203 protein-coding genes, 3 tRNA genes and 9 pseudogenes (2 of these 215 only partly in view) are annotated in these 230,686 nt (G+C 67.6%); 113 read left to right on the top strand and 102 right to left on the bottom strand.

The window, feature by feature from the left end; translation table 11 throughout:
- The 6 genes from C1737_RS19360 to C1737_RS19335 form a co-directional block, all read left to right on the top strand.
- A protein-coding gene (locus tag C1737_RS19360; protein ID WP_067928437.1) for an acyl-CoA dehydrogenase family protein crosses the window boundary here: on the top strand, positions 1 to 1,052 show its 3' portion. 85 nt of this gene lie to the left of the window's left edge; the window shows 1,052 of its 1,137 coding nt (coding positions 86-1,137); the start codon falls outside the window, past its left edge; it ends in the stop codon at positions 1,050 to 1,052.
- A 47-nt stretch (positions 1,053 to 1,099) separates the two neighbouring features.
- The gene (locus C1737_RS19355; RefSeq protein WP_067928434.1) at positions 1,100 to 2,086 is read left to right on the top strand and encodes an acyl-CoA dehydrogenase; all 987 of its coding nucleotides are present in this window, start codon (positions 1,100 to 1,102) and stop codon (positions 2,084 to 2,086) included.
- Positions 2,087 to 2,155: 69 nt separating this feature from the next.
- Positions 2,156 to 2,641 (top strand): nuclear transport factor 2 family protein, encoded by a 486-nt coding sequence (locus tag C1737_RS19350; protein ID WP_067928383.1) that lies wholly within the window; start codon positions 2,156 to 2,158, stop codon positions 2,639 to 2,641.
- Positions 2,638 to 3,510 carry an SDR family oxidoreductase gene (locus tag C1737_RS19345; RefSeq protein ID WP_067928381.1) on the top strand — a complete coding sequence of 291 codons (873 nt, stop codon included), beginning with the start codon at positions 2,638 to 2,640 and terminating at the stop codon, positions 3,508 to 3,510. Before C1737_RS19350 ends, C1737_RS19345 begins: the two co-directional genes overlap by 4 nt.
- A 1-nt stretch (position 3,511) precedes the next feature.
- Positions 3,512 to 4,456, top strand: coding sequence for an alpha/beta hydrolase (locus tag C1737_RS19340; protein WP_067928378.1), 945 nt, complete (start codon positions 3,512 to 3,514; stop codon positions 4,454 to 4,456).
- A gap of 87 nt (positions 4,457 to 4,543) precedes the next feature.
- Positions 4,544 to 5,620 carry a hypothetical protein gene (locus C1737_RS19335; protein ID WP_067928375.1) on the top strand — a complete coding sequence of 359 codons (1,077 nt, stop codon included), beginning with the start codon at positions 4,544 to 4,546 and terminating at the stop codon, positions 5,618 to 5,620.
- A 120-nt stretch (positions 5,621 to 5,740) separates the two neighbouring features.
- On the opposite strand, the gene C1737_RS19330 is transcribed toward C1737_RS19335, so the two are convergent.
- On the bottom strand, positions 5,741 to 6,340 hold the full coding sequence (locus C1737_RS19330; protein WP_231980292.1) for a TetR family transcriptional regulator: 600 nt from the start codon (positions 6,338 to 6,340) through the stop codon (positions 5,741 to 5,743).
- A 310-nt stretch (positions 6,341 to 6,650) separates the two neighbouring features.
- Here C1737_RS19330 and C1737_RS19325 point away from each other — a divergent pair, with 310 nt between their 5' ends.
- A complete protein-coding gene (locus C1737_RS19325; protein ID WP_067928372.1) occupies positions 6,651 to 7,559 on the top strand; it encodes a hypothetical protein in 909 nt (302 codons plus the stop codon).
- A gap of 368 nt (positions 7,560 to 7,927) precedes the next feature.
- Here the strand turns inward: C1737_RS19325 and C1737_RS19320 are convergent, their stop codons facing one another.
- The 6 genes from C1737_RS19320 to C1737_RS19295 form a co-directional block, all read right to left on the bottom strand.
- Positions 7,928 to 9,073, bottom strand: a complete 1,146-nt coding sequence (locus C1737_RS19320) for a sulfotransferase (protein WP_067928369.1) — start codon at positions 9,071 to 9,073, stop codon at positions 7,928 to 7,930.
- Positions 9,070 to 9,852: an SDR family oxidoreductase gene (locus C1737_RS19315; protein WP_067928366.1), complete on the bottom strand. Its 783-nt coding sequence runs from the start codon at positions 9,850 to 9,852 to the stop codon at positions 9,070 to 9,072. Before C1737_RS19315 ends, C1737_RS19320 begins: the two co-directional genes overlap by 4 nt.
- Positions 9,853 to 9,855: 3 nt before the next feature.
- A complete protein-coding gene (locus tag C1737_RS19310; RefSeq protein WP_067928364.1) occupies positions 9,856 to 10,983 on the bottom strand; it encodes a hypothetical protein in 1,128 nt (375 codons plus the stop codon).
- A 344-nt stretch (positions 10,984 to 11,327) separates the two neighbouring features.
- Positions 11,328 to 11,834, bottom strand: a complete 507-nt coding sequence (locus C1737_RS19305; RefSeq protein WP_067928361.1) for an SRPBCC domain-containing protein — start codon at positions 11,832 to 11,834, stop codon at positions 11,328 to 11,330.
- Between the two features lie 140 nt (positions 11,835 to 11,974).
- Entirely contained in the window at positions 11,975 to 12,262 is a 288-nt protein-coding gene (locus tag C1737_RS27250; protein ID WP_082972855.1) for a ferredoxin, read from the bottom strand.
- The gene (locus tag C1737_RS19295; RefSeq protein ID WP_067928358.1) at positions 12,262 to 13,404 is read right to left on the bottom strand and encodes a Rieske 2Fe-2S domain-containing protein; all 1,143 of its coding nucleotides are present in this window, start codon (positions 13,402 to 13,404) and stop codon (positions 12,262 to 12,264) included. Before C1737_RS19295 ends, C1737_RS27250 begins: the two co-directional genes overlap by 1 nt.
- 103 nt (positions 13,405 to 13,507) lie before the next feature.
- Between C1737_RS19295 and C1737_RS19290 the strand changes: the two genes are divergently transcribed.
- On the top strand, positions 13,508 to 15,211 hold the full coding sequence (locus C1737_RS19290; RefSeq protein ID WP_197509479.1) for a 3-ketosteroid-delta-1-dehydrogenase: 1,704 nt from the start codon (positions 13,508 to 13,510) through the stop codon (positions 15,209 to 15,211).
- Here C1737_RS19290 and C1737_RS19285 read toward each other — a convergent pair.
- Complete coding sequence (locus tag C1737_RS19285) at positions 15,208 to 15,882, bottom strand: PadR family transcriptional regulator (protein WP_067928353.1); 675 nt, start codon at positions 15,880 to 15,882, stop codon at positions 15,208 to 15,210. The two genes, C1737_RS19290 and C1737_RS19285, sit on opposite strands and share 4 nt — an antisense overlap.
- Positions 15,883 to 16,185: 303 nt before the next feature.
- Here C1737_RS19285 and C1737_RS19280 point away from each other — a divergent pair, with 303 nt between their 5' ends.
- A complete protein-coding gene (locus tag C1737_RS19280) occupies positions 16,186 to 16,761 on the top strand; it encodes a PaaI family thioesterase (RefSeq protein ID WP_082972851.1) in 576 nt (191 codons plus the stop codon).
- 76 nt (positions 16,762 to 16,837) lie between these two features.
- Here the strand turns inward: C1737_RS19280 and dnaB are convergent, their stop codons facing one another.
- The 9 genes from dnaB to C1737_RS19235 all read right to left on the bottom strand — a co-directional run bounded on the left by dnaB (position 16,838) and on the right by C1737_RS19235 (position 27,087).
- Positions 16,838 to 19,465, bottom strand: coding sequence for a replicative DNA helicase (gene dnaB, locus C1737_RS19275; protein ID WP_102419218.1), 2,628 nt, complete (start codon positions 19,463 to 19,465; stop codon positions 16,838 to 16,840).
- A 529-nt stretch (positions 19,466 to 19,994) separates the two neighbouring features.
- On the bottom strand, positions 19,995 to 20,453 hold the full coding sequence (gene rplI / locus C1737_RS19270; RefSeq protein ID WP_102419217.1) for a 50S ribosomal protein L9: 459 nt from the start codon (positions 20,451 to 20,453) through the stop codon (positions 19,995 to 19,997).
- Between the two features lie 30 nt (positions 20,454 to 20,483).
- Positions 20,484 to 20,738, bottom strand: coding sequence for a 30S ribosomal protein S18 (gene rpsR / locus C1737_RS19265; protein ID WP_046182476.1), 255 nt, complete (start codon positions 20,736 to 20,738; stop codon positions 20,484 to 20,486).
- A 38-nt stretch (positions 20,739 to 20,776) separates the two neighbouring features.
- Positions 20,777 to 21,292 (bottom strand): single-stranded DNA-binding protein, encoded by a 516-nt coding sequence (locus C1737_RS19260; protein WP_068094654.1) that lies wholly within the window; start codon positions 21,290 to 21,292, stop codon positions 20,777 to 20,779.
- A gap of 112 nt (positions 21,293 to 21,404) precedes the next feature.
- Positions 21,405 to 21,695: a 30S ribosomal protein S6 gene (gene rpsF / locus C1737_RS19255; RefSeq protein WP_036362157.1), complete on the bottom strand. Its 291-nt coding sequence runs from the start codon at positions 21,693 to 21,695 to the stop codon at positions 21,405 to 21,407.
- Positions 21,696 to 21,841: 146 nt separating this feature from the next.
- Complete coding sequence (locus C1737_RS19250) at positions 21,842 to 22,483, bottom strand: DJ-1/PfpI family protein (protein ID WP_102419216.1); 642 nt, start codon at positions 22,481 to 22,483, stop codon at positions 21,842 to 21,844.
- Positions 22,480 to 24,108, bottom strand: a complete 1,629-nt coding sequence (locus tag C1737_RS19245) for a glycosyltransferase family 87 protein (RefSeq protein ID WP_102419215.1) — start codon at positions 24,106 to 24,108, stop codon at positions 22,480 to 22,482. The genes C1737_RS19250 and C1737_RS19245 overlap by 4 nt, the downstream gene beginning before the upstream one ends.
- Positions 24,105 to 26,606 carry a transglycosylase domain-containing protein gene (locus C1737_RS19240; RefSeq protein ID WP_369807539.1) on the bottom strand — a complete coding sequence of 834 codons (2,502 nt, stop codon included), beginning with the start codon at positions 26,604 to 26,606 and terminating at the stop codon, positions 24,105 to 24,107. Before C1737_RS19240 ends, C1737_RS19245 begins: the two co-directional genes overlap by 4 nt.
- A gap of 55 nt (positions 26,607 to 26,661) precedes the next feature.
- Positions 26,662 to 27,087, bottom strand: coding sequence for a DUF5318 family protein (locus C1737_RS19235; protein ID WP_067928332.1), 426 nt, complete (start codon positions 27,085 to 27,087; stop codon positions 26,662 to 26,664).
- A gap of 124 nt (positions 27,088 to 27,211) precedes the next feature.
- On the opposite strand from C1737_RS19235, the pseudogene C1737_RS19230 reads away from it, so the two are divergent.
- The 10 genes and pseudogenes from C1737_RS19230 to C1737_RS19185 all read left to right on the top strand — a co-directional run bounded on the left by C1737_RS19230 (position 27,212) and on the right by C1737_RS19185 (position 36,568).
- Positions 27,212 to 28,106 (top strand): annotated as a pseudogene (locus C1737_RS19230) (DUF1707 domain-containing protein).
- Between the two features lie 158 nt (positions 28,107 to 28,264).
- Positions 28,265 to 28,807: a PadR family transcriptional regulator gene (locus tag C1737_RS19225; RefSeq protein ID WP_055399552.1), complete on the top strand. Its 543-nt coding sequence runs from the start codon at positions 28,265 to 28,267 to the stop codon at positions 28,805 to 28,807.
- Between the two features lie 62 nt (positions 28,808 to 28,869).
- The gene (locus tag C1737_RS19220; protein ID WP_068094640.1) at positions 28,870 to 29,976 is read left to right on the top strand and encodes an inositol-3-phosphate synthase; all 1,107 of its coding nucleotides are present in this window, start codon (positions 28,870 to 28,872) and stop codon (positions 29,974 to 29,976) included.
- A 117-nt stretch (positions 29,977 to 30,093) separates the two neighbouring features.
- The gene (locus tag C1737_RS19215) at positions 30,094 to 31,008 is read left to right on the top strand and encodes an alpha/beta fold hydrolase (protein ID WP_102419214.1); all 915 of its coding nucleotides are present in this window, start codon (positions 30,094 to 30,096) and stop codon (positions 31,006 to 31,008) included.
- Positions 31,009 to 31,023: 15 nt separating this feature from the next.
- Positions 31,024 to 31,809: an LLM class F420-dependent oxidoreductase gene (locus C1737_RS19210; protein WP_068094635.1), complete on the top strand. Its 786-nt coding sequence runs from the start codon at positions 31,024 to 31,026 to the stop codon at positions 31,807 to 31,809.
- 108 nt (positions 31,810 to 31,917) lie between these two features.
- A complete protein-coding gene (locus tag C1737_RS19205; protein ID WP_102419213.1) occupies positions 31,918 to 32,658 on the top strand; it encodes a GntR family transcriptional regulator in 741 nt (246 codons plus the stop codon).
- 50 nt (positions 32,659 to 32,708) lie between these two features.
- A complete protein-coding gene (locus tag C1737_RS19200) occupies positions 32,709 to 34,526 on the top strand; it encodes an ABC transporter substrate-binding protein/permease (protein ID WP_068094629.1) in 1,818 nt (605 codons plus the stop codon).
- 5 nt (positions 34,527 to 34,531) lie between these two features.
- A complete protein-coding gene (locus C1737_RS19195; RefSeq protein ID WP_199182990.1) occupies positions 34,532 to 35,272 on the top strand; it encodes an amino acid ABC transporter ATP-binding protein in 741 nt (246 codons plus the stop codon).
- Positions 35,273 to 35,344: 72 nt separating this feature from the next.
- On the top strand, positions 35,345 to 35,848 hold the full coding sequence (locus C1737_RS19190; protein ID WP_067923517.1) for a MarR family winged helix-turn-helix transcriptional regulator: 504 nt from the start codon (positions 35,345 to 35,347) through the stop codon (positions 35,846 to 35,848).
- A 48-nt stretch (positions 35,849 to 35,896) separates the two neighbouring features.
- Positions 35,897 to 36,568, top strand: a complete 672-nt coding sequence (locus C1737_RS19185; protein WP_102419211.1) for an SDR family oxidoreductase — start codon at positions 35,897 to 35,899, stop codon at positions 36,566 to 36,568.
- A gap of 11 nt (positions 36,569 to 36,579) precedes the next feature.
- On the opposite strand, the gene leuS is transcribed toward C1737_RS19185, so the two are convergent.
- On the bottom strand, positions 36,580 to 39,492 hold the full coding sequence (gene leuS / locus C1737_RS19180) for a leucine--tRNA ligase (protein WP_102419210.1): 2,913 nt from the start codon (positions 39,490 to 39,492) through the stop codon (positions 36,580 to 36,582).
- 179 nt (positions 39,493 to 39,671) lie between these two features.
- Here leuS and C1737_RS19175 point away from each other — a divergent pair.
- Together C1737_RS19175 and C1737_RS19170 are read left to right on the top strand one after the other, a co-directional pair.
- Positions 39,672 to 40,822 (top strand): annotated as a pseudogene (locus C1737_RS19175) (LpqN/LpqT family lipoprotein).
- 65 nt (positions 40,823 to 40,887) lie between these two features.
- Positions 40,888 to 41,229, top strand: a complete 342-nt coding sequence (locus tag C1737_RS19170) for a hypothetical protein (RefSeq protein WP_067916907.1) — start codon at positions 40,888 to 40,890, stop codon at positions 41,227 to 41,229.
- Between the two features lie 36 nt (positions 41,230 to 41,265).
- Here the strand turns inward: C1737_RS19170 and C1737_RS19165 are convergent, their stop codons facing one another.
- A complete protein-coding gene (locus tag C1737_RS19165; RefSeq protein ID WP_067916905.1) occupies positions 41,266 to 41,871 on the bottom strand; it encodes a YqgE/AlgH family protein in 606 nt (201 codons plus the stop codon).
- A gap of 142 nt (positions 41,872 to 42,013) precedes the next feature.
- On the opposite strand from C1737_RS19165, the gene C1737_RS19160 reads away from it, so the two are divergent.
- Both C1737_RS19160 and C1737_RS19155 read left to right on the top strand, forming a co-directional pair.
- Complete coding sequence (locus tag C1737_RS19160) at positions 42,014 to 43,333, top strand: MFS transporter (RefSeq protein ID WP_102420031.1); 1,320 nt, start codon at positions 42,014 to 42,016, stop codon at positions 43,331 to 43,333.
- A complete protein-coding gene (locus C1737_RS19155) occupies positions 43,333 to 44,106 on the top strand; it encodes a TIGR03084 family metal-binding protein (protein WP_102420030.1) in 774 nt (257 codons plus the stop codon). The genes C1737_RS19160 and C1737_RS19155 overlap by 1 nt, the downstream gene beginning before the upstream one ends.
- Positions 44,107 to 44,176: 70 nt before the next feature.
- Here C1737_RS19155 and C1737_RS19150 read toward each other — a convergent pair whose 3' ends face one another.
- Positions 44,177 to 44,500 carry a DUF2710 family protein gene (locus tag C1737_RS19150; RefSeq protein ID WP_197508970.1) on the bottom strand — a complete coding sequence of 108 codons (324 nt, stop codon included), beginning with the start codon at positions 44,498 to 44,500 and terminating at the stop codon, positions 44,177 to 44,179.
- 64 nt (positions 44,501 to 44,564) lie between these two features.
- Positions 44,565 to 46,460: a DUF5632 domain-containing protein gene (locus C1737_RS19145; RefSeq protein WP_102419209.1), complete on the bottom strand. Its 1,896-nt coding sequence runs from the start codon at positions 46,458 to 46,460 to the stop codon at positions 44,565 to 44,567.
- Between the two features lie 82 nt (positions 46,461 to 46,542).
- Here C1737_RS19145 and C1737_RS26900 point away from each other — a divergent pair, with 82 nt between their 5' ends.
- Positions 46,543 to 46,686 carry a hypothetical protein gene (locus C1737_RS26900; RefSeq protein ID WP_197508968.1) on the top strand — a complete coding sequence of 48 codons (144 nt, stop codon included), beginning with the start codon at positions 46,543 to 46,545 and terminating at the stop codon, positions 46,684 to 46,686.
- Between the two features lie 14 nt (positions 46,687 to 46,700).
- Here the strand turns inward: C1737_RS26900 and C1737_RS19140 are convergent, their stop codons facing one another.
- The 6 genes from C1737_RS19140 to C1737_RS19115 all read right to left on the bottom strand — a co-directional run bounded on the left by C1737_RS19140 (position 46,701) and on the right by C1737_RS19115 (position 50,864).
- Positions 46,701 to 47,012, bottom strand: a complete 312-nt coding sequence (locus C1737_RS19140; protein WP_068094609.1) for a DUF2694 family protein — start codon at positions 47,010 to 47,012, stop codon at positions 46,701 to 46,703.
- Positions 47,009 to 47,326: an ESX-1 secretion-associated protein gene (locus C1737_RS19135; protein ID WP_102420029.1), complete on the bottom strand. Its 318-nt coding sequence runs from the start codon at positions 47,324 to 47,326 to the stop codon at positions 47,009 to 47,011. Before C1737_RS19135 ends, C1737_RS19140 begins: the two co-directional genes overlap by 4 nt.
- Before the next feature lie 50 nt (positions 47,327 to 47,376).
- The gene (locus tag C1737_RS19130; RefSeq protein ID WP_102419208.1) at positions 47,377 to 48,756 is read right to left on the bottom strand and encodes a DUF4226 domain-containing protein; all 1,380 of its coding nucleotides are present in this window, start codon (positions 48,754 to 48,756) and stop codon (positions 47,377 to 47,379) included.
- A 146-nt stretch (positions 48,757 to 48,902) separates the two neighbouring features.
- Positions 48,903 to 49,265 carry a DUF4226 domain-containing protein gene (locus tag C1737_RS19125; protein WP_067916898.1) on the bottom strand — a complete coding sequence of 121 codons (363 nt, stop codon included), beginning with the start codon at positions 49,263 to 49,265 and terminating at the stop codon, positions 48,903 to 48,905.
- Positions 49,266 to 49,281: 16 nt separating this feature from the next.
- The gene (locus C1737_RS19120; protein WP_067916896.1) at positions 49,282 to 50,097 is read right to left on the bottom strand and encodes a C40 family peptidase; all 816 of its coding nucleotides are present in this window, start codon (positions 50,095 to 50,097) and stop codon (positions 49,282 to 49,284) included.
- A complete protein-coding gene (locus C1737_RS19115; protein WP_068094602.1) occupies positions 50,094 to 50,864 on the bottom strand; it encodes a helix-turn-helix domain-containing protein in 771 nt (256 codons plus the stop codon). The genes C1737_RS19120 and C1737_RS19115 overlap by 4 nt, the downstream gene beginning before the upstream one ends.
- A 143-nt stretch (positions 50,865 to 51,007) precedes the next feature.
- Between C1737_RS19115 and C1737_RS19110 the strand changes: the two genes are divergently transcribed.
- From C1737_RS19110 to C1737_RS19095, 4 genes are all read left to right on the top strand, one after another.
- Positions 51,008 to 51,424 (top strand): WhiB family transcriptional regulator, encoded by a 417-nt coding sequence (locus tag C1737_RS19110; protein ID WP_067916892.1) that lies wholly within the window; start codon positions 51,008 to 51,010, stop codon positions 51,422 to 51,424.
- Positions 51,425 to 51,509: 85 nt separating this feature from the next.
- A complete protein-coding gene (locus C1737_RS19105) occupies positions 51,510 to 52,892 on the top strand; it encodes an acyl-CoA dehydrogenase family protein (RefSeq protein ID WP_068094600.1) in 1,383 nt (460 codons plus the stop codon).
- A 25-nt stretch (positions 52,893 to 52,917) separates the two neighbouring features.
- Entirely contained in the window at positions 52,918 to 53,889 is a 972-nt protein-coding gene (locus tag C1737_RS19100; RefSeq protein WP_102419207.1) for a pirin family protein, read from the top strand.
- Complete coding sequence (locus tag C1737_RS19095) at positions 53,886 to 54,218, top strand: GNAT family N-acetyltransferase (protein ID WP_067916886.1); 333 nt, start codon at positions 53,886 to 53,888, stop codon at positions 54,216 to 54,218. The genes C1737_RS19100 and C1737_RS19095 overlap by 4 nt, the downstream gene beginning before the upstream one ends.
- 367 nt (positions 54,219 to 54,585) lie before the next feature.
- Here the strand turns inward: C1737_RS19095 and C1737_RS19090 are convergent, their stop codons facing one another.
- From C1737_RS19090 to C1737_RS19080, 3 genes are all read right to left on the bottom strand, one after another.
- A complete protein-coding gene (locus C1737_RS19090; protein WP_142393473.1) occupies positions 54,586 to 56,106 on the bottom strand; it encodes a hypothetical protein in 1,521 nt (506 codons plus the stop codon).
- Between the two features lie 100 nt (positions 56,107 to 56,206).
- A complete protein-coding gene (locus tag C1737_RS19085) occupies positions 56,207 to 56,596 on the bottom strand; it encodes a hypothetical protein (protein ID WP_233214791.1) in 390 nt (129 codons plus the stop codon).
- Positions 56,597 to 56,763: 167 nt separating this feature from the next.
- Positions 56,764 to 57,108: a YncE family protein gene (locus tag C1737_RS19080; protein ID WP_158243982.1), complete on the bottom strand. Its 345-nt coding sequence runs from the start codon at positions 57,106 to 57,108 to the stop codon at positions 56,764 to 56,766.
- Between the two features lie 252 nt (positions 57,109 to 57,360).
- Between C1737_RS19080 and C1737_RS19075 the strand changes: the two genes are divergently transcribed.
- Positions 57,361 to 59,976 (top strand): AAA family ATPase, encoded by a 2,616-nt coding sequence (locus tag C1737_RS19075; protein WP_102419204.1) that lies wholly within the window; start codon positions 57,361 to 57,363, stop codon positions 59,974 to 59,976.
- A gap of 155 nt (positions 59,977 to 60,131) precedes the next feature.
- On the opposite strand, the pseudogene C1737_RS27245 reads toward C1737_RS19075, so the two are convergent.
- The 3 genes and pseudogenes from C1737_RS27245 to C1737_RS19065 all read right to left on the bottom strand — a co-directional run.
- Positions 60,132 to 60,230 (bottom strand): annotated as a pseudogene (locus C1737_RS27245) (recombinase family protein); the annotation flags it as partial.
- 56 nt (positions 60,231 to 60,286) lie between these two features.
- A pseudogene (locus C1737_RS27240) lies at positions 60,287 to 60,706 on the bottom strand (hypothetical protein); the annotation flags it as partial.
- A gap of 223 nt (positions 60,707 to 60,929) precedes the next feature.
- Positions 60,930 to 61,012, bottom strand: a tRNA-Leu gene (locus C1737_RS19065).
- A gap of 242 nt (positions 61,013 to 61,254) precedes the next feature.
- Here C1737_RS19065 and C1737_RS19060 point away from each other — a divergent pair.
- The 7 genes and pseudogenes from C1737_RS19060 (at position 61,255) to pknB (ending at position 71,056) form a co-directional block, all read left to right on the top strand.
- On the top strand, positions 61,255 to 62,883 hold the full coding sequence (locus C1737_RS19060; RefSeq protein WP_102419203.1) for a DUF3662 and FHA domain-containing protein: 1,629 nt from the start codon (positions 61,255 to 61,257) through the stop codon (positions 62,881 to 62,883).
- A 128-nt stretch (positions 62,884 to 63,011) separates the two neighbouring features.
- Positions 63,012 to 63,479, top strand: a complete 468-nt coding sequence (locus tag C1737_RS19055) for an FHA domain-containing protein (RefSeq protein WP_067916879.1) — start codon at positions 63,012 to 63,014, stop codon at positions 63,477 to 63,479.
- A 52-nt stretch (positions 63,480 to 63,531) separates the two neighbouring features.
- A pseudogene (locus C1737_RS19050) lies at positions 63,532 to 64,979 on the top strand (PP2C family serine/threonine-protein phosphatase).
- Complete coding sequence (locus C1737_RS19045) at positions 64,976 to 66,385, top strand: FtsW/RodA/SpoVE family cell cycle protein (RefSeq protein WP_102419202.1); 1,410 nt, start codon at positions 64,976 to 64,978, stop codon at positions 66,383 to 66,385. The pseudogene C1737_RS19050 and the gene C1737_RS19045 overlap by 4 nt, the downstream one beginning before the upstream one ends.
- Entirely contained in the window at positions 66,382 to 67,860 is a 1,479-nt protein-coding gene (gene pbpA, locus C1737_RS19040) for a D,D-transpeptidase PbpA (protein ID WP_067919564.1), read from the top strand. Before C1737_RS19045 ends, pbpA begins: the two co-directional genes overlap by 4 nt.
- Positions 67,857 to 69,185, top strand: a complete 1,329-nt coding sequence (locus C1737_RS19035) for a serine/threonine-protein kinase (protein ID WP_082974891.1) — start codon at positions 67,857 to 67,859, stop codon at positions 69,183 to 69,185. Before pbpA ends, C1737_RS19035 begins: the two co-directional genes overlap by 4 nt.
- Positions 69,182 to 71,056 carry a Stk1 family PASTA domain-containing Ser/Thr kinase gene (gene pknB, locus C1737_RS19030; RefSeq protein ID WP_068091227.1) on the top strand — a complete coding sequence of 625 codons (1,875 nt, stop codon included), beginning with the start codon at positions 69,182 to 69,184 and terminating at the stop codon, positions 71,054 to 71,056. The genes C1737_RS19035 and pknB overlap by 4 nt, the downstream gene beginning before the upstream one ends.
- Here the strand turns inward: pknB and C1737_RS19025 are convergent.
- Both C1737_RS19025 and C1737_RS19020 read right to left on the bottom strand, forming a co-directional pair.
- The gene (locus tag C1737_RS19025; protein WP_067919566.1) at positions 71,034 to 71,720 is read right to left on the bottom strand and encodes an aminodeoxychorismate/anthranilate synthase component II; all 687 of its coding nucleotides are present in this window, start codon (positions 71,718 to 71,720) and stop codon (positions 71,034 to 71,036) included. The genes pknB and C1737_RS19025 overlap by 23 nt on opposite strands.
- 26 nt (positions 71,721 to 71,746) lie before the next feature.
- The gene (locus tag C1737_RS19020; protein WP_102419201.1) at positions 71,747 to 72,490 is read right to left on the bottom strand and encodes a DUF881 domain-containing protein; all 744 of its coding nucleotides are present in this window, start codon (positions 72,488 to 72,490) and stop codon (positions 71,747 to 71,749) included.
- Between the two features lie 119 nt (positions 72,491 to 72,609).
- Here C1737_RS19020 and crgA point away from each other — a divergent pair, with 119 nt between their 5' ends.
- Positions 72,610 to 72,891, top strand: coding sequence for a cell division protein CrgA (gene crgA, locus C1737_RS19015; protein ID WP_055404552.1), 282 nt, complete (start codon positions 72,610 to 72,612; stop codon positions 72,889 to 72,891).
- 155 nt (positions 72,892 to 73,046) lie between these two features.
- A complete protein-coding gene (locus C1737_RS19010) occupies positions 73,047 to 73,472 on the top strand; it encodes a PH domain-containing protein (protein ID WP_068091237.1) in 426 nt (141 codons plus the stop codon).
- A 22-nt stretch (positions 73,473 to 73,494) separates the two neighbouring features.
- Here the strand turns inward: C1737_RS19010 and C1737_RS19005 are convergent, their stop codons facing one another.
- Positions 73,495 to 74,043, bottom strand: a complete 549-nt coding sequence (locus tag C1737_RS19005) for a peptidylprolyl isomerase (RefSeq protein WP_067919596.1) — start codon at positions 74,041 to 74,043, stop codon at positions 73,495 to 73,497.
- Between the two features lie 128 nt (positions 74,044 to 74,171).
- Here C1737_RS19005 and cwsA point away from each other — a divergent pair, with 128 nt between their 5' ends.
- Complete coding sequence (gene cwsA / locus C1737_RS19000; protein WP_067919570.1) at positions 74,172 to 74,606, top strand: cell wall synthesis protein CwsA; 435 nt, start codon at positions 74,172 to 74,174, stop codon at positions 74,604 to 74,606.
- A gap of 4 nt (positions 74,607 to 74,610) precedes the next feature.
- Here the strand turns inward: cwsA and C1737_RS18995 are convergent.
- From C1737_RS18995 to dnaA, 9 genes are all read right to left on the bottom strand, one after another.
- Positions 74,611 to 74,683: transfer RNA gene (locus tag C1737_RS18995), tRNA-Ala, on the bottom strand.
- 151 nt (positions 74,684 to 74,834) lie between these two features.
- A tRNA-Ile gene (locus C1737_RS18990) sits at positions 74,835 to 74,908 on the bottom strand.
- Between the two features lie 59 nt (positions 74,909 to 74,967).
- Complete coding sequence (locus tag C1737_RS18985) at positions 74,968 to 75,867, bottom strand: DUF3566 domain-containing protein (RefSeq protein WP_102419200.1); 900 nt, start codon at positions 75,865 to 75,867, stop codon at positions 74,968 to 74,970.
- Between the two features lie 114 nt (positions 75,868 to 75,981).
- Positions 75,982 to 78,501, bottom strand: a complete 2,520-nt coding sequence (gene gyrA, locus C1737_RS18980; RefSeq protein ID WP_068091219.1) for a DNA gyrase subunit A — start codon at positions 78,499 to 78,501, stop codon at positions 75,982 to 75,984.
- Between the two features lie 38 nt (positions 78,502 to 78,539).
- Positions 78,540 to 80,573 carry a DNA topoisomerase (ATP-hydrolyzing) subunit B gene (gene gyrB, locus C1737_RS18975; RefSeq protein WP_067919574.1) on the bottom strand — a complete coding sequence of 678 codons (2,034 nt, stop codon included), beginning with the start codon at positions 80,571 to 80,573 and terminating at the stop codon, positions 78,540 to 78,542.
- Positions 80,574 to 80,828: 255 nt separating this feature from the next.
- Complete coding sequence (locus C1737_RS18970; RefSeq protein WP_369807566.1) at positions 80,829 to 81,455, bottom strand: DUF721 family protein; 627 nt, start codon at positions 81,453 to 81,455, stop codon at positions 80,829 to 80,831.
- On the bottom strand, positions 81,383 to 82,540 hold the full coding sequence (gene recF, locus C1737_RS18965) for a DNA replication/repair protein RecF (protein ID WP_102419198.1): 1,158 nt from the start codon (positions 82,538 to 82,540) through the stop codon (positions 81,383 to 81,385). Before recF ends, C1737_RS18970 begins: the two co-directional genes overlap by 73 nt.
- Positions 82,541 to 83,740 (bottom strand): DNA polymerase III subunit beta, encoded by a 1,200-nt coding sequence (dnaN, locus tag C1737_RS18960; protein ID WP_067919578.1) that lies wholly within the window; start codon positions 83,738 to 83,740, stop codon positions 82,541 to 82,543.
- A 526-nt stretch (positions 83,741 to 84,266) separates the two neighbouring features.
- Positions 84,267 to 85,796, bottom strand: coding sequence for a chromosomal replication initiator protein DnaA (gene dnaA, locus C1737_RS18955; protein WP_102420027.1), 1,530 nt, complete (start codon positions 85,794 to 85,796; stop codon positions 84,267 to 84,269).
- A gap of 601 nt (positions 85,797 to 86,397) precedes the next feature.
- Between dnaA and rpmH the strand changes: the two genes are divergently transcribed.
- The 9 genes from rpmH (at position 86,398) to C1737_RS18910 (ending at position 92,791) form a co-directional block, all read left to right on the top strand.
- Positions 86,398 to 86,541, top strand: a complete 144-nt coding sequence (gene rpmH / locus C1737_RS18950; protein ID WP_073880743.1) for a 50S ribosomal protein L34 — start codon at positions 86,398 to 86,400, stop codon at positions 86,539 to 86,541.
- Between the two features lie 23 nt (positions 86,542 to 86,564).
- On the top strand, positions 86,565 to 86,927 hold the full coding sequence (gene rnpA, locus C1737_RS18945; RefSeq protein WP_082972686.1) for a ribonuclease P protein component: 363 nt from the start codon (positions 86,565 to 86,567) through the stop codon (positions 86,925 to 86,927).
- Positions 86,928 to 86,956: 29 nt separating this feature from the next.
- Positions 86,957 to 87,256: a membrane protein insertion efficiency factor YidD gene (yidD, locus tag C1737_RS18940; protein ID WP_102420026.1), complete on the top strand. Its 300-nt coding sequence runs from the start codon at positions 86,957 to 86,959 to the stop codon at positions 87,254 to 87,256.
- Positions 87,240 to 88,349 carry a membrane protein insertase YidC gene (gene yidC, locus C1737_RS18935; protein WP_102419197.1) on the top strand — a complete coding sequence of 370 codons (1,110 nt, stop codon included), beginning with the start codon at positions 87,240 to 87,242 and terminating at the stop codon, positions 88,347 to 88,349. The genes yidD and yidC overlap by 17 nt, the downstream gene beginning before the upstream one ends.
- 70 nt (positions 88,350 to 88,419) lie before the next feature.
- Complete coding sequence (locus C1737_RS18930) at positions 88,420 to 88,989, top strand: R3H domain-containing nucleic acid-binding protein (protein WP_067919581.1); 570 nt, start codon at positions 88,420 to 88,422, stop codon at positions 88,987 to 88,989.
- A gap of 57 nt (positions 88,990 to 89,046) precedes the next feature.
- On the top strand, positions 89,047 to 89,781 hold the full coding sequence (rsmG, locus tag C1737_RS18925) for a 16S rRNA (guanine(527)-N(7))-methyltransferase RsmG (RefSeq protein WP_102419196.1): 735 nt from the start codon (positions 89,047 to 89,049) through the stop codon (positions 89,779 to 89,781).
- A 92-nt stretch (positions 89,782 to 89,873) separates the two neighbouring features.
- Positions 89,874 to 90,776 carry a ParA family protein gene (locus tag C1737_RS18920; protein WP_082972685.1) on the top strand — a complete coding sequence of 301 codons (903 nt, stop codon included), beginning with the start codon at positions 89,874 to 89,876 and terminating at the stop codon, positions 90,774 to 90,776.
- 23 nt (positions 90,777 to 90,799) lie between these two features.
- Positions 90,800 to 91,783, top strand: a complete 984-nt coding sequence (locus tag C1737_RS18915) for a ParB/RepB/Spo0J family partition protein (RefSeq protein ID WP_102419195.1) — start codon at positions 90,800 to 90,802, stop codon at positions 91,781 to 91,783.
- 255 nt (positions 91,784 to 92,038) lie between these two features.
- Positions 92,039 to 92,791 carry an acetyltransferase gene (locus C1737_RS18910; protein ID WP_068093523.1) on the top strand — a complete coding sequence of 251 codons (753 nt, stop codon included), beginning with the start codon at positions 92,039 to 92,041 and terminating at the stop codon, positions 92,789 to 92,791.
- Here C1737_RS18910 and C1737_RS18905 read toward each other — a convergent pair.
- The 8 genes and pseudogenes from C1737_RS18905 to C1737_RS18870 form a co-directional block, all read right to left on the bottom strand.
- On the bottom strand, positions 92,788 to 94,008 hold the full coding sequence (locus C1737_RS18905) for an N-acetylmuramoyl-L-alanine amidase (protein ID WP_102419194.1): 1,221 nt from the start codon (positions 94,006 to 94,008) through the stop codon (positions 92,788 to 92,790). The two genes, C1737_RS18910 and C1737_RS18905, sit on opposite strands and share 4 nt — an antisense overlap.
- 135 nt (positions 94,009 to 94,143) lie before the next feature.
- Positions 94,144 to 94,497 (bottom strand): thioredoxin, encoded by a 354-nt coding sequence (gene trxA / locus C1737_RS18900; RefSeq protein WP_068058520.1) that lies wholly within the window; start codon positions 94,495 to 94,497, stop codon positions 94,144 to 94,146.
- Positions 94,494 to 95,501 carry a thioredoxin-disulfide reductase gene (gene trxB, locus C1737_RS18895; protein ID WP_102419193.1) on the bottom strand — a complete coding sequence of 336 codons (1,008 nt, stop codon included), beginning with the start codon at positions 95,499 to 95,501 and terminating at the stop codon, positions 94,494 to 94,496. The genes trxA and trxB overlap by 4 nt, the downstream gene beginning before the upstream one ends.
- 90 nt (positions 95,502 to 95,591) lie before the next feature.
- Positions 95,592 to 96,270 (bottom strand): annotated as a pseudogene (locus C1737_RS18890) (hypothetical protein).
- The gene (gene sigM / locus C1737_RS18885; protein ID WP_102419192.1) at positions 96,263 to 96,874 is read right to left on the bottom strand and encodes an RNA polymerase sigma factor SigM; all 612 of its coding nucleotides are present in this window, start codon (positions 96,872 to 96,874) and stop codon (positions 96,263 to 96,265) included. Before sigM ends, C1737_RS18890 begins: the two are co-directional and overlap by 8 nt.
- Before the next feature lie 68 nt (positions 96,875 to 96,942).
- On the bottom strand, positions 96,943 to 100,566 hold the full coding sequence (locus C1737_RS18880) for a murein biosynthesis integral membrane protein MurJ (protein WP_233214789.1): 3,624 nt from the start codon (positions 100,564 to 100,566) through the stop codon (positions 96,943 to 96,945).
- On the bottom strand, positions 100,563 to 102,953 hold the full coding sequence (locus tag C1737_RS18875) for a hypothetical protein (protein ID WP_102419191.1): 2,391 nt from the start codon (positions 102,951 to 102,953) through the stop codon (positions 100,563 to 100,565). Before C1737_RS18875 ends, C1737_RS18880 begins: the two co-directional genes overlap by 4 nt.
- Positions 102,950 to 103,684, bottom strand: coding sequence for an NUDIX hydrolase (locus C1737_RS18870; protein ID WP_067925321.1), 735 nt, complete (start codon positions 103,682 to 103,684; stop codon positions 102,950 to 102,952). Before C1737_RS18870 ends, C1737_RS18875 begins: the two co-directional genes overlap by 4 nt.
- 113 nt (positions 103,685 to 103,797) lie before the next feature.
- Between C1737_RS18870 and C1737_RS18865 the strand changes: the two genes are divergently transcribed.
- Complete coding sequence (locus C1737_RS18865; RefSeq protein WP_102419190.1) at positions 103,798 to 105,234, top strand: CCA tRNA nucleotidyltransferase; 1,437 nt, start codon at positions 103,798 to 103,800, stop codon at positions 105,232 to 105,234.
- Between the two features lie 5 nt (positions 105,235 to 105,239).
- Here C1737_RS18865 and C1737_RS26750 read toward each other — a convergent pair whose 3' ends face one another.
- Positions 105,240 to 105,566, bottom strand: coding sequence for a hypothetical protein (locus tag C1737_RS26750; RefSeq protein ID WP_158243979.1), 327 nt, complete (start codon positions 105,564 to 105,566; stop codon positions 105,240 to 105,242).
- Between the two features lie 397 nt (positions 105,567 to 105,963).
- A complete protein-coding gene (locus C1737_RS18855; protein ID WP_102419188.1) occupies positions 105,964 to 107,493 on the bottom strand; it encodes a hypothetical protein in 1,530 nt (509 codons plus the stop codon).
- 127 nt (positions 107,494 to 107,620) lie between these two features.
- On the opposite strand from C1737_RS18855, the gene C1737_RS18850 reads away from it, so the two are divergent.
- From C1737_RS18850 to eccCa, 9 genes are all read left to right on the top strand, one after another.
- A complete protein-coding gene (locus tag C1737_RS18850; protein ID WP_102419187.1) occupies positions 107,621 to 108,130 on the top strand; it encodes a pullulanase in 510 nt (169 codons plus the stop codon).
- A gap of 99 nt (positions 108,131 to 108,229) precedes the next feature.
- Positions 108,230 to 108,559, top strand: a complete 330-nt coding sequence (locus C1737_RS18845) for a DUF2563 family protein (RefSeq protein ID WP_102419186.1) — start codon at positions 108,230 to 108,232, stop codon at positions 108,557 to 108,559.
- 358 nt (positions 108,560 to 108,917) lie between these two features.
- Positions 108,918 to 109,271, top strand: coding sequence for a hypothetical protein (locus C1737_RS27235; RefSeq protein WP_233214788.1), 354 nt, complete (start codon positions 108,918 to 108,920; stop codon positions 109,269 to 109,271).
- A gap of 372 nt (positions 109,272 to 109,643) precedes the next feature.
- Positions 109,644 to 110,192, top strand: coding sequence for a hypothetical protein (locus C1737_RS27230; RefSeq protein WP_102420023.1), 549 nt, complete (start codon positions 109,644 to 109,646; stop codon positions 110,190 to 110,192).
- Positions 110,182 to 112,359: a DUF5631 domain-containing protein gene (locus C1737_RS26745; protein ID WP_158243978.1), complete on the top strand. Its 2,178-nt coding sequence runs from the start codon at positions 110,182 to 110,184 to the stop codon at positions 112,357 to 112,359. The genes C1737_RS27230 and C1737_RS26745 overlap by 11 nt, the downstream gene beginning before the upstream one ends.
- 118 nt (positions 112,360 to 112,477) lie before the next feature.
- Entirely contained in the window at positions 112,478 to 113,422 is a 945-nt protein-coding gene (locus C1737_RS18820) for a hypothetical protein (protein WP_199182877.1), read from the top strand.
- A gap of 187 nt (positions 113,423 to 113,609) precedes the next feature.
- Entirely contained in the window at positions 113,610 to 114,440 is an 831-nt protein-coding gene (locus tag C1737_RS18815) for a transglycosylase (protein ID WP_102420021.1), read from the top strand.
- Between the two features lie 2 nt (positions 114,441 to 114,442).
- A complete protein-coding gene (gene eccB / locus C1737_RS18810) occupies positions 114,443 to 115,930 on the top strand; it encodes a type VII secretion protein EccB (RefSeq protein WP_102419183.1) in 1,488 nt (495 codons plus the stop codon).
- A 2-nt stretch (positions 115,931 to 115,932) separates the two neighbouring features.
- On the top strand, positions 115,933 to 120,138 hold the full coding sequence (gene eccCa / locus C1737_RS18805) for a type VII secretion protein EccCa (RefSeq protein WP_067924842.1): 4,206 nt from the start codon (positions 115,933 to 115,935) through the stop codon (positions 120,136 to 120,138).
- Here eccCa and C1737_RS18800 read toward each other — a convergent pair.
- On the bottom strand, positions 120,119 to 122,962 hold the full coding sequence (locus tag C1737_RS18800) for an RND family transporter (protein ID WP_369807538.1): 2,844 nt from the start codon (positions 122,960 to 122,962) through the stop codon (positions 120,119 to 120,121). The genes eccCa and C1737_RS18800 overlap by 20 nt on opposite strands.
- Before the next feature lie 10 nt (positions 122,963 to 122,972).
- Positions 122,973 to 123,353, bottom strand: a complete 381-nt coding sequence (locus C1737_RS18795; protein ID WP_102419181.1) for a hypothetical protein — start codon at positions 123,351 to 123,353, stop codon at positions 122,973 to 122,975.
- 134 nt (positions 123,354 to 123,487) lie between these two features.
- Here C1737_RS18795 and C1737_RS18790 point away from each other — a divergent pair, with 134 nt between their 5' ends.
- Both C1737_RS18790 and C1737_RS18785 read left to right on the top strand, forming a co-directional pair.
- On the top strand, positions 123,488 to 124,705 hold the full coding sequence (locus C1737_RS18790) for a sensor histidine kinase (RefSeq protein ID WP_102420020.1): 1,218 nt from the start codon (positions 123,488 to 123,490) through the stop codon (positions 124,703 to 124,705).
- Positions 124,687 to 125,367 carry a response regulator gene (locus C1737_RS18785; protein ID WP_369807537.1) on the top strand — a complete coding sequence of 227 codons (681 nt, stop codon included), beginning with the start codon at positions 124,687 to 124,689 and terminating at the stop codon, positions 125,365 to 125,367. The genes C1737_RS18790 and C1737_RS18785 overlap by 19 nt, the downstream gene beginning before the upstream one ends.
- Positions 125,368 to 125,382: 15 nt before the next feature.
- Here C1737_RS18785 and C1737_RS18780 read toward each other — a convergent pair whose 3' ends face one another.
- The 7 genes from C1737_RS18780 to C1737_RS18750 all read right to left on the bottom strand — a co-directional run bounded on the left by C1737_RS18780 (position 125,383) and on the right by C1737_RS18750 (position 131,882).
- Positions 125,383 to 125,571: a hypothetical protein gene (locus C1737_RS18780; protein WP_231980352.1), complete on the bottom strand. Its 189-nt coding sequence runs from the start codon at positions 125,569 to 125,571 to the stop codon at positions 125,383 to 125,385.
- Positions 125,572 to 125,792: 221 nt separating this feature from the next.
- Complete coding sequence (locus C1737_RS18775; RefSeq protein WP_102419179.1) at positions 125,793 to 127,172, bottom strand: SRPBCC family protein; 1,380 nt, start codon at positions 127,170 to 127,172, stop codon at positions 125,793 to 125,795.
- Positions 127,173 to 127,181: 9 nt separating this feature from the next.
- Entirely contained in the window at positions 127,182 to 128,954 is a 1,773-nt protein-coding gene (locus C1737_RS18770; protein WP_102419178.1) for an amidohydrolase family protein, read from the bottom strand.
- Positions 128,955 to 129,071: 117 nt separating this feature from the next.
- Positions 129,072 to 130,208, bottom strand: a complete 1,137-nt coding sequence (locus C1737_RS18765) for a phosphotransferase (RefSeq protein ID WP_102419177.1) — start codon at positions 130,206 to 130,208, stop codon at positions 129,072 to 129,074.
- Positions 130,209 to 130,304: 96 nt separating this feature from the next.
- On the bottom strand, positions 130,305 to 130,925 hold the full coding sequence (locus C1737_RS18760) for a TetR/AcrR family transcriptional regulator (RefSeq protein ID WP_102419176.1): 621 nt from the start codon (positions 130,923 to 130,925) through the stop codon (positions 130,305 to 130,307).
- 84 nt (positions 130,926 to 131,009) lie between these two features.
- The gene (locus C1737_RS18755; protein WP_102419175.1) at positions 131,010 to 131,444 is read right to left on the bottom strand and encodes an ATP-binding protein; all 435 of its coding nucleotides are present in this window, start codon (positions 131,442 to 131,444) and stop codon (positions 131,010 to 131,012) included.
- Positions 131,445 to 131,504: 60 nt separating this feature from the next.
- Entirely contained in the window at positions 131,505 to 131,882 is a 378-nt protein-coding gene (locus C1737_RS18750) for an STAS domain-containing protein (RefSeq protein ID WP_067920553.1), read from the bottom strand.
- A 357-nt stretch (positions 131,883 to 132,239) separates the two neighbouring features.
- Between C1737_RS18750 and C1737_RS18745 the strand changes: the two genes are divergently transcribed.
- The 3 genes from C1737_RS18745 to C1737_RS18735 all read left to right on the top strand — a co-directional run bounded on the left by C1737_RS18745 (position 132,240) and on the right by C1737_RS18735 (position 134,949).
- On the top strand, positions 132,240 to 133,364 hold the full coding sequence (locus C1737_RS18745; protein WP_304442226.1) for a catalase family peroxidase: 1,125 nt from the start codon (positions 132,240 to 132,242) through the stop codon (positions 133,362 to 133,364).
- Positions 133,361 to 133,939 (top strand): cytochrome b, encoded by a 579-nt coding sequence (locus C1737_RS18740; protein ID WP_082972900.1) that lies wholly within the window; start codon positions 133,361 to 133,363, stop codon positions 133,937 to 133,939. The genes C1737_RS18745 and C1737_RS18740 overlap by 4 nt, the downstream gene beginning before the upstream one ends.
- Before the next feature lie 116 nt (positions 133,940 to 134,055).
- Positions 134,056 to 134,949 (top strand): fructose bisphosphate aldolase, encoded by an 894-nt coding sequence (locus C1737_RS18735; RefSeq protein ID WP_102419174.1) that lies wholly within the window; start codon positions 134,056 to 134,058, stop codon positions 134,947 to 134,949.
- Position 134,950: 1 nt separating this feature from the next.
- Here the strand turns inward: C1737_RS18735 and C1737_RS18730 are convergent, their stop codons facing one another.
- On the bottom strand, positions 134,951 to 136,027 hold the full coding sequence (locus tag C1737_RS18730) for a DUF190 domain-containing protein (protein ID WP_102419173.1): 1,077 nt from the start codon (positions 136,025 to 136,027) through the stop codon (positions 134,951 to 134,953).
- 770 nt (positions 136,028 to 136,797) lie between these two features.
- On the opposite strand from C1737_RS18730, the pseudogene C1737_RS18725 reads away from it, so the two are divergent.
- Positions 136,798 to 137,569 (top strand): annotated as a pseudogene (locus C1737_RS18725) (DUF732 domain-containing protein).
- 36 nt (positions 137,570 to 137,605) lie between these two features.
- Here C1737_RS18725 and C1737_RS18720 read toward each other — a convergent pair.
- Positions 137,606 to 138,778: a sulfotransferase gene (locus C1737_RS18720; protein ID WP_102419172.1), complete on the bottom strand. Its 1,173-nt coding sequence runs from the start codon at positions 138,776 to 138,778 to the stop codon at positions 137,606 to 137,608.
- Entirely contained in the window at positions 138,775 to 139,872 is a 1,098-nt protein-coding gene (locus C1737_RS18715) for a DUF1214 domain-containing protein (RefSeq protein WP_199182876.1), read from the bottom strand. The genes C1737_RS18720 and C1737_RS18715 overlap by 4 nt, the downstream gene beginning before the upstream one ends.
- A 60-nt stretch (positions 139,873 to 139,932) precedes the next feature.
- Between C1737_RS18715 and C1737_RS18710 the strand changes: the two genes are divergently transcribed.
- A complete protein-coding gene (locus C1737_RS18710; RefSeq protein WP_102419170.1) occupies positions 139,933 to 140,517 on the top strand; it encodes a TetR family transcriptional regulator in 585 nt (194 codons plus the stop codon).
- A gap of 201 nt (positions 140,518 to 140,718) precedes the next feature.
- Positions 140,719 to 142,584: a pyruvate kinase gene (locus tag C1737_RS18705; RefSeq protein WP_102419169.1), complete on the top strand. Its 1,866-nt coding sequence runs from the start codon at positions 140,719 to 140,721 to the stop codon at positions 142,582 to 142,584.
- On the opposite strand, the gene C1737_RS18700 is transcribed toward C1737_RS18705, so the two are convergent.
- Positions 142,510 to 143,109: a TetR/AcrR family transcriptional regulator gene (locus tag C1737_RS18700; protein WP_068099223.1), complete on the bottom strand. Its 600-nt coding sequence runs from the start codon at positions 143,107 to 143,109 to the stop codon at positions 142,510 to 142,512. The genes C1737_RS18705 and C1737_RS18700 overlap by 75 nt on opposite strands.
- Positions 143,110 to 143,251: 142 nt before the next feature.
- On the opposite strand from C1737_RS18700, the gene C1737_RS18695 reads away from it, so the two are divergent.
- The 9 genes from C1737_RS18695 to C1737_RS18655 all read left to right on the top strand — a co-directional run bounded on the left by C1737_RS18695 (position 143,252) and on the right by C1737_RS18655 (position 153,553).
- Positions 143,252 to 145,477, top strand: coding sequence for an acyl-CoA dehydrogenase (locus C1737_RS18695; protein ID WP_102419168.1), 2,226 nt, complete (start codon positions 143,252 to 143,254; stop codon positions 145,475 to 145,477).
- Between the two features lie 8 nt (positions 145,478 to 145,485).
- Positions 145,486 to 146,694, top strand: a complete 1,209-nt coding sequence (locus tag C1737_RS18690; protein WP_102419167.1) for a thiolase family protein — start codon at positions 145,486 to 145,488, stop codon at positions 146,692 to 146,694.
- A gap of 7 nt (positions 146,695 to 146,701) precedes the next feature.
- Positions 146,702 to 147,115 carry a Zn-ribbon domain-containing OB-fold protein gene (locus C1737_RS18685; RefSeq protein WP_067918475.1) on the top strand — a complete coding sequence of 138 codons (414 nt, stop codon included), beginning with the start codon at positions 146,702 to 146,704 and terminating at the stop codon, positions 147,113 to 147,115.
- A 172-nt stretch (positions 147,116 to 147,287) separates the two neighbouring features.
- Positions 147,288 to 148,625, top strand: a complete 1,338-nt coding sequence (locus tag C1737_RS18680) for an amidohydrolase family protein (protein WP_102419166.1) — start codon at positions 147,288 to 147,290, stop codon at positions 148,623 to 148,625.
- 2 nt (positions 148,626 to 148,627) lie between these two features.
- A complete protein-coding gene (locus tag C1737_RS18675) occupies positions 148,628 to 150,955 on the top strand; it encodes a CoA transferase (protein ID WP_102419165.1) in 2,328 nt (775 codons plus the stop codon).
- Between the two features lies 1 nt (position 150,956).
- Positions 150,957 to 151,292, top strand: coding sequence for a hypothetical protein (locus C1737_RS18670; RefSeq protein ID WP_102419164.1), 336 nt, complete (start codon positions 150,957 to 150,959; stop codon positions 151,290 to 151,292).
- A 22-nt stretch (positions 151,293 to 151,314) separates the two neighbouring features.
- A complete protein-coding gene (locus tag C1737_RS18665; protein WP_102419163.1) occupies positions 151,315 to 152,475 on the top strand; it encodes a thiolase family protein in 1,161 nt (386 codons plus the stop codon).
- Positions 152,472 to 152,903 (top strand): Zn-ribbon domain-containing OB-fold protein, encoded by a 432-nt coding sequence (locus C1737_RS18660; protein WP_102419162.1) that lies wholly within the window; start codon positions 152,472 to 152,474, stop codon positions 152,901 to 152,903. Before C1737_RS18665 ends, C1737_RS18660 begins: the two co-directional genes overlap by 4 nt.
- A complete protein-coding gene (locus C1737_RS18655) occupies positions 152,900 to 153,553 on the top strand; it encodes a PadR family transcriptional regulator (protein WP_102419161.1) in 654 nt (217 codons plus the stop codon). The genes C1737_RS18660 and C1737_RS18655 overlap by 4 nt, the downstream gene beginning before the upstream one ends.
- On the opposite strand, the gene fadD1 is transcribed toward C1737_RS18655, so the two are convergent.
- The 3 genes from fadD1 to C1737_RS18640 all read right to left on the bottom strand — a co-directional run bounded on the left by fadD1 (position 153,492) and on the right by C1737_RS18640 (position 157,226).
- The gene (gene fadD1 / locus C1737_RS18650; RefSeq protein ID WP_102419160.1) at positions 153,492 to 155,135 is read right to left on the bottom strand and encodes a fatty-acid--CoA ligase FadD1; all 1,644 of its coding nucleotides are present in this window, start codon (positions 155,133 to 155,135) and stop codon (positions 153,492 to 153,494) included. The genes C1737_RS18655 and fadD1 overlap by 62 nt on opposite strands.
- Positions 155,136 to 155,558: 423 nt before the next feature.
- A complete protein-coding gene (locus C1737_RS18645; RefSeq protein ID WP_067919336.1) occupies positions 155,559 to 156,320 on the bottom strand; it encodes an SDR family NAD(P)-dependent oxidoreductase in 762 nt (253 codons plus the stop codon).
- A 75-nt stretch (positions 156,321 to 156,395) separates the two neighbouring features.
- Entirely contained in the window at positions 156,396 to 157,226 is an 831-nt protein-coding gene (locus tag C1737_RS18640) for an alpha/beta fold hydrolase (protein ID WP_102419159.1), read from the bottom strand.
- Positions 157,227 to 157,291: 65 nt separating this feature from the next.
- Between C1737_RS18640 and C1737_RS18635 the strand changes: the two genes are divergently transcribed.
- Positions 157,292 to 157,912, top strand: coding sequence for a TetR/AcrR family transcriptional regulator (locus C1737_RS18635; RefSeq protein WP_102419158.1), 621 nt, complete (start codon positions 157,292 to 157,294; stop codon positions 157,910 to 157,912).
- Between the two features lie 3 nt (positions 157,913 to 157,915).
- On the opposite strand, the gene C1737_RS18630 is transcribed toward C1737_RS18635, so the two are convergent.
- On the bottom strand, positions 157,916 to 158,413 hold the full coding sequence (locus C1737_RS18630; protein WP_199182875.1) for a nitroreductase family deazaflavin-dependent oxidoreductase: 498 nt from the start codon (positions 158,411 to 158,413) through the stop codon (positions 157,916 to 157,918).
- A gap of 132 nt (positions 158,414 to 158,545) precedes the next feature.
- The gene (locus C1737_RS18625) at positions 158,546 to 161,575 is read right to left on the bottom strand and encodes an RND family transporter (RefSeq protein ID WP_102419157.1); all 3,030 of its coding nucleotides are present in this window, start codon (positions 161,573 to 161,575) and stop codon (positions 158,546 to 158,548) included.
- A gap of 218 nt (positions 161,576 to 161,793) precedes the next feature.
- Between C1737_RS18625 and C1737_RS18620 the strand changes: the two genes are divergently transcribed.
- The 4 genes from C1737_RS18620 to C1737_RS18605 all read left to right on the top strand — a co-directional run bounded on the left by C1737_RS18620 (position 161,794) and on the right by C1737_RS18605 (position 164,477).
- Positions 161,794 to 162,456 (top strand): TetR/AcrR family transcriptional regulator, encoded by a 663-nt coding sequence (locus C1737_RS18620; protein ID WP_102419156.1) that lies wholly within the window; start codon positions 161,794 to 161,796, stop codon positions 162,454 to 162,456.
- A gap of 89 nt (positions 162,457 to 162,545) precedes the next feature.
- Positions 162,546 to 163,220 carry a hypothetical protein gene (locus C1737_RS18615; RefSeq protein WP_142393472.1) on the top strand — a complete coding sequence of 225 codons (675 nt, stop codon included), beginning with the start codon at positions 162,546 to 162,548 and terminating at the stop codon, positions 163,218 to 163,220.
- A 208-nt stretch (positions 163,221 to 163,428) separates the two neighbouring features.
- The gene (locus tag C1737_RS18610; RefSeq protein ID WP_102419155.1) at positions 163,429 to 163,971 is read left to right on the top strand and encodes a hypothetical protein; all 543 of its coding nucleotides are present in this window, start codon (positions 163,429 to 163,431) and stop codon (positions 163,969 to 163,971) included.
- Positions 163,968 to 164,477 (top strand): flavodoxin domain-containing protein, encoded by a 510-nt coding sequence (locus C1737_RS18605; protein WP_102419154.1) that lies wholly within the window; start codon positions 163,968 to 163,970, stop codon positions 164,475 to 164,477. The genes C1737_RS18610 and C1737_RS18605 overlap by 4 nt, the downstream gene beginning before the upstream one ends.
- Before the next feature lie 132 nt (positions 164,478 to 164,609).
- Here C1737_RS18605 and C1737_RS18600 read toward each other — a convergent pair whose 3' ends face one another.
- Positions 164,610 to 165,908: a lipase family protein gene (locus C1737_RS18600; RefSeq protein ID WP_199182874.1), complete on the bottom strand. Its 1,299-nt coding sequence runs from the start codon at positions 165,906 to 165,908 to the stop codon at positions 164,610 to 164,612.
- Positions 165,909 to 166,141: 233 nt separating this feature from the next.
- Here C1737_RS18600 and C1737_RS27385 point away from each other — a divergent pair, with 233 nt between their 5' ends.
- Complete coding sequence (locus C1737_RS27385) at positions 166,142 to 166,267, top strand: hypothetical protein (RefSeq protein ID WP_255413407.1); 126 nt, start codon at positions 166,142 to 166,144, stop codon at positions 166,265 to 166,267.
- Positions 166,268 to 166,342: 75 nt separating this feature from the next.
- Complete coding sequence (locus C1737_RS18590; protein WP_067919349.1) at positions 166,343 to 166,612, top strand: DUF4242 domain-containing protein; 270 nt, start codon at positions 166,343 to 166,345, stop codon at positions 166,610 to 166,612.
- Between the two features lie 7 nt (positions 166,613 to 166,619).
- Here the strand turns inward: C1737_RS18590 and C1737_RS27435 are convergent, their stop codons facing one another.
- Complete coding sequence (locus C1737_RS27435; protein ID WP_102419153.1) at positions 166,620 to 169,529, bottom strand: helix-turn-helix transcriptional regulator; 2,910 nt, start codon at positions 169,527 to 169,529, stop codon at positions 166,620 to 166,622.
- A gap of 137 nt (positions 169,530 to 169,666) precedes the next feature.
- Between C1737_RS27435 and C1737_RS18580 the strand changes: the two genes are divergently transcribed.
- Positions 169,667 to 170,536: a pyridoxamine 5'-phosphate oxidase family protein gene (locus C1737_RS18580; RefSeq protein WP_102419152.1), complete on the top strand. Its 870-nt coding sequence runs from the start codon at positions 169,667 to 169,669 to the stop codon at positions 170,534 to 170,536.
- A 30-nt stretch (positions 170,537 to 170,566) separates the two neighbouring features.
- Here the strand turns inward: C1737_RS18580 and C1737_RS18575 are convergent.
- Positions 170,567 to 170,803: pseudogene (locus C1737_RS18575) on the bottom strand (polysaccharide deacetylase family protein); the annotation flags it as partial.
- Positions 170,804 to 170,969: 166 nt separating this feature from the next.
- Between C1737_RS18575 and C1737_RS18570 the strand changes: the two are divergent.
- The 5 genes from C1737_RS18570 (at position 170,970) to C1737_RS18550 (ending at position 177,882) form a co-directional block, all read left to right on the top strand.
- A complete protein-coding gene (locus C1737_RS18570) occupies positions 170,970 to 173,150 on the top strand; it encodes a CHAT domain-containing protein (RefSeq protein WP_102419151.1) in 2,181 nt (726 codons plus the stop codon).
- Positions 173,147 to 174,643 (top strand): hypothetical protein, encoded by a 1,497-nt coding sequence (locus tag C1737_RS18565; RefSeq protein ID WP_102419150.1) that lies wholly within the window; start codon positions 173,147 to 173,149, stop codon positions 174,641 to 174,643. The genes C1737_RS18570 and C1737_RS18565 overlap by 4 nt, the downstream gene beginning before the upstream one ends.
- A 110-nt stretch (positions 174,644 to 174,753) precedes the next feature.
- The gene (locus tag C1737_RS18560; RefSeq protein ID WP_068055783.1) at positions 174,754 to 175,572 is read left to right on the top strand and encodes a caspase family protein; all 819 of its coding nucleotides are present in this window, start codon (positions 174,754 to 174,756) and stop codon (positions 175,570 to 175,572) included.
- Positions 175,573 to 176,197: 625 nt separating this feature from the next.
- Positions 176,198 to 176,491 carry a hypothetical protein gene (locus C1737_RS18555; RefSeq protein ID WP_068055699.1) on the top strand — a complete coding sequence of 98 codons (294 nt, stop codon included), beginning with the start codon at positions 176,198 to 176,200 and terminating at the stop codon, positions 176,489 to 176,491.
- Positions 176,492 to 176,679: 188 nt separating this feature from the next.
- Positions 176,680 to 177,882, top strand: a complete 1,203-nt coding sequence (locus tag C1737_RS18550) for a DUF4185 domain-containing protein (RefSeq protein WP_102419148.1) — start codon at positions 176,680 to 176,682, stop codon at positions 177,880 to 177,882.
- A gap of 279 nt (positions 177,883 to 178,161) precedes the next feature.
- Here the strand turns inward: C1737_RS18550 and C1737_RS26740 are convergent, their stop codons facing one another.
- From C1737_RS26740 to C1737_RS18520, 6 genes are all read right to left on the bottom strand, one after another.
- The gene (locus C1737_RS26740) at positions 178,162 to 178,359 is read right to left on the bottom strand and encodes a hypothetical protein (RefSeq protein ID WP_158243977.1); all 198 of its coding nucleotides are present in this window, start codon (positions 178,357 to 178,359) and stop codon (positions 178,162 to 178,164) included.
- 438 nt (positions 178,360 to 178,797) lie between these two features.
- Complete coding sequence (locus C1737_RS18540; protein WP_067919364.1) at positions 178,798 to 179,607, bottom strand: polysaccharide deacetylase family protein; 810 nt, start codon at positions 179,605 to 179,607, stop codon at positions 178,798 to 178,800.
- Positions 179,608 to 179,783: 176 nt separating this feature from the next.
- Positions 179,784 to 181,172: an alpha/beta hydrolase family protein gene (locus tag C1737_RS18535; RefSeq protein WP_102419147.1), complete on the bottom strand. Its 1,389-nt coding sequence runs from the start codon at positions 181,170 to 181,172 to the stop codon at positions 179,784 to 179,786.
- A 131-nt stretch (positions 181,173 to 181,303) separates the two neighbouring features.
- Positions 181,304 to 183,538, bottom strand: coding sequence for a cation-translocating P-type ATPase (locus C1737_RS18530; RefSeq protein ID WP_068098135.1), 2,235 nt, complete (start codon positions 183,536 to 183,538; stop codon positions 181,304 to 181,306).
- Positions 183,535 to 183,747 carry a heavy-metal-associated domain-containing protein gene (locus tag C1737_RS18525; RefSeq protein WP_067919370.1) on the bottom strand — a complete coding sequence of 71 codons (213 nt, stop codon included), beginning with the start codon at positions 183,745 to 183,747 and terminating at the stop codon, positions 183,535 to 183,537. The genes C1737_RS18530 and C1737_RS18525 overlap by 4 nt, the downstream gene beginning before the upstream one ends.
- A 193-nt stretch (positions 183,748 to 183,940) precedes the next feature.
- Positions 183,941 to 184,762, bottom strand: coding sequence for a mycofactocin-coupled SDR family oxidoreductase (locus C1737_RS18520; RefSeq protein ID WP_102419146.1), 822 nt, complete (start codon positions 184,760 to 184,762; stop codon positions 183,941 to 183,943).
- An 80-nt stretch (positions 184,763 to 184,842) separates the two neighbouring features.
- Between C1737_RS18520 and C1737_RS18515 the strand changes: the two genes are divergently transcribed.
- Positions 184,843 to 185,313: an SRPBCC family protein gene (locus C1737_RS18515; RefSeq protein WP_102419145.1), complete on the top strand. Its 471-nt coding sequence runs from the start codon at positions 184,843 to 184,845 to the stop codon at positions 185,311 to 185,313.
- A gap of 11 nt (positions 185,314 to 185,324) precedes the next feature.
- Here the strand turns inward: C1737_RS18515 and C1737_RS18510 are convergent, their stop codons facing one another.
- Positions 185,325 to 185,942, bottom strand: a complete 618-nt coding sequence (locus tag C1737_RS18510; protein WP_067919377.1) for a TetR/AcrR family transcriptional regulator — start codon at positions 185,940 to 185,942, stop codon at positions 185,325 to 185,327.
- A gap of 152 nt (positions 185,943 to 186,094) precedes the next feature.
- On the opposite strand from C1737_RS18510, the gene C1737_RS18505 reads away from it, so the two are divergent.
- Positions 186,095 to 186,772: a peroxiredoxin-like family protein gene (locus tag C1737_RS18505; protein WP_102419144.1), complete on the top strand. Its 678-nt coding sequence runs from the start codon at positions 186,095 to 186,097 to the stop codon at positions 186,770 to 186,772.
- A 31-nt stretch (positions 186,773 to 186,803) separates the two neighbouring features.
- Positions 186,804 to 187,349: a YkgB family protein gene (locus C1737_RS18500; protein ID WP_369807536.1), complete on the top strand. Its 546-nt coding sequence runs from the start codon at positions 186,804 to 186,806 to the stop codon at positions 187,347 to 187,349.
- Here C1737_RS18500 and C1737_RS18495 read toward each other — a convergent pair.
- Entirely contained in the window at positions 187,273 to 188,250 is a 978-nt protein-coding gene (locus C1737_RS18495; protein ID WP_102419142.1) for an LLM class flavin-dependent oxidoreductase, read from the bottom strand. The two genes, C1737_RS18500 and C1737_RS18495, sit on opposite strands and share 77 nt — an antisense overlap.
- On the bottom strand, positions 188,247 to 188,888 hold the full coding sequence (locus C1737_RS18490; protein ID WP_102419141.1) for a TetR/AcrR family transcriptional regulator: 642 nt from the start codon (positions 188,886 to 188,888) through the stop codon (positions 188,247 to 188,249). The genes C1737_RS18495 and C1737_RS18490 overlap by 4 nt, the downstream gene beginning before the upstream one ends.
- Before the next feature lie 143 nt (positions 188,889 to 189,031).
- On the opposite strand from C1737_RS18490, the gene C1737_RS18485 reads away from it, so the two are divergent.
- From C1737_RS18485 to C1737_RS18475, 3 genes are read left to right on the top strand one after another with little or no spacing between them, the layout of a single operon-like run.
- Complete coding sequence (locus C1737_RS18485; RefSeq protein ID WP_102420016.1) at positions 189,032 to 189,691, top strand: TetR/AcrR family transcriptional regulator; 660 nt, start codon at positions 189,032 to 189,034, stop codon at positions 189,689 to 189,691.
- Between the two features lie 50 nt (positions 189,692 to 189,741).
- Positions 189,742 to 191,541 carry an NAD(P)/FAD-dependent oxidoreductase gene (locus C1737_RS18480; protein ID WP_102420015.1) on the top strand — a complete coding sequence of 600 codons (1,800 nt, stop codon included), beginning with the start codon at positions 189,742 to 189,744 and terminating at the stop codon, positions 191,539 to 191,541.
- Positions 191,538 to 193,154, top strand: coding sequence for an NAD(P)/FAD-dependent oxidoreductase (locus C1737_RS18475; protein WP_102419140.1), 1,617 nt, complete (start codon positions 191,538 to 191,540; stop codon positions 193,152 to 193,154). The genes C1737_RS18480 and C1737_RS18475 overlap by 4 nt, the downstream gene beginning before the upstream one ends.
- Here the strand turns inward: C1737_RS18475 and C1737_RS18470 are convergent.
- Positions 193,035 to 194,195: an NDMA-dependent alcohol dehydrogenase gene (locus tag C1737_RS18470; RefSeq protein WP_102419139.1), complete on the bottom strand. Its 1,161-nt coding sequence runs from the start codon at positions 194,193 to 194,195 to the stop codon at positions 193,035 to 193,037. The two genes, C1737_RS18475 and C1737_RS18470, sit on opposite strands and share 120 nt — an antisense overlap.
- Positions 194,196 to 194,253: 58 nt before the next feature.
- Positions 194,254 to 195,651 (bottom strand): DUF2252 domain-containing protein, encoded by a 1,398-nt coding sequence (locus C1737_RS18465; RefSeq protein ID WP_102419138.1) that lies wholly within the window; start codon positions 195,649 to 195,651, stop codon positions 194,254 to 194,256.
- Between the two features lie 178 nt (positions 195,652 to 195,829).
- Between C1737_RS18465 and C1737_RS18460 the strand changes: the two genes are divergently transcribed.
- Entirely contained in the window at positions 195,830 to 196,897 is a 1,068-nt protein-coding gene (locus C1737_RS18460) for a sulfate ABC transporter substrate-binding protein (protein WP_102419137.1), read from the top strand.
- A 17-nt stretch (positions 196,898 to 196,914) separates the two neighbouring features.
- Positions 196,915 to 198,690, top strand: a complete 1,776-nt coding sequence (locus C1737_RS18455; RefSeq protein ID WP_102420014.1) for a SulP family inorganic anion transporter — start codon at positions 196,915 to 196,917, stop codon at positions 198,688 to 198,690.
- Between the two features lie 11 nt (positions 198,691 to 198,701).
- Here the strand turns inward: C1737_RS18455 and C1737_RS18450 are convergent, their stop codons facing one another.
- From C1737_RS18450 to C1737_RS18435, 4 genes are all read right to left on the bottom strand, one after another.
- Entirely contained in the window at positions 198,702 to 199,538 is an 837-nt protein-coding gene (locus tag C1737_RS18450) for an SDR family oxidoreductase (protein WP_102419136.1), read from the bottom strand.
- A 34-nt stretch (positions 199,539 to 199,572) separates the two neighbouring features.
- Positions 199,573 to 200,862, bottom strand: coding sequence for a sodium:proton exchanger (locus tag C1737_RS18445; protein ID WP_102419135.1), 1,290 nt, complete (start codon positions 200,860 to 200,862; stop codon positions 199,573 to 199,575).
- A 264-nt stretch (positions 200,863 to 201,126) separates the two neighbouring features.
- Positions 201,127 to 201,945, bottom strand: a complete 819-nt coding sequence (locus C1737_RS18440) for an SDR family NAD(P)-dependent oxidoreductase (protein WP_102419134.1) — start codon at positions 201,943 to 201,945, stop codon at positions 201,127 to 201,129.
- Positions 201,942 to 202,358 (bottom strand): nuclear transport factor 2 family protein, encoded by a 417-nt coding sequence (locus C1737_RS18435; protein WP_102419133.1) that lies wholly within the window; start codon positions 202,356 to 202,358, stop codon positions 201,942 to 201,944. The genes C1737_RS18440 and C1737_RS18435 overlap by 4 nt, the downstream gene beginning before the upstream one ends.
- Positions 202,359 to 202,496: 138 nt before the next feature.
- On the opposite strand from C1737_RS18435, the gene C1737_RS18430 reads away from it, so the two are divergent.
- The 6 genes from C1737_RS18430 to C1737_RS26895 all read left to right on the top strand — a co-directional run bounded on the left by C1737_RS18430 (position 202,497) and on the right by C1737_RS26895 (position 207,814).
- Complete coding sequence (locus tag C1737_RS18430; protein WP_068095459.1) at positions 202,497 to 203,360, top strand: helix-turn-helix domain-containing protein; 864 nt, start codon at positions 202,497 to 202,499, stop codon at positions 203,358 to 203,360.
- Positions 203,361 to 203,369: 9 nt separating this feature from the next.
- Positions 203,370 to 204,299 carry a LysR family transcriptional regulator gene (locus C1737_RS27430; protein WP_102419132.1) on the top strand — a complete coding sequence of 310 codons (930 nt, stop codon included), beginning with the start codon at positions 203,370 to 203,372 and terminating at the stop codon, positions 204,297 to 204,299.
- Positions 204,300 to 204,411: 112 nt separating this feature from the next.
- A complete protein-coding gene (locus tag C1737_RS18420; RefSeq protein ID WP_102420013.1) occupies positions 204,412 to 205,800 on the top strand; it encodes an MmgE/PrpD family protein in 1,389 nt (462 codons plus the stop codon).
- A gap of 54 nt (positions 205,801 to 205,854) precedes the next feature.
- Positions 205,855 to 206,619 carry a DUF2127 domain-containing protein gene (locus C1737_RS18415; RefSeq protein WP_067924238.1) on the top strand — a complete coding sequence of 255 codons (765 nt, stop codon included), beginning with the start codon at positions 205,855 to 205,857 and terminating at the stop codon, positions 206,617 to 206,619.
- A 35-nt stretch (positions 206,620 to 206,654) separates the two neighbouring features.
- Complete coding sequence (locus C1737_RS18410) at positions 206,655 to 207,506, top strand: SDR family oxidoreductase (RefSeq protein ID WP_067924237.1); 852 nt, start codon at positions 206,655 to 206,657, stop codon at positions 207,504 to 207,506.
- Positions 207,507 to 207,649: 143 nt separating this feature from the next.
- Positions 207,650 to 207,814 (top strand): hypothetical protein, encoded by a 165-nt coding sequence (locus C1737_RS26895; protein WP_197509250.1) that lies wholly within the window; start codon positions 207,650 to 207,652, stop codon positions 207,812 to 207,814.
- Between the two features lie 57 nt (positions 207,815 to 207,871).
- Here C1737_RS26895 and C1737_RS18405 read toward each other — a convergent pair whose 3' ends face one another.
- Positions 207,872 to 208,468, bottom strand: coding sequence for a CGNR zinc finger domain-containing protein (locus tag C1737_RS18405; protein ID WP_233214784.1), 597 nt, complete (start codon positions 208,466 to 208,468; stop codon positions 207,872 to 207,874).
- Between the two features lie 84 nt (positions 208,469 to 208,552).
- On the opposite strand from C1737_RS18405, the gene C1737_RS18400 reads away from it, so the two are divergent.
- Both C1737_RS18400 and C1737_RS18395 read left to right on the top strand, forming a co-directional pair.
- Positions 208,553 to 209,248 (top strand): SDR family oxidoreductase, encoded by a 696-nt coding sequence (locus tag C1737_RS18400; RefSeq protein WP_067924245.1) that lies wholly within the window; start codon positions 208,553 to 208,555, stop codon positions 209,246 to 209,248.
- A 251-nt stretch (positions 209,249 to 209,499) separates the two neighbouring features.
- Entirely contained in the window at positions 209,500 to 209,958 is a 459-nt protein-coding gene (locus C1737_RS18395; protein WP_067924236.1) for an SRPBCC family protein, read from the top strand.
- Between the two features lie 27 nt (positions 209,959 to 209,985).
- On the opposite strand, the gene C1737_RS18390 is transcribed toward C1737_RS18395, so the two are convergent.
- The 3 genes from C1737_RS18390 to C1737_RS18380 form a co-directional block, all read right to left on the bottom strand.
- Positions 209,986 to 210,732 carry a methyltransferase domain-containing protein gene (locus tag C1737_RS18390; RefSeq protein WP_102419131.1) on the bottom strand — a complete coding sequence of 249 codons (747 nt, stop codon included), beginning with the start codon at positions 210,730 to 210,732 and terminating at the stop codon, positions 209,986 to 209,988.
- A gap of 120 nt (positions 210,733 to 210,852) precedes the next feature.
- Positions 210,853 to 212,229: an adenylate/guanylate cyclase domain-containing protein gene (locus C1737_RS18385; RefSeq protein WP_102419130.1), complete on the bottom strand. Its 1,377-nt coding sequence runs from the start codon at positions 212,227 to 212,229 to the stop codon at positions 210,853 to 210,855.
- A 40-nt stretch (positions 212,230 to 212,269) separates the two neighbouring features.
- Positions 212,270 to 212,863 (bottom strand): TetR/AcrR family transcriptional regulator, encoded by a 594-nt coding sequence (locus tag C1737_RS18380; RefSeq protein WP_068099247.1) that lies wholly within the window; start codon positions 212,861 to 212,863, stop codon positions 212,270 to 212,272.
- Between the two features lie 117 nt (positions 212,864 to 212,980).
- On the opposite strand from C1737_RS18380, the gene C1737_RS18375 reads away from it, so the two are divergent.
- Complete coding sequence (locus C1737_RS18375) at positions 212,981 to 213,943, top strand: oxygenase MpaB family protein (protein WP_102419129.1); 963 nt, start codon at positions 212,981 to 212,983, stop codon at positions 213,941 to 213,943.
- On the opposite strand, the gene C1737_RS18370 is transcribed toward C1737_RS18375, so the two are convergent.
- A complete protein-coding gene (locus C1737_RS18370; protein ID WP_102419128.1) occupies positions 213,940 to 214,374 on the bottom strand; it encodes an SRPBCC family protein in 435 nt (144 codons plus the stop codon). The genes C1737_RS18375 and C1737_RS18370 overlap by 4 nt on opposite strands.
- A gap of 179 nt (positions 214,375 to 214,553) precedes the next feature.
- Here C1737_RS18370 and C1737_RS18365 point away from each other — a divergent pair, with 179 nt between their 5' ends.
- On the top strand, positions 214,554 to 215,648 hold the full coding sequence (locus C1737_RS18365; protein ID WP_102419127.1) for an AMP-binding protein: 1,095 nt from the start codon (positions 214,554 to 214,556) through the stop codon (positions 215,646 to 215,648).
- A gap of 35 nt (positions 215,649 to 215,683) precedes the next feature.
- Positions 215,684 to 217,054, top strand: a complete 1,371-nt coding sequence (locus tag C1737_RS18360; RefSeq protein ID WP_199182986.1) for an aldehyde dehydrogenase family protein — start codon at positions 215,684 to 215,686, stop codon at positions 217,052 to 217,054.
- Positions 217,055 to 217,099: 45 nt separating this feature from the next.
- On the opposite strand, the gene C1737_RS18355 is transcribed toward C1737_RS18360, so the two are convergent.
- Positions 217,100 to 217,861, bottom strand: a complete 762-nt coding sequence (locus C1737_RS18355; protein WP_102419125.1) for a cutinase family protein — start codon at positions 217,859 to 217,861, stop codon at positions 217,100 to 217,102.
- A 274-nt stretch (positions 217,862 to 218,135) separates the two neighbouring features.
- On the opposite strand from C1737_RS18355, the gene C1737_RS18350 reads away from it, so the two are divergent.
- Positions 218,136 to 219,026, top strand: coding sequence for an SDR family NAD(P)-dependent oxidoreductase (locus tag C1737_RS18350; protein ID WP_369807535.1), 891 nt, complete (start codon positions 218,136 to 218,138; stop codon positions 219,024 to 219,026).
- Positions 219,023 to 220,588, top strand: a complete 1,566-nt coding sequence (locus C1737_RS18345) for an AMP-binding protein (protein WP_102419124.1) — start codon at positions 219,023 to 219,025, stop codon at positions 220,586 to 220,588. The genes C1737_RS18350 and C1737_RS18345 overlap by 4 nt, the downstream gene beginning before the upstream one ends.
- An 18-nt stretch (positions 220,589 to 220,606) precedes the next feature.
- Here the strand turns inward: C1737_RS18345 and C1737_RS18340 are convergent, their stop codons facing one another.
- Positions 220,607 to 225,466 carry a cation-translocating P-type ATPase gene (locus C1737_RS18340; RefSeq protein WP_102419123.1) on the bottom strand — a complete coding sequence of 1,620 codons (4,860 nt, stop codon included), beginning with the start codon at positions 225,464 to 225,466 and terminating at the stop codon, positions 220,607 to 220,609.
- Between the two features lie 151 nt (positions 225,467 to 225,617).
- Positions 225,618 to 226,598: pseudogene (locus C1737_RS18335) on the bottom strand (sigma-70 family RNA polymerase sigma factor); the annotation flags it as partial.
- 122 nt (positions 226,599 to 226,720) lie between these two features.
- On the opposite strand from C1737_RS18335, the gene C1737_RS18330 reads away from it, so the two are divergent.
- Together C1737_RS18330 and C1737_RS18325 are read left to right on the top strand one after the other, a co-directional pair.
- Positions 226,721 to 227,485, top strand: coding sequence for an SDR family oxidoreductase (locus C1737_RS18330; RefSeq protein ID WP_067921729.1), 765 nt, complete (start codon positions 226,721 to 226,723; stop codon positions 227,483 to 227,485).
- A gap of 32 nt (positions 227,486 to 227,517) precedes the next feature.
- A complete protein-coding gene (locus C1737_RS18325) occupies positions 227,518 to 228,255 on the top strand; it encodes a DUF899 domain-containing protein (RefSeq protein ID WP_102419122.1) in 738 nt (245 codons plus the stop codon).
- A 99-nt stretch (positions 228,256 to 228,354) separates the two neighbouring features.
- Here the strand turns inward: C1737_RS18325 and C1737_RS18320 are convergent, their stop codons facing one another.
- Positions 228,355 to 228,579: a hypothetical protein gene (locus C1737_RS18320; protein ID WP_067919454.1), complete on the bottom strand. Its 225-nt coding sequence runs from the start codon at positions 228,577 to 228,579 to the stop codon at positions 228,355 to 228,357.
- Between the two features lie 58 nt (positions 228,580 to 228,637).
- Entirely contained in the window at positions 228,638 to 229,000 is a 363-nt protein-coding gene (locus C1737_RS18315) for a nuclear transport factor 2 family protein (RefSeq protein ID WP_102419121.1), read from the bottom strand.
- Between the two features lie 98 nt (positions 229,001 to 229,098).
- Between C1737_RS18315 and C1737_RS18310 the strand changes: the two genes are divergently transcribed.
- A complete protein-coding gene (locus C1737_RS18310; protein WP_102419120.1) occupies positions 229,099 to 229,965 on the top strand; it encodes a rhomboid family intramembrane serine protease in 867 nt (288 codons plus the stop codon).
- Positions 229,962 to 230,423 (top strand): SRPBCC family protein, encoded by a 462-nt coding sequence (locus tag C1737_RS18305; RefSeq protein WP_102419119.1) that lies wholly within the window; start codon positions 229,962 to 229,964, stop codon positions 230,421 to 230,423. The genes C1737_RS18310 and C1737_RS18305 overlap by 4 nt, the downstream gene beginning before the upstream one ends.
- On the opposite strand, the gene C1737_RS18300 is transcribed toward C1737_RS18305, so the two are convergent.
- Positions 230,424 to 230,686: the 3' end of an SDR family NAD(P)-dependent oxidoreductase gene (locus C1737_RS18300; protein ID WP_102419118.1), read on the bottom strand. The gene runs 511 nt beyond the window's last position; only the last 263 of its 774 coding nucleotides appear in the window; its start codon lies beyond the right edge, outside the window; it ends in the stop codon at positions 230,424 to 230,426. It lies immediately after the preceding gene.

The raw sequence follows: 230,686 nt of genomic DNA, 5'->3' as shown, positions 1-230,686 counted from the left end.
ACCAACGCGCCGCGGGCGCCTTCACCCCGTCGGTTGACGCCTGGCTCACGGGGTGGGACGAGACTTTCACTGCCGCCCTGGCGGCGCGTGGCTGGATCGGTATGACGGTGCCCGTCGCGTACGGCGGACATGGGCGCTCATTTCTGGAACGGTTCGCGGTTACCGAGGAGCTGCTGGCCGCCGGCGCACCGGTCGCCGCGCACTGGATCGCCGACCGTCAGATCGTGCCTTCGCTGCTGAAATACGGCACCGAACTGCAGAAGTCGCAATTCTTGCCGCGGATCGTGCGCGGCGACTGCTTCTTCGCCATCGGTATGAGCGAGCCCGATTCCGGTTCTGATCTGGCCAGTGTGCGTACCCGCGCCGTGCGTGTGCAGGGCGGTTGGTCGCTATCGGGCACGAAGGTTTGGACGTCGGGCGCACACCGCGCCCACGCGTTCATCGTGCTTGCCCGCACTGCGCCGGCGGATCCAGATCAGCGCCATGCTGGGCTCAGCCAGTTCATCGTCGACCTGCGCGGTTCGGGGGTGCAGGTCCGTCCGATCATTTCGATGAACGGAGCACACCACTTCAACGAGGTGATCCTCGACCAGGCGTTCGTGCCCGATGCCATGGTGTTCGGTGACATCGGCGCCGGCTGGGCGCAGGTGACGTCTGAGTTGAGTTTTGAGCGCAGCGGACCCGAACGCTTCCTTTCCACTTTCGTTCTGCTCACAGCGACCACCGCCAACATGGCGACCCGATGCATCTCGCGAGACGAGAGCCTCGGGCGTCTGGTGGCCCGCGTCGCCGGCCTGCACCAGATGTCGACCGCAGTCGCCGGCGCCCTGGAGCGCCGCGACTCCGCTGACGTGGCCGCGGCGGTGGTCAAGGTGCTGGGTACCACCGTCGAGGGTGACGTCGCCGACCTCGCTGAGCGGCATGGCGGCGTCGATGCGGCATCCTCGGAGCTGATAACCGCCGCGGTGGACCAGCGCCCCGGCTTTACCCTGCGTGGGGGAACCAACGAGGTGTTGCGGGGCGTGATTGCCCGCGGATTGGGGATCCGTTGACAACCTCACCGATCGACGCGACCCCGGTGGACCCGGCCCTGATCGACATGATGCGCGCGGTGTTCGGCGCGTACCGCACAGCGCAGTCATCCGCCGCCACTGGGGATCGTGACGCCCAGCTATGGCACCAGCTTGACGAGCTCGGGCTGGTGCGCCTGACTGGCCCCGAACACTCGGGTGGCAGCGGCGCCGGCTGGCATGAAGCGGCCGAGCTGCTCACCGTCGCTGTTCAGCACGGCGCGCGAATCCCATTGGCCGAGCACGATTTATTGGCGTGCTGGCTGCTGGAGGCTATCGGATCACCGTGCGACGATGCGGTGCGGACCGTGTGCCTGCTCGATGCCCAGGGCGCCGCGAGGGGGGTGCCCTGGGCGTCTCGCGCCCAACAGATCGTGGTCATCTGGCAGCGGGGCGGCGAGTATCAGGCCGCCGATGTCAATGTTGAGTCGCTGGATATCACGCCCGGCGCCAATATGATTGGCGAGCCGCGGGACATCGTCGTCGCCGACCCCGCCGGCTTGTGCGGTGTTCCCCTCGAGGCGAGTGTGGTCGACCAGCTGCGGCTGAAATCGGCCTTGGTGCGCGCGGTGCAAGTGTGTGCCGCGCTGGACCAGATTCTCGAGCTTTCGATCGAGCACGCGAGCTCACGCGTCCAGTTCGGTCGGCCCCTTTCGCGCTTTCAGGCCGTGCAGAGCATGATCGCCGACATCGCCGCGCAAGCCGCCCTGGCGCGGTCGGCCACCGAGGCGGCGCTGACGGCGGCGGTCATCAGCGCGTGGTCGGCGTCCAACCTCGCCTTCCTTGTCGCAGTGGCACGTTCGTGTGTGGGCCACGCCGCCTCCGTGGTGGTGCGTAACGCTCACCAGGTTCACGGCGCGATCGGCACCACGCGCGAGCACCGGCTACACGAGTTCACCCGGCCTGCCCTGGTGTGGCGCGGAGAGTTCGGCTCCGTGCAGTATTGGGACGAAGAGGTCACGTCGGCCGCGCTTGGGGCGGGAGCCGCCGGGTTATGGAGCCTGATCAGCGGCTGAGCAACGACGGTGTTCCACTCAACGGGCGTCGGGGTGTTAGCGGGGACACAGCCGGGATTGACTGTGGGCATGAGCAACGACATCACGCTGTCGGAACTGCAGGAGTTCATCGCCGCCTTCTGGTACCACTACGACGAAGCCAACTATGACGAGCTGGCCGCCAGCTACGCCCACGATGTGCACTACCTGACCCGAAGCGACAGTGGCGCCAGTCCTTTCGAGGAGCTGATGTCGCCCGAACTCGACGGTCGTGACGCGGTTATCGAGTGGCTATCCGAGCATCGCCAGCAAAGCCCCTACCCGCTGCGTCACCACGCGACCAACGTGCACCGCACCGGCACCGATAGCGGCGTAACCCGCGCCCGCTTTTACATCTTCGTCAACCAGATCGCCAACTTCGTGCCGTTCGCGGTGTCCAGCGGAGTGGTCAACGTCGGCGTGCGCCGCGGCCCCAATGGGCTGGAGTTCACCGATATGGACGTCGTGCTGGATGCCACCAACTCCGTGCTGCTATCCGAACTGCACAGCGGCACTGCCACCGCGTCGCAACCATGACCGTTGAAGAGCTCTTCTCTGGCGGGGTTGCCGTCATCACCGGCGCCGGCTCCGGGATCGGCGCCGGCATGGCCCGCTACGCCAGCACATTGGGCATGACCGTGGTGCTCGCCGATGTCGATGCGCACAGCATCGCCGCCCTGCGCGAGGAGCTCACCGCCACGGGGAGCACCGCGGTCGACATGGTGTGTGACGTACGCGATCCCGTCGCCGTGCAAGAGCTTGCCAACACGACCATCCGTGACGTCGGTCCGGTGCGATTGCTGGTGAACAACGCCGGAATTGAACAGTTCGGCTACCTGTGGGACACCCCGGTAGCCAATTGGCAGCGGATCGTCGATATCAACATCAGCGGGGTCTTCTACGGCATCCGCGCATTCCTGCCGCCAATGATGGCCACCCCAGAGCAGGCGTGGGTGTGGAATGTGTCGTCGGTCGGTGGGGTCGTCGCGATGCCCTTGCAAACGCCCTACATCGTGAGCAAGCACGCCGTACTGGCGATGACCGAGTGTCTCAACCTAGAACTACAGTCCAGCGGGCACGACCACCACATTCACGTCCAGGCCGTGCTGCCCGGCCCGGTCCTGTCCAACATTTTCGAATCAGCCGGCGGCGTCGACTCCACTGAGGCCACCGACGTTGCGGCCGCGGAGGCGCACCGTACGGCCATGCTCGACCTGAAGGCCGACGCGATGGACCCGCTGACAGCTGCCGCGGTGGTTTTCGAGCAAGCCGCTCAAGGCGGCTTCTATCTGCTCACCCACCCCGACTATGTTCGGTCGGCGATGCAAGAGCGCGCCAACATCCTTGCGTCCCAACATGCTCCGGTATTGCGGACCGAGCGCCGGTTCGACCCCGCGCGGCATTAGCGTGCCCACTCCTCCGCTGGATCCCGACGCCGCCGCCCGAGTAGCATCGTTCGGTACCATCCCGCCGATGCGCCAACGCGGCCTCTCCGCGGTGCGGGCCGCGATCGAATCCGCGCCGCTGCCCGAGGCAATGCCACAGATGGACAGCATCACCGAGACGACCCTCCCAGGGCCCGCCGGGCAGATACCCGCGCGAATCTATCGTCCCGCCACAGATTCCCGCCCACCCGTGCTGGTGTATTTCCACGGCGGCGGCCTGGTCATGGGATCCAACCACTCGTTCGAACCGCTGGCCCGCGCGCTCGCCTCGGCGTCCATGGCCACCGTCGTCGCCATCGACTACCGCCTGGCCCCCGAAGCGGCACCACCGGCGCAGTTCGACGACGCCTATGCCGCCACTGAATGGGTATCGCGCCGAGCCGTGGATCTGTGTGTCGACGCCAGCCGGCTCGCAGTGGTCGGCGACAGCGCCGGAGGTTCTTTGGCGGCCGCGGTTGCACTGGCCGCGCGTGACCGCGGCGGTCCGGCGATCTGCGCGCAGGTGCTGCTGTACCCGGGCCTGGATCGCGACATGACGGCCCCGTCGGTCGCCTCGCTGGCCGACGCGCCACTGCTCACCCGCGACGACATCGACTACATGCACGCACTTGCCGACGGAGACGCCGGGCCGCCCGAGGGGGCGTACCTGGTTCCCGCCTACGCCTCCGACCTTTCGGGGCTGCCGCCCGCGATCGTGGTCACCGCCGGCTGCGACCCGATCCGGGACTGGGGTGAGCGATACGCGGTCCGGCTCCGGGACGCCGAAGTTCAGACCACCCTCGTCCGCTATCCGGGCATGTACCACGGCTTCCTCATGTACCCCGACGCGACCGCCCGCGGGCGGCTGGCCATCGCCGAGATCGGCGCCGTATTGGGCGCCAAGTTCGCCAATCCGCTCCCATTTTGACGTCCCGATCACCGGACACGCATCGACCGTACGTCGACGGTGCCGGAGACAATCACATCAATCCAAACATGCAGAAGGAGACCGCTGATGCTCACCGATGAGCGCCGGATGGAGCTTTCCAACGTTTTGCGGCCCGCCGCCCCGCCGCGCGAAATCGACAACGTCTACACCGCCGACCAACGCGAGCGGCTGCTCAATGTCGTACACGCGCACGGTCCGTGGAAGCTGATCATCGCCCAGCACTTCGCGTCGGCCGACGAGTTGATGGCCACCATGAGCGGCGCCTTCCCCGAGGGATTCACTCCGTCGCTGGACCTTTTTCTGACGCCGACATTCCGCGGCTACCTGGCCAACTACGGGGCCGTCCTCTACCCGGAGCTGCACGACTGCTTCTACAACGCCACGTTCCTCGAGCACGCCAAGAGCTACTGGAACGCCGAGTACGCCAAGCCTGAGATGATGCTGTTCAACATCAACGGCCCCTGCGCCAACCGCGATCCCGGCCATCTGGACTCGCCGAGCTTTCGCGGCGTACGCCACGAGAACGCCCCCACCTGGCTGTGCAGCGTGATGGGCAAGTCGGGCCTGTTCACCGACTACCTCATCAAAATGGCTCAAGTCATCACCTGGTTCTCCCTCGACGAGGGGTCTGGCTTCACCTATTGGCCCGACGGCCCACTCAAGGCCCCCTCCCGGGTCTTGCCGCCGATCAACAACCGCGGAGTGGTCGTTCAGAACGAGATGATGGTGCACCGCGGAGAAGCCAACGGGCCGCTGGAACAACAGATTCCGCCGGGGCTGGCCTTTGACACCGTCTTCGCCGGCGACCCGGCCGACCCGAACCACTGGCTTCTGAAGAATGGCGACGACGTCATCTCCCGCCACCACACCGACGAATTGCGTTTCCTGGTGCACTGGTCCGCCGAAGTGTTCTCCGACTTCGAGGAACTCAAAAAGAACATGGACGGCTCCGACGACATCACGATCGAACGGGCCATCGGCATGATGATCGACGACCTCAAGGGCAAAGGCATCAAGCTCGACACTCCCAGCGATCCCCTGCACGACCCGGCGTTCATCGCCGCCCTTAACGCTGCCTACGACCTCGGCGGACCGACAACCTATCCAGAAGAAGCGCCACTGAGTGCGTTCCAATTGGCTTAAGCACCGAAAGGCGCAGCATCAAGGATCATTTCGGCGAATCCCGGGGTGGTGGGACAACGAAATGTCCCGAGAGCCACACCACGTTGGATCTATCGTGATCGACCGACCGTGAACTGCGGCTCAGACGCCCGGGCACGCTAGCGTTCCTACGATCATCTGCATGGCGGATCGCAACGCGGATTGCAGGGCGGCGAAATCGCCGTGCTGGACCCAGTGGACGTAGGCGTGCCGACACGCTTGAACCACCAGCTGGGCAGGCAGCTCTCGGGTGAATGGGTCATCGCCTAGATCGAACCGGGCGGCAAGGAACTCGGTGATGGAAACGACAAGGTCTTGTCCCCAGTCCAGCCACCGTAATCGGTATTGGGGATCGCTGATCATCATCGCCATGAACCTGCGATCGATCTCCATCCGGCCCCGCCGGGGAACTTCGGTGCTGAATGCCGCAACGAGGACCTCGACGGTGTCGCTGTCCGGTGCTGCGTCATGCAGGATCTCGATGCTCAGCCTACCGAATTCACGGAATAGCGGCATAACGACGTCTTCTTTGACCGGGAAGTACCGGTGAAACGTCCGCGGCGCAATGCCCACCGCTTCGCAGATCCGCTCGACGGTCGCCGAGGTAGACCCGTCGGCGAGAAACGTGTCGCGGGCAGCTAGCGCGATGTGCATCCGAAGGTCCTCGGCGCGACGCTCCGCGTGCGTCGCCGGACTGCTCACCAGCCTTACCTCACTTCCTCGCCACACTGACGGCATGTCGATCCTAACCGCGAATACCCCTTGACTTATGTGCTCGGACCTGCGACGGCATCCCGCTGAGCGGGATCGCGATGGTGACGCACACCTCTTGCGGACTAGCCTCGGGATTGTCAGATTCTGCCATTCATGGCGTGATCTGACACGACAGCGGGGTGACGTGCTGCCAAGCAGTGGCCCGTTGACAGATAGCGATGACCCGTCCCCAGGAGGGCTGAACCACGCGGCCAACGAGGTCACGACCACCAGCCGAGCCCATTGAGGAGAAGCCCCGATGACCATTGAGACCGAAGAACTCAACTACGACGACTACACCCATGACTTCATGGGTAAGGTCGGCAACGTCCAAGACTTTTCCCGCGACTTCCTCATGGGCCTAGCGCGAGTGTTCGAAGACGTCTTGAACTTCATGCCCTACGCCCATGTCAAGATCTATTCGGAGAAGGTTGGCATTAGCGCCGCCATGGATGTCGCCGCGGAGCTGTCGCGGGCGGGGATGCGCCAAGTGATGCCGATGGGGCGCTACATCGCCCCTCCGGGTTGGGACTGGAAAAACGCTCAATACCAAGCGATTCCTTTTGATGTGCAGACTGAGGACCTGACCAAGCCGGCCCTGATACGTCTGATCAAAACCTATTGGGACCAGTACCTCAAAGGACACAACTATTTCATCGACCAGTGGACCAAGATCCTCCCTGAGGAGGAGGTCTGGCTCGGGCTTCCCGACATGTATCAACTCATCATCGATTACCAATACCCCAAGCTGGCCCGAGTGTTCAAGATCGAGCCAGTGCACGTCGTGGACTTTCTCAAGTTGGCCTGCCTGAGCATCGATGGCACGCTCGGGTACGGCGGCGAGTACATCGTGTACAACCCTGATCACGTGGTGCTGAACATGCGTCGGTGCGAAGTACTACAGAAGTACACCGACGAAGGCCTCTACCCACCGGCACGGGCCTGGATGAACTGCACTTTTGAGCAGCGAATCTCAGCCCCGTTCTTTCCCGGGTGCAAACTCGACATCAACTTGCCGCCAAAGGATTTCAAGTTTGCCCAAGGAGAACCCTTCTGCGTGTGGACGTACACGCGCGGTGAAGCAAACCACAAGGCGGCCGCCGCTGCCCCTGATCCGCGGGCCAGCGCGATGAAGAAGATCCCGATCATGCCGGTGTCATCGACCTAGGAAGCGGCGTGGCCCGGGATCTCCTCGGCCAGGAGTTGCGGGGCCCGACCATGAACGGCCCGTATGGCACGACCGGAGACTCAATCCGTCCCAAATCCACTCGACACACACAACACTCGCTCGACAGCAATCGGTTCGCAGGGGCTCAGCACCTAACGAGTCCACGGTGTCGCGGGATAGGCGACGACGCAGTTCAGTGCCGGCCCCGGTCGAACTTTGAGCAGCTTTTCGGGTCGAAAGCTGAGCAAGTGCTTACGGGGTTGAGCGTAAGGACGGTTCGTTCACGCTCAGCACTCTCACTTTCAGAGCGTGTCAGGGATGTCCCCGGAACGATCTGTCAGCTATGGGTCCGGGCTAGCGATCAATCGTCACCAGTGCTCGAACCGCGCCTTGACCGCGTCGGGGGTTAGTCCGTAGTCGTCCAGCGAGTATCGGTGCTTGGGTGCACGATGGTCGAGCTGACTCTCTTCGTGAGCCGAACCAATGGCCAATACGGCCTCCTCGGTCAACGGCAGCCCGAAGTGCTCATAGATGCTTCGCACGGTGTCTACCGGAGCGGCAACGAAATCGAAGTAGTCGACGTCGCAAAACTGGTTCGGGTTGTGCTTGGCGCGACCGCTCGTGAACCGCTCGATGGCGCGCGCCCAGGTGTCCAAAGTGTCATGCCCGATTTGTTCCCGCGAGAAGGTGTTCGACCAACCCTTGGTGGAATGCTCCGCAAGCGAGCACATGGACGGTAGCAGCGTCTCGGGTGGACGATGGCACTGCACGATCAACGCGTCCGGATAGGTCTCGAAGATCGCGTCGATCGAGAACAGGTGGCTGGGGTTCTTCAGCACCCAACGTCTTGAGACATCGTTGAGTCCAATCAACTGGAGGTTCCGGCGGTGCCGGCGATACGCCGGTGCCCAGTCTTCGTTCGATAGCCACTGCGCATAGGTGGGCACGTGCGCCAATGATTCATACGACACCGAATGGACCGACTGCCGTAGCAATTGCCAGCACTCTTCGAGGACGTCCTCAGCGATGTAGTGCAAGCCGAGAAACTCCGGATTCTCCCGGTGCGCCTTCGCGTAGTAGGCCTGCAGCTGGCGATACTCCGGGTAGCTATCCCAGTCTTCTCGGGGTGGCCGCGGCTGGGGGTACTCCGCCAGCCACAGTTCCAATCCCTGGTGGGCGGGGTCGGCGCCCAGAAGACGGTGCAGGGCAGTCGTTCCGGTCCGCGGTAACCCGGTGACGAAGATGGGGCGCTCAATCGAGACATTCGCGTGCGAGGGGTAGCGTTTCCATGCCGCCTCGCTCAGCAGCCTTGCCACCAAGCCGCCCAGCAGGTAGTGCCGCGTCATGGTGGCACCCAATGGCGTGAAGCCCGCTTCGCGCTCATACGAGTCAAGTAGCACGCTGAGCGCTTCGCGGAAATTGTCGTCATCGGCTCCGAAGTCGCTGTGCCCAGCTCTTTGGATCGCTTCAGCGCACAGCTCGTCCACAGTTCCGACGACGGTTGCCTTTGTCATGCCTTGAACTCCCCACAATTGACGTCAAGGGTCTGTCCGGTGATGCCGCCGGCCATGTTGCTGAGCAGAAAGATAATTGCCGAGGCGACATCGTCCTCGGTGACCAGTCGCTTCAAGTCGGATTTCTCGGCGACGGCCGCATAGACCGCATCCACGGAGAAGCCGGACTCGCGCGCCTGAGCCTCGAAGTACTCGCGAAGCACCTGCCCCCAGATGTAGCCCGGTGCTACGGAATTCACCCGTATCCCCAGGCCGCCAAGCTCGCTGGAAAGCGATTGTGACATCGCCAGCGACGCTGACTTCGCAAGCTTGTACGGACCGTATAGCGGATCGGAATGCCTGATGACCGCCGAGCTTAGGTTGACAATTGCTCCGCCAGAAGCCGCAAGAGCGGGTGAGAAAGCCAGAATCGCCCTGAGCGCTCCGAGGCCGGTCAGTTCCACGGAATCTCGGATGTGCGTGAATGTGGTTTCAGCGAAAGGCTTCATCGACGGGAAGATGAATGCGTTGTTGACAAGGCCATCGACCCTGCCGTAGGCCGATACCGCGGCACCGACAAGTCGGTTCACGTCGTCCTCCACCGTGAGGTCGGCAGCGAAAGGTACCGCGCGCCTGCCGACTTCGGTGACAGCCTCGGCGACCGCCTCAAGTCGGCTGGGCGTTCGTGCCACCAAGACGAGATCGGCGCCTTCGTCGGCGCACCGTCGGGCGAGAGTGGTACCGAGGCCGGGTCCGACGCCGCTGAACACGATGACCTTGTCCTGTAGTAGCCCTGGCATCGATCAACCCAGCATTCGTTGGGCTACCTGCTTCTGTCGAAGGGCAATCCGCTCACGCCAATCCGCCTCGGAGATCTCGTTATGAGTGAAATAGGGAAGTGTGTCGGGTATCGCGTCGAAGTTCACCACCTCGACGGTAGGTGCGTCCGCTTGGCCCATCTGGCGGGACAACCGTTGCCACCGAAACTGTAGGTAACCACGTCGGTGGCCCAGTGTCTCAACCCAATTCGTCAGTCCCGGGTTCTGTTCCGCAACCACAATGCGCATCTTGCCGTCGGGATCAACTTGCGTCTGGGCGCCGTTCAGTGAGGTCTGGTGGTTGATGTAATCGAGCGAGATGTACCACATGCTGCCCAGCTGGAAGCCCTGATACGGGGCGTCACTGAGCGGGACTGTAATGATCATGGCCTGGTCCGGGGCCAGTTCATAATGTCCGGCCGAGGAGTACTGGGTGGTCAACCCACCAGGGGTGACGCGCGGGGCGACCAGTGTGTTCACCGGAAGGTTGAGATAGAACCATTGCGGAAATTGCAGCCAGGTCTTCACCCGCTGAACCAATGCCGATGCGGCGCTGGCGAAATGCTCGTGGACGTCCGCACAGGTCGGCCGAGCTGGAGAGCCGCCGGAGGTGTCGGCGCGGTGTATGGTGACCGATCCACGCCGCTGGGCCCAGTCGCCATACACTTCGCGGATCACCAGCTGTCCGGATCGTTTCGGAGTGAACCGCCATTCAAAACTGCCGTCGGGGGCGATGTCGAGCTGGCGATCATCAAAGGCCACTTCGCTTTCCGGCACACTGTCGTCGGTGTACTCGCCGGCGAGATATTGGAAGCTCAGGTCCGTGGTGGTGCCGCGGACGCCGGCGATCACATATTCAAAGCCAGCAACCATTTTGGCGCCGAAGTACAGGGTATCTGGGTTGTCCAGGCCCATCTTGCTGAACGGACCAGTGCCCGTGAACAAATACGGATGGTCCGTGTCTAGGTTGAACGCTAGGTGAGTGCAGGCGACGATGCCGCCCGCCAGATATCCCAGGCCCTCGGCCAGATCGGCATCGCTCTCTGCATGCGGAGCTGCCGCAATCAACTGTTCAGCTTCGGCTATCGCGCCTAATAACGGTTGGGAGAACACGGTTTTGACCGTAGGCTGCTGGCGTACTCCTAGCGCGCGGGCCGCCCACTCTCCGGGAGGGTTTTGCGGCCCGGGCTGACCAACTTTTGGGTTTGCGCCCGCAGACGGCGACCTGATTGCCCGCTTGTCACCGGCCGAGAAACCGGAACGGATGTACCTGTCATCATGACCTGGTCTGCTGCTTGCGTTATTCTCCGGCCCCTCGACAGACGGTTGCCTAACCGCCGCCGGAGATTCATGCGCGCGAGCCACTTTACGCAGAGGGTAGTCCCACATCGCTCATGTCGCAGTCGGTGCGCTACATCTGGACTGCGCTGCCCGAAGTCGTCGGGTGGTGAGGGGCGTCAGCTCGCTGCACTGGTGCGCGACCTGTATCCGCGCTCACTGTACTGCTTGAGGGCAAGCGCCGTGTCGTCGAAAGCTCGCTTCACCCAGCTGCCGGTGTCTGTCATGACTTGGGCTGCGTGTTGTCCTAGGAATGCATCCGTGGAGTAGTAGCGGCACCCGAGGTCTCCCCACGGCTCGATAATCTGGTCGCGCCGCGCGGCGTACGGAGACTCTGCTGTCGCTCGCTGCTCCCAGGAGAGCAAACGCTGCGGGACAATCGCGCACACGTATTCGGTGTGGAGCCACGTGCCGTTAGTGCCAGAGTATTTCCCGGCGAGAACCATCTCGACCGCAGAGCCCATTGCGAGTGCTGATTTGGCGGCTACGCAAAACGGATTCCACCGTCCGTAATTGTCGAGGTCTAGAAGGACTTCCCACACCACAGCCGGCGGCGCCTCGATCTCTACGGTGATGGAGCGCACAAGCGTGCTCGGGTCATACTCTGGAATTAGCAGATCCGTCATGGAACCTCTCTGATGAGTGGGGCATGAACGGCGCACCGCGCCGACGCGATAAGTCGAAATGCTGGCATGGGGCGCGCTCCCTCAGACGCGCGTTCACCACTCAACTCTCATTCGCCACTGGACCACCAAAGGGTTCCGCCTCACCCGCCATCGACCACCGGTAGCGTCCCCGCTCGCACGGCGTCGACGATCGACTCGGTCAGAGCCGAGCATGACAGGAACAGATTGCATCCGCCGTATGGGGCCAGTTGCGTGGCGGCCGATCTCTCCTCACAGCGGGCCAGGGCCGAGGCTGTCCACTGCACGCTCGTCTGGTTCCAGCTGCTTTTACGGACGTGCACCCGCGCTCGACAGCGTCGACATGCCACGGGGAACATAGGCATGTCGGCAAGGCGATTGTCTTCCCTGGCAGACGACGCCGGAGTCATCACACCGGGTCTTTGGCGGTCGCCTGCGTAGCGATATTGGACTCGACCTCTTTCATCCACGCCTCGTACGGGCGGGTGGTGTCCAGCTCAAATTCGAAGCGGTCCACCATATCTGGTCGAACATCGGCGACATCGACATAGAACTGCTCATACCATCGGCGCAGTTGGTAAACCGGGCCGTCTTCTTCGACCAAGAGCGGATTATCGATGCGCGCCTTGTGCCGCCAGATCTGCACATCTTGTTCGAAACCGAGTTTGACGAAGTCTCCAAGGGCGACCGCGGTCTGCACCGCGACATCATCGGGAAGCGCCTCGGATTTCTTGACGATGATGCCGTACTGCAGCACAAAGGAATTCGCGTCAACTGGGTAATGACAATTGATCAAGACGGTGTGGTGGTCACCATCCGCATAGTGATAAGTCAGGTCGTCGACCATGAAAGACGGGCCATAGTAGGACGCCACCGATGTCGTGCCGAGCAGCTGAGGACCTTCTGCGCCGCCCAGGTCGGGTCGGCCCGCGCTGTTCATGTACTGGGTAGCCACGTGCCCTTCGAAGATGTTCTTGAAATGAGTGGGCAGCGAGCCGTGGATATAGAAGAAGTGGGCCATGTCCACGACGTTGTCGATGATTTCACGGCAGTTGGTGTTCACGACGGTCGTGTACCAGTGCCAATCGGTCCACTCGTCGCTGGTGGCGCCTTCGATGCGTGGGATCGCGACCTCAGGTGGGGGTGGTTTGCGCTCGGGATCGTTCCACACAAACAACATGCCGTCCTGTTGCAGGGTGGTCCAGGCTTGGGTGCGGGCCAGCTTGGGTGTGCGCTTGCTGTAGGGCACCAGCTTGCAGCGCCCGTCACCACCCCAGCGCCAGTCATGGAACGGGCACGCCACCTCGTTGCCCTTGACTTCACCTTGCGACAGGTCACCTCCCATGTGGCGGCAGTAGCCGTCGAGGACATTGACCTGCCCGTCACCGCCGCGAAACACCACCAGCTTCTGGCCGAAAGCATTGATCGCGTGCGGTTTGCCGTCACTGAAGTCTTTGATCAGACCCAGGCAATGCCAGCCGCGGGCAAATCGCGTGGGGGCAGCGTCGGCCTCGATCAGCCGAACTTCGCCGGCTTCGGACTGCGAATTCATGGGCGCCATTCAACCCCGACTGACCGGCACGTGGAGGGCACGTGTTCCACTGATCAGGACGCCTCTTCCCGCTGAGCAGCCCGGCCGCTTACCGTTCCCAGGCGTGACAACGCACAGCACGACGATTCCTGCTGGACTTCCCGTGTCCGACACGACGGTGGACCTACTCGTGATCGGTTCGGGAACCGGCATGGCCGCAGCACTCGCCGCCCACGACCGGGGGCTCTCCGTGCTGATTGTCGAGAAGTCCTCGTACGTGGGTGGTTCGACCGCACGTTCCGGTGGCGCGCTGTGGCTGCCCGCGGGCCCAGTGCTGCAGCGGGCCGGTGCCAACGACACCGCCGAGCGCGCCGCCACCTATCTTGACTCCGTTGTTGCGGGCTCAGCCCCGCCTCCGCGTTCCGCGGGGTTTTTGACAAATCTCTCCGCGACCGTCGAGCTGCTGGAGCGAACGACTCCGATGCGGTTGTTCTGGGCCCGGGAATACTCCGACTACCACCCCGAAGAGCCCGGCGGCAGCGCAGCTGGGCGTACCTGCGAGTGCCGGCCCCTAGACACTGCCGTCCTGGGCGAATATCGCGGCCGGCTGCGGCCCGGGGTCATGGAGTCCGGTTTCTCCATCCCGACAACGGGGGCGGATTATCGTTGGCTCAACTTGGTTGCGCGGGTGCCGCGCAAGGGAATTCCGACCCTGGCGAAGCGAGTGGCCCAGGGTATCGGCGGCCGCCTGCTTGGCCGGCACTACGCCGCGGGCGGCCAAGCCCTGGCCGCCGCCCTCTTCGCCGGTGTGTTGCGGGCTCAGATCCCGGTGTGGACCGACACCACCTTGTTGCGTCTGGTCGGCGACGACGACCGCGTCAGCGGGGCGGTTGTCGGCAATGGTGGCGGTGAAGTGACCATCACGGCCAGGCACGGGGTGGTGCTGGCCACCGGCGGCTTTGACCACTGCATGGAGATGCGCTGGAAATTTCAGTCCGAGTCACTAGACCCCAACGTCAGCCTGGGCGCCGACTCAAATACCGGCGAGGGGATCCGCGTCGCCCAAGAACTCGGCGCAGACATCGATCTGATGGACCAGGCCTGGTGGTTTCCCGCGATCGCGCCGCTGCCGGGCAAGGCGCCCGCGGTCATGCTCGCAGAGCGATCACTTCCGGGCTGCCTCATCGTCAACCAAAATGGGCATCGATTCGCCAACGAGTCGGCCGACTACATGTCGTTCGGTCAGCGATTGCTCGAACTCGAGCAGTCCGGGCAACCGGTAGAAGCGATGTGGATCATCTTCGATCAGCAATACCGCAACAGCTATGTCTTTGGCGCCGAACTGTTTCCGCGGATGCCCATTCCACAGACCTGGTATGACGCGGGCATCGCGGTGCGCGCCGACAGCCTGCGCGAACTCGGCGCTCGGATCGGCGCTCCCACATCAGCGTTCAACCAGACCATGACGCGCTTCAACGAAAGCGCCGCTCTAGGTGAGGATCCCGACTTCGGTCGCGGCCGCAGCGCCTACGACCGCTACTACGGTGACCCGACGATAACGCCGAACCCCAACCTGCGCCCCCTGACCAAGGGCCCGTTCTACGCCGTGAAAATGGTGCTCAGCGACCTGGGTACCTGCGGTGGGCTCAAGGCCGACGAGTGGGCACGGGTGCTGCGCGAAGACGGCACCGTCATCACCGGGTTGTACGCGATCGGTAACACCGCCGCCAACGCGTTCGGCGCCACATATCCCGGCGCGGGCGCGACAATCGCCCAGGGATTGGTGTACGGCTACATCGCCGCCCGAGACGCCGCCGGTGGCGGTTAGTCGGCTCGGCGCTTGGCTTGGACCTGCTTTTCCACCTCGCGCCAGTAGCCGGGCGTGGGGCGCACCTTGCCCGCACCGCCTTTAGCCTTCTGCATGAAGGCGTCGGCCTCGTCGATTTCCTTCATCAGTTCCAACGCGAACTCGCGCTCGGCAGCGTAATACTTGGCCGCCCAGCGCAGCGCGAGCACCGAGTAGGCCCAAGCGGGTTCCCCTTCAGCGCCCTCGGCGTCCTCGACAGCTTTGCGATGCCTGGCTTCGGCATAGGCCACGTGCTCCTGGAGCAATTCCTTGAGCCGAGCAGGAGTCGTCAGATGGCCGAACGTCACCCGCATCAGCACACTGTGTTTGAGCACCGGCGGATCCACGGGGGCGTTGTTGGTCCAGTCGGTGACCGCTTCCAAGCCGGCCGCGGTGATCTTGTAGAGCCGGCGGCTGCGGGTGCCCTCGTCACGCTCGATGCGTGAGGTCACCAGCCCCATTCCTTGAAGCTTCTTCAGCTCGGTGTAAATCTGGCTGTTCGACGGGCTCCAGTAGTAGAGGTCAACGCTCCAGTCGATCCATTTTTTCAGGTCGTAGCCGGAAACTTCCTCTTCATAAGACAGCATGCCCAGCAACGCCCAACTGGTGGCGGCAAGTGCCGACTTCACCGGCTTATCACTGGGCTCGGCCATTTTGCCAGATTAACAGCACAGCCGAGGTGTCTCTGTGATATGCCCGCTGGACGGGACGCCACCTTCCCGAACCGCTACGTGCCATTTCACGCTGTTAGTCGATGACCACCGAAGTCGCCGGCGTCGATGCCATGCGCAGCGTCCCTGCCGTTGGGCAGCACATCGTCCGCACCACGCCCGCCGCAACGCCAACAATCGACGTGCCACGCCTAGGGGACGACGCGCCCCGGCTAGCGGTCCGCTTCCAGTGAGGGCGAAGGCCTTGCCAGCGGCACCGCGGACACCGGCGATCTGAGCCTAACGATGACTGACCCATCGTCGACATACGAGCTACTGGCCATCTCCGTGCGCAACCTGATCGACGCGACGATCCGCACAGAGTTGAAGCCCAACGCTATTGCCTCCATTGCAACCCAGATCGACGCTATTACAAGCCGACTGAGCGCCGAACAGATACCTGGATCATTCGGCGAACGTACCAGCACCGACGGGCAGAGCCCAGCTTCAGGCAATGCGGTGATCGGAATCCGCAACCCGTTGGCTCCCCCACTCGTGATTCACGAGACAAACGGATCGGTCTGGTCGGAACTTGTTCTCGGTGCAGCCTATGAGGGGCCTGCGGGTTACGTGCACGGCGGTGTCTGCGCGATGGTGTTGGACCATGTACTCGGCGCTACCGCCCACAAGCCGGGCCGGCCCGCCTACACCGGGACGCTGACCCTGCGCTACCGCCGAGGAACCCCGCTACGAAAGGCTCTCCGCGCCGAGGCCTGGGTCGACCGCGTCGAAGGAGTCAAGACCTTTGCCGTCGGACAACTAAGCGACAGCGGAGGCGTAACCGTCTCAGCAGAAGGGGTTTTCATTCATCCGCGGGAGTGAGCAGAACGCTGGCGATAAGGCGCCTCCGACGCTTCTCGCACAACACTCAATCCAAACCGGCTCTTCTCGCCAGCGCTTACCGCGCCATGTTGGCGAACCGCGACAGGTGCAGCTGGTGCGCGACGGTGACGGTCTTGGTCGGACCGTTACGGTGTTTCGCGAGAATGAAATCCGCCTCTCCCCCGCGCGGATCGTCGCGCTCGAACGCGTCGGGCCGGTTCAGCAGGATGACCATGTCCGCGTCCTGCTCCAGTGATCCCGATTCACGAAGGTCCGACAGCATCGGCTTCTTGTCGGTGCGCTGCTCGGGGCCACGGTTGAGCTGGCTGATCGCGACGACGGGAACCTCGAGCTCCTTGGCCAACAGCTTGAGTTGGCGCGAGAACTCGGAAACCTCCAACTGCCGCGACTCCACCTTCTTCCCCGACGACATCAGCTGCAGATAGTCGACGACGACCAGGCGCAGGTCGGCCTTCTGCTTCAGCCGGCGCGCCTTGGCGCGGATCTCCATCATCGTCAGGTTCGGCGAGTCGTCGATATACAGTGGCGCCTCGCTGATTTCGCTCATCCGCCGCGCCAGGCGCGTCCAGTCGTCGTCGCTCATGCGCCCCGACCGCATGTCGGCGAGTTTGATTTTGGCTTCCGCCGACAGCAGCCGCATGACGATCTCGGACTTGCTCATCTCCAGCGAGAAGATGACGCTGGCCAGCCGGTGCTTGATCGAGCATGACCGCATGAAGTCCAGACCGAGGGTCGAGTTGTGGGTCGGAATCATGGCCTTGCTGGCAAGGTATAGGTGGCTATCGTTGTCCACTTCGACGCACCGCACGGGAACGGTCTCGATCGGGCGGATCTCCACAATGAAGCGTGAGCCAGATCGCACGGTGCCGGTGGCGGCTCGACGTTCCTTGTGCAGGATGGCTTTTCGCTGCAATGCGAATACGGTGTCTTCTGTGGAGAAGGTCAGGGTGTAAGCGATGCTGGACGACTCCCGGCGGCCTCGGACACGCTTGGTGGAAGTTTGGCAGCGATAGCCGAGGCTGACGATGAGTTCGGCGGCATCCAGCGCCAGCCGATGGCTGGTGACGGAGAATTGGACCGCCCCACCCGCCGTCACAGTTCCGTCGGTGTCGAGCAACCCGGCGAGCAGCGCGCGCCGTTGCGCCTCGGATCCCCGCAGATACTCCATGGGAATGTGCTTGTTCCCCAGCACGCCGAGTGTGCGCAGCCGCGCCTGCAGTGTCCCCACGGCGGCGTGGCACTGCTGGCACAGCCGCATCCCCGATGATGGTCCGGCGCAGCGGACGCAGGTCGGGCTAGGCACGGGCGCGGAGACGAACCGAGCCCGGCCACCGCATGACCGCCCGCAGGTCCGCACCTGACTGGTCTGGGGGACGAAATCCTTCCCGCACACCACGCATTGCCGTGGAGCGGGCTCGTCGCTCGCCGGCAGAAGGAGCTGATAACGGTATCGAGCGGATTCCGATGGAACCGCGACCACGCCGTCCGCTTCGATTCGCATGATGAGTTCGGGATCGGCCGTGGTGATCTGGGCTGCGGCACTGGTTCCGTCGCCCAGCCAGGCACCGAGAGTGTATGGCGGAATCAACAATTCGCGGTCGGGTAGGTCAAGCGCACGCGCGTTCACCACGCTGTGGTTCAGGCGCCGGTCTTTGGTTTCGCAGCGCACGCTCGCCGCGATCTCAGCCGTCGTTCGCACCGCCGCAAAGGTGCGCTGATTCTTGTAGCGGTTGTAGCCCACCGCCGCGGCTTGCGCCGACTTGCGCGACGCGCGTGTTTCGGTCAGCCACTGATGCTCGGCGTCCGCGACGATCACCGTCCCGTCCGAGAACTCCACCTCGTAGCAGGGCCGGCCGAGCATCACGCCGGTCGCGGCCACCACCCGCGTCGGGCGCCCGTCGGCGCCGAGCAGCTCGTCACCGACCGCGACGTCACCCATCGTCGTCCAGCCGGTCGGTGTGGGCAGCGGCGTGTCCAAGGCTAGCGCCTTCCCGACTCCAGGCCTCGCCGCCACGATGATCATCTGCCCGGCGTGCAACCCGTTGGTGACCTCGTCGAGTTCGGTGAAGCCCGTCGGCACGCCGCGCGAGATGCCGCCGTTGGAGGCGATGGCGTCGATCTCGTCCATCGTCGGCTGCAGCAGGTCCTCCAGCGGGACGAAGTCCTCCGACGTCCGCCGCTCGGCCACCTCGTAGATCTCCGCCTGTGCGCGGTCGACCACCTCGGCCACGTCGGCGCCCTCGGCGCCGGCGTAGCCATACTGCACCACCCGCGTCCCGGCCTCGACAAGCCGGCGCAGCAGCGCCTTCTCGGCCACGATGGTCGCGTAGTAGCCCGCGTTGGCGGCCGTCGGCACGGTCGAGATCAGGGTGTGCAAATACGGCGCACCGCCGATCCGGCGCAGCATCCCGCGGCGGTCCAATTCCGCGGCCACCGTCACGGCGTCGGCCGGCTCGCCGCGGCCATAGAGGTCCAGGATCGCGTCGTAGACGTTCTGGTGTGCGGGGCGGTAGAAGTCGCCGGGCCGCAGCCGTTCCAGCACGTCGGCGATGGCGTCCTTGCTCAGTAGCATGCCGCCCAGCACCGCCTGCTCGGCCGCGAGGTCCTGCGGTGGCTGACGTCCGAAGTCCTCACTGGGGGCCGGCGAATCCATGCCCGACGTGAGGTCATCGACGACCGCCATGGATCCCTCCTCCCCTACTACGCACCCGAACGTACATTCGAAAACCGCTCTCGTCAGCGTAAGTCAAGGAGCCGACACCTTCGCCGCACCGCGCCCGTACGCCTGGCGACGGGACGACGTTAGACGTTGCTGGCTAGGAGGTGAAAGGGGCGCTGTTCATGAACCTGTGCATCGTGTGTGCATATCCGTCGACACCTGTGTTGAGTGGGATGTGGAGAACCTGTGTATGAATTCAGGGGGCTCTGACATCGCTGCTGATAAGGGCCATGTAACGCCACGAATTTCGTGTGGACAAGAATCTCTACGGCGTGTCGTCGCAGGTTACTGCGTCGGGCGTGTTGGCTTTCAGCCACATTTTCGCAGCGTTACGGCAGGGTAAATGAGCTCCCCGGAACACCCCGCGGCAATAGTTCGCTAGGGCGTGCGTCCGCGACCGCCCACGCTGCGACCAGAAAGCATGCGCGCAGCGCAACTGAACCAGGCGGCGGCCGATGACGGCCGCCGCCTGGAAAGAGCAAACGTCGGAGGCTTAGCTCTCCGCGACAACCTCGAGAGCGACCTCGACGTCGACCTCGGGATGCAGGTGCACCGACACCGGGTGGGTGCCGACGGCCTTGATGTGCGACTTGGGCAGCCGGACGATCCGTTTGTCGAGGTTCGGCCCGCCGGCCTTCTTGATGGCCGCGACGACGTCGCCGGAGGTCACGGAGCCGAACAGCTTCCCGGAGTCCGCCGCGGTCCGCACCGGCAGCTGGACGGGGCCCAGCGCCTCGATTGCCGTCTTGAGTTCGTTGGCGTGCCCGAGGTCGCGCACCGCCTTGCTTTCCCGGGACCGGCGGATCTCGTCGGCCTGCTTCTGCGCACCGCGCGAGGCGACGATCGCCAGACCGCGCGGGAGCAGGAAGTTACGGCCGTAGCCGTCCTTGACCTCGATCGTGTCGCCGACGGTGCCGAGGTGGTCGACGTCGGCCGTCAGAATCAGCTTCATCTTTTCGTACTTTCGCTCGAGCTTCGGCGGCTATCGCGCCGAGGAGGTGAAGGGCAGCAGTGCCACCTCGCGGGCGTTCTTCACCGCGATGGCGATGTCGCGCTGGTGCTGCACGCAGTTGCCGGTGACGCGGCGCGCCCGGATCTTGCCGCGCTCGCTGATATAGGTACGCAGCAGCGCGGTGTCCTTGTAGTCGATCGATTGACCCTTCTTCGCGCAGAAGACACACTTCCGCGTCTTGACCGGCTTTTCCGGAGCCGGACGTCGCTTGCTGGACTTGGCCATGACTGTCTTTCTTTCCGTTTCTTACTGTTGAAGTTCTCTTAGAACGGCGGTTCGTCGTCGCCACCACCGAAGGACCCGGACGCCGGGGCGCTGCCCCACGGGTCGTCGGCGGGAGCGCTGCTCGCCGGCGCCGACCCTTGCCGGGACCCACCTCCGCTGCCGAAGCCGCCTCCTCCGCCACCGCCGCTGCGGCTGGCCTTGTTGACCTTGGCCGTGGCGTAGCGCAGCGAGGGGCCGATCTCATCGACCTCGACCTCGACGACGGTGCGCTTCTCGCCTTCGCGCGTCTCGAAGGAACGCTGCTTGAGTCGGCCGGTGACGATCACTCGAGCGCCGCGGGTGAGGCTTTCGGCCACGTTCTCGGCCGCTTCCCGCCAGATGTTGCAGCGCAGGAAGAGCGCCTCGCCGTCTTTCCATTCCCCGCTCTGGCGGTCGTAGATCCGCGGTGTCGACGCCACGGTGAAATTCGCGACGGCGGCACCGGACGGGGTGAACCGCAGTTCGGGGTCGGCGGTCAGGTTTCCGACAACGGTGATAGTGGTGTCACCAGCCACAGTTTCCTCCTTGTTCCGCCCGGTGAATCGCTTCTCCGACGGTGGACGGCACGTATCCTCGCTGAGCCTACGCAAGTCCGCCGACGGTGGGCCCGCGACTCAGCGACGGGTGTTAGTGCTTGTCGGTGCGCATCACCTTGGTGCGCAACACCGACTCGTTGAGGCTCAGCTGGCGGTCGAGCTCGGACACCGTCGCCGGCTCCGCCTTCAGGTCGACCACGACATAGATGCCTTCGGCGTGCTTGGCGATCTCGTAGGCCAGCCGGCGCCGGCCCCAGATGTCGACCTTTTCGACGGTTCCGCCGTCTTTGCGGACGACGTTGAGGAACGTCTCCAAGGACGGAGCAACGGTGCGCTCGTCGAGCGTGGGGTCAAGAATGACCATGATTTCGTATGGACGCATGGAAACCTCACCACCTCCTCTGGTCTCAAACGGCCACGGTCGATCCGTGGCAGGAGGGTCGCCTGCGTCGGCAACCGCACCAGGCTACCGGACGGGTGGGGTGGCCTCCAAAATCGCGCCGGATCGCCGGTGCTGGAGCAATCCGGCTACTGCCGGGCGTCCAAGTATTCGGTGGCCCGGTCCATCGTCGCCTGATCGGCCTTGGCGAGGGAACCGGAGTCGAACGGCGGCTGCGGGTCGTATTCGATGAGCAGCTGGGCGGCCTGCGCCGCCTGTCGGTCGACAAGCAGCTCGACCAGCCGCAAGGCCATGTCGATGCCGCTGGAGACGCCCGCGGCGGTGATGATCCGCTGCGGTAGGTGCTCGACGACTCGGTCCGGCACGTAATGGGCGCCCAGGTCGTTGAGCAGATCCCTGGCCCGCCAGTGCGTCGTGGCCGTGAGCCCGTCCAGCAGGCCCGCGGCGGCCAGCAGCAGCGCACCGGTGCACACCGACGTGGTGAAGGCCGTGATCGGGTGTACGGCCTGCAGCCAGGCGCGGATGGTGTCGTCGTGGAGCAGCTGCCGCGTGCCGATCCCGCCGGGAACCAGCACCACGTCCGGTGAGGTGACCTCGTCGAACCGCGCGTCGCAGCTCAGCCCGAGCATCCCGTTTTCCGTACGCACCTCGCCCCGGCGGTGCCCGACGAACACCACCTCGATCGAGGGGATGCGTTGCAACACCTCGTAGGGCCCGATCGCGTCGAGCGCGGTCACGCGGGGAAACAGCGGTACGGCGACGAGCGTCATGGCACCGCGGGCTCGGGTTCGGGAATCGCTGCCCGGCGCATGCCGGACGGTCGCAACCAGTCCGGCAACCAACCCGGCGGAGCGTCGGGGGCGCGGTCGAAGGGGCCGCCCGACGGGTCGTCCACCCGACCGCCCCAGCGCACCAAATCCTCGTCGGGCCGATAGATCTGGCGGATCACCAGAGCGCAGACCGCGACGACGGCGATGTCACGAACCAACACGGTCGTGGTGAAGAACTGCTCCGGCAGCGAACGATTCGCATTGCCATACAGGTAGTACATCCGCGGCACCCATACCGCGGCGTCGATGGTCATCCACGCCAGCAGGATCCGGCGATGCGGCAACGCCAGGACGGCCAGCGGCACCAGCCACAACGAAAACTGCGGGCTCCACACCTTATTGGTCAACAGGAACACCGCCACCACCAAGAACACCAGCTGTGCCAGCCGCGGCCGCTTCGGGGCGGTCAACGCCACGTATACGATTGCCGCGCAACCGGTTACAAATAGTGCCGTGACCACCGCGTTCAGCACCGTGGGCGGCTCCCAGAACCCGAGACCGGGATCGAAGCCGCGCCAACCGGTAAACGACTTCACCACGTTGTACACCGAATCCATGTCGTCACCGCGCCGGGTGTTGAGCCGGAAGAATTCCGACCACCCTCGCGGAAACAGCACCATGACAGGCAGATTCACCAACAACCACGTCGCCACCGCCGTCCCCGCGGTGCGACCGAGCGCGTGAAAGCGCCCGGTGCGGATCGCCAGTACCACCATCGGGCCCAGGAACAACAGCGGATACAGCTTGGCCGCGGCCCCCAGCCCGATCAGCACGCCGGCCGGCACCGGTTTGCGCCGGGCCCACGCCAGGAGCCCCGCCATGGCGAAACCCGTTGCCAGCGCGTCGAAGTTGGTGAAGATCTGGAAGATCACCAGCGGCGAGGCGGCCACCAGGGCCGCATCCCAGACCCGGCGCCCCGCCAGACCGGCGGTGGCCCAGATGGTGGCCAGCCAGGCCAGCGCCAGGCCGAACGCGGAGATGTCGAAGAACATCACCACCTCGGCGACCACAGGCAGCGGGGCCAGCTTGCTCAGCGCGGTGTACGTCTTCGCCAGCGCCATGGACACGTACTGATACATCCCGGTCAGCACCGGATACTCCATGTACCGCACCGCCGGCCGGCCGTCGTAGCGGGTCTGCGGGGTGCCGCTCCCGTCGGTCTCTATCCAGCTCGACTTGTACGGAAACTTGCCCTGGCTCAACAACTCCGCGCCGTAGAGCGGGACGGTATCGGAGTAACACAACTCGTAGTAGGCGCGCTGGTTCTCCCAGTTGGCCACCCGCTGGTCACCGGTCCCGGTGCCGGTGCTCTGCAGGCAGGCCGCCTTCGTCGACCAGCCGAGCGCCAGGAACACCAGGCCGATCAGGAACATGACCCGCAGCGGCGTCATCACCCGGGTGCGGCCGATCAGTGCGTGGCTGCCCACCGGCCCCCCGACGACATCCGCCAGGGCGGCGCCCAACGCGTCGGTGCGGCTCGGGCAGTCGCGGTTGCCGACGCTACGCAGATCGGTGGCCAGCGGCTGCGGGGAAATGGTGGCGGTCTGCCGCTCGGCCTCGGTCACGGTGGCGGCTGGCCGGGGGGCCTCACCATCCCGATCGGCCCGCCCACGACGATCACCAACGCGCCTCCGCCGCCGCTCGGCGGCGGAGGCGCGTTGGTGATCGTCGTGGGCGGGCCGATCGGGATGGTGATGCCGGGCGCCACCTCGATGGTGGGCTGAATGACGGTCACCGAGGGCTGCGGGGGCGGGGGCGGCGGCGCCGGGACGCCCGCGTAGCCGCCGATCTCGGTCGGCTTGGGGAAGGATTCGTTGGAGGTGCCCTTCAGGGCGCCGTCCATCGTGGACTTCCAGATGTCCGACGGCAGCCCCGAGCCGTAAACCGGTGAGCCCGAAGCGGTTACCAGCGGCACGTCCCCCTTCGCGGTGCCCACCCACACGGCCGTCGCCAATGACGGCGTGTACCCGACCATCCACGCGTCCTTGTCGGCGGTGGTGTCACCCAGCTGCGTGGTGCCCGTCTTGGCCGCCGACGGCCTGCCGCCGGCCAGGGCGTGGCCCCGCGAATAGCTGGCGATCGGTTCCATGGCCGCGGTGACGTTGTCGGCGACGGCCTTCGGGATTCGCTGTTCCCCGTTGTTCTCGGACTTGCTCGCGTCGAAGAGCACCTGGCCGTCGGAGTTGACGACCTTCTGCACGAAGTGCGGCCGGTGATACACGCCGGAGGCGGCCAGTGTGGCGTACGCAGACGCCATGTCGATGACCCGGGTCTGGTATTGCCCCAACACGATTCCGTTGTTCGGGGGCCCGCCCTTGCCGTCTTCGGACAACGTGTGGTCCACACCGGGGAAGCTGGTCGCCACGCCGGCCTGGTGCGCGGCGTCCGCAACAGCCTGCGGTCCGCCCTTGAGCTTGAGCATCAGCCGGTAATACGAGGTGTTCAGCGATTGCTTGAGCGCCTGAGCGATGTTGCACGTCCCGCAGCCCTCGCCATCGACGTTGGTGATCTTGATGCCGTCGACGGTCAGCGGCGAGCTGTCGACCTGGTATCCCAGACCGATCCCCTGCTCGAGCGCGGCGACCAGGGCGAAAACCTTGAACGACGAACCGGTCTGCAGCCCGGCCTGAGCGAAGTCGAAGCCGTTGGCGTCCGAGCCGCCGTAGTACGCGCGGATCGCCCCGTCGTGCGGGTCGATCGACACCACGGCCGACCGCATGTCGGGGTCCTGCCCGTCAAGGTATTTCGACACCGCCTTCTCGGCCGCCTGCTGGGCCTTGGGGTCGATGGTGGTGGTGACCTGCAGGCCCTGGGTGTTCAGGGTCCGCTCGTCGATGTTGAACAGCTCCATCAACTCTTTGGTCACCTGGCGCTCGATCAGCCCGTTGGGTCCCGTCGTCTGGTTCTCCGCGCGCGCCTGGTCTGGCGGCACGGTCTGTGGGAACTCCTGTGCGGCACGGTCGCCGGGCGAGAGCGCCTTGGTTTCGACCATGCCGTCGAGAACCCAGTTCCAGCGGGCCCGGGCGCCCTGCGGGTCGACCGCGGGGTCCAGCGCGGACGGTCGCCGGATCAGCGCCGCCAGCAGCGCCCCCTCCGAGACGGTGAGCTGCTCGACGGGCTTGTTGAAGTAGGCCTTGGCGGCGGCGGAGATCCCGTACGCGCCGCGGCCGAAGTAGATGATGTTCAGGTAAGCCTGCAGCACATCGTCTTTCGACCACTCCCCCGACATCTTGGTGGCGATCACGAGTTCCTTGGCCTTGCGCACCAGGCCGCTGAGCCCGTGTTGAGCCGACCCCACCAGCGCGTTCTTCACGTATTGCTGGGTGATCGTCGACCCGCCCTGCAGGTCCCCGTTGCCAAAGAGGTTGTTGTCCACCGCTCGCGCGAAACCGCTGAAGTCGAAGCCCGGGTTCGAATAAAAATTGCGGTCCTCGGCGGCGATCACCGCCTGGCGCACGTGCACCGGCACCTGGTTGATGTTGACGTCGACCCGATTGCCTTCGGGCGGAATGATTTTGGCGATTTCGGACCCGTCGCTGGCCAGGATGGTGGACACCTGGTTGGTGCGCAGGTCGCCCGGCTTGGGAATGTCGACGATGAAGTACGCCATGGCGAACGTGACGATCGGCAGGAGCACCAGCACCGCCGCCGAAAGGTACGCCGCCCGCCGCACCCACAGCCAGTTGATCTGCTGGGTCCAGTGAACGTCACCCCGCGGCCGGCGCCCGAAGCCGTCCGGGCCGCCGGGCCGTCCCCCCGGCCCGGGTGGCGGCGGGCCTTCGGGCGGACGCCCTCCCCCGCTCGGCCGGCCCCGACGCGGCGACGTCCGGCTGTCCAGTGCGGCCTTGACCTCCTCCAGCGCATCCCGTTGCAGGGGCGCCGACGGAGGACCGCCCAGCGCGGCCCTCACTTCGTCGATGCTGGGATCGGGTCGCCGGGGGGACCGGTCGTCGACGACCGGCGGGAGGACCGTGGTCAGCCGGTCGTCGGGGGGAACGCCACGGCGGTGACCGGGCGCCGGCGGCGCGTCACGCGGGCGGTCGCCGGTTCCATGTCTGCCCACGCGCTCAGTCGCCGGCCCGTCCGGGTCTCCGGGCGACTGGTCGTGGGGTCCGCCGTTATTCAATGGCCGTTCGCGCGCCGTCGCGCGCCGTCCGCGTACTCCTGGTGCCCTTGGGTGGGCGGGCCGCGCCGAGAACGTACGACTTGACCAGGTGATTCCACTCGCAGGTCCGGCATACCTCCACCACGTGGACGGCGAACTCCTCGAAGCGGGTGGCCAGCAGGACCAACTCTTCGGCCGTGCGCGCCGAGCCCGACACCGGGCCCAGGTGTTCGCCGAACACCCATGACACCAGCGTCAGCTGCTCCTTGCGGCAGATCGGGCACATGACCTGACTCGGTTTCCCGTGAAACTTGGCGGCGCGCAGCAGATAAGGGTTCGCGTCACAGACCTCGGACACCCCCGTGCGGCCCGAATACACCTCGGCCAGCAGTGCCCGCCGCCGGAGGGCGTAGTCCACCACTTGTCGCTGCAGTCGCACGTCCCCCAGCGTACGTCGCCATCGGCGAGCACCGATACGCAACCAAACCGTGGCGCCCACACCGGTAACCCGAGCGGCTCCGCTTTGTCCGCCTGAACCGGGACCGGACTCTACGATCATCCCCGTGGCGAAATGGCTCGGGACATCGCTTGGCGAGCGGCCGACACCGAACACCCGCGCGACGGACACCAACCGGCAAGACGCCTGCAAGATCCTCGACGACGCGTTGAACGACGGCCAGCTCTCGATGGAGGAACACCGGGTACGGGTCAGCGCGGCCACCAATGCGGTCACCCTCGGTGACCTGCAGGCACTGGTGACCGACCTGCAGACCGACAGCTCCGCGCTGCCGACACCGGCCGTCAAGGGACCCCGGGTGCCACCGAAGCTGGGCGGGTGGGGCTCACTCGCCGTCGCCTTCGCCGTGTCGGTGCTGCTGGGGGTCGGCATCGGATGGGGCCTGCGGATGGGGCCTGTACGGCAACACCCGGTCGCCACTGGACTTCACCAGCGACCCCGGGGCCAAGCCCGACGGAGTGGGCCCCGTCGTGCTGACCCCGCCCACCCAACTGCATTCGGTGGGCGGGCTAACCGGGCTCCTGGAGCAAACCCGCAAGCGATTCGGCGACGCCATGGGATACCGGCTGGTGATCTACCCGACGTACGCCGTGCTCGACCGGCAGGATCCCTCCGATGATCGCCGCGTGCTGGCCTACACCTACCGCGGCGGCTGGGGCGACCCGACCAGCTCGGCCAAGAGCTCCGTGGACGGTCCCGTGCCGGTGGACCTGAGCAAGTTCGACGTGACGGCGACGGTGGGCATCATGCGTGGCGCGCCGCAGACCCTGCACATGAAGCCGGAAGACGTCAAAACCGAGTACCTCAACATCGAACCGGCGACGGACCCGACCACCCCGGGTGCCCTGTCCCTGTCGCTGTATGTCTCGAGCGACTACGGTAGTGGCTACATCGTCTTCGCAGGTGACGGCACCGTCAAGCAACTGAACTTGCCGTCCTGACCGCCCGGTGAGCCCGCCGGCTCCCACCGCGATTCGCTCCCGCGCGCCTTGACTAACAGCTGACGAACATCCGGTGGTGTTGTGGCGAATATATCGAAGCGATACGATTACGCGAGGCGTCGAACCGTCGTAACCAACCATGCAAAGGGGGTGATTCGATGCTGGAGCTCGCCATCCTGGGCCTTCTGATCGAATCGCCGATGCACGGCTACGAGTTGCGCAAACGGCTGACCGGCCTCCTCGGTGCGTTCCGCGCGTTCTCGTACGGTTCGTTGTACCCGGCCCTCCGGCGGATGCAGGCCGAAGGGTTGATCGCTGAGGATGCCGCCCCGGCCGGAACCCCGGTTCGGCGTGCCCGGCGCGTCTACCAGCTAACCGACGAGGGCCGTCGGCGCTTCGGTGAGCTGGTGGCGGACACGGGTCCGCACAACTACACCGACGACGGCTTCGGGGTGCACCTGGCGTTCTTCAACCGGACTCCGGCGGAAGCGCGCATGCGCATCCTGGAAGGCCGCCGCCGTCAGGTTGAGGAGCGGCGGGAGGGCCTGCGCGAAGCAGTGGCGCGGGCCAGTAACTCGTTCGACCGTTACACCCGTCAGCTTCACCAACTGGGGCTCGAGTCCAGTGAGCGCGAAGTGAAGTGGCTCAACGAGCTCATTGCCGCGGAGCGGGCGATGCCCGGCCTCTCCGAGCAGACATAAATACCCCTGCACGAAATTCATCAGCTGCGACCACAAGGTTATGGAAGTTAGGAGAACGCCCTATGAGTGAGCACCAGCCGCCGACGGCGGAAGAGGCGCAGTCGGAGGTACGAGTCGCCATTGTCGGCGTCGGTAACTGCGCGTCTTCGCTGGTACAGGGCGTGCAGTACTACCTCGATGCCGACGAGAACAGCACTGTGCCCGGCCTGATGCACGTGAAGTTCGGCCGGTACCACGTGCGCGACGTGAAGTTCGTCGCCGCGTTCGACGTGGATGCCAAGAAGGTGGGCTTCGACCTGTCCGAGGCCATCTTCGCGTCGGAGAACAACACGATCAAGATCGCCGACGTGCCGCCCACCAACGTGGTGGTGCAGCGCGGCCCGACGCTGGACGGCATCGGCAAGTACTACGCCGACACCATCGAGCTGTCGGACGTCGAGCCGGTGGACGTGGTGCAGGCGCTGAAAGAGGCCAAGGTCGACGTGCTGGTGTCCTACCTGCCCGTGGGCTCGGAAGAGGCCGACAAGTTCTACGCCCAGTGCGCCATCGACGCCGGCGTGGCGTTCGTCAACGCGCTGCCGGTGTTCATCGCCTCGGACCCGGTGTGGGCCAAGAAGTTCGCCGACGCGGGTGTGCCCATCGTGGGCGACGACATCAAGAGTCAGGTCGGCGCCACCATCACCCACCGCGTGATGGCCAAGCTGTTCGAGGACCGCGGCGTGCAACTCGACCGCACCATGCAGCTCAACGTGGGCGGCAACATGGACTTCCTCAACATGCTCGAGCGTGAGCGGCTGGAGTCCAAGAAGATCTCGAAGACGCAGGCCGTCACCTCCAACCTGCAGCGCGAGTTCAAGACCAAGGACGTGCACATCGGTCCGTCCGACCACGTCGGTTGGCTTGACGACCGCAAGTGGGCCTACGTGCGGCTCGAGGGCCGGGCGTTCGGCGACGTGCCGCTGAACCTGGAGTACAAGCTCGAGGTGTGGGACTCGCCGAACTCGGCGGGCGTCATCATCGACGCGGTGCGCGCGGCCAAGATCGCCAAGGACCGCGGTATCGGCGGCCCGGTGATCCCGGCGTCGGCGTACCTGATGAAGAGCCCGCCGCAGCAGCTGCCCGACGACATCGCGCGCACGCAGCTCGAAGAGTTCATCATCGCGGGCTGAGCCCTTTCGGCCACCAGAGCCGCGAGCGTAACGTCACGGCGATTTTCACCGCTGGAATTCGCCGTAGCGTTACGCTCGCGGCCGTTGGGGCGTCCTCGGCGCTAGTGTCTGTAGACCGTGACCGAAATCTCCGAAGACGAACTGGATGGGTTGTCGGAGTTCGCGCTGCTTTCCGAGAACGCCGAGCAAGCCGGCATCACCGGTCCGCTGCCCGACGTGCAGCGTGTCGAGGCGGGCACCGGCGACGGGAAGATCAGCGCTCTGCGCTGGGGCGGCGCTCCCCCGCGGATCGTCTTCCTGCACGGCGGCGGCCAGAACGCGCACACCTGGGACACCGTGATCGTCGGCCTGCGCCAGCCCGCACTGGCCGTCGACCTTCCCGGGCACGGCCATTCGGCCTGGCGCGAGGACGGCGACTACTCGCCGCAGATCAACGCCGACGCCCTGTTGCCGGCGCTGCGAGAGCACGCCCCGAGCGCCGACCTGGTCGTGGGCATGTCGCTGGGCGGCCTGACGGCGATACGGCTGGCCGCCGTGGCGCCCGAACTCGTCAACGAACTCGTCCTGATCGACGTCACCCCGTCCGCGCTGCAGCGCCACTCGGAGATGACCAAGGAACAGCAGGGCACCGTGGCGTTGATGCACGGCGAGCGCGAATTCGAAAGCTTCCAGGCCATGCTGGACCTGACCGTCGCCGCGGCGCCGCACCGTGAGGTGAAGGCCCTGCGCCGCGGCGTGTTTCACAACTCGCGCCGGCTGGACAACGGCAAGTGGACGTGGCGCTACGACGCCATCCGCAAGTTCCCGGATTTCGACGTCCTCTGGGATGACGTGGACAGGCTGTCGGCACCGATCACTCTCATCCGCGGCGGCAGGTCCGGATTCGTCAGTGACGACGATGCCGCCGAATTAAGCCGTCGCACAAAGCATTTCCGCACGGCACACGTCGTCGAGAACGCGGGCCACTCGGTGCAAAGCGACCAACCGCTCGCCCTGATCGACCTGCTGCGCGGGGTGCTCGCCGGGCGCTGACCCTACGGTGGGTGTATGACATCTGATCTGCCAATCCGCATCGGCGTGCAACTGCAGCCGCAGCACGCGCCGCAGTACGGACAAATTCGTGACGCGGTGCGTCGCTGCGAAGACATCGGCGTCGACATCGCCTTCAACTGGGACCACTTCTTCCCCCTCTACGGCGATCCCGACGGCGCGCATTTCGAATGCTGGACGATGCTCGGCGCATGGGCCGAACAGACTTCCCGCATCCACATCGGCGCACTCGTCACGTGCAACTCCTACCGAAATCCCGAACTGCTGGCCGACATGGCTCGCACAGTCGACCACATCGGTGGTGGCCGGCTGGTACTGGGCATCGGCTCGGGATGGAAGCAGAAGGACTACGACGAGTACGGCTACGAATTCGGCACGGCGGGCAGCCGCCTCGACGATCTCGCCGGCGCGCTGCCCCGCATCAAGACGCGGCTGGCCAAGCTCAACCCGCCACCGACCCGCGACATCCCGGTCCTGATCGGTGGCGGGGGTGAGCGAAAGACGCTCCGTCTGGTCGCCGAATACGCCGACGTGTGGCACAGCTTCACGTCCGCCGACGAGTTCCCGGCGAAGTCGCAGGTCCTGGCCCGGCACTGCGCCGACGTCGGCCGCGACCCGGCGAGCATCGAACGCTCGGCCGCCTTGCAGGACGGCGGCAAACTTCTCGACAACGCCGAAACGCTCGTCGGCCTCGGTGTCACGCTGCTGACCGTGGCATGTGATGGCCCGGATTACGACCTCACCGCCGCTGAAGCGCTGTGCCGATGGCGCGACAATCGTTAGACCGGTCGCAACCATTTATCGGTCAAACACCAGAAAGTACGAGCCCGCTCGTGAGAAACTTCTCGCGCTAGCTGGCCGAAACCGGGTTTGAAAGAGACTCAACAACGAATGCCGAAGAAATACGGGGTCAAAGAAAAGGACCTGGTTGTTTCGCACATCCTGCACCTCTTGCTGACGGGAAAGTTGCGCACCGGCGACCGCGTCGATCGGAATGAAATCGCCCTGGGGCTCGGGGTGAGCCGCGTTCCCATTCAAGAGGCACTGGTTCAGCTCGAACACGACGGCATTGTCTCCACCCGCTATCACCGGGGAGCGTTCGTCGAACGGTTCGACGAGGCCACCGTCCTCGAACATCACGAACTCGACGGCCTGCTCAACGGCATCGCGTCCGCGCGCGCGGCCACCAGCCCGACCCCGCGCATCCTCGGGCAACTCGACGCCTTTATGCGGTCCCTGCGCAGCGCCACGGATTCGCGGGCCTTCTGCGACATCGCCGCGGAATACCGGCGCACCATCAACGACGAATACGCCGGACCGCGGCTCCACGCCACGATCCGCGCCTCGCAGAACCTCATCCCCCGGGTGTTCTGGCTGACCTACCAAGGCGGCCGCGACGAGCTGCTGCCGTTCTACGAAGACGAGACCTCCGCCATCAACCGGCGCGATCCCGAGGCCGCACGGGCCGCCTGCGTGAGTCGCTCCTACCTGGCGGCCCAGACCATGCTGGCCGAACTTTCCCGGCGCAGGGTGTTCACGCCGTCCGACGACCTCACGCCCGTCGTGCCCGGACAGCTCGAGGTGCTCGGCGACGCCGAATCCGCGGGCGTCGAGCCGTCGCTGGCTCTCTAGAGCGGACGCTCACCCGACGAAGCCGGCCGCCGGTCGATACGGTGACAGGGATGAATGCGCGCGCGGACCGGCGCACCCAGCGCCGCGGAAGGCTGTTCGGACTCACCGTAACCATCGTGCTGGTCTGCGGGATGGCGTCAGGCGGACTGGCGGCGCCCGCCGCCGCCGACTGGAACCAATGCGCGCCTTCCGGTTTGGACAGCGCCATGGCCTTACCCAAAGATCTCACCGCGGCGCCGCCGACTCCCGAGGAGGACCGCGAAACGACGAATTCGGTCGAACCATTGAGCGCGGTCGACATCGGCGCGCTGGGCCTCGGTACGCCGGGCGTGCTGACGGTGGGAACGCTGTCGGATGCCCCGCCCAACATTTGCATCAATCCCACCGGTGAATTCAGCGGCTTCGACAACCTGCTGCTGCGCGCCATCGCCGACAAGCTGCATCTACAGCTCCGCTTCGTCAGCACCGACTTTTCCGCATTGCTCGCTCAGGTGGCCTCCCGACGCTTCGACGTGGGGTCGGCGTCGGTGAAGGCCACCACACAGCGTCGACGCACCGTCGCGTTCACCAACGGTTACGACTTCGGCTTCTACTCCCTCGTGGTGCCGCCCGGCTCTCCGATCCACAAGTTCAGCGAGCTGGCGGCCGGCCAGCGCATCGGTGTCGTCCAGGGCACCGTCGAGGAGTCCTACGTCGTCGACACCCTGCACCTGCAACCGGTGAAGTACCCCGGCTTCGCCACCCTGTACGCCAGCCTCAAGACCCGGCAGATCGATGCATGGGTGGCGCCCGGAACCCTCGCCGCGACCGTCATCCGGCCGGGCGATCCCGCGGTGACGGTCGCGAACACTTTCAGCGCAGGCAATTTCGTGGCCTACGCGGTCGCCAGGGAGAACAGGCCGCTGATCGACGCGCTCAATTCCGGGCTGGACTCTGTGATCGCCGACGGCACCTGGGCCAAGCTGTACTGCGAATGGGTACCGCGCAGCCTGCCGCCGGGCTGGAAACCCGGGTCGAAAGCCGCCCCCGTGCCACACCTGCCGGACTTCGCCGCGATCGCGGCGAGCCGGCATCGCACGGTCGCGGATCCGGCCGCGCCCAAGTCGACGCTCGCCCAGTTGCGTGACTCGTTCTTCGACTGGGACATGTACCGACGGGCCATCCCCGTGCTGCTCACGACGGGGCTGCCGAACACGCTGATCCTGACCAACAGCGCGATCGTGATCGGCCTGGCGCTCGGAATGGTGCTGGCCATGGCGGGCATCTCGCAGCGGCGTTGGCTGCGCTGGCCGGCCCGCGTATACACCGATATTTTCCGGGGCCTTCCCGAAGTCGTGATCATCCTGCTCATCGGAATGGGCATCGGGCCACTGGTCGGCGATCTCACCAACAAGAATCCCTACCCGTTGGGAATTGCAGCGTTGGGATTGATGGCCGCGGCCTACATCGGCGAAATCCTGCGCTCCGGAATACAAAGTGTGGACCCGGGCCAGTTGGAGGCCGCCCGAGCGCTGGGATTCAGCTATACGACCGCGATGCGGCTGGTGGTAGTGCCGCAGGGGATACGCCGGGTGCTGCCGGCTTTGGTCAACCAGTTCATCGGGTTGTTGAAGGCCTCCGCTTTGGTGTACTTTCTTGGCCTGATTGCCGATCAGCGGGAGCTTTTCCAGGTGGGCCGGGATCTGAACGCACAGACCGGCAGCCTGTCGCCGCTGGTCGCTGCCGGCCTCTTCTACCTGATATTGACCATTCCGTTAACGCATCTGGTCAATTACATCGACGCTCGCCTGCGCCGCGGCCGGCGTGCCCCCGACGCCGACGACAATGCAGAGATGCTGGCAACCACGTTCGGACAGGAGATCACGTGAGCGTCGTGGTCACGGAACGTCGGTCAGTATCGTTGGCCGCCAGGGACATTCACCAAACCCTGGGCGGGAACAAGGTGCTGCGCGGGGTCGATTTCGAGGCTGCCGCCGGCAGCACCGTCGCGGTGATCGGGCCGTCCGGCTCCGGCAAGTCAACGCTGTTGCGCACCTTGAACCGGCTGCACGAACCCGATAGCGGCGACATCCTGTTGGACGGCCGATCGGTGCTCCGCGACGACCCCAACGAGCTCCGGCAGCGCATCGGCATGGTGTTCCAGCATTTCAATCTCTTTCCGCATCTGAGCGTGCTGAAGAACGTGGCGATGGCGCCGCGTAAGTTGCGGCGCCTGGACACCGACGAGGCGCGCGAGCTGGCGCTGGCCCAGTTGGACCGAGTTGGCCTGAAGCACAAGGCCGATGCCCGGCCGGGCATGCTCTCCGGCGGCCAACAACAACGAGTGGCCATCGCCCGCGCGCTGGCGATGGCTCCGCAAGTGATGTTCTTCGACGAGGCGACGTCGGCGCTGGATCCCGAAATGGTGAAAGGGATTCTGCAACTGATCGCCGACCTCGGCGCCGACGGTATGACGATGATCGTGGTCACCCACGAAATGGGTTTTGCCCGCTCGGCATCCGACACCGTCGTCTTCATGGACCGCGGCAAGGTCGTGGAATCCGGGGCGCCGGAGCAGATTTTCGAAGCCGCGCAGACCGAACGCCTACAGCGATTCTTGTCGCAGGTACTTTGACCGCAACCATTGCACTAATTAGTCGGCATAGCGACCTTGTACGTGCCTGATATAGCGTTAGACTCCCCGGTTATGGCGGACAGCGAACCCAACTCGGCCGACGTGACCGAGCTTGCCGAAGGTTTGCACCGCGCGCTGTCCAAATTGTTTTCAATTCTGCGTCGGGGCGACCCGAGCGGCGCGGCCGCGGGCGAACTGACGTTGGCGCAATTGTCGATCCTGGTGACCTTGCTGGATCAGGGGCCGATCCGGATGACCGACCTGGCGGCCCACGAACGGGTGCGGACCCCGACCACCACCGTGGCGATCCGCCGGCTGGAGAAGCTGGGGCTGGTGAAACGCTCCCGCGACCCGTCCGACCTGCGGGCGGTGCTGGTCGACATCACGCCGCGGGGACGCGCGGTCCATGGCGAGTCCCTGGCTAACCGGCGCGCCTCCCTGGCCGCCATGCTCAGTCAGCTCCCCGCGTCCGACCTCTGCACCCTGATGCAGGCGTTGGCGCCGCTGGAGCGGCTGGCCTGCGGCGAACCGGCGCCCGGCCCCGCGGGCGAGCCGCCGGCCTGTAAAGAGGCGTGAAAGTACCTGCTATTCAGGCATTTTGGCTGCGCACGTAGACTCCCTTACATGCCCACTGCACTCATCACTGGAGCCGGCGGCGGCATCGGCTCCGCGATCGCCACGGCACTGGCCCCCACCCACGCCCTGCTGCTGGCCGGCCGGCCCTCTGACCGGCTCGACGCCGTCGCGGAGCGACTCAGCTCGACGACGTTTCCATTGGACCTGACCGACTCCGGCGATATCGAGGCCGCCTGTGAGGTCGTGGACGAACTCGACGTGCTGGTGCACAACGCCGGGCTGTCCATCCCCGGTCATGTCGCCGAGTCGGACGTCGAGCAGTGGCGCGCCACCTTCGCCGTCAATGTACTTGGGCCGGTGGAACTTACACTGGCACTGCTGCCCGCGCTGCGGCGTGCCCGTGGTCAGGTGGTCTTCATCAACTCCGGCGCCGGGCGCAACGTGTCGCCCGGTATGGCCTCCTACTCGGCGAGCAAGTTCGCGTTGCGCGCGTTCGCCGACTCGCTGCGGGCCGACGAGCCGGACTTGCGGGTGACGACGGTCTACCCCGGCCGCACGGACAGCGAGATGCAGCGCGAGCTCGTCGCGTTCGAGGGCGGCACGTATGAACCCGCCAAGTTCCTCAAGCCGGAGACCGTCGCGGCCACCGTCGCCAACGTGGTGGCCACGCCACGGGACGGCCATGTTCACGAAGTGGTGCTGCGGCCGACGGGCCGCTGATTGGGCGCCGGTCAGACGACCAGGTTGACCAGCCGGCCGGGGACCACGATCACCTTGCGCGGGCTGGCACCCGCCAGGAACGCGCGGACCTTCTCGTCCGACAACGCCGCGGCCTTCAGCGTGTCCTGGTCGGCGTCAGCGGCCACCACCACTCGCCCGCGCACCTTCCCGTTGACCTGCACGGGATATTCGACGCTGTCGTCGACCAGATAGGCCGGATCGGCCTGCGGGAACGGGCCATGCGCCAGCGAGGTGGTGTGGCCCAGCCGCAGCCACAGCTCCTCGGCCAGGTGCGGGGCCATCGGCGCCAACATCAGCACCAGCGGCTCCACCGCGGCCCGCGGCACCGCATCGCGGTGTTCCTTGGTCAGGTGGTTGGTGTATTCGATCAGCTTGGCGGCCGCGGTGTTATTGCGCAGCGCGGCATAGTCTTCCGAAACTCCCGCGATGGTGCGGTGCAGCGCTCGCAGGGTGCCGCTGTCGAGCTCTTGTGGTCCGTCCGTGTCGAGCACCCGCGTCGTGCCGGTCTGCTCGTCGACCACTAGGCGCCAGACCCGCTGCAGAAAGCGGTGCGCCCCGACGACGTCCTTGGTGGCCCACGGGCGAGAGGCCTCCAGCGGGCCCATCGACATCTCGTAGACCCGCAGCGTGTCCGCGCCGTACTCGTCGCAGATCTCATCCGGTGAGATCGAATTCTTGAGACTCTTCCCGATTTTCCCGAATTCCTGGAAGACCTCGATCTCGCCGTCCGGCCCCCCGTAGAAGAAGCGGCCGGCGCGCTCGACCACCTCTTCGGCGGGAACGTATGAACCGCGCGAATCGGTGTAGGCGAAGGCTTGAATGTAACCCTGGTTGACCAGGCGGCGGTACGGCTCCCGGGAACTGACGTGGCCCAGGTCGTACAACACCTTGTGCCAGAACCTCGCGTACAGCAGGTGCAGCACCGCGTGCTCGGCACCCCCGACGTAGAGGTCGACACCGCCGGGGTCCTGCGGGCCGTGCTCGGCGGGCCGTGGGCCCATCCAGTAAGCCTCATTCTCCTTGGCGCACAACCGCTCCGAGTTGTGCGGATCGGTGTAGCGCAGTTCGTACCAGGAGCTGCCGGCCCACTGCGGCATCACGTTGGTGTCGCGGGTGTAGGGCCGCAGGCCGTCGCCCAGGTCGAGTTCGACGTGCACCCAGTCGGTCGCCTTGGCCAGCGGTGGCGACGGTTCGCTGTCGGCGTCGTCGGGGTCGAACAGCACCGGGGAATAGTCGGGCACATCGGGGAGCTCGACCGGCAGCGCGGCCTCGCCGAGCGCGTGGGCGCGCCCGTCGCTGTCGTAGACGATCGGAAACGGTTCGCCCCAGTAGCGTTGCCGGGCGAAAAGCCAGTCCCGCAGCTTGAATTCGATCCTGGCCCAACCGCGGCCGTCCGCTTCCAGGCGGGCAGTGATCGCCTCCTTGGCCGACGCGACGTCCATCCCGTCGAGGTAACCGGAATTGACCAGCACGCCGTCCCCCGCGTACGCGGCCTCCGAGATATCGCCTCCGGCAATGACTTCCACGATCGGCAGGCCGAATTCGTTGGCGAAGTCCCAGTCGCGCTGGTCGTGGCCAGGAACCGCCATGATCGCGCCGGTGCCGTAGCCGGCCAGCACGTAGTCGGCGATGAAGATCGGCACCGGTTTCCCGTTGGCGGGGTTGGTCGCGTAACTGCCGAGAAAGACCCCGGTCTTGTCCCTGCTCTCCTGGCGCTCGAGGTCGGACTTCGCCGCGATCGCCCGTCGGTAGGCGGCGACCGCCTCCCCCGGCGTCGCGGCGCCGTACGTCCACCGCGGGTCGGTGCCCTCCGGCCAGGCGACAGCGATCAGCCCGTCGACCAGGTCGTGCTCGGGAGCCAGCACCAGGTAGGTGGCACCGAACATGGTGTCGGGCCGGGTGGTGAACACCTCGATGTCGACCGTCTCGCCGCCGGTGCCGTGCGCCGAGAACAGCGCCCGGGTGCCGGTGGAGCGGCCGATCCAATTGCGTTGCATGGTCTTGACGGGTTCCGGCCAGTCCAGCACGTCCAGGTCGTCGAGCAGCCGGTCGGCGTAGGCGGTGATGCGCATCATCCACTGCCGCAACCGCTTCCGGAAGACTGGGAAGTTGCCGCGATCGCTGCGGCCGTCTGCGGTGACCTCCTCGTTGGCCAGCACCGTGCCGAGCCCGGGGCACCAATTCACCATCGAGTCGGCGCGGTAGACCAGGCGGTAGCCGTCGATCACGTCGGCCCGCTCCCCCACCGACAACGTGGCCCAGTCCCGTCCGTCCTCGAGGTTCCTTATGCCGGAGTCGAATTCGGCGATCAGCTCGGTGATCGGGCGGGCCTTGCCGGCCGCGGTGTCGAACCAGGCGTTGTAGATCTGCAGGAAGATCCATTGCGTCCACTTGTAGAACTCGACGTCGGTGGTCGAAAAGCTGCGCCGGCTGTCGTGACCCAGGCCCAGCCGGCCCAGCTGACGCCGGAAGTTCACCACGTTGGCCTCGGTCCGGGTGCGCGGATGGGTGCCGGTCTGCACGGCGTACTGCTCGGCTGGCAGCCCGAAGGCGTCGAAACCCAACGCGTGCAGGACGTTATGTCCCGTCATCCGGTAGTAGCGGGCGTAGACGTCGGTGGCGATGTAGCCCAAGGGGTGGCCGACGTGCAGTCCCTCCCCCGAGGGATAGGGAAACATGTCCTGCACGAACAACTTGTCAGCGGGGACCGGGGTGCCGTCCGTCGGGGCCAGCGAACCGACCGGGTTGGGCACGTTGAACGTGCCGAGCCTGGCCCAGTTCTCCTGCCAGGTGCTCTCGATCCGCCCCGCCAGCGCCGCGGTGTAGCGATACGTCGGTGCATCGGAGTCCGTCTGAACGGCACCGGAGTTGCCCGCGGCGGCGGTGGTCGGGGAGTCGGTCACCTGAACAGGGTATAAGGATGGCCGCGGCCCGACCGCCCGGCCACAGGATGGTCTCGGTTCCGTTGCGCACGGATCAGAGGTTCATCCCAGGTCTGTCTCGGGCCTATTCACCGCCTTTGACCTGTAGTTACAGTCGGCCTCTAACTGCTGGCAGTGCGCCATTGGAAGGACCGACGCAGATGATCGAGACCCTCCCCGCCCACCGTGTGCTTCTCGGGGGTATGGTCGCCGGCCTGATCGGCCTGGCGGTTCTCACCAGCGCCCAGGCATCCGCAGATCCCCTGATTCCCGCCCCGGCACCCGTTCCCGCGATCCCGGCGCCGGCGCCGGCGCCGCAGAACGTCACCGCCGTGCCCGCGCAGGCGCCGACCAACCGGTTGCTCGCCGCACCGCCGGCGTCGAACCCCGTCGCGTCGCCTGCGGCCCCGGGCGCTTCCGCGCCTTCCGCGGTCACACCCGCCGCGCCGGTCGCCCCCGCGGTCACTCCCGCCACCTCCGGGACCATCCGCGAATACTTGGAGTCCAAAGGGGTCAAGCTCGAGGCGCAGAAGCCGCAGGGACTCAAGGCGCTCGACATCACCTTGCCGGTGCCGGCCCGCTGGACTCAGGTGCCTGATCCCAACGTGCCGGACGCCTTCGCGGTGATCGCCGACCGGCAGGGCAGCAGTATTTATAGCTCGAATGCGCAGGTGGTGGTGTACAGGCTGGTCGGCAACTTCGATCCCAGAGAGGCCATCTCGCACGGTTACGTCGACAGCCAGAAACTCCTCGCCTGGCAGCCCACGAACGCCTCGATGGCCGATTTCGGCGGCTTCCCGTCGTCGATCGTCGAAGGTACCTACCGTGACGGCGACATGACACTGAACACCTCGCGGCGCCACGTCATCGCCACCTCGGGGCCGGACAAGTACCTCGTGTCGCTCGCCGTGACCACCGATCGCGCGGTGGCCGTCGCCGACGCACCGGCCACGGACGCCATCGTCAACGGCTTCCGCGTGACCGTTCCCGGGGCCCCCGTCCCCGCGCCGGCCCAGACGCCCGCCGCCTCGCCGGTCGGGCTTCCCGGGCAGACGGCGGTCACCGCCCCCGTCGGGCAGGCACCCGCCGCTGCCCCCGTCGGGCAGGCACCCGCCGCCGCTCCGGTCGGGCAGGCGCCGGCGGTGGCTCCGCTGACGCAGACCTCGGCCACCGCCCCGGTGCGCCTCCCGGTGCAGGCGCCCGCCCCGAGCCGGCAGCCAGCGCCGAACCTGCTGGCCCTGGTTCCAGGCCTGCCCCCGCTGCCGTTCCAGGCCTGCCCCCGCTGCCCAACTTCTCATTCCTCCAGCACTAGGCCCCCGCCCCGACACCGCCGGAGCCCACTGAGCGGGCCGACGGCCGGGCTCGTATTGTGAGCCCATGCTGATTGCGGGCGTGCTGTGCATGTGTGCGGCGGTGGCCGCCGCCGGGTTCGGAACGTGGTCGCTGGCGCACCCCCAGAATGTCGACCCCACCGCGCTGGCGCTGCGGTCCATGGCACCGGCGCAGCTGGCCGCGGCGATCATGCTGGCCGCCGGCGGGGTGGTGGCGCTGGCCGCATCCCCGCACACCGCGCTGGTGGTGCTGATCGTCTGCGTCACCGGAGCCGTCGGGACGGTCGCCGCCGGATCCTGGCAGAGCGCGCGCTTCGCGCTGCGGCAAGAGGCGGCCGCACCCGCGTGCGCGGGGACCTGCACCGGCTGCACGCAGTCCTGCCACTGACATCCGCCGGAACCCCGGACGCCCGGGGGAGTGGAGCTAGTTGCGGCTGAGGTCGATCGGATGGGTGGCCAGCAGCGACAGAGGCAGCGGCTGGCGACGAAGCACCTGCCCCCACAGGTCTGATCGAGCCCCCGTCAAAACGTCAGATGGCAACGCGGACAGGACGATCCAGTCGTCGCGTTCGATTTCGCCTTCCAACTGGCCGATGGTCCAGCCGGAGTAGCCCGCGAAGATCCGCACCCCCTCAACCAGCGGCGCGATCGTGTCGGGCTCGGCGTCCAGATCGACCATCACCACCCGCCCGGCCACGTGCCGCAAGCCCGCAACACCCGCCGGATCGGCGCCGACTCGCAACGTCGCCAGGCACAGGGCCGCGTCACGCTTCACCGGTCCGCCGATGAACATCGTCTTCGGCTTGGCCGCCAATTTGGTCCACTGCGGCAGCACGTTGTAGACCGCGGTCTCGCTGGCGCGGTTGAGCACCACCCCCAACGTCCCGCCGTCGTTGTGCTCGACGATGTAGATCACGCTGCGCCGGAAGGTCGGTTCGAAGAGATCGGTGTTGGCCAGCAGCAAGGTACCCGCGCGCACTCGCTGCGCGGCCGGCGCGACATAGTCCTCGGGATCCTCGGGCGGCGGCACCCCACCATCATCGCATCCGGTGCTCGCCGCCCGGGCGAATCAAGCCCGGGGCGTGAAGATTTGTACTGTTGGTAAAGCGGCTCGGATCGCGGCGAGCTTGCTAGCCCCCCTCGTGGAAGTCGGTTTTGTGATCCAATCCCGGATGCACTCAAGTGCACCCGCCGAAATATGGCGGTCGGTGCGTGGTTTGCCAGACTTCTGGCGGCTGCTGCAGGTGCGCATGGCGAGTCAATTCGGTGACGGTCTGTTTCAGGCGGGGCTCGCGGGAGCGTTGCTGTTCAATCCGGACCGGGCCGCCGATCCGATGGCGATCGCGCGGGCATTCACCGTGTTGTTCCTGCCTTACTCGCTGTTGGGACCGTTCGCGGGAGCGCTCATGGACCGCTGGGACCGGCGGCTGGTGCTCGTCGGTGCCAACGCCGGCCGCCTCATCCTGATCGCCGCCATCGGGACCATCCTGGCCGTCCGGGCCGGCGAACTGCCGCTGTTATTGGGCGCGCTGTTCGCCAACGGCCTGGCGCGGTTCGTCGCGTCCGGGCTGTCGGCGTCGCTGCCGCATGTCGTGCCGCGCGAACAGGTGGTGACCATGAACGCCGCAGCGAATGCGGCCGGGGCCGTCGCCGCCTTCATCGGCGCCAACTTCATGCTCGTTCCCCGGTTCGTGTTCGGCGCCGGCGACAAGGGCGCCTCGGCGATCATCTTCCTCACCGCGATTCCGGTGTTGATCGCCTTACTGCTGTCGTGGCGGTTCGGCTCCCGCGTGTTGGGCCCGGACGACACCAAGCGGGCGATCCATGGGCCGGTTGTCTACGCCGTGGTCACCGGCTGGCTGCACGGCGCGCGCACGGTCGCCCAACGGCCGACGGTCTCCGCCACCCTGTCCGGCCTGGCCGCCCACCGCATGGTGATCGGCATCAATTCCTTGCTGGTGCTGTTGCTCGTCCACCACATGACCGATCCCCAAGCCGGGGGATTGGGTACCGCGCTGCTGTTCTTCGGCGCCGCCGGCCTGGGCGCGTTCCTGGCCAACGTGCTGACTCCGCCCGCGGTCCGTCGCTGGGGGCGCTACAGGACGGTGAACGGCGCGTTGGCGATGTCGGCGATCGTCGAGGTCACCGGCGCGGGGCTACTGCTGCCGATCATGGTGGCGTGCGGCTTCTTCCTCGGTGTGACCGGACAGATGGTCAAGCTGTGCGCCGACTCGGCGATGCAGATGGACGTCGATGACGCCCTTCGCGGGCACGTGTTCGCCGTCCAGGACGCGCTGTTCTGGGTCTCGTTCATCGTCTCGATCACGGTGGCCGCGGCGTTGATTCCCGCCGACGGGCATGCACCGGCATTCGCATTGTTCGGCTCGGGTCTGTATCTGGCCGGTCTCGCCATGCACAGCTTCCTGGGCCGGCGCGGCGAGCAGGCGAATAATCGCTACCCGGCGGGGGCGATGGACGAGCGGAGGCAATGATGGCGGGTCCCGAACTGATCGTGGCCGATCTACGTGCGGAAAGCGATGAGCTTGACGCCCTGGTGGCGGAGCTGCCGGCCGAACGCTGGGCCGATCCGACGCCCGCGCCGGGCTGGACCATCGCGCATCAGATCGGCCACCTGTTGTGGACCGACCGGGTCGCGCTGACCTCGGTCACCGACGAGGCGGGGTTCGCCGAACAGCTCAAGGCCGCCGCCGCCGACCCAACGGGCTTCGTCGACGCGGGCGCGGCGGAGTTGGCGACTCTGGCGCCGGCCGAATTGCTCGCCGATTGGCGGGCCACCCGTGGCCGGCTGCACGACGAGCTGCTGAACGTTCCCGCTGGGCGCAAGCTTCCCTGGTTCGGGCCGCCGATGAGTGCGGCGTCGATGGCTACCGCGCGGTTGATGGAGACCTGGGCTCACGGGCTGGACGTGGCCGACGCGCTGGGCGTCAAGCGGGTGGCCACCGACCGGCTGCGGTCGATCGCCCACCTGGGGGTGCGCACCCGCGACTACGCGTTTTTCGTCAACAATCTGCCCGCTCCGGCCGAGCCGTTTCTGGTCGAGCTGCACGGACCCGGGGGCGACACCTGGAGCTGGGGACCTCCCGACGCGGTGCAGCGGGTCACCGGTTCGGCCGAAGACTTCTGCTTCCTGGTCACGCAGCGCCGCCCACTCAGCGGTCTGGACATCACGGCGCACGGGGCCGACGCCCAGCGCTGGCTGGAGATTGCGCAAGCCTTCGCGGGACCGCCCGGCGACGGTCGATGAGCGCGCGTGCGCGCGAAGAGAGCCGGCGCCCATCCGACCCGGCGACGGTCGATGAGCGCGCGTGCGCGCGTTAGTGGAGCGGGCCGCCGTAACTTGCCCGGTTCTCGGCCTCGGCCTCTTCACGCAGCGCCGAAATCGCCAGATTGAGCCTGTCGGCGAGCTCGCCGTGGGCATATCCGGTCATCACGCTCGGGTGCAGGTTCAGCTTGAGTAACCGTCCGTCGGAATTCGCCACGGCATAGATGTCACCGAGGTCGACGCTGTAGGTGACGGCCTCGGCCTGGGCCACGAGGGCTTCCCATTTGTCGGCGGCTTCGCTCAGTTCGCGCAGAACTGATTCGACGAGATCCTTATCGCTGAGATTCGCGCGCCTGCCCGAACCCGACACGGTCACAGTATGTCGACCCCTCCCACCAGCGTCAATTCAAAAATCCTGGTTGCGCGCAACCACCCGTGGCCTATCTGCCGGGCGGCGGGCTGGCGAGTTTCTGATACCAGGCGAGGTGATAGTTCGCCGACACCGCGTCTCCGCTCGCGATGCCTTCGGTGGCGGCCATCAACAGACATTTGAGCAGAAGCGCCGGATTCACGGCCGGGTACTGGACCAAAAGCTGGTAGCGCGCCGTATCGAGGTGCACCCGCAGCACGTCGACCTCCTGGTCGACGATGAAGGCCTCCGCGGCGGCCGCGTCGGCCAGCCTCTGCACAATCCGGGGGAGTCCGTCGAAGCGGCGCGTGGTGTCGCTCAGCACTCTGCGCAGGTCCTCGATGGGCGGCAGCTCGCGCGGTTCCAACGACGACTTGGTCGCGGCGAAGTCGACCGAGCGGCGCAGCGAAGCACCGGGAGCGTAGGTCACGATGCGCACGGCGTCCCCGAGCAACGCGGTGACCCTGCCGCTGCGTTGCTCCGGTTCCAGCAACCGCACGCCGGCCGGCAGCGTGATGCCGGCCGGTATCCATCCGTGGGCGAGGTCGGTGACCAAAACTGTCGTGCCGTCCGCACGATCACCGACCGCCCAGTTCAACCGCGGCTCCTGGCGGACCACGAACTCGAGGAGTCGGTTCAGTCGCTCGACATCGAAACCTGTTGCAGTGACGGTTTTTTCGGAAGGCGGGCGGGGCGGCTCCTGGGAAGGCGGCTCATCTCGGCCCGTGGCGGGATCGCCGACGACCGCGTGGTGACGACCGCTGTCCGCCGGCTCGTCGGCGACGGGCAGGGCCTCGGTGATCGCGGGGATGACCTGAGTCTCCTCGAGGGAAGCCAACTCCGCGTCGTCGGCGGGCGGCGGTTGCTGGGCCGGCCGCGCCTCGTCCGGGACCGGCGGCGGCTCCGGCGCCTCCACGTGGTGGCGACCGTTGCCGACGGCGTCCCAATGCGCCGCGCTCTCGGCCGGCTCGTCCATGACGGGCCCGGCCTCGGTGATCGCCGGGATGACCTGCGTCTCCTCCGTCGAGCCCACCGTGGTGTCGTCCACCGGTTCTGGAGCCCACTCGGGTGCGGCCTGATCGATCGCCCGCTCTTGCGCTTCCAGGTGGTGGCGACCGTCGGCGACGGGCTCCGCGCTCCCGGCCGGCTCGTCAATCGCGGGCACGTCCTCGCTGATGGTGGGGATGACCTGGGTCTCCGCAAGAGAAGCCGCCGCTGCGTCGTCGTCGGGCGCATGCTCTTGGGCGGGCCGCGTCTCGTCCGGGACCGGCGCCGGGACCGGCGCCTCCACGTGGTGGCGGCCGTTGGCGACGGGCTCCGCATCAACTGCAGGCGGTATGACCTGGGTCCCCTCCTGGGCGGTCGTCTCATCCGGAGGCGGAGCGGCGTCGTCACCGTCTTGCGGCCCGACCGGAGCGGGCTTGTCGGCGATCCGCCAGCGTGGCTTACGCACAGTCCTGGTGGGCGCATTGGAAGGTTCCGCGTCCGTCACCGAAGGAATGACTTGGGTCTGATCCATGCCCGGTGCCGGTGGTCCGGCGAAGTGCGGGCCGGGATGCCCGACGGTCACCCCGGCGTTCGAGGCGCGCAGCTGGCGGATCGTCGATTCGACGCGCCGCACCGCGCGGGCACGCGATTCATCGATGACCCGGGTCTCCTCCGCCTGGCGGGGCAAATCGGCCAGACCCGCACGTTTGATCATCTTGAGCTGCTCGTTCGCGCTGTCGGCGATTCGCCGTAGGTCAGTCCTCAGATAGTCTGCAAGCGCGGTGTTTTCGGCGGTGATCGTGGAAAGCTCGGCAGGCCAAAGCCCACCGATCACCCACGGGGTGCAATCGATGGGAGAGCTGAAGGCCGGCATCGACAGTGATTCCCGGGTAGCTCTCCGGAGGCGCTGACGCGCCGTCATCCGACCGAAGATCGCCACCGGCTAAGCGTACCGGGAGCTGATGAATCGCCTATTCGGTCGGTGAATTGTGCAGCTGTGACGGCCTGGGTAGCGTGGAGATATGGCTGAATCTGCCCTGCAGCAGCAACTCGACGAGGTGCGTGCCCTGCTCGCTCGCGCACGAGAGTTGTTCGGCCCCAATCCCGTAGAGCCACCCACGGATATCGCTCCAGATCCCGAGGCGGCCAAGACCTGGGTGCTCTAGGTGGGCGGAACCGGTTAGGTCGAGCCGCCGCGGCGGCGCAGCTTATGTGCCAGTAGCTTCTCGATCGCCGCATCGAGGTCTCGCGGGGTCGGCACCTCTGCCGAGGGAGTGTGTCCGGCCGCCAGGATTTCCTCGCGGATTTCCAGCAATGCCTTCAGGCAAGACACGTCGGCCGTCAGCAAGATGCCTCGTGCCAGTGTGTCGGCGTCGGTCTCCATCGCCTCTTCGCTCAGGGCGACGCTGTGCATGTACCCGCCGCGGCAAGAGCGGACGAGGATGTGCCCACTCGGGTGAACGGTGTCAAAAGCGGGGTTCGCGTCCGTCATCGACCGCGGTCAGCAATGCCGCCGAGGTTGCGCGCCGCATCCTGCTCGTGCTGTTCCCACATCGTTGCCGACGCCCTGAGTTTGTCCGCCAAATCGGCGTGGTCGGCTGCTTGTTGCTCATAGCACTGGCGTCTGAGCTCGAGCAGTTCGCGCCCGGCGTCACGCAGTTCACCGAAGATGGGGCCCAGCGAGTCCAGGCTTTCCTGGATGGCCTCGTGCGAACACGGCACCGTGCGTAAGTACTCGGACGTCTCCTGGTGACGCGCAGCGGCTTCACGCAGGTGCGCGGGCACCACATGGATCGAATCTGCCATCCGCTGTCTCCTTTTCCCGTCCGCCGGCCAGACCGGCGGGATCACTATTGTCAGGTGGCCGGCCAACTCGCCGGCCGGGTGGGTGTCGGTGTGTCTGGCTTCGTCGGTGCGGTCGCGACCGCGGCCGCCGCCGGTGGATGCTCCCAGCCTAGAAAGCTTGGTCCGCTCACGGTGGCGATGTCTTGGATTTGGCCATCGAGAAGGGCCTTGCCCGGGCCGAGGGCAAGGGCGTGCCGGTCGATGAACATTCCGATGTCCGCCGGAGCCACGTGCGACACGTCGACCGGTTCGGTGATCGCGGTGCCCGGCGGTGGAATCGTTATTCCTTGCTGCTGGAAGGCATCCGGTATCGCCACTCCACCGACCGCGGCCCTGATCGCAGCCGCCAGCTGGGGACTGGCCGCCGTCACCGTCTCACCGTCGGGCAGGGTCACCGTGGTGGGACCGGCCGGAGTCGATGCATCTCCCACCGCCGACGCGTCCTGGACGGCGTCCCCGTCTTGGTCGCCCGGTTCATCCGACGATGGGTCCGTCTTCGCATCGTCGTCGGTGGGGTCCAGCACGCCTTCGTCGTCGAGGCCCTGCAGCGCAGGATCCGTTCCGTCGTCACCCTGCAGGCCGGGAAGCGGGAACCCGCTCGGCGGCGCGCCGAGGCTCGGCAGTCCGGACGCGAGGCTGGGCATTGTCGGCGGCACAGGAGCCAAGGGCGCGGGGGGAGCGGTCACACCCTCCGGCACAACCGTTCCCGACGAATCATCGGGTGGCAGGCCCGGGTCGTCTGCCAACAACGAATCCAGCAGCGGATCCCAGTCGGAGTCGCCCGTGGCCGGCGCGGTGGCCGCATCGGCGTCGGACGACACCCTGGCCGAGGGGCGTTCTTCGGAAGTGTTCGACTGATTCTTGGACGCGTCGTACAGCGACGTCCATGCCGCCATCAGTGCCGACTTCGACGTGTCGTCGAGGCTCGCGTCGAGGACCACCGCGCGAATGTCACGGAGTTTGCCGATCAGAAAGCGCTGAAAATCGCGCGCCCCGGCCGGGGTGTCCAAATCCGACCGCGTCCGCACCGCGGCTTCGGTGTCCTGCTGCAACTTCGCCAACGCCTGGCCGCCTTCGACGGTGTTGAGGTGGGCGTTCAAGATGGCCGTGATCACCTGCATGTCCAGCTGAGAACTCGCTGAATTCTGGTGCGACAGTGCGGCTTCGGCTCGCGAGATGGCTTCCGCCGCCTCGCCCTTCTCTCCTTCCGGCATCGCCGCATGCTGCTGGCGGATCTTGTCAACGATCGCCTGGAGCCGCTCGGGACGCGCCGTGGGGGTGATCACGGCGGCCAGCTCACTGGGCGACGGGCCCGCCTGCCACGCGTTGGGGTCACCGGTTTGGTCCCGGGCATATTTCACCGCGGCAAGCAGCTCCTCGTACGTGGACATCAGCTAGCCGACCGGCGCTGCGGTCACCGCTTGTCTTTGCGGCAGGTGTCGCGGCCCCTCCATGCCCGGCGACAGTACCCAGACCCTTTCCGGTGGACAATTCACTGCGCCAAGCGATTGTGGATGACACGGTGATGCTTGCCTTGCTAGCCGTTGCCCGAGCTGTACCCGTCCCGAAGGCCTTCCAGTACAGCCTTTTTCGCTCGACCGAGTTCACGCGCCTCCTCGACGACCGCGGTGATCTCGCGCTGCTTGGCGAGCAGAAACCGCTGAAACTCACGCGCCCCCGTCGGCGTGTCCAGCGCAAGGTTCGCCTGATGCGCGGTGGCATGGTCGATCTGCTCGGCGATGGCATCCAATCGCCTGGCGCCTTCGCGCGTGGCGGCGTGGGCGCTGGCCAGCACTTCGGCCAGCACGCGGTCGGCGTCGGCCGCCGTACCGTGCTGGCCGGCCAGGTCCGATTGCCGTGCCTGCATGGCGGCTACCGAGGGTCCGGCTTGTTCCGTCATCGACTCACCCTGTTCGTCATAGCGGTCGGCGAATAGCGACGTTGGCGCCCAGCCGGCTGATCCGGACCGAGGCTCCCGAGTAGGGCGCTTCGACCACCAGGTTGTTGCCGATGGCCAGCTGGACGTGTCCGGCGTGCGGGAAGACCAGATCACCGGCGCGGACTTGCGAACGAGTCACCGGGATCCCGTCGTTGATCTGCTGATAGGTGGTGCGGCCCAGGCGAATTCCCGCTTGCGCGTAGCTCCACTGCACCAGCCCCGAACAATCGAACCGGTCGGGGCCGGTCGCACCCCAGACGTAAGGTCGGCCAAGGCGCGACAATGCGGCGCGCACCGCGATTGCGGCGCGCCCGGTCGATCCCGACCCCCCGGCGCGGTGGCGCAGGAGTTGGTAGCGCAGCGAACGCAGTTCCCCCACGCGTCGTCGCGCCCGGAGGCGGGCCGATAAAACATGGGCGCGTTGGGTCCGCAGTCGCGCCGCGCGGCGACGCATCGCTTCGCGCTGGGCCATCGGTGTCACCGGGACGGCTGCGTCGGCTCGTGCTTCGTCGAGTACGCCCCGGGTCAGATCACGGGCCTCGGCCCGCTCGCGTAGAGCACCGGCGATGACGCCGGCTGCGGCGGTATCCGCGGCGGCGGCCGTGGCGAGCCGTTGCCGGCCGTGATCCGCGGCGAGCCGGTAACCCCCGTGCGCCAAGGCGTCGTTCAACCCGCCGGCTGCGCGCAACAGGGTGCGATAGTGTCCCGTGCCCGCATCCAGTGATGGTGGCCGCGTGCCGCCGGCGAACAGGTCGTGAGCGCGGCTCAGCAGCTCGATATCGCTGTGGGTCACTGCGCCTCCTCGGCTTGTGGGGCTTCGGATTCGACGGCGGCGGTGAAGGCGCGGACGCGAGGGAGCGCTCCAGGTGGAATAACGCCCCGGTTGCGGATGTCCCACATTTCCCCGACGTCGACGCCGACCAGCGCGGCGATGATCGTCTCCGGCAAGGACGATCGGGCGCATGCCCGGTCGAAGCGCGCGCTCAAGCTGGTCGGCATCCGCTTGAGCAGCGCAGTTCGAGTCGCCTCGAGGGCTTGGAGATGGTCCATCAGGCGGTCGGTGGAGTCCGCGCCGGCGTTCACCGCGACCCGCCAGGAACCGGCGGCCAGCAGTTCTGCCTTCACGCACTGAGCGATCACAGACAGAATATACGTCTCATATTCGTTTGATGTTGTCGCAGGCAAGCGATCGATGACGGATTTGAGGGCTTCGAGCTGAGCTTCGGCATAGCCTTCCAGCACTTCCGTGTCGCTATGCCGGTCTACGACCACTGGTCCGGTGCGCCGTGCGGGCTCGACGGCGGGCGGTTGCGCAGCCATCAGCCGGGCTAGTTCCGCATCCGGATCGGCGGCCACCAACAGCCGCGAATACGTACCGGGCGGCAGGCCCAGCCCATTCTCAACCTTTTGAACTGTGCTTTTGTGGGGCTTGCGGGCGCCCCGCTCCAGGAAACTCAAACCCATGATGCTGACGCCGGTGACGGCGGCCAGGTCGGCCAATGACCAGTCACGTGACTCCCGGAGGGCGCGGATCGCCGCGCCGGCCGATTCACGGCTCATCGCACGCTCCGGCCATAGGCCGGATATTACACACGCCGGGTCGTATCGCTGTAGATATACGTTTCTGTCACGTTTCTCTTGCGCAGTGACTCCATGTCTGTATACGCTTCTGTCTACGTTTCACGCTCGACAAGGAGACCGACATGGGACACCCCTGCGCTGCCAACCCGGAACTTTGGTTCGGCTACCCCGACGACGACGGTGGTGACGGCGCCGCGAAGGCCCGTGCGTACGAGCGGTCGGCCGTCGAGGCGCGGATCCAATGCCTGCGCCGTTGTCCGCTGGCGCAGCAACGCCAATGCGCCCAGCACGCCATCGCGCACCGCGAGGAATACGGCGTGTGGGCCGGCGTCAAACTGCCGGGGGGCCAATACCGCAAGCGCGAACAGCTCGCGCAGGCCCACGAGGTGCTGCGGCGCATCGCGTCCGGCGAGATCAATTCGCGTCAGCTGCCCGAGAACGCGGCCCTGCTCGCCAACCACGAACACGAGGCCGTTGCGGTTGCCGCGGTGGTGCTGCACCTGCCGCTCGCACAGGTGGGGCCGCGCTCGGCCGCCTGAGCTTCCTTCGCGGGCCAGTTTGCTGACCTGGTCGACGGGGTAGACGGGCGGCACGACCGAGTCTGTCGACCCAAAGGCGGGATCCATGACGTTCGACCTGACCCCGACCGCAGCGCAGCACGACCTGGCCCGACGGACCCACGAGTTCGCCGAAGAAGTGATCCGCCCCGTGGCGCTCCACTACGACCAACGGCAGGAGTTCCCGTGGCCGGTGTTGGAGGAGGCGGCCCAACGCGGCTTTTACAGCCCGCTGTTCTACCGCGACCTGATCGGCGATCCGACCGGCCTCTCGCTGCCGATGTTCATGGAGGAGCTGTTTTGGGGCTGCGCCGGGATCGGGTTGGCGATCGTGATGCCCGCATTGGCCCTGTCGGCGATCGGACAGGCCGCGTCGCCAGAGCAGATGGTGGAGTGGGCGCCCGAATGCTTCGGTACCCCAGGCGATCTCAAGCTCGCGGCGCTGGCGATCTCCGAACCCGAGGGCGGCAGCGACGTACGCAATCTGCGCACCCGCGCGCGCCGCGACGGTGACGACTGGATCATCGACGGCCACAAGATGTGGATCGGCAACGGCGGGATCGCCAACGTGCATGTGGTCAACGCCGTCGTCGACGAGGAGCTCGGCCACCGCGGCCAGGCGCTGTTCGTGGTGCCCGGTGGCACGCCCGGGTTGAAGCTGGTGCGGAAGCTGGACAAGCTGGGCTGCCGCGCCTCCCACACCGCCGAGCTGTTGTTCGAAGGCGTCCGGGTGCCGGCCGCGAATCTGCTTGGTGGACAAGAGAAACTGGAGCACAAGCTCGCGAAGGCGCGTGAGGTGGTGGCGGGCGGGAAGCGTTCGGGGTCGGCGACATTGGGCACATTCGAACAGACCCGGCCCATGGTCGCCGCCCAGGCCATCGGGATCGCGCGCGCCGCGCTGGAGTACGCAACGGCATACGCCACCGAGCGCGAGGCCTTCGGCGCGCCGATCATCGACAATCAGGGCATCGCCTTCCCGCTGGCGGAGCTGGCCACCCAGATCGACGCCGCCCGGCTGTTGACATGGCGAGCGTCGTGGATGGCGGCCAACAACGTTCCCTTCGAACGCGGGGAAGGCTCGATGTCGAAGATGGCCGCCAGCGAGGTGGCCGTGAAGGCGACCGAACGCGCCCTTCAAACCATGGGCGGCTGGGGTTACATCACGGATCACCCGGTGGAGAAGTGGTATCGGGATGCCAAGCTGTACACCATCTTTGAAGGCACCAGCGAAATCCAGCGGATGGTGATCGCCAACGCGCTGGGCGCCACCGTCGGCACGCCGCCACTGCACGTCGTGCTCGAGCCGTCGGGCGGACCGTTGAACCGGGTTTTCGGCCGCGGCACCCCGCTGCGGTCCCGCGCCGCCGATACCGCACTGTCGATGCAGGACCGAGTGCCCGAACCCGTCATGCGGCTGGCCATGAAGGTGCTCCGGCCGCCACGCAAGTAATGGCGTATGGGTACCGTCGGGTGCGATGAGCAACCTCGAGCCGGCGCCGGTCGAAGTCGCCTGCGCGGCTTCGCCAAGCGTGGGCGTCGAAGTGCTGCGGCCCCGGGAGGTTCCGTTGGGCGGGCCCCGCGCCATGCAGGTGCATCGCACGCTTCCGCAACGCCAGCGCTCGCTGATCGGGGCGTGGTGCTTCATCGACCACTACGGCCCTGCGGCGACGCGCATGGACGTTCCGCCGCATCCGCACACCGGACTACAGACGGTGAGTTGGTTGTTCAGTGGGGAAGTGGAGCACAACGACAGCGCCCGTGTGCGCGCTGTGGTACGGCCTGGTGAGCTGAACCTGATGACCGCGGGTGCCGGTACCTGTCACTCCGAGGTGTCGGTAGAGTCGCCGGCCGTCTTGCACGGCGTGCAGCTCTGGGTGGCGCTACCCGGAGCGGCGCGGGACACCGGTCGCGACTTCGCCCACTACGTGCCGGAGCCGGTGGCGATTTCCGGTGCGACGGTGCGTGTGTTTCTCGGGGAGCTGGCGGGCAGCCGTTCCCCGGTACACATCTTTACTTCGCTGCTGGGCGCCCAGATCGATCTCGGCGTCGGAGCTCGCCTGGACGTCGATGTCGACCCGACATTCGAGCACGGTGTGCTCGGCGATGCAGGTTTCGTCCAGGTGGAGGATGCCGCTCTGGCGGCCTCCGAGCTGGCCTACCTGAACCCCGGCCGATCCGCGCTGCGCCTGCGGAACGTGGGGGAGGGGCGGGCGCGGGTACTGCTACTCGGTGGGACACCGTTCACCGAGGAGTTGGTGATGTGGTGGAACTTCGTCGGACGAAGCCACGAGGACATCCTGGAGTACCGCCAACTGTGGGAGGACGGCGACGATCGTTTCGGCGTCGTCCACGGTTACCGGGGTTCGCTTGCCCGCCTGCCCGCCCCGCCGCTGCCGACCACGCGGCTGCGGCCTCGACCCGTACCGCAACGAAAGGGAAACACATGACCACCGACAAGACAGGAGCCGAAGCGACCGTCAGCCTCGAGGACGGCCGCTACACCATTGCCGTGGACGGCAAGCAGGTCGGCCTCGCCGACTTCGCCGACCGTGGCGACCAGCGGGTTTTCTACCACACCGAAATCGATCCGGCGTACGGCGGACGCGGCCTGGCCACGATTCTCGTCGAAGAGGCGCTCAACGAAGCCCGGGACGAAGGCAAGCGCATCGTTCCGGTGTGCTCGATGATCGGCACCGTGCTCAAGAAGCACCCCGAATACGACGACATCACCGACGCGGTTACGCCTGACGTTCAGCGGTGGTTGCAGTCGTCGTAGCGAGGGCTAGCGCTTCTATTGGCCAATGAACGGCCCGTCTTCGGGCGCGTCATGCTAGTCCCTCCCTGACCATCCTCGTATTTCGTCAACCGAATTGGACATGAGGTGACTAAAAATAGTTGTGTGCGATTCCATTAAAATCGCTTTTCCACTCGGTGATCATCGTTCCGCGATCCCCTCCGCGGTGTCATTGCGACGTTGTCCACAATCATCGACCGTGTCAACGATCCACCACTCGGTATCGCGGCGAAGATGGGTTGAGAAATCGCCAGAAGTGAAGGAGATTTCACAATCATCGCATTCCAATGAGACAGCCGGGTTGGTCAAGCGAGGCCAAGCCTGAAGGCGCGTGCTGCGACCGGGTTTCCTAATTGCGCCCCAAGAGCTCGCTGCCCTCGACGTTTGGAGCGCGCCGTATGCGGCGCACGATGGCCCTGACCGCGCTAACACCCGCAGCACCACCCAAGCCGAGCAGGAGAAGGGGTTCCCACCAAGTGTCCTTGATGACAAAGGTGCCGGTGCGGTGGACCTCGATGTCGTGACCGACGTCGCCAGGCAGAGCACTGATGACCGGCCCTCGGTCGTGCGGCGCGTCGCTCGGGTGCGCGTAACAATTATTGAAAGGCATGTCGTCACTAGCCGCCCCGCGGTCCCAACAGCGCTCGACTGTCATTCGAGCGGGAGCGCCGAAGTGCTGATTCCACACCAGGAATGTCGCGATGGCGATCAGCGCGAGCGAAAGAACCGACGAGCCCAGGATCGTGAGAATTCGGGGGCGATCCCTACGTCGGCTGCGCGCTGTGTCACCGTGATCCCGTCCTGATAGCGGTTCTCTGACATCGGCGGTCGGGTTGCCGGTGGGTAGGTTGTGGGCGCTTGCGGCTCTGTCCTCCAGATGCCGGGTCAAGGCGAATTTCTCAGTGAGCGTCAGCCAATCCGCGCCGGAGACCACATAAGCAGGGCGCTCATTCGGGCTCGGCACATTGTCGCGCCACGAAAATCGAAATCCCGATCCCACTAGAGCGAGACATCCGATAGGCAGTGGCTGCACGCCGGGAACGCCCACGACCATGCCGGTGATGGCGGGGTAGTTATACGTGCTGCCATCGCCGCTGGTGACACTATCGGGCTGGAAGATTGCTGGTGTCGCGATCACCTGCGCACCCGAAGCCGAGGCCTTGAGCGTATTGCCGTTTGGGTCGATCACCCGGATCGCATCGTTGTCCACGTCGAGGACCAGGCTCGGTTGCGACAGTGATCGCTGAAGTCGTAGTTGTTTTCGAATGGCATACGGCGAGATCTGTTCGGCCAGATAGGGGTTGGGAAACAGTAGGCACCGAGTCGGTTCCCCCGGTGCAGGCCCGCGTACATCCATTCCACTGCGGCGCCCGCCTATGGCGAGAAGCTCATCGAACTCTGAGTCCGACAACCAGGCGTCGACGGTCTGGACGGGCGGCGCGTCGAGCCGCGTTGCGGGAGCAATGCGACGATCTCGTGCGCCGAGAACAAACCGGTGTGAGTCACATTGCAGGTGAAGCGCCACGCCCGTCGTCACCCATGCGCCTATCTGGGCGTCAACGAATGAAAAAACACGACCCGGCCGCTGATTGACCGTCAGGCCATCGCTCGTGACGTCAATGAGGACCTTTCGGTGCGAACGCCACCACAAGTAGGCCAACCAGGGCAGGGGGATTAAGAAGAACAGAGCCATCCCCACGGCCAAGCCCACGCGGGCCCCGAAGGCGACACCGACCCCCAAGCCCACGCCGATCGCCAAGCCGTACAGGACGGCGGTTTGCTTTCCGGCTATCGCGGTCATTGTGGAGCCAATGGACGGAGGGGAGGCCACGAACTGGCGCGACGCAGCCGATCTGTCATTGACGCTCATCCCGATCCCAACGTTTCGCGCCGCCCCACTAAAGCAACAAGTGCGTACGATCCACGCCCACGACGTTCACCCATGGAAAATGCGATGCGTCGCCGACGTTTTACGGGTGAAAGCCCGGAGGCGTGTCCCCTGGGTTGGGGCAGAACATCAGGCCGCATTGGACGTTACCGGGATTATCACCCGGTGGATTATCGCCGTCCCAAAGTGCGGAAAGTGACAGCGTGTTCTGCCCGTTCGGTTGGGTCCGAGGGACATTGCCCCACCCGGCGGGGACCTTGTACCAGGTATGACAGACAGTCATATCCCAGGCGTAATGATCGAAGCGCAGATTCGGGCCCGACGGCCAGTCCATGGACTGCCCTGGGCACCACGTGTGTGGGCCCGAGATGGCATGGGCGGTACCTGCGCCCAGCGCCAGACTGGCTACCGCGACCCCGACGGACAGCAGTGCTCCCGTCATGATCTTGTTCACGGGGTGATTGATGTTCATATTGTGTTTCCTTCGTGATCCGTTGCCGTCCTCGGTATGTCGTACGAACATTGCAGACCGTTCGGGTCGCTACCGATCTCAAGAACACTGCGCTGCTGCACGTCATCCGTCATGCTTTGTAGGTGTCTGGACATTGACCATCGGCGTTCAGTTGGTTGGGCGGACGTCTAGACGCTGATCATCGACGCGGTGTTGTCGCCGTAGTCGGTGATGTAGAGCTCGGCGCCGTCCGGGCTGACCGCCAAACCCGGAGGTTCGCTGCCGGTGGGGATGGTGGTGATGACCTTGTCGGTGGCGGTGTTGACCGCCGTTACGGTGTTACCGGAGCTGTCGATGACGTATCCAGCGCTCGCAAGAGCCGCACCGACACCGAGGGTGAGCGCGCCGGCGCTGAGCCAGGCGGCGATCTCGGCCTGGTGCCCAGGCTTGTCGGCGTGATGGTCCCCCGTGGCGCTAGGAGCCTTGTTGGCTCTAGCGGCCTTTGCGGCGTTGGTGATTCGCCGACGACTCATCTGCATCGACCTCGATCCGCTTGACTGGTCAATGTGTGGTGCTGACCCCGCCGGTGTTCGCGGTTCGGGGCGCGGCCCGGGGGCATTGCGGCTACAGTGAGGCCGCATCATGTCCCGATGTGCGGTGCTGTTTGCCGCGCGCCCTCCGGGGCGCTCGGTATGTAGTCTGCGTTGGCTGGTGGCCTAGGTGCATGGGGCGTTTTCCCTATTTTTCGGTGCCGCCAACAGCGGCTGAAAGCGGGAGCCGGTCGGGTGGAGCGGTTGCTGGAGCGCCAGGAGGCGATCGCCGAGCTGGGCGGGATCACGCGGGACGTTGCCTGCGGCGGTGGCGGGCGGCTGGTGTTGGTGAGCGGGGAAGCCGGAGTCGGCAAGACCGTGGTGCTGGGGCACATTGTGGCCCAGTTGGATTCCGCGATGCAGGTGCTGCGCGGCTGGTGCGACCCGTTGGCCACGCCGCGCCCGTTGGGGCCGCTCATCGACGCGTTGGCTGGCGTGGGTCCCGCCGCGGCCCGAGCATTGGACGCGGCGATCCTGTCCGGTGACACCGGCGTGCTCTACCGCCGGCTGTTGGCGTTACTGCGCGATGGACACCATTGGCTGTGGGTGATCGAAGACGCTCATTGGGCCGATGGCGCGACCCTGGATCTGCTGCGGTTTCTGGCCCGGCGCGTCGATTCGCTGCCGCTGCTGCTGGCAGTGTCCTATCGCGACGATGAACTTGACCGACAGCACCCACTGTCGGTCGCGCTGGGAGATATCGCCACCTGCGCGGCAGTCAGTCGCATCCAGTTGGAGCCGCTGAGTCCCCAGGCGGTGGCCCAGATGGCCACCGGCAGCGGAGTAAACGCCGAGCAGCTGCACCAACTCACCGGCGGTAACCCATTTTTCGTCACCGAGGTGCTGGCCACCGGCCCGGCCGCGTTGAGTCGGCAGGGCTTGCCGCACAGCATCACCGAGGCGGTCCGCGGCCGGCAGGGCCGCCTGTCGGTGGCCGCACGTGAGACCGCTGACGCGGTGGCAGTCTGCGGCCCACGTGCGCCGGTGGATCTCGTGGAAAAGGTCTGCCCGATGGCCGGCACGGGGCTGGGCGAATGCCTCGACGCCGGGGTGCTGGTCGCTGACGCGAACACGATCGGCTTTCGCCATGAGCTGGCCCGCCGCGCCACCACGGAACGGATACCCGAATACGAGCGGCGAGCGCTGCACAAACGGGCATTGGCGGTGTTGGCCGAACCGCCAATCGATCCGGATACGTTGGTGGCGTTAGCATTTCACGCCGAGCGCGCCGACGATATCGGCGCCGTCATCCGCTACGGGCCTCCGGCCGCCGAGCGGGCCTTGGCGCTGGGCGCGAACCGCGAAGCCGCCGAGCTGTACGAGGTCACGCTGCGTTACGCCAAAACCGCCCCGGCCGAGCAGCGTGCCGTCTGGCTCGAACAGCATGCCTTCGCCAGCTACGCCTGCGGGCTCGCAGAGGCGGCTGTGTCCTCGTGGCGGGAAGCGGCGATGCTACGCCACGATCTGGGTCATCGACTCGCACAAGCCGAGGACCTTCGTTGGCTGTCCCACCAACTGTGGGGGACTGGCCGCACCCGCCAAGCCGCCGAGGCGGGACGCGCCGCATTGGCGTTGGCACAAGGCGACGGTGCGAGCCGCCAGCTGGCCTCGTCGCTGGTGAACATGACCCAGGTGGGGGTGTGGGGTTTCGACGCGGCTGCCGCCGAGTATGCCGCCCACGCAATGGCGGTCGGTGCCCAACTCGGGGATGACCTGACCATCGCGCAAGCTCGCGGTTTTGCCGCGCTGGCCCGCGTGTTGCGGACCGACACCGGATGGGACGAGTTGGAAGCTGCCTGGCGCGACACCATGGCTGCCGACGTGCGCGGCGAACACGCCGGCCTGCTCGGGACGTGCGTGTGCGGGTTCGCCGCGATGCATTATGACTTGGACCGGGCCTACAGCTGCCTTGCCGATGCCGTAGCGCATTGCCGAGACCGTAACCTGATCACGTTCGAGGCATTGAACCGCGGCATCGATGCCTTGCTGGGTCTGCATCGCGGCAACTGGGACACCGCCCGCTCAGCTGCGGAGGACGTACTCACCCGCCCGGGGTTGGTCGCGGTGAACACCACCGTGCCGCGACTGACCCTGGCCCTCATCGACGCCCGCCGCGGCGAACCACCCACCACATCGCTGCTCGACTACAACACGGCCGTACCCTTCTCCGACCATCTGCGGCTGTTTCCGGTGTGGGCGGCGCGTGCAGAGGTCGCGTGGTTGGCCGGCGACGACGACACCGCGCGCACCGAGGCTCAGACCGCCCTGGCAGCCCTCGAAGACGAGGCCGATGCCTGGCTGATTGGGTCGCTGCGTCGCTGGGCGCAACTGCCCGGCGCCGGCATGGCGCCCATCGCCGTCGAGAACCCGATCACTCCCTTCCACTTAGAAGTCAGCGGCGACTGGCAGGCCGCCGCCACCGAATGGACGCGCCGCGGCTGCCTGTACGAAGCGGCCGTCGCCCAACTCGGCGGCGACATCGCTGCGGTGCAGTCAGCGCACGACACTTTCCGCCGGCTCGGGGCACGCGCCGCGGCCCGCCGCGCCCAACAGCGCCTCGCCGCGCTGCGCGGTCCAACCCGCCGCGGCCCATACGGTCAAACCCTTGCCGACCCCGACGGGCTGACCCGCCGCCAACGCGAGGTCCTCGAACTGCTCACGTCCGGCCACAACACCGCAGGCATCGCCGCCACCCTGCACATCAGCACCAAAACCACCGACAACCACATACAGGCCATCCTGGCTAAACTCGGGGTCAGCACTCGCGCCCAAGCCGTCGCCCACGCCCTGCGAGATCCGGTCACGACTTAGCGCTGAAGAGAGCACACCGACAGCCCGCCGCGTAAACCACGTCGGCTACATCTGTGCACCCGGAGCCGCCGCAACCGTGCCGTCTTGGACATGACACTGACGAAGTGAACAGCTCAAACATTCCAATCAGGCCATCGCGTTACAGATAACGCAGTGCGGGCGTAATCCAAGAGAGCAGCCAGCCCAACTCGCTCCTCGCCCGCGGACATGCCCGAAAGCTTGTCGCTGTAGACGCGATTCGCGTCTCTTCCAGCACCACCGGGTCAGTCAGAAGTTCACGTTCGCGGAGCCGGAGTTCCGGGGTCGTGCCATGAAAGGAGTCCCGACGACGCCATCCGTAGACGGCATGGCCGCTGATCCCGTCAGCTGGGTAGAGCTCGTAGCCGTCTCGCGCCACTGCTTCGTTGAACAACGTGAGAAGTCCGGCGACTCCCTCTCCGTCGGGTCTCACAACGGGGTGCAGTGTCTCTGCGAGGAATCGCAGGACGAGCTCGTCGTCGCCGTGTTGCAACCCAAAGCGGCTGTCGGTGAATATCCAGTCGTCTGGCCAGTCTTCAGGGTTGTTGACGCGATGCTGCCAGATATCACCCGCGGCGGACTTGTACCTCAAATCAGTGCTCGGCATTCAGTCCAAGTCATAGATGCGCGCCAAGAAGTCGGGCTCTTCCAACCTTCCCTCCCACAGCACCTTCGACAGGTTGATGGTGTCGAAGATCCTGCGGCGCGTCACTTCGGTGATGAGCTTCGTCGCCACGCCCCTACAGCTCCTTTGTGGCCAGGGCCCGACCCCGGTGGATCAGGTGCGCTTCAAAGATTGTGGGGATCTACGCGACCATGTCCCGACCGCGACGAAAGTCGCGTCCGCGGCCAGCTTCCCCACCAAACACAAAGGTCACGACCCCTTTTTCGAGTTCGTGACCTTCGTGCCTGCAGTTCGTAGAACCGCTCAACTGTGGGCGAAGGGGGACTTGAACCCCCACGTCCCGAAGGACACTGGCACCTGAAGCCAGCGCGTCTGCCATTCCGCCACTCGCCCGGAAAAACAACCGATGGACCATATCACTCTAATAGCCGCATTCCCCAACTGCCTGGTCGGGCCGGGCGGCTGGGCGGCGCTGCGGGCCAACGTCTCTGAGCAGGGCGGACGCAGTTCTCAGAGTTTTCACGGTGCCGCGAGCTCGCGCTGTGTCGATACCATGCTGGAGTGAGAGGTCACTCCGCGCATCGTTTGCCGCATAGCAGCGACACGCGTCGGCAAGTGCAGGCGAACGGCGGGGCATGAGTAGCCAACGGGGGCTGGCGGCGCGGATCGAGCGCAAGCTTGAGGCCACCGTTGACAATGCCTTCGCCCGAGTCTTCGGCGGATCGATTGTTCCGCAGGAGGTGGAGGCCCTGCTGCGCCGCGAAGCCCGCGACGGCGTCCAGCGGCTGCATGGAAATCGGTTTTTGGCCCCCAACGAATACATCATTACCCTCGGAAGGCACGACTTCGAGAAGGTGGGCGCCGACCCTGATCTCACGTCGGGCGCTTTCGCTAGGTACTTGGCCGACTACATCCGTGAACAGGAGTGGCAAACGTATGGTGATGTGGTCGTCCGGTTCGAGCAATCGTCGAACCTGCGTACCGGCCAGTACCGCGCCCGTGGTGCTGTCAACCCCGATGTGCAGCCCCGCCCGACGGTCAATGAGCCCGTCCGGCCACAATCAAATAATGCGTTCGGCGCAGAACGAGGAGTAGCACCAATGACTGACGATTCGAGCTACCGCGGGGCTCAGGGGCCGGGGCGGCCCAGCGATGAGTATTACGACGACCGCTACGGGCGTCCGCAAGAGGGTGGCGCAGAACCGCAGGCGGGGCCTGAACCGCGCGGTGGGTACCCACCGCCGCCCGAGCAGGGCGGCTACCCGCCGCAGCAGGGCTACCCGCCACCGCGGCATCCCGAGCAGGCCGGCTACCCCGAGCAGGGCCAAGGCGGCTACCCGGAGCAGGGCGGCTACCAGGCGCCGGGCGGCTACCCCGACCAGCGCGGGTACCAAGGCCCGGGGGGATACCCCGAGCAGCGCGGCTACCAGGGCCAGGGCGGGGGCTACCCCGAGCAGGGCCAAGGCGGGTACCCGCCGCAGTACGAGCAGCGCCCTCCCGCGCCCGGTGGGTACGGCGGCCAAGGTTACGACCAGGGCTACCGCCAGGGCGGCGGGTACGGCCCGCCCGGCGGCGGTCAGCCCGCCGGCGGCCAGCAGGGCTACGGCGGGTACGGCGAATACGGCCGCGGACCGGCGCGCCCCGACGAGGGTGCCTACGCTCCGCCCGAGCAGCGGCCGGCCTACCCCGAGCAGGGCGCGGGCTATGAGCAGGGCGGCGGCTATGAGCAGGCCGGCGGGTACGAGCAGGGATACCAGCAGGGCGGCGGCGGCTACGGTCGGCAGGATTACGCCGGCGACTACACGCAGTACGCGGAGAACGTCCCGGGCGGGGGATACGGCGGCCAGGGCGGCGGGTACCCCGAGGCCCCCCAGCGCGATTACGACTACGGCCAGCAGGCCGAGTACGCCCAGCCCGCCGACTACGGCCAGCAGGCCGGCGGCTACGGCGCTTACGGCGGCGGCTATGGTGCGGCCGGGACGACGGTCACGCTGCAGCTCGACGACGGTAGCGGCCGCACCTATCAGCTCCGCGAGGGCTCCAACATCGTGGGCCGCGGGCAAGACGCCCAATTCCGGTTGCCCGACACCGGCGTGTCACGGCGTCACCTCGAGATCCGTTGGGACGGGCAGGTGGCGCTCCTGTCGGACCTGAACTCGACCAACGGCACCACCGTGAACAACGCGCCCGTGCAGGAATGGCAGTTGGCCGATGGTGACGTGATCCGCCTGGGCCACTCGGAGATCATCGTCCGGATCCACTGAACCCGCTGGGCTCAACGCTGCCCTGCTTCGCCCCGTGTCGACCGCCGTCCAAGTATCGTGACGTTGCCGATGTGCTCGGGGTCATGGGCGCCGGGGGGACTACGCCGCCAGGACGGAAAGGACGCCAGATGCAGGGACTCGTACTGCAGCTGACGCGTGCCGGATTTCTGATGTTGTTGTGGGTATTCATCTGGTCCGTGTTGCGGATCTTGCGGACCGATATCTACGCCCCCACCGGCGCCGTCATGGTGCGCCGGGGCTTGACGTTGCGCAGCACCCTGCTGCCGTCGCGGGAACGCCGGCACGCCGCGCGCTACCTGGTGGTGACCGAGGGGGCGTTGGCCGGGGCCCGCATCACACTCAGCGGGCAACCGGTGTTGATCGGGCGGGCTGACGACTCAACCCTGGTGCTCACCGACGACTACGCCTCAACGCGGCACGCCCGGCTATCTCAGCGCGGTTCGGAATGGTACGTCGAGGATCTAGGATCGACAAACGGCACTTACCTTGACAGGGCAAAGGTGACGACTGCGGTACGAGTTCCCATAGGGACGCCGATTCGGATCGGCAAGACGGCGATCGAGCTGCGCCCGTGACCCGCGCTCACGACGATGATGCCGGCTTAGCCGGGATCGAGGAGTTGCGCCCGTGACCCTGGTCCTGCGATACGCCGCGCGCAGCGATCGCGGCCTGGTGCGCGCCAACAACGAAGACTCCGTATACGCCGGTGCCCGGCTGCTCGCCCTGGCCGACGGCATGGGCGGCCACGCCGCGGGCGAGGTCGCCTCCCAACTGGTGATCGCCGCGCTGGCCCACCTCGACGACGACGAACCCGGCGGCGACCTGCTGGCCAAGCTCGACGCCGCGGTGCGCGCCGGCAATGCAGCCATCGCGGCGCAAGTGGAGGCGGAGCCCGAACTCGAGGGAATGGGCACCACGCTCACCGCGATCCTGTTCGCGGGCGACCGAATTGGCTTGGTACACATCGGCGATTCGCGCGGCTATCTGCTGCGTGACGGTGAACTGACGCAAATCACCAAGGACGACACCTTCGTCCAGACCCTCGTCGACGAGGGCCGCATCACCCGCGAAGAGGCGCACAGCCACCCGCAGCGGTCGCTGATCATGCGCGCGCTGACCGGTCACGAGGTCGAACCCACGCTGACCATGCGCGAGGCGCGGGCCGGCGACCGCTACCTGCTCTGCTCCGACGGACTCAGCGACCCGGTCAGCGACGAGACCATCCTGGAAGCCCTGCAGATCCCGGACGTGGCCGAAGCCGCCTACCGCCTCATCGAGCTGGCGCTGCGCGGCGGCGGCCCGGACAACGTGACCGTGGTGGTCGCCGATGTCGTCGACTACGACTACGGCCAAACCCAACCAATTCTGGCCGGCGCGGTTTCCGGTGACGACGACCAGATGACATTGCCCAACACCTCCGCCGGCCGCGCCTCCGCGATCAGGCCCCGCGAGGAGGCCGCGAAACGCGTTGCGCCCCAACCAGAAACCCCCAACCGGCCCCGCTGGCCACGGCGCCGGATGTTCTTCGTCGTGACGTTGGCGGTGTTGTTCGTTCTGTCGGGCCTGGCCATCGCCTGGTGGGTGATCCAGCGCAACTATTACGTCACCGAATACGACGGCAAGGTCTCGATAGTCCGCGGAATCCAGGGGTCCTTGCTGGGTCTGCCGCTGCAGGAGCCCTATCTGGTCGGCTGCCTGAGCGCGCGGAACGAGCTGTCGCTGATCAGTTACGGCCAATCCGGCCACTCGAACTGCCAACTGATGACTCTGCGGGACTTGCGCCGTCCCGGGCAGGTCCAGGTGCAAACCGGGCTGCCGGGCGGCAGCCTGGACCAGGCCGAGTCACAGCTACGACAATTGCTGGCCGAATACCTGCTGCCCACCTGTCCGTCGCCGCGCGCTACGTCGCCGCCGGGATCCCCGGGCCTCGGGAGCGGCGCCCCCGAGTCAAGTGTCGCGGCATCGCCAGCATCGACCACCCTTCGCCGGTGGGCCCCACGACCACTTCCCAGACGGTCACCGCGCTTCCAGCGCCCCCACTTCAACCGGGCATTGATTGCCGGACAGTGGCATGACCACACAACTTCAGCCGCCCGTCGCGGTGACGCCGCCGCTGCCGACCCGTCGCAACGCCGAGCTGCTGCTGCTGTGCTTCGCCGCGGCCATCACCGTCGCCGCGCTGATCATCGTCGAAGCCAACCAGGACCGTGAAATACGCTGGAACGTCATCACCTACGGGTTGGTGTTCCTACTCGTGTTCGGTTCGGCGCACATGGCGATCAGGCGCTTCGCGCCCTATACCGACCCGTTGCTGTTGCCAATTGTGGCGCTGCTCAATGGACTTGGCTTGGTGATGATCCACCGGCTCGACCTGGTCAACAACCAGATGAGCGGCCGCCATCACCCCAGCGCCACCCAGCAGATGCTGTGGACGGTGGTCGGGGTCATCACGTTCGCGCTCGTGGTCACGTTCCTCAAAGACCATCGACAGCTGGCGCGGTATGGCTACATCTGCGGGATCACCGGCCTGGTGCTGCTGGTGATTCCCGCGCTGTTGCCGGCATCGTTGTCCGAGCAGAACGGCGCGAAGATCTGGATTCGCTTCCCCGGCTTCTCGTTTCAGCCCGCCGAGTTCTCCAAGATCTTGCTGCTGATCTTCTTCTCCGCCGTGCTGATCGCCAAGCGGGGCCTATTCAACAGCGTCGGAAAGCATTTCATGGGCCTGACCCTGCCGCGCCCACGCGACCTCGCGCCACTGCTGGCCGCGTGGGTGATCTCGGTGGGCGTGATGGCCTTCGAGAAGGACCTCGGCACCTCGCTGCTGCTCTATGCGTCGTTCTTGGTCGTGGTTTACCTTGCGACACAACGGTTCAGCTGGGTTGTGATCGGCCTGGTGCTGTTCGCGGTGGGCAGCGTCATCGCGTATTTCATCTTCGCGCACGTGCGGGTCCGCGTGCAGATGTGGTGGAACCCGTTCTCCGACCCCGACGGCAGCGGCTATCAGATCGTGCAGTCGCTGTTCAGTTTCGCCACGGGCGGCATCTTCGGCACCGGGCTCGGCAACGGCCAACCCGATACCGTTCCGGCCGCGTCGACCGACTTCATCATCGCGGCCTTCGGTGAAGAGCTGGGGCTGGTCGGGTTCGCCAGCATCTTGATGCTGTACACCATCGTCATCATCCGCGGCATGCGCACCGCGATCGCGACGCGGGACAGCTTCGGCAAGCTGCTGGCCGCGGGTCTGGCGTCCACCCTGGCCATCCAGTTGTTCATCGTCGTCGGCGGCGTCACGCAACTCATCCCGCTGACCGGGCTCACCACGCCGTGGATGTCGTACGGCGGATCGTCACTGCTCGCCAACTACATACTGCTGGCCATCCTCGCTCGCATCTCCAACAGCGCGCGGCACCCCCTGCGCGGCCGTGACCGCAAGGACGCCCCGATCGCGGCGGCCAAGACCGAGGTGATCGAGAAGGTATGAACACCTCGCTGCGCCGCATCTCGCTCACGGTCATGGCGTTGATCGTGCTGTTGCTGCTCAACGCCACCATGACGCAGGTGTTCGCCGCCGACTCGCTGCGGGCCGACCCGCGCAATCAGCGGGTCCTGCTGGACGAGTATTCGCGGCAGCGCGGCCAGATCGTCGCCGGTGGCCAACTGCTGGCCTACTCGGTGGCCACCGACAGCCGGTTCCGCTTTCTGCGGGTCTATCCCAATCCCGCTGTCTACGCGCCGCTCACCGGCTTCTACTCCCTGCGCTATTCCAGCACCGGCTTGGAGCGTGCCGAGGACCCGCTGCTGAACGGGTCGGACGAGCGGCTGTTCGGGCGCCGGCTGGCCGACTTCTTCACCGGCCGCGATCCCCGCGGCGGCAACGTCGACACCACCATCCGGCCGCGGGTCCAGCAGGCCGGGTGGGATGCGATGCAGCAGGGCTGCGGCGGGCCGCCGTGCAAGGGCGCCGTCGTCGCCCTCGAGCCGTCCACCGGCAAGATCTTGGCCATGGTGTCATCGCCGTCGTATGACCCCAATCTGCTCGCGTCGCACGATCCTCAGGTGCAGGCGCAGGCGTGGCAGCGGCTGCGCGACGACCCCGACAACCCCCTGACCAACCGCGCCATCTCGGAGACCTACCCGCCCGGCTCCACCTTCAAGGTGGTCACCACCGCGGCGGCCCTGGAGGCCGGTGCGACCGATGCCGAGCAACTGACCGCGGCGGCGTCCATCCAGCTTCCGGACAGCACCGCGACGCTGGAGAACTACGGCGGCCAGCCCTGTGGCAATGAGCTCACGGTGTCGCTCAAGCAGGCGTTCGCCTTCTCGTGCAACACGGCGTTCGTCCAGCTCGGCATCCACACCGGGTCGGATGCGCTGCGCAGTATGGCGCGCTCGTTCGGTCTGGACACCACACCGAGCGTGATCCCGCTGCAGGTCGCCGAGTCGACGGTCGGGATCATCCCGGACGCGGCCGCGCTGGGCATGTCCAGCATCGGCCAAAAGGACGTCGCGCTGACACCGCTGGAGAACGCTCAGATCGCCGCGACCATCGCGAACGACGGCATCACGATGCAGCCCTACCTGATCGACAGTCTCAAGGGCCCCGACCTGGCGAACATCAGCACGACCGTTCCCTATCAGCAGCGCCGCGCGGTGTCATCCCAGGTCGCCGCTAAGCTAACAGAGCTGATGGTCGGCGCCGAGAAGGTCGCGCAGCAGAAAGGGGCCATTCCCGGCGTGCAGATCGCATCCAAGACCGGTACCGCAGAGCATGGCACCGATCCGCGAAACACACCGCCGCACGCGTGGTACATCGCCTTCGCGCCCGCGCAGACGCCCAAAGTCGCCGTGGCAGTGTTGGTGGAGAATGGCGGCGACCGCCTGTCCGCGACGGGAGGTGCACTCGCCGCGCCGATCGGACGGGCTGTGATCCAAGCCGCGCTACAGGGAGGACCATGAGCCCGCGAGTTGGTGTGACGCTGTCTGGCAGATACCGCCTGCAGCGCCTGATCGCCACCGGTGGCATGGGCCAAGTCTGGGAGGCCGTGGACAGCCGGCTCGGCCGGCGCGTCGCGGTCAAGGTGCTCAAGCAGGAGTTCTCCCAGGACCCGGAATTCATCGAGCGGTTCCGCGCCGAGGCGCGCACCACCGCCATGCTGAACCACCCCGGCATCGCCCAGGTCCACGACTATGGCGAGAGCCAGCTGGACGGGGAGGGCCGCACCGCCTACCTGGTGATGGAGCTGGTCAATGGCGAGCCGCTGAACTCGGTGCTCAAGCGCACCGGCCGGCTGTCGCTGCGGCACGCACTGGACATGCTCGAGCAGACCGGCCGGGCCCTGCAGGTCGCGCACGCCGCCGGCTTGGTGCACCGCGACGTCAAACCGGGCAACATCCTGATCACCCCGACCGGCCAGGTCAAGATCACCGACTTCGGTATCGCCAAGGCCGTCGACGCCGCGCCGGTCACCCAGACCGGAATGGTCATGGGCACCGCACAGTACATCGCCCCCGAACAGGCCCTCGGGCACGACGCGACCCCCGCCAGCGACGTGTACTCGCTGGGTGTCGTCGGCTACGAGGTCGTGTCGGGCAAGCGGCCCTTCACCGGTGACGGCGCCCTGACGGTGGCGATGAAGCACATCAAGGAGCCGCCGCCCCCGCTGCCCGCAGAACTGCCGCCCAACGTGCGGGAGCTCATCGAGATCACGCTGGTCAAGAATCCGGCGATGCGCTACCGCAGCGGCGGCCCCTTCGCCGACGCCGTGGCGGCCGTGCGGGCCGGCCGGCGCCCGCCGCGCCCCAGCCAGTCGCCGCCCCCCGGGCGCGCGTCGCCGGCGGCCATCCCGTCCAGCCCGACGACCAGGGCGGCCGCCGTCACCAGCACTCGGGCCCCGGCCCCACGCCGATCCCGGCCGGCCACCGGCGGTCACCGCCCACCACCGGCGCGGCGCACCTTCTCCTCGGGTCAGCGCGCGTTGCTGTGGGCCGCCGGGGTGCTGGGAGCGTTGGCGATCATCATCGCGGTGCTCATCGTCATCAATTCCCGCGCGGACACCCAGCAGCAGCCGCCGCCCCCGACGGTCACCGACACCGGCGGGCCGCCGGCGCCGCCGGCGAGCAAGACCCCGAGCGGTTCCGCGCCGGGCCCCGCGCTGCGGCTCAATTGGACGGATCGCGCGGCGATAGGTAATCCTGGACTGCAACGAGGGCCGGCCGAGCGCGGGTGGGGTGAACGACCGAAGCCCAGCGTCTCACCGGCCCGACACGAGATAACACGATGACCACCCCTCAGCACCTGTCTGACCGTTATGAACTGGGCGAAATCCTCGGATTCGGGGGGATGTCCGAGGTTCACCTGGCCCGCGACGTCCGGCTCCACCGCGATGTGGCGGTCAAAGTGCTGCGCGCCGACCTGGCCCGTGATCCCAGCTTCTATCTGCGGTTCCGCCGCGAGGCGCAGAACGCCGCGGCGCTCAATCACCCGTCGATCGTGGCGGTGTACGACACCGGCGAGGCGGAAACCCCGACGGGTCCGCTGCCCTACATCGTCATGGAGTACGTCGACGGCGTCACCCTGCGCGACATCGTGCACACCGACGGCCCGCTGCCCCCGCGGCGGGCCATCGAGATCATCGCCGACGCGTGCCAGGCGCTGAACTTCAGCCACCAGAACGGCATCATCCACCGCGATGTCAAGCCGGCGAACATCATGATCAGCAACACCAATGCGGTCAAGGTGATGGACTTCGGCATCGCCCGCGCGATCGCCGACAGCGGCAACAGCGTCACGCAGACGGCGGCGGTGATCGGGACGGCCCAGTACCTGTCGCCCGAGCAGGCCCGCGGCGACACCGTCGACGCCCGCTCCGACGTCTATTCGCTGGGTTGCGTGCTCTATGAAATCCTCACGGGCGAGCCGCCTTTCACCGGTGACTCCCCGGTCGCGGTCGCGTACCAGCACGTGCGCGAGGACCCGATTCCACCGTCGCGGCGGCACGAGGGCATCTCCGCCGACCTCGACGCGGTCGTGCTCAAGGCGCTGGCCAAGAATCCGGACAACCGCTACCAGACGGCCGCCGAGATGCGCGCCGACCTGGTGCGGGTGCACAACGGCGAAACCCCCGAAGCGCCCAAGGTGCTCACCGACGCCGACCGCTCCTCGCTGCTCGCCGCGGGCGGAAACCTGCCCGGCCCCCGCACCGATCCGCTCCCGCGGCAACCCCTCCGTCGCATCGAGGACCGCAACGGCGGCTCGGTCGGTCGCTGGATCGTCGCGGTCGCGGCGCTGGCGGTGCTGACGATCGTCGTCGTCATCGCCTTCAACACCTTCGGCGGCACCACCCGCGACGTCCAGGTGCCCGACATGCGGGGCCAGGTGTCCGCCGACGCCATTGCGGCGCTGCAGAACCGCGGCTTCAAGACGCGCACGCTGCAAAAGCCCGATTCGACGATCCCGCCCGACCACGTCATCAGCACGGATCCGGGCGCCAACGCGTCGGTGAGCGCGGGCGACGAGATCACCCTCAACGTTTCGACCGGTCCCGAACAGCGCGAGGTGCCCGACGTCTCCTCGCTGAGCTACTCCGACGCGGTCAGCAAGCTCAAAGCGGCCGGGTTCGGCAAGTTCAAGCAGGCCAATTCCCCGTCGAGCCCGGAGCTGCTCGGCAAGGTGATCGGCACCAACCCTCCGGCCAACCAGACGTCGGCAATCACCAACGTGATCACCGTGATCGTCGGCTCAGGCCCGGAGACGAAACAGGTGCCCGACGTCGCGGGCCAGACCGTCGACGTCGCGCAGAAGAATCTCACGGTCTACGGCTTCACCAAGATCACCCAGGCGCAGGTGGACAGCACCCGGCCGGCGGGCGAGGTCATCGGCACCAACCCGCCCAAGGGCCAAACGGTTCCGGTGGATTCGGTGATCGAGTTGCAGGTGTCCAAGGGCAACCAGTTCACGATGCCCGACCTGAGCGGCATGTTCTGGACGGACGCCGAGCCTCGGTTACGGGCGCTGGGCTGGACCGGGGTGCTGGACAAGGGCCCCGACGTGGACGCGGGTGGCTCCCAGTCCCACCGAGTGGTGTATCAGAACCCGCCGGCCGGCACCGGGTGTAACCGCGACGGCATCATCACGCTGAAGTTCGGCCAGTAGCGGCCGGGTCGGCCGGGAAGTAGGGCTGCACGGCCGCGCGGACCTCGTTCTCGAGCCGGCGGACCAGCGTGTCGTTGCGGGCCCAGCCGCAGTACGCCAGCCAGTTCGCCAGCATCCGGTGTCCGCCCTCGGTCAGGATCGACTCCGGGTGGAACTGCACACCGTGAATGGGCAACTCGCTGTGCCGCACACCCATGATGACGCCGCCGCGGGTGCGCGCCGTCACCTCCAGCACCGGGGGCAGCGACTCCGGCAGTATGGTCAGCGAGTGATAGCGGGTCGCCGTGAATGGATCCGGAAGCCCTTGCAGCACACCGGCATTGGTGTGGAACACGCTGCTGGTCTTGCCGTGCAGCAGCTCGGGTGCGCGGTCCACGGTCGCGCCGAAGGCCACGCCGATGGCTTGGTGTCCCAGGCAGACCCCGAGTAGCGGGGTGCGCTCGGCGGCACACGCACCCACCAGAGCGATGGAAGCGCCCGCGCGTTCCGGCGTTCCCGGCCCGGGGCTGAGCAGCACACCGTCGAACCCCCTGGCGACGGCGGACTCGTCGGAAAGCCTGGCATCGTCGTTGCGCCACACCTCGGCCTCGACGCCCAGCTGGCCCAGGTACTGCACCAGGTTGAACACGAAGCTGTCGTAGTTGTCGACGACCAGGATCCGCACCGTCCCAGGTTACCGTCCGCGGAAACTCAGTAGCCGATGGTTCCCATGGGCTGGGCGAAATGCAGCCGGTCCGGCTCGGTGTGGCCGGCGACCTGGACGTCGGGCTTGACCTCTTCGCGGTAGCCCAGCCCGAACCGGACTACGTACTGGCGGTACAGGACGACCAGGGGAGCGGCGGCCAGAGCGGCTTGCATCGCGGCCGCGTTGCCGATCGCGGTGATCGTGTAGGGCGGACTGTAGGTGCGCCCGTTGAGCAGCAGGGTGTTGCCGACGCACCGCGGCACCGAGGTGGCGATGATGCGCTGGTCCTGCATCTGGATCGCCTCGGCGTCGGCGCTCCACATCGCATTGAGGACGGCCTCGATGTCCTGCTGGTGCACGACCAGGTCGTCGGGGGACGCATCGCGCGGGAACCGGCCGTTGGCGTCGCGTGGGGCGTCCTCCAGGGTGACCACCAGGCCCGGCCCGTGCACCGGATTCATGCCCGCCTCGACTGCCAGCTCGGCCGAGCGTCGCAGCATCGCCGCCAGCGCGCGATCCGAGGACCGTCCGTGCGCGGCGTCGATCTTGCCCGACAGCTCGTCGCGCTGGGCGTTGAGATGGTTCACCGACGACTGGGCCTCGCGGACCAGGTCCACCAACCGGGGGGCGTCGCTGCGGCGGATCTCGGCGCCGCCGGACACCCCGTGGGTGGCGGCCAGCAGCAGCCCGGCCAACAGGCACACCACCGGGACGCCGAAGCGCCACGGTGACCGCCGTCCGTCGCTCATCGGGGTCTCCAATTTCCTGGTCACCGCGCCGAGTGGGTTAGTCTCGTAGCCAAGCTGTGCGTGCAGCTGCGGTCTTCATCGTTGCACCCCGTCCCGCTCACCGTCTTGTTGAGGTAATCATGCCCAAGTCCAAGGTCCGCAAGAAGAACGACTTCACCGTCAGCTCGGTCAGTCGCACGCCGGTGAAGGTGAAGGTCGGGCCGTCGAGTGTGTGGTTCGTGGCCCTGTTCGTCGGTCTCATGCTGATCGGCCTGGTCTGGCTGATGGTGTTTCAGTTAGCGGCCGTCGGCAGCCAAGCGCCCACCGCCCTTAACTGGATGGCGCAACTGGGGCCGTGGAACTACGCCATCGCGTTCGCTTTCATGATCACCGGTTTGTTGCTGACGATGCGGTGGCACTGAGCACGAGACGCGCCGGAATGAATTCATTTTTGAGTTGCTCCGTTACTGCGCCAGCAACATTCCGACCACCCAATCACACGCGTGTGATTTATCCCCACTGTTGATAGCGTCTGTGGATAACTCCATCGCCCGTGGTAGGAGGGGCTGAGGAGCGCGTGCAGCAAACGCAATGGCAGCCGCACGCGGCAGGAATCGCTGGTTGCGGGGTCGCCGGCGTTTTGATGGCTATCGCGAGTGTGACCGTAGTCACAGACCCGCCCGGGCGCGTTTTGGCGGGGATTGCCGCGGCTGGTCTGATCTTGTTTGCGGGCGCGACGTGGCGCGCGCGGCCGAAGCTGGCAATTACCGCCGACGGCCTGGTGCTCCGCGGATGGTTCCGGACGCAGGTATTACGGGCGAGCGACATCAAGATCATCCGGATCACCGAGTTCCGCCGCTACGGACGCAAAGTCCGGCTCCTCGAGGTCGAGAACGCCGACGACGGGCTGGTGCTGTTCTCCCGATGGGATCTGGGGACGGATCCGCTGGAGGTGCTCGACGCACTGACGGCGGCCGGTTACGCGGGCCCTCGCCCGCGCTGACCGGACCGCCGTAGGGCGGGGCCTAGGAGATCGTGATCGACTCGATGACGACCGGTTCGGTGGGGCGGTCGTTGGCGTCAGTGGCCGTCGTCGAGATCGCCTCGACGACGCGCTGCGACTCCGGGTCCGTCACTTCACCGAAGATGGTGTGGCGGCGATTGAGGTGGGGCGTCTTGCCCACGGTGATGAAGAACTGGGAGCCGTTGGTGCCCGGACCCGCGTTCGCCATCGCCAGCAGGTACGGCTTGTCGAATTGCAGTTCGGGGTGGAACTCGTCGGCGAACTTGTAACCGGGGCCGCCGCGGCCGGTTCCGGTCGGGTCGCCGCCCTGGATCATGAAGCCCTGAATCACCCGGTGAAAGACCGCGCCGTCGTAGAACGGACCGGAGGACCCGCCCGATGCGTTCTGGGTCGAGTACTCCTTGGTGCCCTGCGCCAGGCCGACGAAGTTCGCGACGGTCTTGGGCGCGTGGTTTCCGAACAGGGCGACTTTGATGTCGCCGCGGTTGGTGTGCAGCGTGGCGGTAGCGGTCTGAAAGGGGCTGTTGGTCACGGCATGAGAGTCTGCCATTACGCGCGGGCCCGCCTGCACCCGGTGTCGCTCCAGCCGGGCTGCCACCGAAACCGCGTCGCGCACAGAAGGGTTCCGCCGGTGTCCCTATGCTGGCAGTCTGTTCAGCACGCACAGAAAGGCGGCAGATGAGCGCGAAGGCGGATTCCCGGCTGACCCCGCGGGAGCGACTGACCCGCGGGCTGACCTACTCGACCCTGGGGCCGGTGGACGTGACACGCGGCGTCGTCGGCCTGGGTGTCCAGTCGGCGCAGTCGACCGCATCGCAGATTCGTCGCAAATACCAAGACGGGCGCCTCGCCAAGGAACTCGCGGCCGCGCAAGAGACGCTGGCCCAGGAGTTGGCGGCCGCACAGGAGGTGGTGGCAGGGCTGCCGCAGGCGCTTCAGGACGCGCGGCGCGCTCAGCGCCGGACCAGACGACCGTTGATCTTCGCCGGGGTCGCGGTCGCGGTCCTCGCCGGCGGCGCCGTCGCGTTCAGCATTGTGCGGCGCCAGGTGCGGGAGAAGCCCCAGGAGCCGCAGTCTCGGCCCCCCAGCGTCGACGTGCAGCCCCGCCCGTGATTTGTGGAGCCTAGGGGAATCGAACCCCTGACACCCGCCTTGCAAAGGCGGTGCTCTACCAACTGAGCTAAGGCCCCTCGACGTGATCGGGTGGCTGACCGGATGTGTCGTCCACCGCCACGTGCCAGACCTCGACCCCGCGTCGGTACCGCGCCACCGCCGCCACCACAGCGATCACTGTGATTGGCAGGGCGAGTCTTACGCAACGTCGTGACGGGCACATGGTTGTGGGCCTAGGAGGACTCGAACCTCCGACCTCTTCGTTATCAGCGAAGCGCTCTAACCGCCTGAGCTATAGGCCCGTACACGCGTACGGCCGAGCGACGAGATTACCGCACTCGCCGCCCCACCCCCAAAAATGCTAGTCGCGGTCGGCCAACGTCACTTCGACGCCGCCGATCAAGTCGGTGGTCAGGTTGTAGACGAAGGCGCCGATCGTGGCCATCGCGGTCAGCAACACGATGTTGACCAAGCCGATCAGCACGGCGCCGCCGAAGATGGTGCCGCTGGACACCAGTTCGCCGCTGCTGCCGCTGGTGTTGTTCAACAGGTCACCGACGTTGCTGTTCAGCTTCGACCACACACCCATGCCCCCGAGCACCAGGTACAGGAACGCCACGGCGATCATCCAGACGAAGAACAGGGCGACCGAGAGCAGCAGGGACACCTTCAGCGTGCTCCACGGATCGATCCGGCGGATCTGCATGCTGGCGCGCACCGGGCCGCGCGGTCGCCGGGACACCTGGGTGCGGCTTTCGCGCCCCTCGCGGTTTTCGGGGGCCGACGAACGGCCAGGGCCCTGCTGGCCCGACGGCTCGCCGGTTCGGTCGGGGGGCGTCTTGCGCTGCGGGCCCCGCGGGGTCGGGCCGGAAAGGTCCGGCAACTCGCTGGCGTAGGCCTCCGCGGGCGGCCCGTCGCCGCGGCCCGCGGGAGCGTCGGTGTCGTGAGGCGGGATCTTGCCCGGTGGGGGCGCGCCGGCGCCCGGCGCCGCGGTGCCGGAGATGAACCGGTTGAGCCGGGCCTCGACTCCCGTCGGCGGTGCAGACGGCCGCGCCTCGGTGGGGGGCTCGTTCTGGCGCTGGGGTGCCTGCGGGGGCCGGGCCCCGCCACGCTGCTGCCACGGCGGTGAATCACCGGCGTCCGCGGCCCGGCCGGCCTGTGCCGGCGGGGTCGCGCGGTGTATACCGGCGCGCTCGGCCGAACCATCCCCATTAAGGCCGTCGCCCATTTTGGGGGCGCCCGGCTCGTTCGGTGAGGTCACCCCGACTCCTTACATCTCCTACCAGGGCCGCGCGGGCGAAGGCAGTCGCATTTTGTCTGGTCGGGCCGAGTCTAATTGCCCGGCTGTGGCCCGGACCGCCCGGATTGTCACCGATCAGCCGTCGGACTCTGTGTCGCCTTCCGCTTCCTCGACGACTTCGTCCGCGTTTTCCTCGGCGTTGCGCGCGATGGCCAGCAGCGTGTTGTCCTCGCCCAGGTTCATCAACCGCACGCCCTTGGTCTGTCGTCCGGCCTTGCGGACCTGGCGCGCGGCGGTGCGAATCACGCCGCCTCCGGAGGTGATGGCGTAGAGCTCACTGTCGTCGTCGACGATCAGCGCGCCCACCAGCTTGCCGCGCCGACGGTCATACATCACGGTGAGCACGCCCTTGCCGCCGCGCCCCTGCACCGGGTACTCCTCGATCGCGGTGCGCTTGGCGTAGCCACCCGACGTCGCCACCAAAAGGTACGTGCCTTCACGAATCACGTTGAGCGACAACAGGTAATCGTCGGTGTTGAACCGCATGCCCTGCACGCCGGAGGTGGCGCGCCCCATCGGGCGCAGTGCCTCATCGGTGGCCGAGAACCGGATCGATTGACCGTTGGCCGACACCAGCAGCAGGTCGTCATCCGACGAGCACAGCACCGCGCCGACGAGCTCGTCGCTGTCGCGCAGGTTGATCGCCACGATCCCGCCCGACCGGTTGGAGTCGAAGTCGGTCAGCTTGGTCTTCTTGACCAGGCCGTTGCGGGTCGCCAGCACCAGGTACGGGGCGTCCTCGTAGCCGCGGATCTGGATGACCTGGGCGATGCGCTCCTCGGGCTGGAAGGCCAGCAGGTTGGCGACGTGCTGGCCGCGCGCCGTCCGGGACGCCTCGGGCAGTTCGTACGCCTTGGCGCGATAGACCCGGCCCTGCGTGGTGAAGAACAGGATCCAGTCGTGCGTGGAGCTGACGAAGAAGTGTCGCACGATGTCGTCCTGCTTGAGGCCGGCGCCCTGCACGCCCTTGCCGCCGCGTTTCTGGCTGCGGTAGAGGTCGGACTTGGTTCGCTTGGCATAGCCGGTCTCAGTGATGGTGACGACGACCTCTTCGCGGGCGATCAGGTCCTCGTCGTTGACGTCACCGTCGGCCGCGATGATCCGGGTACGACGGTCGTCGCCGTGCTTGTCAACGATCTCGGCGAGCTCGTCGTGAACGATCGCGCGCTGCCGTTCCGGCTTGGCCAGGATGTCTTCCAGGTCGGCGATCTCGGCTTCGATCTTGGCCAGGTCGTCGATGATGCGCTGGCGCTCCAGGGCCGCCAGCCGCCGCAGCTGCATATCGAGGATGGCCTGGGCCTGGATCTCGTCGATATCGAGCAGCTCGATCAGCCCGGCCCGGGCGATATCGACGGTTTCCGACGCCCGGATCAGGGCGATGACTTCGTCGAGCGCGTCGAGCGCCTTGACCAGGCCGCGCAGGATGTGGGCGCGTTCGTTGGCCTTGCGCAGCCGGTAGGTGGTGCGCCGGACGATGACGTCGAGCTGGTGCGCGACGTAGTAGCGGATCATCTGGTCGAGCCGCAGCGTGCGCGGCACCCCGTCGACGATCGATAACATATTCGCGCCGAAGCTGGTCTGCAGCTGGGTGTGCTTGTAGAGGTTGTTCAGCACCACCTTGGCCACCGCGTCGCGCTTGATTTCGACGACGATGCGCAGGCCGACCCGATCGCTGGATTGGTCCTCGATGTTGGCGATGCCGGTAAGCCGGCCGTCGCGGACCTGCTCGGCGATCGAGGTGATGAAGTTGTCGTGGTTGACCTGATAGGGCAACTCGGTGATGACGATCGAGGTGCGACCCCGCGAATCTTCTTCTATCTCAACGACTCCGCGCATCCGGATCGATCCGCGACCGGTGGTGTAGGCATCGTGGATGCCCTGCGACCCGACGATCAGACCGTGGGTGGGGAAGTCGGGACCCTTGACCCGCTCGCAGACTGCGGCCAGGGTGGCTTCTTCATCGGCCTCGTGGTTGTCCAGGCACCAGTAGACGGCTTCTGCCAACTCGCGCAGGTTGTGCGGTGGGATGTTGGTCGCCATGCCGACCGCGATGCCGCCGGAGCCATTCGCCAACAGGTTGGGGAAACGGCTGGGCAGCACCGTCGGTTCCTGCACCCGACCGTCATAGTTCGGAATGAAATCGACTGTCTCCTCGTCGATTTCACGCAGCATCTCCATGGCCAGCGGGGTCAGCCGCGCCTCGGTGTATCTCATCGCCGCCGGCGGGTCGTTGCCCGGGGAACCGAAGTTGCCCTGGCCGTCGACCAGGGGGTACCGCAGCGACCACGGCTGAGCCATGCGCACCAAGGTGTCGTAGATGGACGCGTCACCGTGAGGGTGATAGTTGCCCATCGTCTCAGCGACCGAGCGGGCCGACTTGGCGTGGCTGCGGTCCGGGCGGAAGCCCGAGTCGTACATGGCATACAACACGCGGCGGTGCACCGGTTTGAGGCCGTCGCGGACCTCGGGCAATGCGCGCCCGACGATCACGCTCATCGCATAGTCGATGTAGCTGCGCTGCATCTCCTGCTGGATGTCAACAGGTTCGATGCGGTCGCCGGCCTCGTCGCCCGGTGGCAGCGTGGTGTCAGTCATCTAGTCCCCTTTGTGGGTTGGCGTGCCCGACGAGTCGGTCAGACATCCAGGAAGCGAACGTCTTTGGCGTTGCGGGTGATAAAGCTGCGGCGGGCATCGACGTCTTCGCCCATCAGGATGGAGAACAACTCGTCGGCGGCCGCGGCGTCGTCGAGCGTGACTTGACGCAGCACCCGCACCGACGGGTCCATCGTGGTTTCCCACAATTCTTTGGCGTCCATCTCACCCAGACCCTTGTACCGCTGAATGCCATCCTCTTTGTTGATCTTCTTGCCCGACTTGAGCCCCGCCTCGAGCAGGCCGTCGCGCTCACGGTCGGAGTAGGCGAACTCCGGATCGGTGCGCTGCCACTTCAACTTGTACAGCGGCGGCTGCGCCAAGAACACGTGTCCATTCTCGATCAATGGCCGCATGAACCGGAACAACAGGGTCAGCAGCAGCGTCGAGATGTGCTGGCCGTCCACGTCGGCGTCGGCCATCAGCACGATCTTGTGGTAGCGCAGCTTGGTGAGATCGAACTCGTCGTGAATCCCGGTACCCAGCGCGGTGATGATCGCCTGGACTTCGGTGTTCTTCAGCACCCGGTCGATGCGGGCCTTCTCGACGTTGATGATCTTGCCGCGCAACGGAAGGATCGCCTGGAACATGGAATCGCGACCGCTTTTCGCCGAACCGCCGGCCGAATCACCCTCCACCACATACAGTTCCGACTTGCGCGGGTCGGTGGAGCGGCAGTCGGCCAGCTTCCCGGGCAGCCCGCCTAAGTCGGTGGCGCTCTTGCGGCGCACCAGTTCGCGCGCCTTGCGCGCCGCAATCCGGGCCTGCGCGGACGACACCGCCTTGTTCACAACGGTTTTCGCCTCAGACGGGTTGGCCTCGAACCAGTGCGTCAGCTGTTCGTTGCACACCCTCTGCACGAACGACTTGACCTCGGTGTTGCCCAGTTTGGTCTTGGTCTGGCCCTCGAACTGCGGCTCGGCCACCTTGACCGAGATGACCGCAGCCAAGCCTTCCCGGATGTCGTCGCCGGTGAGGTTGGGATCCTTCTCCTTGAGCAGCTTCTTGTCTTTGGCGTATTTGTTCACCACCGAGGTCAGCGCGCTGCGGAAGCCCTCTTCGTGGGTTCCGCCCTCGTGCGTGTTGATGGTGTTCGCGAAGGTGTGCACCGACTCCGAGTAGCCGCCGTTCCACTGCATGGCGATCTCGACTTCGTGGCCCGGGCCCTTTCCGTCGAAGTCGATCACGCTCTGCTGGATCGGGCTCTTGGTGCGGTTGATGTGCTTGACGAAGTCGACCAGCCCACCCGGGTAGTGGAACGTGCGGTGCTTGACCTTGTGCGGCGCAGTCGATTCCGCCGCCTTCTCCTCGGCGGACTTGGGCGCCTCCGCGGTGTCGCTGACCACCTCGTCGACGACCTCGTCCTGCTCGACTCGTTCGTCGGTGAGGTTGATCGTGAGGCCCTTGTTCAGGAACGCCATCTCCTGCAGACGCCGCGCCACGGTCTCGAAGTCGTACTGGGTGGTTTCGAAGATCTCGGGATCGGCCCAGAACCGGATGGTGGTCCCGGTCTTCTTCGTCGCCTCGCCCTGCTTGAGGGTGCCGGGCACGGCGCGGTCGTAATACTGGAACCACTCGTGCCCGTCGCGCTTGATGTTGACTTCCAGGCGGGTGGAGAGCGCGTTGACCACCGACACCCCGACCCCGTGCAGCCCGCCGCTGACGGTGTAGCCGCTGTTCTCGCCGCCGAACTTGCCGCCGGCGTGCAGCTGGGTCATCACCACGTCGACGGTGGGGGCACCGGTGGCGTGCATCGCCACTGGAATGCCGCGCCCGTCGTCGGCGACCTCCACACTGCCGTCGTCGAGGAGCCGCACGTCAACCCGGGTGGCGTAGCCGGCCATCGCCTCATCCACCGAGTTGTCGACCACCTCCCAGATGAGGTGGTGCAGACCACGCTCACCGGTGGACCCGATGTACATGCCGGGGCGTTTGCGGACCGCTTCCAGCCCTTCGAGCACGGTGATCGCTGAAGCGCCGTATTCGTCTTGCGCCTTCTTCTTCTGGGCAGCCACGGTCGGAATGCTCTCCTTGGGGTTTCATGCGGGCGGTTCCAGTCACCGCGTCAGTCGCATTCCGTCAGTCTACCGTGATGGGCCGTCCGTACCGATTCTCCGGGCGCGTTTCTACCCAGCTAACTGCGCCGTGCGGGCAATTTCTCTATTCCCGCCGCGTCCCGACGTGCGTCCAGGCGGTTCATGTCGTCCTAGCGGCTTTGAGCGGCCTGTTGATAAAGGCCGGTCTGGGGATCGTTGGTGCCGGTCGACGACCTACCCGTAGGTGTCGCGGGGGCCTCGGCCGGGGATATGACGCGGACCCTTGCGCCACGACGGCGCGGCCGGCCCGGTGATCTTGAGCGAGGTCACCACGCCGTTGCCGACCGCCGCGGCGATCTTCGCCAGCAGTTGTGCCTGGATCATCCGCAACTGGGTGGCCCACGCCGTCGATTCGGCCGCCACGCTCAGCACACCGTCGCTCAACGCGGTCGGTGTCGCATGGTCGGCGATCTGCGCCCCCACCACCGTGGACCAGTTGCCCAGCACCGTGCCTTCGGCGACCTGCGCCGACCAACCGCGCTTCTTGGCCAAGTCACGCGCCAGCCTGCCCAGCGGCTGGGGATCACGGGCATCGGGCCCCGGGCCCGACCAGCTGCGCCGCTGGCCCGCCACCCGCCGGGTGGCCGATGGCATCGACCGCCCACGGCCCGCGTCCTTTCCCTGGGCGCGCGCCGCCGCGCGCGCCTCCTCGAGCGTGCGCCGGACCAGGTCCATCCCACGCGCCAAAGCCGGGTCCGCCGCCCCGGCTGATTGTTGTTCGTCGCCCGTCATGACCGCACCGCCGAGACGCGCCCCAGGTCGTCGTCCCGCAATTCGATGTCCACCTGCCTGGCGGACCAGCCCGCCGGGATGTCTTCTGCCACCGCCGCGGTGACCAAAACCTGTTCCGCCGACTCCGCGACCGTCGCCAACGCCTGCCGCCGCGCGGCGTCGAGTTCGGCGAACACATCATCCAACAACAACACGGGTTCACTCCCGTCGGCCCGCAAGAGCTCGTACGACGCCAGCCGCAACGCCACCGCGAATGACCATGATTCCCCATGGCTGGCAAAGCCTTTCGCGGGTTGCTCACCCAACCACAGTTCAAGATCGTCACGATGCGGGCCCACCAGGCACATACCGCGTTCCAGTTCGGCGTCGCGGCGTTCGGCCAGCGCGGACAGCATCGCGGCCTCAAGAAATTCGCGAGAATTGGCGCCCTCGTCTACCTCCGCCGGCGCGCCCAGACTGGTCCGGTAGGCGACCGACGCCGGCCGGGACGCCGGTGCCAGCAGCTGATAGGCCTTCTCCACCTCGGGTGCCAACTGGTTGACCAGGTCGATGCGCGCCGCCATCAACTCGGCCCCGTATTCGGCCAACCGGCTGTCCCACACATCGAGGGTGTCCAGGGCGCTTCTGTCACCGCGATGCCGTATCCCGGAGGCGGATTTCAACAGGGCGGTGCGTTGCCGCAGAACTTTCTCGTAATCGGTACGCACCGCGGCCACCGCGGGCCGCCGCACCGTGGCCAAGTCATCGAGATACCGGCGCCGATCCGCGGGATCCCCGCGCACCAACGCCAAGTCTTCCGGAGCGAAAAGTACGGCGCGCAAAACACCGATCACCTCACGCGTGCTGCGCACCGGTGACCGGTTCAACCGGGCCTTGTTCGCTCGCCCCGCGGCGATCTCCAGATCGATCGCACATTCCCTGCCCTCGTTCACCACGATTGTCGAGACCACAGCCCGGTCAGCCCCCGTCCGGATCAGTGGTGTGTCCGTGCCTACCCGATGGGATCCCATGGTCGTCGAAAACCAGAGTGCCTCAATGAGATTCGTTTTACCGAACCCGTTGGAACCGACGAACACCGTCCGGCCCGGCTCCAATTCGAGGTCGGCGTGCGCCCAGGACCGAAAATCGCGCAGTCCCAAATGCCGGACGTACACCTATCCGGGCAACCGAACTGGCATCAACAGGTAGACGTAATCCGTCGGCAGGGCCGCGAAGGGGCCGTTCCCGCTGGGCGAACTGTCGTCACCGGACGCCGGCCGCAGCAGCGCCGGTTTGCCTGGGGTGGTGAAACCGAACGACACCCGCTCCGAATGGACCGCCGCAAGCCCGTCGGTCAGATACGTCGGGTTGAACGCGATCGTCAACGGCTCGCCGACGAAATCGACGGCAAGGTCTTCCTCGGCCCGGCCGACGTCGTCGGCACCCGCGGACAACCGCAGCGAGCCCTCGGAGAATTCCATCCGCACCTGTGCACCGCGATCGGCCACCAACGCCACCAACTTGATCGCCTCCGTCAGCTCGGCCACGTTGATGGTGGCCACCGCCGTGTGCTCGGCCGGCAAGAGTTGCCGAAACTTCGGGAACTCCGCATCCAGAAGGCGCGTCGTGCTCCGTTTCCCGTTGCCGCTGATCCCGAGCAGCCCGTCCTTGCCCACGCCGCTGCCGGCGCCCAGCGACAACCGAACCTCGGAACCGTCGGCGCCCGCCCTGGCGGCCTCGGCCAACGTTTTCGCGGGCACCAACACCGCCGCTTCGATGTCCGGCGACGACGCCGACCAGGTCAACTCGCGCACCGCCAGCCGGAACCGATCGGTGGCCGCCAAAACCACCGTGTTACCGGAGATCTCGACCCGAATCCCGGTCAACATCGGCAATGTGTCGTCCCGGCCGGCGGCAACGGCCACCTGGCTGATGGCTTCAGCGAAGAGATCGGCGGGCAGCGACCCGGTCTCCTCCGGTAGCGCCGGCAGCGTCGGATAATCCTCGACCGCCATGGTCGGGAGCGAGAATCTGGCGCTGCCGCAGTTCAGCGCGACCCGATTACCGTCGACGTAGAAGTCGACCGGCTTGTTGGGCAACGCCCGGGTGATGTCGGACAACAACCGGCCCGATACCAAAACGCTTCCGGGAGAAGCTATTTCGGCTGCAACCTGCGCTTCGGCGGAAACCTCGTAGTCGAACCCGGAGATCGTCAGCCCTTCGTCGGTGCCGGATAACAGCACTCCCGACAGCACCGGCACCGCCGGCCGGGTCGGCAGATTCTTCGCCACCCACGAGACCGCATCCGCGAAGGACTCCCGCACCAAACGAAACTTCAAGTCGCTGAGGCCAGCTCTCGTCGTCGCCGCGTCCATAGCGTCCCTTCACCTACCGAGCGTTCAAAAGTCCAGTGGCTAGCTTCCCCCCGCTAGCACGGGGTTCCGCCGCGAACGCCACTGACACGTCATGCCAACAACGACCGCAACGGCAGTCGAAGAACAACCGTAGATCGTCGGAGGCCATCTTGAAAGCTAATCGCTAAGCCCGACAAGGCGGGTTACCGGCGGGCGCGGAACCCGACGTCCCCAAAGCTGTATTTCAAAGAAGAAACGACGAAGAGATCTCAGTACTAGTAATAAGCGCTGTGCATTCTGGGGACAGCTGTGGCTCGGTCCAGCTAGGGCCGCGATCGGGCTGTGGATGACAAGGTGCACAACTGTGGGTCGGGTGTTGGGTGGTTGGGGACGAAGCGCGGTTGTGCACGCAGCGCCGGTTACTACACGGCTGTTTCATTGCGTTGTGCACAGTCCTGCGCACAAGCTCTGACTGTGGCGCGTGTGACAGGCGTGCGAGAAGTTTTTTGAAATTACTTGCCGGGCCGGGGCTCAGAGGAGCGTGGCGTCAGCGCTTGGAGCGCTGGCGGATGCGAGTGGTGAGCTCCTTGACGTGATCGAAGACCTCACGTCGCTCTGCCATCTCGGACAAAATCTTGCGTTGGGCATACATGACGGTGGTGTGGTCACGCCCGAATGCCTGTCCGATTTTGGGCAACGACAGGTCGGTGAGCTCGCGACACAGGTACATGGCGATCTGGCGGGACTGCGCGAGCGCCCGCGTCTTACCGGGGCCGCGCAGTTCTTCCACGGTGGTATCGAAGTACTCGGCCGTGGCCGCCATGATGGTGGCCGCGCTGATCTGCATGGTGCTCGCGTCGGCGATGAGGTCACGTAGCACGATCTCGGCCAGGGCCTTGTCGATCGGAGTCTTGTTCAACGAGGCGAACGCGGTCACCCGGATCAGGGCACCCTCGAGTTCGCGGATGTTGCGTTCGATGCTGCTGGCGATGAGTTCCAACACGTCGTCGGGGACCGCCAGGCGTTCCATCTGCGCCTTCTTGCGCAAGATCGCGATCCGCGTCTCGAGCTCGGGCGGCTGGACGTCGGTGATCAAGCCCCATTCGAACCGGGTGCGCAATCGGTCTTCGAGCGTGGCCAGTTGCTTGGGGGGCCGGTCGGAGGAGATGACGATCTGCTTGTTGGCGTTATGCAGCGTATTGAAGGTGTGGAAGAACTCCTCCTGAATACCTTCCTTGCCCTCGATGAACTGGATGTCGTCCACCAGCAACACGTCGACATCGCGATAGCTGCGCTTGAAGGCGACCTTGCGGTCGTCGCGCAGCGAGTTGATGAAGTCGTTGGTGAATTCCTCGGTGGAGACGTACTTGACGCGCATGCCCGGGAAGAGTCGTTGCGCGTAGTTGCCGGCGGCGTGCAACAGGTGGGTCTTGCCCAGACCGGATTCGCCCCAGATGAACAGCGGGTTGTAGGCGCGCGCCGGCGCTTCGGCGATGGCCAGGGCCGCGGCGTGCGCGAAACGGTTGGACGCCCCGATGACGAACGTGTCGAAGGTGTAGCGCCGGTTGAGGCTGGTGCCTCCGGCGACGGCCGGGTCCGCGGGATGCGGGCGCTCGGTGAAGTAGTTCGGCCAACTTTGCGGACTGTCGACGGCTTCACCGCCCTCGTCGGCGTCGTCGGTCTCACCGGTGTCGTCGTCGGGAATCGGCACTGCGGTTTGCAGGAACGGGTCGGCTTGCGCAAGCACAACGTCGTCGGTGTCGTCGTCGGGCGGCGCGATGCGCACCCCGAGTTGGATCTGTTGTCCGAGCCGGCGGCTGAGGGCGTCGGTGATGGGCGCGCGCAGATGACGTTCGATCTCGTTTTGAACGAAACTGCTGGGCACCGACAACAGCGCGAACCCCTCGACGATGGTCAACGGCTGGACGAGGTTGAGCCAGGCTCGCTGCTGGGGGGTGAGGGGAGTGATGAGGGTGGTGCGGTTGGCGGCCAGCCCGTCCGGGACGGATTCACCGTTGAGCTCGGACACGACCGCGTTCCACACGGTGGTGAAACTTGAACCGGGGTCATCGGTCAACGACGCATCCCCCTGGTTCTCGAGCATCCCGGGTCGAAGTACAACCACGCTTGGCGACAAAGCAACTGTCCACATAGTTATACACAGGTGTGGACAGGATGAGCGTATGCGAACCACAACCTACCGGCGACGGCTCGCGATCTCCGTGCTGGAAGAAAACCATGAAGGCCGTCTAGGCAGCTAGTCGATCCACCATCCTCGCATCGTTGTCAAACGTCGTCGCAGTCTAAAACGACACTGGCAGAAGCTAACAGTTTTCCGTGCGGCTGCCAACCGTTCTGCTGCATTCCAATCGGGTTGTTTAGGGTCCGGTGGGCCTGGTTTGACTCGACGCCGATGTGATGCCCGACGGGGGCCGGGCGGCCGCTGCGATGTTTTGCGCCGGGATCGGGCGGGTGCGTTGGGGCAGGCCAGGTTTGACCAGGCGAAGCGCGGTCAGTACCCTCAAACAGTCGCCCGAAAGTCGGCGATGCGGCTGCGACCCAGGTCCGCCTGGGGACCGCGCCGGCCAGCAGCAAGCAAGATTACCTCCGACCGGCCTGCAGACGAGCGAGCGCGTGGCCGGCCGGATGGAAATGCGAGACACAACGAGGAGAACGTCGTGGCCAAGGGCAAGCGGACCTTCCAGCCGAACAACCGGCGCCGAGCCCGCGTGCACGGCTTCCGGCTGCGCATGCGTACCCGCGCCGGACGCTCGATTGTGTCGAGCCGGCGCCGTAAGGGTCGCCGCGCGCTATCTGCCTGATCGCAACGCCGGGTTTTTCCGCGGTGCTTTCCGCACGCAACCGCATGAGGCGGTCAACGGAGTTTGACGCGACGGTGAAGCGCGGAAGTCGCGCGGCGCAGCCCGATGTCATCGTGCATCTCCGGCATGCGGACGACGACGAGGGAGCAACCGGTCCCCGCGTCGGACTGATCGTCGGGAAGTCCGTGGGTTCGGCCGTCGAACGCCACCGGGTGTCGCGTCGGCTCCGCCATGTGGCGCGATCCGTTTTGGGTGAGCTCCACGATTGTGACCGGATGGTGATCCGGGCGTTGCCCGGGAGCCGGACCGCATCGTCGGCGCGGTTGGAGCAGGAGCTGCGCCGGGGATTACGCCGCGCGCTCGAGTCGGCGGGACGGGAGCGGTGAGCGCGCGGCTCGTCCAGTCGGTGGGCGCGATGGCCGTGCGCGGCATGGTTTACGTGATCCAGCTGTACCGGCACATGGTCTCGCCATTGCGGCCGGCGACATGTCGTTTCGTCCCGACGTGCAGCCAGTATGCGGTCGAGGCGCTGACCGAGTACGGCATGTTGCGGGGGAGTTGGTTGGCTGTGGTCAGGCTCGCCAAGTGCGGACCATGGCATGCGGGCGGATGGGACCCGATACCGGAACGCCCGGGATGCCAAGTGAACTTCGAAGATGCCAGCGACGCGTGGGCCAGCCCGGCGGCGCGAGGGGAGAGTGGAACTCTTGTTTGATTTCTTTAGCCTCGACTTCGTCTATTACCCGGTGTCGTGGATCATGTGGGCCTGGTACAAGCTGTTCGCTTCGATGTTGGGTCCGTCGAACTTCTTCGCGTGGGCCCTAGCGGTGATGTTCCTCGTCTTCAGCCTGCGGGCGTTGTTGTACAAGCCCTTCGTGCGGCAGATCCGGACCACCCGCCAGATGCAGGAACTGCAACCGCAAATCAAGGCGCTGCAGAAGAAGTACGGCAAGGACCGCCAACGGATGGCGCTGGAGATGCAGAAGCTGCAACGCGAGCACGGGTTCAACCCGATCCTCGGGTGCCTGCCGATGCTCGCGCAGATCCCGGTGTTCCTCGGCTTGTATCACGTGTTGCGGTCGTTCAACCGAACCACGGGCGGCTTCGGGCAGCCCCACTTGTCGGTCGCCCAGAACCGCCTCACCGGGAACTACGTCTTCAGCCCGACCGACGTCGGGCACTTCCTGGACGCCAACCTGTTCGGCGCACCGATCGGCGCATTCATGACGCAACGCACTGGGTTGGACGCCTTCACGCACTTCAGCCGGCCCGCGGTCATCGCGGTCGGGGCGCCGGTGATGATCCTGGCCGGCATAGCGACGTACTTCAACAGCCGGGCATCGGTGGCGCGGCAGAGCCCGGAAGCCGCCGCGAATCCGCAGACGGCGATGATGAATAAGCTCGCGCTGTACGTGTTTCCGCTCGGTGTCGTCGTCGGCGGCCCGTTCCTTCCGCTGGCGATCATCCTGTACTGGTTCGCGAACAACATTTGGACGTTTGGCCAGCAGCACTACGTGTTCGGGATGATCGAAAAAGAAGACGAGGCCAAGAAGCAGGAAGCGCTTCAGCGACGCGCGGCCAATGCACCGGCGCCGGGGGCCAAACCGAAGCGCAACCCCAAGGCTGGGCAGCCCGGTGGGAACGGATCGGCAACGGCCGGGGAGGGGGAGGCCGAGTCGGACGCCCCCGATGGGGAGGCACCGGCAGGCAGGCCCCAGGCGGCGAAGCCGGATGCAGGCGGCCAAGACGGTGGGGCGGTGAACCGCACCCCGCGGCCGGGGGCGCGCCCCAAGAAACGTAAACGCTGACAACGGAGACATAGCCGGACCGGGCGGTGCGACCCGGTTGGCGGGACCCGCGGATGAGGGAGAGAAAGACATGACCGACGCAGACACCACCACCGAACGTGACGTGGACACCGAACTGGACGCAGAGCGGCCGTCCGAGAGTGGCGCAGAGGCGGACGCCGACGAGTTCGACGACCAGGAAGAGCGCTTGGTGGCCGAGGGCGAAATCGCCGGCGACTACTTGGAGGAGCTGCTGGACCTGCTGGACTTCGACGGCGACATCGATCTGGACGTCGAGGGCAACCGGGCGGTGGTGAGCATCGACGGCAGCAACGACTTGAACAAGTTGGTAGGGCGCGGCGGCGAGGTGCTCGACGCGCTACAGGAGCTGACCCGACTGGCAGTCCACCAGAAGACCGGTGTGCGGAGCCGCCTGATGCTCGACATCGCGAGCTGGCGTCGGCGGCGCCGCGACGAGCTGGCGGCCCTGGGTGACAAGGTGGCGCGACGGGTGTTGGAGTCCGGCGAGCGTGAGGAGCTGGCGCCGATGACGCCGTTCGAGCGCAAGATCGTCCACGACGCGGTCGCTGCGGTGCCTGGTGTGCACAGCGAAAGCGAGGGCGTGGAGCCCGCGCGGCGCGTCGTCGTGCTGCACGACTAGCGAGTTACAGCGGTGTAGTTCCCACGCCGAGGCCAGTGTGCGTCAGGCGAGCGAAGGATGTTTCACGTGAAACATGGCGGGCCCGGCGATCCTCCAGCTGGCGCGCCGGCGTCTCCGGACCCCGTCATGCCGGAAGCCGCCGCGACGATCTTCGGTCCGAGGACCGACCTCGCGTGCCGGTACGCGGCGTTGTTGGCCGGGCCCGGGGTGGAACGTGGACTGCTCGGTCCGCGCGAAGTGGGTCGTATCTGGGACAGGCATCTCCTCAACAGCGCGGCGGTGGCCGAGCTGCTGGATGAGGGGGAGCGGGTGATCGACATCGGGAGCGGCGCCGGGCTGCCCGGTATCCCGTTGGCCCTCGCGCGACCCGATCTCGAGATGGTGCTCCTCGAACCGCTGCTGCGCCGCAGCGAATTTCTCAGCGAGGTCGTCGACCAACTAGGGTTAGCCGTCGAAGTGGTCCGCGGCCGTGCCGAGGAACTGTGGGTACGTCACCAGTTCGGGGAAAGGGATGCGGCGGTGTCGCGAGCGGTTGCGTCGTTGGACAAGTTGACGAAGTGGAGCATGCCATTGCTTCGGCCGGGCGGGCGCATGCTGGCGATCAAAGGCGAGCGCGGCCGCGAGGAAGTTGAACAGTACCGGCGTGTGATGGCAGCATCGGGCGCCGTTGATGCCAGGGTGGTGACATGTGGCGCGACCTATTTGCGTCCCCCCGCAACCGTAGTTATAGCCCGACGCGGAAAGCAGCCGCGCCACCAGCCGGCACGGACCGGGAAGGCCGGGAACCAATGACGAGTCCGGGAGATCAGCCGAGCGCGCCGGCGTCGACTTCGACCGCGGCGCACATCCCGTCGCCCGGCGCACCCGACGCCGCACCGCCACCTATGCCGATCGTCGATCCCGCAGCGAATGTTTCACGTGAAACAGCGGACGAATTCGATACGCCGATCGGCGCCGCGGCGGAACGGGCGATGCGGGTTTTGCACACCACCTATCCGCCCCTGCGTCGGCCGAGGCACCGCCGGGTGCTGACGGTGGCCAATCAGAAGGGCGGCGTCGGCAAGACCACCACCGCGGTGAACCTCGCCGCCGCCCTCGCGCTTCAGGGACTCAAGACGTTGGTCATCGACCTCGACCCACAGGGCAACGCGAGCACGGCGCTCGGAATCACCGACCGGCAGTCGGGCACGCCCTCGTCGTACGAAGTCCTCATCGGCGAGGTCGCGGTCAAGGACGCGCTGCGGCGCAGCCCGCACAACGAACGCCTGTTCTGCGTCCCGGCCACCATCGACTTGGCGGGCGCCGAGATCGAATTGGTGAGCATGGTCGCCCGTGAAAACCGGTTGCGGACCGCCCTGGCCGACCTCGACGACCTCGACTTCGATTACGTCTTCATCGACTGCCCACCGTCTTTGGGGTTGCTGACGATCAACGCACTCGTCGCCGCGCCGGAGGTGATGATCCCGATCCAGTGCGAGTATTACGCGCTCGAGGGCGTGTCACAGCTGATGCGCAACATCGAGATGGTCAAGGCGCACCTCAATCCGCGGCTCGACGTGACCACCGTCATCCTCACCATGTACGACGGCCGGACCAAGCTCGCCGACCAGGTGGCCGAAGAGGTGCGCCGATACTTCGGAACCAAGGTGCTGCGGACGGTGATCCCACGCAGCGTCAAGGTCTCCGAGGCACCCGGGTACAGCATGACGATCATCGATTACGACCCCGGCTCGCGCGGGGCGATGAGCTACCTCGACGCGAGTCGCGAACTCGCCGAACGTGATTGACCACCATCCGTGAAGGGACGACCATGACGCAGCCGTTACGCAAGAAGGGCGGCCTCGGCCGGGGCCTGGCTTCGCTGATCCCGACCGGTCCCGCCGAGGGGGACTCGGGTCCCGCGACCCTCGGTCCGCGGATGGGCGACGCCGCAGCGGACGTCTTGATCGGCGGACCGGGACCGGACCTGGCCCCGGCCGGCGCGGTCTATCGCGAAATCGCACCGGCCGACATCGAGCCCAACCCGCGCCAGCCACGGCAGGTGTTCGACGACGAGGCGCTCTCCGAGCTGGTGCACTCCATTCGCGAATTCGGTCTGTTGCAGCCGATCGTGGTGCGCGCGGTCCCGGGCGTCAAGACCGGTCCGCGGTATCAGATCGTGATGGGGGAGCGGCGCTGGCGGGCAGCCCAAGAGGCCGGGCTGGCCACCATCCCCACCATCGTGCGCGAGACCGGTGACGACAACCTGCTGCGCGATGCCCTCCTGGAGAACATCCACCGGGTACAGCTGAACCCCTTGGAAGAGGCGGCGGCATACCAGCAATTGCTCGACGAGTTCGGCGTCACCCACGATGAACTCGCGTCGCGCATCGGCCGCTCGCGGCCGTTGATCACCAACATGATCCGGTTGCTCAAACTGCCCATCCCCGTGCAGCGGCGGGTGGCCGCCGGCGTGCTGTCGGCCGGCCATGCCCGCGCCCTCCTCTCGCTGGAAGCCGGGCCCGAGGCGCAAGAGGAACTTGCCAGCCGCATCGTCGCCGAGGGGCTGTCGGTGCGGGCGACCGAGGAGGCGGTGACGCTGGCCAACCGCGCCGGCACCAGCGCCCCGGCGCCCCAGCGGCGCAAGCCGATCCAGATGCCGGGGCTCCAGGAAGTCGCCGAGCGGCTGTCCAACGCCTTCGACACACGAGTGACGGTGAGCCTGGGCAAGCGCAAGGGGAAGATCGTGGTGGAATTCGGCTCGGTGGACGATTTGCAGCGAATTATCGACATGATGACCGCCGCGCAGGCCTGACCAGCCATACCCTGTAATTACGTCACTGTGACACCGAAGCGGCAAACAACGGGCGTTCTCTGCCGTAGGATTACGAAAACGCATGCGTTCCAAAGATTTTCGGTAACGAACCGGTGGGGACGGTAACGCTTCCAGCGTCGTGGGGCCGTGATCGGCGCCTCGACGGCAAAGCTGGCCCGATGGCGACCCACTCTCTTATCCTGGAGAAGTTGCCGGTGCAATTGGCTGCAGTACCGCACAGGAGCCAGGAGGCTAGTGTCCGCTCGAATCACCCCGCTGCGCCTCGAGGCCTTCGAACAGCTTCCCAAGCATGCTCGCCGCTGCGTGTACTGGGAGGTCGATCCGGCGACGCTCGGTAACCAGGACCATCTCGCCGACCCGGAATTCGAGAAGGAAGCCTGGCTGTCGATGGTCATGCTGGAGTGGGGCTCGTGTGGCCAGGTCGCCACCGCGCCGTCGGACGAGCGGAGCCAAAGCGAGCCGCCGTGCCTTGGCTATGTGTTCTACGCGCCGCCGCGGGCGGTGCCACGGGCGCAGCGCTTTCCCACCGCGCCGGTCTCCGCGGATGCGGTGCTGCTGACGTCGATGGGCATCGAGCCGGGGCAGGACGGCGACGATCTTCCGCACGGCCTCCTGGCTCGGGTGATCGACGAGCTGGTGCGGCGTGGTGTCCGGGCACTGGAAGCCTTCGGGCGCACACCGGCGGCTTCGGAACTGCAGGATCCGCTGGCGGCGAGCCCGGACGTGCGGCCGGTGCTGGAGGCCGTCGGTGACTGCTCGGTGGACCACTGCGTGATCGACGCGGAGTTCTTGCAGGATGCGGGTTTCGTTGTGGTGGCGCCACATCCGTACTTCCCGCGGCTGCGGCTCGAGTTGGACAAGGGCCTGGGCTGGAAGGCCGAAGTCGAGGCGGCTTTGGAACGCCTGCTGGAGAACGCGCAGCTGCAAGAGCCGGTCGGCGCCGGTTCAGTGGCGGGAAATACGTTGCGCGGGGCCGAAATCGGCTAGGAGCCGCCGAGCTGGCTGGTCCGCTCCACGGAAAGTTCGTGGGCCAGCAGTTCGGCGAAGGTGAACGTGCCCGTGGGGCGGTCGTTCTTGCCCAGCAGGTACAGCCGCTTGACCGCGGCGAGAATCCCTTCGGCGATGGCATCCCGCGTTTGCGTCGAGATCAACATCGCGCGGTCGTGCGGATTGGTGATGTAACCGACGTCAACCTGCACCGTCGGCATGCGGGTCAGGCGTAACAGGTCCCACGTCCGGCCATGCGTGCGGCAATCCCGTAACCCGGTGCGCGCCACGACTTCTCGTTGGATGAAGTCGGCCAGGTTGCGCCCGATCGTGGACACCGACCCGTGCGAGTTCCCGAAATGAAAGGAGGCGACGCCATTGGCCGCGGGGCTGGGCTGGTTCTCACAGCGCAGGCTGATCATCAGATCGGCGCCGACGTTGTTGGCGGTGGCGGCGCGTTCGGCGTCGGACGGGCTGCGGTTGACCGGCCGCGACAGGAAGGTTTCCATCCCGATGGCCGTCATCCGCCCCTCGAGCCGGCTTGCCAAGTCCCACAACACATCCGCTTCGCTGACCGGCCCTGCGGGGCCGTGCATCAGCTCGCCGAGGTCGGTGCCGCCGCGGCCGGGGTCGATGATGATCCGCTTACCCGACAGCTTGGGGCCCGATCGGCGGACCAGTTCTTCCTCGCGGATCGCATGCGGCGAGCCGCCCGTGACGCGTGAGCTCAGAAAATACAAGGAGCGCAACGTTTCTGGCCCACAGATGCCGTCGGCGGCCAGCCCGTACTCGCGTTGGTACGACATCAGCGCGTTGTGGGTCTGCAGCCCGAAGTGCCCATCGACCAGTCCGGTGTAGAAGCCGAGGTCTTGCAGGCGGGCCTGCAGGGTGGCGACGTCGTCGCCGTAGAGCGGGGCGCCGAATTGGTGATACAGGGTGCGCGCACCGAGCCGGTAGGAAGCCTCCTTCAACGCCCGATACGTGGCCTCGCCGACGATGCCGTCGACCAAGAGCCCGCGGTGCTGCTGGAAGGCGCGCACCGCCTGGTCGAGTTCGGTGTCGAAGAGTTCGGCGGGAACGTGCCGGCCGGTCGCGAGGTCGTCTTCAAGGCTGTCGAGCAGCCCTAATGCGGCCAACGTAGCCCGGATTTCGGTCACGGCCGCACTGCGGTCACCACAGCGCAGCGCATCGCCGTATTCACGGCGCGGACTCGACATACCAAAGGCCCTCCGGGACACACTGACAGGCTCGCATCTGGGCAACAGCTAACCGTTATTGTCGCAGACGCATCGCAGATTCGGGAAAACCCCAGGCCGAACGTGGGGAGGTGGTGCGGAGAATTCAAACCGCGATCAGCTGAGGTTGGGCACCGCGTCCGAGAGTTCACGCAGCAGGGCGGCCTTGCCTTTGGCGCCGACGATCCGCTTGACCGGCTGGCCGTCCTTGAACAGGATCATCGTGGGGATCGACACGACTTGGAAGTCACGTGCGGTCACCGGATTGGCGTCCACGTCGAGCTTGGCCACGGTGAGCTGCGCGGCCCGCTCGCTGGCGATTTCTTCGAGAACCGGCGCCACCATCTTGCAGGGCCCGCACCATGTCGCCCAAAAGTCAACCAGCACAGGCTTATTGCTGGACAGCACCTCCGTGGAGAAGGATGCGTCAGAGACTTCGATTGTGGCCCCGGCTTTTTCGGCATCGGTCATTGAGGTGCTCCAATCATCTCGGTACTGCCAGGAAATTCGGTGGCGTCACTCTGGGCGGCCGAACTCGATTCGACGTGGTCGGCCAGCCAGCGTTCGGCGTCGATGGCCGCCGAGCAACCACTGCCGGCGGCGGTGATGGCCTGGCGGTAGGTGCGGTCCACCAAGTCGCCGGCGGCGAACACCCCCTCGATCGAGGTGGCGGTGGTGCGGCCCTGGACCAACACGTAACCCTCGGGGTCGGTGTCGAGGAGGTCGCGTACCAGCTCCGAGCGTGGGTCGTGGCCGATCGCCACGAAGACACCGGTGACCGGCAGGGTGGATTGCTCCCCGGTGACGGTGTCGCGCATCCGCAAACCCGTCACCGTCTGATCCCCGTCGACCCCCAGCACGGCCTTGTTGGTCAGGATGGTGATCTTCTCGTTCGCCCGGGCGCGTTCGAGCATGATGCGCGAGGCGCGGAATTCGTCGCGGCGGTGCACCAGGGTGACGCTGCGCGCGAACCGGGTCAGGAAGGTGGCTTCCTCCATCGCCGAGTCGCCACCACCGATGACCGCGATGTCTTGATCCTTGAAGAAGAACCCGTCACAGGTCGCACACGAGCTCACGCCCCGCCCCAGCAGCTCCTGCTCACCGGGCACCCCCAGGTAGCGCGCCGCCGCGCCCATGGCCAAGATCACCGACCGGGCGCGGACGGTCTCGCCCTCGGCGGTCGTGACCGACTTGACCGGCCCGTCCAGCGACACCGACTCGACGTCTTCCATCCGCAGATCGGCCCCGAAACGCAGGGCTTGTTCCCGCATCTGATCCATCAACTCCGGGCCGGTGATGCCGTCGCGAAACCCGGGAAAATTCTCCACCTCGGTGGTGGTCATCAACGCCCCACCGAACGACGTCCCCTCGAACACCACCGGCGCCAGCTGCGCCCGGGCCGTATACAGCGCCGCGGTGTACCCGGCAGGCCCCGAACCGATGATGATCACGTCGTGCACAGTGTCGGCGGTCATAGAACCCTTCCAAACGATCGTCCCTGGATTTCTACAAACGCCAGCGTAGGCACCGCTGTTCCCCGGCGCGTCGGACACCCGTGCATCACCCTAAGGGCCCGGGACCTGGGTGCTGGCCAACAAGCCGGTATCGGCGGCGTTGCAGTTGAGCGCGACGGCGTAGACCGCGAGGGTGTGCGGACTGTCACCGGGCACCACCAGCACGACGCCGGGGCGGGCGTTGATCTCCACCCGGCGCGCGCCCAGCACCTGTGTCGCCGACGGATAACCGAGACCGGTTAGGCATGAGGCGCGCCGGGCCGGGTCGCCGAGCGGGCCGTAGTCCGCGGTTTGGGTGAGCAGGCCGAGGATCTCCTGCTGCGACAGAGGGATCACCATGGGCGGCGTGGACACCGTGATGCGCCGCGGTTCCCACGCCGATCGCCGCGAGCATCGCGGCGACGCCGGCCACCGCGGCCACCACGCGCCCGGGCCGCGCCCGCGGCCGAGCCGAGTGCGCGGCGGGCGGGCCCGCCTCCGCGGATTCGAGCGCCGCCGAAATCCGGGCGGTGACCTCCGGCGCGACGTCGGGTGCCGGTTCGGCGCCAAGGGTGGCGACGTCGCACCGCACTCGATTGAGGGCGCGCAGCATCTGCTGGGCCTCCGGGTCGTTGCGAACCCGTTGGCGCAGGCGGGCCGCGGATTCGTCGTCCAGCAGGCCGGCCTGCAGGTCGGCAAGAAGCTCGGCCGTCAGGGGCGGTTCGTCGGCTTGGTGGTCGGCTTCATCCATCCGCCCCAGTGTCCGTCATGCGCTGCTTGACGGCCACGGGCGGGGCCGGGTCGGAGACGGTTTTGAGGTAGCCGAGCAGCTCGGCGAGGCGCACCCGGGCCCGCGCGCAGCGGCTCTTGACGGTGCCTTCGGCGACGCCCAGCAGCGCGGCGGTGTCGGCGACCGAGTAGCCCTGCATGTCGACGGCCACCACGGCCGCCCGCTGCTCGACGGGAAGCCGCATCAAGGCGCGCTGCACCACCATCGCGGTCTCGACCTGGGTTGTCCGATCGGGCACCGGGAAGACGTCCTCGAGCGGGACGGTGGGGTGGGCCTTCGTGCGCCGCAACCGGTCCAGACAGGCGTTGACGACGATGCGGTGCAGCCAGCTGCCGACGGCGGCGTCATGCCGGAACGCGCCCGCGCCGCGGTGGGCCGAAAGCATTGCGTCCTGCAGCGCGTCCTCGGCATCTTCGGGCGTGCGCGTCGTGAGGCGGGCCAGCCGGTGCAGCTGTCGTTGGTGGCGAAGGAACAACTCCCGGAAGGCGTGACGGTCGCCGGCGACGTGGGCTGCCAGCAGCTCGGCGTCGCTACGTTCGCGCTGAATGTCTCCCCGGGAGCCCACGGCCGGACAGTATCCAATCGGCTGCGGGGCGGCACTTCACCGCGGCACGGCGGTGTGAGCGCCGTCCGTCAGGACGCGGCCTGGACCGTGATCTCGAAGAAGCCCGCCTGGCTCTTACCGTTCGTCGTCCCGAGGGTGGAGATCCACACCAGCAGGTTCGACGTGGGGGAGCCTGCCCGGACCGGGATGACGTTGTGGCCGGGCTTGAGCGTGAAGGCCTGCGCGAGCACGGTGGTGTCGTTGAGGGTGGCCGGCGACGCCGTCGCCGACGAGCGGATCTCGACCTTGGTACCGGTGCTGGGCGTGTCGATGGTGACCTGTCCGACCACGGTCGGGTTGGGCAGCTGCAGCATCAGGCCTTCGCCCTGCTTGAAGCTCGGGAACGGGACGGCGTCGGTGTAGACCTCGGTCGCCCAGGCGGTGGACGGGTCACCGTCGATGGCCTGGCCGGCCGTGCCCGCGTTGTCGGCATCGCCGTCGGGGGAGTAGACGGTCGCCTTGATCGGTTTGACGATGCTGCCGGAGGCCGCGGAACTCGGGGCGGACGACGAGGTGGACGAGGAGGGGCCGTTGAGCCCGAGCTCGTCCTTGTTCAGGCCGCCGCCGACGTTGCCGAAGATCTTGCTCACCACCGACGCCAGGACCAACAGCGCTACCACGATCACGACGAGGCCCGCGCCGACGCCGATCAACACGTTGCGGCGCCGGCGCGCCAGGATTGCGCCTTCGTCTTGATCGGGGGCGACGCGGGGGGCGGCCGGCGACGGCGAATCATCGATCGGGCCCAGCACCTCGGTCCGGTCGGCCACCGCGGTCGCTTGCTGGAGCAAGTTCAAAAGCGTTGAGGCGCTGCGTATCCCGCCATCCTCTTGGACCGCCCGCACCGCGACGGCCGAAATCTGGAAGGGGATCTCGCGGTCGATGACCATCGGTTCGACCGGCTGGCCCGCCGAGTCGCGCTCGGCCGGGGCCAGGCCGCTACGCACGCTCGACTCCGTGAGCGGCCAGCGATTGACCAGCAAGGCATACAGCGCGGCGCCGATACCGCGGATGTCACCCTGCGGGTTGGCGTCGGGCATGGTCGCCGGGTAGGCGAGTACGACGTCGCCCTCGATGCTGACGCGAACCCGGCTCGGGTGGTCGATCGACAGCGCGACGCCCGCCCGGTGGGCCGCGTCAGCGGCCGCCGCCAGCGACTGCATGGCCCGCACGGCGCCGACCGGAGACGGCGCGGTGTCGGCCACCTCCTGCAGCGAACCGCCCCGCACCCACTCGGAGACCACCAGGCCGCCGTGGCCGGTGTGGACCACGTCGAGCACCCGGGCGATGCCCGGCTTGTCGATGCGGCTGAGCCGCAGGGTGCGGGACAGGATCTCCTGCAGCACGTCGTCGGGCAACGCCCCGTCGGGGTCGACGAAGGTCAGCGCGACCTGTCGGTCCAGGGCGGTGTCCAGGGCCTGCCAGAACTGCAGGGGCGGGGCGCCGCCGTGGAAGACCAACAGCCGGTAGCGGCCACCGGCGATGCGGGCCCCGGGGACCAGATGGACGTCGTCTCCGGGCGGATCCCCTCCGCGGTCGCGGGGCGCGTCGAACGGGGCGGGCCCGCGCCGCGCGTCATGCGCGACGTCGCCGTTGCGCTGGTCGGACGGACGCGACGTCGGCGGCTCGGGCTCACGGCCGGCCGGGATGTCGGGTTGGAAGTCGTCGGCGACCGGTCGTGGCAGCTCGGCACCCGACGCGGCGCTCTCGACAGGGCGGTCGGTCACCTCCGGTCCTTTCGCTATCCGGGCTCGGGTTGCCCGCTCCGGAGGTCTGCGCCGGATCGGCTCCTGGACCGCATTTACCCCAGGCGGGGACGAATTCCTCTGCTCAGGGTACGTGACCGGGGACCGGCGAGACGATCGATCCGCTGTCACCGGTTTACGGGGAACCGGCATGCGGCCGCCGAGGCGGCGCCGGACGGCGTCCAGGGCGGCCTGGGCCTCCGGGACGTGTGCGCGCAGCATGACCGCGGCCATGATCGGCAGCATGATGACCGCCAGGATGAGCAGGCGCAGTAACGAGCCCGCGCCGCCGCCGTGCGCGGTCAGCAGATCGAGCCGCAGCAGCCGGTCGGCCACGTGGGCCACCAGTCCGGCCAGCATGGAGGCGGTGATCGTCACCAGGATGGTGCGCAGCTCACCCCTGCCGATCAGGTGGCCGCCGGTGGGCAGCAGGGTGTGCCGCAACAGGAGGTAACCGATGATCGCGCCCGCCACAAAGCCGAGGCCGTTCGCCAGCCCCAGGTATCCGGCCACCAGCTTGGGGTCATGGGTGCCGTGCGGCGCCAGCACGGATCCGACGATCTTGACGGCCGTGATGACGAGGATGATCACGATCGGCGTCCAGGGCTGCTCGCGTGCGTAGAAGACGCGCAGCTGGAGCAGCACCAGGCCGTAGGGGATCAGCGTGAACGCCGACAGGGCGATCGCGGCGCCCAGGTACCCGGCGTCGACCCCACCGAAGTGGCCATAGGCGAACAGTGCGCTGCCGATCGCGGGACCGCCGACGGTCATGAAGGCCACGATCGGGATCAGCGTGATCAATGTCAGGCGGGTGGCCAACGACAGGTCGGCGAGCACGGCCGCGGTGTCGTCGGCGGCGGCGTTGCGGCTCAGCCGCGGCATGACCACGGTCAGGACGGTGACGCCGATCATGCCGAACGGCAGCATGAGGACCAGCCAGGTGTAGTTGTAGATCGCCGGGCCGGAGGCGGCGGCCGTGCTGGCGATCTGGTTGCCGACCACCAAGCCGAGCTGGCTGATCAACACGTAGAGCACCATCGCGGCGGCCATGGTGCCGAAGCGCTTGAGGCGGTCGTCGATTCCCCACAGGGGGCGTAGGTCGATGCGTTGTCTGCGCAGCGCCACCAGCAGGACGGCGGTTTGCGCGAAGACGCCCAGCGTGGTGCCGATGCCGAGGACCAGCAGCTTGGTGTTGCCCATCCGGACGGGGTCGACGGAGAGTTCGCCGGGGACGGCCGCGTACACCGCGAGGGTCGCCAGGGCGACGACGTTGTTGACCACCGGCGCCCAGGCCGTAGGCCCGAACACGTTGCGCGTGTTCAGGATCGCCATGAATACCGACGTGAGCCCGTACGCGAGCACCTGGGGGAGCAGCAGGTAGGCGAAGGCGGTGGTCAGCGGCTCGTTGACCTGCGGGTCGCGGCCGAGCATGAGCCGCACCAGCAGCGGCGCGGCGAGCACGGACAATACGGTCGCCACCAGCAGCAGCGCGGTGGTCAGCGTGACCAGCCGGCGCACGAACGCCGCGCCGCCGTCGGGGTCGCTCTGCTCGGCGCGGGCCAGCACCGGCACGAAGATGGCAGTGAAGGTCGCCTCCAGCACCAGCGCGGCCACCAGGTTCGGTAACTGGTTGGCCACCGAGAAGGCGCTGGACAGCGCGGCGCCGAGGATGGCCGCCAGCAGCACGACCCGGGCGAACCCGGTGAGCCGGCTTACCAGCGTGGCGAAGGCCATCGCCCAGGACCGCGACACCAGGGCGGCGTCGGACAGCTCGGGCCGCCGGCGATCGACGCCCGCGGGGACTGGAGGTAGGGGACCCGTGGGCGGCGAGCCGGGAACCCGGGGCCGCCGCGGCGGCTGTGGCAGGCGGTGCTGTCGCTGTGCGGCCTGCCGGTCGACGGAATTCATACTCGGTGCTCTTGTTCGACCCGATCGTCGGCCTTCGCGTGCAGGCCCGCGGATCCGGTGCCGGGTGGGTCGGGCCGGTCGAGGTCGGCCCGGTCGGGCTGGCCGCGGAAGCGGTGCCAAAGGCGGCGTCCGGCCAGCAGCACCAGCACGGCCGCGGCCGTCATGGTGATCGCGAACAGCACCTTGCCGTAGGCGTTGGAATGCACCGACAGGCGCACCGGTTCGCCCAGCCGCAGGCCGTCGGGGGTTCGCAGCGTCACGTCGATGGCGACCCGCTGGGTGAAGTTCACCTCGATCGGCACCCGCAGCGGTAGGTACCCCGGCGGCAGTTCGATCTGGCCGACGTCGGTGACCGTCATCCCGGGCGGGGCGTCGACCTGCAGGCGCACGCGAATGGGAACGGCCAGGCCGTTGTGCAGCGCGAGCGGCAGTGGGCTGTGCTCGGTGGCCAGGGTGTAGGAGCCGCCCGGGTTGACGATGGTCACCGCACCGAAGAGGTCGTTGATCGTCTTGCCGACGACGCCAAGGCGTTGCTGGGCCATCCCGTTACGGGTGTCGGGCGGCTCGGATTGGCTCAGCGCCCGCAGCATGTCCTCGCGCAGCGGGGCGGTGTACTGGATGCCGGTCAGCCCGGTGCGTTCGTCGGTGCTCAGCGCCGACGTCAGGCCCCACAGCCGGCCGACCTGGCCGGCGATCGCGCCGGTGACGTCGTCGCCGAATCGCCCGCGGGCGGACGTGTAGGCGCCCACCGTTTCCGGCTGATCGGCGTGGTCTTGTCCCGCCTGGTTGGCCTCGGCGATGACCGCCGGCAGCGGCCGGGGAACCGCCAGTCCCGACCGGATGGCGGTGGTGAGCGCCGTCAGGATGACGTGGGCGTCGTCGGCCTGCAGGTTCCACGTCGCCGGTGGGACCAGAAGCTGCGTACGCGGTGCGTCGTCGTGGCGCAACGCGTGCCAGAACATGGAGCCCAGGGCGTCCTGGCGGCGCGCGGTCGCCGAGTCGTGCGCGAGGCGCACGGTCAGAGAAGGGTCCAGGTAGGTCGGGACGGCCGGGGAGCTTCCCGCGCCGGCCAGCGCGGCGCCCACCGCCGGGTCGAAGGGGGCGACCACAACCTGCGGGGACAGCCGCCGCGGCACGGTGTCGACGGCGCCGTCGGAGGATCCCTGCGCATCGGCGGACAAGTCGGCGGCGGCGACGGCGACGGTGCTTTCGTTGGCGCCGAGCAGGTTGACGGCGCGGTTGGTCAACGGGCCGTCGGGCAGCAGCGTGGCGCCGCGGGCGGAAGGCACGTCCAGGATGCGGTCGACGATGCTGTTGACGGCGGTGGTGGCGGCGGCGCTCAGCCCGCGGTCGTTCACGCGTTGCAGGGCGTCCAGGTCGGCCTGGGCGTAGGGGAGCGGCGCGACGCAGGTGCGGTGAGCCAGCGCGCGCAACCGGTTGAGCCACTCCGTCGCCGCCGTTTGTCCTCCGCCCGGATGCGTCGGGGTGCCCGGAAGTTGGGCGGGACCCTCGGGCGAGTCGGACACCACGTAGCCGGCAGTCATCGCGTTGACCGTGACGAGCAGGTCGGGGTCGACGGCCAGGCACAATGCGCGGCCGACGGCCCCGTCGGGGTCGACGTCGTGGCTGGTGGCGACTTCCGCCGCGGAAAGCAGGATGTCCAGCCGGCCGCCGCCGGCCAGGGAGGTGGCGAGGTCGTCGTCGACCAGGCGCACCGGGATGGTGCCACCTGGCACGCCGGGGGCCAGCCTCGGCCGGTCGGCCAGCGGCCAGAGCATGGTGAGCCACACGGGTTTAGAGGTATCGGGCGCGACGGCCGAGACCAGATCGGCGCCCTGGTCGGGTGGTATGCCCACCGCGGGCAGCAGGAATCGTGCGTTGTCGAGACGGGCGGGGGCGCCGTAGTCGGGCGTGCCGTTGACGTTGACCAGGACCGGGTAGATGCCGGGTTTGTCGATGCCCAAGGACTGCTTGGTCAACGAGCGCAGCGGCGCGGACAGCGTGAAGCCGACTTCCTGACCGCGCTGGAGCTCGGGAGCGACCGTGAGGAAGTCGGCGGCCGGTTGGTACTGGTCGGTGTCGCCGTCGAGGGTGGTTCGCAGGCTCGCGGACGCGGTGACCGCTCCGGCGTGCTCGAGGCGGACCATCACGTCGCGGACGGGGCGGTCGCCGATGTTGGTCACCATGCCGCTGACGGTGACGACGGGCGGGCTGGACGTGGTGACCACGTCCGGGGTGACCTGGTCGATCCGGACCCGGACGAACGGCGTCACGCCGGGTTCGCCCGCGGCGGCGCGCGGCATGACAGGCGCGGTGAGCATCGCGAAGCCGGCCACGATGCCGATCACCGCCGCGAGGCGCAACAAGCACAGTCGGGAAGCCGTCACGGCCCGGGCCCGTGGCCGTTCTTGCGGCTGGTGTCCGGCTTGTCGGCGTGCCGGGCGCGCGAGTGTGTTTGCGGGCGGCGCCGCGGAGAGGTGGGTGGCAGCGGCGGCAGCGCGGCCGGGCCGTCGTTCTGCAGCTTGTCGATCAGTTCGTCGGCCACGCGGGCCAGCCTGCGTTCGTCGGCGTAGGCCAGTTTCGACGGCAGCTCGTGGATGGGCACCCAGGCCACCTCGGCCACCTCGAGGTCCTCGTCGCACAGCTCGCCGCCGGAGAAGCGCATGAGGTAGTGGTGCACGGTCTTGTGGACCCGGCGGCCGTCGGTGACGAACCAGTAGTCGATGCGTCCCAGCGCGGCCAGCACGCTGCCGCGGATGCCGGTCTCCTCGGCGACCTCTCTTATAGCGGTCTGTTCGGCGGTCTCACCCATTTCGATGTGGCCCTTGGGCAGCGACCACAGCATCCGTCCCCGCCGATCGACGCGGCCGATCAGCGCGGCGACCTGGGAGTGACGCGGGCCGTCGAGGCCGTCGATGACGAGTCCGCCGGCGGAGGTTTCGTGCACGGTGCGTAACCGGTCCGGTCCGCGGCGAGGCGAACGGGATCGGCGCGATTTCGTCGTCGTCGAGTCGGCGGGCGTTTGACCGTTGGTCTGGTTCTCGGTCGAACTCGCAGCGCCACGACCGCGCCGCCGCCCCCGGCGTCGACGTGGCTTGTGTTGTTCGCCGTCCGACACCCAAGCGATAGTAGCTGGCACGACATCGTCTCCCAGGACATACTCGCCGCTGGGCGGGCCCGCGCGGGCGCAGGGCAGTCGTCTCGCGATCCCGCCTACTAGGCTGACCGAACGTGCCCGAAGCCGATGTGGAGCTGCTTGCCGCCGCCGCAGTTGCCCTGAACCAACACGCGCCGATGCTGCGCGAGCTGGGTTCGGCGTTCCAGGCCGCAGGGAGTGAGCTGTACCTCGTCGGCGGCTCGGTGCGAGACGCCGTGCTGGGCAGGCTGAGCCCCGACTTGGACTTCACCACCGACGCTCGCCCCGAACAGGTGCAGCAGATCTTGCGGCGCTGGGCCGACCACTTGTGGGACACCGGCATCGAGTTCGGCACCATCGGGGTCGGCAAGGGTGAACACCGCCTGGAGATCACCACGTTTCGCGCCGACGCCTACGACCAGGTGTCGCGCAAACCCGCGGTGCAATACGGCGAGCGCCTCGAGGACGATCTGGTGCGCCGCGATTTCACCGCGAACGCGATGGCCGTGCGCATCACGCCGGACGGGCCGGGCGAATTCCTCGATCCCCTCGGCGGTTTGGCGGCCCTGCGCGATCGGGTGCTCGACACCCCGGCCGCACCCGAGGTGTCCTTCGGCGATGACCCGCTGCGGATGCTGCGTGCGGCCCGGTTCGTCTCGCAGCTAGGCTTCGCCGTCGCGCCGCGGGTGCGCGACGCGATCGAGGCGATGGCCCCCGAGCTGGCGCGGATCAGCGCCGAACGGGTGGCCGCCGAGTTGGACAAGCTGCTCCTCGGCGACGACCCGGTGTCCGGCATCGATCTGCTGGTGCAGACCGGGATGGGCGAGGTCGTGCTGCCCGAGGTCGGCGGCATGCAGATGGCCATCGACGAACATCACCAGCACAAGGACGTCTACCAGCATTCGCTGACGGTGCTGCGGCAGGCGATCGCGCTGGAGGACGACGGCCCGGACTTGGTGCTGCGCTGGGCCGCGCTGCTGCATGACATCGGCAAGCCCGCCACCCGGCGGCACGAAGCCAACGGCGGCGTGAGCTTCCACCACCACGAGGTGGTGGGTGCCAAGATGGTGCGAAAGCGGTTGCGGGCGTTGAAGTATTCCAAGCAGATGGTCGAGGACGTCTCGCAGCTGGTTTATCTGCATCTGCGGTTCCACGGGTACGGCGAGGGGAAATGGACCGATTCCGCGGTGCGCCGCTACGTCACCGACGCCGGGCCGTTGCTACCGAAACTGCACAAGCTGGTGCGGGCCGACTGCACCACCCGCAACAAGCGCCGGGCCGCCCGGTTGCAGGCCAGCTACGACCGGTTAGAGGCACGGATCGCCGAACTGGCCGCCCAGGAGGATCTGGAGCGCGTGCGTCCGGATCTGGACGGCAACCAGATTATGACGCTGCTCGACATCCCGGCCGGCCCGCAAGTCGGCGAGGCGTGGCGATTCCTCAAAGAGCTGCGCTTGGAGCGCGGACCGCTGACGGCCGAGGAGGCGAGCGCCGAATTGCTGAGCTGGTGGCGCTCGCGGGGGAACCAGTAACGGCGTTAGGGATCAGGCTCCTGCTGGACGTGACGGCCCCCGCCCATCGGCCAGCGATGGCCCACCCGGTAGCCGATGTAGTAACAGATGGGTGGTGCCAGCCACAACAGGATGGACGCCACTGACGCGAGGAAGGCTTGGATGTGTTGACCGCGCGCGATTGGCAGCTTGCGGGAGCCGTCGTCGATGCCGGCTAACGCCCCCATGACGGTGAGGAGCGCGGTGCCGAGAATCATCTGCCAGGTCCAGCCCACCACATAGATCCCCACAGACACGATGCACGTCATCGACACCAAGATCCACCACATGTTGCGGGCGGATAGTGACCCCATCGCTGTCGGATAGCTGTCGTCCTTTGCCGCGGACCGTGGGTACCGCGGGGTGTCTTTTGGCGTCTCCTCGGTGCGTGAGATTGCATATATGCGGCCACCGATCTTGAGGTAGGGAGTACGCAGATACGCGTAAACGATCGCGGCGAACAGCGCTAAGAGCCCGATGCCGAAGCTTCCCGGCCATCCTCGAGGCAGAACTGCCAAGGCAAAACACAGCGCCGCGCTCAGCCAACCGAGCCAGTAAATTCTTCGCTGCACATCTCGATCGTCGACAACGACACTAGCGACGGCTGCGAAGAGCCCAAGGCAAATTCCGGCGACCAGTAGAGCCGTGGCCCACAGCGGGCTGCTGGACGAAACCGATGAGCCTGAACCGTAGGCCGTCATCTGCGGTGCGTCATTTATCGAAAACCCCACCAACAGCCCCGCCTAACTGCTCGCCGCCGAATCCGACTATCGCGGCTCCGAGTATGGCACCGACGAAAGCTCCCTCTGGCCCAACAACGGAGCCCGCCAAGGCGCCGCCTCCTGTCGCTCCCAACCAGCCGCCAGCAATGCTGCCGCCGGCCTTGCCAATGGTGGTGCCGAGCCCAGCGCCGTGCATGTAGTCGTTGGCGGCCAACGCCACCTCAACGAGCGTCCCTCCTCGGCCGAGTGTTTTGCCCACCTTCTCAAACGCCTCGATGTCGGTCGGAGTGAATGCATCGACCGCATGGCGGCCGCCTCGTGCGGCGACTGTGCCGTCGACACCAGCGGCACCCAGGGTCATGACCTGTCCTTGCTGCTTGACGATTTCTGCCCACGGGACCCCGCGTGTCACGCCATTGGCAACCGACATCGCCGCCGAGGGCGACATACCTTTGGAGACAAGGCCTCTCATTGCTTGTTGTGTCACGACGGCGCGGGCTTGTTGTTCGCCGTTGTCGAGCATCTGGGTGACCTGGTCGCGGGTCATCCTGGGCGCTCCGGAGAATCCCTGCTCAAGTTTTCTCTGCCACTCCAGCCGCATCTGTGCGCGGGCCCGCGCGTCGCTGCCCAGAACGCGGTCTACTGGCAGCGGGCCGTTGAAATGTGCCATGGCGAAATCATCGAGACGCTCACTGGCGAGTCGGCGAGTGTCGGCATCAGCGGTGGGGTTGGTAGCCGTGGCGTAGTCGCGTAAACGCGCTGCGGCATCGGCCTTTTCGGGCGTCATCCCACCGGCGGTGTTGACGAGCGCTTGGTCCAGCGGTCGTTGTTTCGCGTTGTAACCGTCGACGCCCCGCTGGTCGAGGGCACTATGGCTTGGTTGACCGTCGGCGTCCACGCCTTGGATCGGCGCGGGGTCGTACCCGTCCTGAGCGCGCAGTGTGGTCAGGGACTTTTGGAGTATGTCGGAATAGCCGTTGCGAAGCGCTTGCAGTTGTGCCACAGCGGATTTGGTATCCGCAATGGCCTCTTGGCCGAGGTCGTGAATGTGTTGGTCGACGAGGGTTTTCTCGGCGGCCGTCAGATGACCGGTATTTTCCAGGGCGATCGCTTTGCTGAGTTCGTTGTCGATGTCGTGCAGTTGGTCATTTAGGGTCGAGATCAATCCTGCGCCTGTCCGCTGCGCTTCGGCCAGTGCCGCAGCGATGTTCTCGAGGTCAGTCCCGATCTTGGGCAGCCGGTCGGCCTGCACACCCAGCGCTGTGACGGCGCGTTGCACTTCGGCAGAGTCGTTGATTGGGTTGTCGCCGCCTTGGCGGTTCCAGGCAGCCTCAAAACGGCGGCATGCCTGATCGAACGCTGCGCTCGCCTCGGCGGTGCAACGCCCCGCTTTGTGAAATGCCAAGGCCAGATTCGAAATCTGCAGCGGCTGACCGGCTTGGAGGCTGTCGTTGATTGCCCACGGATCGGCACCGGCCGCGCCAACCAGCGCCCCGACGTCAATGTGCAGGAACTGCATCGGATCCCCCACGACTCAGTGCTCGCCGAATCCGCTTGCCTGCCAGGCTACTAGAAGCAAGGTCGCGGCGGGTGCGCTTGTACGGTACGCGGGAACCGGCAGGTGTGATTACGCGTCGGATCTAATCATGGATTACTGCTTAAGCGGCGACGACGGTACGGCGGATATGTGGCACCACGACCTCGACGTTGATCTGGACGACGATGGCAGGCTCGACGCCTTCCGGCTGGACCTAGACGGTGATGGCTTGCATGACGACGCACTGTCGGATTTGGACGGCGACGGCATCGCCGATCACGCGGTGCTCGACCTCGACAACGACGGCACTCCGGAGGCTTACTTCACTGACGACGGATCCGGGACATGGGGAGTGGCCACCGAACAGGGTCGGCAACTGCGCTGGTTCGGGCTCGACGGCGCCGAACACACCGGCGGCCCACTGGTCGATTTTGACGGTCATGGTGACGTCAATGACCGACTCTTCGATATTGACGGCGACGGGATGGCTGATCGGGTGTTGTGCACCGACGAACGTGGCGTCACCGGCTACGTCGACACCGACGGTGACGGGAAGTGGAACGTCCGGCTGACGGATTCGGACGGCGACGGCCTGGCTGATGGGGCCAGCGCCTTGTAAACGCGGCAGCGGATAATCGATACGACGTGAATTGACCGCCGCCCTTCACGTATTTAGCCTGGTCAATACGGTTGCGTGGTCAGTTGGAAAGGGGTGGCAATGTTCGTCGACACCGCGCTCTTGCACTCCGGAGGTAACGACTCACACCGCGCGGGGGGCCATGCCCAGGAGGGGGCCGACCAACTGGCGCGGGGGCCGCTGGCGTCGGGAATGTTCGGTGACTTCGCCGCGGCCGATTCATTTCATTCGGCAGTGATAGCCGCACACACGCAGCACATGCAGACCCTGCAAGGGCATAAACAGACGCTGACCGATGTCGGCGCGAGGGCGCACTACGCTGCCAGGGGATTCACCGACATGGACCAGCACAATGCCGGCGAACTGCGGGCGGTGCGAGCGGGGGCCGCTACGTCGACGTCCGACATTTGATGCCAAGCTTGGCGGCTGCGGCTGCGGGGAACAGTGTTACTACATGGGGACCTTATTGAAGCGGTCTCTTTAGGTCGTTGATGTGCAGTGTACGTGGATAATTCAACGGAAGGGCTCCGACGGGCTGAGGCAATTCGAGGAGGGCCACATGGGGGATCTGCCTCCTAACTTCGGTGGACAACGGCCGATTGCCCCGCCGCCGGGTCAGTGGCAGCCGGCCTATCCGCCTGCACTCTCGAAGCGTCCAAGGACATGGCCGGCGACTGTCCTGGGATCGATCGCCGTTCTGCTGGGCGCGGTTGCCTTAGTTGTGGCGGGTACACGGTCGACAAATAACTCCGCTCCAGCCTCACCGACGATGTCAGCGCCGCCGACGTACACGACCGCGGACTCGGCTGCCGCACACAAGAAGCTTTGCGACGTCTATGCCGTGGCCGCACGTGCGGTCCAGATCGAAACGAACGGCGACAACCCGGCGTTCTCCGGCATTGCGGTTGTAAATGGCGCAGTAATGCTGGAGCACGTAGTGAGTACAAACCCCGCAATGCCGCCTGGTGACCGAGACGCCGCACTTGCACTAGCTGAGGCTTATAGTAATTCTCAGGCGATGGCTGCCAAAGTGCAGCAACGTGATGATCCGATATGGCAGTCAACGGTCAGTGATGTCAACGCCAAGGACTCTGAGATGAAGAGAGTTTGCGGTAGCGGGTGACCGCGGCCGCAGGCGCGCGCATGGCTAGCTTGGTACGAATGGTGTGACGAACCACGTTGATGTCAAGCCGGGGCTGGGGTGGGGATCAAGAGTCGCCGACACTCCTGTGTGCCCAAGCGAACTCCGTAGGACCAGGTTGCTAGTAGGCCGGTTCCTCGGATACAGCTAGAGCTTTGGAGCGCGTTGATAGCTCTTGCCGCCCTAGTGGCTGGCAACGAAGAATAGCCGCGTTCGAACCGAGGGTGTAGAGAAGCGCGCAGCAAACGGTGAATTGCTCGCCCCGCCGTTGCCTGTTCCACTATGGAGTGGAAGTGTGCACGCATAATCGGGGACCGGGTCCAATCGGGCTGCGTCGGCTTCGAGGAGGGGTACATGGTTGGGAATCAGCCTTGGGGGCCTGGCGGGGGGCCGGCAGCCCAGCCGCCTGTTGGAAACTGGCCGTCGAACTATTCCGGACAGCCGGCGCCCCGACCGCGGCCGTGGCAGGCGATTGCCTTGGCCGTGACGGCCGTTGTCGCCACCGCTGCTCTGGTCGTTGCGGTGGTACGGCCGACAGAGTCCCCAGCGCCGGCGACCACTTCTACGCCGACCTACAGCCCTGCGGAGGTCACGGCTGCTCAGCAAGAACTCTGCGACACATACAAGCTGGCCGCACGGGCGGTCCAGGTCGACACCAACGGCAGTGACAAAGCATTCGCGCGTATCGCGCTAACTAATTCGGCTGTCATGCTCAGCAACGCGGCCACTGATCCCGCTCTAGACGCGGAACACCGTAATGCCGCGCGAGCTCTCGCGGCGGCATATTTGACGGACACTGCAAAGAGCAGTGAGGGCGCCGCCACTGAAGCCGAGTTCCGGGCGGCGGTCGATGACGTGAACGCCAAGGACGCTGTAATGAAGAGGGTATGTGGTGGGGGCTGACCTTCCACCTGGCAAGTGGACGGTGGCGCTGATTGGGCCCTGGTGGCCAGCATCATCAACGGCTCTCCGAGCCGGCGCTCAACATTGGAGCCAGGCTTGTGCGGAACAGCAACTGTTTTCGGGAGATCTACGCAATCAGTGGGCAGTTGTTGCGGCGCATAACCAGGGCCACACGGCGGATGACTTGATCTCGAGGTATCAGCAAGGCGAAAAGTTCCATCTGGATCTCGCCGAGAAGTACCAAGCTAAGGCGTCGGCCTTCAATTCGGCCGCTGACGCCATCGACTACCTCCGAAGCCGGCTATCAGAAATAGCGAACACGGGCAACCAAGAAATCGATCAGATCCTCGCGTCTAAGAGACCGCTTCCGGAAAAGGTAGCAGAGGCGCAGGCTGTTCAGTTGCGTTGCAACGGAGATTCGGCGAACGCAAGTTTGACAGCGGTTGACAAACTCATGGCTGCGACCCAAAAAATCCTTGATGCCGAAGGTGTTGGCGGTGATGCGCGCACTTGGGCGCGCCAGAACGGCTTGAATCTCGATAATCCTCCGTCCCCACGTCCGCTGACCACAGAGGACCTAAGTCAGCCGCGGCCCGGCGCAGGTGGCTCCAACGGGAGTGGCAGCGCTAAGGCGGAGGAGGGCGCCGGAGCGCAAGCGTCACCGCCGGTGACGACAGGTACTTCGAACTGGGGAGCCGGTGGCAATGCGTCAACGGCCACCCATGGTGGCCCGCAGGTGCCGCCTCCGGCCGTCGGTAACTCAAGTTGGAGTGGTAACGGCGGGCCGCTTCCCCCTACACCACCCGTTGCGTCGTCACCTGGTGTGCACCTACCAAGCGGCGGGGGTGGATCGATGTCGTCCGGAATGCCCGGCGTGGGAGGCGGCCCGATGACAATGTCGTCCGCCGGTCTTGGACAAGGCGGAACGCCGAACCTCGCGCAGTCTTTCGCCTCCGGGATGGCGACGGGGCAGCAGGCAGGTGCGGGCGCACAGGGGTTGTCGTCAGGCGCGATGAACGCGATGGAGCAGGGCGCTGGTACGCCTCCGCAGACGGGGCCACCGGTGGGGACGCCGCCCGTGGCGCCGACTGCACCTAGCGCCGGGGTCTTCGTCCCGACGAGTGCTCCGGTTGACACCCCCCCGCCAGCCGCTTCAGCGCCGCCCACCACAGGTGGAGCCGCTCCGGTGGCGCCAGTAGTGACGGGTGGATCGTGGTCTGGATCGACATCCGCGGGTGTCGCCCCGAGTGTTCCCGCTGGGCCGTTGCCCGCCTACGGCTCCGACCTCCGGCCGACGGTCGCGACGCCACCTGCCATGCCTTCGGCTCCGGCGGGACCCGTCTCGGGCGCGCCGGTCGCGCCCTCGCCGGGATCCTCCCCGTCCGCGGGCGGACCGCTTGTTTCTCCGGTGGAGCGCGGGGCAGCGGGAGCGGCGGCCGGACAGGCAGGCGCGAACTCATCGGGCATGGTCGGCGCGTCAGCGATGTCAGCGGCAACCGGCGCTGCCGCCGGCTCGGTATCTAGCAGGGCAGTCGAGCAGCAGCGGCTGCAGCGGCTGGTCGATGCGGTCGCCCGACAGGAGCCGCGAATTTCGTGGGCGGCCGGGCTGCGTGACGACGGCACGACCACCCTGCTCGTTACGGATCTCGCTGGCGGATGGATTCCGCCCCACGTGAAGTTGCCCGCGCACGTGACCCTGCTCGAGCCAGCCCCACGGCGCCGAGACGCGACGGTGGTCGACCTGCTCGGTGCCGTCGTGGTAGCCGCCGCCCACGAGCACAACACCTACGTCGCCGAAGCGGACCCCGAGGCGCCCCCGCTGACCGGCGACCGGCCGGCCCGGTCCGCCGCACCGCAGGTAGACGAGCTCGGGCCCGCCCTCGTGGAAGCCGTGCGCCGCCGCGACGGACTACCTCGAATCGCGCAGGCGATCGCGGCGCCGGCCGTACGGCGTACGGGCGTACTCGAAAACGAAACTCAGCTCCTGCGCACGTGCATCGCCGATATCCAGAATTTAGTGCTTACGGCTTATCCGAATCATGACCCTGGCGTCGTGGGAGATTGGATGTTGCTCGCCGCAATTGAGGCGATGATCGATGGGCATCAGTACCTCGCGAATTACCACATGGCCTGGTTTGACGTCATCGGCCATCTCGCTGGCGCCTAAGGCCTTGCCCAAAATCCGAGGTGAATACCAATCTCAGCCTGCTATGCCAAACTGATAGAGCGCGCTTCAACGCGCACTAGGCGGCTGCAGGGTTTGCACGCGGGGTGGAGGTGAGGTCATGACCGGCGGCGGAGGCACGATCAAAAGCGCTCCAGCTGTATTGGGAGGTCTAGTCGGCGCGCCGGAAGCGCCGCCGCCGATGCCGTTTCCTCTGTCGTCAGGTGGAACCAGTCCGACCGACGGATGGCGGGGAGCGCTTGAAACTGCCGGCAACGCCGGTGTACCCAAAGACGCCGCAGACGCCGCCGCCGCTGACGCAGACCGTCGTGCTCACGCCGCGGACGCAGCCGCCAAATTTCCGGCGAATGAAGCCGATTCCCAACAGCAGATGCAAAACGTCGGTCAACAAGCCCCGCAGATGATGCAGCAGATGCTGCAAAGCATCACGGGTGCGCTCGGCGGCGCGGTCGGCGGCATCATGCAGCCGCTGACGCAGCTCCCGCAGCAGGCGATGCAGGCCGGCCAAAGCGCCATCCAGCCGCTGATGAGTGCGGTCCAGGGCGGCGCCCACGGAGCCGGACTGGCAAGCGACGCGCACCTTGTCGACAGCGTCGGCCCGGGCTCCGGAGCCGGCGGCGGCCTGGGCTCGGGCGGTGGCGGCGCGGGCCTGGGCGGTGGCGGCACTACCCCGGCCAGCTCGTTGGGTCCGCCTCCGGTGCCGACGTCATCCCCGCCGACTACCCCCGCCGGGGCGGCCAAGGGGGCGATGATGCCGCCAGTCAGCGGCGCGCCGACCGCGTCGGGGCAGAGCGGCATGGGCGGTATGGGGATGATGCCGCCCGGAGCGATGGGCGGCCACGGCGAAGGCGGCAACAAGGAGAAGGCTCCGGAGAAGCGGATCTCGGCGCCCGGCGTGCCCAACGGGCAGCCCGTCAAGGGCCGCCTGACGATGCCGCCGAGCCCGCCGGGGCCCAAGCCCGGTGAGGAGAAACCCACCGTGGTCACCAACCGGCCGAATCGCCGGATCGTCATCATGCCCAACGACGACGAGGCGAAGGAATAACCCGTTCCCGCTTCGCCAGAAGGTGAGTGGTCGGTCCACGCGCCCGGCAGTAGGGTCGCTACGTAATCGCTCGTTATTGACAGCGGAACTGCCGATTCGTGCATGCTATTGAGTACGGTTTTGCGCGGCCAGAGGGTGTGGGAAAAAGGGGACCAGGGTGGGGCAGTCATTGACTGATCCGCTGATGATGCACGCGGTGGCGGTCTTGGCCCGCGGCCACGCGCTGTTCGCCGGTGAGGCCGCCGCCGCCCGGGTCGACAAGACGCAGCATCACGCTGTCGTCAGAACCGAAGGCCTACCCGCCGCCGCGGCGCAAAGGTCGACAAACACGCTGAACGAAGTCCGCCAGGCGAGCACCACCGACCGCGCGCTGGCACGAATCATGACCGCGGCGCGCGCCGACCACGCGGACGCGAGGGTGACCACCCGGGCGAACCTCGACGACGCCAAAACCGACGCCGCGTCGACGCCCGACACGCCGATGGCGCGACGTGAAGCCATGGTCCGGATGGCGGCGAGGCTGCGCGCCCAGCACCGCCACATCCTAAACTCGCGCCGGCGGGCACGGCTCCTGGCGCTGCGGCTGCGGCGGCTGCGCTACCGACAGAGGGGGGCGGCGATGCGAGGCGGGCAGGGCAACGGCCGCGGGGCCGTCATGGCGGCGATTCGTAAAGCATTGGATATCAAGGGGATTCACGATCCGGCCGCACGTGTCCGCTGGGAACGCGGCATGGATTTGGTCGCTCGCCGCGAATCCAATTACAACGCCAACGCGGTTAACGGGTGGGATTCGAACGCGGCGCGGGGGACACCGAGCAAGGGTGCCTGGCAATTCATCGCACCCACGTTCGCGGCCTATCACGAGCCGGGCACGTCGCGCGATATCCACAACTTGGTGGCGCAGGCGTGCGCGTTCATCAACTATGCGATGGGCCGCTATCACGTCGCCGCGGACGCGTCGAATCTGGCCGATCTGATTCAGCAGGCCGATCCTCGCCGATCACCGAAGGGGTATTGAGCATGCCGCTGAGTTTGTCGAACCGTGACCAGAATTCCGGTCACCTGTTCTACAACCGACGGTTGCGCGCGGCGACCACCCGGTTCTCGGTCCGAATGAAGCACGACGACCGCAAGCAGACCGCCGCGTTGGTGTTGTCGATCTTGCTGGTGGCCATCGCCGCCGGGTGGATGATGTTACTGAACGTGCTGAAACCGACTGGCGCGGTTGGCGAATCGGCGATCATCGGCGACCGCGATTCCGGCGCGATCTACGCCCGCATCGACGGCCGGCTCTATCCGGCCCTCAATCTGACGTCCGCCCGGCTGGCCACCGGCACGGCGAACCCGCCGACGTGGGTCAAGCGCGGTGAGATCGCAAAGTATCCGACCGGGCCCCTGATCGGTATCCCGGGCGCGCCGGCGGCGATGCCGGTGAACCGCGGCGCGATCTCCGCGTGGGCCGTGTGCGACACGGCCGGCCGCCCGCGCAGCGGCGAGAAGCCGGTCGTCACGTCAATCGCGGGCACGCTCAACGGCGGTGACCGCGCGGCACCGCTGGCCGACGACGCCGGCGTGCTCGTGACGTTCGAGGGCAACACGTACGTGATCTGGGGCGGCAAACGTTCGCAGGTCGATCCGGCCAGCAGAGCGATCACCCTGAGCCTGGGCCTGGATCCGGGAGTGACGTCACCGGTGGAGATTTCGCGCGCGCTCTACGACGGGCTGCCGGCGACCGAGCCGCTGCGCGTCCCGGACGTCCCGCAGGCGGGCGCGCCGTCGACGTGGGTCTCCGGCTCGCAGGTGGGTGCGGTGCTGCAGGCCCAAACCGCCGGCGGCGGCAAGCAGTTCTACGTCCTACTGCCCGACGGCGTCCAGAAGATCACCAGCTTCGTCGCCGACCTGCTCCGCAGCGCCAACTCCTACGGGTCGACGGCCCCGCGCGTGGTGACCCCCGACGTGTTGGTCAACATCCCCCAGGTGAGCTCGCTGGACGTCGATTACTACCCGACCAAGCGCCTGAATTTCGTTGACACCGCGGCGAATCCGACCACCTGCGTCGGCTGGGAGAAGGGTTCGACGGATCCGCAGGCCCGCGTCGTCGTCTACAACGGGCGGGGCCTCCCGGTGTACTCCTACCTCGACGACCGGATCGTGCACCTGGTGCGCGACGACCGGGACCCGGCGTCGGTGGTCGCCAACCAGGTGCTGGTGCTGCCGGGGGCGGCCAACTTCGTCACCTCGACCAGCGGGGTGATCACGTCCGATTCGCGCGAATCGCTGTTCTGGGTGTCCGACAACGGCGTCCGCTTCGGCATCGCCGCAAACGATGACACGCTGCGCGCCCTTGGACTCGACCCGGCCTCGGCGGTACAGGCGCCGTGGCCGTTGCTGCGCACGTTCGCTGCGGGTCCGGCGTTGTCGCGGGAGGCAGCACTCGTGGCGCGTGACACCGTGCCGGCGCTCGGCAAGGCGGCTGTGGTGACGACATCGGCGAAGGCGGGAGGCTAGGGATGTCCAAGAAAGCGTTTCCCATCAACCGGGTCAGAATCGAACCGCCGAAACCCGTTCGGGTAGCGCCGAGTGCGCCGATCGCCCTGCCGGAGCGCGAGCCCCGCAATATCTGGGTGATGATCGGGGTGCCGGCATTGATCGTCGCGCTGATCGGCACCATCGTCATGCTCTACGTGTCCGGGGTGCGCAGCCTGTCGACCGGGTTCTTCCCCTTGATGGGCATCGGCGCGTTCAGCATGCTGGCGTTCTCCGGACGCTTCGGGCGGGCTCGCAAGATCACCTGGGGCGAAATGGAAAAGGGCCGCCGCCGCTACCTGCGCGACCTGGACTCCAACCGCGACGAGATCCAGAGCGCGGTGTGCGCACAGCGCGAATGGCAGCACGCGGTGCACTCCGATCCACACGGTCTGGGCGCGATCATCGGCGGCCCGCGGATGTGGGAGCGCGGCCGCGGCGATGCGGATTTCTTGGAGGTGCGGTTGGGGACCGGCGTGCAACACGCCCCGGACTCCGTCTTGTCCGTGACGTGGCCCGACATCGCCTCCGACGAGGAACTCGAACCCGTCACTGGGCAGGCGCTGCGCGATTTCATTTTGGAGCAGCGCAAGATTCGCGACATCGCCAAGGTGGTCAACCTGCGGTCGGCGCCGGGCTTCAGCTTCGTCGGCGAAGACCTGGACCGGCTGCGCTCGCTGATGCGGTCGGTGTTGTGCTCGCTGGCGGTGTTTCACAACCCGCGCGACGTGAAACTGATGGTCGTCACCCGCAATCCCGAGGTGTGGTCGTGGATGGTGTGGTTGCCGCACAACCTGCACGACGAGCTGTTCGACGCCTGCGGCTGGCGACGCCTGGTCTTCGCCACCCCGGAAGAGTTGGAGGAGACCCTCGGCGCCGAGCTGCACATGAAGGGCAAGCGCGGGGCGTGGACACCGCTGGCGGCGGCCAGCCCGACCGCGATGGGTTCGGCGCTCGAGACCGGCGGCGATGCCGTCGATCTGGGACCGCACCTGGTGATCGTCGACGACAACACCGGCAGCCCCGACGCGTGGGAGAGCGTGGTCGGGCAGGTCGGCAAGGCGGGAATTACCCTGCTGCGCCTGGCCTCTCGCGTCGGCACCGGCGTGGGGTTCGCCCAGGACCAGGTGTTCGAGATGGGCGACCGGCACAGCACACCGGTCAACGGCAACGTCAAATTGGGCCGGAACGGCTCAGACGCCGACGGTGAAGACGGGCGCCCGGCGCCGCTGTTACGGGTGCGCGGCAAGTTCTTCGCCCATGCCGACCAGCTGTCGATTCACCGCGCCTACCGCTACGCCCGGGCGATGGCGCGGTGGTCACCGACCAGCCGCAGCGAGATCGCCGACTCGACCGGCGGCGCCGCCGAACTGTTGCGCGGACTTGGCATCGTCGATCCCCGCGAGCTGGACGTCGACCGGTTATGGGCCGAGCGGCGCGGCCGCGGCGACGAGCGGTGGTGCGAGATCCCGGTCGGCGCGAAACCCACCGGCGAGCTGCAGAACATCATCATCCGCGCGAAAGACTTCGGCGGCTTCGGGTTTCACTCCGTGGTCATCGGCACCAGTGGTTCGGGAAAGTCGGAGTTCTTCCTGTCGCTGGTCTACGGCATCGCGCTGACGCACTCGCCGGAGACGTTCAACGTCATCTTCGTCGACATGAAGTTCGAATCGGCGGCACAGGACATCATGGGCATCCCGCACGTCGTGGCGGCGCTGTCGAACCTGGGCAAGGACGAGCGCCATCTGGCGGAGCGGATGCGCAGGGTCATCGACGGCGAGATCAAGCAGCGCTATGAGCTGTTCACGTCGGTGGGCGCGCGCGACGCCAACGACTACGAAGAGATCCGGCTGGCCGGACGGGATCTCCCGCCGGTGCCCGTCCTGCTCGTCATTGTCGACGAGTACCTGGAACTCTTTGCCAACCACGAGAAGTGGATCAACCTGATCATCCACATCGGCCAGGAAGGCCGCGGCGCCAACGTCTTCTTCATGCTAGGTGGTCAGCGGCTGGACCTGTCATCATTGCAGAAGGTCAAGTCCAACATCGCGTTCCGGATCGCGCTGCGCGCCGAGTCCGGTGACGACAGCCGCGAGGTGATCGGTTCGGACGCCGCCTATCACCTGCCGTCGAAAGAGAACGGCTTCGCGCTGCTGAAGGTGGGGCCGCGTGACCTCGAACCGTTCCGCTGCTTCTACCTCTCGGCTCCCTTCGTGGTCCCGAAGGGCAAGGAGGTCGCGACCACCGTCGACATGACCTTGACCAAGCCGCGCCTCTACAACTGGCAATACCAGCCGCTCGACACGGCCGACGCCGCGGCGCTTGAAGCCGCAGCCGCCGTCGACACCGAACCGGACGAATTCCTCTACCACGACGACGGTTTCAAGCGAAAGAAGATCGTCGACGTGCTGCGCGAGTCGTTGCAGCATGTCCCGCACCGGTCGCCGCGACGGCCCTGGCTCGAGCCGCTGGAAGACCCCCAGCCCGTCGACGTGCTGGTGTCGGCCTACCGCGGCAAGCCCTGGCATGTGGACTACGGCCAGAACGCGGGCCTGATGTTTCCGGTGGGCGTGATGGACATCCCCGAGGAGTCCAAGCAGGTCGTGCACGCGGTCGACGCGCTGCGCAGCAACGTGATCGTGGTGGGCGCCAAGCAGCGGGGCAAGACGACCACGCTGATGACGCTGATGTGCTCGGCGGCAGCGATGTACAGCCCGGCGCGCGTGACGTTCTTCTGCATCGGCGGTGCCACGCTGGCGCAGGCGGCGTCGCTGCCGCACGTCACCGACATCGTGTCACCGAAGGACGCCGAGGGCATCGAGCGCATCCTGAGCAGCATGGACGCGTTGATCGACGCGCGCGAGAATTCGTTCCGGCGCTTGAAGATCGACCTCGACGGTTTCCGGGAGCGCCGGTTCGCGCCGGGCAGCGACGGGCTGGGCGGTACCGACGCCAACGACCCCTTCGGCGACGTGTTCGTGGTGGTGGACGACTACGACGACGTGTACTCGAAAGACACCGTCTTGGGGGATCGCATCATCTCGTTGAGCAGCCGTGGTCCCGAGTACGGGGTTCACGTGATGTGCAGCGCCGGCGGCTGGATTCACGGGCAGCGGCAGAGCCTGTTGCAAAACGCCACGGCGCGAATCCAATTGCGCCTGGCCGACCCGAGCGAAAGCCAGATGGGACACTCGTCGCTCGAGTCGCGTGACGCCGCGCGGCGGACGCTGAACCGGCCGGGCTTCGGTCTGACGGATAGCCTGCACGAGCTGCGGGTCGGCATCCCTGCCCTGACCGAACCCGCGACCGGGGCGCTGGTCAGCATCGTCGACGTCGGCGGGCGGATCGCCGACGTGGCGGGCGTGACCAAACACGCGACGTTGCAGCGGCTTCCGCAGCGGGTGGAGCTGCGGGCGATCCTCGAATACGAGGCAGCGCATCCCAGTGGCGATGACCTGTCGATCGCCTTCGCCATCGGTGAGCGACACGAACTGGGCCCGGTTCCGCTCAAGCTCCGGGAGAGCCCGGGGCTGATGATCCTGGGCCGGCAGGGCTGCGGCAAGACGCTGTCGCTGGTGTCCATCGGCGAGGCGATCATGAGCCGATTCAGCCCCGAGGATGCACAGCTGACGCTCATCGACCCCAAGACCGCGCCGCATGGGCTGCGCGACCTGAGCGGGCCCGGCTATGTACGCGCGTACGCCTATGACCAGGACGAGATCGACGAGGTGATAACCCAACTCGCGCAGCAGATCTTGCTGCCCCGGCTGCCTCCCAAGGGCTTGAGCCAGGAGGAGCTGCGTGCGCTCAAACCCTGGGAGGGCGCGCGGCATTTCGTGCTCATCGACGACGTCCAAGACCTGCGCCCCGATCAGAGCTACCCGCCCAAACCCCCGGTGGGCGCGGCGTTGTGGAAGCTGATGGAACGCGCCCGGCAGATCGGCCTGCACGTGTTCACCACCCGCAACAGTGCGAACTGGGCGACGCTGCAGATGGATCCGTGGATGAGGTTCCAGAACTCGGCGAAGGTCGCACAACTCTACATGGACAACGACCCACAGAACCGGATCAACCGCGCGGTGCGCGCTCAAGCGTTGCCGCCCGGACGCGGTCTGATGGTCAGCGCCGACGGCGACGTGGAAGGGGTGCTGGTCGGGCTGCCGTCGACTGTCACCGTCCCGCAGCAGTAGCGGCCGGAACAGGCGGCGCCACAACGGGTTCCACGGAGGCGCCCGCCCGGCGGAGGAGCGTGCGGGGCCACCAGAACCAACGGCCCAGCAGCGCCACGATGGACGGCACGATGAACGCCCGCACCACCAGGGTATCCAACAACAGCCCCACCGCGATGGTGGTGCCGATCTGCGCGATGCTGAGCACACTGCTGCTGAGCAACGCCAGCATGGTCAGGCCGAAGACGATGCCGGCGACAGTGACCACACCGCCCGTGCCGCCGAAGGCGCGAATGATGCCGGTCCGCAGGCCCGCTGACGCTTCCTGTTTGATGCGTAACGCCAGCAGCAGGTTGTAGTCCGCCCCGACGGCGATCAGCGCGATGAACGCGATCGGTGCGACGGCCCAGTGCAGATCGTGGTGCAGCAGGTGCTGCCAGATCAGCACGCTGGCGCCGACCGCCGATGCGTAAGAGGTGACGACGGTCCCGACGACGACCAGGCCGGCGACCGGGCTGCGCAGCATCGCAGTGACGATCAAAAAGATGAGGACCAACGCGGCGCCCACGAGCAGCTTGACGTCCCCGGCGACGAAGCGCTGCAGGTCGGCGGTCACTGGGCCGACGCCGGCGAGGTCGACCTCGGTGGGGGTCAGGGTGCCTTCCTTGGTGGCCTCCTTGATGGCGGCCCGCACCTGATCTGCCCGCTTGGCCCCGTCAGTACCCCACTCCGATCCGTCGCCGTACACCAACAGGTACGCGGCATGGCCGTTCTCGGAGATCAGGTGGCCCAGCGCGGCGGCGTAGCGTGGATCGGTCAGCGCCCGTTGGGGCAGGTAGAAATCGGCCGCCGCACTGCCCCGGAACTGTGTCGCGATCTCGTCCAGGTAGTCGGTCAACTGCCGCATCTGGGGCCCGAGCGTGTCGGTCAGGCCAAGCAGATCGTGGGTGGCCGAACGCGCTTGTGCCAGCGCGTCTTTCATCGACGCGACGCTCTGCGGAAGCCCGGACATCGCGGCGGCGGCCGTGCTCGAGCCGCTGGTCAGTTCCGCGGCGCCGGCCCTGAGGCGGCTCGAGGTCTGCACCAGGCCGTCGACCGGCTGGAGCACGCGGTCCACCGTCGAGCAGATCGGGTTGGCGGCGCAGTCGGGGGTTCGCCCGACGATGTCGCGCAGCGGGTCAAGGTAACCCGAGACCGTCGTGACGTTGTGCTGCAACCCGTCCATGCCGGCGCGCATGTCCTGCGCCGCGCCGGAGACCTCGGCCAGTCCCGCACCGCCGCCACGCAATCCGTTGCCGAGGCCCTCCACCGCACGCTGGGTCTGCGCCAGCGCGTCGTCGAGTTCGGAGACTCGCCTGAGGCGCTGGGAAAGCGAGTCCATGGTGTCCCCGAACTGGCGGCCGAGCACCCCGGCCTGATAGCTCAGGGTGGCCTGTTCGGGCACCGTGCCGTCGGGGCGGCTGGCGGACTGCACCGCACGGACGCCCGGCACGGCCATGATGTGGCGGGTGATTCGCTCGATGGCGATCAGGCCGGCCGGGGTGCGCAGGTCGTGGTCGGCTTGGATCGCGATGACGTCGGGCAGCAGCGCGTTGGCCGCGAAATGGCGGTCGGCGGCGACGTATCCGCGATTGGAGTCGGTGGCCGACGGCGTGGCGGCGGGTTCGTCGAAGCCGATCCGCATGCTCGCAAGCGGTAGCGCGGCCAGCAGCGTCAACGCGCCCGCCGTGACCAGGATCGGACCCGGCCACCGGGCGACGGCCGTCCCGACGCGGCGCCAGCGCCGACCCGTGGTCGACGGGCGCGGTTCGAGATAGCCTCGGCGTATGGCCAGGCTCATCAGGGCCGGCGTCAGGGTCAGCGCGGCGAGCATGGTCGCCAGAATGCCGATGGCACAGGGCAGCCCGGCGCTGCGGAACGAACCCACCTGGGCGAACACCAGGCAGGCCAGCGCCACCGACACGGTCAGTGCCGACCCGATCACGACGGGCGCGATGGAACGGTAGGCCTCCGCCAGTGCCTGGGGCGGCGGGACGCCGTGGCGGCGGCCCTCGTGGTAGCGGCCGACCAGGAAGATCGCGTAGTCGGTGCCGGCGCCGAGCGTCATGGCCGCCATGAGTGCGACCGAAAATAGCGACACCTCAACCACATTCGCCTGCCCGAGGGCGGCGACGACGGCGCGGGCCAGTGCTAGTGCCAGACCGACGGAGATCAGCGGGATCGCGGCCGCGATCGGCGATCGGTATACGACCAGCAGGAGAAGCAGGATGAGGCCGATGGTGGCGGCGGTGATGCCGAGCATCTGTCGATCGATCGCGGAGAATTCGTCGACGATCGTCGCACCGGGCCCGGTGACATGGACTGCCAGCCCCGCCGGCGGTGAGAGGTTCCGCACGGTGGCGCGGACCGCGTTGACCGAATCGCGCGCCTGGGCCGTGCCGAGCATGCCGGCCAGCCGCACCATGACGCTGACGGCCCGTCCGTCCCGACTCTGCGCGCCGGCGGCCGTGGTGGGCTGCGACCACAGGTCGGTCACCGCGTACACGTGACGCCGGTCGGAAGTCAGGGCCGTCGTCATCGCGTCGTAGAACCGGCGGTCGCCCGTCGTCAGCGTCTGATTGCGTTCCAGCACAACGTAGACGAAGTTGTTGCTCGGGGTCTGACCGAACAACTCGGCGGCCCGCGACGCGGCGACTGCGCTGGGTGCGTCGGTGGGCATGAACGATCGGGCGTGCGAGTCGACGACCCGCTCCAGTTGCGGGACAACCACATTGGCGGCCGCGGCCGCCAGAACCCACAGGCCGACGACCAGCACCGCGTAGCGGCCGGTGAGCCGCTTCAGCATTCCCCGTCCGTCATGCAACGGTCTGCCGATCGCCGGACGGGCCGCCGAAGAGGCCCACGGCGACGTGCTCGCCCCGAGACAGGGAACGCAGCCGCAGTGATTGCCGCGAGCCGATCCGCACCAGGGCGTGCAGGCCGGGCTCAGCGGCCTCGAGATCTGCCCGCACCTGCTCGGCCGCCACGCCCTCGTGTGCGGCCTGGTCCAGCTTGGCCACCAGCATGGTGATCCAGCGCTGTCCCAGCGACAGCAGCAGGCCCTCCTCGTCACCGAACAGCCTGGGCACCTCAGGTGAGCCGGCGACCGACGCAAGCGCCGCCTCGGGATCGGTCTCGGCCGCTTTGATCACTTCGGCCATGAAGGCCATCCGGTCGTGCAGCAGTGTCCATGTCATGACTGGAACGCTAGGGAGACGACCGGGTGGTGCGCGTCGTGCCGAGGTGCAGTCTTTATCCCCTACCACGGTAGGAGGCGATTGCCACCCACGGCATGATGTGCGCTGGTGGCGCGCCCTTCTACGATTGGATGATGTTGCGTGCTGCAACGAGATATGTGCGCGAACAGCTGCGCCGCCGGGGCGAGCTGATCCCCGTCGGTCTGACCTGGGCGTCGTTCATCGCCGTCGATGTGAGCCATGTCGGTGGCGCGGTGATCGCGATCCTGCAGCGCCCCTTCGCGGATCTGCCCGTCGGGTTGGCCGCGTTCGCGGTGTCCATCGCGCCGACGCTGGTGTTCTTCTTTCTGAACACGAAGCTCAGCCCGGGGCTGATGTGGGCGACCTGGATGACGGCCACCGCCATGATGCTGTTCGGCACGTCGACACCCATTCACGCCGATTTCGCCCCGGCGCTGCTGGTGCTGCTGGTGTTGTCCATCGCGACGTTGAGCTCCATCGCGTTCGGCCTGTTGTCCGCCGCGTCGGTGGCCGCGCTGCTGCTCGCCGCGTCCGCACTGCACCGGCTGGACGCGGTGGGGCTGTACCTGGCTTTCGTCGGCGCGGGGTGGCTCCTCGGTTACGTGATGCGCACGCAACGGCTGTTGCTGGCCGAACAGATCGAGGCTCAGAAGTTGTTGGCCGAGCACGCGGCGGCCGACGAGCGGCGGCGCATCGCCCGGGAGGTGCACGACGTCATCGCCCACTCGCTGAGCATCACCCTGCTGCACGTGACCGGCGCGCGTCGAGGGCTGCAGCAGGACCGTGACGTCGATGACGCGGTCGACGCGCTGGAACAGGCCGAACGTCTGGGCCGGCAGGCGATGGCCGACATCCGGCGGACCGTCGGGCTGCTGGACGGCTCCCCGACGAAAGCAGCGCAGACGACGCCCGAACCCGGTATCGACGACGTCGCCGGGCTCGTCGCGGAGTTCCAGCGCGCCGGGCTGAACCTCACGCTGCGCGCCGAGGGACCCACCGACCGCGTGTCGGCGGCCGTCGGCTTGGCGCTGTATCGCATCACTCAGGAATCGCTGGCCAATGTCGCCAAACACGCGCCCGACTCAAAATCGGCGGTGGCGCTGAAGGTCTCGGCGGTCTCGGCCAGCCTCACGGTCGAGAATCGATTGCCGGTGGCGATCGCCGCCCCGCTGTCTGCTGAGGGCCGCGGGTTGCGCGGGATGCGCCAGCGCGTCGAACTGCTGGGCGGGGCCATCGACGCCGGCCCGACGCCCGAGGGATGGTCGGTGCGCGCCGACATACCGTTGCACGAGGGCGAGGTGGGTTGGCGGCCGTGGTGGTGCAAGGCGTGATCCCACATATCCCGGAGCCGCACGAGATCACCGTCCTCCTCGTCGACGACCAGGACCTGGTGCGGTCGGGGCTGCGCCGGATCCTGCGTCGCAAGGACGGGTTCGTCATCGTCGCGGAATGCTCCGACGGTGACGAGGTGCCCGCCGCGGTGGCCGAGCACCGGCCCGACGTCGTCGTGATGGATCTGCGCATGCGGCGGGTCGACGGCATCGAGGCGACGCGCAGGCTCGGGGGGACACCGCCAGTGTTGGCGTTGACCACATTCAACGAGGACGAGTTGCTGTCCGAGGCGCTGCGCGCCGGGGCGGCCGGCTTCGTGCTCAAGGACTCCTCCGCCGAGGAACTGATCCGCGCCGTGCGGGCGGTCGCCCGGGGCGACAGCTACCTCGACCCGGCCGTCACCGCGCGGGTGTTGACCACCTATCGCAAAGCCGCGCCCGGGCCCCGCGGCACCGCGATCGCCGAGTTGACGACCCGCGAGCTCGATGTGCTGACGTTGATGGGCCGGGGTTTCTCCAACGCCGAGATCGCCGCCGAGCTCTGCATTTCCGGCGTCACCGTCAAGAGCCACATCGGCCGGATCTTCGGAAAGCTCGACCTGCGGGACCGCGCGGCGGCAATCGTCTACGCCTACGACAACGGCATCGTCGTCCCGCGCTGACGGAGTCTCAGCGGATCACAGAGACGTGCCCTGCTCGGCGAGATTGAGCAAGAAGTACGCCATGCACATCAGGAAGTTCAACACCACCAGGACCAGGCCGGCGAACATCAGCGAGCGGGTTCCTTGTCGCTTCAGCCGCTTGTACCGGGCGGCGCGCGTCTCCCGGTCGATCCGCAGCGCGATCAACGCGAATTTGACGTCCATCGCTTCATGAGGCGCGAGGGGCGCCCCCGACAGCATCTGCTGCAGCCGGTCTGGCTCCGTGCGGACGCCGACCCGCTCGAAGCTCTGGCACATTCGCCGCGCGCGTCTTCGCGCGAGTGGTTGATATCGCATCTGTAGCTGATGCGCGAGTCGCCCTCGGTCTTCCCCCCACGGGTTTGACGGGGTCATCACGAAACGGATTCTAAATCGCATCGGACCGATCACGGCGTGTCTAACACGAATTCTGTCGGCGGCGGTGGGGCGGCGCCGCCGCGCACGTGTTCGGACGGGGGCAGGTCGAGGTAGCGCTCGAGGTTGCGGTGCATGTTGATCACCCGCCGCTCCTCGCTGGACAGCACCAAGTGGGTGAAACCCGGCTGATGCATGCCGCGCTGCAAGCCGGGGAGTATCTGGATGTCCTGGGTGAGCACCACGCCCGGCTCGGCCTCACCGGCGCTCATTCGCACATCGGTCGGCTTGGCGCGCGCGGCGCCCGGCGGCATCCGCGTCATGAGGAACATCACCAGCTCGCCTTGATCGGGGGTGGCGGCGGGATCGCGCCGGGGCCGCGAACACATGACGGTGAGGTGGTCGGCGTTGGCCAGCAGCGTCATGTTCGGGAAGACGTTGTACTGGTGCAGGCGGATGATGCGGTCGGTGTCGGCCCAGTCCAGGTCCACCCCGCGCGAGGCGGCGAACGCCCGGGTGTGCGCGGCGATCAGATCCTGGACCGTCTGGCCGTCCCGTCGCTCGTCCGCGGGGAAGGGGGTGCCTTCGCCGGCGCCCATGAGAGCGCCCTGCGTGTAAACGTAGGCGTCCCAAACCTCTTCGTCGCTCAGCGCCCCGCCAAAGCGTGGGCTCTGCACACCGTAGGGTTGGTCGGATTTGCCGGTATGCCCCCAGATCTGTTGGGGCGCATGGATGTCATCGACACAACGCAGCAGTTCCGGGTGCAGCGTCTGGATGTGGTAGGTCTCGCTGAAGCCGTCGGCGATCGTCTTCCAATTCGCGTCGACCTCGACGGTCAGCGTGGCGTAGCAGCGGAAGTCGCTCAGCCGGCACCAGGCGATATCGTCGGGCACCGCCTCCAGGTAGGCGAGCAGCGGCGCCGCGTCGCGATCGAGATTGACGAAGACGAGCCCCTCCCACGTGTCCACCCGGGCCGCCACGAGCGGGAAGTCGGACAGCTTGAGCGCCCCGAACCCCTTTCGGTCGGGCACTCGCTTGAGCGCGCCGGCCAGGTCCCACGTCCACCCGTGATAGCCGCACTTGAGTTCCCGCAGCCCCGAGCCCGAGCCCACACACACCGAGTTGCCGCGGTGGCGGCAGGCGTTCTGGAAGGCGCGCAGCACCCCGTCGTCGCCGCGGACGATCAGCACGCCGTACGGTCCGCACCGGTACTCGAAGTAGTCACCCGGCGCGGCGACGTGGTCGACCATGCACGCGAGTTGCCACACCTTCGGCCACATCCGCTCGACCTCGAGCGCGGCGAATGCCGGCGAGTAATACCGCTCCGCCGGCACCAGCGCGGGGGTCTCCGGCGGGGTGCCGATCGCGTCCTCGTCGCGGCTGCGGGTCGGGTTGCCGGCGGGCGCGTTCATCCCGGAGCCTTAACGTGCCCCGCGCACCAGACGCCCGGGGCGGGCCCCGGTGTCGACGTCGTCGCGCCGGGTGACCGTCCCGCTGACGATGGTGGCCGCATAGCCGCTGGCTCCCTGCAGGATCCGGTTCCCGCCGGCGGGCAGGTCGAAGGCCATTGCGGCGGGATGCAGCGTCAGGGCGTCCAGGTCGATGACGTTGAGGTCGGCCTTCTTGCCCGGCTCGATGGTGCCGCGGTCGGTGAGACCGAAAAGGTGTGCGGTGTCGCGGGACTGCTTGCGGATGACGTACTCCAGCGAAAGCTTCTCGCCGCGGCGCCGGTCGCGCGCCCAGTGCGTCAGCAGGAAGGTGGGATAGGAGGCGTCGCAGATCATTCCGCAGTGGGCGCCGCCGTCGGAAAGCCCGAGCACGCCGGCGGGGTGCAGCAGCATCTCCCGGATCGCGTCGCAGTTGCCGTCGGCGTAGTTGAACAGCGGCAGCATCAGCATGGAGGTGGCGTCGGACTCCAGCATGAGGTCGTAGAGGGTGGACAGCGGGTCCTCGCCGCGGGCCTGGGCGATGGCCGCGACGGTGCGGTCCGGGGTGGGCTCGTAGTCGGGCGGATCGCCGAGCGCGTACAGGCGGTGCAGCGAGTGCTGGACCAGGGCGAACATGCCGTCGAACAACAGGGTGGGGTCGGCGGGCAGGTCCTCCTCGGACAGGATCGCGGCCTTCACCGCGGGGTCGGCCAGGCGCTGCGCGAGTTCCTCCCGGCCGAGTTCGGCCTTGAGCCGGCGGTAGGTGGGCCGGTGGCTGAAACCGTGATGGCCCTGGAACCCGATCATCATGCCGAACGGGCGCGCGGCGATCTGGGGGTATAGCCGAGCGCCCGCCGCGTGCGCGTCCGCCGAGAGGTCCAGCATCTCGCGCCACAGCTTCGGGTCGGCGTCGACCTGGATCAGAGCGAACGACACCGGCCGGTCGATCTCGGCGCCCAGTCGTCGCATCCACTCCAATTCCTTCTTGGGGGCGACGATGTCCTCGCCCGCGGCGCCCTGCGGGGCGAGCTCGAACACGGCCTGCCCGCCGGCCGCCATCGCGCGGCCGAGGCCGAACAACTCTTCCTCGGCGGCGAAGGTGCCGGGTACGGGTTCACCGTCCATCGCGCGGTGGCCCATCGTGCGCGACGTCGAGAAACCCAGCGCGCCCGCCTCGATCGCCTCGCGTACCAGCCGGCCCATCGCGGCGATGTCGTCGGGGGTGGCCGGCTCATTGCGGGCGCCGCGGTCGCCCATCGCGTAGGCGCGGACGGCTCCGTGGGCGACCTGGCTGCCCACGTCGATCGCGAACTTGTGCTCGCCGATGGCGTCGAGGTACTCGGGATAACTCTCCCAGCCCCAGGTGATGCCCTCGGTAAGAGCGGTGCCGGGAATGTCCTCGACACCCTCCATCAACTCGATCAGCCACTGCTCCGTTCCGGGACGAACCGGGGCGAACCCGACGCCGCAGTTGCCGGTGACCACGGTGGTGACCCCGTGACCGCTCGAGGGTTCGAGCAGGCTGTCCCAGCTCACCTGACCGTCGTAGTGGGTGTGGATGTCGACGAAGCCGGGGGCCACCACACGCCCTGCGGCATCGATGGTTTCGGCGGCCTGCGCCGTCTGCAGGCCCCCGGTGTCAGGGTCGCCGTCCCCGCGGCGGACCACGTCGACGATCTTGCCGTCCTTGATGCCGATGTCGGCGCGATAGCGCTGTGCGCCGGTGCCGTCGACGACGGTGCCGCCAATGATCTTCAGGTCGAACACGAGACTCTCCTTGCCGCCATGGGCCGAAGACGCACCGGACGCGCCAGCATTACGCTACGGGAAGTAGCGTAACCCTTACGGCGGCCATGCAACAGGTTCGGCGCAAACTTGGTGGCCTCAGAGCGAACTCTTCAGGGCGGCGACCGTTTCCAGGTCGTCGAGTGCCGCAACGCCGCGGCGCAGCCCTTCCATGGCGATGTCCTCGACTTGCATGCCGCCCATTCCCGCGGTGATCAGCGGAGCGACGTAGGCGTACAGCGCGGCCTGGCGGAACCGCAGCCACAGGTCGTCGCGGTCGAGTTCGGGTCCGCCCGCCGCGGCGAGCGCGCGGCGGTAATCGTCGAGCAGTTCCCGCTGGTTCGCCCGGCGATCTTCGGGCGTGAGGCTGGTGATCAGGGTGTAGGCCAGTTCCCGGGCCGGGTGTCCGCGCCGCACCGCCTGCCAGTCCAGCAGACCCGCCTTGCCGCCGTGGAAGTACATGTTGCCCGGGTGGGCGTCGCCGTGCATGACGGTGTGCGGGGGAGTGTCGATGAGGGCGGCGACCGCACGGTAGTTGTCGGCGATGAATCGGCCGTTCTCCAAAGGGATTTCGGTGCGTTCGGCGAGGCGCCTGACCGAGGCGTGCATCAGCGAGCCGGTCAGCAGGGAGGTGACGTCGCCGGAGGGGGTATACAGCCAGCCCAGCGGGCCGCGCCCGCCGCGGGGCAGTCGGTCCCAGAAGGTGGCGTGCAGGTCGGCCAGCAGCTCGACGATGAGACCGGCCTGCTCCAGGGACAGCGGGTGCAAGGTGTCGGGGAACTCGCACGACTCGGCGGGGAGGTCTTCGAGCACCAACAGGTAGCGGCCCGTCCAGGGATCGAACGCCGCACCGTAGGCATAGGGGACGCCGATGATTTGCGGGGCGAGCTGGTTGTAGAACCGGACCTCCGTGTGTCCGAGCCGGCCCAACTCGCCCATCAACCGGGTGGCCGCGGTCGTCGCCGCGAGCTTGACGAACACCGAGCTGGGGACGTCCTTTCCGGTCAACACCAGCCGCGCCCGCGCCGACGTGCCGGCGTCGCTGCCCAGGACGCGGACCGATCTGACGGTGGTGCCCATCACCCGGGACAGCACCGCCGCGTCGATGTCCCGCACCCGGCGGGGCAGCCCCAACCGGCCGCCGATCACCGCGTCGGTGGCCACCCGGCGCACGCCGCGGCCCAGGTGAGCGGCCAGGCCGGCGGCCGAAAAGACCTGCGACACGGGACTATTCATGTCCGCTCGATTCCTGGGTTCGGGATGTGCCACCGGGGCGGCGAGCCGCCTGGGCGTCGGGGAGTCAGAAGAACGCCGACATCAGACAATACTCCTTTATTGTCTGATTCCCGGCACGAGGGCCCGCACCACGAACTGGTCCACGAACTCGCGTTTGTCCGCGGCCGTGCGGTATCGCCAGGACGGCGCCAGGAGGAACAACGTCGTCGCATGCAGCCACTGGACCACCGACCTCGGATCGAGGTCGGCGTGCAGACGGCCCGCCGACTTCCACCGCCCCAGCAGGGGCTGATAGTGCCGCAACAGCGTGTCGACAATGGGTTCCGAACCCTTTTCGAGGGCCGTCGCCACGGCGGTGCTCTCGGCGGCGAACAGCGCCTCGTTCAGCGGATCGCCGTTCACCGACTCGACGCGGGCCAGCACCATCTCGGGCACCGAGCGCACCGGATCGTCCGGGGCGGGCAGCGAGCGCACCAGCTCACCGAGCGCGCGGTCGACCCGCGCCAGGATCAGGCCCAGCAGCACGTCGTCGCGGCCCGGGAAGTAGCGGTACACCGTGGACCGCGACACCCCCGCCTCGTCGGCCACCTCGCCCATCCGGAACTGGGTGTTCCCGCGTTGCACGATGCAGCGGCCCGCGGCGTCCAGGATGCGCCGGCGCGCCTCCTCGTCGTCGAGGATCGCGCGGTCGTCACCCCACCGACGGCTCGGCTCCACGGCGCAGATGTTACGGGATCGATGGCGCGAAATGACGAAATCGGTTGCGAATCAAGCGGATCGCCGACGGGTGGCAGTCGCCGCCTACGACCGCTGCGTGAGGCCGGTCCACGTCATCGCGACGCGGGTTCCGCGCGGCGTGCGGTCGATCGCCACTTCGTCGGCGAGTGCCCGCATCAGCGGGATACCGCGCCCGCGGAGCTGCTGATGGCGCTGTGCGGGCACCTTCTGGCGCCAACGGCCGCGATCGTCGACCGTGACGGCCAGGGTGTCGGACTGGTGGTCGTAGGACGCGCTGACGTCCAGCGTCCCGCGCTGCGTGGCGTCGCAATAGGCGAATTCCGCGGCGTTGGCGATCGCTTCGTTCACGGCCAGCACGACGTCGCTGAACCGGTCGCCACCGAGGGCGAAATGTGTCTTCAGCCAGACCCCGAAGTCGGCTCGGACCCGGGCAGCGCCGCGCGCATCGGCGGCGACACGATGCCGCACGAAGCGGGACCGGTCATCGAGGTTCGACACGTTGTACGGCTGACGATCAGAGCGCCCCATCGTTTCCAGCTGTGCCCCCATCTGAAAGGTTCACCCAGCAGTAATGCCGCTCAGCGCGTCGTCGAGCGAGCTGTAGAGCGCGAGCACGCTGTCGATTCCCATCAGTTTGATCGGCCGGCTGGTGGCCGAGCCGTTGGCGACGACCGCGAACTGGGTCGGCGGCTCGGTCTCCGCCTGCGCCGTGACCAGGACGGTCATTCCGGCCGACGCCAGGAAGTCCACCTTCGACAGGTCGACGATCAGCGCGGCGGGCTTCGCCGCCAGCGCGGTCTGGATCGCTTCGGCCAGGTGGGGCGAGCTCAGCATGTCCACTTCGCCCGAGACGTTGAGCACGACCGCCTGATCGACCTGCTGCTTTCCTACTGAGAAAGCGGTCGGATCGATTGGATCGCCGGTTAATTCACCCATGGTCTATCACTCACATTCGGTCCCTTGGCGGGACACCCTTAGCTCTCAATCAGGCTGCCAAGCCCGGGGGCTGCTTGTTCAACCCCACGGAAGGCGCTTGCCGTCGGAGGAGGCACACTCCGTCGATCTGCGCAGTTAGCCACAGATGCAGCCGCAAGTTGTTTACCCGATGGTATGTCACTCGGCGGACCACTCTCAAAGCGAGTGAACGATTCGCCGCGCCGCACCGTCCTGTGAGTGTGTCCGACGGTCCCCGCAGAAGTTGCGCCTGGCGCCCGCCCATGCGTGAATTAGCTCGACTGAATATTTTTCCGGTTTGGGCCCCGTGGCCTGCGCAAACAGCCGAGGACGGTGGGCATGGAGCCCGGTGATCGCGGTGGCGAGCAGGACGACCCGACCGGCGACGCCAAGCCCTCCCGGTCCGTCAGCGACGCGCTGTCAAGGCGTGCCTTGCTGGGCATGGGGGCTGTGGCCGGCATCGCCGCGGTCGATGTCGGCGGGTTCGCCTATGCCGGCGGCTGGCTGCGGCCTGCGGCGCTGACCCCGTCCCGATTCGCCGATCGCTTCGAACACATCTACGGACGCCACGACGGCTTTCGCCGCAATCACGCCAAGGGCCTCAGCGCGGTGGGAACCTTCGCGAGCACGGGCGCGGGGGCGGCGATCTGCCGGGCCGCGGTCTTCCGGGAGGGCAGCGTGCCGGTCATCGGCCGGTTCTCCCTGTCGGGGACCCTGCCGGATCAGGCGGACGCGTCCACCACGGTCCGCGGGCTGGGCCTGCTCTTCCAGGGACCCGACGGCCAGCAATGGCGCACCGCGATGATCAACATCCCCGTCTTCCCGGACAGCACGCCGCAGGGCTTCTACGACCGGCTCCTGGCGTCCAAGCCGGTGCCCGAGACGGGCAAACCCGATCCGCAGAAGATGGCCGCCTTCCTCGACCGCCACCCCGAGACCGTCGCCGCGATGAAGATCATCAAGCAGGCCGCGCCCAGCGCGGGCTTCGCCGACAGCGCCTTCTACGGCCTCAACGCGTTCCGGTTCACCAACGGCGCCGGGGCGACCGTGCCGGTGCGCTGGGCGGTCGTTCCGCAGGGAGCCCCGACCCCACCGGCCCCACCGGCCGGCAAGGACTACCTGTTCGACGACCTCATCCGCACGCTGGCCCAGCGCCCGCTGAGCTGGCGGCTGGTGCTCACGGTCGGGGAACCCGGCGACCCGACCCACGACGCCACGAAACCCTGGCCGCGGTCGCGCCGCACCGTCGAGGCCGGCACCATCACCGTCACCGCCGTGCAGACCGAGGCGCCCGGCAACGCTCGCGACATCAACTTCGACCCGACGGTGCTGCCGGACGGGATCACCGTGTCCGACGACCCGTTGCTCGCCGCGAGATCGGCCGTCTACGCCCGATCGTTCACCCGCCGCGCGGAGGAACCCAAGACGCCCAGCGCCGTCGACGTCTCCCAGGTGCTCCGGTGACGCACGCCAACCCCGCGACGCGTTTCGCGCTCCCGTCCCGCCTGTTGCACTGGCTGATGGCGCCGATGGTCATCGCGCAACTGCTCATCGGCGTCACCATGGTCGCCTCCCTGACCTACTACCCGCTGCTGCTGGCCATCCATCGGCCGCTGGGTGTGCTGATCCTGATCTTCGCCGTGGTGCGGCTGGCGAATCGGCTCAGGCACCGGCCCCCACCGTTCCTGTCCACCATGAGCGGCGCGGAACGGCGGATCGCGACGTGGTCGGAGCGTTTGCTCTACGCCCTGCTGCTGGTGCAGCCCCTCACCGGATGGGCGATGCTGTCGGCGGCGCGGTTTCCCGTCACGCTGGTGGGTCCGCTGCGGCTGCCCGGCATCGCGCCGCACAGCATCGACGTGTTCGCGGTGCTGCGCGAGTGCCACGGCGCGTTCGCGTTCCTGCTGTTCGCCACGTTTACCGCCCACATGTGCGCGGTGCTGTTCCACACGCTCGTTCTGCGCGACCGGCTCCTGGATCGCATGGCGCTGTGGCGCGTCAGACCCGCCACCCCGCAGCCCGACCAAGCCGAGCGGTGACGGCCTGCCTTCTGGGGCTTTGATCGGCCGAATATGATCGGCACGATTATTTCAAGGGTGCGCGGCACCGCAGCGACGTGACCTTGACGCCGACCACGAAGGAGTGGAGAACTTCCATGCCGAACGAGAAGCAAGCGGAGCGGATGACGTCGGGCAAGGGATTCATCGCGGCGCTCGATCAGAGCGGCGGGTCCACTCCCAAGGCACTGCGCCTCTACGGCATCCAGGACGACGCGTACTCCTCCGAGGAGGAGATGTTCGACCTCATCCATCAGATGCGGTCGCGGATCATCACCTCCCCGGCCTTCACCGGTGATCGCGTGCTGGCCGCGATCCTGTTCGAGCAGACCATGGACCGCGAGATCGAGGGCCGGCCGTCGACGACCTACCTGTGGGAGACCAAGGGCGTGGTGCCGATCCTGAAGATCGACAAGGGCCTGGCCGAGGCGTCCGATGACGTGCAGCTGATGAAGCCGATCCCCGGACTGGACGAGCTGCTGGAGCGCGCCGTGAGCAAGGGCGTGTTCGGCACCAAGGAACGGTCGGTGATCGGCGGCGCCAACGCCAAGGGCATCGCCGCCGTGGTCGCCCAGCAGTTCGAGCTGGCCCATCAGGTGCTCTCGCACGGCCTGGTGCCGATCATCGAGCCCGAGGTCACCATCTCGATCTCGGACAAAGCCGAGGCCGAGTCGATCCTGCGCGACGAGATCACCAAGCAACTCGAGAACGTGCCCGACGGGCAGCGCGTGATGCTCAAGCTGAGCCTGCCCAGCGAGGTCAACTTCTACCGTCCCCTGATCGAACACCCGAAGGTGATGCGGGTGGTCGCCCTCTCCGGCGGCTACTCGCGCGAGGAGGCCAACGAGCTGCTGGCGAAGAACGCGGGGCTGATCGCCAGCTTCAGTCGCGCCCTGACCGAGGGGCTGACGGTCGACCAGTCCGACGAACAGTTCAACGCCACGCTGGACAAAGCGATCCAGTCGATCTACGACGCCTCGGTCGCCGGCTGATTCAATACCGGTGCTGGGCCATGTGCGGCGGCCCGTCGCCGTCGCGTTCGTCCGACACCACCGCGGGCACCATCTCGCTCGTCACCAGCCCATCGTCGCGCGTCAATTCGTCTATCACGTCGAAGGTTTCGGCGATGTTGGCGGGCGTGTCCACGACGATGGTCACCACCGGAACGTCGCGGCGCAACGAGAGAAATTTGTCCCCGTGCGGTCGGTGGTCCCCGTGGTATCCCCAAATGCCCCGCAGCACCGTCGCGCCGTCGGGCGCTTCGCGCTGACGCAGCCGCCGCACGATGGCGCGGTGGATGGGCACCCCGTCGTGCAGGGCCGACTCGGAGGTGTAGATCGTCAACTTCTGGAATAGCGGCAAACCGCGTTCGTCAACGCCCGGCAGGGCATGCGGCCGCTCCAAGAGTTCGCCGCCGCGTTTGCACAGGCGGACCCGCTCCAGCGTGAACATCGGGCCGCGGAGCAACCGTGCCAGCTCCGGCAGAACCCCCGCGATGCGCTCACCCGACCCGACGGCGAGGATCATCATCGGCACGTTGGCGTTCCGGCCGATGAAGCGCGCACGGTGCCGCCGCCCGTGGGTGACGCCGTCGACCCCGAGCAGCACCGACGCGCCGGCTATCCGGCGCCGATGCAGGAGGTCGCAGACGGCGACGTAGGCCGGGACCCCGTTGACGCGTTCCTTGCGCCCGACGTAGACGGTCAGCTTGACGGCTTCGCGCAATTCGTCCGGCAACCGCACCGGCCCGACATCCTCGCGCAGCAGCCGCGCCCGCTCCAACGTCACCAGGCCGCGCTGCTTCACGGCCAGCACCGGGTCGAGCAGGGCTTCGATCTTCGCCTTCGTGTCGACCGCGACGATGGCGACCGGCGGGTCCTCCGACAGCGTCAGCGACTCGTCGGTCCGCAGGTGGCGTCCGCTCCCGAAGCCGCCGATGCCGCGCAGGACCACGCCACAGGCGATGCGATGCCGCGCATAGAGGTCGAGCAGGACGTCGGAGACAAACCCTTCGCCGGTTCGCCGACGCTCGGCCAGATAGGTGGTGAGCTTCAGGCAGTCCTCGTCCATGGTGCTCCTAAAGCGTTGCCCTGCAGGAGTCTTCACGCGTCGCTGGCGACGTGGAACCCCTGCGCCGACGCCATCCTGTCACCCTGCGGTGATCTTACGCGGTGCTGCAGATACCGGGCTCTGAATACGTTGTGGCCCTGGTCGACATGCCACCTACCCCGCGCGTGCGGAGCCTTGACGCCCGTGAGGACACCGTGACGCCGAATGAGTCTTAGCGTGCGCGCTTTTGGCGTATGGGACCCTGCTTCGCGGGTCGGCTGACAGTCAGTTTGCAGGGTAGACGCAGGACATGCCCCTACCGCAGGTCGTTACGGCGGCGGTACGCTCCAGGCATGCCGTGTTCAAGCGGCGTACCCACTGCTGGACACTTCATCCAGCGACTGATGGGATCTGGCGGAATGAGCGAGGTTGCAACCTCGCCCAACCTTCCGGGTTGCCCTGCCGCGGAGCGCCCATGATATTGGCCACGGACCCTTTCGTCGACGTCCGCCGCCGACGATTCGTTTCAGTGGCGACTCGGGCGCTGTGGCATCCAAACACATTGCGCGTCGACGATTGAGGCGAGTTCAACGGATAGTCGGGCCTTTCGATCGGTTTCTTCGGCGGAGCCGCCGCGGCGAGCCGGCCGCGGGGCCGTTGCCCGACCGGAACGCCAACGCTCGCTGATCTCGCCGACGTGCCGGAGGGCTTGGTCAGACACCCACGCGCGCGGCGTAATTCACGATTCGGAGCCCGTCGAATGACGGCACTACCAGGAATGGAAACTCCTCATGTTCACCCGCATCACCGGCCGCGCCAGCGCTGTCGTCGCCGTCAGCGTGGTGCTAACCGGCGGCGCGACGCTGCGCGAGGGCGCAGCAGCGGCCGACCCCAACCAGGACGAAATTTTCAAGGCGCTTCTCAACCAGGAAGACATCCCCGCTGTCGAGGGCGTCCCAAGCCTGATCGACACCGCCCACAAGATTTGTCTTGTGCTCGATCGAGGCATTCCCGTGAACACCGTCGTGGGCGCGATGCTGAAAAATGCGTACTCCAAGGATCCGGCCGAGCGCCTCTACCCCCCGGCTCGCCTCGAATCCACCATGACCCGATTCATCACAGCGTCAGTAGAGGCCTACTGCCCGCACGATCAAAGCAAGATCGCTCCCATTTTGGTAACTCCCGCGCCGGCATCGAACGGGCCGACGCACCCTGCGGCGTATCTGCACGGCGCCGCAACCGATGCGGGTCAGCAGTTCACCGGCACTGCAGCCGCGGACCTGCCCACCACGGCGCTCGCCTCGGCAATCATGGCGCTTCCCTCCGGAGACATGGTCCCGCCCAGCCCACCGGAGATTCCGCCGCCGCCACCCCCAGCAGCCGCCGCCCCCGCCACGGCAGGTGCAGGCTCCCGCGGTTGGTCCACAGCAGGGAGCCGCCGGCGGCGGTGGCGGCGGAACCGGCGGGACAGGTGGCGGCATGGGCGGTGGCGGTCCGGTGCGGCCGTCCCCGGCGCCACCGCCCCCACAGAAGCAACCCGGCTTTGTCAGGCTCGCGCCGTGAGTCCGGACCTGCGATATTCGGCCCGCGCCTGCCCCGTCACCGCAGCGTCTCGGTGGGCACCGCGTAGCGGTCCTGGTAGGCGCGCACCCGCTCGCGCACCTCGCCTTCCCGTAGGCCGGTGTCCGACCAGGTGTACCGGCCGCGGCCGCCGTCGCCGGGATGGGTCGCCAGGAACTCGCGCATCCTCTGCTCGGCGTCGGGTCGCAGTTCACGATCCAGTCGCTGGTAGATGTCCTTGATCGTGGTCCACGGGTCGTTGACGAAGTCGCTGTATTGCACGTCGATCACGCGGTCCGCCGGCACCGCCCCGCTGTCGCGCAGGGCCATCTCTCGTTCCAGGCCGACGACGATCTCCTCGTAGGACTGGGCCGCGCACTCGGCGACGCTGGAATCGTCGCTGCACATCCGGCGCAGGTGGTGGGTCAGGGCGGCGATCGAGGAGATGACGTTGAGCGGGTCGCGGTGGGTCTGCACGATCAGCGCGTCGGGGTATTCGGCCAGCAGCGTGTCGAGCTGCCACAGGTGCGCCGGAGACTTCAGCAACCACTGACCGGGCACACCGGATTGCAAGTGCTGCAAAAAGATTCGGTGGTAGTGGTAAGCGCCGGCATGGTCGGCCTCATAAAGTAGCCAGCGGTAGTAACCGGGCAGCCGGTATTGGACCGAGAAGATCATGCTGACGAAGTCACCGGCGGTGATGCGCACGCACTCCTGCCCGACGAGGGCGCCCATCGGATGGAACGCGAGAAACCCCGGCATGATCTGCTCGGACATGTCGATGCTGGCCTGCGTCTGCGCGATGCGCGGATCGTCGTGGTAGGTCTCGGGCTGCGGAACCGGACACGGCTCGTCGACCTCCCACGTCAGCGGGGCCCGCAGCTCGGGATCCTGGGCGAGCAAGTCGTACAGGATGGTGGTCCCGGTGCGGGGCTGGCCGACGATGAATATCGGTGCTGTGATCGGGTTGGCGGCGATCTCGGGGTGCTGCTTACGCCAAGCGATCACGCCCAGGCGGTTCTTCAGCGCCCGCATGATGTCGAGGTGGGCGATCTCCACGCCGATGTCGGACAGCCGCGCGTCGTTGATCAACCCGTCGGTGAGGCGGTGCAGCCCGGGCCGCCAGCCCTCGGTGCCGAAGTCGTCGCTCCCCACCTCCTCGCAGGCCGCGGCTATCAGCCGCTCGGGGGCGAATCGGTCGTGCAGCGTCATATCTTCTCCTCACAGCGGCGCACCGACACCGTCACCTCGGGGGGTGCCGGATTGTCCAGCCAGCGCAGGACGACGAATCCGCGATGCCGGCCACCGGTGTCGAGCCAGTGGCCAACGCCGAAGTCCTTGGCGGAGATCGCGATCCGCACCCGTCCGTCGGCGTCGGCTGCCACGCCGCGATTCGTCACCGAGCTGTGCCGAGCGCGCGGCTCCAAACATTCGTGCCAGATGCTTTCCAGCGTGACGTTCCAGAACCGGGTGTCGGGGGGTGCGATGTCGAGCAGCAGGACCTCGCCGGGGTCCAGCCGGTACGTCCCGATCATGTACAGGTTGTCGGGGGTGGTGTCCGCGGCGCCCAGGTCGGCGGCCTGCGCGGTCAGCAACGTGTTGGGCATGCCGAGCAGTTCGGGCTTGATGGTGCGGTGCAGCGTCGCGAGCTTCATCAGGGACCACGCCATGGCGGTGAACTGATCGGCGAGCTCGGTGTCGGTCAGCGGCGTCAGCGGGGCGGGGGCCAACGCCTCGATCCGCAGCGTGGCGAGCTCTTCGCGGCCGCGATCACCGATGTACTCGCGAACCACCACCGACGAGGCGTCCTCGGGAATCTTCACCCACTGGGCGCCGGCCAGATCGGCAGGCTCGTCCGCGGACAGCACCAGCGTGAATTCGCCCGAGCGCAGCGCCAAGTCGCGGTCGCTGACGTACCCCGCCATGCGGCGCGGCGTGAGGCCGGTGCCGGCCAGGATCTGCAATCCGAGGTAGGCGCTGGTGCCCCGGGAACCGGTGATCCGGTAGCTCCGGTCCCCACGAATCATGGCCAGGTAGTAGTTCCCGTCGGGATTGGGGCCGCCGACCATCCGGTTCTCCGCGCACATATCGAAGAACGCGGGCCGCTCGGCGTCGGCCTCAACCGCCATCTGCGCGCACAGGGAGGAGATGCGGGCGATCAGCCGCAGCCCTTCGAGCAACTCCCGCTCGGATTCGGCGTCCTCGGTCACGATCTTCGTGACGTCGGCAACCATCTGCTGAAGGAACCCCCAGGCGGCACGCGCCCGGGCAGCGGGCGGATCCGGCGAATCGGCGTCTTGAGACATCGTCTCATGCTAAGACTATGTCTTACGTCTTAGGTGTCGATTCGCGGGAAAAGGTGGGGAATGGCTGCCACGACGTCGTTGGCCGAACGGAAGCGAACGGCGATGCGTCAGCGCATCGCCGCGGCCGCGGCTCAGCTGGTCGCCGACCGCGGACTGGCCGCGACGACGGTGGAGCGCATCGCCGACGAAGCCGACATCGGGCGGGCGACGTTCTTCCGGTACTTCAACTCCAAGGAAGACGCCGTCGCCGAGGGCATGACCGCCCATTGGCTGAACCGGATCACCACCGCCCTGGCGGCGCAGCCGGAGCGCCTCAGCGCCACCGACGCGGTCATCGGCGCCTTTGCCGAGCTCGCGGAAGGATCCGCCGACATTGAGCACCAGATCCGCGAATTGGCCATGCTCACAAGGTCGTCCGAGACGCTGGACGCATGGACGCTGCACATCTATGTGCGCTATGAGCGGGCGATCGGCGACCTCGTCGCGCCGCGCCTGCGGCGGTTGGTCCCGCAGGACCCCAGGCCGCGCCTGATCGGTGCGCTGGCGATGGCGACCGTCCGGATTGCCCTGGACGACTGGCTGAGCCACGGGGGATCCCTCCCCGAGCGGGTGGGGCGTGGCCTGGCCGCGATCTCGGTCGGATAGCCACGTGTCCTGAGCCCTGCGGTCTCGAGGCGGCCGCTGCCGTTTTGAAGGACCAATGCCCCTGTTGTGCCACCCGAGCCGCCGGTAATTTGACTGTGTACCTTGGAGATTCGCGTGATGAGCGTTACGCGGACGTTAACACTGTGTGGCCGCTAGCCACCGAAACTGGGAGTTGTCTTGTCAGGACAGCGCGACGTCAAGATGCGACTGGCCGGCTTGCTCGACCAGATCGACGACCTACTGACCAGCCTGCGCAACGCGGAGACCTCCTGGGCGCAGTGGCTGCCGGCGATCGCGCCGGAGCACCAGGCGAGTGCGCGAAACCTGCTGCACTACTGGGCGATTCGCCAATTCGATCTACGCGACCTGCAGGCGGGGCTCGCGGAGTTCGGCCTGTCGTCGTTGGGCCGCAGCGAAGCGCACGTGCAGGCGACGCTCGTCGCGGTCCGCGCGGCCATCGCCGCCTTGGCGGACGGGAATTGGCAGCCGCCGCCCCCGTCGGCGGTGCCGATCGAGCAGGGACCGAAGATCTTGCGCCAGCACACGGTAGAGCTGCTGGGGCCCCGCCCCCCGCATCGGATGACGCGCATCATGGTCACGCTGCCGTCGCAGGCCGCGACCGACCCGGCCCTGGTTCGCGAGCTGGTGCGGCGGGGCATGAACATCGCGCGGATCAACTGCGCCCACGACGACGTTCACGCATGGCGAGCCATGGCCCGCCACGTCCGCGAGGCGGCCGTGGACGCCGGCACACCATGCCTGGTCGCCATGGATCTGGCGGGCCCGAAGCTGCGGACCGGTCCGCTCGAGCCGGGCCCCCGCGTGGTGCGGCTGCGTCCGCAACGCGACCAGCTCGGCCGCGTCGTCGCACCGGCACGGGCGTGGATGACGTCGGGCGAAGAACCGTCGGGCCCGCCGCAACCGGACATGGCGGTGTTCACGGTGCCGGCGCAGTGGCTGGCCAACCGCGCGGCGGGCGATGCGCTGGCGCTACGGGATGTGCGCGGCGCCAAGCGGCAGATCGTTCTCCAGGACGCGGTCCCGGGAGGCTTCGTGGTCACCGCGCAGCAGACGACGTACCTGGTAACCGGGACCGCGCTGCACGCCGGGGACCGTGGCGAATCGGCCGCAGAATCAGCGCGAGTGGGTCCGGTGCCGGAGAAGGAGCAGAGCCTACTGGTGCGCGCGGGAAGCCTGCTGCAACTGACCCGTGACTGCTCACCGGCGCCCGTCGACAGCGGTCGAACCGTGCCGCGCATCGGTTGCACGCTGCCCGAGGCCTTCGATCATGCCCGGCCCGGCGACGCGGTCCACTTCGATGACGGCAAGATCGGCGGCCGGGTGATATCCGCCGGCCGTGACGTCCTCACCGTGCGCATCGACCGGCCGGAGCAGGGGGAGGCTCGGCTGAAGGCGGGCAAGGGCATCAACATGCCCGACACCGACTTGCCGATATCGGCGCTCACCGACCGCGATGTCGCTGATCTCGCCGCCGTGGTCGAACTGGCGGATCTCGTGGACATGTCGTTCGTTCGCACTCCGGCCGATGTCGAGCGGTTGCTGGATGAGCTCGACCGGCTCGGCGGCGCCGGGCTGGGCATCGTGCTCAAGATCGAGACCCGGCGCGCCTTCGAAAACCTGCCGCAGCTGCTGCTCACCGCCATGCGCCGGCCGCGCGTCGGGGTGATGATCGCGCGCGGCGACCTGGCGGTCGAGTGCGGCTATGAGCGGCTGGCCGAGTTGCAGGAGGAAATCCTGTGGCTGTGCGAGGCCGCGCACCTGCCGGTGATCTGGGCGACGCAGGTCCTTGAGCAACTCGCCAAGACCGGCCTGCCGTCACGCGCCGAGATCAGTGACGCGGCCATGAGCGAACGGGCCGAATGCGTGATGCTGAACAAAGGCCCCTTCCTCGACGACGCGGTCACCGTGCTCGACAACATCATGCGGCGAATGGCCGATCACTACTACAAGAAGAACGCGTTGTTGCGCCCGCTACGGTCGTGGTCCGCCTCGGCGGGTCAGGGCATCGACGATGATTCGGGTCGTGAGCTCGGCTCGGCGTCGTGAATACCGTTGTGGGTCAGACAGGATCGGATAGACGACGCCACCGACGATCGCATCCGCGGCCGACTCGGCGGTGCTGTCGTCGATCCCGTCGGCAACGATCCGCGCCCGGACGCTCTCGTGCAGAGGCGCACTGAATCCGGCGCGCAGTTTGACCGCGGTGTCCTCGTGTTCCATGCCCGCGGCGGTCAAGGTCCGCAGCATGGCCGAGCCGCGGGCCGTCGTCAGGGTCGTGGCGAGCTTGCGCACCCACACCACCAGGTCGTCCGCCAGATCTTCGGTGTGATTGACCGATGCGAGGAGCTGGTCGGCGTCCTCGAGCATCACGTCGGCGACCAGGGCCGGGCGACTGGGCCACCACCGATAGATGGTCTGCTTGCCCACCCCGGCCCGCGCGGCGACCGCCTCGATGGTCAGACCGTCGAAGCCGCGCTCGAGAAGTAGCTCGCGCGTGGCGGTGACGATCGCGGTGCGCGACTTCTCGCTGCGCCGCCGCGGCGGGGTCACCCGGGTGAGATCGCTTGCCATATGGTGATCCTCACTGCCGCGGTGGCCCGCTTTACATCGCTCGACTGCCCCCGGTAGTCTGCCACAAGACGAGACGGTCCGTCTTGTAAGTCGGAAGGGTAGCAGCTGTGCGGCCAACCGTAGTCACCTCGCGGCCGTCATCGTGACCCTCGGACTGAGCCCGGAGCAGCAGGAGCTCAGCGATGCCGTCGGCCGGTTCGCCGGCCGGCACGCGCCCATCGCCGAAACCCGCGAGGCGTTCGCCGACCTCGCCGCGGGCCGGCGGCCCGCGTGGTGGGACGCCCTGGTCGGTAACGGCTTTCACGCGGTGCATCTGCCCGAAAGCCTGGGCGGGCAGGGCGGCGGGCTGATGGACGCCGCGTGCGTTCTGGAGGCGGCGGGCAAGGCGCTGTTGCCGGGCCCGCTGCTGCCCACGGTCACCGCCGGAGCCGTCGCGCTGCTGGCCGACCCGACGGCGGCCGCCGAAGCCCTGGTGCGCGGTCTGGCCGCGGGTGCCACCGCGGCGGTCGTGCTTCCCGACGACGGCGACTTCAGCGCGCGTCCCGACGGCGAGGGCTGGCTGGTGACCGGCGCGTCGGAGGTAACAGCCGGCGTCTGCGCGGCGCGGACGGTCCTCCTCGGCGCCAGCGCGGACGGCGACGGTGTGGTCTGGGTGATTGTCGACACCGAAAACCCCACGGCGACAGCGGAGCCCGTCACCGGCACCGACCTGGTCGCCGACGCGGGCATCTTGCGACTCGACGACTATCGTGCGGCCGAGTCGCAGGTTCTCAGCGGCATCGACCCCGACCGCGCGCGGTGTGTCACCGTGAGCCTGGTGGCCAGCGTGATGGCCGGCATCGCGCAGTGGTGCGTCGAGGAGGTCACCGCGCACCTGCGCGTCCGCGAGCAGTTCGGCAAGGTGATCGGAACCTTCCAGGCGCTGCAGCACAGTGCGGCGATGCTGTTGGTCAGCAGCGAGTTGGCCACCGCGGCGGCCTGGGACGCGGTGCGTGCCGTCGATGAATCGCTCGACCAGCATCGAATGGCCTCCGGCGGTGCGGCGACGGTCGCGGTCTCACCGATCCCCGACCTGGTGCTCGACGCGCTGACGATGCTCGGCGCCATCGGTTTCACCTGGGAACACGACGTGCACCTGTACTGGCGACGGGCCATCAGCCTGGCGGGATCGATCGGTCCGGCGAATCGCTGGGCGCGGCAGCTGGGACAGCTCACGTGCACCCAGACGCGCGACATGTCGGTGAATCTCGGCGACGCGGAATCGGAGTTCCGGTCCTGGGTCGCCGAGACACTGGATGCGGCAATGCAGTTGCGCAACGACACACCGGCACCGCACGGCGACTACCCGGACCAGGCCTCCGGGCCCCAGCGCACGTTGCTGGCCGATGCCGGCCTGATGGCGCCGCACTGGCCGGCCCCGTGGGGCGTCGATGCGGGTCCCCTCAAACAGCTCATCATCGACGAAGAGTTCGCCAAGCGACCCGGGCTGGTCCGGCCGTCCCTCAACATCGCCGAGTGGATCCTGCCCTCGGTGCTGGCCGCCGCACCAAAAGACCTGCAAGAAAAGCTGATTCCGCCGACCCAACGCGGCGAGATTCACTGGTGCCAGCTGTTCAGCGAGCCGGGCGCCGGCTCCGACCTGGCGTCGCTGGCCACCCGGGCGACCAAGGTCGACGGCGGTTGGCGGGTCAACGGCCACAAGATCTGGACGTCGTTGGCGCAGTACGCCGACCTTGGCGCCCTGCTGGCGCGCACCGACCCCGAGGCCAGCAAGCACCGCGGCATCGGCTACTTCATCCTCGATATGCGGTCGCCCGGCATCGAAATCCAGCCGATCAAAACGGCCACCGGGCAGGCGCACTTCAACGAGGTGTTCCTCAACGACGTCTTCGTCCCCGACGAGATGTTGCTGGGCGCCCCCACCGACGGATGGAACCTCGCGATCGCCACCATGGCCGAAGAACGCTCCGCCATCAGCGGATACGTCAAGTTCGACCGGGCGGTGGCGCTGCGGCGGCTCGCGGCCGAACCGGGACCGGACCGCGACGACGCGCTGCGCGCGCTCGGCGAGCTCGACGCGTACACGCACGCCATCAAGGCGCTGGGCGTTCGGGAGACCATTCGGTTGCTCGACGGCCAGGCGTCGGGCCCGGCCTCCAGCATCGCCAAGGTGGCGATGAACGTCCTGTTGCGCAGGACGTTCGAGGCCACGCTGCGCCTGACCGGTCGCGCGGTGATGGCCGCCGATTCCGACCCCGATATCGTGGAGCGCTACCTGCACCTGCCCGCCGAGCTGCTCGGCGGCGGAACCCGCGAGATTCAGTTGAACATCATCGCGCAGATGATTCTCGGACTGCCCCGAAAGTAGGACCGCCCATGGGATTACGCGGAGAGGCCGCGATCGTCGGCTACGTCGAGCTGCCCCCCGAGCGGCTCAACAAGGCCTCGCTCGCGCCGTTCGCGATCGAGCAATGGGCGGAACTGTCCGCCGCCGCCCTCGAAGACGCCGGATTGCCCGGTGACGTCGTCAACGGGATCGTGGCCTCACATCTGGCCGAGTCGGAGATCTTCGTGCCGTCCACCATTGCCGAATACCTGGGCGTCGGCGCGCGATTCGCCGAGCACGTCGACCTGGGCGGTGCAAGCGCGGCGGCCATGGTCTGGCGGGCCGCCGCGGCGATCGAACTGGGCATCTGTGACGCGGTGCTGTGCGCGTTGCCGGCCCGCTACATCACGCCGACTTCGAAGAAGAAACCCAGGCCGATGGTGGACGCGATGTTCTTCGGGTCGTCGAGCAACCAATACGGCTCTCCCCAGGCCGAATTCGAGATCCCCTACGGCAATCTCGGGCAGAACGGGCCCTACGGGCAGGTGGCCCAGCGTTACGCGGCCGTCTACGGCTACGACGAGCGGGCGATGGCCAAGATCGTCGTCGACCAGCGGGTCAACGCCAACCACACCGAGGGCGCGATCTGGAAGGACAAGCCGCTGACGGTCGACGACGTCCTGGCCAGCCCCGTGATCGCCGACCCGTTGCACATGCTGGAGATTGTCATGCCCTGCGTCGGTGGTGCCGCGGTGGTGGTCGCCAACGCCGACCTCGCCGGGCGGGCGCGCCATCGGCCCGTGTGGGTCAAGGGATTCGGTGAACACGTGCCGTTCAAGACCCCGACCTACGCCAAGGACCTGCTGCACACTCCCATCGCGGAGGCAGCTGACACCGCGTTCGCCATGACCGAGCTGAGCCGCGAGCAGATGGACATGGTGTCGATCTACGACTGCTACACCATCACGGTGCTGCTGTCGCTGGAGGACGCGGGCTTCTGCGAGAAGGGCAAGGGCATGGAGTTCGTCGCCAACCATGACCTGACCTTCCGGGGCGACTTCCCGCTCAACACCGCGGGCGGACAACTGGGCTTCGGTCAGGCCGGGCTCGCCGGCGGCATGCACCATGTCTGCGATGCCACCCGGCAGATCATGGGCCGCGCGGGCGCGGCGCAGGTCGCCGACTGTCACCGCGCCTTCGTGTCCGGCAACGGGGGGATCCTGTCCGAGCAAACCACACTGATCCTCGAGGGGGATTGATCCCGACATGGCCACCTTCGAGCGCCCGATGCCCGTGAAAACCCCGACCAGCGCACCGTTTTGGGACGCACTGGCGCAGCACCGCATCGTCATCCAGTATTCGCCCTCGCTGGGCGGCTACGTGTTCTACCCACGGGTGCGCGCACCGCGCACGCTCGCCGACGATCTGGAATGGCGAGAGATCTCCGGGATGGGGACGTTGTATTCCTACACCGTGGCGCGCCGCCCGGTCAGCCCGCACTTCGCCGACGCCGTCCCGCAGCTGCTGGCCATCGTCGAATGGGACGAGGGGCCAAGGTTTTCCACCGAGATGGTCAACGTCGATCCCGCCGACCTGAGGGTGGGGATGCGAGTGAAGCCGGTGTTCTTCGACTACCCGGAGCACGACGTGACGATGTTGCGGTACGAGCCGGCCGACTGATCTCGCGGCAGCGACTATTAGTCCGCAGCCAGCGGCGGAGCTGCCGGCTCACTAAGGTGGGCCGTGCGCGTTGCGCAGCAATCGAACACGGAGATGCCGGCGCCGGGCGCACGGTTGACACTGTGATCGGCGCCATTATCTACTAGTCGCAGATCCCCCCGAGGAGCGCGGCATGAACAAGGACGACTTGATCCTGATCAGCGTGGACGACCACATCGCCGAGCCCGCCGACATGTTCGAGGCCCACGTCCCCGCGACGTACAAGGACCGCGCGCCCCGGGTGGTGACCGAACCCGACGGCGTCCAGCAGTGGTACTACGGCGAGGTTCGCGGCCGGAACATGGGATTGAACGCCGTGGCGGGAAAGCCCCGCGAGATGTACAACATCGACGCGTCCCGCTATGACGAGATGCGCCCCGGTTGCTTCAACGTCGACGAACGGGTCCGCGACATGAACGCCGGCGGTCAGCTGGCCGGCCTGAACTTTCCCAACTTCACCGGCTTCTCCGGCCAGGTCCTCAACCAGGGCCCCGACCGTGCGGTCAACCTGGTGATGATCAAGGCCTACAACGACTGGCATATCGACGAGTGGTGCGCGGCATACCCGGGCCGATTCATCCCCTGCGGCATCCTGCCGCTGTTCGACGTGGCCGAGGCGGCGAAGGAGGTCAAGCGCCTCGCCGGCAAGGGCTGCCACGCGGTGACGTTCTCGGAGAACCCAGAGGCGTTGCAAATGCCCAGCATTCACACCAAGTACTGGTACCCGCTGTTCGCGGCGGTCTGCGAGAACAACACGGTGCTGTGCACGCACGTCGGGTCCGCGTCACGGAGCCCGCAGGTGTCGACGGACGCCCCGCCCAGTGTGCAGATGACGGCGTCGTCGATGATGAGCATGTTCACCTTCACCGAGCTGATCTGGGCCGAGTTCTGGGCGGACTTCCCCCAGCTGAAGTTCTCGCTCACCGAGGGAGACGTCGGCTGGATACCGTACTTTTTGTGGCGCGCCGAACACGTCTACAACCGCCATTCGGGATGGACGCAGGCCAAGTTCCCGCCCGGTTACCGCGGGCCTACCGACGTGTTCAAGCGGCACTTCTACACGTGCTTCATCAGCGACAAGGTCGGTGTGCGCAACATGGAATGGTTCAACGAGGACATGCTGTGCTGGGAGTCCGACTTTCCCCACTCGGACAGCAACTGGCCGTTTGCGCCCGAGGACGTGATGGAGACCATGGGGCATCTCGATGACCGGGTCATCGACAAGATCACCCACCAAAACGCCATGGCCGCATACTCGTTCGACCCGTTCCAGCACATCCCCAAGGAGCACGCCCGCGCCGGTTACCTGCGCGCGCAAGCCGCCGACGTCGACGTGGTGACGCACGTCGGCCGCCGGGCGAGCCAGCGCGACCGGGACGCGTGGACCCGGATGACGCAATTCGCCCTGCAGTCGCAGGTGACGGCCGAAGCCGCCGGAATATCGGGGCGTACCACCACCCTGGGCAACTGAACGTGGCAGGACGGGCGCCGTTCGCCGACTGGCGTGTGCTGGAGCTCTCCAACGGGATCGCCGTGTCCTACTGCGGCAAGATGTTCGCCGACGCGGGCGCCGACGTTGTGAAGGTCGAATCGCCACAAGGTGATTCGATCCGTCGGCGATCTGCCGGCGGCCCAGCCGGGGCGTTGTTCGCCTACCTGGCCGCCGGCAAGAAATCGGTGCTCGACAACGGCGGGGCGGAGATCACCGCGCTGCTGGCCGGTGCCGACATCGTGCTCACCGACTTGACCGACGGTTGGACGCTCGACCGCATCACCGCCCACACCGCCGGTTCGACCGTGGTGGTGGCCGTGACACCGTTCGGCACGACGGGACCCTACGTCGACGACCGGGTGCTCGCCAACGAGTTCATCCTGCAGGCGTTGTGCGGCTCGACGGCCGGCCGGGGCTGGCCGGAGGACGAACCGGTGCAGGCAGGCGGTCAGCTCGGCGAGTGGTTGGCGGGCACCTTCGCGGCCGCGGTCGCCGCGGCGACCGCCCGGCACGCCGCCCGGGGCGGCCGGGGCGAGGTCATCGACGTCTCGACCTACGAGGCGATGGTGATTGCGATGGGCGGCCTGTCCGCCATGTCGGCCAGCGTTTTGGGCGCGGATTCCCTGTTGGGCCGGCGCAGCCTGGAGCTGCCCTCGATCGTCCCCACGGCCGACGGCATGGTCGGCTTCTGCACCATCACCGCGCAGCAGTTCCAGGACTTCCTGGTGCTCATCGACCGCCCCGATCTCCTTGACGACGTCGAGCTGGCCTCGTTCGACGGCCGCGTCGCCCGCCGCGACGAATTCCTCGGCATGGTCACGCAGTGGACCCAGTCGCGCACCACCCAGGAGATCGTCGACCTCGCGGTCGCCTTCCGCATCCCGGTGGCACCGATCGGGACACCCGAAATGCTCCCTCACATCGACCATTTCGTGGAGCGCGGGGTGTTCGTCGAATCCGCGGCCGGTGGGTTGCAGCCGAGGGTGCCCTATCGCAGCGACGCGATAACGACCAGGCCGCCGGGACCGGCGCCGCGGCTCGGCGCCGACAACGGCCGCGTCGAGTGGCCACCACGGCACATCCCCCGCCGCGGGGCGGACACGCTGCCGCTCGCGGACACGCGGATAACCGATTTCACCGCGTTCTGGGCGGGACCGGTCGCCACTCAGCTGCTGGGCGCCCTGGGCGCGGACGTGATCAAAGTCGAGGGGGTCCGGCGGCCCGACGGCATGCGGTTCTCCGCCGGCCGTCCACCCAGCTGGGACCAGTGGTGGGAGTGGGGCCCGGTCTTTCTGTGCAGCAACAACAACAAACGCGCCGTCAGCGTCGAGCTCAGCACCGAGGCGGGGCGGGCGATCGCGCTGGAGCTGGTGGCCGCAAGCGATCTGGTCGTCGAGAACTTCTCGCCGCGGGTGATGACGAACTTCGGCCTGGGCTGGGATGCCGTGCGCGCGGCCAACCCCCGCGCCATCATGGTGCGGATGCCCGCCTTCGGCCTCGACGGCCCCTGGCGTGACCGCGTGGGCTTCGCACAGACGATGGAACAGGCGACCGGCATGGCGTGGATGACCGGGCACGCCGACGGGCCCCCGGTGATTCCCCGCGGCGTGTGCGATCCGATCGCGGGTCTGCACGCGGCGTTCGCCGCGGTGGCCGCACTGGTGATCCGCGACCGCGACGGAAACGGGATGCATGTCGAGTCCACCATGGTCGAGGCGGCGTTGAACGTCGCCGCCGAGATGGTGCTGGAGTATTCGCGATTCGGAATCCGAATGCGGCGCAACGGGAATCGCGGCCCGGATGCCAGCCCCCAAGGGGTCTACCGCTGCCGGGGCAACGACGAGTGGGTCGCGCTGGCCGCGACGAACGAGGCCGCCCGCGCGGCCCTGGCGCGGCTGCTGGGCCGACCGGACCTGCGGCCCGCCGACTGGCGGGACCGGCCGGACGAAGTCGACAAGCTGATCTCCGACTGGACCGCAGGGCGGTCGGTGGGCGACGCGGTCGAAGCGCTGCGTGCCGCGGGGGCGGCCGCGGCGCCGGTCACGCCGGCCCCGGCCCTGCTGAGCGACCAGCACCTGCACGCGCGGGGCTTCTGGGAAACCGTCGACCATCCGGTCGCCGGCTCCTTCCTGTGCACCGCAATGCCGTTCGCCTTCCTGGGCCGACCGCGGCGGTGGATCCGCCGGATACCGCCGCTGTACGGCCAGCACACCGAGGAGGTCCTGACGGGCGTGCTGGGACGCAGCCAACAGGACCTGGCCGCGCTGCGGGAGTCCGGAACCATCAGCGCCCGGCCGGCGGGCCTGTGACATGGCGGTCACCCTGTGCGTCCCACCGCGCGCCGGCGAATTGTGCGCCCCGGTGCGCTTTTTGGTCCGCCAAGACTCCGTGGTGATCGAGTTGACCGCACGGCACCGCATCACCAGTGTCGAGTGGGACGAGCGGGAGCGTGCGGTCGCGATGGTCGTCGAGATCACCGACCCACAGACCGCGCGGCCCGTCGACGTGCGGATCGACATCGTGAAGAGGGGCACCGGCGGCCCGCCGACCGGCGCCCGCGCCACGACGATCGGGACGATCACCCGCGACGGGCGACAGTGCGACGTCGTCGGCACCTACCTGGGCGTCGTGGCGGACGAAAACTAGAGCGACGCAAAGGAACACGGAGTTGGCAGCGACGAAGCGGACCGCGGCGATCGTCGGGGTGCACAACACCCGGCAGGGCCGGCGCCTGGACGGCGAGACCTCGCGGACCCTGACCCTGAGCGCCATCCGCGGCGCGCTCGACGACGCCGGGCTGAGCCTGGACGACGTTGACGGGATCAGCGCGGGCCCGCTGTCCACCGCCCTCATCTACGACCTGCGCCTCGGCCCGGCGTGGCAGGGCCTTGCCTTCGGTGTCGGCATGATCACCGAGGCCGTCACCGCGATCGAGCACGGCATGGCCGACGTGGTGGTGCTCGTCGCCGCCCAGGCGGGCGAGTACCGCGACCACCAGGCGACGGCGCCCTGGACCCGGCCGGAAAACGAATTCGTCGCGCCCTGGGGCATGTTCACCACCGCCGAGTTCGCGCTCATCGCACGCCGCCACATGCACACCTACGGCACCACGCGCGAACAACTTTCGATCGTCGCCGCCACCATCCGCAACAACGGATCGCGCAACCCCGAAGCCGTCTACTACCAACGCGGACCCTTCACGCCGGACGACATCACCGCATCCCGGCCCATCGCGGACCCCTTCCACCTCCTGGACTGCGCCACCACCTCCGAAGGCGGGTGCGCCCTGGTCGTGGCTGACGTCGAAAAGGCCGGCGGCGCAAGCCAACCCGTCTATGTACTGGGCAGCGGCGCCGACTTCCACGGCCCGTCCTACCAGCACCCGCCGGCGTGGGACCTCGCCGGGCGGCGCGACGGACACGTGAACGGCGTGGTCGGCAGGCGCGCCGCCGAGCGGGCGTTCGGCCACGCCGGGCTGCGGCCCGACGACGTCGACGTGCTGGAGCTCTACGACCCGTTCTCCTTCGAGATCATCCGCCAGCTCGAGGCGTTCGGGTTCTGCGGCGAGGGCGAGGGCGGTCCGTTCGTCGCCGACGGCCACATCGCCATCGACGGCAGCCACCCCATCACCACCGACGGAGGGACCATGTCGTTCAGCCACGCGGGCTCCAATCCGCAGATGATGCAGCGGGCCGTCCGGGCCGTCCAGCAGCTGCGCGGGCAGGCGGGCGATCTCCAGGTTCCCGACGCGCACATCGCGTTGTGCAGCAACGGGGGAGCGGGCGCCTTGTTCACCACACTGCTGCTCCTGGGAGACGAACCGCTGTGACTTCCGATGCTTTGCACCCGCAGAGCGGCCCGGTGCCCCACGCGAGTAGCCACCTCAGCGTTCCCTTCTGGGAGGGCTGCCGGTCCGGTGAATTGCGGTATCAACGCTGCGCAGCCTGCGGCCTGGCGAACTTCCCGCCGACCGAGCACTGCCGCCAATGCCTTTCGGCGCAAGTGCATTGGGAGCTCAGCGCGGGGCTGGGCGAGATCTACAGCTGGACGGTGGTTCACCGGCCGGTGACGGCGGAATTCTCCCCGCCCTACGCGCCCGCCATCGTCACGCTGGACGAGGGATATCAGATGCTGACCAACGTCATCGGTGTCGCGCCGGGGGAGTTGCGGATAGGCATGCGAGTGCGGGTGGCGTTTCATGCCGTCGGACCCGACGTCACCCTGCCCTACTTCACCGGGCAGATCCAGCGGCCGTGAGCCCCCGGCGCACCAGCAACGGCCTGCCGGTAACGGCCTACCTGGTGCTGGGCGTGCTCGCCGCCAACGACGAGCAGCTCACCGCGGGCGAGATCAAGATGCGCGCCGAGCTGTCCGTCGGCCATTTCTATTGGTCGCCGTCCGTCAGTCATGTGCGGCGCGAACTCAACCGGCTGCTGGCGCGCGGCATGGTCGGCGAGATCGGCGCCAAATCGGGCAAGCGGTCGATCACCCTCTACGAGACCACCGATGCCGGGCTCGACGCACTGCGGCGGTGGGTGCAGCACTTCCCGGGTGACGACCAGGTCGTCATCAAGCATCCCGTGATCCTGCGAACCTGGCTCGCCCGGGGCGGGGACCCGGAACTCATCGTCGACACGTTGGACCGCCATCTCGAGGCGACCCGGGCGCGGCTGGACGAAGCGTTGTGGTCGCGGCAGCGCTCGCGGGACCTGGGCATCAGCGCCGACCCGGACCAGCGCTTCTCAGTCGCCGTCCTGGACTACGCGATCCGCGGGCTGTACGCGGAGCTGTCCAACATCGCGCAGTTGCGCGACGAGATCGCCTGCGGCACACCGCGCGACCCGGTCAAGCGGGTGCGACGGCCGAAGGGCCAGATCCGCCGTCGAGTGCCTCCGAGCCCCGGCTAGGCGTCGCGACCGCGTAGGCGGTCCCGCGCGGCTCGCGCTCCCACAGCACCTCCCCATCGCCGACGCCCGTCCCTTCGGCGATCAGCTGGCGTTTGAGCACCTTGTGCGTGGCGGTGCTGGGCAGGTCGGTGGCGATGCGGACGTACCGCGGGCGCGCCTTCGGGGACAGGTCGGGCTGAGCGTCGAGGAATGCCTCGAACGCGTCGGGGTCCAGGGTGTGCCCCTCGTTGAGCACGATCGCCGCCATCACCTGGTCACCGACGCGCCCGTCCGGGACGGCGTATACCGCTACCCGGTTGATCGCGCTGTGCCGCAACAGGATCCGCTCGATCGGCGCGGCGGCCAGATTCTCCCCGTCGACCCTCATCCAGTCGGCGGTGCGGCCGGCCAGGTATATCCACCCTTCGGAGTCGCGGTAGGCCAGGTCGCCCGACCAGTACATGCCGTGCCGCATCCGCTCGGCGTTGGCCTCCGGGTCGTTGTAGTACCCGGTGAAAAACCCCGAGCCCGCCGTGTTGACCAACTCGCCGACCGCTTCGTCGGCATTGACCAGGGCGCCGTCGGCGTCGAAGCGCGCGACCGCGCACTCGGTCACGGTCTCGCTGTTGTAGATCGCCACCCCGTCGACCCCTTTGCCGATCGACCCTTTCGGCGTGCCGGGTTCGCGGATCACGATGACCGCGTTCTCCGTCGAGCCGAAGCCGTCCTCGACCTGCACAGCGAAGCGGCGCCCGAACTCCTCGATGTCCTTGTCGTTGGCCTCGTTGCCGAACGCCACCCGCAGCGGGTTGTCGGCATCGTCGTCGCGCTCGGGCGTGGCCAGGATGTAGGCCAGCGGCTTGCCCACGTAGTTCATGTACGTCGCACCGTAGTGGCGGATGTCGTCGAGGAAGCTGCTCGCCGAGAACTTCGCCGGCACGATCGCGGCGCCGGAGACCACCGCGGGCGCCCAACCGGCGACGACCGCGTTGGAGTGGAACAGCGGCATCGACACGTAGCAGGTGTCCCGCTGGGACAGCTCGAAGCGTTGAACCAGGTTGATGCCGGCGAACGTCGCCATCAGGTGCGACACCTGCACCGCCTTGGGGTTCCCGCTGGTGCCCGACGTGAAGATCATCATGAACGGGTCGGTCGCGGTCACCTGCCGGTGCGGCACCAGCTCGCCCGCACCTTCGACGAACTCGGCCCACTGCGGGCTCGAGGTGTCGAGGATCTGGGTGCCCTCCAGGTCCAGGCCGTCCAGCAGCGGCCGGTGTTGGTCATCGGTCACCAGGAACTGGCAATGTGCGCGCCGGACGTCGGCCGCGAGCGCCTCGCCTCGCCGAGTGTTGTTCAGGCCGCACAGGACGTAGCCGCCCAGGCCGGCGGCCGCCATCTGGGCCAGCATTTCGGGGTTGTTTCCCAACAGGACGCCCACGTGCATCGGCCGGTTCGGATCGGCGGCGGAGATCAGGGCCGCGGCCCGCTGCGCCGATCCGGCCAGGTACTGACTCCAACTCCACTGCAGGGCGCGATGTTTGACCGCGACGCCCGGGTCGGACAAGCGCTTGCGCAGCAGCGCTTGAATGGTGTCGTCGGTCATCGGTCTCAAATCACCTTCACTATGCCCGGGCCCACTGCGAGACGAGACGGTCCGTCTTATGGTAGCGGGCCCCGCGCCGCCGTTCGCAGTCCGGACCGATGGGCCGCCCACCACCTCGTGTTGTGGAACTCTTCACGCCGGATTCTCCCAGGCTTCCCTCTCGAACACTGCGTGTACAGCTGCCCCGGCCGCATAGAACGGCGACCATAGCCTCATGCTGTTTGAGTTGCACCGCTCGCTGATTCTGCTCAGGAACCGAGCCCGAGAGCTTCATCGCCAAGCCTCACAACCACGGTCGCGCGATCTCACCCACCGGTGGCGTCACGGTGGCCGGCCGGCCGCGCCGAACGACCACCAGGAACGCTGATTCCACTGGTGCCGTTGTCTGAGCCGACGTGGCGATCACTGAACGTGCGCCCGGCGCTATCCGCCCACCATCATCAGGCCGCCATCGACGGCCAGAAGCTGCCCGGTGATGAACCCGGAACCCGGACCGGCGAGAAAGACCAGCATCGGGCCGAGGTCGCGGGCGGGGTCGCCCAGCGCCCCGCCCAACGGGATCATCATCTGCATCTGCTGGTCGATCAACGCGCTCGCGTCGGGGCCGAGGAACTCGCGCAGCCGGTCGGCGCCGGCCGTCTGCACCGCCGGCGCCAGAGCGTTGACGGTGATCTTGTCTCCCGCCCAGGCCTTGGCGGCCGAGCGCGTCCACGCCTGCACCGCGCCCTTGGTCGCGGCGTAGACGGCCGAGATCGGGCTGCCCATAACGGCTTCCGAGGAGCCGAAGTTGATGATCCTGCCGCCCTTGGGGTCTTGCTCCTTCATCACCGCGTAGGCGGCCTGGTTGGTGAGGATGGTCGCCTTCACGTTGGTGTCCAACAAGAACGAGATCTCGTCGACGCCGATGTAGCCGGGGATCCCGGCCTGCCAGAGGCCCGCGGCGTTGACCAGCACGTCGAGCCCGCCCAGGCGTTCGGCGGCCTGCCGCACCATCGCCGAGACGGCGTCGGCGTCGCGCACGTCGCACTGCAGCCAGCTGGCCGCAAGGTCCTCCGGCGGCGGGGTCCGGTGATAGGTGGCGGCGACGTCGGCCCCCGCCTCGGTGAGGGCGCCCACGGCGGCCGCGCCGATTCCGGTCGCTCCGCCGGTCACCAGGATCCGCCGGCCTTGCAGCACGTCTTCCATGCCCGCGAGCGTAACGCCACGGCGAAATCCTGCTCGATTTTTCGCCGTGGCGTTACGCGCGCGAGGCAGCAGGCGTTACGTGCGCACCGCGATCGTCGACAACAGCCCTGCCAGTCGGTCCGGCTGGTCGATCATCGAGAAAGTCCTGGCCCCCTCGATGACCTCCAGGCGGGCGTGGGGGATGGTGGCGGCCAGCCGGACGCCGTCCTCCTGCTCGAAGAACACGTCGTCGGCCGACCACGCGATCAGGGTGGGCTTGTCGAACTCGGGCAGCCGGGCCGCCACCCCCGTCGTCACCTCGGTGCGCATGGACAACGTGAACTGGCGTAGGTCTTCGGCGATGCGGACGTCGGACAGGCCCGGGCGGACCCAGGCCTCGGTGAGGTCGTCGATGTTGCGGTGGGCCAGCCCGTCGAACGCGCGCTTGCGCGCGGCCGGCAATCGCATGGCCTGGGCGACGCCCCGGAAGGTCGCCTTCGACTTGGCCGCCAGGATCACCGGTTTGAGGATCGGCGGTGGAAAGTGTTCGAACGCATCGCAACTTGTGAGCACCAGCGCGCCGAGGCGCTCGGGGTGGTGGACGGCGACCAGTTGGGTGACGACCCCGCCGGTGTCGTTGCCGACGAGCACCACGTCCTCGAGGTCGAGGGCGGCCAGCACCTCGGCGACCATGCCCGCCACCCCGGTGATCGTCCGATCGGCGCCGGGGCGCAACGGTTCCGGATGGGCGCCCAACGGCCACGTCGGGGCGATGCAGCGCAGCCCGAGGTCGGCGAGGCGTTGGCTGACCTGGCGCCACAGCTCGCCCCCCATCATGTACCCGTGCACGAAGACCACCGGCCTGCCGTTATCGGGTCCGGTTGCTTCGTAATGGATGGTTCCGGCGCTAATGTCGATCGTCGACATGAAGGGCTCCTAATTCGAGTACATTTACAAACAGGCTGTCTGTTCGTAAGTTACCAACAGGGTGTATGGAAAGCAAGAGACGGACTCAGGAAGAGCGTTCCGCGGCGACCCGTGTCGCGCTGATCGCGGCTGCCCGCAAGCTGTGGGGGCTGCGGGGCTATGCGGAGGTGGGCACGCCGGAGATCGCGACCACCGCGGGGGTGACGCGCGGGGCGATGTACCACCAATTCGCCGACAAGGCAACGCTTTTCCGGGAAGTCGTCGAAGCCGTAGAGCAGGACGTGATGGCCCGGATGGGCACCCTGGTGGCTCAGTCCGGGGCGACCACGCCGGCGGACGCGATCCGTGCCGCGGTCGACGCGTGGCTGGAGGTCTCCGGTGACCCCGAGGTGCGCCAACTGATGCTGCTGGACGCCCCGAGCGTGCTGGGCTGGGCCGGCTTTCGCGATGTCGCCCAGCGGTACAGCCTGGGCATGACCGAACAGTTGCTCACCGAGGCCATCCGGGCCGGCCAGTTGCCGAAGCAGCCGGTGCGGCCGCTGGCGCACGTGCTCATCGGCGCGCTCGACGAGGCGGCCATGCTGATCGCCACCGCCGACGACCCGAAGCGCATACGCCGGGAGACGCGCCAGGTGCTGCACCGCCTGATCGACGGGATGTTGAGCGAACCGGATGCGGCGCAGTGAACCTCAGCCGTCAGATCGGCGTAGCCTTAAGAACTGCTTGAGCTCGCGTGCGGGCAGGCGAAAATACGATGGGATAGCTTGCAGCACACCAGGACTCATGAGGATTATCTCAGGCCGGTCCAAAGCGAATGTTTGGCCGCGCCAGGTGAGCGTGGCACGGCCGGACGCAATGACATTTCGGCACCAGTCCACGTCGGCGCCGTACGAGAGCCCGATCACAAATCCATCCTCGTAGGGAAAGGCGCCCACGGGTGTCGCGTAGGCGCGTCCGGATCGACGACCGACGTGCTCGAGAAGCGCATACGGCGAATGGGCCTTGCCCGCCATCGGACGGATGATCTTGTTGTAGGGCTTGAGCAGCGTGGGGCGCAGGCGCGGATTGCGCTGCACGATCTTCGCCAGTGCATAACTCATCAGCAGCCACGCCACCGCGAAAGAGCTCAGCAGGAAGATAAGCCTGAAAGCCACTCTTAACGAATGGGACGTCCGCTCAGTCTGCATGGTCGGAGGCTATCCTCCGGCGTGCGTGGCCGCGGCGGTCAAAGGACTCTCATCACGGGGACCAAGGCCCGTGCCCATTCGGTAGGGCCAACCGATCGGCTACCACGAACGGCTCAGGGCCGGACTGACGGATCACGCCTTCGTTGCCGGCCACCAGCTCCGCTCCCGCAACAGCGTGGCGATGGCGGGAACGGTGAGGGTGCGGACGACAAAGGTATCCAGTAGCAGCCCGCAGCCGATGATGAACCCGGCCTGAACCATCATGTCGAGCGATCCGATCATGAGTCCGAACATGCTCGCGGCGAAGATGAGGCCCGCCGAGGTGATAACGGAGCCGGTGCTGGTGACGGTGCGCAGGACGCCGACGCGCATGTTGCGGGCTGATTCTTCGCGCAGCCGGGATATCACCAGCATGTTGTAGTCCGCGCCGACGGCTATCAGCAGGATGAACGCCAGAAGCGGGACGGGCCACGCGATGGGGTGGCCGAATCCGTATTGGAATACCAGGACTCCCAGGCCCAGTGCGGCGAAATAGTTCAACACCACAGTGCCCAGTAGGTAGACGGGGGCGACCACGGCACGCAGCAGCAGAATCAGGACGACGCCCACGATGAGCAGGGTGGCGGTGGCCAGGCGGGCGAAGTCCGTGGACAGCAAGTGTTGGAGATCGGAGTTGACGGCGGTGAAGCCGGCCACGGAGATGGCGGCGCCGGCCAGTGAGGTGTTGGGCCGGGCGGCGTTCGCGGTGTCGGTGATCGTGCGGTTGAGGGCCATCGCCTCAGCGGAGTAAGGGTCGTACGACGACGTGACGGCGAATCGGGCGGTGCGCCCGTCGGCAGAAATAAAATGCCTTGCCAGGTTACTGAATTGGCGATTCCCAAACGTGGTCGGCGGTAGATAGAAGCCGGAAGCGGCGTCTGATCCCGAGGTGGCACGAGCGGAGTTCTGCAGCTGGGCGGCGATCTGGCTCATGCCGCCCAGCAGTCGAATGTTGCTGTCGGCGAGGGCATGTACCCCGGCGGCCAGTGCCTGAGATCCCGACGCAAGTCGGCTGACGCCGGCTTGCAGGCGATGGATGTTGCCGACGAGGTCAGCGGGGTCGTCTGTGGTGCCGAGCGTCTGCTGCATGGTGGTGGCGGCGTTCTGGAGGTCGGTCAGTGTGCTGGCAAGGGTGGTGGTTTGTCTGAACTGATCGCTGAGATCGCCGACTCGGTCGAAGAATCCACCGTTGCGCAACGTGACGAGCACCCGGGTCTCGTCGCGCAGTTGCGCGCATTGTGGTGTGGTGGCGCACCACGGTGAGGCGTTGAGGCTTTCGACGAGCGGTTCGATGGCCGCAATGGCGGTGGCGGCTTGGTCGGCCAGGGGCCGCAGTCCCGCACCCGTGTGTACCGCTTGATCCACGGCTGGAGCGGTGGCGTTGAGTTGTTGCAGCAGGGGGCGGGCGCCTTGCAGCTGTTGACCTCTGCTCTCGGCTTGCTTCAACAGATCGGTGAGCGGTGTGAGCGCACGCCTCAGCGTGGTGTCGAGTTGACCCAAGCCGGCCGCGAGTTGGTCGGCGCCGTTGGTGAGCTTGGCCAGGTCGTCCCTGTGGGATTCGCCATCGGCGACAGCGCCAGCCATCCTGTCGCCGATTTGCCCGTTCTGCCAGGACAATTGCGCCTGATCGAGGCGGTCCCCTGTCGGGCGGGTGACACCGGAGACGCGAGTGACACCGGGAAGCTGAGCCACCCGCGAGGCCAGCGCGTCGAGGTCGGCGAGGCCCTTGGCGGTGCGCATGTCGGTGCCGGATTGCACCAGCAGGAATTGGTTGATGACAGTGTCTTTGGGGAAGTGCCGATCCAACAGCTGATAGCCGTGATTGCTTGCGGTGCTTCCGGGTTGTCCTTTGCGATCGTCGTAGCTGATCGTCATGGCGGCCACGACGCCGGCCAGCGCCAGCAGCACCACCAGGCTTGCGACCAGCACCGGCATTGGCCGTCGTACCACCATGACGGCGATCGGGTTCCAGTACCGGCGAGACAGGTCGGCGCGGGGCTCGGCGATGCCGCGGCTGGCCGCCAGCGCCAACAGCGGCGGGAGGAGTGTGATGGTGGCCAGGAATCCGATCAGCACCGCTATCCCACAAGCGGGGCCAACGCCCTGGAAGACGCTCAGGCGAGCGAACACCATGGACGCCAGCGCCAAAGCGACAGTGGCCGCGGAAGCCAAGATGACGCGACCGATGCTGCCGCAAGCGTGGATGATGGCCTGTTCTGGGGTGTTTCCATGTCGTCGTTGTTCGTGATAGCGGCTGATCAAGAACACGCTGTAGTCGGTGCCGGCGCCCAACAGAACCGCGGTCATGAACGCGATGGTGAATTGTGATACTGGAACGCCGAATTCACCGAGTGCCGAGAGAACGCCTCGGCCGACGGCCACGCTCGCACCGATGACCAATAGCGGCAGCAGGGCGGTGGCCACCGACCGGTATACCAGCAGCAGGATGAGTCCGATCAAGGCGGCGGTCGCCACGGAGATGAGGAGCAGTTCGTGCTCGCCGGAGCCGATCTGATCACGGAACGTGGCGGCCGGGCCGGTGACGTAGGCGATGGTCGATGACCCGGTGACGACGGAGGAGACGCGCGCGCGCACGGCATCGACCGATTCGGCTGACATGGGATCGCCCAGGGTGCCGACGATCCCGATGGGCAGGAACCACGCCTTCCCGTCTTTACTCACCGCGCGGCTTCTGGTGGTGGGCTCGGCAAGGAGGTCCTGCACCAACAGAACGTGCGTCTTGTCGGCGCGCAGCGCGGTCACGAGTGCGTCGTAGCGTTGTCGCGCGGCCGGGGTCAGCCCCGCGGGGTCTTCCATCGCGATGACGATCGAGGTCTTGGCGCCCCGTTCGTCGAACGCCGCCGCCATCCGGTCAAGCGCTTGAAACGACGCCACGTCACCGGGCAAGAGCTGGACCGATTGCTGACGCACGACGGTCTCCAGCTGTGGGAAGGCGACGGCGAGGATCGCCGCCACGCCGATCCACGTGCCGATCACCAAGGCTTTGCGCCGGACGGCGAATCCGCCCAATGCGGCAAGGCGTGCGCTGTATTCACCGGTGCGCGCAAGCGGCCGATCGGTATGCCCCGGTGGACGTCGGACCGCGTCGACGAATCGTGTCACCGCAGTCCCCTGACCAACGGCCACCCACCGCGAACAACACCGGCATGGTTCGGTCGGCAGCAGGTCACGCCGATCCCCGAAAAGGTCCCCCGTCTCACAGCTCCCCCTATGATGGTTTGGTGAAGCAATTCACCAAAGCGCTTTGGTGAGATCCTTCACCAAAGCTGGGCGCGAGCGCAAGTTCGCGAGCCGAACGAAAAGAAGGAGCTGGGTCTCGAATGGCAGTGCATCGCGGCCTAACCGCTGATCAGCGGCGTGAACAGCGCCGCGGGCAACTCATCGAGGCCGCGTTCGACACCATCGCCGAGCACGGGGTGAGCAACCTGCGGGTACGGGCGGTCAGCGCGAGCGCGGGGCTCAATGACCGCTACTTCTACGAGAGCTTCCGCGACTGCCATGAGTTACTGATCGCCACTTTCGAAGACCAGTTCAACCGTGCGCTGACGGGGATCATGGCGACGGTCGCGGAGTCACCGCACGAACTCAAGGCGCGCGTTCGGGCCGTCCTCGAGTTCGCATTCGGCTTCATTGACGAAGATCCGCGGCGCCCGCGGCTCCTGATCGAGCTGCAAACGGCAGAGGCGCTCGCCGCCCGGCGGCACGAGGTGATCGGCGTCCTCACTCAGGTCATGGTCGCGCAGGTGCGAGCGCTGCTCGGCGAGGCCGCCGGCGCCGACGAAAACATCATGCTGACCGCGTTGACGGTCGTCGCGGGCCTCCTTGAGCTGACCGCCCAGTGGTACCGACACCAAATCGATGTCAGTCAACCTCAGCTCATCGAGTTCATGACCGCCCTCGTCGTGACCACCACGGACATCACCGGCGCGCTTGACCGCCAACTCACGCGCCCAAGCCGCGACGGACACGCTGAAAAGCCCTAGCAGCAGACCGAGCCCGTGCCGGGCAACAGCACCTCTTGCCGATGACCAAGGCCCATCGCGAAAGTCGCGGAAGGATCTACGTTGGTCTCGTGTCCCGCGCGAAGCCCAAGACGACGAGGTTGATCGTTACGGTTCTCGGATTGATCGGCTACGACACGTTGATCAGGCCCGCCATTTTGGACTGGGGCGCCACCGAAGCCGAGCAACGGATGCCATTGGCGGGCGACGAGATAGTCGCCGACGTCATGACTCACCACACGCGGGCACTGACCGTCAACGCGCCGGCCGCCGCGATATGGCCATGGCTTGTGCAGATCGGCGATCGCCGGGCAGGCTTCTACAGCTACGACTGGATCGAACGGTACCTGTTCCCCGGCACCGTGCACTACATCGAGGGGAATCGCTCCGCCACCCGCATCCATCCCGAACTGCAGAAGATCGCGCTCGGCGATCGGATCAACACGGGGTCGTTCGGGCCGATGCAGATCGGCAGTCCGGTGACGGTTCTCGAGCCCGAGCGTGCACTGGTGATCGGAACGTGGGCATTCGTATTGTTGCCGTTGGACGAAAACCGCACCCGGCTGTTGGTTCGCGACCGGGATGCGGGATGGTTGCGGTCACTGGCGCCCCGTCGCTCCGGAATGCTTCGTACGGCGGGTGCGATCATCGACTACGGAATCGGAGAACCGCTGCATTTCGCGATGGTCCGCAAGATGATGCTCGGCATCAAACAACGCGCCGAGGCCCTGCCGGGTCCTGGATGATTGCAAGGCTTTTCGTGGCTGCTCAGCAGGGCCTGGTAAAGAGCGGGATCAAACCCCGACGAGAAGCGCACAGTGGTGTGCCAAACGTCCTATGCGGAAGGGAACAGCGGCCCTAGAACCCGACGACGGCTGAATAGACGATTGCGTTATGGCGCAAGTCCGCCCACAACGTCTCCTGATCGAAGCGGCTGTTCCGATATTCGACACGATGATCGCTGAGCAGGTGATGGTGGCCGCGGACGTGTCGACGACTTTCCAGGCGGCCAGAGCGCTGGACTTGCTCACCGTACGCACGCCGCTGTTGACGGCGTCGATGTGGATTCGCGGCCTGCCGGAGCGGTTGAGGGGAAGGGCCGGCCCGACGCCACCGCGACTCGTGATGTCCGAGCCGATCGCTTTGCCGGGCTGGTTGCCGCTTGGTGAACAACCCGACCGCGAGATCGCCTTCGGCGCCGTCGGCAAGTTTTGGCGGCCGGTCATCGAATGGCGTGACGTTGCACCGGCGGACTTCGGCGGCTTCCACGAACCTGGTTGGGGAAAGATCGCCGCAAACTTCTCGGTGTTGCCCTGCGGGCAGGATCACACCGCGCTGAGCTACCAATGCCGGACCACGACAACGGATCCGGATTCACGACGGCGCTTCCTGCGTTACTGGTGGCTGATCCGGCCCTTCGTCGCCCACATCATGCGCGCGACGCTCTGGGCGATCAAGGCCGACGCCGAGGCGGCGACAGCAGACGGGAGTAGATGATGCGCGTTCTGGTGTGTTTCGGTTCCAAGCGGGGTGGTACCGCCGGGTTGGCCGCCATGATCGGTGACGCACTGACCGAGGCCGGGTGTGAGGCCGAAGTGATGGCGGCCAAAGACGTTGGGGAGTTCGGCGACGTCGGCGCGGTGATCGTCGCCGGCGGTCTGTACGCCAACAGGTGGCACCACCACGCGCGACGCTTCGTGCGCCGCCACGCGTCGGCGTTACGTGGCTTGCCGGTTTGGCTGGTCAGTAGCGGTCCCCTGGATGGTTCAGCCGAGGAGCACGACATCCCGCCCACGAAGCAAGTCGCGAAATTGGCTGACCGCGTGGGCGCCCGCGGTCATGTGACCTTCGGCGGGTTTCTGGCGCCTGACGCGAAAGGCTTCCCCGCCAGCGCGATGGCGAAGAACAAGGCCGGCGACTGGCGCAGCCCCGCGCACGTGCGGCGCTGGGTCACCACAGTCGTTGCCGAATTGAGCCGGTCCGAGAACGTCGGCCAGACATAGGGGCCGGTCACCGGCGTCGTCGGAGTCACTCGCCATGATCCCGTTGGTGAAGGCGAGCGTGACGATGGCCTGGTCTTCGACCAGCGCCGGCTCGGGCGCGTTGTGCTTTCTGCGCGCTGCGATGGGCTCAACCTAAAACTGACCGCAGTTGGGCGCGGTCGGTTCTCCGTTGAAGCGGGCGGCGATCCATTGCATGGCCGGTTCACCGTCGACGAGCATCGGCAGGGCATGGTTGATCACGAGCTTGTTGAGGAACGGCGGCTCCTCGTTGGTGCGGAATTCCACGTCGGCGCCCTGGGCGCACCAGTCGCGACCGAGTTGATTGGCGGCCGTCCAGGGCACCAGCGGGTCGTAGCGGTTGCTGTCGATCAATACCGGGGCGTCGGGCTTGTAGCGCCCGATCCGCTGGTCTTCGAACATGGTGTTGAACGGCTCCTCGTTGATCAGTTGATTGATGTCTTCGGTGAAGTAGGGCTGGATGTGGCGAAACATGAAGTCCAGCAAGGTCTGACCGACGCACTGGCGTGAGACCGATTCGAGCATCGCCAGCCCCCTGGGGGTCATCTTGGAACGGATGACGTCGGCGAACTCCGGATAGGCGGCCATGACGCTGTTGAGCGCGTACCCGACGACGCCGACCAGGGCACTGCCGTCCGCATATGGCAGGAGCTCCTTGAGGTTGGCCGGCGGCGCCCCGGCGTAGGTACCCACGATATGGAGGTCAGGAGCATAGGCCGACGCCAGCTCAGCCGCCGACGCCGTCGCGCCGCCACCCTGTGAGTAGCCCCAAAAAGCCACCGGCCCATGGGGATCCAGCGACGCCCCGGGCAGCTTCATGGCGGCCCGGGCGGCGTCGAGCACGGCCTGTCCCTCGGCCACGCGGCCCACGTAGGTGTGCATGGACGTGGTGCCGAGCCCTTCGTAGTCCGTCATCACGATGGCGAAGCCACGGGCAACCATCGTCGCGACGAACAGCTCCTCGTAGTTGAACATGATGTCCCAGCCGCCCGAATAGTGGATGCCCTGGTTGAACATTCGCGAGGGGGCGCACTGATTGCCCTGGCCCTGGGTGCCCGGCGCGTAACTGATCAAGGGACGCGGTCCGCGGCCCGGCCAGTCGTTGTAGGGCTCGAAGTAGGTGCCGGTGACAGCGATTGGGTTGCCCCGGGTATCGGTGCTGCGGTACATGATTCGTGTACCGGTGGCCATGATGGCGCCCAGCTGGCCCGACGGCTCCAGCACCAGTCGTGACGGCTCGGTGCGGATCAGGTCGCCCGGTTGGCCGGGCGGCAATGGGTCGGGCGGCGTGTAGAACTGCGCGTATTGCGGTTCGTCCCCGCCGTCGGCGTGGGCGCTGCCCGCATTCGGCAGGCCGGTCAGAGCCGAGGCGATGATCAGTAGGACGGCGAAAGCTCCCCCAACCCGGCGCATCACGGAACGGTAACAACCGGGGGCCGCCGGCGGAAGGGCATTCTCTAGGAGTTCAGAGAATCGGCGCGCCCTAACGATGGTTGGCGGCGAAGAACCGCCAGATGGTGTCGGTGGCGTCCAGGGCCGTCGAGTGCGGGGGGATGCATCACCCGGGAGCCCAACCCGCAGGATGCCCCGGGACGCGCGAAGCCGGATCATCGAGCTCATGCCGCGGTCGCCGTGCCCTACGTGTAATGCGTTCCAGCGCGGTTGATTTGGAGAGTCGATGGGAGCGGATCCTGGGCCGACGGCGGCTGGCCGAATTGCGCGAGACGTTGCAGGCGTTGCTCGCCGGTCAGGCCGAGACGGCGGGGGAGTGATGCCCGCCGGGAATTCCCGTGCCTTCAGCGTCGTCGACGGCTTAGGCTGACCCAAGACAGTGACAGGAGTCCGCCGTGCCCATCTTCATGGTCGAGCGCAACTTCGCCGAGGACTTGGAACCGAGCCTCGAGGTTGCCGACGGTATCAACCGGATCAACGACCTGGAGGGCGTTCGCTGGATGTATTCGTTCCTGTCGGCGGACAAGCGGAAGACGTACTGCCTCTACGAGGCGCCGTCGCCGGAGGCCATCAGGTCCGCGGCCGCCCGCGCGGGTCTGCCCGCCGACGCCGTCGTCGAAGTGAAAGACCGCATGATGCCGGACGGGGCCCTGTCCGACATCTGACGCGGCGCTACCCCAGGAGTTCGTGATCTGCGGCGTACATCGCTGCCTGTGTCCGGTTGGCCGCCCCCGTCTTGATCAGGATGTTGCGCACATGGTTGGCCGCAGTGTTGGTGCTGATGAAAAGGCGCTCGCCGATCGCGCGGTTGCTCAACCCCTCAGCCAGCAGCCGCAGCACCTCGACCTCCCGTTCCGTCAGACCGTCGGGCCCCACGGGAGGCGCGGTGAGCACCGAATCCGCCAGGTCGACGACCCGGGTCTGGCCGATCGCACCGGCGATGGCGCGCGCCTCCCCGGCCAGGCGCCGGGCATCGTCGGTGTGTCCGCATGACGCGGCGAACACCGCGTGCCGCGCCAACGTCTCGCTGATGTGGACCACCGCACCCATCCGCCGGTCCATCTGGATCGCCACGGCGAAGTGACGGTCGGCCGCCGCGTGGTCCCCGCAGAGCGCCGCCATGCGGGCCAGGTACCGGTCCGCGCTGCCGAACAGCGCGACGAACTGCCCGGCCACCAGGTTCTTTCCGGCGTAACGCCCGACGAACGGGCGCAGCGTGCGGACCGCGTCGAGGCGGGTAAGCCGCACCGCAGCCTCGACCATGAACGCGAGCTCCATCGGCCACTGCGCATCCTCGAGTCGCTCGCCCAGGTTGCGGTTGAGCAGTTGGTCGAGCGCGCGGGTCATGCCGCGCTCGCACTGCAGCTCGGTGTACAGGGCGAGCAGCCCGGGCACCCAGCGGCCGGCGAACGTCTCGCTGCCGTCGATGAACCCGCCGAACCTCTTCAAATCGCCGGTCTCGCGGCGGATCATGAACATCTGGACCCCGTTGGAGCCCTCGGTGTCGTCGGCGCCGAACAAATCGCCTGTGCGCAAGGCGATGTCGGCCCATCGTTCGGCGCCGGGGAAGTCGCCGCGCAGGTAGGCCAGCGCCTGCTCGATGCACGCGCCGACGAAGCCGAAGGCGGGTTGACCGCAGCTTTGTGCCGCTCGCCGCATGTCGGCGGTCGCGGCGCCGAGGCCTTCAGGCCGGCCGGCCAGGTAGCTGACCTGGGCGTGGAAATGCGATGCCGCGCCCAATGACTCGTAGTCGCGGCGCGATAGCGCCATGCGGGATACCTCGGCCGCGCGCTCGGCCTGGATCTCACTCATCTCCGGGGTGAGGCCCTGCCATAGGCTGGTTTTCAGCGTGTGCAGCAGGACCGCCGGGTCGCCGCCGGCCCGCGCGCGCTCGATGGCGTCGGCGCCGACCTCGCGCGCCCGCGGCGCCTCGCCGGCGAAGGCCAACGCCCGGCCGAAGCTGCCGAGCGCCTGCACATAGCGCGGGTCCTCCGCGCGCAGCCCGCACGACTCCAGAGCCGACGCCAACAAGTCGGCGGCCTTCGAAGTCGATTGGCCCGGGCGCCAATTGGCCTCTTCGTAGCCGACGGCCGCCTCCAGGCGCATGAGCGGGTCGTCGGTCGCGCCGATGCGCTCGTAGATGGCCCGTGCCCGCGCGAACGAGCCGCCGCGCACGTGGTTGGCGGCCGCGTCGAGCTGCAGCCTGGCCCGCTCGGCCAGGCTGAGCTCGGGAAGCGAGGCGGCCCGCTCGAACCACTTGGCCGCGTCCTCATAGGCCAGGCTGTGCTCGGCCATCCGGGCCGCCTGACGCGCGTACCGCAACGCCTGCTCGTGGTAGCCCAGCACGTGCGCGCGCAGGTAGTGGTTGGCCAGGCGCGGAACTAGCGCCGGGTCGCCGCGGCCCTCGAGCGCCTCGGCGGCGCGCGCGTGCATGACCCGCAGCCGCGACGCGGCCATCCCGCCGAGCACCGCTTCCCGGGTCAGCGCGTGCACGAAGGCGAACTCGCCGTCGGAGTCGTGAACGGCGCGCACCAACCCCACGGCCTCGGCCGAATCGACAGCCGCCAACGTTCCGGCGGGCTCCGGCCCGCACGTCGAGATCAACGCCGGCAGGTCGAACGTCTGGCCCAGCACCGCCGCCTGCTCGATGACCGCACGCACGCCTGTGCCCAGTCCGGCGAGGCGGCGGGCGATGGCGTCGCCGATCGACGCGGGGACGGTGTGCTGCGTGCCCAACGTGGCGAGGCCGCCGCGGATTTCGAGCTCATTGACGAGTTCGGTCAGGAAGAACGGATTGCCGCCGGTCCTCTCGCGCAGCAGGGCGGCGGCCGTGCGCGCCGACGCGGGGGCGAGTTGCTGTGTGCGCGCCACGAACTCGGCGATCGCCTCCGTGTCCAGGCCCGCCAGGTCCAGCCGCCGCACCCCGTCGAATCGGTGCAGTTCGGCCAGCCGGGTGGCCAGATCGGCGGACCGGTCGGGCTCGGTCGTGCGGAACGTGACCACCACCAGCGCGCGCACATCGGCGCACCCGACCAGCACGTGCTCGAGCAGCGCGAGCGTGGGAAGCTGCGCCCAGTGCAGGTCGTCGAGGATGAGCGCGATCGGTCGATCGACTGCCAGCCGCCGCAGGAAGCCGGTCAACGCGTCGAAGAGGGCGTGCCGCTGCGAACCGGCGTCCGGGGCCGGGCCTGCGGCGGGCAAATGCCGAACCACGTGCGACGACAGCCGCCGCAGCTGCGGCCCCGCGTCGCCGAGCGCTTCGGCCATGGCGCCCGGCGGACCGGCGATCAGCAGCCGGTCGAGCGCTTCGGCGAACGGTGCGTAGGGCAGATCCTCGTCGGCGGTCGAACTACCCACCAGCACCGCGACGCCGTGGTCGTGCAGCGTTCCTGCGACCTCCGCGGCCAGGCGCGTCTTACCGGCCCCGGGCTCGCCCCCGACGAAGATCGCCTGGCGATTGCCCCGCTCGACCCGCTCCCAGGCCTGCTCGAACACCGCCAGTTCCGCGTCGCGACCCACGAGCGGACCCCGGCGACGAGCGATCAATTCGGCCGGGAGCGGGGGCGGCACCCACTGCGCCATGGTCTCAAGGTAGCCGCGGCGATCGGGACGGGTCGATAGTCAGTTCTGACTATCGACGGCCACGCCCGCGTCAGCGTCGTGCCGCCCGGTGGCGCGCATACTGTGCGTCTGAGGCGCTGTTGTCGGGAGGGCACTTCGTGATCACTCGAGACGTCGATGCGAGCGCGGTGGCGGACCTGGCGCTGTGTCCGCCGCGGACGGCGTTGGCCGCCACCGTGGACGACGAGATCGTCGTACTGCCGGCCACCGTCAGGCTGGACGAGCCTGCCGATCCCGCGTTGTCGCCGCGCATCGTCCGAATCCCGGACGGCGGTCCGGAGCTTGCCGATCGCAATGTCGTCGTGGTCGCCGACGACGGTCCACAGTGGTTCCGGCTGCGTTCGTTGGCCGTCCGGGGGACGGCCGAGGCCATCGGAGATCGCACCTATCGGGTCGTGCCCACGCGGGTCGTTGCCTGGGACTACGGCTCGCTTCGTGAGGTGCCGACACCGCCGACACCGCCGACACCGCCGGCTCCCGCGCGGGGATCCGCTTCGGTGGCCGACGGGCACGACGCTGTTCGCCCCGCCCGGTCTCCGAATGTTGAGGCGGCCGTGCGCAATTCGTGGGTCATGCTGCTGGCCACCCGCTCGCCCAAGGGCACACCATTCGCGGTTCCGTTGTGGTTCGTCGCGCACGGTGGCCGCTGGTATGCCACCACCTCTGCGTCGTCCTGGACGGTGCGCAATGTGCAAGCGTGCCCGCAGGTCGCCGTGCTGCTGGGCGGCGAGGGCGGGTCAAGCGCCGCGCGGCTGCTGGTGCGGGGACGGGCCAGGGCCGTGCGGGGCGTGCCGCCGCCGGCGGTGCTTGCGCGAATCGCCTGGCGCTACTACTTGCAACCGCGGTTCGCGGTGGACGAGTTGGGTCATATCCGGCTGTGGGCGCGGCGGATGCGGTATTACACCCAGTCCAGTCCGGCGTACGTGGTGATCACACCGGAAGCGGTAACCGAATGCCGGGTCCCGTAGTCGCTCTCCGGTTTTCGCGACGCCAATGTGCTACGGCGTCTTCAAGAACACGTCGTTGAGCGTGACGGTGCGCAGGTTGCGCTCGCGGATGAAGTCGACGAGTTGGGGATAGACGTGCGTGACGGGCAGGTGGTTGAGGTGCCCGATGACGATGGCCTGCGGGGTGAAGTACTGGTCGGCCATCTGCACGATGTAGTCCTCGGTGATCAACGTCGAATCCGACAGCGATCCCGACCATATCGTCGGCACCGGGTAGCCGAGATCGGCCGTGTGGCCCGCGGCGCTGGCTCACTGAGATCAAGGGGGAATACGACCCGGGCAACGTTTTCCACAAGGCCGGAGAGGTCGGGACCATAGTCTCTATACAGTCCAGCCGGCGAATGGTCCTCTTCAAGTGGGCAGATTCATCGAGGGAGAACCACCAGGGGGATCTATGCACTGCGCGCCGGCGATCGTCATAAGCGCGTCGAGTACCGTGCGCCAGGGCCTTCAGCAGCTTAAGCACGCCGCTATTCATGCCAGCGTGGTCCTTGTACGAGAGTACGACGGCGACGTCCTTTACTACTTGCTGAGCGCGGGGGACTTACGCGAGCGTCTATCGCATGCCACCGCGGCTGGCGATGTGGCAACGGCGATCGATTTGAGCCGCCGCTACCAACCGGCGCGGGCGGGTCAGTTGAGCCGTGCAGTGCCGCCGGGCAGCGTGGCGCTGGAGGGCCGCCAGGTCATCGGAATCATGGTTGACGGTAACGCTGACGGGGACCTCCCGGATGGTGGGTGGGAAGATGTGGCTGCGGCTTGGCCTCCAGCCAACGAGCAGCGGCCGCCTCCGGGTTACGCGCCGCCGGTGACTCGCGGCGGGATCCCTACGGGAGGTCCGGCATTTGCTCCTGAACCGGCGAAAGAACCGGGCCCCCTGATCACCCGTGGCCATATTAAAGTACGAGGACTGGATTCCGTTGGGATCGAGTCTGATTCATCGGCGCAGCCGACAGAACACGGTGCCACCGGGTCGCCATCAGTGCCCAGCCTCTTCCGCGCCTACCCTGACGTCACCGCGCCCGGCCAGGTCGGCGGGGGACAGAGGTTCGCCCTCAAGGTTGGATTCTCGGAGGAACCGTCCCCGTCGATGGCGGTGTACGGTCCACCGACTCCGGTCATCGTCCTCGCCGGTACGCAACCCGAATTCGTCATCCAAGTCACCGGGTTCGGCTTCACTTTCCCCGATGGCATACAGCAAACTCTCGTCGTCGACCGAGAAGATCTGAAGAGTCGGCGCGTCACGTTCACAGTGCAGGCCGACCCGATAAAGGAAGCCGCGCCACGCTTCCTTGAGGTGAGTTACGAATTCGAAGGAGCCGTTGTGGGCCGAACCTGGGCGCAGGTGCGGGTGATGCCCGGTTTGGTCGAAGAGACCGATACGCCGGCGTTGATCGGCGGCAGCGGAGTTGTCAGTTCTGCGCCGGGTCAGCAAGGTCCACATCTCACGGTGGACATCTTCAGCAATCAGGGTCACCCAGAACTGAAATGGCTATTCCACTGCCCCTACGCCGATATTGGGCGCCCCGACGCGGTGACCACCACCCTGGGAAACGACTCGGCGCAGTCGTTCGCGGTGCAACTGATGAGGCAGGTGCCTAGCACTCCCCCGGGGCCGTCCCTGGAAGCCACGATGCATGGCGCCGGGGACCAAATCGCCGATGCGATCACGCCTGAATTCTGGCCGATATTCGAAGAGGTATGGAAGCGTGCGCGCGCCGCTAACGAACCGCCCCGGCTGCAATTCACGACCACCGAACATTGGGTCCCGTGGGAGCTCGCGTGGGTCGACCGGCGGCGCCTGCGTGAACCCGATAGCCTGCTGCCCGACTGTGAGGGCGCCACCCTGGGTCAGCTATGGGAGGTGAGCCGGTGGACCCCGCCCACCAGTTACCAGGCAACCGGTTCACTGCCCGCGTCCCCGCCCGCGCCGGTCATCGAGGCCGATGAGATGGCCGTCATCGTGGGCAACTACCACGGCACTCCGGGGGTCGCTCAGCTGCCCATGGCCGTGAAAGAGGGTGACGACATCGCCGCGGCCTACGCCGCTCTGCGGTTGGAGGTCTCCGACACGGACGTGACGGCCCTGATGCAGTGCGCTTTGCAGCGCGGCGATGCACCGTTTCATCCGACGGTGATCCATTTCGCCGGACATGGCCAGACCGACGTCAACAACCCGCAATTCACCGGCTTGGTCCTGGCGAATGGAAACCGGTTGAATCCCTTCGAGATCCGCGGATTCCGTCTCGTAGAGCAGGAACAGCCTTTCGTGTTTCTCAACGCGTGTGAGGCGGGCGTCGGCGGTGAAACGATGTCCGATCTGGGCGGACTGGTTGGCGCTTTCCTTGCTGAGGGGGCGCGCGGCTTCATCGCACCGCTGTGGAAAGTCGACGACGTCGAGGCTCGCGAAATCGCAGTGGACTTCTACCGCCGCACGTTTGTCGACGGCCAAACGGTGGGTGAAGCGATGCGCGAGATCCGTCGGCGCTTCACCCCGGACTCGCAGTCGGCGACCGCGCTTGCCTACGTGTTCTACGGTAACCCGGGTCTTCGGTTGCAGCGGACTACCCGATGAGCGATCTCAACGGCAGCACCGACCGCATCGCACTAGGCCCGGGGATTTTTGTCCAGGCTCCGGGGCTTGTGGGCACCGTGGAACTGCTGGAGCCGAGGTTGCTGGGCACCCGCGCCGGTGAGGAACGCGCCACCGCTGCACTGAGCTCTGCCCTCGAGCGGCAGCAGTTCACCACGATGCACTCACTCGAGATCAACGCACAACCCGTGATAGGCCCCGCGGCGCCTGTTCGCCGCGGGCCCGACGAGCGGCCATTGTTGAGTATCGAAGTGCCCGACATCGGCCCCGAGCAGCCTCAAGTGGCGATGCTCGCCGACGAGCAGGGCATTATCACTTGGCATTTCGCACAGACAAGCGCGGTGCCTGGAACCGTACGGTTCGAGGTACCGGCCGATACCGTCACCACGGGCCCGACCGCAGCGACCGGTGAACAGCGTGGCCTGGTGTACATGATTGGGAAGAAGCTTTTGTCGGTGCTGGTTTTTCCGCTAATGGCGGCCGGGGCACAGGCGTTGGCCGAGCATCTCGCCAAGGGCTGGGAAGAATCGCATCGCAAAGCTGCTCTACGGTTGTTCAGCGGTCCCGATGATTGCGCGACGGTCACCCCGGTGGAGGCGCAGTCCTGGGATCGGCTTGCGAGCGGTCCCGCGCTGCTGTTCATTCACGGCACGTGCAGCACCAGCCAGGGCGGCTTCGGTGCCCTGGACAGCGGCGTCTGGGGTCAGCTCAACTACCGCTACGGCGGCCGGCTCTTCGCCTACGACCACCCAACCCTATCGGTGGACCCGCTGGCGAATGTGGACGCGTTGGCGGGTCTGATTCCGCCCGGCATGCGTTTCGATGTCGACATTATCGCGCACAGCCGTGGCGGCTTGGTGGCCCGAACAATCGCCTGTGCAGGAAATGACGGTTCATTCCCATTGCATGTCAACAAGATTGTGCATGTTGGGGTGCCAAATGCGGGTACCGCGCTGGCCAACGTCGAACGGCACAGCCAGTTCGTCGACAGGCTCTCGACCTTGCTCAACCTTGCGCCCGACGGCCCGCTGTCGGTGGTGGCCGACATCTTGGACGGTGTTCTTACTATCGTGAAAATTATCGGTTGCAACGGAATTGGGTCTCTTCCCGGTTTGCACGCAATGGACCCGGCGAGTGGTTGGTTAAGCGCGCTCGGCGCAAAGCCTTTTCCCCCCTTCGCCGGCTATGCCATCGATGCAGACTTCGAGCCCGTTGGTGGCCTGCTCAAGCTCGTGCGTGTGCCAGACGGCATCGCCGACCTCGTGTTCGGCTTAGCCCCAAACGACATCGTTGTACCCGCCGGCGGGGTGTATGACGCGGGCACCGCGCTCGGCTTCCCGATCCCTCGCGAACGAACAGTGTCGTTTGCGAAGGACGAACATGTCTGGCATTGCGCATATTTCGGGCAACAAAAGACCGGTTCGGCGCTGCTCCGGTGGCTTCCGACAAGGCACGAAAGGATATCGACTGCCTGACGAGATTGCACTCCGGGCAGCCGGTGTTCGCCGTAGTGGGGGGTCCGTGATCGGAGAGCAATCGAAAAACTCATGACCGCTGGTTGACGCATCGAGAGGAGAGGATCCGGATGGTGAAGAAAGCTCTCTGCGTAGGGATCAACGATTACCCCTACGAAGGTAGTGATTTGAATGGATGTGTGAACGATGCCAAAGGCTGGGCGGGTTTGCTCGTTGAGCATTACGGTTTCGCTCAAGACGATGTGAAGCTGCTGCTCGACGCGGACGCTACCAAGGCCAATATCATGGCGCACCTCGAAACCATGGTGACGAAGGCAAAGCCGGGAGACGTGTTGGTATTCACCAATGCGTCACACGGGACGTATGTCGCAGACACCAGCGGTGACGAGGAAAAGTATGACGAGGCTCTATGCCCGTATGACATCCCAGACAATCTCATTGTCGATGATGAGCTGCGCGAACTGTTTGGCAAGCTGGCGGAAGGCGTGCGCCTGACGGTAATTTCAGATTCTTGCTTTTCCGGCACGGTCACGCGCGCTGCGGTGTCCGAGATAATTCCCGGTTTGACCACACCCGATGACCGCCGCGTGAGGTTTCTGAGTCCGGCGCTGATGGGCAGGGCGGTCTTGCAAAACCCATGGAAGGCAACGCCGAAGGCACGGACAAAGTACCCAGAATCGTCAATGAAGGACGTCTTGCTGAGCGGCTGCACCGACAAAGAATATTCGAATGATGCACTGATCAACGGGGCATACCACGGTGCAATGTCCTATTACGCGCTGGAGACTATTCGGGAGGCTGATTACGACATCACTCTCCAACAGTTGGTTACGAGACTCAATTATCTTCTCGCGGAAAACGGATACAATCAGCATCCGCAATTGGAGGGAAAGGCGGCCAACAAGAAGTCGCGCATCTTTGCAGGATGAGCGCAGCGGCAGCACCGTGGAGTTGCGTCAACGCTCTGGATGCGGAGAGCGGGGATCGCTCGACATACCGCGTGACACCTGCTTTGAATTCCGCAAAACCACCGCGGTGGTCCCGAGACCGCGACGATTTCGCGGTGGCCCGGACCAGCGGAAGCGATTTCGACGAGGCCCGAAGTCGCCGGCGCCGTTCAGGTGCCCGCCCTGACGTAGGCTTCTGCAATCGGTCATTTGTTTCGGAGGGGCCGTGAGGGCACATACCGTTAGCTGGCGGCGGGTCATGCTCGTCCTGGCTGTCGCGGCAGTCGTGGTCACCATCGTCGTGGTCGTCGTGCGTCTCGTGGTGAAGCCCGCTGGAAGTTCAGCACCGGTAATGGCTCCGGCGAAGACGTCGGAGCCGGCACGTAGTACGTCCACGTCGGTCCAACCCGGAGCTCCCACGTCCCTGCAGACTGCGGCTGTGTCTCCGCCACCGCCGGGCTTTCCCGACTTGGATGGGTTCACTGACGTGTCCCGGGACCACGATGTGTCGCGCCTCTATCCCCTTGCAACGTTTACCAGCCCTATGGGCTTGCAGTGCGCGATGTGGAGCAACCGTGGAAGTACGGCAGCGGCCTGCTTTGGAGAGATGCCAGGCCTCGATCACCCAGCAAACCATGTCTACGCGGGGGACTATCAGGCGTACTTCGACCAGAACTCCTCGCCCGGCGCCGACCAGCTGAACGGGAAGCCCTTGGCATCGAGCGAGAAGGTGATCTTGGGTGCGGGGGGATATCTGATGGGCGGCGATCAGATCACCTGCGGTGTGCAAGGCGTTGTCGTCGCGTGCATGCTGATCAGAGACTTTCGGCAGAACCACGGCGACACGACTGCGCAACGGCACGGCTTCGTCGTAGGCCCAGACAAAAGCTGGACGTTTTGAGTAGGTTTACCCGCTTGCGGCACACAGCAGATTCGGGAGATTTACTCACTTCTCGACGACGGGTAGCCGGATGTGCCTTCGAACCGGCTTCCACCGAGCAGCGGTGACATAAGGCTCTAGCCCTCCTGCAGTTGTGGTTCTTCGATTGACGCATGCCATTTGAGTGACAGATCTAGGGAGGGACCATCATGGCGGAAAAGACAGCCAAGAAGGTCGCATCAGCACGACACACCGGCGACGGATCGAAGAGCACCACCGAGCGAGCTGCGGCCAAACACCCACCACCAGCGCGGCACACCGGCAACGGATCGAAGAGCGCGACAGGGCAACGCGCGGCCAAGCGCCAACCACCAGTACCGAAGTCAAACTTGACACCCCGGCGGTCAACGGCGCCCCTCGCACCGCCTATCAAGGCCAGGGCGGCTCTCGCCGCGAGGGCGTTGCCCGAGCTGCCACAGCCGGTACGAGGCGACAAGATCAATCTGGGGATAGTCGCCGGGTCCGACGGACCTACCGGCTGGCTCGGCGCGGGGGCCACCGACCTGTGCGAGATATCACCCGGTGGCCAGGTTGCTCTGGCGGGCGATACGTTCACGGGAAACCGTTGTAGGGAGGGAGATTGGAGCCCATCGCTGGGCCTGCATGTCAAGCCGGGCACACTTGGGGGCAAAGTCGAATTCGACCATTCTTTTGGCTGGTGCAGCCTCTACGCCGAAGGTTGGCCGCCAGGAGGCAGTCAGCTGCCGGCCGGTACGGTCCAGGTGTTCGGCATCGACTACGCCTTGATAACGAGGACAGTGGACGATCTCATTCCGATTGATTCGCGTCTGGTACGAATCGACCCAAACAGGGGATACTGGCCGACTGTTCCCGGGTCCTTGAGGGATGCCGGCTGGGAGGGCGGCAATCAAACCCAGATCAGCGGGTGCCAAGCGCCCGACGGTTGGGTGTACATCGTCGCCGACGGGTTCGCGCGTGACCACACCGTGCGCCTCTACCACTGCCATGCGGAGCACTTCGAGGACCGGAACATGTGGTGGGCCTGGGGTAAGAAAGACGGCATATGGCAGTGGGATGTCGACCCGGAACCCCTGAGCGGCGACATATTCGGCGAGTTAAGCCTGCGCATCATCGAAGAAAAGTTCGTGCTGTCCGGGTTTAACGCGAGGACAGGGTGTACCGAAGTTCGGGTGGCTGACGATGTGACGCAGGTATTGGCGCGGGACACACCCATGACGGTCGTTGCGGACCCGATCTCAGTTCCGAACAACTACGGCGGCTACATCGTTCCCGGCTCTACCCTGGACCAGGCGCTCATTTTGGTGAGTCAGTGGTGCCCGGGCGACTATCCATACAGAGTGCAAGAGTTCGTCGTCAATCTCAATCGTTGACCCCACGTCAGTGCGCAGCTGGGCGTTGAGGCGCTTGCTCGTGGATCGATAACTTGCCCTGATGAGTCTGTGGCGGTGCGCCGACGTATCGCATTGATGCCAACGTTTGTGAACTGACTGTGCCCGTTGGGGAGTTGATTGGTTTCACCTCCGCGGTCATCCCCCGGGATCCAGGTGCGGCCTTGGCTCATCCGTCGAGCGGGTCGGTGACATCAAAGCGTCGCCATACCGCACAGCGCCGTTGAGATCCGCTAACGACGGCGCAGCGACGGGAAGGACTCACCCATCGTTGGGGACGTCGGGTAGGTCGTTGTCGTTGGGGACGTCGGGTAGGTCGTCGTCGTTGGGGACGTCGGGTAGGTCGTTGTCGTTGGGGACGTCGGGTAGGTCGCTGTCGTTGGGGACGTCGGGAAGGTCACTGTCGTTGGGGACGTCGGGAAGGTCACTGTCGCTGGGCATGTCGGCTGCACTAACCATAAGAACCATCGTAGGGGCCGAGTGAACCGCACGTTGGGCTTCAACGTGCGCTGAGGCAAGCGATTCTCGACGTAAGACGCTGTTCGGTGCTTGCAGCTGAGTTACCCGGGAAGGTGGCGGACCACGGCGATCGACAGGCCCTGGCTCGTCAGCCCACTCGTCGAGGGAAAACAGCCATCGCACCCTGTCGGTCATGATGCCCGTGGCGGGCCCGTGAACGCGCGTGCACTGCCGGTACCTGACGGCCGCAAATATCGGAAACCGTTGTGGATCAAGGTTATCCGGGCGCATCCACGCGCCCTCCCGAACCTCGGCCAGGTGCAGAGCCGCCGCGGCCTTTCTCAGCTCCTGGCGGTCGGTCGCCGATCTGCGCGCAAGAGCGCGATCGGGGGTACCTTCATGCCACGCTTGATAAGCGCCTCGCCGGTATCCCCGACCTTACGGCGTCTTCAAGAACACGTCGTTGAGCGTGACGGTGCGCAGGTTGCGCTCGCGGATGAAGTCGACGAGTTGGGGATAGACGTGTGTGACGGGCAGGTGGTTGAGGTGCCCGATGACGATGGCCTGCGGGGTGAAGTACTGGTCGGCCATCTGCACGATGTAGTCCTCGGTGATCAACGTCGAATCCGACAGCGATCCCGACCATAACGTCGGCACCGTGTAGCCGAGATCGGCCGCGACGGCGTCGACGGCGGCGTTGCGCTTCGCGTAGGGCGGCCGCCAGTACGGCTTCGCGCCGATCCCGTACGTCTTCTTGAGGAATTCGTCGTTGCGGGAGAGCTGTTGGGCGATTTGGTCTTTCGGGAGCGTCGTCAGGTCGGGGTGAGACCACGTGTGGTTGCCGAGCTGGATCTGCCCGCTGTCGACCAGGGGCCGCAGCATCTCCTTGTTCTCGGTCCAGGAGTCGTAGGTGCCGTTGACGAAGTAGGTCAACCGCACCCCGGTGTCCTTGGCGAACTGGGTGTACGCGCGCACCACCTCGCTGTTGACGCCGTCGTCTACCGTCAGTGCCAGCAGATCGCCCTCGCCGGGGATCTTCATCAACGCGCCGCCGCCGGGCAGCGGGATGCGGGCGTCGGGCGGTGGAGGCGGTAACAGGGCCGTCGGGGCGGCGGGACCGGATACCGCGACCGAAGCCGGCGGTACTTGGGCGAACGTCCGCGGCTGCGGGTCGACCACCAGGCGGGCGGCGCCCACGCCGGCGACGACCGACGCCGCGAGCGAACCCAGGAATTGACGGCGGTTCATCTCGGGGCGCGGGGCGGGACGGGCTCGACATGGATTGCGGCACGGTGGGCACCGAGCCGACCCGCGGAGGGGTCGCCCGTCATGCGGAACATCGCAGCCATCAGCAGCGAACCGTACCACTAGCAGGGTGAATATGTCGGAGGCGTTACGGGTGGGTCAGCTGTGAATTTTGTTAACTAACGTGATTCGCCGCGGTACGGCGGCAGCGGCACCGGCTCGGCGTCCGGCGTGGCCAGCGTCGAGGCCAGCCAAGGCAGCGCCGCGGTGAACGCCTGCGCGGCGAACGGCCAGTCGTGCTTTCCCGGCTGACTGACCACCGCGCAGGCGATGCCGTTGGCGCTGGCGGCGGCGCACAGCGCGTTGGCGGCGGCGTCCTGACCTTCCGGGTTGGCAGCCGGGTCGGTGGCGGGAGCGCCTCCGGTGCTGTTGGCTTCCTCGGCCACGTCGCGCGGCTCCGACGACCCCGGGACGTCGAACCAGCCCGACAGCCCGGTGTAGCGACCATGCCGCGCGATCACGGTAAGCGGGTCGAACGCGGCCCAGGCGGCGTGGTCGCCGCCGAACAACTTGGCGATCGTCTGATCCCTGGGGCCGACATTGGGGCTGCGGTCACCGGCGATGTCGACGAACGCGCTGAACAGCTCCGGGTGCATGACGGCCAGGTCAACCGCGCAGGTCCCGCCCATCGACCATCCCGCGACGGCCCAGTTGGCGCGGTCGGCGCTGACGCCGAAGTTCGACACGATGAACGGCACGATGTCCTTGGTCAGGTGGTCGGCGGCGTTGCCTCGGCTGCCGTTGACGCACTCGGTGTCGTTGTCGAACGAACCGGTGGGATCGACGAACACCAGGACCGGGGAGAACCCGTGGTGCGCGGCGGCGAAGTTGTCGATCGCGGTGAAGGCCCCGCCGGGACCCAGCCAGTCGCCGGGGGTGTTGAAGGCGGAGCTGATCATCATGACCGCCGGCAGCCGAGGCGGCGGATTGCTGTTGAACCACGCGGGTGGCAGGTAGACCAGTTCCCGACGGTGGGGGAAGTGCGAGGCGTTGTCGTCGATGTTGACCGGCACCACCACGCCCTTGCTGGGCCTGGTGCCGGCGACCTGCATCTCGGTGACCCGCAGCCGGTCGACCTCGTTGGGCAACGGCCCAGAGGTCAGCTGATTCCACGCGGCCAATGCGGTGGGGAAGTAGCCAACCCACCCGTTCAGGGCGAGCCCCGCGCACAACACGCACAGGGGTATGGACAGCGCCGCCAGTGCCCGGCGCCACCAGCGTGCACCCGGCCAGCCCACCAACACCACCGCGGCGGCCAGGCCGGTCAGCGCGATCCAGACCCACAGCGCCGTCGGCGCCGGGTCGCCGGCCACGCCGAGCGACGTGATGTACCAATACGCGAGCGCGGTCACCGCGACGGCCGCGACCAGGGCCACGGGCAGCACCCGCTTGAGCCAGGTCCGCGCACGCCACTGGATCGCGATGATCAGCAGCAGCAACGTCAATGCCTGCACGGCCGGCGGGAACCAGCCATGCAGCAAGGACAGTCGTCCGAAGAATTGGTCCAACGGTCGTTGCCTTTGCTGAGTCGCTGCGCGGGGGCGGACCCGTGGTCATTTCGAACGCGGTGGGTCGAGGACAACTATCCCACACCGGCCCCACCCACCCGGCCGCCGTCGCGGCGTGTGGGCGCGGCCTTCTAGGCGTTCGTCACGCTGGTGAACGAGCGCAGCCGCAGGCTGTTGGCGACGACGAAAGCGCTGGAAAAGGCCATCGCCGCGCCCGCCAGCATCGGATTCAGCAGGCCGAGCGCGGCGAGCGGGATGGCGGCGACGTTGTAGCCGAAGGCCCAGAACAGGTTGGCCTTGATGGTGGCCAGCGTCCGCCGGGACAACCGGATGGCGTCCACGGCGGCGCGCAGGTCGCCGCGCGCGACGGTGAGGTCGGCGGCCTGGATCGCGACGTCGGTGCCGGTGCCCATGGCCACCCCGAGGTCTGCGGCCGCCAGCGCCGCGGCGTCGTTAACGCCGTCGCCGACCATGGCCACGACCTTGCCCTCGGACTGCAGCCGCTTGACGGCGGCGACCTTGTCGGCGGGCATCGTCTCGGAGATGACCTCTCCGATGCCGAGCTGGCCGGCGATGCGGTTCGCGACGGTCCCGTTGTCACCGGTCAGCAGGATCGGCGTGAGGCCAAGCCGCTTGAACTGCCGGACCGCTTCGGCGCTCGTGGGTTTGACCGTGTCCGCGACGACCAGGACACCTCGGGCGCGGCCGTCCCAGCCGACGGCGACCGCGGTCTTGCCCTCCGCCTCGGCCCGCGCCTTGCCCGCAGACAGTGCGGCGTCCAGGGGTTCGCCCCGCTCGGTCAGCAGGCCGGCGCGGCCGACCACGACGCTGTGGCCGTCGACGACGCCCCGCACACCGCTGCCCTCCAGGCTGGCGAAATTTTCGGGTGCGGGCAGGGCGCGCAGCTCGGCTCTGGCCGCCCGGGCGATGGCCTGCGCGATGGGATGTTCGGAGGCGTCCTCGAGCGCCCCGGCGTAGCGAAGGAGCGTCTCGCGGTCGGTTCCCGGCCCGCTGATCACCTCGACCAGCGTCATCTTGCCGGTGGTGACGGTGCCGGTCTTGTCGAGCACGACGGTGTCGACCAGGCGGGTGGACTCCAGCACCTCGGGCCCTTTGATCAGCACGCCGAGCTGAGCCGCGCGGCCCGTACCGACGAGCAGGGCGGTCGGGGTGGCCAGGCCCAGCGCGCAGGGACAGGCGATGATGAGCACCGCGACGGCTGCGGTCAGGGCCGCTGCGGGCGAGGGGCCCAGCGCGAGCCAGGCGCCGAGGGTCACGAGGGCGATGCCGATGACCACCGGGACGAACACGCCGGAGATGTGGTCGGCCAGCCGCTGCACCTCGGCCTTCCCCGACTGCGCCTCCTCGACCAGCTTGGCCATGTGGGCGAGCTGGGTGTCGTCGCCGACCCGGGTGGCCCGCACGACGAGGCGGCCGCCGGCGTTGACGGTGGCGCCCGTGACGGCGTCGCCCGGGCCGACCTCGACGGGGACGGATTCGCCGGTGAGCATCGAGGCGTCCACCGCCGAGGAACCCGAGATCACGACTCCGTCGGTGGCGACCTTCTCCCCCGGCCGGACCACGAACTCGTCCCCGACCGCGAGGCGGTCCACGGGGATCCGGGTCTCGGCGCCGTCGCGCAGCACCGCCACGTCCTTGGCCCCGAGCTCGAGCAGGGCGCGCAGCGCGGCGCCCGCCGTCCGCTTGGAGCGCTGCTCGAAGTACCGGCCGGCCAGGACGAACAGGGTCACGCCCGCGGCGACTTCCAGGTAGATGTTGCCGGTTCCGTCGGCGGTCCGGGCGGTGAGCTCGAAGCCGTCGCGCATGCCCGGCTCTCCCGCCGTGCCCAGGAACAGCGCATACAGCGACCAGAGGAACGCCGACAGCGTGCCGATCGAGACGAGGGTGTCCATGGTGGCGGCGCCGTGCCGAAGATTGGCCCAGGCGGCGGCGTGGAAGGGACGACCGCCCCACACGACGACCGGTGCGGCCAGAACCAGCGACGCCCACTGCCAATAGCGGAATTGCAGGCCGGGAATCATCGCCATGGCGATGACCGGGCCCGCGAGCACGCCCACGATGATCAGGCGGGTGCGAAGGGAGCCGGGGTCCACGGATTCGCCGGGGGCGGGTTCCTCCCGCGGTTGCGGCAGCGCGGCGGTGTATCCGGCTTGTTCGACGGCGGTGATCAGCAGCTGCGGGTCATACCCCGACGGGACGGTGAGCGCGGCCTTTTCGGTGGCGTAGTTGACAGTCGCGGCGACACCGTCGAGCCTGTTCAGCTTCTTCTCGATCCGGGCGGCGCACGACGCGCACGTCATTCCCGCGATCTCCAGCTCGATATGGATCACCGGCGCCGCGCTCATGCCACCAAGACGGCCTCGTAGCCCGCCTCGTCGACCGCGCCGAGGACCGCCGCCGCGTCGATGGGAAGAGAACTCGTGATCACCAGCCTGCCGGTGTCGGCGCTGACGTCCACGCGCTCCACGCCCGGGAGACGACCGACCTCGCCCTTGACCGCCGCCTCGCAATGGGCGCAGCTCATCCCGTCCACGCGGTATTCGCTCGTGACCATGGTCTTCCTTCCTCGTACCCGGGTGGGGTATGCCTCGCCGCAACGCGCGCATCGCCCCGCGGTATTCCCCCGCGGAGCCGCCGGGGCAAACGGGCGTCAGGAAAGACCCGGACCCGGCCGAGGCGACGAGGACTCCACCATTGTGCCTGGTCGACGGTGTCGAAGGCGCGGCCGGGATGGGTCCGGACCGGGATCAGACGTAGCCCACCCCGATGTCGACGGACAGCTGGGTGGCCGTGACCAACCGGGACTGGTCGGAGGCCAGCCAGGCGACGGCGTCGGCGATGTCCTCGGGCTGCGCGATTCCCTCGGGCAGCAGCGGCTTGTGCAGCCCGCGCAGATGCGGGTAGGTGTCGGCGGCCGCCTGCAGCGCCTCGCGCATGCGACCGGTACCCATTGGCGTCGCGACCGCGCCGGGGTTGAGGCTGTTGACGCGGATGTTGTGCCGGCCCAACTCGGCGGCGAACGCTCGCGCCATCCCGACGACGGCATGCTTGCTGGCCGTGTAGTGGATCATGAACGACTGCATGTTGATGCCGGCCGCCGAACCGATCAGGATGATCGATCCGCCGCGACCGCCGTCGATGATGTGGGGGGCGCCGGCCATCACCGTGTTCCAGGTGCCGATCACATTGGTGTCGATGGTGTCGCGAAACGCCTCAGCCGTGATCTGGTCCCAGGGTGCGGGACTGCAGATTCCGGCGTTGGCCACGATGATGTCGAGGCGGCCCAGTTCTCCGACCGCCCGATCGACGGCGTCTTTGAGGGCGTCCAGATCGCGGACGTCGACGGGCGCGGTGATCACCCGTTTGCCCGCGGTGCGGACCAGCCGCGCCGTCTCGGCCAGATCGTCGGGGGTGGGCGAATCGTAGGGGACGCTCGGCGGCAACGGCCCGGCGATGTCGACCGCGATGATGTCGGCGCCCTCGGCGGCCAGGCGTACGGCATGTGCCCGGCCCTGCCCTCGCGCGGCGCCGGTGATCAGCGCCACCTTTCCCGGCAAAGACTGGCTCATCGGTTGTTGACGTCCTTTCTGATGACCCCGGCGAAGCGTAGCGTCGAGTTCGCTTTACCAGCTCACCGGAGGGACGCATCGTGGACGTCACCGTTGTCGACGCGGGACCGCGGCAGGTGAGCCGGTCGGTCGAAGTGGCCGCTCCGGCCGCCGAGCTGTACGCGATGGCAGTCGATCCCCGGCGGCACAGCGAACTCGACGGTTCGGGGACGGTGCGTGACAACATCAAGGCGCCCGCGAAACTGACTGTCGGCTCGACGTTTTCGACCAAGATGAGGATGTACGGCCTGCCGTACCGCATCACCAGCACGGTGACCGCTCTGAAACCGGACGAATTGGTCGAATGGCGTCACCCGGTGGGCCACCGCTGGCGGTGGGAATTCGAGTCGCTGTCACCGACCCGGACACGGGTCACCGAGACGTTCGACTATCGCGACGCCGGTGCGATCAAGAACGCGCTGAACTACTACACCCTGATCGGCGCGACGAAGGCGAACGCCGCGGGTATCGAGGCGACGCTGGCCCGGTTGCGGGATCGTCACGCCGGATAAGGGCATGAGCCTCACCGCATGCCCAGGCGCCTCAGGTGTTCGATCATCGTGTCTACCGCAGCTTCCAGAGGCGCGGTGTCGCGACGCACCTGGCTGAGGAGCAACCCACCCTGAATGCCGGCGAGCATGGCCAATGCGACGCGCTCGATGTCCGTTCCCTCGGCCAGCTCGCCGCGCGCAGAGATTGCGGCCAGTCCGTCGTGAATCATGTTCTCCCACTGGGCGAATGACCGGGCGAGCTGGGCACGTGCGACGGGATCCGCCTCGGACAGCTCGTTGGCCATCGAGCCGATCGGGCAGCCGCCGGCGCACCCCAGGCTCCGCACCAGGTTCACCATGATGTCGCGCCAGCGGGACAGGTCCTCGATGCTGTCAATGCGGTCCAGACCCAGGTGCTGCACGCCGAGGACGCGGTCGGTCTGAAAGTCGATGACGGCGGCCACCAGGTCGCTCTTGTCGGCGAAGTAGTGGTACATCTGCGAGGTGCTGATGGACGCGGCTTCCTGGATGTCCTCGATGGTCGTGCGCGCGACACCGCGCCGCAGCATCAACTCCGAAGCGGCGGCCACGATCCGCGCGCGGGTCGCGCGGCCCTTCGTGGTCAATTTGTCGTACGGGACCGGCGCCATGGAGCCCCCTTTCTGCGGAGCGACCACCGCAATCTACCCGTTTTGGAGTTGACACTCCATTTTGCATTACGCATGCTGGTCGCAAATGTCACGAGCCGGTGCCGGAAGTCGTTGTGCGCCAAGCCGGCACACATGCCAGGGATGAGGACCTCATGACCAGTACCGCCGACACCCAACATTCGACCATCGCCGAGCGGGTCGCGCGATTCCAGCAGGAGATGGCAGGCCGGCTGCCCCAGGACATCGCTGACACCTTCGGTGCCGAGCAGGCGCGGCTGCGGGACGGTGGCGTGCCGTCCGGCGTCGCCGCGACCGGCACCCCGATGCCTGACGGGCAGCTCCTCGACGTGCGCGGCGAACCCACCACCCTGGCCGAGAGCGTCGGTGGGCGCAGTGCGGTGGTGGTGTTCTACCGCGGCGCATGGTGCCCCTACTGCAATCTGACCCTGCGCGCCTACCAGGAGCATTTGGTGCCGCTGCTGGCGCAGCGCGATGTCGCCCTGGTGGCCATCAGCCCGCAAAAACCAGACGGCTCATTGTCGTCGCAGCAGACGAACGCGTTGAGCTTCACCGTGCTGTCCGACCCAGGCAATCAGGTCGCGGCGGCCCTGGGCGTACTCACCGCACCGTCGGAAGACGCCCAGGCCGCGCAGCGCGGACTGGGCCTCGAGCTCCGGGAAGCCAATGCCGACGGGACGTCCGGGCTGCCGATGCCGACCGTGACGATCATCGACCGTGCCGGGACGATCCACTGGATCGACGTCCATCCCGACTACACCACCCGCACCGAGGTCGCCGACATCATCGAAGCCCTGAACGGCCTCGAGTGAACTCGGGGCCGCGCGCGCTCGTGCTCAGTACGTGACCGGAAACGAACCAGGCGCAAAACCGTTGGCGCAACGGCTGATCCGGTGCGGGCACCTCATCAGCCGCTATGGCCTGGTCGTCGTGTTGGCATGGATCGGCTTCGGCAAGTACGTGAAAATGGAAGCCCGCGTGCTCATCGAACACAGCCCGCTGATGAGCTGGATGTACGACGTGGTCAGCGCCACCACGGTCGCGCGAGGGCTGGGCACGATGGAAATCGTTGCGGCGCTGCTGATTGCGTTGCGGCCGGTATGGCCGCGCGCGTCGGCGGCCGGTAGCGCGCTGGCGGTGGTGCTCTTCTTGGGGACGCTGAGTTTCTTGTTCACCACGCCCGGGGTGGTCGTCACCCATTCCGCGGGCCTTCCCGTGCTCTCGGCCAAACCCGGTCAGTTCCTGCTCAAGGACTTGGTGCTGATCGGGGTCGCACTATGGACACTGGGCGATTCGCTTGCGGCAGTGAACGTCACACGTGGGGAAGAACGTCATCCGTCAACAAGTGCAGGCTTGCCCATCCGGCGTCGATCGGTAGGCCACCCATGAGGGGGTTCATCACGACCTCCCTTCTCCCGGCGCGGATTTGATCGACCAGCTGGGCGGGGGTGAGGATCTCGACATGGTTGAGCCGGCGCAGGTCCTCGATCGAGGTGGCGCCGGCCTCGTTGGGCCGCGGAACCCCCGGGCGCTTCCAGCCGCTGTACTCGGCGGCCTCGTTCATGATGAAAGCGCCGTAACAAGACCAGGCTTCGTCGGGGTCGGCGTGCAACAGCGTCACCCTGCTTCCGCTCTCGGGGTGATAGACGAAACCCGTCGTACCGCGGTCGCGCAGCTCCCGCTCATAGACCGCTTCCACTTCGGGCATCGCCATCGGTGGCGAAAACGGAAGCCCGAAGCGCGCCGCGCGCCGGGCCGCCGCGGCACTCATGCCGCCGACAAAGAACACCGGATGGGGACGGGTGTGCGGCTTCGGTGTGACGTCGATCAGCAGCCCGTCATGATCGAAGGGTTCATCGCTCCACGCCTTGAGCAAAACCGTCAAGCAGCGGTCCATCAACTCGGCCCGTCGCGCCCAGTCCTTGCCGGCGGCGCGATATTCCTCCGGTCGGTAACCCATGCCGGCCACGAAACTGAACCGGCCCTGGCTGATGTTGTCCAGTACGGCGATGTCCTCGGCCAACCGAATCGGGTCATAGAGCGGGATGATCAGCGCGTTGATGCTGATGCGCACGGTGCGCGTCCGCCCGGCGATGGCGGCCGCCAAAATCAGCGGTGACGGAAGCCAACTCGTGGCGGCCAGGTGATGTTCTTCCGCGCTGACGGCGGTGAGCCCGCGCTGATCGGCGAATTCGGCCATGTCCAGCGCCGCCTGGTAACGGGCGGCCTGGCGCGCCGTGGGGTCGGCGATGTTGGTCATGTTCAGCCGCAACGCGGTGAGCAGGCTCATCGCCGTACACCGGCCGCGCGCACGAAAAGCGTCCCCCTGACCAAGTCCTTCGCGGAGGCGAGCGTGGCCGCGTACGCCTCCGGGCCCAGACTGGCCGCCCGCTCCGTCAGCCCGCGAGTCAGCGCGTAGATGGCGTCGACCGTGGCCCGCACGTCCGTGTCGGCGGGCAGCGCGCCCCGGGTTCGGGCGTCCCCGATGATCTCGGCGACGGCGCCGCGCAACGCCTTCAGCCCGGGATACTCCGGTCGGCCGCGAACCGGGTGCTCGTTGCTTTCGGCGCGGACCGCGCGATCGAATGCGGCCAGATGCGGATGCTCGCGCATCAGCCGGCTCGCCTCGTCCAGCACCGCCGCGAGGCGATCGACCACGCCGCCGGGACCCGCGGCGGCGGCTCGCAGCCGCGGCACCGCCATGCGTTCGATGTCCTCGACGGCCGCGTCCAGCAATTCGGACTTGTTCGGGAAGTAGTGGTACAGACTGCCGCTGGTGACGTCGGCCGCCCGGGCGATCTCGCGAATCGTGGTGCGCGAATAGCCATTCTCGGCCACACATCGCATCGCGGCGGTGATGATGCGGGCCCGGGTCTGCTCACCGTCGGCACCCACCGGCCGACCCAATTGCGGCGGCGTGACGCTCATGCGGCGGGAAGCCCGCCGCAGCTCCGTACATCACGCACTACGCACCTCCGCGGCGAAGCCGGAACTAATCGATCACTCGATTATATTCGACCGTGTCGGGGACCGGGAGCCGGCGGACGGGACGCGTGAGTGAGGACAGCACGGTGACGCGGGCGCAACGGGGACGTCCGGTCGGCGCCAGCGGCGAGGAGACGCGGCAGCGGATCGTCGTTGCCACCATGCGCTGCGTGGCCGAATTCGGGTACGCGGGCGCCACCATCCGTGAGATCGCCCGGGCCGCGAACGTCACCAGCGCCAGCCTCTACAACTACTTTCCGAACAAGGCGGAGCTGATCAACGCCGCGATAGCGGCGCGGACCGACGTCGCGCTGCCGCGGCTGCGCGCGGCCGCCGCGCGCCCGGGGACCGCCGTCGACCGGATCGAGGCGGTGCTCGACGAATCGGGCCGGCTCATGCGCGAGTATCCCGATCTGGCCGCCTTCGAGTGGGTGATCCGCGCCGAGGGCGCCGTCACCCGCGATTCGCGGCTCGCGGCCGAATTCCAGGTGTTTCGCGGGATCATCGAGGGCGTCGTCGACGATGCCTACCGCCGGGGCGAGCTCGCGCACCGGGCCGACCGCAACGGCATCATCGAGGCCGTCTACGCGCTCATCTATGGGTTGACCGAACTGGCGGCCACGTCCCCGCCCCGGGACTATCACGCCGCGCTGGCCGCGGCGAAGAAGTTGATCCGGGGAACGTTGCTTAGCCCGGGGCCTGCAGTAGCTGCGGGCAGGCGGAGAAAGCTGCGACAGGACCCTTGATGTGATCAAGCGATTGATTATATAGTCGGGCGCGCGAGAGGATCGTGTCCGTGACTGAAACCGTTGGCGTGGGATTCGACGTCGACGCGCTGCGACGCAGGTACGCCGAAGAGCGCGCACGTCGCCTGCGCCCGGACGGCATCGCGCAGTACGTGGAGACGACCGGGGCCTTCGCCCACTTCGCCGAAGACCCCTGGACGGACGGGACTTTCGACCGCGAGCCGCTGACCGACGAGGTCGACGTGGCCATCATCGGCGCCGGGTTCGGCGGGCTGTTGACGGGGGTGCGGCTGCGTCAGCTCGGTGTCGACAGCGTGCGGCTGATCGACAGGGCGGCCGACGTGGGCGGGACGTGGTACTGGAACCGGTACCCGGGAATCGCCTGTGACGTCGAGTCCTACGTGTACATGCCGCTGCTGGAGGAACTCGGCTACCTGCCGACCGAAAAGTACGCCAAGGGGGCGGAGATCTTCGCTCATTGCCAGCGGATCGCCCGGCACTACGACCTCTACCGCGACGCGTGCCTGAGCACCGACGTACGCGAGATACGTTGGGATGCAGAAGGATCGCGCTGGATCATCCGCACCGACCGCGGCGACGAGATGCGGGCCCGGTTCGTGTCCATGGCCAATGGCTACCAGGCCAAACCCAAGCTGCCCGGCATCGAGGGCCTCGGCGCGTTTCGCGGCCACGCGTTCCACACCAGCCGGTGGGACTATGCCTACACCGGGGAGAACCTGGAGCACCTCGCCGACAAGCGCGTCGGGATCATCGGTACCGGGGCCACGGCGATCCAATGCGTCCCGCACCTCGCCCGGGCGGCGCGGCGGCTGCACGTCTTCCAGCGCACGCCGTCGTCGGTGGACGTGCGGGCCAACCGTGCGACGGATCCCCTGTGGGCCGGCACATTACGGCCGGGCTGGCAGCGCAGGCGCATCGAGAACTTCCAGATCCTCACCGCCGGCGGCCAGGCCGACGAAGACCTGGTCGACGACGCCTGGACGAGCATCACGCGCAAGCTGCCGGTGATGCGCCACGACGGCGACGGCGTCGTCGACCCGGCGCAGCGTGGCCGCGACATCGAGATCGCGGACTTCGCCAAGATGGAGGAAATCCGGGCGCGGGTCGCCGGCATCGTCGCCGATCCGTCGACCGCGGAGGCGCTCAAGCCGTGGTACGGGTACTTCTGCAAACGACCCTGCTTCCACGACGAATACCTGCAGACGTTCAACAGCGACAACGTCACCCTGGTCGACACCCGCGGCCGTGGCGTGCAGCGCATCACCGAGTCGGGTGTGGTGGTCGACGGCGTGCCCTACGAGCTCGACTGCCTCATCTTCGCAACGGGTTTCGAGGTGGGCACCGACTACTGCCGTCGGACGGGCTTCGAGCTGATCGGCCGCGACGGGGTGTCGCTGACCGAACACTGGCGCGACGGGGTGCGCACCTTCCAGGGGTTGTGCACGACGAAGTTCCCGAACTGCTTCATCGAGAGCATCGCGCAGGCGGGTCTGACGGTGAACTTCCCCTACCTGCTGGACGTGCAGGCTACCCACGCCGCGTGGATCATCGCGTGGGCGCTCGGGCACGGGGTCAGCGAAGTCGAGGCCGCTCCCGCCGCCGAGTCCGCCTGGGTCGACACGGTCGTCGCCCGGTCGGCTGCCAGCGCCGAACGCGCGCAAACGTGCACCCCCGGCTACTACAACCGGGAGGGCAAGGCGGACAACAAGACCCGACAAGGCAGCTTCTTCTTCGGCGCGCCCACGGAGTACGCCGACCTGCTGCGCGAGTGGCGGGGCGACGGTCGCCTGGAGGGCTACCTGATTCGCGGCGGCGAGGCCGGGCGGTGACCAGCCGGCGGGCCCGATGGCGCTACAGTCTCGGCCGGCTGCGGGCCGCGACCCGCCGCGGGCGCCCGCCCAAGGTGGCGATCATCGGTGCCGGCTTCGGTGGGCTGGCCGCCGCCGTCGCGCTGCGCCGCGCCGGCATCGACGACCTGGTGATCATCGAGGGCGACGACGGGGTAGGCGGCACCTGGCGGCGCAACACCTATCCCGGCGCCGCGTGCGACATCCAGAGCCACCTCTACTCGTTCTCGTTCGCGCCCAACAAATCCTGGACCCGTACCTACGCGCGGCAGCCCGAGATCCTGGCCTATCTCGAGTCGGTCGCCGACGACTTCGACCTGCGCCGGCACCTGGTGCTGGGCACCCGGGTGCGCTCGGTCCGCTGGAACGGCGTGGCGTGGGACTGCCGGCTGGACCGGGCGGGGCGCGAATCCACCCTGACCGCCGACGTCGTCGTGTGCGCCGTCGGGTTGTTCGGCTCCCCAAGGCTTCCCGACATTCCGGGACTGGCCGACTTCACCGGCACGCTCATGCACACCGCGCACTGGGATCACGGCGTCGACCTGGCGGGCAAGCGGGTGGCCGTCATCGGCACCGGCGCCAGCGGGGTGCAAGCCGTCCCCGAACTGGCCAAGATCGCCGACCGGGTGAGCGTCTTCCAGCGCACGCCGCCGTGGATGGTGCCCAAGGATGACCGCCCCTACAGCGCAACGGAATTGGCAAGGTTTCGGCGCAACCCACTGGCCGTCCGCCGCACCCGCTGGCAGATCTGGAAGTTCCAGCACGACAACACCGCGACCTTCGCCGACGACCCCGTCATCGACGCGCGCACGCACGTCGCGACGTCGTTCCTGGAGCGCACCGTCGCCGACGGGCGGCTGCGCCGGGAGCTGACGCCCGACTACCCGTTCCGCTGCAAGCGAGTGTTGCTGGGCGACGACTTCTACCGGGCGCTGCAGCGCGACAACGTCGAATTGATCACCGACCCCATCGACGGCATCGACGGATCGTCGGTGCTCACGTCGGCCGGACGCGCGGTCGACGTCGACGCGATCGTGCTGGCCACCGGGTTCGAGACGTCGCGCTATCTGTCCGGCATCGACGTCATCGGGATCGGCGGACGCCGGCTGCACGAGCGATGGGGCGACGAGCCGAGTGCGTACCTGGGCGTCGCGGTCAGCGGCTTCCCGAACTTCTTCATGCTGTATGGCCCCAACACCAACCAGGGCGGAAACTCGATCGTCTACATTCTCGAGGCGGGTGCGCGACTCGTCGCCAGCGCGGTCAGCCGGATCGCACGCAGGGGCGGCTACCTCGACGTGCGCCCCGAGGCCGAAAAGCGTTACAATGACCAGCTTTCCGCCGACCTGGAGCGCACCATCTGGACCCGGTGCGACAGCTACTTCCGCTCGCCCACCGGCCGCATCGTCACCCAGTGGCCCTACACCGAGCTGGAGTACGCCCGCCGCACCTGGCGGCTGCGACCGCGAGACTGGCTACTGTCCCAGGCCGAAGTCGATGACCCCGCGGATCAGGCGGCCGGCGCTCAGGTCGGCGTAGGCGCCGTTGATGTCGTCGAGCCGATAGCGCTTGGTGATCATCTCGTCGAGGAGTAGCCGACCCGACTGGTACAACGTGGCCAGCAGCGCGATGTCGCTCCTGGGGTTGCACGACCCGAAGACCGTGCCGCACAGCGTCTTGTTCATCAGGATGAAGTCCTGCAGCGCGACGGCGATCGAACCCAACGCCGGCGACGGCAGCCCGGTCAGCACGCAGGTGCCGCCCTTGCGGGTGAGCGCCAGCGCGGTCCCGACGTCGGCCTCGCCGATGACGGCGGGAGAGACCACGACCGCGTCCGCCATCACACCGCGGGTCAGGTCGCGGACCAGCTCGACCGCGTCCGCGGCTGTCGCCGCGGTGTGGGTCGCGCCGAACGTGAGGGCGGAGGTGCGCTTGAAGTCGCTGACGTCGACCGCGACGATCCGGGCCGCCCCGTTGATGCGGGCGCCCTGGACGGCGGCGGTGCCGATCCCGCCGGTGCCGACCACCACCACGGTGTCACCGCCGCGCACGCCGGCCCGCCGGGCGGCCGACCCGAACCCGGTGGGGACCGCGCAGGCCAGCAGGGCGGCGGGCACCAGAGGAAGGTCGGGATCGATCTTCACCAGCGAATTGGCCGCCACCACAGTGTGTTCGGCGAACGCGCCGATCTTCGACACGTGGCCGAGGTTGCGCCCGTCGACGGTGTGATGGCGGAAGGTGCCGTCCGTCGGCATGCCCGGCGACAACGTTCCCGATCCCATGTCACACAGGTACTGCATCCCCGAGGCGCACCACCGGCATTGGCCGCACACCGCGACGAAGGAGGTCACCACGTGGTCGCCCGGCGCGAACCCGGCGACGCCCGGCCCGACATCGACGACCACGCCGGAGCCCTCGTGCCCACCGATCGTCGGTGACATGGCGGGTAATCCCAGGGCGCGCAACGTTTCCGGCGGCGCGGCCAGCTTCCCCTGGCGGATGTGTTCGTCGGAATGGCAGAGCCCGGTGGCCGCCAGCCGCACCATCACCTCGCCCGCCTTCGGCGGATCCAGCTCGAACTCCTCGACCGTCCACGGGTGGCCGTACTCGTAGAGGATGGCCGCGCGGCTTCGCATCGACTGCTGCCGCCTTTCTGCCGAATCAGCTGTCTGGAACCGGGACGGGCGGTCCGCGTTACCGGGCGGGATCCGCGGCGACCTCGATGTCGCCGGCCGCGGCCGCGGCCTTCAATTGGTGGAAATCGTCGAGCGATTTGTCGGCGTAGGCGTAACACCATTCGGCCACCGCGGCCTGCACCATGTCGCCGGCGCCGACGTAGCCGCGCAGCAACGACGCGTTCGCGCTCTGCGAATGGGCGCGCGCCAACAGCACCGCGCAGGCGGCGACGTAGTCGCTGAACGTGGAGGCCGCCATGCCCTCGGTGTCGATGGTGCCCTTCATGTCATGGAACTGCCGGACGTAGTAGTCACGCCCGTCCTTGCGGGTCGGCCCGAGGAACACGTCCGACATCGCCTGCAGGATTCGCTGGCCGTCGACGACACGCATGCCCTGGCCCTTCGCCTCGACGGCCGCGCCCAGCATGGCCGGCTGAGGCCAGCCGCCGTATTCGTCGAGCACCGATCGGGTCGCCTCCTTGATCTGCAGGATGAGCGGGGTGCCGTTGGGGCCCACCAGGATCACCAGGAAGCACCGGGTTCCCACGCTGCCGACGCCGACCACCCGCAACGCCACGTCGGTGACGCGGAAGTGCGACAGCAGCAGCGCGATGTCGGCGGGAACGGTGGACAGGTATTCCTGAATCGACTCCATCAGCACGGCTTCGGCGTCCTCGTCGACGTGCTGCAGAACCGGTGGCGCCTCCCGCAGCCGCGTTGTCCCGTCCGCGCCGATCTCGGTGAGCTGCTTGAAGACGCGCGCCGACGTCCGGCTGCGCGCCCGGGACGTCGTCTTCTGGATCACGCCGAGCAGGCCCTTGGACACGGTGCCGGCGTGCCGCTCCGGTTCCACCCGCAGGTAGTAGCGGTCCAGCACGTCCATCGCGAGCATCGCCTGCAGGCTGGTTTGGTAGCCGAGTAACGCCTGCCCGACGCAGCGGCGGATGGCCTTGGCGGGATACCCCGCGTGGCGCCCGCCGATGATCGCGCTGGTGATCAGGCGCTTGACGTCCCATTCCGCCGGGGCGACTGCGGCCTCATCGAAGTCGTTGAGGTCGAACACTATTGAGCGGTGCGGCGCCGCGTACATGCCGAAGTTGGACACGTGGGCGTCTCCGCAACACATCACTTCGATCCCGCTCGACGGGCTGGCGCCCAGGTCGGCGGCCATCACGGCGGCCGAACCGCGATAGAACGAGAACGGGTCGGCGAGCATCCGGGCGAACCGCAGCGGGACGAGTTCGCGCAGCCGCCCGGCGTTTTGGGCCACCAGGATTTCGGTGGCGGACTTCTGCGATGGTGTCAGCTGCGCGAGCGTGCGGCGCGGCACCGTCTTGCGCAGCGCGCGGCCGCGCGCCTCGTCCTGGTCCGGGACCTCGAGATCGATCAGGCGTTCACGTAGCACCCGTTGCGGCATCCGCTCAGCATAGGTAGCTGTGCCGGGGCCGCGGTGCGCTTTCGACTGCCCGACCATGCGCGCAATTATTTTCAGGCTGATTCTCACCGCTGCGCCCGAACGGGCCGATCGTTAACCTACTTAAAAAGTTTGGCGCCAGGCGAACTCGCCCGGGCCATTGCCGCGGGAGGACGCCTGGATGCTAGACGTGCGTCCGGCACTCTCGCGGTTGCGGGTCAACTGGCTTACTGTCTTCGGCGTCGTGGCGATAGTCGTGGCGGCCGGGGCGGTCGCGGTTAAGAACGCTTCTCCCCAGGCGGCCAACCGGATCCTCAACGTTTCCTACGACCCGACGCGCGAGCTCTACGCCGCCATAGACCGGACGTTCGTTCCGCAATATCGCGCGCGCACCGGAATCACTCTGGACATCAAGGAATCTCACGGCGGGTCGGGGTGGCAGTTGCGCAGTGTGCTGGACGGCAGTCAGAAGGCCAGCGTGGTATCGCTGGCGCTGGTCAGCGACATCGACACGTTGAGCAAGCGGGGCCTGATCGCATCGGGCTGGCAACATCGGCTACCGAACAACTCGGTGCCGTACACGTCGACGATCGTCTTCGTGGTCCGCAAGGGCAATCCCAAGGCCGTGCACGACTGGCCCGACCTGATCAAGGGCGACGTGGCGGTCGTGTCCCCCAACCCGCGCAGTTCGGGCAACGGGCAGCTCAGCGTGCTGGCGGCCTGGGGTTCGGTGACCACCCGCGGCGGTAGCCAGGCAGCGGCGGCCGACTACGTGCGGACGCTGTTGCGTCACGTGGCGGTCTCCGACGCCGGGGCGCGCAGCGCCGGCGACAGCTTTGCGCTGGCAAGGGTCGGTGACGTGCAGCTGACGTGGGAGAACGAGGCGCTGCGTGAGGTCGCGGCCAACAGGGACGAACTCGAGCTCGTCTACCCACCGGTCAGCATCCTCGCCGAGCCCGCCGTGGCATGGGTGGACGCCAACGTCACTGACGCGAAGACCGCCAGCTACGCGAAGGCCTACCTTGATTACCTGTTCACCGACGCGGGGCAAGAGCAGGTGGCGCAGCACGGCTATCGGCCGTTCAAGCCGGAAATCCTTGCCCGGTACGCGGATCGGCTGCCGCCGCTGTCCCTGTTCCCGATCGGCGCCATCGCCAAGGACTGGGCCGACGCGCGAGAACAGTTCTTCGGGTCCAACGGGATCCTCGACGCGATCTCCGCCCCGCCCGGCGCGGTGTCGGGAACATAGTGGAAGACGAGCACCCGATGGCCATCGCTTTCAGTTACGACCTGGTGAAGGGGCGGCACGATCTGATCGCCGGGCTCACCGTGGCCGCAATCTCGTTTCCGCAGGCGATGGCGTACGCGTTGATCGCCGGGGTGGATCCGCGGTTCGGTGTGTACTCGGCGATCGTGGTGACGATCGTCGCCTCGGTTTTCGGGTCGTCGTCGCATCTGATCAACGGCCCGACGAGTGCTATCTCGCTGCTGGTGTTCACGGCGCTCGCCTTCATCGATTCGGAGAACGCCACAGAACTGTTCGAGGGGCTGTTCCTGCTGGCAGTGCTGGTGGGGGCGTTCCAGATCGTGATCAGCTTGTTCCGGCTCGGCAACCTGACCCGCTACATCTCCGAATCGGTGATCATCGGCTTCATGGCCGCCGCGGCGTTTCTGCTTGCCATCGGGCAGCTGGGAAATGCGCTCGGCGTGCGGGACAAGGGCAACGGCCACATGCAGGTCCTGCGCCGCGTGTGGCTGACGTTGACGCACGGTGACCACATCAACTACCGCGCCCTGACGCTGAGCACCGCGGCGGTGGTACTGGCGCTTGTGTTACGAAAGCTGGTGCAGCGCTACCGATGGCCGCAGATCGATATGCTTGCCGTGCTGATCGTGACCGCCGTGATCGCCTATCTGGCCGGCTGGTCGGCTCCCGGCCCGAACGGGCACACCGCCGTCGCGGTGGCGCTGAAAATTCCGCGCAGTCTGCCCACGGCGCATGTCCCCGAGGTGCATGCCGATTGGTTGCCGCACCTTTCGACGGGTGCGCTGGCAATCGCCTTCGTCGGCATCATCGAGGCGCTCTCGATCGCCAAAGCCATTGCCTACCAAACCAATCAGCAGATCGACTACAACCGGCAGATCATGGCCGAAGGCCTGGCCAACCTCGCCGGCGGCTTCTTTCAGAGCCTGCCGGGTTCGGGCTCACTGTCTCGCTCGGCCATCAACTTCCAGTCCGGTGCCCGCACCCGCCTCTCCGGGGTCGTCGCGGCCGCAACGGTAGCCGCGGCGCTCCTGTTGTTCGCGCCGCTGCTGCGGTACGTCCCGCAGCCGGCGCTGGCCGGACTGCTGCTCGTCACGGCCGCGCGGCTCGTAGACTTCAAGCGCCTGATCTATACGCTCAAGGCGTCGAAGTATGACGCGGGGCTGGTCGCAGTCACCGCCTTCACCGGTGTAGCGATCGACCTCGACAAATCCGTCCTGCTCGGCGTGGTCCTGTCGATCCTGCTGTTCGTTCCCCGCGCGGCGAAGCTTAAGGCAAGGGAACTCATCGTCACGCCCGAACGTGTTGTGCGCGAACGTATCTCCGGTGACTCGGTGGACCCGTCGATAGTCATTTACGACCTGGAAGGGGAGTTGTTCTTCGGGGCCGCCCCGGAACTTGACCGTTACCTGTCAGAGATCAGCCGGCGGGTCGCCGCCGACGGCATCACGTTCGTGGTGTTGCGCCTCAAACGCGTGCGCCATCCCGATGTCGTCTGCATCGAGCGCATCGAGCATTTCCTGCGCAACGAGACCGCACACGGTGTGACGGTTCTGCTGGCCGGGGTGCGCCCGGACACGCTCGGCGTCTTGAACAATGTCGGCTTCCGGCATTGGTTCCCCGCCGAACAGGTCTTCCCCGAGGAGGACGAGGAATTCTCGGCGACCCTGAAAGCGGTGCGCTACGCGCACAACAAGTTGGCCGCGCTGAACGTGAAGGCGCCGTTCACGACCGCGCCCGAGCTCGCACCGCACGCGGACCTCTACTACCTGGTCTGACGCCGGGATTCTCAGCCCGCGGCGGCCACCCTGGCCCGCTCGGCCATCGAGGCGATCACGCCACCGTCGTTGAGGATATCGGTGCCGGTGAGGTAACCCGCCTTGTCGCTGGCGCAGAACGCCAGCAGGTCGGCCATCTCCTCGGGCCGGCCCCACCGCGGGACGGCGGCGTTGGTGACCATCGCTCCGGCGCCGGCCTGTTCCTCGAGCCGGCCCATCTCGGTGTCGATGGAGCCCGGCGACACCGAGACGATGCGCAACCCGCGGGCGTTGAACCGCTCCGCCTGGGACTGGCTATACCACTTGACGAAGCTCTTGCTGACGGCGTAGGCGAGACCGGGCCGCGCCTCCTCGGGCGCGATGTCGCAGGCCGTCGTCATCGCGGCCATGAACCCGTCGACGTCGCTCAGCGCCAGCGAAAAGCGGTCCACCGGAACCATTTCCGCGGGCAGCAGGTGAGCGGCCATCGATGCCACGTTGACGATCGCCGAGCCCTCGCCGGCCACCGCGTAGAACGCCTCGTTGACGTTGAGCGTGCCGAGCGCGTTGGTCCGCATCACATAGTCGGCCGTGCCCATGCTGGGGCTCACGCCCGCCGTGTGGATGACCGAGGTGAGCGTCCCGAGATTGGTTGCGGTGTCGAGCAGGTCGGCGACCGCCCGCCGGTCGGTCACGTCGCAATCGACGGCCGTGTGCGTCATTCCGAGTTCGTCGAGGGCGGCGGCCGCCGCGGCGAGCCGGTCCCGCCTGACGTCGCACAGGACGACGGTGTGGTCTCGTCCGACGACTTTGGCCGTGGCCAGGCCCATGCCGCCCGCGCCGCCCGTGATCACCGACACTTGATTCATATCTGGACGGTATACGGGGGGTGGCCGCGGGCAGTTAGGGGTCCGGCACCTGATGGTGGGGATGGCCGCTGTGGCGGATTGCCGTGCCGAAGAACGGCGCCCGCACGGTGGCCGCCAGATGCCGCCGGTTTCGGATCAGCGCGACGATGGCCACCGCGGTGTAGGCGCCGCAGAGCAGCAGCCGGCCATGGGTCGAGGCGATGGGGAACTGCACGACGAACAGGCCCAACAGCGTGCACGCCGCGGCGCGGTGGAACCGCAGCGCCAACAACAGCGCCACCCCCATCATGGTTTGGGTGGCCGTGAGCAACACTTCCTCCACCTGACGCTGGTCGAGCTGTAGCGAGAATCCGCCGCCGCCCAGCAGGTGGGCGACCGGCAGGGACCCGATCAGCAGCGTCCACTGGTTGACCTTGGAGGAGATCAGGGTGGCGATGGCCGCGGTGCCCTTGCCCCGGGCGGCGAAGATGGTCGCGACGATGAACTCCGGGGCCTCGGAAGCGAGCGGGGCGAGCCATTGAACCAGCAGGAAGCGGTCGATGCCGAGCTCGGTACCTGCGGCGACGAGGTTGTCGGCGAACGGCTTGGCGCACAACAGGATCACCGCGCCGGAGGCCAGGAAGAGCCCGACCACGACGATCCGCCGCCCGCGATCGGGCAGCTCCCCCAGGGCGGCGGCGGTCCCGATCAGGTCGGGCTCCTCCACGTCGCCGTGGCTCACTTTGTAGAGGTAGAACCCGAACCACGCCAACAGCACCAAGCCCAGACCGAAGTGGATCTGGCCGCTCGCCGGTATCGCGAACGCGATGACGCCGGCGATCAGCAGGAATCCGAGTTCGACGCGATTGGTCGGTTGCAGCGCCAAGCCGGTGGCCTTCGCGTTGCCGGCCTTGCGCGCCACCACGATGCTGACCAGTACGACGACGGGCCAACCGAGACCCATCAGCAGCCGGTTGGACCCGGTCATGTTGGCGGCGGCGTATTGCGTGTAATCCGCGTTGTGGCCGGACACGTACGCGTAATACAGGTCGACGGCGTACTCGGGCAGCACCGCGATCAGCGCCAGCACCGCGGTCGCCATCCCGCCGGAGACATCGATCTGCGCGGCTTCGGCCGCCCAGGCCAGCAGGAAGCTGGCCGACACCACCGCGGCGCCGAAGGTGATGAGGGCGATGACCGGGTCGGGGTGCAACCCGGCGACGCGGATCACCAGCGCCGGTGCGACGAACGCCGCGGTGATCAGTCCGGACCGGGTCAGGGTGCGCCGCCGGGAGCGTTCTGCCGTGGTGACCGCGGCGGGCCTGTCTGTGGCGAGCATCGTCATCCTTCGATACGGAGGGGTGGCGACTGTACCGACGTAGTGAGGTTAGGTTTGCCATGCCGAACCGCCTACCCAAGTTACCCGCGCAGCCCGTCGCCAGCAACGTGGTCGACAGCCGAAGATGGCTCGGCGCCGGCAATCATCTTTGCTGGCCAGGGGGGCGCCAGCGAAAAGTTAGGGCACCCAGATTCCGAAGTTTGGCAAACCTTTGGGCCCGGAATCAGGTTCCTACGCAGTACGACGAGCCGCGGGCGGGCGAGGTTCCCGCTATTTCCCCGGCCCCATGGCGGCGGCCGCGGCCTGGGCGAACAGTGCGACGGCTTGGTTGCGGGTTAGCGAGGCCAACATTTGTTCGGCGGCGCGCATCATGTCGCCGACCATCAGGGTCGGTCCGTTGCCCAGGTTCTCGAAGGCCTCGGCGATGACGTCCGCCACGGCGGCCGCGCCTGGCGGTACCTCGTCGAGCGAACCGATCTGCCCGCGGCTGTGTTCGAGTTGCCGCAGGGCGGGCGTATCGGTCTTCCCCAGGATGAGGCCCAGGACGTCGACCCCCTTGTCGTGCAACTCGGCCCACAGCGCCTCGGCGAAGACCATGTCGAACGCCTTCGACGCGCCGTAGGCCACCATGTTGGCCCCCCCGGCCAGGCCGGCGCCCGACCCGAACAGCACGATCCCGCCGCGCCCCCGCTCGACCATGCCGGCGGCGAAGTGGTGGCACAGCTGCATCGGCACCATGCAGTTGCGTCGCACCAGCGCCTCGGCGGTTTCGATCGGGTTGGCGAGAAACGGCTCGAAGTTCGGGTCGGCCCCCGCGCAGTACGCGAGGAAGCCGATCGCGAGGTCGCCTGTCGCCGCGGCGATCGCCGCCGCCGCACCCGGTTCGGCGAGATCGATGGCGAGGGTCCGCGTGGACGCCGACGTGTCGTCGCGAATCCCGGCCGCGACGTCCTCGAGGACGGCTTGCCGGCGGGCGATGAGCACCACGTTGACGCCGCGCTCGGCGAGGCCGCGGGCGAACGCCGCGCCCACCCCGTCTGAGGCCCCGGCCACCACCGCCCAGGGTCCGTACTTGGCTGCGAACGTCATTCGCCGGCCCCGACCGTCGTCAGGCGCACCTGGGTGTAGCGCCGGCGGGCGATGCGCCACCCGTCGGGGGTGCGCACGATCTCGTCGTCGTAGAAGCCGATCGCGTTGACGCCGGAGTCGTTGTCGGCGGCCATGATCAGGCCGTCGAGATAGGTGCGCGCCGTGGCCGTGTCGCCGTCGACCGTGATCGCCTGGTTGGTCAGGCGGTGCAGCGTGTGTCCCGCCAAGGCGTGCACCTGTGCCATGAAGTCCGTGGCGGCGTCGACCCCGGTCCACGACCCGATCACGCCGTAGTCGAGCTGGCAGTCCGCGGTGAACACCGTGCGAAACAGCGGCCAGTCGCGCCGGTCGATCCCGGTGGCGTAGCGCACCAGCAATTCGGAGATGTCCTGGCGGTCATCACGTTCGGTCATGGCAGGTCTTCACCGCAGCGCGCAACACAGTTACTTTCTCGAATACTCGATATAGACTCTCGAATGTTCGTCTCACTCTAAAGCGTGCGGCAGGGGAGTCAAGCCATTCGGGGAGCGACGTCTGCGCCGACCGCCCGGGTGCTCGACGTCGTCGAGCTCCTGGCCCGGTCTTCAAACGCGCGGCTGCGGTTCTCCGACATCGTGCGCGAGCTCGATCTCACGCAGGCGACGGCGCACGCGATCCTCAAGACGCTGTGCGACCGGGGGTGGGCCAGCCGCGATCCGGTCGCCAAGACGTTCACGCTGGGCCCCGCGCTGGCCGTCGTGGCGGCGCGCACCGACACCGCCCGGCCGCTCGCGCATGCGGCCCGTTCCGCGGCCCTGCGATTGTCGCGGCAGATCGGCTACGGCTGCTCCGTGGTCGAGCGATTCGGGGATTCGTTGGTGGTCACCGCATTCGAGGGCCAGCCCGCCGCCCCGCCGTCCGGAATCCCTGGCGACCGCATCCCCTACGCCCCGCCCTTCGGGGTGGCGCTCGCCGCCTGGGACGACGAGGAGGAACAACGCGCGTGGATCCGCCGTGGCGTCGGCAACAACCCCGATCGCACCCGGCGCCTGGAACGGGTGCTGCAGCACACCCGTGAGCGGGGATTCGACGTCGACTGGACCACGCCCGCGCTCGCCCAGGCGGTGCAGGTGGTCGGCACGTTGGACAGCGCTGAGATGCCCACGCCGGTGCGGCACATCGTGGATCAGTTGCTCGACGAGTTCACCACCATAGGGTTCCTCTCCGACGACAACCCGGGTCGCCGCAAGCAACCCGTGGTGACCATCGCCGCACCGGTTTTCGACGAACGACACGTCGCCCTCATGGTGGCCGTGCACCCGCTGTGTCCGTTGTCGGCGCGGCAGATCCGGGCCATCGGCAAGCAGTTGACCGACGAAACGGCGGCGATCAGCCTGGCCCCGCCTCGACCGGATGGGGTCGGCCGCGCGGTCTAGGCTCCGCCTATGGAACTGCGGCAGTTGCGCTACTTCGTGGCCGTCGCCGAGGAGCTGCACTTCGGCCGAGCCGCGCAACGCGTGCACATCTCCGGACCGGCCCTGTCGCAACAGATCATCGCGCTGGAGCGCGAGCTGGGCGCCGGCCTGTTCGTGCGGGACCGGCGCAGCGTCCGGCTGACCGAGGCCGGACGCACCCTCCTTCCGGACGCGCGCCGGATCCTGTCGCTGGCCGACGACGCCAGGGCCCGGCTGCAGCGGGCGGGCGCGTGCAGCGCGCCGGTGCGCCTGGGCTACGTCAGCTGGCTTCCCGACGACATCACCACCCTGCTGGGGAGCGCGGCGGACCTGCGGCTCGACGACTGGGTGCTGCCGTCGCACGCCCAGGCCGACCGGGTGGCCGAGGGCACCCTCGACATCGCGCTGGCGTGGGTCACCGCGAGCCAGGCCGAGGAGCGGGGTCTGACGGCACACCTGCTGCGGACCGAGCCGCTGCACGCCGTCGGCCCGGGCCTCAGCTCGACGGAACCCATTGTGGCGCAACGGATCAGCGTGCTCGTAGACGCGGACGAGTCGGCATGGTCATCGTGGAATCGATACGCCAAGGAGTTCGCCGCCGCCACCGGCGCCCGCGTCGTGTCCATCGACGACGGCGGCATCACCGGGGACGCGTTCTACGCCCACGTGCGCAGGATCGGCGCGGCCGTGCTCGCGTCACCGAAGCGCCACACCGTGGCCCTCCCGCCCAGCCTGGGTCAGCGTCCCGTCGCCGAACCGGTGCCGCTCTGGACGTGGTCGCTGCTGCACCGCCGGGACGACGACCGCACCGGGGTGCGCGGCGCCGTGGACGCGCTGCTGGCGGTCGCGCGTGCCCGCGACTGGCCGGCCCCTCCAGCCGTGCCGTGGTGGGCACCGTCCGACGACCCCCACCTGCGGTGAGAACTCGCACCGAACACTGGTAGGAGAGCGGTCCTGGACGGCGGGCCGGCGCTGCGCTTGGGTGAAGATAACGCGGCTCGGGAGGCGAAAAGTCATGGCACACAACCACGTCGTGGACGAGCTGGCCGAATTCGTCGTCGGCGCGCGGCCGACCGACCTGACGGGAGCGCCGCGCGCGCTGATGAAGCGCAACGTCCTCGACAGCATCGCCTGCGCGGTCGGCTCCCTGGACGGCGAACTCGTCGGGACGATCCGCGACCACACCGGCCAGTTCAGCGGCGTCCCCACCGCCACCTTGGTGGGCGGCGGACGCGCATCGGTGGACCAGGCCGCATTTTTCAACGCGGTGCTGGTGCGCTATCCCGACCTGCTCGACACCTATCTGACGGCCGGAGGCCTGTGCCATCCCGCCGACAACTTCGGTGCCGTGCTGGCCGTCGCCGAGCACACCGGCGCCAGCGGAGCCGATTTCCTGTTGGCGCTGGCGGTCGCCTACGAGGTGCAATGCCGGTTCAGTTCCCAGGTGCCGGTGATGGCGCGCGGCCTCAATCACGCGTTGCAGCTGTCGATCTCGGTCGCGGCCGGCACGGCCAAGCTGCTGGGGCTGAGCGTCGAGCAAACCGCCAACGCCATCGCGGCCGCCGCGACCGACAACGTGTCGTTGGCGACGGTGCACGCCGAACCGGTCTCGAATTGGAAGGGCATCTCACCGGCCATCACCGGCATGCGCGCCGTCTACGCGACCATGCTGGCCGCCCGTGGCGTCACCGGGCCGAAGCCGCTGTTCGAGGGCCCGCACGGCCTGGTGCAGCTGTTCGGCCAGCCCATCGACCTCGCGACCGGCGACCGGCGGCTCACCTGCGTGGAACAGACCTACCTCAAGCAGTACTGCTCCCTGATCCACGGGCAGGTGGTCATCGATGCGATCTTGGCCCTGCGCACCGAAAACGACCTGCGCGGTGCGGACGTCGCGCGGGTGACGCTCGACGTCTTCCAGGGCGCATACGACTTCGCCGGCGGGGGAGCCTACGGGGGCAAGGACGACCCACGCACCAAAGAGCAGGCCGACTACAACCTCAAATACCTCAGTGCGGTGGCGCTGCTCGACGGCGGGGTGGGCCCCGAACAGCTGGAAACCGACCGGGTCCTGCGCGACGACGTACAGGAGCTGTTGACGCGTGTCGCCGTCAAACCCGCCGCCGACCTGACCGCCGACTATCCGCAACGCACGGCGGCGCGGGTGCACCTGGAGACCCGCGACGGACGGGAATTGTCCCGCGAGCAAGCCGATTACGAGGGCTCCCCGACCCGGCCCATGTCGTGGGAACGCGTCGCGGAGAAGTTCGAATGGCTGGCCGAACCCTTCTGCGACGAAACGTTGCGCACCGAGATCGTCACGGCGGTCGGTCGCCTCGACGAGATCCCCGTGGCCGACCTCGCCGCACTGCTCGGCGCGGCGAGCCCCGTGGCGCAACGGCCGCGCACCAAACCCCGGTTCTGACGTGCCGGGCGCGCCCCCTTGCATGGCCTGCTTCCGGCGGTGCGATGATCGGCCATGCGCAAAGATCAGGGCGGTAATCGGTGGGAGTTGGTCACCTGCGCGGTCGCGGGCCACGCCACCTATGCCCCCGACGAGCAGGACCTCGCCGCCCGGCTGAGCGGCACCACCGCACTGGGCGAAGTCTGGCGCTGCCTGCGCTGCGGTGAATTCACCGTGGGCTCACCGCACGGGCGGGGACGCGCCGAAGACGCGCCGATGATCATGCGCGGCAAGGCTTTACGTCAGGCCATCATCATCCGGACCCTCGCGGTCGAGCGCCTGTTCCGGGCGGTGGTGATCGCGCTCGCCGCGTACGCGGTGTGGAAGTTTCGCGGCGCGCGCGGCGCCATCCAGGCCACGCTGGAACGCGACCTGCCGATCTTCCGCGCCGCCGGATTCAAGGTCGATCAGATGACGGTCGTGCACGAACTGGAGAAGGCGCTGGCCGCCAAGCCGTCCACCCTGGCCCTGCTGACCTTGATGCTGGCCGCCTATGCGCTGCTGGAGGTCGTCGAAGGGGTCGGCCTGTGGTTGCTGAAGCGCTGGGGCGAGTACTTCGCGGTGATTGCCACCTCGGTGTTCCTGCCGCTGGAGGTTCACGACCTGTTCAGGGGCATCACGATGACCCGGGCGGTCACCTTCGCCATCAACGTGGCCGCCGTCGTCTACCTGTTGTTCTCCAAGCGGCTGTTCGGCCTGCGGGGCGGCCGCGCCGCCTACGACGAGGAACGGCGCGGCGAGCAGCTGCTCGACGTCGAGAAGGCCGCCGCCGGAACCTGACGCCGGACCCGGCCGCGACTGGTAAGAACAGAGCGATGGGCACTTATGCGGTCACCGGGTCGGCTTCCGGGATGGGCCACGAGACCGCGCAGCGGCTCAAGTCCGACGGACACACCGTGATCGGCGTCGACATCAAAGACGCCGATATCGTCGCGGACCTGTCGACGCCGGCCGGGCGCAAGCGCGCCGCCGACGGGGTGCTGGCGGCCGCGGGCGGCAAGCTCGACGGTGCGGTCCTGGCCGCCGGCCTCGGGCCCAGCCCCGGTCGAGAGCGGCTGCGCCAGATCGGCCAGGTCAACTTCTTCGGCGTCGTCGAGCCGCTGGTCGCCTGGCGGCCGGCCCTGGCCGCGGCCGAATCCGCGAAAGTCGTCGTAGTGGCCAGCAACTCGGCGACGACGGTGCCCCTTGTCCCGGCGCGAGCGGTCAAGGCCTTCCTCGCGCACGACGGCGACAAGGCGCTGCGATCGGTGCGGCCGTTCGGTCCGGCCGCGCCGACCATGATGTATGCGGCGTCGAAGATCGCCGTCGGTCGTTGGGTGCGGCGCCACGCGGTTCTGCCGGAATGGGCGGGCTCGGGAGTGCGCTTGAACGCCCTGGCGCCCGGAGCCATCATGACGCCGTTGCTGGAAGAACAGCTCGCGACGCCGCGGCAGGCCAAGGCCGTCCGGTCGTTCCCGGTCCCGGTCGGTGGCTTCGGCCAGGCGCGGCACATGGCCGACTGGATGTGTTTCATGCTGTCCGAATCGGCCGAATTCCTCTGCGGCAGCGTGATCTTCGTCGACGGCGGGACCGACGCGTATTTCCGCGCCGACGATTGGCCCAAATCGCTGTCCGCGCGTGGCTTGCCGGGCTACCTGCGACGTTTCCGAGGTTGGCGGAAACTGTGACCGCCGTCCCCCGCGCCGGGGGATGTGCGTCGCGCCACAATGCGGCTTTTCGCGGCGTTTACCGCGGCGCGGCGCATCGGTAAAGCGGGCCGGGTGCAATTCAATGAGTCGGCGCACAGGCCGAACAGGGAAGGGTCGAAACCGTGGCAACACTGCCGTCCTGGATCAGCCGGAGCCCTACCAATCTCGATGTGGTGACGCCGATCAAGGCGCGCGCCTGTGACGCGTTGCAGGTGGTGCTGCGCGGCAGCCCACGCCGTGCCCGCCCCACCGTGACGCTCATGCGGCCGGGCATGGAGCGCTGTTGACGGCACCGCGCCCTTGACCCGGCCGTGATCCGGCGCGGCCTCTACTACCGGTAACGCCTACTGTGGCGAAACCGCCGAGCCCGTTGCGCGTCCGCGCCGTCGGGCCCGCGAGGCGCGCAGATTGGCGGCGTTGCCACACGTCTTGACGTCGTGCCACACCCCGCTGTTGTTCTTGGAGCGGTCGTAGAACGTCGACCCACAGCGGTGGTTATGGCACTGCTTGACACGCCGCCAGGTATCGGCCTGCTGGCTCAGCAGGATCTCGCCCCACAGCGCCGAGGCAAGCCAGCGCCAGCCGGCGCCGCTGGGCTCCAACCGCACCGCACCGTCGTCGGACACCGCGAGGGATGCGGTGACGGTGCTTCGTCCGATGGGCGCCTCGCCGGCCACCAGCGAATCGAGCGTGCCCCGCAACGCGCGCAGCTTGGTCAGGTCGTTGTCGTCGAGCTCCGGCGGCGGCAACTCCTCGCCGCGGGCGGCCGACCAGTTGCGCACCGCGCCCTCGACCCAGTCGCGCGCGAGGGCGGTGTCGGCGAGCAGGTCGGGGCCATATCCGGCGATCCCCCTCGTGTTGAGGAAATCCTGGACCAGCCCGAGGCCGCCGGGCGCCGGGATGAGGCCGTACCGCTGTGACGCAGTCCATGGAATAGACATAACTGAAAGATACTTGCCTATGTCGTCACCGGCAACTACCGTGACAGAAACAAAATTGATTTACCTAAGTCAGGAGTGCGAATCATGGTCAACATCAAGGGGTCGACGGTCGTGGTTACCGGCGGACAGCGCGGACTCGGCAAGGCCATCGTGGACGAGTTGTTACAGCGCGGCGCGGCCAAGGTCTACGCCACGGCGCGGGCGCCCAAGCCCATTGCAGACCCGCGGGTGGTCAGCGCCGAGTTGGACGTTACCGATGCGGAATCCGTTGCGGCACTGGCGGCGTCGGCTTCGGACGTGGACATCGTCATCAACAACGCCGGCGTGCTGGGGGCGCGGTCGTTGCTCGACAGCGACATCGACGAGGTGCGTGCGGTGTTCGAGACGAACTACTTCGGGGCGCTGCGGGTCGCGAAGGCGTTCGCGCCGATCCTGGCCGGCAACGGCGGCGGAGCCCTGGTCGACATCGCGTCGATCCTGTCCTGGATGCCCGGCTCCGGCGGGTACGGAGACTCCAAGGCGGCGCTGTGGTCGGCGACCAATTCGCTGCGCATCGAACTCGAGAAGCAGGGCACCCTGGTGGTTGCGGCGCACCTCAGCTTCACCGACACCGACATGACGTCCGGCTTCGACGCCCCGAAGAACGACCCGCGGCAGGTGGCGCGCGCGATCGTCGACGGCATCGAACGCGACGACGCCGAGGTGCTGGCCGACGACGACACCCGCTACGTCAAGGCGGCGTTGTCCGGACCGGTCGAGGCGCTGCCCCGGATGCCGTGAACCGCCCGTACGCATGAAGGTCTGCCCGAAGGCAGATCCCCGTCGTAAGACGGTGGGTCAATCAGGCCCTTGCGGATGGCCTCGCCCAAAAATGGGCTTGCTGCACTTCGGGCAGACCACCGGGTTGCCCCGGCACCCCTACGTTCGCACCGCGCCGCCCCGCCTTCGACGGCCGAAGGTCCCCAATGCTTCGGCCTAAGGTCACCTCGGGGGCGAGGCGGGGCCGGCGGTCGGCGTGTTTGGATAGCGACATGCCTGACATGGAAATCGAAGGCGTCGTGAGCGCCACTCGCGTCATCGCGGCCAGCGCCGCGCGGATCTTCGATCTGATCGCCGATCCCGCCCGCCAGCCGAGCTGGGACGGGAACAACAATCTCGCGTCGGCCGCTCCAGGTCAGCGGGTCCGCGCGGTCGGCGACGTGTTCAAGACGACACTGACGAACGGGGCGGTACGGGAGAACCACGTCGTGGAATTCGTCGAAGGCAGCAAGATCGCCTGGTGTCCAGCCGAACCAAGGAAGCAGCCGCCGGGTCACCTGTGGCGCTGGGAGCTCAGCCCCGTGAACGCCGAACTCACCACGGTGACCCACACCTACGATTGGACCGCGCTGGCCGACCCGACTCGCCTCGAGCGTGCCCGCGCGACGACGCCGGAGATGTTGCGCGAATCCATGGACCGGCTCGCCATGGTCGCCCAAGCGCCCGACTAGGGAGGGCAAGGCCGACCAGCGGCTGAGTCAGCCGTTCTTACCGCGCACCCACTGCACGGTGCCGAAGTTCTTCACCCGCACGCTGACGAACCCGTGATCTTCCAGAATGTCGGCGATCTCGTCGTCGTCGAAGACGTGCGCCCCGACGTTGGGCAGCTTCTGGAAGAACCGGGCGGCCGGGCCGACGGTGGGCACCATGACGGCCAGCCTGCCACCCGGCCGCAGCACCCGCGCCATCTCGCCCAGGGCCGCCGCCGGGTTCGGAACCAGCTGCAACACGGCCGCCGAGACGACGGCGTCGACCGTGCTGTCGCGCAGCGGAAGTCGTTGGGCGTCGGCCTTGATGAAGCCGACCTGCGGCCCCGCCTCGTTGCGGACGGCGCGCGCGAGCATGGCCTCGGAGATGTCGACGCCCAGGGCCAGCCCGTCCGGGCCGGCCGCGCGCGCCAGCGACGCGGTGACGTTGCCCGGGCCCGACCCGACGTCCAGCGCGACACCGCCCGGGGGGATGTTCAGCCACTCGAGAGGGGTTTGCCAGGCGCTGATCAATCGGCGCGACAGGGCCTGGGCGTTGTCGTAGAGCATCGACCCGATCGGTGACGCCCAGGCCGCCTGGATCGGCCCGGTGTTCTTTGCGACGTCGCCGCCGCCGGCGGATTCGCCGCCGAGCAGATCGAGGTACCCCTTGCTGACGTGGGGGTCCGCCGGCGGATCCGCGAGCAGCTCCAGCGCCCGCCGCAGTGCCGGAGGCAGCGAAACGTGCACATCGGTCATGCGTACTCCTTCGCGTGAAAAACCAAGCCGCGCGCCGGAACCCGGCCGGCAAGCCCAGGAGACCGAAGTCCGCTGAGCCCCGATGGCAGCCATTGAACAGGCTAGCCGACCGGCGCGCCGCTACCGCCGGACGATCGCGTGCTCGCGCTGCAGCGAGTACAGCCTCCATTGGCCCGGCACGCCCCTGAGGGCGGCCTCGCCGCGGTCGCCGAAACGGTGCCGCGAGCCGGTGACGATGTCACGCACCGTGGACGACACCAGCACTTCGCCGGGTCCGGCCAGTGCCGCCACCCGCGCGCCGATATGCACCGCCATGCCGGCGACGTCGTTGCCGCGCACCTCCACCTCGCCCGCGTGAATGCCCACCCGCACCTCGATACCGAGCACACGCACCGCGTCGGTGATGGAGTCGGCGCAGGCGATGGCGGCGCTCGGGCTGGTGAAGGTCGCGACGAATCCGTCGCCGGCCGTGTTGACTTCACGCCCGCCGAACCGCTGCAGCTCGTGGCGCACGAGGGTGTCGTGGTTGTCGAGCAGGTCTCGCCACCGGTGGTCGCCGAGCAGCGCGGCTCGCTCGGTGGAGCCGACGATGTCAGTGAACACGATCGTGGTGAGCAGGCGTTCGGCGTCGGAGACGCCGCGCACGCCGGTGATGAATTCCTCGATCTCATCGAGGACGGGGGCGGTGTCGCCGACCCAGTACAGGGCGTCCCGGCCCGGCAGTTCGACCAGGCGTGACCCAGGGATGTGTTCAGCCAGATAGTGTGCGTGCCCGACGGGGCTGAAGTCGGGGTTGTCGCGATGCAGGATCAGTGTCGGCACGGCGACGCGGGGGAGCCGGTCGCGGACATCGCCCTCCCGGATCCTGTTGATGAAGGCGCGCGCCATGCTCGGCGATGCGGCCCGGTTGCCGGCCATGTCCCACCACGAGCGGAACGCGGCGTCACTCGCCACGGAGGGCGCGATGATGCCGAGCATGTCGAACCCCTGCTCGACGGCGTCCGGTTCCATCCCGACCGTCGTGAAGCGATCGGCGTCGTCGAGGTCGGAGCCGATCGGGTAATCCGGACCGCGCAGCGTGCGGGCCGCGCCGTTGGCGATCACCAGGCTGGTCACCCGGTCGGCATGGTCGGTCGCGAGAACCACACCGGCCAGCGACGTGAAACCCGGGGCGAAGATCGTTGCGCGCTCGCATCCCACCGCGTTCATGACCGCGATCGCGTCCTGGGCCCACGATTCCGGGCCGAGCATGTCCAGCGACGCGACGCGCGACGACAGGCCGATGCCGCGCTGGTCGAAGCGGATCACCCGGCAGAACGACGCGAGCCGCCGGTGGAACCGGTACATCGACGGCTCGAGGTCGACGCAGTCGATCGGTATCAACGGCCCCGGCAGCACGAGCAGGTCGATCGGGCCATCACCGAACACCTGGTAGGCGATGTCGATCTCGCCGCAACTGGCGTACCGGGTCCGTGGAGCCGCAAAACCCCCAGCCACGTCTTCAGGCTAGTGCAGGCCACCGACATGCCATAGCGGGTCAGCGGCGGATGATCGGGACCAGATAGCGGCCGGCGTATTCGCGGACGGCCGCGGGATCAGACGTGTCGAGGCGTTCGGTGGGGAAGACGATGATGCCCAGCGCGACGCGCAGCAGGATGTCGGCGATGTTGGTCAGGTCGCGGTCGGGGATGTCGGCCCCGCACCGGCGCAGGGTGTGGGCGATGCCGTCGGCGAACTGGCCGATGGGGAAGGCCTGCGATCGGGAGAACATGCCCAGCAGTTCGGGTTCGCTGTCGGCGATCCGCGAATACAGCGGGGAATCGTGGACCAGGCGCACCCCGAGGGCGAACGCCTCGATCACGGCCTGTTGCGGGTCGCAACCGGCGGTCGCCCGGTCCAGCGTGGTGAAGAACTTTTCGGCCTCGCGCCGCACCACGTGGCCGAACAGGTCGTCCTTGGTCGGAAACCGACGGTAGATGGTGCTGCGGCTGACCCCCGCGCGCGCGGCGACGTCGTCGATGTTGGCCCGTCGCACGCCATACGTCTCGAACACCGCGCGCGCGGTGTCCAGGATGGTGCGGTCGAGGTCGGTGATTTCGCCGAGAGTGCCGCCTGGGCTGTGGTTCGGCATGGATCACGACCCCCACTGCAATCTCGACGCCCGCTTGCTAGGCTGTTGACACAAAGATACGGTTTTGTGTCATCGCTTCGCAAGCGCATCGCAGGTCCGAACCGCAGGGAGGGGAGCATGACGGCCCGGAACGACGAGTTGACCCGTTCGACCGCGGGCGCGCGATTCGACACCGGCGTTCGCGAGGCGGTGCCCATGCCGGTCGACGAGCCGGCCGGCGAGGCCGACGACCTGGCGCGGCTGGGGCCCGAGTCGTTGATCTGGAAGTTCTACGGGGACAACCGCACCCAGTTCTTCGGGTTCCAGCGCACCGCCGGCGTCGAGAACTGCATCGAACAGCTCGCCCAGGGCGTGCTCGACCACTCGGTGATCTTCAGCGACATGTTGGGCCGGGCCAAGCGGACCGCGCCGCCGCTGATGAAGACCGTCTACTCCGACGAACCCCGCGAGTGGGGCCGCAAGGTGCGCGACTTCCACAAGACGATCAAGGGGACGATCAGCGACGGCTCGAGATATCACGCACTCAACCCGGAGTTGTTCTACTGGGCGCACGCGACCTTCGTGGACCAGGTCATCTACACCACCGACACGTTCATCCGCCGGCTGTCCCACGCGGAGAAGGCGCAGATCTTCGACGAGGGCAAGGTGTGGTACCGCCTCTACGGGGTCAGCGACCGCGGCCAGCCGCAGACCTACGACGAATTCCTCGCCTACTGGGACGAGATGCTCGAGCGGTTCGTCCCGCACAAGACGGTCTTGTATGGCACCGGCTACATCCGCAAGGGAATTCCCGGTCCGCGCCGGATCCCGAAGCCGGTGTGGAAGGTGGTGTCGGCGCCACTCAACGCCTACACCCGCCTGGTCCTGGTCGGGACCATGCCGCCGCAGATGCGCGAGGTTTGCCGGTTGGAGTGGGACGCGAAGAGGGAGAAGCGTTTTCAGCGGTTCGCCGCCGCCATGCGCGCGCTCAACCCGCTGATCAACCGGCTGCCGGTCGGGGCGATCTACACGCCCTGGGCGGCCAGGGCGTGGCGGAAATCAGGCGTCGACCCGCGGCGGCTGCACAACCGCGCGGCTTAGCCGCTCCGTTCGGCGGCGGCGATGCCGCCTTTGAGCAGCTCGCCGATGACCTTCTTGAACACCGGCAGCATCAGCCGGTCAATACCGGGAATCTTCAGCGTTGACCGCAGGTGCCAGCTGACCTCGGTCCCCGTGTCTGTTTCACGCAGCCGGACCGTGCCGATGTGATCCCGGGTCGGTGCGCCGGAGAGCATCTTGTACGCGTAGCGGGTGGGCCGCTCGTACTCGATGATCTCCTCGACGAACGGGGGTCCGATCGCCTCCAGGCGTCTGATCGCGCCGACACCGTTCGGGGCGGGGGTTCCCTCGCGGTCGAGCGTGCTACGACGGATCGCCCACGTGCAGTCCGCGATCCCGCGGTGGTCGGTCATGGCGTCGAACACGGTCTCGATCGGCGCCGTGGAGGTCCGGGTGAGGGTGAACTCGATCATTCGCACTCCCTGCTGTCCGCCGTGTCTCGGTGCACAGAACATAGCGCTTCCCCGGCGACGACGGCACGACCCGCCCGGAAGTGAACGGCGGGTACATGCCAGCGAAATTCCATGCGAAGTAAGCCAATACGGCGGCGGGCGCTTGGCGAGCGGTTGAGGATGGGCCAGGATCTGTTGATATGGCCGCTATCGACTTCTCGCTGTTGGACGTTCCGAGATCGGACCCGGTCGAGGATCCCGAGGTCTACCTTCGCGCGGCGATCGCGTGGCACTTCGGCGAGGACACCGGTTCAGCATTCTGGTTGCGGACCGCCGCGACGCTGGACTTCGATCCGTTGACCGACGTCAACACCTTCGCCGATCTGCGGCTGTTTCCCAACCTCGTCAACGAATTGCGCGAGGTGCCGGTGGAAGACCTCATCCCGCGCGGTTACGGCGAACCGCGTCCGGTGCCCCAGGTGTTCGAATCGGGCGGAACCACCGGAGCGCCGAAACGGACTGCGCAGCTTCCGGATTGGGTCGCGCAGGTGGTGCGCTGGCAGACCGAGGACTTCGCCGACGGTGGGTTTCGCCGCGGCCGGGGCTTCCTGTGCCTGATGCCCAGCGGCCCCCACGGGGTGGGCTATTTCTCGCGGCTGGTCTCCGAGCGGCTCGGCGCGACGTTCCACGCGATCGACATCGATCCCCGGTGGGTGAAGAAGCTCGCCGCCCGCAGCGCCGCCGGTGAAGTCGCGGCCTACGTCGACCACGTCGTCGAGCAGGCCCTGTTCGTGCTGCGGACGCAGAACGTCGCGAACCTGCACACCACGCCGCCGCTGCTGGAGGCCATGGCCCGGGACGACCGGGTGGTCGATCTGCTGAACGAGAAGATCCGCTACCTGTTGCTCAGCGGCGCGCACGTGGACGCCGACACCCTCGACCTGCTCCGCGATCTCTTCCCGGCGACCACGATCACCATGGCCTTCGGCAGCACCATGGTGCTGTCCCAAGCGGTCACCCGAACCGACGGCGGCGATGCGTTCGTGTTCGACCCGCGGACACCGTACGTGGTGTTCTGGGTGGTCGATCCCGACACCGGCGAACGGGTGCCCTATGGGCAGACCGGGCAGGTGGTGATGCACCACGTCAGCAAGGGCATGTTCATCCCGAACAACCTGGAGCGAGACCTCGCTGTCAGGGAACCTGGCCCGGCGGGCGAGCTCAGCGACTCGGTCAGTGCGGTCCGCCCGGTCTCCACCTTCGAGGGCGAGGCCGTGATCGAGGGCGTGTACTGACCATGGCGGTCGGACGGGCCGGAGCCGCAACCGATTTGGTGTCGATCGATGCGCTGGGTCCCGGCGAGCAGTACCGGACCCGCCGCCGCGAGATCCTGCTCAGCACCGCCGGCGCCGCGGTCGCCGAGCTGAGCATCGTGCCGCCGCTGTATGTCTCGCGCACCCTGGCGGCGCAACGCAAGGCGGCTCCAATGCCCGTCGGGCAGCGCGCGGCGGCGCTGGAGGCGGCCGCGGGCATCTTCGCCGACGGCGTCATCGCCGGGCTGGACTTCGAGGGCTACGTCAGGCTGGCCAGCCGGATTTCGGGACTGCCGATCGCGGTCACCCGCGCCGGGGCGCGCGCCGTGGCGGACGCCGTGGGCGGCGCGGTCGACGCGGTCCGGCCGGCCCGCCCGGTGGGCGCGACGCTGGATTGGCGCGAGGAACCCACCCGGCGGGGAGGCGCGGTATGGGCGCGGCGCGGGGAGGTGTTCGCCGTGCACGCGGCGGGAAACGGTCCGGGCGTGCACGGCCTGTGGCCGCAGGCGCTGGCGCTGGGCTACCGGGTCGCGGTGCGGCCGTCCCGCCGCGAGCCGCTGACCGCCCACCGGCTGGTGCATGCCCTGCGGCAGGGCGGCTTTCGCCCCGAGGACGCCGTCTACCTGCCCACCGATCATGCCGGCGCCGACGAGATCATCCGGTCGGCCGACCTCGCCATGGTCTACGGCGGGCAGTCGGTCGTCGACAAGTACGCCGGCGACCCGGCGGTGATCGTCAACGGTCCGGGGCGCAGCAAGATCCTGATCACCGCCGACCAGGACTGGCGCGAGCACCTCGACCTCATCGTCGACTCGATCGCCAACCTCGGGGGCATGGCCTGCGTCAACACCACCGCCGTGCTGTACGAGGGCGATCCCGCCCCGCTGGCGCGGGCGATCGCCGAGCGGTTGGCGGCGATCGAGCCCCTACCCACGGACGACGAGCGCGCGATCTTGCCCACCCAGCCCGTCGAAAACGCGCGGGCCCTCGCCGGGTATCTGGCGGGAAAGGCCGCCGGATCGTCGCCGCTGCTCGGTGCCGAGCGGGTGGTCGCCGACCTCGGCGACGGCTACGCCGCGCTGCGCCCGGCCGTGCATCTGTTGCCCGCGCCCGACACGGACAAGCTCAACGTCGAGCTGCCCTTCCCGTGCGTGTGGGTCTCGCCCTGGTCGCGCGACGACGCCATCGCGCCGCTGCGGCATTCGTTGGTGCTCACCGCGCTCACCGACGACGAGCGGTTGATCGACGCTCTGCTGGGCGAGCCGACGATCGCCAACGTGTACTTCGGGCCCCACCCCACCTGGTTCGCGGCCCCCGCCATCCCGCACGACGGGTTCTTGGCCGACGCCCTGATGCGCAACAAGGGCTTCATCCGCGACAGCGGCTGACGCGAGGGCTCAGGCGCCGGCCCCAGTCCCCGAGGGGATTTCGGCTCAGCTGCCGAAACCTCCCCGGCCGGTCGAGACCTGTGTCGCCGGGCCGCCGCTACCCGCGTCGAGGTGGCTGGAGGCGAAGGCGACGCCTTTGTCGATCATGGCGCCGTCGTCGGCGTAGGTGTTGTGGGCGGCGAAGTTCATGCCGTCGGAGCAGACCGGGTCTTCGGTGGCGCAGACCTTGATGGTCTTGTCCTGATAGGCCGGGCCGATGACCACCGGCGGCTCATTGAGGAAGTTCATGGCGCGCACGTTGGGCATGCCGAACAGCACGACCGAGGAGACGTGTTGGGCGACCGCGGGGTCCAGGGGTTTGGGCACGGTGTTGGGGTCGACGCCGTCGGGCACCGAGGGGGAGGTGACGAAGCCCATTACGGCCGCGCCCTGGGAGTAGCCGCCGAGCACCATTTTGGTGTTGGGGCAGTCGTGGGCCATCGAATTGACATGATTCGCGGCGTCTCTGATGCCGTCGACGCCGGTGTCCCATTGGTCGCTGGCGGGGTAGTTGACCGGGTAGACGTCGAAGGACTTGCTTCCCATGCGCGAGTGCAGGGCGTCGACGAAGGCTTGTCCGGTGGGGCCGACGCCGGGGGCTTCGCCGGTGCCGCGGGCGAAGACCACCTGTACGTCGGGGCATTGGGCGGCGGCGGTGGGCAGGGCGGAACCGACGAGGGCCGACGCGCCGAGGCCGGACGCCGCGGCGACTGCTGGAGCAACGAAACGGGCTATTTGACGTGCGATCATGCCGCAATGGTGCCCAATGAATCGAAGGCCTAAACAACGTAAGCCAAGGAAATTACCGCGAATTCACACAGCGGCGTTCACTTGGCGGTATCCGGGCGAGATGGGTTGCGCGCGACTCTGATCCGGCGCCGGGCCCCCCGCCGGTCCGGCATCTCGCCCGACGAGGCGGCCAATGCCGGGGCGGTGCGTGCGGCCCGGACGGCGATGTGGTCTGCTAACTAGACGAGTCGAGCGCACGGTGAAGCCATCCGCCGATCCTCGACAAGCGGCTCGAGTGAATGCAGCGGCAGAGTTGAACGCAGTAGTGCAGGTCCTCAACAAGGTCACGGACCACTTGGCCAATCCGGCGCGGGTGTCGGATCCCGACAGGCTACGCAGCGCCGTCAGCGGTAAGACCGTTCTGGTCACCGGTGCCTCGTACGGAATCGGCGAGGCGACCGCCCGCAGGTTGGCCGCCGCGGGCGCCACGGTGCTGGCCGTTGCGCGGTCCGAGGAGCGGCTGGGCGACCTGGCGGCGTCGGTGAACGCCGCCGGCGGCCGCGCGATCGCCTACCCGACCGACCTCACCGACGAGGCGGCCGTCGGCGCGCTGACCAAGGAGATCACCGAGCGACACGGTGCGCTCGACATCGTGGTCAGCAACGCCGGCAAGTCGTTGCGCCGCTCGCTGCATGACCAGTACGACCGGCCGCACGACTTTCAGCGCACCATCGACATCAACTATCTGGGGCCGATCTGGCTGCTGCTGGGTCTCCTGCCGGCCATGCGGGAGAACGGGCGCGGGCACATCGTGAACGTGTCCAGCGTCGGCGTGCGCGTCGTGCCGGGGCCGCAATGGGGCGCCTACCAGGCGTCGAAGGGGGCTTTCGACCGGTGGCTGCGCAGCGTGGCGCCGGAACTGCACGCCGACGGCGTGGACGTCACCACCGTCTACTTTGCGCTGGTCCGCACCCGGATGATCGAACCCACCCCCATCCTGGGGCGGCTCCCCGGCCTGTCGGCCGACGAGGCCGCCGACGCGATCGCCAAAGCCGTCATCGATCGGCCCCGCAGCAACGAACCGCCGTGGGTGCTGCCGGCCGAGTTGGCCTCGGTGCTGCTGGCCGGGCCGGCCGAACGAGCGGCCCGGCTCTGGTACCGACGGTTCTTCTCGGAGCGCGGCGCCCGCGAGGCCCGCCGATGACCGGCGAGGGGGTGGTCGGCACCGCGGCGCGGGCGCTGCTGCGGTCGCGACTGCTCGCCCCGCCGTCACCCGTTGCCACCCTGCGGCTGCTCCGGGAGGTGCGCCGGGGCGGCACCAACCCCTACACCCTGCTGGCGGTGACCGCCGCCCGCTGGCCCGACCGGGCGGCGATCGTCGACGACGACGGCGCCTGCGACTACCGCGAGTTGCGGTCGGCGACCGAGGCGCTGGCTCTCCGGCTCGCCCGCGACGGTGTGGGGCCCGGCGACGCGGTGGGCGTGATGTGCCGCAACGGGCGCGGTTTCGTCGCCGGCGTCTTCGCCGCCGCCCGGGTGGGGGCCGACGTGGTCCTGGTCAACACGGACTTCCGCAGCGACGCCCTGGCGTCGGCGATGAGTGCCCACCGCATCGGCACGATGATCGCCGACGGAGAATTCGGCGAACGCGCCCGCGCCGCCGGCCCGTCGGTCGTCCTCATCGACCCGGCGACGGTCACCGCGCGGGCGGGCGATCCGCGGCCCGGCGTGGCCGCCCCGGGCCGGATCGTTCTGCTGACATCGGGAACCACCGGCACGCCCAAGGGGGTGCCGCGCTCACCGCAACTGCGGTCCGCGGTGGGCGTGTGGGTGACCATTCTGGACCGGACCGGCCTGCGCACCGGGTCGCGAATCTCGGTGGCCATGCCCATGTTCCACGGGCTCGGGCTGGGGATGCTGATGCTCACCGTGGCCCTCGGCGGCACCGTGCTGACGCATCGCCACTTCGACGCCGAGGCCGCGCTGGCGCAGGCGTCGCTGCATCGCGCCGACGCGTTCACCGCCGTGCCGATCGTGCTCGCCCGCATCCTCGACCTGCCCGAGCGGGTGCGGGCCCGCAACCCGGTGCCCTACCTGCGGGTCGTGATGTCGAGCGGCGACCGGCTCGATCCCACCCTGGGGCAGCGGTTCATGGATGCCTACGGCGACATCCTCTACAACGGCTACGGTTCCACCGAGGTCGGGATCGGTGCCCTGGCCACACCCGCGGACCTGCGCGAGGCGCCCGAGACCGTGGGCAAACCGGTCGCCGGCTGCCCGGTGCGCATCCTGGACCGACACGGCAGGCCCGTCGGCGCGCGCGTCACCGGGCGCATCTTCGTCGGCGGCGAACTGGCCGGCGAGGGCTACACCGGTGGCGGCGCGAAGACCGTGATCGACGGCATGACCAGCACCGGCGACATGGGCTACCTCGACAACGCGGGCCGGCTGTACATCGTCGGCCGCGAGGACGACATGATCATCTCCGGCGGCGAGAACGTCTACCCGCGCGCGGTCGAGAACGCGCTCGCCGAGCACCCGGCCGTCGCCGACAACGCGGTCATTGGCGTTCCCGACGAACGGTTCGGCCACCGGCTGGTCGCGTTCGTGGTCTTGCAGCCGGGCAGTGACACCGACCCCGAAGCGCTGCGGGAGTACCTCAAGGGCAGGGTCTCCCGGTTCGAACAGCCCCGCGACATCACCGTCGTCGACAGCATCCCGCGCAATCCGGCGGGCAAGGTCCTGCGCAAGGAGCTGTCCGGCTGACGGCGCGCGGGTGCCGCCTCAGTCGTGCTTGGGTTCCAGGGCGGTGACCTGCTTGGCCAGCCAGTTGGGTGCCAGCACCGAGACGACGGTCGCGCCCGCGGTGGCGCTGATGACCCCGCTCCAGGCGACCGGGCCCAGCGGGGTGCAGCCGAAGAAGTGGCTGACGCCCGGGGTCTGGACGATGGCGACCAGCACGCCCGCGCTGCCCAGCGCCGTGCCCAGCACGAGCGGGCTGTGGCGGCGCGTCAGCAGGGTCTGCGCGAGCTGGGTGGTCACCAGCGCCGTCAGTCCCATGGTCGACGTGCGACGTTCGGTCCCCGGTGTCCAGCGCCCGATGGCCCAGGCCGCCGTCGCGCCCGCCGCCGTGACGGCGCCGCGGGTGACGATCTGCCGCATCAGTGGCGCGTCGAGGGACGGCGACGGCCCGGACAGCGTCGCCAGCTGGAATGCGCGGTGCAGCTGTTCGGCGTCGCGGTCGACCCCGTCGGCGGCCTCCTCCGGCTCGCGGTACTGCGGGGTGACGGCGACCGCCAGCGCGGGGAACATGTCCGTCAGCAGGTTCACCAGCAGCAGCTGGCGGGTGCCCACCGGGGCGCGGCCGGTGCCCAGGGCGGTGCCGATGAGGGTGAACAGCACTTCGCCGACGTTGCCGCCGACCAGGATGCTCACCGCGTCCCGGACGCCGCCCCACATGCCGCGGCCCTCGACCAGCGCGTCCAGCAGCACCCCGAGGTCGTTGTCGGTCAACACGATGTCGGCGGCCCCGCGCGCGGCCGACGAGCCGCGCCCGCTCACGCCGATGCCCACGTCGGCCATCCGGATGGCGGCCGCGTCGTTGGCCCCGTCGCCGACCATCGCGACCGCCTGCCCGCCGGCCTGCAGCGCCGCGACGATCTGCACCTTCTGCTCGGGGCTGACGCGGGCAAAGACCTGCACGTCGGCCGCGACTTTGGCGCGGTCCTCCTCGCCGAGCGCGGCGAGCTCCGCCCCGGTGATCTCCCGGGCGTCCGGCGGCAACCCCAGTTGCCGGGCGATCGCCCGCGCGGTCACCGGGTGGTCGCCGGTGATCAGCACCACCCGCCGGCCGGCTTCCACCAGCGCCTCGATCAACGGCCGGGCCGAGGCGCGCGCGGTGTCGGCCAAGCCGACGTAGCCGAGCAACTCGAGGTCGTGGGCGGCGGCGTCGACGGCGTCGGCGTCGGTCTCCTCCTCGCCGGTCGTGCCCTCCCAGTGGCGCTGCGCCACCGCCAGCACACGCAGGCCCTGCTCGGCCAGGCGCAACACCAGCGCCTGGGCGCGGTCCTGCTCGACATCGGAGTCGGCGAACCGGCAGCGCGGGAGGACCTCTTCGGGCGCGCCCTTCACCATCAGCATCGGCCCGCCGTTCCCGCCCGCGATGCCGATCGCGGCGGAGTAGCCGCGACTGGATTCGAACGGCACGTCCGCGAGCACCGTCCAGTCCGAAGCCCATTGCGCGTCAACGGCGTTGGCTGCCGTGAGGATCGCCTCGTCAGTGGCGTGCGCGTGGCCGCCTCCGTTGTGCGGCTGGGTGCTGCTGCGCGCCGCGGCCCGCAACACGGCGGCCGCCGCCGGGTCGGCCAGGTCGGGGAACGCGCCGTCCGCGTCGGTGCCGTGCGGGACAACGCTGACGGCGCGCAGATGGTTTTCGGTGAGCGTGCCGGTCTTGTCGAAACAGATCGTCTCGACCCGGCCCAGCGCTTCCACCGCACGCGGCGTGCGGACCAGCACCCCGCGCCGCGACAACCGCTGGGCGGCGGCCAGCTGGGCCAGGGTCGCCACCAGCGGCAAGCCCTCGGGGACCGCCGCCACGGCGATGGCGACCCCGTCGGCGACCGCCTGACGCAGCGATCCCTGATGCAGCAGCGCCAGGGCGGTCACCGCCGCGCCGCCGGCCAGGGTCAGCGGCAGCACCTTGCTGGTCAACTCACGCAACCGGGCCTGCACCCCGGCCGCCGACTCGACGTCGGCGATCGCCGAGATCGCGCGCTGCGCGGCGGTGCCCGCACCGGTCGCCACGACGATCGCGCGGGCGTGCCCGGCGACGATGGTGCTGCCCTCGAACAGCATGCTGGCGCGGTCGGAGTCGGCGACGGCCACGGGCTCGACCTGCTTGTCCACCGGCAACGATTCGCCGGTGAGGAAGGACTCGTCGACTTCGAGGTCCTCGGCGACCAGCAGGCGGGCGTCGGCGGGGACCACCTCCGGGGCGGCCAGGTCGATGATGTCGCCGGGCCGCAAGGACTTGGCGTGCACCGACACGGTCCGCTCGGCGGTGCGGGCCGCATCCAGCCGGCGGTGCGCGGTGGCGACCGCGGGGACGACGACCCGGCGCGCGTACTGGTCCTGCTCGGCGAACAGCTCGGCGACAGCGGCCTCGGCCCGCAGCCGTTGCACCCCGCCCGCGATCGCGTTGGCGGTCATCACGCCCGCCACCAACAGCGCGTCGACGCTGCTGCCGACGATCGCCGAGGCCGCCGCCCCGACGGCCAGGATGGGGGTCAGCGGATCGGCGAGTTCGGCCCGCGTCGCGGTCAACAGCCGTCCCACCTGGCTCGCGGGCCCGCGCAGCGGCGCGACCACGGGGTTGTAGGAGAGGTCGTCGAGCAGCTGCCGCCAGGGCGCCACGCCGGGCTCGACGGCCAGCGGCCGCGTGCGGCTGGCCAACCGGGCGTAGACGATCTCCGGATCCAGGGCATGCCAGGCGGTCAGCGGTTGCGGGGTGGGGTCGGCCAGGCGAAGCACCCGGGAGGCCGCGAAGGTGCCCTGGATGAGGGCGGCCGCGGCGGCCGCGTTCACCGGGTTGAGCCAGCGCTGCACGGCGAACGGGCTCAGGGTGCGCGGATCACCGGTGACCAGCAACAGCCCCGCCAGCGTGCTGCCGCCCTTGGCCAGGCGCACCGCCGACTCCGTCGCCTCCCGGGCCACCGGCAGCGCAGACAGGATGCGCACCGCGGCGGCCAGGTCCGTGCCGGTGATGATGTCGGCCGTCCAGGGCGTCGCCGCCTGCGGGTCGTCGAGCGCCACCCCGACGTCGGCGATGGCCAGCGCGGCCAGCGTGTCAGTCGACGCGAAGTCGCGATGCAGCGCGGTGATCAGCAACACCGGCCCGCGATCCGTTCGCAGGTCGCGCACCAACTGCAGCAGCGGCGTGCCCGGTGGGTGGCTCACGGCGACGCTGGCGGTCAGGTCCTCGGTGCCGGCGACGTGGCGCAGCACCACCCGGGCGCCGGTCCGGTGCGCGATCTGCAGCAGCGGGATGGCGAACGGGTCGACCTCCCAGCCGACGTCGACGCTGCCCACCCGCTCACCGTCGACCACCAGGTCGGCGTGTTCGAGTCCCTGCGCCGGCGTGGCCGACGACTCCTGCGCGAGTCCCTGCGCCGGCGTGGCCGACGACTCCTGCGCCCGGACCCAGCGCAGCCGGGCGCCGGTGGCCGGCAGCTCGTCGGGGTCGGGTTCGGGCGCCTCCTCGCCGTGCAGCAACGCATCGGCGACCTCGTAGACGCGGTCCTCGTCCCACCCGGGCACGTCGCCTCGGGCCTGCAGCACGGCGCGGTTGTCGCCCCGCAGCGCGGCCCCGTCGACGACGACCACCTTGACCCGGTCCAGCCGTCGCAGCGCACCCGGGTCCAGGAACAGCTGCCCGGCGTTGGCCAGGCCGCGGCCCAGCACGGCCGCGAATGCCTGCCGGCCCGTGTGCGCCGCCCGGGGCACGCCTGCCAGCAGCGCGCCGGCCGCATCCTCGGTGCCGCCGCCGGCCAGCAGCGCACCCGCCGCGGCCAGCAGCGAAGCGTTGGCGGCCTGGTCGGCGTACTCCTCCACCGGCCCGGCCATCGAACCCTTCGCGGTGTCGATGGCGGCGTCGATGGCCCCGCCCACCACCACGTGGGACGCTTCTCCCGCCGCGGCGGCCGCCGAATTATGGCGGGGCGCTTGCGATTTCGGCCCGGCCGACGAGATCACCGGAACCACCGGCGCCTGCGGGCGGCTGGGCGAGGCCAGCTCCGGTTCGCGGTCGCGCCATCGCTGACGGTGCGCGGTGGCCTCGGAGACCTGCAAGCTCCGTTGGGCCAGATCCAGCAGCGGGGTGCCGACCGCCTGCGTCAGCCCGTTGGCCAGCGCGGTCGACGCGCTCAGGGCGATGTCGGTGCCGACGCGGCCCAGCCGCGATTCCAGCACGGCGACCACCCGCGGCTGATGATTCAGCAGGGCCGCGGCCGCGCGGGCGCTGCGCGGCGCGACGGGCAGCCTGCCCAGCCAGCCGGTCACCGCGGCGCCGATGGCCGCCACGTCCATCGCGGCGGCGCTGGCCGGCACCAGGATCGCCAACGGGTTTCCCGGGTCGGCGAACGGCGCCGTGCGAGGCGAGTCTTTGGCGGCGACCAGGGTCAGGTCCGCCGCCACGCTGCAGACCGTGTCCCTGACCCGGTCGAGCACGGCGTCGTTGTCGCCTTCGTTCTCGAATTCGACCACCAACCGCCCCAGGGCGCCCTCGACGTGGGCCGCGGCCACCCCCGGAATTCGGCGGACCGGCTCCTCCACGGCGGGGGCGTGATCGTGCCAGCCGGGGAACGGCAGCAACGGATCCAGGTCCAGATGCACCCGCCGCCCGCTCTGCCACCGGATCGGCGGGGTGACGCCGCGCCCGGAACCGTTGGTGGGTCCGGTCAATCCGATGGCGCGGCCCGTGGTCTGGGCCATGGACTGCACGACCGGGACCGCCAGTTCGGCGACCGGGCTGGCCAGATTCTGCAGGGCGTCCGCGGCGCCGGCAGCGGTGGAGATGCCGGCTCGCACTACCTGCGCGGCTCCGTCGGTCATGCCGGCGACGACGCTGGCAACGCCGGGAATCCTCACTCAGTCACCCTTCGATTACGTCTACCGCGCCTAATGATGCTGGGGGGCATGGGGCCTGTCCACATTTGCGGGCCATGCGGCGGCACCGATGACTCCGCTGGGTCGGCCTTCCTTCGGTGACCGGAGGTGCGGTCGCTTCCCTGCGGACAGGTTACCGGCTGGAGGGAAAACCAAACGTGCTGAACAGGCCCGGGTCGAGGAAGACCGTGATGGTGGCGATCCCGTCGGCGCCCGCGGTGAGGACGTGGATGGAATGGGCGCGCATCGCCCCGTCGGCGTCGCGGCGGTATTCGGCGACCGCGGGTTGCGCGTTGGCGGCCGTCGGGATCATCGCGATATCCCCGGCCTTGGTGAAAGCGCGTGCGGCGAGGAATCGCCGCACCGGGTCGCGGCCGGTGAACCACACATCCAGGGGCGGCATTTCGAGTTTCACGTCCGCTTGCAGCAGCGCGGTGAGCGCGGCCATGTCGGCGTTCTCGAAGGCGGCGCAGTAGCGGTCGAGCAGTTCGCGGCGCGCGGCATCGTCGGGCTCGGACAGGGTGTCCTCGGTGGGGGAGAGCTCCGCGAGGCGGGCACGCGCCCGCTGCAGCGAGCTGTTGACCGCGGCCGGCGTGGTTTCGAGCAGCTCGGCCACCTCGGCGGCGGTGAACTGCACGACGTCGCGCAGGATGAGTACCGCTCGCTGGCGGGCGGGAAGTTCCTGCAGGGCCGTCATCACCGCCAGCCGCAGGCTTTGCCGCGCGGTGACGTTGTCCTCGGGGGTGGCCATCAGCGAGTCGGGGATCGGCTCCAGCCACTCGTGCGCACCGTCGGTCGCGTCGAGGCCGGCCTCCGGGTCGATCGATCCGTCGCCCAGCCCGGCCGGCAGCACCCGGCGGGCGCGGTTCTGCAGGGCCCGCAGGCACGCGGTCGTCGCGATCCGATACAGCCACGTCCGCAACGCCGCCCGTTCCTCGAAGGCCGGGTAGCCACGCCAGCCGTTGAGGTAGGTCTCCTGAACCAGGTCCTCGGCGTCGTGCACCGACCCGAGCATGCGGTAGCAGTGCGCGATCAGCTCCGCGCGGAACGGCGCCGCCTGCGCGATGAAATCCTCCCTCGCCGGCATGGCTTCTCCTGTCTGGGCTGCGACCGAACGCTACTCCAGTACAGAGACGGCGGGCCGCCGAAATTCATCGGTTCCCCGGCGATGAATTCGCGCGCCGCGCCGCCTCTCAATTGGTGGACACACATTCCCGAGCGAGAGCGAGGACGACCATGAACGAGCCCGTGAGCACCGCCGGCCTGGCCGGCACCACGGCAATCGTCACCGGGGCGAGCCGCGGATTCGGCCGCGCGATCGCCGGCGCCCTGGCGGGGGCCGGTGCCGAGGTGGTCGGTGTGGCGCGCAACCGAACCGGTCTCGACGAAACGCGCGACGAGCTGGGCGACGCTTTCGTCCCGGTGGTCGCCGACGCCTCCTACGCCGCGACCGCGCAGCGGCTGATCGACACGTACCGGCCGCACACGCTCGTGTTGGGTGCCGGGGCGGCGCCCCACATGAGCCCCATCCAGGATCAGAGCTGGGACAGCTTCAGCCAGAACTGGAATGTCGATGTCGCCCAAGCCTTTCACTGGACCCGCCACGCGCTGCGACGTCCGCTGGCGCCCGGCAGCTCGGTGATCCTCATGTCCAGCGGCGCCGCTGTGGCCGGTTCGCCGCTGAGTGGGGGCTACGCGGGGGCGAAGGCGACGGTCAGGTTCATCGCCGGCTACGCCGCCGTCGAATCGCAGCGCGCCGGGCTGGGGATCCGCTTCGTGTCCGTCCTGCCGCGGTTGACGCCGGCCACCGACCTGGGCGCCAAGGCCGTCGCGGCCTACGCCGAACGCCAGGGCCTCGACGTCGAGGCGTTCGCGCGGGCCGCGGGGCCGGCCCTCACCCCGGAACAGGTGGGCCGGTCCGTCCTGGGGATCGCCATCGGTGCGCCCGGCGGCGAGGACGCCTACCTGCTCACCTCGACGGGCCTGTCGGCGGTGGCCTGATGTCACTCGAAACCACAAGGAGGACAACGACAATGAACACACCCCCCATCGTGTCCGCCCGCGACTGGGCGGCCGCGCGTGAACGGCTGCTGGCCAAAGAGAAGGAAGTGATGCGCGCCCGCGACGCCCTGGGGGCGGCGCGCCGCCGGATGCCGTGGCTGGCCGTCGAGAAGGAATACGCGTTCGAGGGGCCCGGGGGCAGGGCAAACCTGCTGGAGCTGTTCGCCCGCCGGCGGCAGCTCATCGTGTACCGCGCCTTCTTCGAGCCGGGCGTGGACGGCTGGCCGGACCATGCGTGCCGCGGCTGCTCGATGATCGCCGACCACGTGGGCCACCTCGCCCACCTGAACGCCCGCGACACCACCCTGGTCTTCGCCTCGCGCGCGGCACAACCCGACATCGCGCGGCTGAAGGCGCGAATGGGTTGGCAGATGCCCTGGTACACGATCACCGACGACTTCGATGCCGACTTCGGCGTGGACCAGTGGCACGGCACCAACGCGTTCATCCGGGACGGCGACCGCGTGTACCGGACGTACTTCATCAACAACCGCGGCGACGAGGCGCTGGGCAACACCTGGAGTTACCTCGACATGACCGCACTCGGGCGCCAGGAGAGCTGGGAGGACTCGCCGGACGGTTATCCGCAAACCCCGCCGTACGAGTGGTGGGACTGGCACGACGCCTACGGCGAGCGCACGCCGTCGCGGTGGTTCGGCGAACCGGATCCCGACGACCCGAACGACCCGCGCCCGGAGCGCAACGGCTGAATCGGGCCGATCGCATTTGGTGTCTTCGACCCGAATAACACGAATGCGCGGTAGCCGTCCAACGGCTACGCGCGCACTATTCGGCAGAGTGAATTGGGGCTATAAAATTCGGTGGTTCGCCCTGTTGACGTGGTAGCCCGCCGGGAACGACTTCTCGATGACCTGCAGGTGGTGGTCCACCCGGGACTCGAGTTCGAGGACCACGCAGCCGTCGCCGACGGTCTTGGACTCGAGGACTATGTACCGCTGGCCGCAATCCGTGATGGGATCACCCGAGTGCAATGTTTCGACGGGCACCAATTCCGGGGTTCCGTTTGATTCCACCCATCACACGGTAGGTCAATCCCGTGGGCGAGGGAATAGTTTTCGCGATCACCCGGGCTCACCGCGTCGCGGGCTGCTTGAAGAACACGCTGACGTGACGGATCCGCCCGTCGTCGCTTTGCTCGAACAGGATGCATTCCGGCCACCGCTTGGTGACCCCGTCCATTTCGAACGCCTCGGTCAGCTCGACGTAGGACAGCCGGGAGTTCACGTGCGAAACCCGCTGCACCTCCAGCCGATGCCCGTCCAGGTTGGTGAGCACCTTGCGCAGATAGGCGACGTAGTGCTGCTTGCCCTCGACGACATCGCAGAACGGGCCCTCGCGCAGCAGGCCTTCGTCGGAGATCGTCGCGGCAAGACCGTCCCAGTCGTGCGCGGCCAGGCAGTCCAGGTAGCGCTCGACCACTCCCGGTTCGCTCACGTCGGCTCCACGCACACCACAGTAGGCGACCGGTGGGCCGGAAAACAGGTTTGCTCAAGCCGTCCGCCCGGCCGGGCGGTGCGGGCGAGAATAGGGCGATGAGCGCACCCAGCCCACCGGATTCGCCGCCCGCCGCCCCGAGTTGCTATCGGCATCCCGGCCGGCCGACGTACGTCCGCTGCAACCGTTGTGAGCGCTACATCTGCGGCGACTGCATGCGCAGCGCCGCGGTCGGGCACCAGTGCGTGGAGTGCGTCCGGGCGGGCGCCCGAACCATCCGGCAACCGCGGACCCGCTTGGGCGGGCGGCAGCGGTCGGCGACGCCGGTGCTCACCTACGCGCTGATCGCCGTCAACGTGGTCGTGTTCGTGCTGCAGATGGCGTCGGGGAATCTCGAGAAGCAGCTGGCGCTGTGGCCGCCGGCGGTCGCCGACGGCCAGTTCTACCGCCTGGCGACGTCGGCGTTCCTGCACTACGGGGCGACGCATCTGCTGTTCAACATGTGGGCGCTGTACGTGGTGGGACCGCCGCTCGAAATGTGGCTGGGCCGACTGCGTTTCGGTGCGCTGTACGCGCTGAGCGGGTTGGGTGGCTCGGTGCTGGTCTACCTGGTCTCGCCGCTCGACACCGCGACGGCGGGCGCCTCGGGGGCGATCTTCGGCCTGTTCGGCGCCACCTTCGTGGTGGGCAAGCGGCTGGCCGTCGACGTCCGCTGGGTGGTGGTGGTCATCGGGCTCAACCTCGTCTTCACTTTCCTTGTCCCGCTGATCAGTTCGCAACGCATCAGCTGGCAGGCGCATGTGGGCGGGCTGGTCACCGGTGGGCTGGTCGCGGCCGCCTACGTGTATCCGCCGAAGGAGCTCCGCAACGCGGTCCAGGCGGCGGTGTCCCTGCTGGCGCTGGGGGCGTTCGCCGTACTGGTCTGGTGGCGCACCGCGCAGCTGCTCGCGGAGTTCTCCGCATGAGCTGGTGGCTCGCGCACTCCGAGCACACGCTGACTCAGGACGTGCCCGCGCCCCCCGGCGAGGTCCGCGACTTCTACGTGGACCTGGACAACATCAAGATCGTCCACCCGCTGATCGTGTCCGTGCGCACGCTGTCGCGCAGCGAGACCGCGGAGGGCGTCGTCCACAGCTACCGGGTGCGCGACCGGATCCCGTTGGGCCCGTTCACCATCACCAACACCTACCGGGCCACGTTGCGGGTGCCCGCGGCCGGTGACGTGTTGACCGAGGCCGACCAGTCGCCGGGGGTACACCTGCGCGGCACGGTCAGCTTCGAGCCGATCGCGGCGGGCACGCGGATGACCGAACGCATCCGGATCGCCGCGCCGCGGCCGCTGGCGCCGTTCACGGCGCGCGAAGCCGTCAAGGCGCACGTCGCGATGCTGGCCGGCATCCGCCGCCATTTCGAGACCGAATGATCAGCGAGGCTTCCACTCCGACGTCAACGCCGTCTCCGACAGATACTTCGTCGAACTCCACCCGCCGTCGACCACGATCGTCTGGCCGTTGATGAAGGCGCCGCCGGGCGAGCACAGGAACGCGATGGTGCTCGCCACGTCGTCGACCGTGCCCAGCCGCTGATGCGGCGTCATCTCGGTGTTGATGCGCCGGAACCGCTCGTCGTGCAGGCGCTCTTCTGTCATCGGCGTCTGAATCACTCCGGGGGCCACCGCATTACAGC

Origin of the sequence: Mycobacterium sp. 4858 (assembly GCF_900240975.1) — a bacterium.
In the GTDB taxonomy this organism is placed as follows: domain Bacteria; phylum Actinomycetota; class Actinomycetes; order Mycobacteriales; family Mycobacteriaceae; genus Mycobacterium.
Note: the sequence above shows the minus strand (reverse complement) of the source record. Positions and strands in the feature narration are given on the sequence as shown.

Coding starts and splice junctions, on each gene's coding strand:
- C1737_RS18795 (WP_102419181.1), bottom strand. CDS start 123,353: ATGACATGGACACTGCTGCACGACCGGATGGCCTTCATGGCCGAAGTG.
- C1737_RS18325 (WP_102419122.1), top strand. CDS start 227,518: ATGAACACACCCCCCATCGTGTCCGCCCGCGACTGGGCGGCCGCGCGT.
- C1737_RS18705 (WP_102419169.1), top strand. CDS start 140,719: ATGCGACTGGCCGGCTTGCTCGACCAGATCGACGACCTACTGACCAGC.
- cwsA (WP_067919570.1), top strand. CDS start 74,172: ATGAGCGCGAAGGCGGATTCCCGGCTGACCCCGCGGGAGCGACTGACC.
- rpsR (WP_046182476.1), bottom strand. CDS start 20,738: ATGGCCAAGTCCAGCAAGCGACGTCCGGCTCCGGAAAAGCCGGTCAAG.
- C1737_RS19100 (WP_102419207.1), top strand. CDS start 52,918: ATGAGCAACCTCGAGCCGGCGCCGGTCGAAGTCGCCTGCGCGGCTTCG.
- C1737_RS18380 (WP_068099247.1), bottom strand. CDS start 212,863: ATGCCGAACCACAGCCCAGGCGGCACTCTCGGCGAAATCACCGACCTC.
- C1737_RS27435 (WP_102419153.1), bottom strand. CDS start 169,529: ATGGCGCAGTGGGTGCCGCCCCCGCTCCCGGCCGAATTGATCGCTCGT.
- C1737_RS18605 (WP_102419154.1), top strand. CDS start 163,968: ATGATGCGCGTTCTGGTGTGTTTCGGTTCCAAGCGGGGTGGTACCGCC.
- C1737_RS18565 (WP_102419150.1), top strand. CDS start 173,147: ATGAGCGATCTCAACGGCAGCACCGACCGCATCGCACTAGGCCCGGGG.
- C1737_RS19190 (WP_067923517.1), top strand. CDS start 35,345: ATGGCGGACAGCGAACCCAACTCGGCCGACGTGACCGAGCTTGCCGAA.
- rplI (WP_102419217.1), bottom strand. CDS start 20,453: ATGAAGCTGATTCTGACGGCCGACGTCGACCACCTCGGCACCGTCGGC.
- C1737_RS27250 (WP_082972855.1), bottom strand. CDS start 12,262: ATGACTCCGGCGTCGTCTGCCAGGGAAGACAATCGCCTTGCCGACATG.
- C1737_RS18800 (WP_369807538.1), bottom strand. CDS start 122,962: ATGCTGAAGCGGCTCACCGGCCGCTACGCGGTGCTGGTCGTCGGCCTG.
- C1737_RS19200 (WP_068094629.1), top strand. CDS start 32,709: ATGAATGCGCGCGCGGACCGGCGCACCCAGCGCCGCGGAAGGCTGTTC.
- C1737_RS27430 (WP_102419132.1), top strand. CDS start 203,370: ATGGAACTGCGGCAGTTGCGCTACTTCGTGGCCGTCGCCGAGGAGCTG.
- trxB (WP_102419193.1), bottom strand. CDS start 95,501: ATGACCGCCGACACTGTGCACGACGTGATCATCATCGGTTCGGGGCCT.
- C1737_RS19060 (WP_102419203.1), top strand. CDS start 61,255: ATGAGTAGCCAACGGGGGCTGGCGGCGCGGATCGAGCGCAAGCTTGAG.
- C1737_RS18445 (WP_102419135.1), bottom strand. CDS start 200,862: ATGACGATGCTCGCCACAGACAGGCCCGCCGCGGTCACCACGGCAGAA.
- C1737_RS18405 (WP_233214784.1), bottom strand. CDS start 208,468: ATGTCTATTCCATGGACTGCGTCACAGCGGTACGGCCTCATCCCGGCG.
- C1737_RS18365 (WP_102419127.1), top strand. CDS start 214,554: ATGGCCGCTATCGACTTCTCGCTGTTGGACGTTCCGAGATCGGACCCG.
- C1737_RS19055 (WP_067916879.1), top strand. CDS start 63,012: ATGCAGGGACTCGTACTGCAGCTGACGCGTGCCGGATTTCTGATGTTG.
- fadD1 (WP_102419160.1), bottom strand. CDS start 155,135: ATGACCGACGACACCATTCAAGCGCTGCTGCGCAAGCGCTTGTCCGAC.
- C1737_RS19295 (WP_067928358.1), bottom strand. CDS start 13,404: ATGAATTCGCAGTCCGAAGCCGGCGAAGTTCGGCTGATCGAGGCCGAC.
- C1737_RS18390 (WP_102419131.1), bottom strand. CDS start 210,732: ATGACCGATGTGCACGTTTCGCTGCCTCCGGCACTGCGGCGGGCGCTG.
- C1737_RS19125 (WP_067916898.1), bottom strand. CDS start 49,265: ATGACGGAACAAGCCGGACCCTCGGTAGCCGCCATGCAGGCACGGCAA.
- C1737_RS18620 (WP_102419156.1), top strand. CDS start 161,794: ATGGCAGTGCATCGCGGCCTAACCGCTGATCAGCGGCGTGAACAGCGC.
- C1737_RS19220 (WP_068094640.1), top strand. CDS start 28,870: ATGAGTGAGCACCAGCCGCCGACGGCGGAAGAGGCGCAGTCGGAGGTA.
- C1737_RS18730 (WP_102419173.1), bottom strand. CDS start 136,027: ATGGACGAGGACTGCCTGAAGCTCACCACCTATCTGGCCGAGCGTCGG.
- C1737_RS18415 (WP_067924238.1), top strand. CDS start 205,855: ATGCGCAAAGATCAGGGCGGTAATCGGTGGGAGTTGGTCACCTGCGCG.
- C1737_RS18880 (WP_233214789.1), bottom strand. CDS start 100,566: ATGAATTCCGTCGACCGGCAGGCCGCACAGCGACAGCACCGCCTGCCA.
- dnaN (WP_067919578.1), bottom strand. CDS start 83,740: ATGGACGCGGCGACGACGAGAGCTGGCCTCAGCGACTTGAAGTTTCGT.
- C1737_RS18530 (WP_068098135.1), bottom strand. CDS start 183,538: ATGAGCGCGGCGCCGGTGATCCATATCGAGCTGGAGATCGCGGGAATG.
- C1737_RS18850 (WP_102419187.1), top strand. CDS start 107,621: ATGGATTACTGCTTAAGCGGCGACGACGGTACGGCGGATATGTGGCAC.
- C1737_RS18750 (WP_067920553.1), bottom strand. CDS start 131,882: ATGGGTGAATTAACCGGCGATCCAATCGATCCGACCGCTTTCTCAGTA.
- C1737_RS18670 (WP_102419164.1), top strand. CDS start 150,957: ATGGCGGTCACCCTGTGCGTCCCACCGCGCGCCGGCGAATTGTGCGCC.
- C1737_RS18540 (WP_067919364.1), bottom strand. CDS start 179,607: ATGAACCGCCGTCAATTCCTGGGTTCGCTCGCGGCGTCGGTCGTCGCC.
- C1737_RS19105 (WP_068094600.1), top strand. CDS start 51,510: ATGACGTTCGACCTGACCCCGACCGCAGCGCAGCACGACCTGGCCCGA.
- C1737_RS19110 (WP_067916892.1), top strand. CDS start 51,008: ATGGGACACCCCTGCGCTGCCAACCCGGAACTTTGGTTCGGCTACCCC.
- C1737_RS26900 (WP_197508968.1), top strand. CDS start 46,543: ATGGCTGAATCTGCCCTGCAGCAGCAACTCGACGAGGTGCGTGCCCTG.
- C1737_RS18610 (WP_102419155.1), top strand. CDS start 163,429: ATGATCGCTGAGCAGGTGATGGTGGCCGCGGACGTGTCGACGACTTTC.
- C1737_RS19035 (WP_082974891.1), top strand. CDS start 67,857: ATGAGCCCGCGAGTTGGTGTGACGCTGTCTGGCAGATACCGCCTGCAG.
- C1737_RS19325 (WP_067928372.1), top strand. CDS start 6,651: ATGACCATTGAGACCGAAGAACTCAACTACGACGACTACACCCATGAC.
- C1737_RS18780 (WP_231980352.1), bottom strand. CDS start 125,571: ATGGACGTCAAATTCGCGTTGATCGCGCTGCGGATCGACCGGGAGACG.
- C1737_RS18525 (WP_067919370.1), bottom strand. CDS start 183,747: ATGGTCACGAGCGAATACCGCGTGGACGGGATGAGCTGCGCCCATTGC.
- C1737_RS19210 (WP_068094635.1), top strand. CDS start 31,024: ATGACATCTGATCTGCCAATCCGCATCGGCGTGCAACTGCAGCCGCAG.
- C1737_RS18905 (WP_102419194.1), bottom strand. CDS start 94,008: ATGTCGAGTCCGCGCCGTGAATACGGCGATGCGCTGCGCTGTGGTGAC.
- C1737_RS18710 (WP_102419170.1), top strand. CDS start 139,933: ATGGCTGCCACGACGTCGTTGGCCGAACGGAAGCGAACGGCGATGCGT.
- C1737_RS19080 (WP_158243982.1), bottom strand. CDS start 57,108: ATGAGTCGTCGGCGAATCACCAACGCCGCAAAGGCCGCTAGAGCCAAC.
- C1737_RS18720 (WP_102419172.1), bottom strand. CDS start 138,778: ATGACGCTGCACGACCGATTCGCCCCCGAGCGGCTGATAGCCGCGGCC.
- C1737_RS18765 (WP_102419177.1), bottom strand. CDS start 130,208: ATGAATAGTCCCGTGTCGCAGGTCTTTTCGGCCGCCGGCCTGGCCGCT.
- C1737_RS18700 (WP_068099223.1), bottom strand. CDS start 143,109: ATGGCAAGCGATCTCACCCGGGTGACCCCGCCGCGGCGGCGCAGCGAG.
- C1737_RS26750 (WP_158243979.1), bottom strand. CDS start 105,566: ATGGGGTCACTATCCGCCCGCAACATGTGGTGGATCTTGGTGTCGATG.
- C1737_RS19020 (WP_102419201.1), bottom strand. CDS start 72,490: ATGAGCGACGGACGGCGGTCACCGTGGCGCTTCGGCGTCCCGGTGGTG.
- C1737_RS18520 (WP_102419146.1), bottom strand. CDS start 184,762: ATGAGCCAGTCTTTGCCGGGAAAGGTGGCGCTGATCACCGGCGCCGCG.
- C1737_RS18820 (WP_199182877.1), top strand. CDS start 112,478: ATGACCGGCGGCGGAGGCACGATCAAAAGCGCTCCAGCTGTATTGGGA.
- trxA (WP_068058520.1), bottom strand. CDS start 94,497: ATGACCGATGCCGAAAAAGCCGGGGCCACAATCGAAGTCTCTGACGCA.
- C1737_RS19090 (WP_142393473.1), bottom strand. CDS start 56,106: ATGAGCGTCAATGACAGATCGGCTGCGTCGCGCCAGTTCGTGGCCTCC.
- yidD (WP_102420026.1), top strand. CDS start 86,957: ATGGCCGTGCGCGGCATGGTTTACGTGATCCAGCTGTACCGGCACATG.
- pbpA (WP_067919564.1), top strand. CDS start 66,382: ATGAACACCTCGCTGCGCCGCATCTCGCTCACGGTCATGGCGTTGATC.
- C1737_RS18745 (WP_304442226.1), top strand. CDS start 132,240: ATGGAGCCCGGTGATCGCGGTGGCGAGCAGGACGACCCGACCGGCGAC.
- C1737_RS19355 (WP_067928434.1), top strand. CDS start 1,100: ATGATGCGCGCGGTGTTCGGCGCGTACCGCACAGCGCAGTCATCCGCC.
- C1737_RS19285 (WP_067928353.1), bottom strand. CDS start 15,882: ATGGCCGAGCCCAGTGATAAGCCGGTGAAGTCGGCACTTGCCGCCACC.
- C1737_RS18915 (WP_102419195.1), top strand. CDS start 90,800: ATGACGCAGCCGTTACGCAAGAAGGGCGGCCTCGGCCGGGGCCTGGCT.
- C1737_RS18455 (WP_102420014.1), top strand. CDS start 196,915: ATGGCCATCGCTTTCAGTTACGACCTGGTGAAGGGGCGGCACGATCTG.
- C1737_RS18635 (WP_102419158.1), top strand. CDS start 157,292: ATGGAAAGCAAGAGACGGACTCAGGAAGAGCGTTCCGCGGCGACCCGT.
- gyrA (WP_068091219.1), bottom strand. CDS start 78,501: ATGACTGACACCACGCTGCCACCGGGCGACGAGGCCGGCGACCGCATC.
- C1737_RS19320 (WP_067928369.1), bottom strand. CDS start 9,073: ATGACAAAGGCAACCGTCGTCGGAACTGTGGACGAGCTGTGCGCTGAA.
- C1737_RS18685 (WP_067918475.1), top strand. CDS start 146,702: ATGGCCACCTTCGAGCGCCCGATGCCCGTGAAAACCCCGACCAGCGCA.
- C1737_RS18550 (WP_102419148.1), top strand. CDS start 176,680: ATGGCGGAAAAGACAGCCAAGAAGGTCGCATCAGCACGACACACCGGC.
- C1737_RS19205 (WP_102419213.1), top strand. CDS start 31,918: ATGCCGAAGAAATACGGGGTCAAAGAAAAGGACCTGGTTGTTTCGCAC.
- C1737_RS19135 (WP_102420029.1), bottom strand. CDS start 47,326: ATGGCAGATTCGATCCATGTGGTGCCCGCGCACCTGCGTGAAGCCGCT.
- C1737_RS18735 (WP_102419174.1), top strand. CDS start 134,056: ATGCCGAACGAGAAGCAAGCGGAGCGGATGACGTCGGGCAAGGGATTC.
- C1737_RS19335 (WP_067928375.1), top strand. CDS start 4,544: ATGCTCACCGATGAGCGCCGGATGGAGCTTTCCAACGTTTTGCGGCCC.
- crgA (WP_055404552.1), top strand. CDS start 72,610: ATGCCCAAGTCCAAGGTCCGCAAGAAGAACGACTTCACCGTCAGCTCG.
- C1737_RS19315 (WP_067928366.1), bottom strand. CDS start 9,852: ATGCCAGGGCTACTACAGGACAAGGTCATCGTGTTCAGCGGCGTCGGA.
- C1737_RS18930 (WP_067919581.1), top strand. CDS start 88,420: ATGACCGACGCAGACACCACCACCGAACGTGACGTGGACACCGAACTG.
- C1737_RS19160 (WP_102420031.1), top strand. CDS start 42,014: ATGCACTCAAGTGCACCCGCCGAAATATGGCGGTCGGTGCGTGGTTTG.
- C1737_RS18490 (WP_102419141.1), bottom strand. CDS start 188,888: ATGAGCGTCACGCCGCCGCAATTGGGTCGGCCGGTGGGTGCCGACGGT.
- C1737_RS18680 (WP_102419166.1), top strand. CDS start 147,288: ATGAACAAGGACGACTTGATCCTGATCAGCGTGGACGACCACATCGCC.
- C1737_RS18640 (WP_102419159.1), bottom strand. CDS start 157,226: ATGTCGACGATCGACATTAGCGCCGGAACCATCCATTACGAAGCAACC.
- C1737_RS18855 (WP_102419188.1), bottom strand. CDS start 107,493: ATGCAGTTCCTGCACATTGACGTCGGGGCGCTGGTTGGCGCGGCCGGT.
- C1737_RS19130 (WP_102419208.1), bottom strand. CDS start 48,756: ATGTCCACGTACGAGGAGCTGCTTGCCGCGGTGAAATATGCCCGGGAC.
- rpsF (WP_036362157.1), bottom strand. CDS start 21,695: ATGCGTCCATACGAAATCATGGTCATTCTTGACCCCACGCTCGACGAG.
- C1737_RS18375 (WP_102419129.1), top strand. CDS start 212,981: ATGACGGCCCGGAACGACGAGTTGACCCGTTCGACCGCGGGCGCGCGA.
- C1737_RS19305 (WP_067928361.1), bottom strand. CDS start 11,834: ATGACGGATCTGCTAATTCCAGAGTATGACCCGAGCACGCTTGTGCGC.
- pknB (WP_068091227.1), top strand. CDS start 69,182: ATGACCACCCCTCAGCACCTGTCTGACCGTTATGAACTGGGCGAAATC.
- C1737_RS18510 (WP_067919377.1), bottom strand. CDS start 185,942: ATGGCGCCGGTCCCGTACGACAAATTGACCACGAAGGGCCGCGCGACC.
- eccCa (WP_067924842.1), top strand. CDS start 115,933: ATGTCCAAGAAAGCGTTTCCCATCAACCGGGTCAGAATCGAACCGCCG.
- C1737_RS27235 (WP_233214788.1), top strand. CDS start 108,918: ATGTCAGCGCCGCCGACGTACACGACCGCGGACTCGGCTGCCGCACAC.
- C1737_RS19225 (WP_055399552.1), top strand. CDS start 28,265: ATGCTGGAGCTCGCCATCCTGGGCCTTCTGATCGAATCGCCGATGCAC.
- C1737_RS27385 (WP_255413407.1), top strand. CDS start 166,142: ATGCGTTCCAGCGCGGTTGATTTGGAGAGTCGATGGGAGCGGATCCTG.
- C1737_RS19045 (WP_102419202.1), top strand. CDS start 64,976: ATGACCACACAACTTCAGCCGCCCGTCGCGGTGACGCCGCCGCTGCCG.
- C1737_RS19280 (WP_082972851.1), top strand. CDS start 16,186: ATGACTGACCCATCGTCGACATACGAGCTACTGGCCATCTCCGTGCGC.
- C1737_RS18560 (WP_068055783.1), top strand. CDS start 174,754: ATGGTGAAGAAAGCTCTCTGCGTAGGGATCAACGATTACCCCTACGAA.
- C1737_RS18370 (WP_102419128.1), bottom strand. CDS start 214,374: ATGATCGAGTTCACCCTCACCCGGACCTCCACGGCGCCGATCGAGACC.
- C1737_RS19185 (WP_102419211.1), top strand. CDS start 35,897: ATGCCCACTGCACTCATCACTGGAGCCGGCGGCGGCATCGGCTCCGCG.
- C1737_RS18345 (WP_102419124.1), top strand. CDS start 219,023: ATGACCGGCGAGGGGGTGGTCGGCACCGCGGCGCGGGCGCTGCTGCGG.
- C1737_RS19345 (WP_067928381.1), top strand. CDS start 2,638: ATGACCGTTGAAGAGCTCTTCTCTGGCGGGGTTGCCGTCATCACCGGC.
- C1737_RS18460 (WP_102419137.1), top strand. CDS start 195,830: ATGCTAGACGTGCGTCCGGCACTCTCGCGGTTGCGGGTCAACTGGCTT.
- C1737_RS19095 (WP_067916886.1), top strand. CDS start 53,886: ATGACCACCGACAAGACAGGAGCCGAAGCGACCGTCAGCCTCGAGGAC.
- C1737_RS18600 (WP_199182874.1), bottom strand. CDS start 165,908: ATGCGCCGGGTTGGGGGAGCTTTCGCCGTCCTACTGATCATCGCCTCG.
- C1737_RS18690 (WP_102419167.1), top strand. CDS start 145,486: ATGGGATTACGCGGAGAGGCCGCGATCGTCGGCTACGTCGAGCTGCCC.
- rsmG (WP_102419196.1), top strand. CDS start 89,047: ATGTTTCACGTGAAACATGGCGGGCCCGGCGATCCTCCAGCTGGCGCG.
- C1737_RS18815 (WP_102420021.1), top strand. CDS start 113,610: ATGCACGCGGTGGCGGTCTTGGCCCGCGGCCACGCGCTGTTCGCCGGT.
- eccB (WP_102419183.1), top strand. CDS start 114,443: ATGCCGCTGAGTTTGTCGAACCGTGACCAGAATTCCGGTCACCTGTTC.
- dnaB (WP_102419218.1), bottom strand. CDS start 19,465: ATGGCGGTCGTCGATGACCTCACGTCGGGCATGGATTCGCCGGCCCCC.
- C1737_RS27230 (WP_102420023.1), top strand. CDS start 109,644: ATGGTTGGGAATCAGCCTTGGGGGCCTGGCGGGGGGCCGGCAGCCCAG.
- C1737_RS18465 (WP_102419138.1), bottom strand. CDS start 195,651: ATGCCGCAACGGGTGCTACGTGAACGCCTGATCGATCTCGAGGTCCCG.
- C1737_RS19155 (WP_102420030.1), top strand. CDS start 43,333: ATGGCGGGTCCCGAACTGATCGTGGCCGATCTACGTGCGGAAAGCGAT.
- C1737_RS18410 (WP_067924237.1), top strand. CDS start 206,655: ATGGGCACTTATGCGGTCACCGGGTCGGCTTCCGGGATGGGCCACGAG.
- C1737_RS19085 (WP_233214791.1), bottom strand. CDS start 56,596: ATGAACATCAATCACCCCGTGAACAAGATCATGACGGGAGCACTGCTG.
- C1737_RS18310 (WP_102419120.1), top strand. CDS start 229,099: ATGAGCGCACCCAGCCCACCGGATTCGCCGCCCGCCGCCCCGAGTTGC.
- C1737_RS19115 (WP_068094602.1), bottom strand. CDS start 50,864: ATGAGCCGTGAATCGGCCGGCGCGGCGATCCGCGCCCTCCGGGAGTCA.
- C1737_RS18845 (WP_102419186.1), top strand. CDS start 108,230: ATGTTCGTCGACACCGCGCTCTTGCACTCCGGAGGTAACGACTCACAC.
- C1737_RS26740 (WP_158243977.1), bottom strand. CDS start 178,359: ATGGTTAGTGCAGCCGACATGCCCAGCGACAGTGACCTTCCCGACGTC.
- C1737_RS18775 (WP_102419179.1), bottom strand. CDS start 127,172: ATGAACGCGCCCGCCGGCAACCCGACCCGCAGCCGCGACGAGGACGCG.
- C1737_RS18305 (WP_102419119.1), top strand. CDS start 229,962: ATGAGCTGGTGGCTCGCGCACTCCGAGCACACGCTGACTCAGGACGTG.
- C1737_RS18440 (WP_102419134.1), bottom strand. CDS start 201,945: ATGACGTTCGCAGCCAAGTACGGACCCTGGGCGGTGGTGGCCGGGGCC.
- C1737_RS19005 (WP_067919596.1), bottom strand. CDS start 74,043: ATGGCAGACTCTCATGCCGTGACCAACAGCCCCTTTCAGACCGCTACC.
- C1737_RS18715 (WP_199182876.1), bottom strand. CDS start 139,872: ATGTCTCAAGACGCCGATTCGCCGGATCCGCCCGCTGCCCGGGCGCGT.
- C1737_RS18555 (WP_068055699.1), top strand. CDS start 176,198: ATGCCAGGCCTCGATCACCCAGCAAACCATGTCTACGCGGGGGACTAT.
- C1737_RS19170 (WP_067916907.1), top strand. CDS start 40,888: ATGCTGATTGCGGGCGTGCTGTGCATGTGTGCGGCGGTGGCCGCCGCC.
- C1737_RS18645 (WP_067919336.1), bottom strand. CDS start 156,320: ATGGAAGACGTGCTGCAAGGCCGGCGGATCCTGGTGACCGGCGGAGCG.
- C1737_RS18435 (WP_102419133.1), bottom strand. CDS start 202,358: ATGACCGAACGTGATGACCGCCAGGACATCTCCGAATTGCTGGTGCGC.
- C1737_RS18330 (WP_067921729.1), top strand. CDS start 226,721: ATGAACGAGCCCGTGAGCACCGCCGGCCTGGCCGGCACCACGGCAATC.
- C1737_RS18495 (WP_102419142.1), bottom strand. CDS start 188,250: ATGAGCCTGCTCACCGCGTTGCGGCTGAACATGACCAACATCGCCGAC.
- C1737_RS18395 (WP_067924236.1), top strand. CDS start 209,500: ATGCCTGACATGGAAATCGAAGGCGTCGTGAGCGCCACTCGCGTCATC.
- C1737_RS18505 (WP_102419144.1), top strand. CDS start 186,095: ATGACCAGTACCGCCGACACCCAACATTCGACCATCGCCGAGCGGGTC.
- C1737_RS19250 (WP_102419216.1), bottom strand. CDS start 22,483: ATGACGCTCGTCGCCGTACCGCTGTTTCCCCGCGTGACCGCGCTCGAC.
- C1737_RS18920 (WP_082972685.1), top strand. CDS start 89,874: ATGCCGATCGTCGATCCCGCAGCGAATGTTTCACGTGAAACAGCGGAC.
- C1737_RS18400 (WP_067924245.1), top strand. CDS start 208,553: ATGGTCAACATCAAGGGGTCGACGGTCGTGGTTACCGGCGGACAGCGC.
- C1737_RS18470 (WP_102419139.1), bottom strand. CDS start 194,195: ATGCGAAGCCGCGCGGCCATCCTCTACGAGTACGGCCACCCGTGGACG.
- C1737_RS19350 (WP_067928383.1), top strand. CDS start 2,156: ATGAGCAACGACATCACGCTGTCGGAACTGCAGGAGTTCATCGCCGCC.
- C1737_RS18450 (WP_102419136.1), bottom strand. CDS start 199,538: ATGAATCAAGTGTCGGTGATCACGGGCGGCGCGGGCGGCATGGGCCTG.
- C1737_RS18570 (WP_102419151.1), top strand. CDS start 170,970: ATGCACTGCGCGCCGGCGATCGTCATAAGCGCGTCGAGTACCGTGCGC.
- C1737_RS18790 (WP_102420020.1), top strand. CDS start 123,488: ATGTTGCGTGCTGCAACGAGATATGTGCGCGAACAGCTGCGCCGCCGG.
- C1737_RS18630 (WP_199182875.1), bottom strand. CDS start 158,413: ATGCAGACTGAGCGGACGTCCCATTCGTTAAGAGTGGCTTTCAGGCTT.
- C1737_RS19140 (WP_068094609.1), bottom strand. CDS start 47,012: ATGACGGACGCGAACCCCGCTTTTGACACCGTTCACCCGAGTGGGCAC.